Source organism: Aminobacterium colombiense DSM 12261, assembly GCF_000025885.1.
In the GTDB taxonomy this organism is placed as follows: domain Bacteria; phylum Synergistota; class Synergistia; order Synergistales; family Aminobacteriaceae; genus Aminobacterium; species Aminobacterium colombiense.
The window spans coordinates 517946-748631 of record NC_014011.1 but is presented as its reverse complement, the minus strand read 5'-3'; the positions used below and the strand labels follow the sequence as shown (position 1 = coordinate 748631).

The window sequence follows — 230686 nt, the reverse complement described above, 5'->3', positions numbered from 1 at the left end:
TGTAAGTGTACGAAAGGACGAGTGGTCATTCTTCTGTAATTCCTCCATCTAATTCTTCTACGTTGTCCTTCTTGTGGAGAAGAACTTCTCCCCCTCCCCACCGGAGAACAGTATCAACCAGGCCTGAAAAAACCGTTTCATCATCCTCTTGTTCATTCCCAAACTCGGGTCTGATTTCCGCAGTAGGAGGAAGATCATCAAAAGGGAGACTCGATGTAGGCTCATCTTGTATTTCAACTATCGCCTCTTCAATTTCTGCTAAAAGAGGAGATTGAGAAAGATCACACTCCGTCGTTTTATCACCACAGATAATACGTAACGTCAGTTCTCCCTCAAAAATCTCTTTGATCTTTTGTTGCAATACAAAGGAGTTCCTTTCGATGGAAACTAGCTCCATGGAATAATTGCAATAATCGGGGAACTTCAGAGAAAGCACGTTTTTTTCGAGAAACACAGAGGCGTGGAGCAACGCACAATAAATGTGGATTTCTCCATAAAGGAGGCTTGCAAGCACTTTTCCCCATTTTTCTTTAAAGGCAGGGTGGTCCTCTGGCGGCAGGGAGTGAGGTTCCCGAGTTTTCTCCAGCTCTTTGGTAACCAGACTGCCATGTTCTATTAATTTATTAAGAAAGAGTCCTGAGAGAACATCTGATCTCATCCCCATGCGCACTTGGGGAAGGATTTGGGCACAGAAATCCATAATCTTCAATAGATGATCTGGATTCCAATCCTTAGACTCCTGCTCTAAAAAAATTTTTTCTTTAGAGGAACCCTCTATGAACTGCAAAGCGCCCCCACCCCATGAAGCCACAATCCAAAGATCCCTAAATATAACAAAAAGATCTTCAACAACCTTTTGCGGGGAAGCTCCCCGTTGGAACATTTCCTGTAACTCTGAAAATACAGAGATATCACCAGAACGCACACGAGAAACCCAACGCTCAAGTTCAGGCCGACTTCCTCCACCTAAAAGACGGCTAACATCTACCAGCCTGAGTTCTTGTTCCGCCAAGGCCATAACCTGTTCTAAAAGAGATAAGGCATCTCTCATTGCTCCATCAGCCTGTCTGGCTATTTCCCAAAGAGCTTCTTCCTCCGCATTCCTGTTCTCGTTATGGGCAACCATAGATAGGCTTTTTACAATATTCTGAACATCAATTTTCCTGAAAGGAATGTGCTGACAACGAGAGCGAATGGTTACCGGCACCTTATGAGGTTCCGTTGTCGCCAAAATAAAGACAACGTGGGATGGAGGCTCCTCAAGGGTTTTCAGTAATGCATTGAAAGCAGAAAGAGAAAGCATATGAACTTCATCAATTATATAGACTTTGTATAAAGATGAAAAAGCAGACAGAGAAACATGGGCTTTAAGTTCCCGTACTTCATCTACGCTATTATTCGATGCCCCGTCTATTTCTATAACGTCAAGGCTTTCTCCTCCGTTGATAGCAAGACAATTAGGACAATCGTTGCAGGGTTCTACGCTTTGTTTCTGGCCTGTACAGTTCAACGATTTGGCGAGAAGACGGGCTAAAGTAGTTTTCCCACACCCGCGAGGACCAGAAAATAAATAGGCATGACTTACCCGTTTTTCTTCCAAAGCTTTCGTAATAACCTGTACAGCTGCATCCTGGGCCACTATTTGTTTAAACTGCGCAGGTCGATATCGACGGTAAAGAGACACTGTCATATATAAGCTCCCCTTTCGAGGGCATTCAAGTATTCCGTATGATATTCTATCATCTTTATAGAAATGAAAATTTAGAAAGCCTCATTTACTTTAATGTAGATAGTCGGCCATAGGATGAGATGCTTTTGCCTGATGTAATCTTTCCACTAAACCGGTTCGGAGAAAAATAAGGGGGTCTACTCCTCCTGGTAAAGGTTCTGAAACAAGAAGGGTTGGCCCGACTCGGATCCCTTTTTTATTATCAAAAAGCTCTATAACCTCTATTTCATAGGGAGCCAATTCCATTTGGTAATCCCTATCCAGCTTCTCTTTTATAGAAAGGAAGAGTTTTCTTACATCACTTTCATCAGGGCCAGACCAGACTTTAACTCCATCCACCAAAAGAGTTGTTGATCTTTCTTCTGTTGCCACATCAACAACCAGCATATGAAGAACTTTTTTCCTTTCAATGGGCCAATTATTCTCACGAATTATTTTTGAAAGGTAGGCTACTCGCTCCTTAACGTAAGGGTGATCCATAAATATCCCCGGATCCACATAAGGATGGCGTAATTGCTCTTCTGCCAACCCCTCCATGACAGTCAACGCGGCTGCAGGCGGGTATCCCGCTTTCTGCAGCGCATAAAGCCCTTCAACATCTGCTTCCTTTTCTAAATCCTTACTATATGCGTTTGTAATGGCTATTTGTGCCATGCTAGTCAAAAAAGCAGGTGCGGCTTTCCCCCCACTTGCCAGAATGAGAGCCAGCGCAAAAATAGAGATGCGTTGGGATTGAGCCATCTGAAGCATAACATGTTTTCTATCAGCATGGATCATTTCATGGGCAATAATAGCCCCTATTTCAGCATCACTATGAAGAAAATCTAAAATTCCCGTCGTCATATATATAATGCCACCAGGCAAACTGAAAGCATTCAGAGATTTTTCCTGGATAATCCGAATTTCAAAGGGGAGGGTGCGAGTCATGTGGGGCTTAATTTTTTCGCAGATCATAGAAAGATGAGCAATTTTTACAGGGTCGGAGACTCGTTCCCAATGCTGCTCTATCTCTTCTGAAACCTCTTTGCCAAACTTAATTTCCCGCTGCATCTCATCTTCCGCTCTGGCATAAAAGCAAGAAAACAAAATAAACAGCAAAACCAGCGCTACTACACTCATTCTTTTTTTCATATAAAACCGCCCTTACAAAAATCTTTAGGGGAGAAAATAGGGCTTTTTGTATAACCAAGCATGAAAAATCATTCGTCTTCGTCACACATAATGTGTTCGATAAGGTGCGCTCGGCTCACTATACCCACAAAAACACCATCTTCTCTCACTACTGGTGCCATTTTTAATCCTTGCTGAATTAATGATAATGCCGCATGAAGATCGGAGTCTTCTTCTGAAAAATAAATTACCTTTCGCGTCATGTATTTCCCTACAGGTTCCATACCCTTTTTACGAAGTTTTTCAGAAAGCTGATCAAAGTCCGGAATAAAAGCTGCTCCCTTCTCCAGATACTCGCAATAGCTAGGTAAAGACGCTTTTATTATATCCTTCTCGCTGATAAAGCCAACAAGAAAACCCATTTCATCGACAACTGGAAGACCTGTAAGATTATGTTGAGAAAGCATTTCAATCGCTTCTTTCAAAGGCGTATTTTCCGTTACAGACGTCAAATCCCGGTCCATCAAATCCCCTATTCGCATTTTCGAGTCCCCTTTTAATCGAAACGCTCCAGCTGCACACGCGGCATTAGAGCTTCTATCGCTTTGCGACTTGAGAATCCTTTCTCAACATGCATGGAATCTTCCCATGCACATGCCATAGCAAACCTGATTCGGTCCTCTACGTCCATTCCCTCTTCTCCCCCAACAATGAGACCCGTAATAAGAGCATCTGCTGCTGCGAATAAGGAAACAACCGACCGCCGTTCGGCGAGAGCTAAATAAATACCTTTAGGGGTGAAAAAAACGTCTCCGTATATGTGGTATGAAGTAGTAGCCCATTCCACGCCCTGGTCGTGGAGTTTTGAAACGACTTCAATAATATTATCAAGAGAAGTTAACGATATTCCAGATATTCGCGACATAAAACGATGATCTATTTTGGCGATGGTAGGGCCAGCTTCAAGCGCAGACTGAAGGGGCAGTCCGGCAGCGTCAACAATTGTCGGAATGTTATATTCCTTTGCCATTCGAATAAGTTCTCCGTAAATATCTTGGGGAATACCAGGAGGGAGAGAACCACCTAAAATAAGTAATCTGGTGCGTTGCAGCATTCTTTGATAATTGCGAAGGAAGCGATTATAGGCTTCTTCAGAGATATAGGGACCAGGCTCGGAAAGCCCTGTTTCAATATGTCCTGACTCGTCTACGATATAAACGTTTGTTCGCGTTTCACCCTTTACATGGATAAAATTTGTTGTAATTCTATCTTTGCGTAGGACATCACGAATATAGGCCCCATTAAAACCTGCAAGAAATCCCATAGCAGCTGATTCATAACCTAACTGGGCTAACATCATGGAGACATTTATCCCCTTGCCGCCAGGAGTACGGATCGCATTCTTTGAGCGGAACCACCCACCTGGCTGGAACTCCGGCACTAAAAATTCCTCATCGACAGCGGGATTCAAGGTTACCGTTACTATCATCAATCTCCACCTCCATGAGTAAAGGGAAGGTAGGATTATCCCACCTTCCCTGAATGAGCCCTACTCTATTTAAGAAATTCGGAAAGTTCAGAAGCAGTAGCTACTGTTTTTTTAGAAGCAACTACACCTTTCTTAAGCTCCACAACAACTGGCATCTCACCCAATTCAAGTTTTTCAACCATACGTGCGTTGCGGTAACCATCAATGATAGCAACCTTTTCCCCTGTTTCCTTGCTCATCTCTTCCACGGCATTGGAAAGCCTTACCTGGGATTCAACAATGCTGGAATAGAAGAAGGCCACCACTCTCTCAGGATCCAAAAGGGTGGAGCGAAGATGAACCTGTTCATTTATATAGGCAGATGCTGCCATAGCTGCTATGGCGCCATCACTTGCGGCTGTCACTACCTGGCGAAGGTTCTTGTCGCGCACATCACCAGCGGCAAAAACACCTTCAACTGATGTTTCCATATCATCGTTAGTCACTATCCAGCCGCCTTTTTTAGCCTCTACAAGACCGCGGATGCATTCATCATGAGGAGCCTGTCCGACAAAAACAAAGACACCAGCTACAGGCAGATCAGAAACCTCTCCTGTTTTAACGTTCTTCAAAACAAGATTTTCTACCATACCATCGCCTTCGATTTTTTCGACAACGCTATTCCAGATGGGTTCAATCTTCGGATTTGAAAGTGTCCTTTCAGTGGCAGCTCTGTCAGCTCTAAAAGCATCACGACGATGAATAATATACACCTTGGAAGCGAAATTTGTAAGGTAGCAGGCTTCTTCAACAGCCGTGTTCCCGCCGCCAACAACAGCGATTACCTGATCTTCGAAGAAAGCCCCATCACAAACTGCGCAATAGCTCACGCCGCCGCCAATATGTTCTACCTCTCCTTCGCAGCCAAGCTTCCTGAAATAAGCGCCTGTAGCAAGAATAATCGCTTCGGCTTCTATTTCTCCCTTGTCTGTTACTACTACTTTGCTGCCGTCGCGAAGCTCAATTTTCTTAACATCAGCGTCACGAAATTCTGTATTGAACTTCTCTGCATGCACTCGGAACATATCACCAAGTTCTTGGCCAGAGGCATGGGCCACTCCTGGCCAATTCTCTATCTCGGCAGTAATATTTATCTGACCGCCGGGAACACCTTTCTCAATAAGAAGCACGTCGAGTCCTGCTCTGCGACCATATATAGCTGATGTCAGACCGGCAGGGCCAGCCCCGATGATCACGAGCTCTCTCTTTTCCATTCAAACATCTCCTCCTCGTCCTTTGAAGCTTTATCTAATACAGAATAATATATATAGGTGATCGAAAAGATCATCTGCGCCATTATACACGACACCAAACTGCGATGCGATATATACCTTGAAAATCCTTCGCCAGCTTCATTAATCGTAGCCCTAAAGCGTTGTAATTTGCAAGAACTTCTCCTTGAGTGCTGTCTCCTAATTCTACAACCAACATCCCTCCTGGTTTGAGCCAGATGGGAGCAACATGAAGAAGCTCCTTATAGTAAAGCAGTCCATCCTCTCCGCCATCAAGGGCCACATAGGGCTCATATCCAGCAACCTCTTTCATTAGTCTTCCAATCGCAGCAGTGGGGATGTAAGGTGGGTTGCTAATAATAAGGTCTAGGCTCTGAGAAGGAACTGGAATGTCACTCATTTCTCTAGAATGCCATAGCAAACAACGATGAAGCAAATTATATCTTCTCAGGTTTTTCCATGCCCATTCTATAGCCTGAGGAGAAACCTCTATTGCTACCCCTCTTGAAAGAGGTCTTTCTGCAAGGATAGTGGCGGCAATGCAGCCACTCCCCGTTCCCCAATCAAGAAAAGAGCCTTTGACAAAGTACCGAAGAGCCTCTTCCACAACGAGTTCCGTTTCGGGACGAGGAATCAGACAACCTGGCCCTACTAGGAAGTCCCTGCCCCAAAAACTCTCATATCCAATAATATATTGCAAAGGCTCGCCAGAGATTCTGCGTTGTACCATTTGGTTCAGAGAAATGACCTCTTCCTCTGTAAGATACACTTCAGAAGCTATAAGCAAGAAACGGGATCGGGATATTTCCTTCAAAGAACAAAGAAACCACTCTGTTTCGCTCTCCGCCCTCTCTATACCCGCTCTTGCCAAAGCCTGAACAGTTCTTTTTTTTGCTTGGTAAAGAGTTTCCCTATTCGTTCCCAAGCTTCTGTAATCGCTCCGTCTGATCCGCCATAGTCATGGCATCGATCATTTCATATAAATCCCCGTCAAGATATTGGTCAAGTTTATAGAGAGTTAAGCCAATACGATGATCTGTTATTCTATTCTGAGGATAATTATAGGTTCTGATCCGTTCTGAGCGATCTCCGGAACCAATCTGGCCTCGCCTCTCTTCTGCCTGCTCTTCCGCCTGTTTTTCCTTTTCCAAGCCATAAAGCTTTGCACGAAGATACATCATGGCTTTCGCTCTGTTCTTTATCTGCGACCGTTCATCCTGGCATGTAACAACAATGCCTGTGGGAAGGTGAGTAATACGGACTGCGGAATCCGTCATATTTACATGCTGCCCTCCAGCACCACTTGAACGGTAAGTATCAATCTTAAGATCTTCAGTACGTATATCCACATCCACATCTTCTACCTCAGGCAAGACAGCCACAGTGGAGGTTGACGTATGAATACGCCCCCCCGCTTCAGTCATAGGAACCCGCTGTACCCTGTGGACACCGCTTTCAAACTTCAACTTGCTATATGCACCGCGGCCATCTATTTTGAAAATAACTTCCTTCAAGCCACCGATGCCCGTCTCGTTTGACTGAATGATCTCTATTCTCCAGCCCTCTCGTTCACAAAATCGACTATACATGCGATAAAGATTGGCAGAAAAAAGCGCGGCTTCCTCTCCCCCTGCCCCTCCCCGTATTTCCATAATGACGCTTTTTTCATCGTTAGGATCCACTGGCAGCAGAAGGACGTGAAGTTCGTCACGAATGCATTCCAGAAGAGGCTCTTTTTCCTTTATCTCTTCCCTGGCAAGTTCCTGCATATCCCCATCCCCCGAATGAAGAAGAGAATGGGCTTCCTCAAGGTCACTCTTTACCTTTTTATACTCTCTGTATTTCAATACAGCCGATTCTATTTGAGCATGTTTTTTTGCAAGTTGCTGTATCTCTTTCAAATTAGCTGCGACAACAGGATCCGACATTTGCTTTTCAAGATCTACAAAAGTCTTTTCCAAATCATCAAGTTTACTCTCCAAATTCATTGTATTCCTCACCTCCGGAACGATCATACAGGGGCCTGTCCAAAGCTTCCTCCAAAGCAGCTAGCGCCACTTCTACCTGTTCAATACTCGGTTCTCTCGTAGTCAGGTATTGAAATGACAAAGCAGGCCACAAGATGATCCTTCCTAACTTTTGTATAGACGATGCTGCCCGGATAATCTCATAAGAGATTCCCACTACTACGGGAAGCAGCAAAACCCTCATCATTATCTTCCAAAGCAGACTACCATGACCGGCTATAGAAAAAACTATAATACTCACTATCACAACAATCAAGAGAAAGGACGTGCCACAACGGGGATGGATGCGAGAATAGTTCATAACATTTTCCGGGGTCATATCAACTCCGGCTTCAAAAGCATTTATGGTTTTATGTTCCGCGCCATGATACCGAAACACATCACGAATCTCTTTCCATAATCCGATACCTGCCACATACAACACAAAAAAAGTGCCGCGCAACAGGCCTTCGAAGACATTCTTCCATGTTTCAGAAAGACTCCAGAACTCTCCGCCAAGATGGGCCAACCAGACGGGAAGGGCAACAAATACACCTATAACCGCTATGAGCGCAAAAGCAACCGATCCTGCAAACTCGAGAGGGGTAATAGTTTCTTCGTCCCCCAGGGCTATTTCGGCAGAGCGATTCAAAGCGCGTATCCCTATCTTGAGCATTTCGAACATAATGACAAGTCCCCGTATCATTGGGCACTTCCACCAGAAAGAAGAAGTTCTGAGAACTGCGTCCCAATGTTCCCGTACTATTTCACCGTTCTGCTGTCGGACTGCAAGCCCCCACCTTTGGGGGCCCCTCATCAGAACGCCCTCTATAACAGCCTGTCCTCCCACGGGCATGCGCTTCTCCCGTTTCCCAGAGAAGGTACAGGCCGTCTTATTGTCTGAATTCAATACTATTCCTCCTCGAGAAGTTCCTCTATGGAATGAAAGGGTTTTCCACAGGGGCGAGCTTCACAGCAAGCACCCTTTACAAGGCAGGAAGGACCTGCAATATTAAAAATGACAGGAGCTTCTCTTCGAACCACTTTAAGCATTTCTCGGGCTACCTGGCGGATCTCCCATTGAGCACGGCGGCAAAGCCGCAATGAAAAGAAGTGATAAAGCTCTCTGGCATTCATGGTCATTACTAGGCTTGTTGTCCAGCCATGGGGTAATATATACCGCGCGTCTTCCTTGGGAATTCCTTGCTCAACAAGCTTCAGATATACGGAATGGGCCGCCTTAACCTCGTTAAGGAACAGTTCTTTCCCCTCCTCATGAGCCGCAACAGTTGGAGGAAGAACCACTTCTGGTTCGGCCATAGAAACATACCGCTGACTTCTTTGACTATAACTCGCTATGCGATGACGGACAAGCTGGTGGCTTGTCACCCGACTCATCCCATCTAGAGAAAAGGTAAAAGACGCATGCTCGAAAGGAGAATGATGACCGCTCCTCCGCAAGTGAAAAATCAGCGATTCTACTGATGAAGGGTCTTGTTCTTTCATAATTAATCCAGCAGGAATATCGCTATAACACAGGCGCGCTGCTGCCGCTACAATTCTGTCAGGATCTGGTGTATGCCCTAGCAAGGTCACCTGACACGTCATGTACTCATCAGCTCCTATCCTTCAAAAGCATGTAAAAAAAGGGGAGCTTTGCCCCCCTTTCTACTCTTCTGTTTCTACTTCGCGCTGTCCGTAATTGATACCTTCGTATTTCTTACGGAATTTTTCAAGACGACCAGCTTCGCTCACAACCCGGCTTCCCTTTTTGCCGGTAAAGAAGGGGTGGCATTCAGAACAGACCCCCACGCGGATCTCGGAAGATGTGGAGTGAGTGTTAAACGTATTGCCACAAGCACACGTTACAACACATTCCTTATATTCGGGATGTATTCCCTTTTTCATCTATGTTGCACCTCCAAAACTTTTCTTTACTGAACAAATATGCACTTTACCATATGGAATAAAGACATGCAAGCGGTTATTTAGATATGCATTACACCGAGACCGCATCTCTCATGATGGGCAACGGCATGATATGCTGTATCGCCCATAACTGCCACTGCAATCCAACGATCATTACGTACAATTGCTATTTTAGCTCCGACACTCGCCTCTAGCATTCCCACCGTTAAAAAACCTTCTAGAGCCTCTACTGCCGCATGCATAAGGGCGTGCATCTCATTACGAGTCTTCTCTACTACTCCAGCATTTAAAGAAGCTCCAACAAGGGCTCGAGTAATTTTTTGAGGGAGATCCCCTGCCAGTCCTCCAACTTCTGTTGCAACTGACCGCCAACCATTCTGTAATAATTCCCGTTTTAGTTCATTCTCTGAATCAGGAGTGGTGGTAGACGCTAATAGCAACGCTGCCCGACCAACCTGGTTTTCATCATTTAAATGAACATGGATATGTAACTCCAAGTCAATTCCACGCTGCGAGCACCCTATATTATTTTCCACTTTTTCTTCCTCAGCCATAACCTCCTCCATTATGACTTCCTCCTGATTATTAAATATTTTTTTCCAGAGCATGCCAGACACCTCTCCTCTCGAATACTTGTTTTACTATAGCATATTTATTTAAGAAGCTCTCTTTGTATGAATTTTATTAAAAAACCTTTATAAACCTTTAAAAACACTCTATTCTTGATAGTCTTTCATAATAGCTTTATACTATATGAAACAAGAAAAATGAAATGGGGGGATGTGAGGAAGAAAGTTTCCTGTTTTATGAAAGTATGTTGGCATAAAAAGAAACAAAAAACTTTCGAGGGGGAATGAGAAACATGATGAGAAAGACAACGGTTGCTGTAGCTGTGTTATGTCTTTTGTTTGCCGTCTTTGCCGGAGCCGCCTCTGCAAAGACATTTATTTCCATCGCAACAGGTGGTACCGGTGGTACTTATTATCCTTTAGGCGGCGGTATAGCAGACATTCTGACTCGCCATCTTGAAGACGTACAAGTCACTTCAGAAACAGGGAATGCCTCTGTGGCCAATATCAACCTTCTTGGGACTCATCAGATTGAAATGGCCTTTGCACAGAACGATATTGCCTATTGGGCTGCAAAAGGAACTGGCCCCTTCAGAAAAGGCGCATACGATAATATCCGCGTTGTAGCCTCTCTTTACCCCGAACACGTTCACTGCATTACGCTGAAGGGAAGCGGCGTTAAAGACATTATGGATATTAAAGGAAGAAGGGTTTCAGTGGGAGCCCCCGGCTCTGGAGTACAGGGAGATGTAGATGCTATTCTGAAAGTCGCTGGCATAAAATATGGCGATATGCAAACAGATTTCCTTGACTTTAACAATACGACCCAGCGCTTTAAAGACGGACAGCTTGACGTAGGGTTTGTCGTCGCTGGATATCCCACATCTTCGATCATGGATCTTGCCACCATGCATGATGTTGATCTGGTAGAGTTTAACGAAGAATTCCTCTCCAAACTAGTTAAAGAATATTCCTATTTTGTAAGAAGTGTTATCCCTGCAGGAACCTACCAGGGAGTCGATCATGATGTTACAACTCCTGCCGTAATGGCTCTGCTTATCTGTGACGCAGATCTGCCTGCAGATCTTGTTTACCGCATGACAAAGGCCCTCTGGGATAATATTGAGGAACTTCGTCCGATTCACGCCAAAGCTCAACTTATTACCCTTGAAACTGCCCTTGATGGCGTATCTGTGCCTTTACATGACGGAGCTGCTCAATTCTACAAAGAAAAAGGAATGAAAATTCCTGAATTTTAAGAGATAAACATATAAAGTCCATGAAAGGGGGCTTCCTGGTATCAGGAAGCCCCCTTTCTCAAGTAAGGACAAAAAGGATCCTATTATCTATTTACAAAATAAACCTGAAGTTCCTCTACCCATCGAGCAAGGTACGTACATTGAGCCTTCCCGCTCACCCAATCTTTTCGTCCGCCGCCTCTGATCCCTAACGTCCTATTGTTCTTCACAAAACCCTGAAGATCAAGGGATGTTTTTTCTCCTCCTCCTAAAAGGAAATGACATCCTTCCTCGGCTGGTACTATACAAAGACAAATCGCCTCTGGTATCTCTTTAAGTTTGCGACTTACACAGGAAGAGGCTATTTCTATAGGAATATTAAAAAGTTCAAAGGAATATAGAGGGTAACCTCCCATAGAGTGCTCCATCCAGGGGAAGAAAACATATTCTTTAAGATGTTCCAATCCTTTAATAAGAGCTTTGTTCTCCGTTTGAAGTCTTTTAAAAACTTCTTCGAGTTTTTCAAGAGGACAACCAATGGTGCGAAGCAATTTTCGCATAACATAGCTCTCTTTCCTCATTGTCTCTTCTCTATGGACCGTAAAGCGAAACTCCCATTCAGGAGCTCTGCCGTTGAACCCTTCAATAAAAACACCTCCAATATCGGAAGTTCTGGAAACGTGGGTCCCTGAGCATGCAATCATATCGAAGTCGGGGATAGTCACCACACGAATCAAATCATTTTCCCCTATACGCTCCCAGTTTGCTTTCAGATCTATCATCTTTTTTGCATCTTCAGGAGACAATACATCCACAGTGACAGGAAGATCTTTTTTAATAACTTCATTTGCGTCTTCCTCGGCCTTAAAAAGAATTTCCCAGTTCAATTCGTGAGGATAGCGTAAATATACCGCAGTGGATTCTGTTCCTACGTCAACTTTATAAATATGCAGTTCTGGGTATGTGTTCTCAAGTACCTTTGAAATAACATGTTCCCCGGAATGCATCCGCGAAAGAAGCCACTGGCGCTCCAAGTCAACAAAACTTTCAACTTGCATATTTTCATGGATGGTACCACTTTTGACTTTTATATAAAGGACAATCTCTTCTCCTTCTTTTTGGCAATCTATGACATGGGCAAGAAAATTTTCAGCCCTTAAACAACCCGTATCTCCTGGCTGACCTCCTCCTGCAGGGTGGAAAGGATTGGGATCAACTATAATTTTTATTACTTTTTCAGTAGAATCAATTATTTTCATAATCTTGGTCTGCCCGATCATAAAAATCACCTCCGTAAACAAATACCTAAGCCAGAGAAAGACGCTGAAACTAAAAGTCCAAGAAAAAGCGGGGGGACATTAGTAAATATAAAAGGCGCTATCAATACTGCCAATAAGCCTCCACCAGCAGAGCATAATGTCCAACAGGGAGAAAGCTGAAGGGGGAACAGAAGGGCAACGATGAAAGGGAAAAAAGTTCCAGCCCCCCGCAGGCTCATACTTAAATAACTCCACTGAAGAATCATATCACCACTAAACAACTCTCCCATATAAGCTGCGCTTAGAACTATAAAAATCACAGCTGCCCTACTCATAAAAAGAGCTCTTTTTTCATCCATTTTCATATATGGCAAGGCTTTCAGAAAATCTTGCACTAGATTTGTAGCAATACCAAAAGAAAGACCTGCAGCAGCACCAACTACAGTTATCAATATTCCTGCCCAGAATATTCCACCCAGGATGGGAGGAAAGTACAAGCGTATGAACATTGGCAGAGCTTGTGACGGTACAATAGAAACACCAGCAGTCCTCATAAAAAGACCTATGTAAATCCCCATTAAGCCAAGGGGAGGAATAAGGATACCAGCTAATAACGTCCCCTTACGAGCCGTGTCTGGATTTGAAGCTGCAAAAACTCCTTGTATATAAATTTGAGTACAGAAAATACCAACTATCATCGACAGAAACGCTCCCAGTCCCTTTCCCACGCCAAATCCGAAGGGGCTGAATAAAGTTTTATTTCCAATATTATGATAAAGCCAGGAGGGGGTTACTCCTTTACCCATACCAAGTAATACCGAAACTGTCAGAATAAGGAAGAGCATCGCTATCTTTGCTTTCCCTATAACGCTGTAACTTTTCAGACCGCCTAAACACAGAAATCCAAGGATCAGACAAGCTACACCAATGGATGCAACAAAAGAAGGGAAAGGAAAAACTGTCTGCAACAAAGCAACACCTGAAAGAAATTGAGCAACCACAGAAATATATGTTCCAACTGATGATGCCACCATGGAAAGCATGCTGACTGATCTGCCATAATGTCTTTTAAGAAATTCTGGAATGGTCACAACACCAGAACTTCGCAAAGGAGATGCAAATCCCCATCCCAAAATGAGACACCCTATGCCGCCACCCAGAGTGAACCACCATGCTGAAAGGCCATATTCGTAAGCCATCTGAGCGGTTCCCACCGTAGAAGCCCCTCCAATAAGAGCCCCCATAATAACACCCGCGACTCCGCTTAACCCTGCTTTTCGTCCTGCAACTGTATAATCACTGGCTTCCTTTATTTTACGGGCAACGATCGTACCAAGTCCGAGAAAAACAAACAGCACAAGCAATGCTGAAGCAGTAAAGAGTTTCACCCTAATCATTTCCTTTTCAATCCGGCTTACGTCACAAAATGATGTGCCTGCGAGGATTTGAACCCCAGACCTTTATTTTCAGAGCTTCGTTTTTTTCAAAGCACTGATTAACGGCTTTCTTCATATGAATCATAGTCAAAAATTAAAAAATCACATTACATGTTTCTTTTCTTTACGCTGCTAAAATAGAAAAATTTAAAAAGAAAACATACGCCATATTAAAAATCAAGGCTACTAATTTACCCCAAAAAACTTGAAGTCACGACGTATTCTTGAATTTCGTAAATCGTAGTTTGAGACACTCAACTTGGAGGCTCTTATTTTGTCTACCAGGTTGAAGATGCAATAAAGGAGCCACCTACTCTATCTGTTTATAAAGACTCACACAATCTATTTAATATATAGTATTCATTTAAATTACGATCAAGCAAAACTGTATTATTAAAGCGACATTCACTTACATCGTTCAAGTCTATCTCTGAAAATATTATTCTCTCTTTTTCATCTACCTTACCTGAAACAACATACCCCTTGGGATCAATCACGACAGACCTGCCAAGAAACTCCCTCTCATCATTAGCGGGACCTATCCTGTTCACTGCCGCCACAAAAACAACGTTATCAATAGCTCTACATGCAATGTTCACATCCTACCATTCCTTGAGGTTGTCTCCTTTTCTCCAAGCTGCTACAACCACAATAAGTTCTGCCTCCTACTAAATGCTCTTTGTCGCAAAATTAAAATGTAGATTGATCTCTTCTTTTATGTCCAAAACAGCAGAAATAATTTTCTCGTTAACATCTTCTGTGGCACGTGAGTCTGGTAAAACTACAGAAATGCTCGCATAGTTCTGTTCATGAGGAAAATAAAGTCCGGTTGCTATACCAGTAACACCATCATCCTTTTCCCCAAAGCTTATGACATAGCCCTTTTCTTTTGCTTCAGCGTATTTCCTTAGAAGTTTTTGCGGATCAATCAACGTGCGTGCTGTATAAGTTTCAAATTTACGTGTATTAAATATTTGCGCAACCATTTGAAAAGGCATTGTAGTAAGAACCGCAAAGCCAGATGCTCCCGCATGAATGGGGAAAGATTGATTCAACTTCGGTGTGACGCTAATTTGCTGAGATGCTTCAATTTTGTCGACACAAATAACTTCGTTATTATTCCACACGTTAAGCAATACCGTTTCTTTAGTAATATCGGCTAGCTTGCATAAAAAAGGGTGAACTTCCCGACATGAAGCAAACTCCTCGCGCGCTATCCATGAGAGGGTGACAAGCTTCATTCCCAAGCAATACTTGTCGTTATCAGGCAATCGTTTTAACCACCCTCTGCTCTCTAATGTCAAAACTAACCGATGGGTTGTACTTTTGCTTAACCCTGTCAATCTACTAATCTCACCTATTCCAAGGGGAGTTTTTTCTTTACCAAGGGCTTCAACTATCAAAAGTGCCCGCAAAAGAGACCTGTTAAAATATTCTTCGCGCGCCATGAGGGCTCCTTCTTTTTATTGCAAATATGTAATCGTTGTCCATGAAGCTTTCTCCTAATTATTATTCGCCATTTTTTCCCATAAGCTCAAGAAGCCGGAGCTCAAGGACCTGTGAGGGGTCGAAGTCTGCAATTTGTAAGTAATAAGCTGCACTATCAATAAGAGCCTTGGCTGGAATCATACCATAGATTTCTGTCTCGAGAACCGACACACCCCAACGCTTTGCTTCCATACGAATTGTTTCGAGTACCCTGTAAAGAGAGTTTGCCTCGTAGTCAACCAAATTCATACTGACTTGTGTAATTCCACGCTCTTCAAGTGCAAGGCCAATGCCTTTAACATGACAGAAGCCACCTGAAGACGCACGAACAGTGTTTGCGATCTTCTTTGCTATCTCAACATCTTCTGTCTTAAGGTTAACGTTAAAGGCAACAAGAAGTTTTCTTGTTCCCACTGCCGTTCCTCCAGCTGTGGGATGAAGCCCTGGCCCACCAATATCAGGATAACGATCTGGATTATTCTTTGCCTCATCCTTAAGAACCTCGTACTGCCCCTTTCGGACAACTTCCAATTTCTTTCTTGCAGGCATCTTTGCCGCATCTTCGTAAAAGTAAACAGGAATACCTGTATTTTTAAAATAGCACTCACCAAAAGAGTGTGCCAAGTCGACGCACTCTTTCATAGTGATACCTTTAAGCGGAGTAAAAGGAATGACATCAACTGCGCCAATGCGAGGATGCCCTCCATGATGTAAATTCATGTCAATATGTTTCAGTGCAGTTTTTGTTGCTTCGATAAGGGATTCTTGGATCGGAGCCGGTTCGCCCACAAGACTGATAACAAGGCGGTTGTGATCTTCGTCAGCTCTGTAGTCCAGAAGATAGAGTCCTCTCTTACCGCGAAAAGAATCAACGATTGCCTCGATAACATCCTTGCGGCGACCCTCACTAAAATTAGGGACACACTCAATCAATTGCGTTGTCATAACATACCTCCTACAATCTTTATATTTATAGTTATAGTTATAGTTATAGTTATAGTTATAGTTTTGAAAAGTATTTATTGTGTTCGCATAGAAATTAGCGGATTCATATCTGCCACCCAACACTCATAAACTTAAAATAAGGCCAATAATACTAATGGCGTACCATCTCGCGGGACACTATCCCATTAATTTAATACAAAGTATAGGCATGGATACCTGAAGTGTCAACGTTGATGGCACACCGGGCAAAAAGTCATCTGTTATTTTATAATTTAAAAAAGGGGGGCTTTTCTTACCCATGGAAGAAGCAATGAAAGTGGCACTTCGTGACAGGATTGTGAAATAAGGGCAAGTAGCTCAAGTTGCTGCTATACAGGCTATACATAAGAACATAATAAAAAAACCGGCCCGCTTAAGCGACCCGGCTATTTTATTAAATGGCGTGCCTGCGGGGATTCGAACCCCAGACCTTTGGCTCCGGAGGCCAACGCTCTATCCGCTGAGCTACAGGCACCTAATGAACGTCGAAAATATTACCACGTGCCAGGATTTACTGCAACTGAGTAAGTCTGAACATTATTACTTTTTAAAAGTTACAATTGTCACCCCATGCCCGCCCTCGCCGGGGCCGCCAAGACGATAGCTTTCAACATAACTTAGATGTGCACAAAATTGGTGAACTTCCCGACGGAGAATGCCTTCTCCTCGGCCATGTATAATTTCTACACTCAGATATCCTGCGCGCATTGCTCTGTCAAGATATTGCTCTACCAGAGGCATGGCTTCGTCTACTGTCATCCCCCTGATCATCAAGGAAAGGGGCACGCCCTGAGGCTTAGTTGCGCTCATGGCTGGGCTTTCCGGCAAGGCGTCTCTGACCTTTTTTGACGTTGGTGTCAAAGAGATCAAGGGAACATCCATACGTGCAGCACCTGCCTGCACTTCTGCTTTATTTCCTTTCAGAGCCAGTATAGTGCCTGTTATAGAGGTCCCCGCAATTGAAACAGCATCACCTATTTCTAAATTGCGTTTTTCATCCTTCATTTTTTTAATGAATCTCTTTTCCTCTTTTTGCTCAAGTTCTTTTCTTTTTTCCCGTATGTTCTCTCTTTTCCCATGTAAATTCCTTTGAACCACAGACCTGGCTGCTTCGTCCAGGTCACGTATCATCCGCCTTGACTCTTCTTCTGCTGATGCAAGAACAGTTGCAGCCTGTTGTTCTGCTTTGGCTATTATTTTCTCTCTTTGTTCTTCAAGCGCCTTCATTTTTTCAGAATACTCCTTGCTCAAAAGGTCGGCCTTTTGACGTTGCTCTTCCATTTTTTCCCACTCATGGTTTAGCAGAGCCTTCCTCTCATGAAGATCTGCAATGACTTCCTCCATGGATATTTCCTGCTCTTTAAGGGTCGCCCTGGCCTTCTGAAGCACTTCTGACGGCATGCCGTAACGCTCTGCAATATAAATGGCATTACTTCGCCCCGGGATGCCCATGAGAAGATGATACGTAGGCGCCAGGGTCTCTACGTTAAATTCCATGCTCGCTGTTTCCACATGGGGAGTAGTTAAAGCGTAGCTTTTAATAGGATTATGGTGGGTCGTCGCTAAAGTAATGCTTTTCTTTTCCCGTAAAGTGTCTATGAGAGCTATTCCTAATGCCGCTCCTTCCTGAGGGTCGGTCCCAGCCCCAAGTTCATCGAGAAGAACAAGAGAAGATCGCGTTGCTTCTGAAAGAATATGGATAATGTTTTTAAGATGAGCGCTAAATGTAGAAAGATTCTGCTCAATACTCTGTTCGTCCCCTATGTCTGCAAATACGTTGTCAAGATTACCAACTACAGTTCCTTCCTTTGCTGGAAGGGGAAAACCGCACCACGCAAGGATTATGCCCATACCAACAGTTTTAAGGGCTACTGTTTTACCACCAGTATTTGGCCCAGTAACAACAAGGACATGGAAGCTTCTCCCGCATTCAATTGTAAGAGGGATTCCCTTTTCACCCAAGAGTGGGTGAAGTAGATCATAAAAGACAAAAAAAGGCTTTTTTGAGAGTTCCGGAAGAGTCCATCCATATTTTCCCATAACGTCAGTAAGAGCATAGAGTATATCTATCTGACCTAGAACACCTTCTGCGTCGACTATTGCTTTTTCTCTCCCAAGAATCATTTGAGTGAGTTCTGATAATATTCTCCTCTTTTCCTCTTCTTCATCCTGTATAAGAAGTACAAGGCGGCTATTAAGCTCTGCAAGACTTCGAGGTTCCATGTAAACAGAGTTACCGGAACCAGAGCGGTCGATAAACGTGCCGGGGAAACGAGATGCGAATTCTTGCCGGACAAGAACAGTAAATCTATTCTGTCTAAAAGTGAGCAAACGTTCCTGCAACATATTATTTATTCGGGAATTAGCGAAAAGGGCCTGTGCCCTTAATCGAATTGATTGACGAACTGCCTCTTCACTTTTTCTAATTCGCAACAAAGTCGGAGTAGCAGAATCAAAAAGGTTTCCATCTTCATCCAAGACGGCAAGTGATTCAATCTCGTATTTGAAATCTCGTATTTTCTTAAGCACGCCTGCAAAAGGAGCGAACTCATCTTTCACTTGGTTTAAAACATCTTTGATTCTGGTCGCAAGCAACAGAAGCATGCGGACAGCAACTAGCTCCTGACCTGTCAAGAGTGCAGTTTTTCGAGCAGCATGTATTTCTTCCGCAACACTGCTTACATTCTGATTCCAAGGAAAATCTCCATAACGATCAACATAATCACGATAAGCAATCAGGAGGTTCTGGCGGTTGCGAAGGGTGTCTATTGTTTCACAGGGAGTTATAGCTGTGAGAACTGATAAGCCAAGATCGCTGCGTAGTGATTTAGCAAAGATAGAAAGAATTTTATCGATTTCAAGGAGATTCCAAACTTCCTTACGTACTTTCATGGGATAGGTTATCCCCTTCCGCAGAATAAAGAAATGTATTGACATACGGCCATGCCTGAGAAGCTAGTTTCATAGCAATGCTCTCCTTAAACCACTGAGGAGATATAAAAGAGGAAAACGCCATCAATACTGCATAGAGGAAAAGGACAAGGAAAACTCCCTTCAGAGCTCCAGCCATCCCCCCAAGAATCCTATCAATGAAGGATAAGGCAGACCATCTTAAAAAAATCTGAACCATACGGCATGCAAGGGTCGCAATGACAACAACAAGAATAAACAGCAGGGCCATTGAAATGACAAGAACAATCGAAGGGTTACCGGCCCATTTCTCTAAATACCAGCTGGAAAGGGCAGGGCCTAAATGCCATGCAAGAAAAGCCCCCCCAATTACTCCACCAAGAGAAAACAACTCACCTGTAAGCCCCCGGAAGAGCCCACGTAAAGAGAGAAAGATCAATACAAAAACAATTGAAATATCAATACCTAACGCCAGAGTCATGGTCTGGAATTTTCCCCTGGAGAATATTTTTGAATAATATCTTCAAAAGTCTCATTGGCGTGGTCAAGACAATAGGCAAGATGGAGACTTACCAGAAGCAAAAGATGCTCCTGGCCAGTCTCTTTGCCAATCTTATCAGCAGACTCTTTCAACAATGAAACAACTCGCCCATATGATTCCTCGTTCAATGTTGTTTTCAAGTGGTATTCCTTTTTACCGAGCTTGAGCGTTACATCCCGCACAGGGATAGACAAAGCATTCAGCTCCTCTGTTAGGAATTATGACCTTGTTCTGATTGTTCTGGTAACAAGGCATTCAGTTTATCGTAAACGCTCTTCATCTGATTGTCTAGCTGAGCCTTTTCTTTTTGCAACATCATTCTCTCTCGCTCAAGTCTTTCTATTGTTCGCTGAAGCTCTTTCATTTCTCGTATATGCTCCAGATCTTTTTCTGACACTTTTTGCCTGAGAGAGTGAGCTTCTTTTTTTAACTGCTCGTTTTCATCTTTTAACTTTGTTAGCAATTCTGCTAAACGATTAGCCAGTTGTTCGATAGAATTCAGAGTTATCATAGCCAGTGCCTCCGTTCCTGAACTCATCATTTAGCGAAGAGTATACCCTTTTGACGCCATTTCTTCCCTTACTCTATTATGCACTGCATCAACTTCTTCATCGCTAAGCGTGCGTTTCATATCCCTATAGGCAAGGGAGAAAGCCAGGCTGCGCGATCCTTCCGGAACGCCATGGCCCTTATACACATCGAAAAGACGAAGGTTCCAAAGCAAAGAACCTGCTGCTGAACGAATTTCATCTTCTACTGTCTTTCCTTCTTTATTTTCAGGCACTAAAAGAGATATATCCCGGTGGACAGCAGGATATGGCGGATTTTCGCAGAACAAAGGATGGACATCCTCAATAAGTGGATCAAGGGATATCTCAAAAGCATATATAGGGGACCCCATGTCCAGTTCTTTTTCAAGGGATGGTTTAAGCCGGGCAATGTAGCCAACTTTTTCATTGCCAATACATATCTCAGCTGTTTGTCCCCCGTGTCCGAAGGGTTCTGCCCCCAACCTTAAGATGTAATTTACGCCCCTGCTCTGAAGAAAAGCTTCTACATCGCTTTTGACAGACATAAAATCTTCTACTAGACATTCTTTATAAACATTACGTATGTCACGGCCTGGGTAGATAAGCCCTGCTAACCTCTCTACTTCTTTTTTCCCCGCGTCTGATTCTGAATCCCGCAGGAATACCCTGCCCAGTTCAAATAGGCGAACAGCCTCTCTCCACCCGGATCGGAGTGAAGAAGCAAGAGCGTTAATCAGGCCTGGAAGCATCAATGTCCGCATTGCCGAAAGGTCTGCGCTAAGAGGATTGGATAAGACAAAGGGGTGTGCCCTTTCATCATCTTCCGGCAACCGAAGAAGTTTTATATAAGACGGTGACAGGAAAGAGTATGTTACAACCTCAATGTATCCTCTTGCCAACGCTATTTGGCGCAGACCTGCCTGGAGTTCCGTCCATGCCCCTCTTTCTCCTGGATGGCTCATCTTTTGAGGGAGACGACTTGGCATATCGTTATATCCCCGAATTCTGGCCACTTCTTCGATAAGATCTTCCTCTATTGAGATATCTGGCCTGTAAGAAGGGATTTTAAAAATACGCATGTTCTCTTTTTCTTTTGACACCTCTCTGATACCAAGACGCCCAAGAATTTGAGAAGACTCTTGAAGATCATCCCATAACAATAGTTTATTGAGTTTTTCCCGGGTCAATACTACTTCACGGCCGCTGATGGATCCTGTTGTTGCTTCAAGGACTTCCCATTCCGTGGTAGCGGCGCCCCACTTCTTCAGTAGAGAAATAACATAGGCCATAGCTGGGTATACGAGTTCTGGATCTACTCCCCTTGAGTACCTGAAAGCCGCTTCACTATTAAGCCCAAGGCGGCGAGAAGTGCGGCTAACCCTTATTGCATCAAAATTAGCGCTTTCTATGACAACATTGCGAGTCGTTTCACAAATTTCAGTATTCTCCCCTCCCATAACTCCAGCAATACCAATGGCTGATCCTCCACTTGTAATGAGAATATCAAGGGGATCAAGGACTCTTTCTTTGCCGTCAAGAGTAATGATCTTTTCTTCTGGCGTGGCAGAGCGAACTGTAATTTCGTTCTCTGGTAAACGGTCTAGATCAAAGGCATGGAGAGGCTGACCCATTAAAAGCATGGTCAGGTTGGTAGCATCGACTATATTGGATATGGGGCGCATACCCATAAGAGATAGTAATATGCGTATAGGCAATGGAGATGGTTCGATCTTGACATCTGTAGCAAGTCCCAACAGATAACACCGACAACCTTCGTCCTCCAAAGATATAGAGCGGAAATTAACAGGCCACTCCATACCTTCATTTGAACGATTCTTAAAGTTTTTCCTGCCTACAACATCTGGGAAAAGAGCGTACACTTCCCTGGCGATGCCAAGAGCACTCAACAAATCCCCTCTATTCGGTGTAATAGAGATATCAAGAACCGCATCGTCCAGGCGTAGATATTTCTTTACGTCTTTTCCGACAGGAGCATCCGAAGGTAGGCGTAAAATGCCAGATTCATCAGCTATATCAGGGAGACCAATTTCATCAGCCGAAAGCATCATCCCCTGGCTCACCACACCATCAAAATCCCTTTCTCCAAGCACTGTTCCATCAGCAAGTACGGCACCTGAAGGCCCATAAGGTACAAGATCTCCAATTTTTAAATTGGTAGCAGCTGTGACACAGACTGCTGCCCCCTCCCCATAATTGAGAGAGGCTACTCGAAGGGAATTTTTACGAGAATGCGGTTCGAGAGCAATAACCTGGGCAACCCGCACACCTGATAACCTTTCGCATGGACGAGTTATTGCCTCTACTTCGCAACCAGTGAGAGTAAGTTTTTCCGCAACCTCTTCAAGAGACGCGGGAATAGATACAAGGCCATTAAGCCAATTCCAGGACACTAACATGATTTGCACCTCCCAGAAAGAAGATAGGGGACATTCCCCTCAAAAAGAACGCGGAGGTCTGTCAGTTTGTACTTTAGCAGAGCAAGGCGATCAAGCCCCATTCCCCAGGCAAAGCCGTTGTAAACATTAGGATCAATACCACCAGCTCTCAAAACATTCGGGTGAACCATACCGAGACCGCCTATTTCAAGCCAGCCCGTACCTTTACAAATACGGCACTGGGGATTCTTCCCAGAGCATTCAACACACTCTACGTCCAGTTCAAGAGAGGGTTCGGTGAATGGGAAATAGCTAGCTCGATATCGCGCTTTGAGCGGCCGACCAAAAATACTGTTAACCAGCACTTCTAAGCATCCCTTTAAGTCAGCAATGGCAATATCTTTATCCACAAGAAGGCCTTCCAGCTGATGGAACATGGGTGAATGAGTCGGGTCACTATCCCGTCGATAGACCTTTCCTGGACATACTATTCTAAGAGGTGCCCCATATTTCAGCATAGAGCGAACCTGCACTGGAGAAGTATGTGTTCTAAGCAAATGTTTTTCATCAAAATAAAAAGTATCCTGCATATCCCTTGCCGGGTGAAAAGATGGAATATTAAGGGCCTCAAAATTATGAAAATCATCCTCGATCTCGGGGCCCAAAGCAACAGAAAAGCCTAATCCTGAAAGGATATTTATGACATCAATAGTAACCTGTGCCACTGGATGAAAAGCACCCCACGTCCGGCCGCGAGAAGGGAGGGTCACATCAATGAACTCTTTCTGTTCTGCTTCCTCCCATTCTTTTTCTTCCAAAAAAGTTTTGCGTATTGAAAGCTGTTCTTCTATTTCATCTCTCAGCTTGTTGACCAACTGCCCCACCGCTGGCCTTTTCTCTGGAGGCAGTGATCCAAGAGTTTTCAAAAGCGACGTGACTTTCCCTTTTTTACCAAGGTACTTCACTTTCAGATCCTGAATTTCATCAGCAGAACTGGCCTGTTCAAGCTGATCCAGAAATTCAACACGACACTTTTCTATATTGTTATGAATTTCGCTCACGCTCCATTACCCTCCCTTTCACGTTCTTCCTCAATGGCCAATAAAAGTTTATCCAAATCATTCTTTTTACCGGCGATAAGAAGGAGATCGTCTTTATTTATAACCGTATCTGCCGACGGCAAAAATCGTGACCCTTTCCTATCAAAAAGCAAAACCATTGCATTATATTTCTTCCGAAAATCCAGTTCGGCAAGGCTTTTCCCCAACATTTCACGCAATGGCATAACTTCTCCCACCAAATAGTCTCCACCCGGAAGTTGAGAGAAACTTGAAAGCCAAGGATGGACAAACTGTTCCGCTACTTTTTGCCCCATATCCCGTTCTGGGAAAATAACTCTATGTGCCCCGACCCGCGAAAGGACTCTGGCATGAAGTGCCGTCTGAGCACGAGCTACAACAAGGGGGATATTAAACCCCTTGATTATAGTGGTTGCAAGAATACTAGCCTCTATGTTTTCTCCTATGGTAACGACAGCGATGTCCGCTTCTTTCGCCCCAACTTTTATAAGAGCATCTTCATCAGTAGCGTCAAGCTGAGCTGCTAAAGCTATAATATCTGCTACTGCTTCAACTTTGGCCGGGTCTGCATCAACTCCAACTACATACTGCCCCATAGCAGCCAGCTTTTCACATAAGGAGAGGCCAAAACGTCCCAATCCAACCACAAGGACCATTTTTCTTTTCTCAGCCATACCCATTAGCCTCCTAGCCTACCGGGATGTTTGTTGCAGCGTAATTCACATTATCCCGTGTTTCTCGAGTTATTACTACGTACATAAATGTAAGGATACCAACCCTTCCCCAGAACATCAACATTATAAGAATAATTTTACCCATTGTAGAAAGGGACGACGTAATTCCCAATGAAAGTCCCACCGTGCCCATAGCGGAGAAGGCTTCAAAGATCAATGTGTGGAAGGGAGCCGTTTCCGTAAAAGACAATAACACTATACTCAAAAGGACGGTACTAACGTACAGAAGGCTTAACGAAAGAGCTCTGCGCACATTATTAAAGGATATATTACGATTAGCATAAACAATGTTATTTCTTCCCCTCATCTCACAAAGAGCCGAATAGACTAAAAGTCCCAAGGTCGTCGTTTTGACCCCACCACCAGTAGAGCCGGGAGAAGCCCCTATGATCATCAATAGGCAGGTAACAAAAACCCCCAAAGCTGTAAAGTTCGCTGTTCGTATAGTATCAAACCCCGCAGTGCGAGGGGTGACGCTCTGAAAAAGAGCGTTCCATACTTTAAGAGTTGGAGATAGTCCTCTAAATGCCCCGTTCCAGTCAGAAATAAGAAATAGAAAAGCTCCGCCAATGATCAGGATACCTGTAACCTTTATGACAAGGTGGCAGTGAGGTGTCAATGGTTCACCCCTTCTCATATATCGGGCTATTCCCAAAAGAACAAGAAAGCCTGCACCACCTAAAATAATTAGAAGCATAATAGTGGCGGGGACAAGAAAAGTATGAGCATAACCTTGCAAGCCCGTTGAGAAAGGAGAAAAACCTGCGTTGCAGAAAGCACTAATGCTATGAAATAAAGCCAGATATAAAGCCCGCGCCGGGTTGTAGTCCCGAACAAATGCTATGAAAAGGGGGACGGCCCCAGCCACCTCTATTGCAACAGTCATCTTCAATATGAGGATAAGAAGCTTAATGGCTCCTGCCGGCGTATCGAGTCCAAGACCTCCCGCAAAAAGCAAACGTTGGCGTATCCCTATTTTTTGTCTGAAAAGTAGTAGAAGGGTCGTAGCGGCAGTCATAACCCCAAGTCCTCCCAGTTGTATAAGGACAAGGACAACCCATTGAGACAATAACGTCAGATCTTTACCGGTGTCTACAACAGTCAATCCTGTAACACAAACAGCAGATGTCGCCGTAAATAAAGCGTCTACAACTGCGATAGAGTGCTCTCCCTCCAAATTAAAGGCCCATATAAGCAGGGTTCCTATCACTATCAGCGATAGGAACCCTGCTACAATGGTTCTCTCTACTCGGAGAGAACTATACGTTTTCAAAACTACTGTCCTAACGCATTACGGGCTTGTTCAACCAATTTTGCAAAGGCCGGCATATCGTTGATGGCCAGTTCTGAAAGCATTTTTCTGTTAATTCCAATGCCCGCTTTTTTAAGTCCGGCTATAAGCGAACTATAGCTCATCCCCTGGGCCCGCGCAGCCGCATTTATACGAGTGATCCACAAACGCCTAAAATCTCTTTTCTTCAGTTTGCGGTCATCATAGGCTCTAGACAGAGATTTAAGAAAAGCTTCCCTCGCTCTTCTATAAACATTCTTCTTTTTGCCCCAATACCCTTTTGTGATGGAAAATAGCTTTTTCCTTTTTTTATTACTAACGCTACCACCCTTAACACGAGGCATAGCATGTCACCTCTCTTAATCATAAATTCTTTATTTTATACGTGAAATCGACCCCTAGCTATAGGGAAGCAGCTTTTTTAGATCTCCAGCCAATGTTTCTGGAACATACCCCGTTTTACGGAGACGACGAAGACGACTTCTGCTCTTTCCTGTCAAAAGATGCCCTCTTCCATTTTTTCTATAGCTGAACTTGCCTGTTCCGGTTGAAGAGAATCTCTTTTTTGCTCCTGAATGAGATTTCAACTTAGGCATAGTAATACCCTCCTTTCACACTGTTAAGTATACTAAAACACTACACCAAAGAGTTGTTCAGTAAGATTATTACTCTGACTGTTCAACTTCTTCCTGATTTTTATCCTGTTTGTTTGTTTCCTTTGTTTTTGTCGGCCCTAAAGGTGTGAGCATCATTCTCATATAACGACCTTCCATACGAGGTTCTGCTTCTACCTTGCCTAAACTCTCTGTGTCATGAACCACTCTTGCAAGGACATTGCGCCCTTTATCAAGGAAAGCCATCTCACGACCTCTGAAAAAAATAGAAACTTTTACCCGGTGTCCGCATTTCAAGAAATTCATAACAGCCTTAACCTTAAAATTATAGTCGTGTTCATCGATTTTCGGACGCATTTTGATTTCTTTTAGGGTTTGTCCCTTCTGTTTCTTTCGTGCATCTTTTTCTTTTTTCTGCAGTTGATAACGATATTTGCCATAATCAAGGATACGGCAAACTGGCACTTTAGCCTGGGGAGCCACCTCAACTAGATCAAGATTTCTCTCTTCTGCCATACGTAAAGCATCCTCTATTTTGGTGACACCTATTTTGACTCCGTTATCGTCAATCAATAACACTTCACTCACAGTGATTTCATCATTGACGCGGGGTTCCCCTGCTTCTCTTTTGGCTATAACACTTCACCTCCGTGATAATATAAAAAAGGGCCGATGGATTTCCACCGACCCTCACACATACAAAGCAATACTCTCAAAGAGTGTTATGGTTTCGACCAGACAACAACGCCTTGCGTCGTCAGGTGAGAGGGTGGGCCTCTTCTTTAGACTAAGAAACTATATCACAGCTGCTGAAATCTGGCAATTACTTGTTAAGTAGCGGATTCTTTTCTTCCATTAAAACATCAATAAAACTGTTGATTGACATTGCACCAAGATCCCCTCTGCTCCGCTCTCTAGGCGCGACCTGATCGCTGGCAACTTCTTTTTCTCCGATAACGGCCATGTATGGGATTTTCTGAATCTGGGCATCTCTGATCTTCTTCCCCAGCTTTTCATCTCTGCTATCTATTTCAACCCTGATATTATTAGCAACCAATTTCGCCTGAACCAATCGTGCATAATCAAGAAAATCTTCCGAGATAGGAAGCAAACGGACCTGTACAGGCGCTAACCAATAAGGAAAAGCTCCAGCGAACTGTTCTATGAGTATTCCGAAGAACCGTTCCAGACTTCCCAGAATTGTTCTGTGAAGCATTACGGGCCGATGTTCTTTTCCGTCAGCTCCGACGAATGTCAAGTCGAATTTTTCAGGCATCTGGAAATCAAGCTGAATTGTTCCACACTGCCATGTACGTCCGATACAATCCTCAAGGTGGAAATCTATCTTGGGACCATAAAAAGCGCCGTCACCAGGATTGACGCGATATTGCATATTAGTTTCTTCCAGAGCTTCTTTCAAGGCAGTTTCAGCTATATTCCACTGTTCTTCTGACCCCATGGAGTTCTCAGGACGGGTAGAAAGCTCCATTGTATATTTAAAGCCAAAGATATCCCTATATATGTACTGGCAAAGATACATAATCCCTTTGATCTCATCTTTAACCTGCTCTGGTGTGCAGTAAAGATGAGCATCATCCTGCGTAAAACAACGTACTCGCATTAAACCATGAAGAACACCTGATCGCTCGTGGCGGTGGACTATCCCTAATTCCGCCATCCGCAAGGGAAGATCACGATAACTTCTTATCTGACTTTTATAAATAAGAATTCCACCAGGGCAATTCATTGGTTTAATGGCAAAAGGCATCTCGTCGATCTCTGTAAAATACATGTTGTCACGATAGTGATCCCAATGCCCAGAACGAATCCAAAGACTGCGATCAAGAATAAGAGGGGTTCGAATCTCGCAGTACCCGTTCTTTTCGTGAACTTGTCGCCAGAACTCAGTGAGCTTGTTCAGTATAGCCATGCCCTTGGGGTGGAAGAAGGGAAATCCAGGACCTTCGGGCTGAATACTGAAAAGGTCGAGTTCTTTGCCTATTTTACGGTGGTCTCTATTCTTCGCTTCTTCAAGTCTTGTTATATAAGTTTGAAGAGATTCCTCATCTGCAAAAGCCGTTCCGTAGACACGGGTCAACATTATGTTTTTTTCATCGCCCCTCCAATAAGCTCCGGCTACTGAAAGAAGTTTAAAATGCTTTATCCATGAAGTATTCGGTACGTGAGGCCCTCTGCAAAGGTCTACATAGTCTCCCTGCCTGTACAGACTCACAGTCCCATCTTCTATCTCCTCTATCAATTCCACTTTGTACTTTTCTCCACGCTCTTTAAAAAAGGCAATCGCTTCTTCTTTTTTCAAAATCTGGCGCTCTATGGGGAAAGCACGCTTCGCAAGACGTTTCATTTCCTTTTCAATTTTTGGAAGCGCTTCCTCCGAAATTGATTCCGGGAGTTCCATATCATAGTAGAATCCGTTTTTAATGGATGGGCCTATCCCAAAGTGAGCTTCCGGATAAAGAGATTGAAAAGCCTGAGCCATAAGGTGAGCTGCTGAGTGCCGTATAATATCAAGCCCCTCTTCGCTGGCGCCATCTATAGCTTCTAACAATCCGCTCTCTGCGATCTCAGCTGAGAGATCAACATAACGACCGTTAATCTTGGCTGCCACAGCCCCTTTATGCATCTCCCAGCGCTTCAATACATTAAGAACACTGCCACTTTCAATTTCTATCATATCCTCATTGGCGTTTTTAAGCTCGAACATGCGTATCACCCCTAAAAAATAATGCCCACATCTCTCCTTCTGGAGACGATGTGGGCTATATCGCGGTTCCACTCCAGTTCCAGCTTATAAAGCTGGCCCTCTTTACGCTGTAAGGGGCGTTCCCCTGCATCTTACGCCAAAAAGCTTCAAGCTTCGATGCCGGCTCAGGAATGGTCTTCGGTCTACCCTGCTGCATGAGGCTCTCAGCCCATGGCCTCCACTCTCTGTTCAGTGGTCGTAAAACTACTCTTCCCTTCATAGCCTTACATATTCTATTTGGCGAAATTTATACTACCTAAAAGTAAGAATGTCAACTCTTTTACTTCACACCGGTACTGCCAAAGCCACCTTCTCCACGTACTGAATCTGAAAGGGATTCATTTTCCTCCCATACTAACTGAACCACAGGGGCTATGATCATTTGTGCAATCCTATCCTGTGGCATAACCTGAAAAGGTTCCTGTCCGAGATTAATAAGGATAACCCGAACTTCCCCCCTGTAATCAGAATCTATAGTCCCTGGAGTGTTAAGCACCGTAACACCGGAACGAAGAGCGAGACCGCTTCTTGGTCTCACTTGAGCTTCATAACCTTCTGGAAGCTCAACATAGAGACCAGTACCCACACTTCCCCTCTCTCCAGGCTTTAGAAGAAGAGGCTCCGCCGCACGAAGATCCACCCCGGCAGAAAAGGGAGTTCCATATTCCGGTAATGGTATTTCTATGTTTCGCCGGGCGACCTTAACCATTACACGCTTCATCGACGAGGTCCACCCTGCCTACGGTCCGGCCGTTCCTGACTTCCACCACGACGCTGGCCAGGAGCGGGACGGGGAGCGGAAGCAGCTTTGGCTTCAATAGCGGTTTCCTTTGCCTTCTCCTCTTCAAGGGCTTTGCCGAATCCCTCTTTTATAACCCTTTCTTCCTGGTCATACAGTTTCTTGCGTGTCAGATTAGTCCGTCCCATATCGTCTATTTCTTTGACCATGACAAGGACTGTATCCCCAACACCAAAAACATCTTCCACTTTGCCGACACGGTGAGGGCTGATTTCGCTTATGTGGAGAAGACCTTCTTTGCCTGGCAAACACTCTATAAAAGCCCCGAAATTCATAATCCGAGTGACTTTGCCCAGATATATTTCCCCTGGCTCCAATTCTTTTGTAAGCCCCTTTATTATTGCCAGTGCGCGTTCAACACCCTCACTTGATGTTCCGGCTATATATACTTCTCCATTATCTTCCACATTGATCTTCACTCCTGTTTCCTGGGTAATGCCTCGGATGACCTTACCGCCAGGGCCTATGATATCTCTGATTTTTTCAGGATCAATATGGGTCACATAAATCCTTGGCGCGTAAGGAGAAAGGCCGGAAGGCTCTTCTATGGCAGATTCCATTTTCTCGAGTATAAACAATCTTCCTTCTTTTGCCTGATTGAGGGCCTTTTTAAGAACTTCCCTAGTAATGCCACCTGCCTTGTTATCCATCTGAAGGGCCGTCACACCTTCGCGGGTTCCGGCCACTTTAAAGTCCATATCACCATAGTGGTCTTCAAGACCCTGAATATCACTCAAGATCTCTACTTTTTCCCCTTCCTTTATGAGCCCCATGGCAATGCCAGCGACATGTCTGTTAATGGGAACTCCGGAGTTCATAAGAGCAAGGCTTCCCCCGCAAATAGATGCCTGAGAACTGGATCCGTTCGACTCCAGGATATCTGAAACAAGACGGACCACATAGGGGAACTCAACCTCATCGGGAATTATAGGGCGAAGAGCCCGTTCAGCCAAGGCGCCATGCCCTATTTCACGACGTCCCGGACCCCGCATGGGACGAACTTCTCCAACTGAATAGGGGGGAAAGTTATAGTGAAGGATGAACCTCTTGTTCGGTTCGTCCTGTTTAAGGCCGTCAAGAATCTGGTCATCTACTCCCATCATCCCCAAAGTAGCCACAACGAGGGCCTGAGTTTCGCCCCGGGTAAAAAGAGCTGAACCATGCACACGAGGCAAAACTCCCACTTCACATGTAATCGGGCGAATCTCATCCATTGCCCGACCATCAGCCCGCTCTCGCTCATTAAGAATGCGGGACCGCATTGTTTTCTTCACCATCTCGTCAACTGCCGCAGAAATATAAGCCTCCGTACCAGGATAATTTTCTGCGAAATGCTCGATAGATGTGGTTTTAACGTAACGAATTTTTTCTGCCCTGGGTTTTTTCTCGTGAATACTGACTGCCTCTAATACATGCTTTTGCATTTCTGCTCCTAGCCATGAATCTATCTCTTCAAAAAATTCTGGTTCAGGAATATCTATCTTTTCCTTGCCAATCTGCTTCCGAATCTCTTCTTGCATGGCAACAATCTTTTTAATTTCAGTGTGGGCAAGATCCAGAGCATCTACGAGCAACTCTTCTGATACCTCGTTAGCTCCCGCCTCAACCATGGTAATGCCGTCCTTATGGCCAGATACGAGCAAATCCAATTTGGATTCCAACATTTGCTCTTCAAGAGGGTTGACTACAAGCTGGTCATTAATATAGCCGATGCGCACAGCTCCTATGGGGCCTCCCCACGGAATTTCAGAGATCATAAGAGCTACAGACGCTGCATTAATGGCGAGTACACTGGGGGGGTTAAGCTGATCTACTGATAGCACAGTAGCAACAACATGTATGTCGTAGCGAAGATTTTCATCGAAAAGTGAACGTATAGAACGGTCAATGACACGTGCACTCAAAATGGCGTTTTCAGTTGGTCTTCCTTCCCGTTTGATAAACCCTCCGGGGATTTTACCTGCTGAGTAATATCTTTCTTCAAAGTCAACTAGCAAGGGGAAAAAGTCAATCCCCGTACGAGGTGTGTCAGAAATGCAGGTAGTGGTCAAAACCACTGTATCCCCGCTCCTAGCCACTATGGAACCATTTGCCTGTTTGGCCACACACCCCGTTTCGAAGGTCATTTCATGACCCCCGATCTCAATTGAAAATACTTTTTTCATCCATTGTTCCTCCTCTAATTTTCTACCTCTTCGTATTGTACTTGATAAGAATAACACATCCCACAAAAAAAGTGCGAGAGCGGATATCCGCTCTCGCACAGAAAAACCTTTGAATAAAAATTTATTCTGTTTTTTTAGTGACGAAGACCAAGGCGTTCAATTAAAGTCTGGTATCTGTTGAAGTCTTTCTCCCTCAGATAGCGAAGAAGCTTACGCCGTCTTCCGACCATCTTAAGAAGTCCCCTCCTGGAATGGAAGTCCTTTGTGTGGTTCTTCATATGCTCTGTAAGCTCACGAATCCTCACGGTCAACATGGCAATCTGAACTTCTGGAGACCCTGTGTCCACATTATGGGTGCGGTACTCTTCAATGATCCTCTGTTTCTGATCCTTCTCCAACATAATTGTTCACCTCAATTAATGAAATCCCGAAAACCAAGAAATACAGCTTTGTGTAGATCCTAGTAATGGGTTAAAGAATATTACCACGGATATTTCTATATGGCAATGTTTTGACTACCTGCGCACATATTCAGAAAAACTACATAAATTTTCAAAAAATCTAATTCTGCACTCGACATGGGTTAAAGTATATGGTTAAATAATAGAGAGTTAACAAAAGCATTTAATATAAATTGGTTCGGGGGGGAGGTAATAAGCATGTCACTGCTTATTATTGAAGATAATAAGGATCTTGTTCAGGTTCTCGCCGAGGGCTTTGCAGAAAATGGGTTTTCTGTAGAGCGCGCTTATACAGGAGAAGAAGGGCTGGAAAAAGCGAAGAACCCGGAGTGCGAGTGTATAGTTCTGGACCTCATGCTGCCTGGCATAAGCGGACTAGAGGTTCTTGAAAGACTTCGTTCAAATGGTGCTACTCTTCCTATCATTATTCTCACGGCGAAAGACAGTGTAGACGAAAAGGTAGAGGGCCTTAATAAGGGTGCCGATGATTTTCTGGTTAAACCATTTGATTTCAGAGAGCTTCTTGCAAGAGTTCGTACCCTTTTAAGGAGAACTTCTGAGTTGCAGCATAATCTCCTTCATTGTGGATCTATGACAATAGATCCAGTAGCTAGGGAATGTAGAGTGGATAACACCATATTACCACTGCGTAGACGGGAGTTTGATATTCTGGAATTGCTTCTTCGACATGAAAACCAAGTTTTTACCAGGGAAAAGATAATTTCTCAAGTCTGGCAAAAAGAATATGACGGGACAAGTAATGTAGTTGACGTACATATAAAATATTTGAGAGACAAGCTGCGCGAGCAAGGATTAGATACAGTGGTTGTAACTGTACGAGGAGTTGGGTACAAGGTAACTTGCCCAGACTGTATCTAAACATTAAGTGGAAAGCCAGGGTATCAGGCATTGAACTTGCAACTTCGCAAACTTCTTAGGTCTTTTAAAATACGTTTAACAAGGGCTTCAGCAAACCAAAGGGGCAATCTGAAACTCCTCAGGTTGTCCCTTTTTTCCATTTCTTTTTTTATAATTATGTCCCTTGCTGTGTTAGCGTCATCCTTCACTTTAACTTCCTTTTTTTCCTATATGGGAGGATTGTTTGCCGGTTGCGCACTATCTTTTTTTATATCCCTCTGGTTTCTTGAGCTTCGCATTTACACTCCCTTACGAAAAACGTGTCAATCCTTACGAAAAAAGAAGAGAAAAAATGACCGCGTAACAATACCCTTTCTTGGGGATCATCCCCAACTTGTAGAGCTTCGCGAATCTCTTAATAAACTGCTCCGCCAGTACGAAGAATCCCTTGCTCAACTTAAGCAATTGTCAGCAGATACGAGCCATGAGCTTAGAACTCCTATTGCCGTCATCAAGGGAAAGATCGAAATAATGCTCATGTCCACTAGAGAACCTAGTTATTACGTGGAACGGCTTCAGCAAATAATGGTTCAGATCGAAAATATGCAACAAATTGTAGAGTCTATACTCGAGTTGTCCCGGTTTTCAAAGTTCTCAGGCCCAGAATGGATGGAATCGGTGGATTTACTTATGGCAGCTGATGAAGCCTGTGAAAACATGTTTCCCCTCATTGAAAAAACAAGACGTCAGCATCTGGTGAAAAAACTCTCTTTTGCCCCAGTTTTCGGGAGCATTGAACTTCTTACAAGAGTTGTTACAAACCTCCTGGACAATGCCAGCAAATACACTCCTGAAGGCGGAACTATCGGTGTGGAAACATGGAGTGATATAAAAAAGCAGAAAGCCTATTTGCGTATTTGGGATACCGGCCAGGGGATGGATGAATACGCTATTCAAAAGTGCAGAGACCTCTTTTGGCGTGCGGACACAGCTCGAAGCGGAGGCGGATATGGGCTGGGACTTCCCCTTGTGCAGAGAATATCTGAATTGCACAAAGCTGAAGTGGACATCCAATCTACTTTGGGAAAAGGAAGCTCTTTCACTTTGACTTTTTCCCTTGATACAAACACCCTTTCCGAATATGAGATATCGTGATAATAAAATATTTTTAATCGAAGTAAAGGGGCTGTCCTTCAAAGGACAGCCCCTTTACTTATAAGTATAAGTTTGCGTTTTAAAAACTCATGGAAACAAAGAACGTTCTCCCGCCCCGGCCTAAAAGAAGCACTAAAGAATTGTCCTTATTCCCCACGGCTTTATTTAAGTCGCTCACATCAGACACTTTTGTGCCATTTACCTCCAGAACCAGGTCTCCTTCACGAATCCCTGCACGAGCAGCAAATGATCCCTGCTCAACAAAGGTTATAACCACTCCATCCTTTGATCTTAGTCCGTACTGGGAACGAAGCTGTGTGGTAACATTACTTGCTTCAACACCAACTTTTTTAAAAAGCTCTGAGGTTTTAGGCGATCCTTTTTCCTGGCTTTCTTCTCCTGCAGGAGCAACTTCTGTTAGTTTAACAGAAATATTTTTCTTTTCTGCTTTACGCACTATCTCAAGATTAACTGTATCCCCTGCCATAAATTGGCGTATTCTAAAAACAAGATCCTGATGATTGTCTATCTTGTTACCATTAACAGCAATAATCACATCGCCACGCTGCAATCCTGCCTTATCCGCTGGCGAATCTGACACCACATCGCTGATAACGGCTCCTTTTTCTTCTTTTAAGCCATAAGCTGTGATAAACTCTTTCGTCACTGGCTGCACGTACACACCAAGCCAACCTCTTTTGACCTTTCCATATTTTACAAGATCATCCATTATCTGCTTCGCCATGTTAACAGGAATAGCGAATCCTATTCCCTGAGCATAAGGGACAATAGCGCTGTTTATCCCCACAACTTCCCCCGAAAGGTTGATCAGGGGACCGCCACTATTCCCCGGATTAATAGCTGCATCAGTTTGCAAAAAACCGTCAAAATTTACATCTCCAGCGTGAATGCTCCTGTTTTTTGCAGATATGACACCAACTGTCACAGTGTGCTCCAGGCCAAAAGGGTTACCTATGGCAACAACCCACTCTCCCACGTCTATACGGTCAGAGTCACCAAGTTTGAGCACAGGCAGATTGCGGGCGTCTATCCTGATCACGGCTAAATCAAAAGTAGGGTCAGTTCCTAGGACTTCAGCGGGAAAGGTCCGTCCATCAGAAAGAGTTACTGTAATCTTATCCGCTCCCTCTACAACATGACTATTGGTGAGAATTTGGCCGTTGTCTGTAACAATAAAGCCAGATCCACGCCCTTTCATTGGTATAGTTCTAGAAAAACGCTGAAACTCTTCTCCAAAGAAACGCTTGAATATGGGATCATTCGGGAAAGGAGAGACTGACCGTGTAACTGTAGCCTCTACATCTATGTTGACCACGGCTGGAGAAGCATCCTTCGCTATGACCGCTATAGGGTTCCCAGTGAAAACATCTTGAGCAAAAGAGGAAGTGCTTATCGCACTCAGAGCAAAAGCTATTATGGAAAGAAGAGCAATTGTGTTGTACATCCTTTTCATATTATTTCACCTCCGTTTACTTTCCATATCTATTGTATCCGGCTTTTTGAAAAGGACATCGTTTCTTTTACTGATACTTTAATCATAAATTTTACGAATAAGTTTCCAGCAAGAATAAGAAAGCCAGATTCCACCTACAATTACCATGGAAAAACTACCTCTATGAGATGCTTCTATTCCAGAAAGGTACCAATCAATACGAAGTGGATCCACAAAAATACGCAAGAAACCCCAAAGGATTAAAAATAGGGGCCAGAGAAATGCAGCTTTTACAAAGCGCTCGCTTTCCCCTAAACGAAACTCAATCCATTGCAACGCAAGGAGAATTGCAAGAGCTCCGAAAGAATAATAAAGCTGAGTGGGATGGCGGATTAAAGCTTCCGGATCAATAGCGAAGCGTACTCCCCAAAGGTGAGATGTTGGAATTCCCCCACAACAACCATTCAAAAAACAGCCCCACCGGCCAATAGCTATTAACGCAGCGGAGGGGAGGGATGCCGATTCTGCAACACGCCATAGAGACAATTTTGTACGGAAGATATAAAAGAAGGCAAAGCAACAGCCGCCTATGAAACTGTAATAAGAAGACATTCCTCCTTTCCAAAAATGAAGTATGCTAAGGGGATCTTGAAATACAGCTTCTCGACCAAGATGAATACCCATGCCAGTACATATACCCGCAATAATTCCCAAAGCAACCATTCCCAACAAGTGCCCCATTTTAGAGGGAGGGATGCCGTAGTACTGAATTCCTCTTTTATACGTCCAGAGAAAAGCCGTCACTAACGCAACGATCCACAGCACGTAATAGCTGTGGATCGTAAAATTCCTTATAGAGAATAGTTCCGGATACATAGTGTGTTAACGGCGTTTGCTTCTTGTAGAATGGGCTGGGCAAACTACTACTTTGCGAGACGGCTCTTCTCCTACAGAGCGTGTCATTACGCTATCTGTATCTTTCAATGCCAAATGGATAATGCGTCGTTCCCAACTGGACATGGGTTCAAGATAGGCAGGTTTGCCCCTTTTTTCCACTTTTCTGGCAGCTGCTAGGGCCAGGCGTTTCAGACTTGCCTCCCGTCTGGCTCTATACCCGTCACTATCTAATTTGATACGGGTCTCTCTGGTCTCGTCACGCATCATAAGATTGAGGAGATACTCCATGGCTTTCAGAGTTTCGCCGTACTTTCCAATAATAATTCCAGCATCATCACCAGAAAGGTTCAAAAAACCATCTTCCTCGTTTACAGAGAGGGAAAGTCTCATACGTTTAATAAGATCCCCCGCCAGTTCTTGCCCCTTTAAGACTGATACCGGCAGCTCAGTCCATACTTCTACCCTTAATTTTCTCCCCAATAGACCAAAAAAACTTTTTTCTTCTTCGATTATCTTAACAAGGAAGTCCTCCGGATTTAATCCCAGCTTGGCCGCGGCCAATGTTTTAGCTTCGTCTATGGAGCTGACTTCCATAATAAACTTGTCTTGCTCGGTCATGTATAATCCCCCTTCGACACTCTACCATGCCCGGGATACCTTTAATTTTCCTCTTTGCCTGCGGGTTTAGATTTATGTAAGACTGGCTTCTCCTGCATTTCCTGACTTGTTTTTTTGGTAATCCACCACTGCTGAGCTACTCCCAGGAAAGATGAAACTCCCCAATACAACAAAACTCCCCCAGGCAGGCTAAGGCATATAAAGGTGAGAAAGAGAGGCATAAACCAGCTCATCATCGCCATCTGCGGATTCCCCGTAGAACTCATCTGCTGCTGTGCCCACGTGAGAATACCAACAACAACAAGGAGCATGAGGTTCCCCAGATAAAGGCCTACTTGAGCCAACCCCGCAGGGTTGGCGAGAACACCAGATAGCACAGCCATAACACCTATTTTAGTTGTTTCTGGAAGAGCTACCGCCTGAGCCAGCGTTGAAAGGACAGATCCTTCAAGGCTAATGAAGCCAAGGAAAGGAACACTTCCAAAATTATAGTTCATCAACAAACGGAATAATAGAATAAGAATAGGCAATTGTACAAGAAGAGGCAAACATCCAGCCGCAGGGTTTACTTTGTTTTCTTTATACAAGCTCATAATTTCTCTATTCAGTGTTTCTTTGTCATCCTTATACTTTTCCTGCAACATTTTCATGCGGGGCTGAAGCTTCTGCATCCTTTGCATGCTAACCATTTGTTTATGGGTAAGAGGGTGAAGAAGAATTCTTACCGCCAGTGTCAGCAAAATAATTGCAATTCCCCATGAACCCGTTAAATTATGAAGGGTTTCAAGGATAAGAAGTATAAAATCCCCCGCTGCTTTCCAGAGAGTACCCACACCATTCACCATCCTCAGTCAGAATTGTAGATTTTAGGAGATATTTTTCTCTTAAGTGGAAAATCTGGCACTGGATCATATCCCCCAGGATGCCACGGACCACATTTCATTATACGGATTAATCCAAGCCAACTTCCGATCAAGATACCATGCATTTCTATAGCCTCAAGGGTGTACTGAGAACAGGTCGGATAAAATCGACAATTCTTTCCTAACATTGGAGAAATCCATTTCTGATAAAATCTAATAGCAGTCACGGCTATTTCTGTCAACATTTTAATCTATCCGTCATTTTTATTCTTTTTCTCCCACATATTCCCCGGCCACGACTCATCAAGTAACCCTACACGCCCTAAAAGAGCCACCATATCATCATACACGTCATAGGCATTTGCTTCCAGCCCTGCTGTTCGAAGAGAAAAAACACACCACCATGTTCCTTTTACCCATGGTAGAATACGACGTATGCTCTCTTTCAGAATGCGCCGTCCCCTATTGCGCACACAAGCCGATCCTTGGCGTTTCCCTACGGCCAGCCCTATCCTAGTTCTATCGTCGGGGGCCTCCACAAACAGCAACCGCACCAGCTCGCCTTTGAAGCGACTGCCGGTGCGGAAAACATAATCATATTCCCAACCCTTCTTGAGCCGCACAGAGCGTGAATATCCGAGCTTCAAAGCTACACAGCCAAACGCTTACGCCCCTTGCGTCTCCGGTTGCGAAGAATTCTCAATCCGCTGGGGGAACTGGAACGAGAGAGGTATCCCATTTTTCTCTTTCGCGGTCTATTATGGGGCTGAAAAGTACCTTTATTCACGACTACACCTCCCAGTTACAAAATAAAACATCAATGCAAAAGACCGGAAACCGATCAGCCTTGATACTATATCACACCGTTTTCTCATGAGCAACAGAATTACTCTTGACTGTAAATCGTTGTATTGGAACTAAGGGCAAATCTTTCCGTATCCGCCAATCCTGTCTATCAATAATTCTACCATCAAGAATAACAACTCTGCCCTGATCACTTTTTGATCGGATAAGGCGTCCAAGAGCTTGACGTAGAAACATTTTGGCCTGAGGGAGAATTACTGTTACAAAAGCTTTTCTTCCTTCCAATTCGTTTCTTGATTGTACAACTGGATCTTTCGGGTGAGGAAAGGGGATTCTGTCAATAATAACCTGGGTCAACCCTTCTCCCGGCACATCTACTCCTTCTCTGAAGGAAACACTCCCAATCAGCACGCTTGAAAGATCTGATCTGAAACGTTCAAGAAGTTCTGTTCGGGGTAATTCGTTCTGAACATACACTGTGTAAGGATGTTGGCTTCCCTTAAGCCAATTGCCCACCTTCTTAACAAGTCTCATGGAACTGAGGAGAACCAAAGAACTTCCCCCGTTGTCATTACAAAGACGTTCTACTACACGACAAACCCGCTCGTCATAGCCTTTTTCTATGACTTTCAGACCAAGATCCACCACGAGTATTTTCATTTGTTTTTCAAGATCAAAGGGAGACTCTAGGACATACGTATCTGTAGGGATAATTCCTGTTTCTCTCTTCCAAAAATCAAAAGATCCCTCTACTGTCATCGTAGCAGAGATTGCAATGATCTTTTCTGCTTTTTGAGAAAGAATCCCCTCTGATACCTTATCCGAGCACAGGGTAGGTTCACTTACGAGGGCATCTCCTTCTCGCCAATACGCCCACTCAGGGAAATGGCCCACTGCTAAACACCACTGAAGAGAGTGGGAAAAAAGCCGAACCTCTTCTATCCATGCAAGGGCGAGAGCCAGAGGACCGTCATCCACGTCATAAGGTTTCTCATTGCACAGCTCTTCAATAGAACGCAACATTTTTAAGGCCGTCTCTATATGTGAAGAAACCAGTAATCCGCAACGGTAAAGCTCTTCGTTACGAACAGGGATAAGCACTCCGTCGGCTATGGAAACCTCAAGGAGCTCAAAAAGTTTTCTTCCTTCTTCTTGGACAGAAGAAAGTTCGTCCCGCAACACACCTTGTTCTTCCTCTCGATTTGAGAGGAACGATTCGGCAGTTGCGGCCCCTTTGCTTCTAAGAAGCCGAACCAGATCTTCCCATGAAACCCTTACAGATGAAATCGACCGAGCTGCATCGACCATACGGTGGGCCTCATCGCAGATCAACACATCAAAATCCACAGGGAAGGTTCCCTTCCCGTTCATTACATAGGCAAAATACATATGATAATTCGAGACAATTACATCCCAATTCTGTGCTTTCTTTAAGGCTTTTTGAATAAAGCACCTATCACGATAAGGACAACGATGTCCAAGGCAGCCACGAACTTGCGCGGCAACTCTAGGAAATATTGGAAAATCGGAAGGAAGTTTTAACTCTGAAAGATCACCTGTTTGAGTTTTTTTTAGCCACTCAGAAAGGTATATGGAGGCGGCACCACTATCTCCAAAAGAAAGAAAACCTTCATGTTCGAGTTCAAGGGCTCTTCTGACACAAACATAGTTGCCCCTCCCCTTAAGAAGACCAAAGGAAACATCATATCCCAATAGCTCTTTAAGGCGGGGGAGGTCTTTTCGTATTAATTGTTCCTGAAGGGTAATTCCGGCTGTGAGAAAGAGGATCCTTTTCTCCTGAGGCAAGGCCCACTTTAAAGCAGGAGCCAACAGCGCAAAGGTTTTACCTATTCCAGTAGGGGCCTCAGCAACAAACACTGTATTTCTCTGTTGCATAAAGGAGTCCCATATTTTTTGAGCTAAAAGAAGCTGGGGCTCTCTATATTCATAATCCTCAAAATTTTTTTCAAAAAGCCCTGAAGGGGCAAAAATTTTATCCATCGGATGCATGTTGCTGTTCATTTTACAACCTCTTCTCTATGGCGAAAGCATTGTTCTATTGCTAATATATCAGAGAGCATGTTAAAATGTGGTGCGTTTTATGGGAGGAGGTGAAGGAAATGCCCAATAAGAAATCCGCTGAAAAGAGAATGAGAACCAGTGAAAAGAATCGTCTCTACAATCGTTACTGGACAAGCCGATGCAAAACGGCTGCCAAGAGGGTTCTCGAAGCTGTTAATAATCAGGATGCCGAACTGGCTGGAAAACGGCTTCAAGTTGCCCAGAGCGTTATTGATAAAGCTGTTGTGAAGGGTGTTATGCACCGTAGCACTGGGGCTCGCCGTAAGTCGCTTCTTACCAACAAGGTAAAGGCCCTAGCGGGGGCAGCTCCTGAGAGCAGCCAGGAATAAAAGGCTTCCACCCATAAAAATTCTGAATTTTTTAGCTGAGCCAGGATAGGGATATCCACGACTCAGCTTTTTTCTTTTTTTATGCTGCCAATCAAGCGAAGAACTATGGTTTCAAGGCCAGCCCAACCTGCTCCGGCGCCAGTTTTTTCCCCATAAGAAAGACCAGTTAATTCCACAATGAAGGCAAAAAGGGTTTGTTTATCATAATTTTTTCTTGCTTCCGAAGCCATTTTACCTGCATAACTGCGAACCTTGAGCATCTCCAGTATATCTTTTTCTGAAAGAGATGGGAAAATATATTGATAAATAACTGGTTTTAAACGATTGTAAAGGGCCGTTACTAACATTAAAAACGGGACATCTTGATGAAGATGAGGGAAGAGGATCAAAATTTCTTTTCGATTTCCCTGACACACCCCATCAAGAAAACGAAGCATAGAGCTACGCCCCTCATCAAAAGAAAGTGCCCTTACCATTTCTGAAGTCACTGTCTGACCATCAGAAAAGGCTGCAATCTTTTCAATCTCGCTTCGCAGCTCTTCTCCATCTTCTATCCAGTCTATGAGCAAAGCAGCTGCCTCTTTTTCTAAATTTATGCGCCTGTCCCCACAAAAATTTAGGAGCCAACGCAGCCTGGCCGATGGCCAGAAAGGAATTTCTTCGGCCTTCAAAATTTCTGCTCGCTGGAGGGCCTCTTTAGGAATATATTTAGAGGGACTACCATCATAAACGAGAAGGACAAGGCAAGATTCTTCTACAGAATTGAAAAAGGTAATCATAGATTCCGGCAATACCCCTAGATTTTCTGCATTTTCAACAAGAAGCATTTGCTTCTCGCTAAAAAGCACCCGGTTTTTTCCCAGTGATAGGATATCTTGCCAGGAACCTCCTTCCTTGCGGCCACTAAGGCTATATCCCTGAATCGTGTATTTTTGAAGGGTCTTAGAAAGAAGACGCCTCTGAGAAACCTCAGAGGCGCTTATAATTACGATTTTGGGCACTACTCCTTCACCACCACATTCACCAGCTTATCTGGTACTACTATAACCTTAACAAGATCTTTCCCCTCTATGCGCTTCTGTATAGTGGGTTCATTCAAGGTTTTTTGCTGCAACTCATCTTTAGAGAGCCCCGCTGGCAAGTCTATTTTATGGCGAACTTTTCCATTTACCTGTATAACTACAGTCACAGAATCAAGGACAAGAGCTGCTTCGTCTTTAATTGGCCATGCACTCAAAGCCAGCCGATTCTGATTTCCAAGCATCTGCCAAAGCTCTTCTGTAATATGAGGACAGAAAGGATTAAGGCACATAAGAAGAACTTCTACACCCTCACGAAGAAGACCCCAGTCTTTTTCATCCTTTGGTGAACATGAGTATATGCTATTTAACAACTCCATTAAACGAGCAACTGCCGTGTTAAACTGCCTTTCTTCCTGAATATCCCGGGTCACATCCTCAATTGTCTTATGTATCTTTCGTTTAAAATCCCGACGATCTTTATTGACGAGGGAGCCCATTTCAACCCTTTCCATTGAGGCGTTCTTGAGCCCCTCGAGATTTTCTTCAATATAGCGCCACACTCTATTTAAAAACCGATGTACCCCTTCTACTCCCTGTTCAGACCACTCAAGGTCATTTCCTGGAGGTGCGGCAAAAAGGATAAAGAGCCTTGCCGTATCGGCGCCAAATTTCTGAATAATCTCATCGGGATCCACTACATTGCCAAGGGATTTCGACATTTTGGCCCCATCTTTAATCACCATCCCTTGGGTAAGGAGATTAGAAAAGGGCTCCCTGGCATTACAAAGGCCCAGATCTGCAAAGACCTTGGTGAAGAAACGGGAATAGATTAGATGCATACAAGCATGCTCTATTCCTCCAATATACTGATCTACAGGCATCCAGTAGTTTGCCAGGTCCGTTTCAAAGACTTTCTTGTCGTTACGGGGATCTACATATCTAAACTGGTACCATGATGAACAGATAAAGGTGTCCATGGTATCCACTTCTCGCCTGGCATGCCCTCCACAAACCGGACACGTAGTGTTAACCCAATCATCCGCCTCCGCGAGAGGAGAGCGCCCCCCCTCTTTAACAGTGAGATTTGTAGGCAACAAAACAGGAAGGTCCTTTTCCGGTACTGGAACCATACCGCAATGGTCACAATAAACGATAGGAATAGGAGCCCCCCAGTAACGCTGACGGGAAATAAGCCAGTCGCGAATACGGAAATTCACTTCTCGCGTACAAAAACCTTTTTCCTCACCCCAATCGAGCATTCGGCCAATAGCTTCCTGGGTGGGAAGTCCATTAAATTCTCCTGAATTGAAAGCTATGCCATTATCCACAAAGGCCTCTGACATCGTATCCCCGTCGAGATGGTCCCCCTCGGCAGGTTGTATGACTGCAACCACAGGGATTTGGTATTTACGAGCAAAATCAAAGTCGCGTTCGTCATGGGCAGGCACACCCATAATTGCCCCGGTTCCATAGTCCATAAGAATATAGTTTGCAATCCATATAGGAACATCTTCGCCTGTAGCTGGGTTGGTGGCGTAAAACCCTGTGAAAACACCGTTTTTTTCCCCACCAACCGCTGTACGGTCTATTTCACTTTGGCTGATACATGTTTTTACAAAAGTTTCCAATTCTTCTTTATTAGAAGCTTTTTCAAGAATCGTATCTACTAGGGGATGCTCAGGAGCAAGGGCCAGGAAGGTCACGCCAAAGATCGTGTCGAAACGTGTGGTAAAGGTTTCAATTTCCTCTCCCAATTCCTTGGCGGTGAAGGTCAAACGAGCTCCTTCAGAACGGCCAATCCAATTTCTTTGCATAATACGCACTCGTTCCGGCCAGCCTGGAAGCTGATCGAGATCGTCAAGAAGTTCCTGAGCATAATCAGTAATACGGAAGAACCATTGCTCAAGTTTTTTCTTTATGACTGGAGAATTACACCGCCAGCATTTCCCTTCGCTATCAACTTGCTCATTAGCAAGAACCGTATTGCAACTTTCACACCAATTAACAGGAGCTTTTTTACGATAGGCCAGCCCTTTCTTAAAAAACTGCAAAAAGATCCATTGGGTCCAGCGATAATAATCCGGGTTACATGTTTCAACCCGCCGATCCCAGTCGTAACTACAGCCCATTCTCTTGAGCTGGTCTGTCATTTGTTCAATATTTTTATGGGTCCACTCATGAGCTTGCACACCATACTTGAGAGCAGCGTTCTCTGCTGGGAGGCCAAAAGCATCAAACCCCATGGGATGAAGGACGTTGTACCCATTCATCCATAAGAACCGTGCCATCATGTCGCCGATGGAATAGTTCCGAAGATGTCCCATGTGAAGAGCCCCGCTAGGATATGGGAACATCTCAAGGCAGTAAAACTTCTTCTTAGACGGATCTGCCTTTACTTTGAAAGTGTTCTCTTCCTCCCACACTTTCTGCCACTTTTGTTCGATAGAAAGAAAATCATAAGCCATGCATCTGCCTCCTCGCACCAGATACCTCTGAAGTCATATCAGGGAATTATATCCCTCATATGTTATATGTGCAAAGTATCCTATTCTTTTTCCTCTTTTTCAAAGCGCTTAATAAAGGGCTTGATAATATCCATTGGCAGAGGGAAAAATGTGGTGGAATTCTTTTCACTCGCAATTTCTTTTAATGTTTGTAAATATCGAAGTTGTAATGTAACAGGAGAAACCTCCATTTGCTTTGCCGCATCGCTCAGTGTCTTGGCTGCCTGCAGTTCTCCCTCGGCATTAATTATTTTTGCCCGCCGTTCCCGTTCTGCCTCTGCCTGTTTAGCCATAGCACGTTTCATCCCTTCAGGAAGTTCAAGCTCTTTAACTTCAACGGCACTGACCTTGATTCCCCATGAATCAGTTCTTTCATCAATAATTTTCTGAAGTTCGCTATTGATCTTTTCTCGTGAAGAGAGAACTTCATCTAATTCTGCTCCTCCGATAACAGAGCGCAGTGTCGTCTGAGAAAGCTGGCTCGTTGCCAACATATAATTTTCTACTTCAATTACTGAATTAGCAGGATCCATAACTCTAAAATAAACTACAGCATTCACTTTGATCGGCACATTATCCTTTGTTATGACCTCCTGGACGGGAACATCAAGGGTTACAATTCGAAGATCCACGCGGATAACACGATCAACCACAGGAATAACGATCACAAGACCGGGCCCCTTTGCCCCTATAAGACGACCTAAACGAAATACCACAATTCTCTGATATTCAGGAACGATCTTGATAGCAGACATAAGGATCAAGATCAGAATGATAACAAACCCAAAGGAACTTCCCAAATTAAACAAGAAATACAAAAGTCCATCCAACATAATTATATACTCCCTCCTTCTTTAAGAGCATTTTCCCTATCTTCTTTCTCTACGTAAAGGACCAATCCTTCCACACGCACAACCCGTACAGGCGAACCCTCAGGTAAGGTCTCTCCAGATTCTGTTCTGGCCTTCCACAGTTCACCATGACATTTGACGAGCCCTTCCGGTTGAAGGGTTTCTAGAACTTCTGCCTTATATCCGATCAATCCTTCCTGTCCTGAGTAAACCTGTCGTTTCATAGATTTCCATATAAAAACGACGGCTATAATAAAGAAGAGAGAAAAAGCGACAGTCATTCCGATAATAACGCTTTTAGAAACACTCAAAAGCTCACCTCCCGGAGCGCGGAAAAGAATCAGCCCACCAGTGACAAGAGCTGCCATGCCAAAAAGGCTCAGTATGCCTATACCACCTACAAGCAGGTCGACAATAATAACAACAATGCCAGCTAAAAGCAGTATCAAGCCAGCCCAATTAAAAGGAAGCATTCTGAGCCCATAGGCCCCCATCAGGACCATTACAGCACCAGCAGTCCCAAGAATAAATCCTCCAGGAGAAAGGACTTCCAGAACTATTGCAAAAATACCGGCGGTCAACAAAAGATATGCCACGTTAGGATCAGATAAAAGCTGCAGCATTCGTTCCCTTGGCGTCATTTCCACATTGATAACCTGATACGATTTGAGTGAGAGGGCTCGTTTATCCCCGCGCACATCAACTTTCCACCCCTCAAGATTCTCTAACAGCTCGTCAATATCTGCAGCCAAGAAATCAACGACTTTTTCTTTATGGGCCTCATAAGCGGTAAGAGATAAACTTTCGGTAACCATTTTTTCAACAACTTCTGCGTTCCGGCCTCGAACCTGGGCAAGCGAACGCATATGGGCCGCTAGATCATTCGTAATCTTACGTTTCATCTCTTCATCGGGCACATCTTTTCCTGACGCGACAACTGGGTGTGCAGCCCCTACGTTCGTCCCTGGCGCCATTACGGCCACATGGGCAGCCTGCAATAGAAAAGCCCCTGCTGACGCCGCCCTGGCCCCTTCTGGTGCAACCCACATGACCACTGGAAGAGGGGCATCGAGTAAAAACGATGTCATTGCCCGCATAGATGTAACAAGGCCTCCCGGGGTGTCCATAGTAAACACAACAAGACCTGCCTTGTTTTGGTAAGCTTCTTCAACAACACGCTTCATATATTCTTCCATGGTAATGCCCACACTCCCCTGCAAGGGGGTAACAATAACATTAGTAGCAGCAAAAGCCGCTTGTGAAAAAAGGGCAAAAACACTTAAACATATTATCAGAACAGACAGGTTTTTAACCTTCATGGCATCACCTCCTGTAGGGCATCTCGAATGTTCACTGCCCGACAGATACGTATCTCTTTCGGGAAATCCCCTTTCTGCTGATGACTTACAATAGCTTTTCTAAATCCCAGGCGCGCTGCTTCTCTAAGACGAGTCCCAATACGCCCTACCGGGCGAATCTCTCCAGCCAATCCAACTTCTCCTAAAAAACAACAGTCTGAAGGCAGAGAACACTCGTGAACAGAAGAAGCAAGCGCAACAGCAAGAGCCAAATCCGCACCAGGGTCTTTTACGACAAGGCCCCCCGCCACATTCAAATAGATATCAAACATGTTACACGTTGTCTTTGCTCTCTTTTCTAGCACAGCAGTGAGAAGATGAACCTTATTAACATCAATACCACGAGACGTTCGCTTGGGATAGGGAAAAGTCGTAGCGCTGGCAAGGGCCTGAATTTCAGCCATGAGAGGAATAGATCCTTCCATTACGACTGTTACCGCTACCCCTGGCACACTTACATCCGCCTTATTCCAATAGAGGCCACTTGGATCCTCCACAGCAATAAGCCCTTTTTCCGTCATTTCAAAGATACCAAGCTCATCAGTATTGCCATACCGATTCTTAGTTCCCCTGATCATTCTGTACGCTGACGTGTCTTCTCCAGAAAAAAGTAAAACTGCATCGACCATATGTTCTAAAAGCATGGGGCCTGCTATGCGTCCTTCCTTTGTAATATGGCCAACCACTACAAAGGGTATCCCAGTCTTTTTGGCGCTATCAATACATTGCTGAGCCACTGCTCGAACTTGAGACGGCGTGCCCGGCCAGCCATCTTCCAGGGATGACCTCATGGCCTGAACACTATCGAGAACAACAAATCCATGACCTTCCACATGACTTAGTGCCCCGTCGAGGTCTGTGTCACAAAAAAGATCAAGGTTATTATGAAGAGCTAAGAGACGTCTAGCTCTCAAGGCTACCTGAGAAGCCGATTCTTCCCCTGAGATGTAAAGTACCCGTTCTCCTCGCGCTGCCATTGCTCCGCATACCTGCAAAAGAAGCGTTGACTTCCCAATGCCAGGCTGGCCTCCGAGAAGCACTACCCCTCCAGATACCCAGCCGCCACCAAGAACACGGTCAAGCTCTGGAATCCCGGATGTAAAACGTTGCGGAGGCCTTACGTCAATAATATTAACAGCCATCAAATCTGAAGAACGGGGCTTCTCGCAGCCTGATTCGTCTATTTCTTCTTTCTCATAGGTTCCCCACATATCACAGGCAGAACAGCGCCCATTCCATGTTAGGCTTATGTTTCCGCAGTTTGAGCATACGTAGCGTACCATGTTCTTTTTAGCCATAGCTCATATTCCTTTCATAATGTGCCTAAATTGTATCCTTATTCTATTTTCATGTCGATACTTTACACTTCTAAAATATCATGATATCATGCCAACTAAACTTGATATCGCTCTAATAATTTATCATAGTAAAGGATGGCAATGATGCAATTCCTAAAAAAAGCATGCTCTTCTCAGAAAAGCATTTCTGATTATGTGAACACAACTGTTTCTCTCATTGTCAATCGTATCCGTGAAGAAGGCTGGAAAGCAGTAGAAGAATACGCACTTGCCATCGACAGCTATAAGGGTGCATTTCGAGTCTCTCAGAATGAGATGGATGAGGCACTGCAACAACTTTCGCTAACCACAGTAAAGGCACTCAAAAGAGCTATTTGCAATGTGAGGACATTCCATCAGCGCCAGAAAAAAATGTTTGAACCTTTTTTCTGCTCTATTGAAGAGGGTGTAACCGCTGGACTTCGTTTTTTACCTGTAGAGCGAACTGCTGTTTACGTTCCTGCGGGACGCTACCCATTGCCAAGCACAGCTATTATGGGCGTAGTCCCGGCTCAGGAAGCTGGTGTCTCTGAAATAGTCCTTCTTTCCCCTCCTACTAAAGAAGGAAAGATTGCTTCTGTCATCGCTGCTACGGCTTCTCTTCTTGGGGTTTCAGAAGTATGGACCCTTGGAGGAGCTCATGGTATCGCTGCCATGGCCATGGGCGCCGGCCCCATTAGAAAGGTAGACATGATTGTGGGCCCTGGAAATGCGTACGTCACAGAGGCCAAACGCATTCTTTTCGGGGAAGTTGGAATTGACGGGCTTGCTGGCCCAAGTGAAGTTCTTATTATTGCCGATGACAGTGCCAATCCTGCCTGGCTGGCTGCTGATATAGCGGCCCAATCAGAGCATGATCCCATGGCTGCAAGCACATTGCTTTGTACTGATGAAAAAATAGCAGCTCAGACCAGCAATGAACTGAGTATCCTTTTGGAAACTCTGGAAACTGCTGAGACAATCAGGCGAGCATGGGAAGTCAATGGCACTCTGGCAATATGCTCCCTTGAAGAAGCCATAAACGAAAGCAATGTACGCGCGCCAGAACATCTACAACTCTGCGTAAGAGCACCTGAAAAAGTTCTGGATAAATGTATGGCTTACGGCGCCGCATTTATTGGCAGTACAACACCCGTACCCTTTGGAGACTATATAGGAGGGACAAATCACACCCTGCCTACTAATCGACGGGCCCGTTTTGCCGGAGGGCTATGGACCGGCACATTCCTTCGCCCTCTTACATCTCTTTGTATTGACAGCAAGGGAGCTGCTTCTTTAGCGGAAGACGGGATAAATCTTGCACAAATGGAAGGACTTAAGGCTCATAGTCTTGCCATGGCCCTTAGGAGGAATCTTTCATGAACCGTCTACCCAGAGGATGTATGAATGTAGGGGGGGCGTTGGCCACATCTATGGACCGCAGCAGAACACACTTCATGAAACTTTTTTCTTCCTTTGGCTACCATCCTTTCTGGCCATCAGCGTTACAGCTCCTAGAGTCAGCGTGGCCTCATCTTCCTGAAAATTATAGACGGCGTCTTATAGCGCTTACCACACCTTATGGGGAACCATCCTGCCTCAGAGCTGATATTACCCTGGCCGCAGTAGCCTTTCTTGCGTCTCACTATGCTCCCGAACAAAGACCCCTACGTTTATGTTACGCTGATAGGGTCTTTAAACGGGCTGAAAAGCATGAAAACCGAATAGAAAACTTTCAGGTAGGAGCTGAATTGCTAGGATGGGAAGGGGAGGGAGCAGACACAGAAATACTCTGGCTCTTGCTGCGTTGGCTTGATGAAATAGGCCTTGACAAAAGCATTCTTGTAATTGGGGATGTTACCTTTTTAAATTATGCCATGGCTCATGTTGGATCCGCAGCATCAAAAGGGCTTTCAAGCTGTTTGCTGGGAGGCAATTTATCTGGATATCGCTCCATTTTAGCAACTGCCGATATTCCAGAATATAGCCGCAACATACTAGAGCGCCTTCCCGATCTGAAAGGTGGAATAAAGGTTCTTGACGAAGCGAATATGCTCCTAGGATCTTCAGAACATCTTATGCCTCTTCATAATATTCTAAAGGCCCTTTCTGGCCTTGGCTATGAGAAACGCCTATGTGTAGATCTGAGCCTTGCCCGCGAACTCAATTATTATAGCGGACCAGTCTTTCGCCTTTATTCAAGCCCTCAAGGGCAGGAAATAGGGGGAGGAGGACGATATGATGGTCTGCTGAATAGTTATGATCTAGAAGGACAAGCTATTGGATTTGCTGTGAATCTGGAAGAGACGGCTGCGCTCTCTATTCCCCCTGCAGAGCCCAGACGTGTTATGATCTGGAGTGCAAGCCTCTCCCCTGATGAAGCTCTGAAACGTGCATGGACCATATTGTCTGTTGGCTTTGACGGAGAAATGAGCTGGAATAAGAACAGGGATCAATCCTATGAGTCAGCCCGGATGAGAGGATGCCAATGGTGGGTCGATTTGGAAAAAGAAACAGTAACGCACCTGGAAACCGAAAAGATCATGGCTCTTTCCCAATGGATTAGGGAGGAGTATACGTGTTAACTCTTGCCCTCCCCACCGGTCGAGTTATGAAAGAAGCCATAGATCTGTGTGATAACATGGGATTACCTACGGCCGAGCTGCGAAAAGCGGGCCGTAGGCTCGTGGTGCAGGAAAATAATTACCGCTATATTCTTGCAAAGCCAACTGACGTACCCTTATATGTAAGTTATGGCGTTGCGGATCTGGCTCTTGTGGGAAATGACGTTCTTCAGGAAAGTGCCATCGATCTGGTGGAACTTGCAGACACAGAACGTGGGAAGTGCCGAATTGTGGTGGCTGGACCAGAGGAACTCCGCTCCATCTTTACAGGGCACCCATCTGAACTTATGTGGCTAAAAATAGCTACAAAATACCCACGTATCGCTGATATATATTTTTCTTCCCTTGGCGTTCAAGTAGAGATAATCCACCTCCACGGGTCTATAGAGCTGGCTCCTGCCCTAGGAATGGCCCATTGCATCCTCGATATTGTGCAGACAGGAACTACTCTTCAGGCAAACAAGCTTGTAGTACTACAGGAAGTTGCAAAGGTTTCTCTCCGTCTTGTAGCCAGTCGACAAAGCACTTCTCTGAGATGGCCCCAAATGTCGGAGCTTCTTCAAAGGATAGGACGACAGAAAGGTGTGGTAAAAGATGTCCACTGAACTTAGCAGGGAAAGCACTGAAACATCTATCAGTTTACAACTTTCTATTCCAGGGAAAGAACGCCACCTAGATATCCCTTGCGGCTTCCTTTGCCACATGCTTGATCTTTTTTTCTTTCATAGCGGCATTTCGGTGAAGATCACCGCTTCCGGCGATATTGAAGTAGATGCCCACCACCTTACTGAGGATCTTGGGATTCTTATAGGTCGGGCATTTTTAAAAGAACTGGAAAGCCGACCCCTTGCCCGTTACGGCTGGTGTGCCATGCCCATGGACGGTTCCCTTGCTCTCGTAGCTGTAGATATAAGTGGTCGAGGACAGTTTGTCTGGGATGGCTGTTTTCTTTCTTCTTCATGCGGTACATTTGACCTGGAATTAATTCCTGAGTTCTGGCGGGCTTTTTGCAGAGAAAGCCATATAACGATTCATGGCCGCCTCCTTGCAGTGGATAACAGCCATCACGGAGCGGAAGCTCTTTTTAAAGGCATTGGGCGAGCCATGAAACAAGCTCTTGCTTCAGAAGAAGAACTTCAGTCTACGAAAGGGGTTCTTACATGATCGGCATTATTGATTATGGAGCTGGAAATGTAGGAAATGTCCAACGAGCCCTATCTTTTCATAATGAGCGATCCACAATCCTTCGTTGCCCTGATCAGATCAATAACAGCATAGATCTTTTAATACTCCCGGGAGTAGGCGCCTTCGCTCCTGCCATGAGTGCTCTGGAGAAAGAAGGCTGGCCCTTCTTTCTTTCTCAATGGGTTGAAAAGGGGCATCCTCTGCTCGGAATATGCCTCGGGCTGCATCTCCTCTGTGAAGGAGGGGAAGAAGGCGGATATCGCAAGGGATTAGGCTTTTTAGAAGGGGTTATCCGGCATCTTGGAACTCAAAAATATCCCCACATGGGGTGGAACTCTCTAGAATGGATCCGTTCTGCCCAGGGCCTTGAAAAAAGTTGTCATAGTAATGACTACTTTTATTTCGTACATAGCTACGGCCTCCCTCAAACTAATGATACCGTAGCTATTGCAAGAGTAGAAGAACGGGAGGTTTCTGCCATATGTCTTCGTGATTCTGTCGCCGCCTTTCAGTTTCACCCAGAGAGAAGTGGCTCAGCGGGACTCTCCATACTTAAAGGCGCTATTGATCTTTTACGGAGGCATTCATAATGATCCTTTATCCGGCTATCGATCTCTATAAAGGGAAAATCGTCCGCTTAAAACAGGGCGACTTCAATCAGCGTACTGACTACGCTCTTGCTCCCATAACAGCAGCAAAGGCTTTCCTCAGAGCTGGCAGTTCATGGGTCCACATTATTGATCTGGAAGGAGCGCAAGCAGGGCATCCGGCCCACCTTCAAGTGATCGAACCCTTAAAGAACCTTGGCCTTATGGTTCAATACGGAGGAGGCCTGCGGTCTCTTCAAAATGTGGAAGAAGGTTTTAGAGCGGGTGCCAATCGTCTATATGTAGGCAGTCTCCTCGCAGAAAATAGAGAAATTGCCCCCGAACTTTTCTCTTTATGGGGAGACAGGATCATTCCAGCTGTTGATATTAAAGATGGCAAAGTAGCTGTCAAAGGGTGGACTTGCACTTCTTCCTCCTCTCCCCTGGCCTATCTTTCTTTTTTATATTCAGCTGGTTACAGGACTGTCCTTGTTACATCTGTAAATAGAGACGGAACAGGGTTGGGACCGGATCTTTCCCTCTACTCCAAACTATCACTGGAATTCCCAGGTTTTTCTATTATTGCAGCGGGGGGCATATCTTCAATAAAAGAACTGGAAGACCTCCGGGCTTTAAACATTGCTGGAGCAGTGCTTGGAAAAGTGTTGTATGAAAAAGATTTTAATCTGTGCGAAGCATTGAAGAGGGTGATGTCATGTTAACAAAAAGAATTATTCCCTGTCTCGATGTAAAAAACGGACGGGTTGTAACTGGAATAAATTTTGTAAATCTTAAAGATACAGGCAACCCCGCAGAAATGGCATTGCGTTACATGGAGGAACAGGCCGACGAGCTTGTCTTTCTTGACATCTCCGCATCTGTAGAAAGACGTTGCACCATGAAAAGCTGGGTAAAAGAGGTGGCTGACCGTATCTTTATTCCTTTCACCGTAGGCGGAGGCATCTCTTCTGCAGAACAGGCTCGGGAAATTATTGCCCTTGGAGCAGACAAGATTGCCCTCAACACCGCCGCAGTTAAAAATCCCGAAATAATCGAAGAATGTGCCGCACTGCTGGGACGGCAGGCTATTGTTCTTGCTATTGATGTAAAAGAGGTGAAACCGGGCCGCTGGGAAGTTTATATTGAGGGGGGACAAACACCCACTGGGATTGATGCTCTTCAATGGATTCGTCAGGGTGTAGACCTGGGATGTGGGGAAATTCTGCTCACATCCATGGATCGTGACGGTACCAAAATAGGTTACGACATCCCTCTTCTCTCGCAGGTCGCAACTATGGTTCCTGTTCCCATAATAGCGTCGGGAGGAGCGGGTACGAAAGAACATATCCTCGAAGCTTTTAACGTTGGTTGCGATGGAGCTTTGGCCGCATCCATCTTCCATTTTGGAATTGTAGACATACCCGACCTTAAAAAGTGGCTGAAAGAGCAGCATATTGCCATACGTTATCTGGAGGCATAAGCCATGATTGATTACACCAACATCAACTTCGATGAAAAGGGACTCATTCCCGTAGTGGTGCAAGATGGAGAAAGTGGAGAGGTCCTTATGGTGGCCTATGCAAATCGTCAATCCCTTGAGGAAACAGAAAAAAGAAAAGAAATGGTCTTTTGGAGCCGTTCCCGACAGTTACTTTGGCACAAAGGAGAGACAAGTGGCAATACATTGAGAGTCATGGAATTACGTCTAGATTGTGATGGGGATGCTATCCTGGCCGTAGTCGAGCCAGCAGGTCCCGCATGCCATACAGGTGAGGTGTCATGTTTTTTCCGCACACTTACAGAGGAAATGCCCGGGAAGGCAACATTCCCTGGCCAACTTTGGAAATATCTGAAAGAACGTCAGCATCATAACCCCAAAGAAAGCTACACTGCCAGTTTAATTCAATCGGGCCCCAAAAGGGCAGCACAAAAAATAGGGGAAGAGGGAGTGGAAACTGCTCTAGCTATTGCTGTCGGTGAGAGAGATGAAGTGATCTATGAGGCAGCAGATCTAGTGTATCATTTGATGGTCGGCCTTCTCTCATCTGGCGTTTCTCTGCAGGAAATCTGGGCCGAATTAGAAAAACGCCATTCCAGTCATTAGAAATAATTGGGCCAGGGACCAATTACACATCGGCCATCTTCTTTTCTGATAGCTTTTGCAATTTCATCGAAAGTAGGTTCCGCCAGAAGAAGGACCGAACAGTTTTCTACACAGAGGCTTCTCAACCAATGGGAGTCCGAGGAACGGATAAATGTCCATTCTGGATATTCCTCTCGGAAAACCTCGACTTCTTCTGAGGAACATCGCCAGGAGATCTCAAGGGCATCGGCGGGAAAGGAGGAAGGGATTGGCCCTAGTACTGCCGTATAGGAAAAAGATGGCCTGTCAATATGGGCAAGGATCACAAGGCCTCCCCTTCCCTTCGCTTCGAGGGCTACTTCATCAACAGAATATCCCACCCCCTGGACAAGTAATATTTCCTCTTCGTCAAGAATATCGTCCTTCTCGGAAATCACCAATTGATCACCAAACACCTCCGGGCGGTTTCTAAGGCCTGGCATACGCTCCCACAGCCACCGCTGATAATCTGAGGCAACCTGGCAATCTCTGAAAAGGGTGACTATGTGTATATCTTCTGCCGTTTGAACTTCAAGACCGGGGATCACTACTGGGCTCCCACCTGCAGCCTTTGTAATAGCAGGCACGTTCAGAGCAGAATTATGATCGGTAATGGCAATGATCTGAATTCCTTCCTGCCGCGCTTTTGATACAATATCATGGGCTCCCATTTCAAGTTCGCCACAAGGGGATAGCACCGTATGGATGTGAAGGTCTACATAATAAGGCCTTAACTTCAACTTCGTATCACAAAGCACGTAGGCCCATTTCATAAAGCCGTCCGCAAATTTCATATACAGAAAGGGACGAACTGGCGAGGGTCAGATCTTCTTCCTTGCAGCGTTCTATAAGATCTTCTGCCGGCCTGCGGCCTCCCGCAATAATAATAAAAGGAACATCCTTTAGCACGGCAACTGCAGCGATGTTCAAATGGGTCTGAATAGTGATCCATACCCATTTTTCCCTTGCTGAAGCCATAATAAAACTGAGCAAGTCACCCGCAAGAGCACCGCTGATCTCTATTTCTGGTCGCCCAAGGGACACAACTTCAAGCTCCAGGCTATCAATAATGTACTGAATATTCACACTCCTTCCCCCCTTTTATGATCTATGATCCGTAGGCATGAGGCACTTTCCCCGAAAGTTCCGAGATCTCCTTGCTCAAATCATGGATCCGGTCTCTAAGTTTAAAAATGCAGTCTGTCATTTCTCCTTTGCCTCGCACAATATCCTCAGCCATGGCTCGACAGGAAGGTCGTCCGCAAGAACCACAATCAATGTGAGGCAACTCAGCGTAAATAGCATTCATTTCCTTAAGCTTCGCCATGGCTTCTCCCAAATCACTGGAAAGTGGGAGACGCTGTTTCGGTTGAATGGCCTGTTCTAGCTCCCATACGCCTTTCTTATACCATTTTTCAATGTGAGTCTTTTCCTCATCTGTCACTTTCCAATCTACTTTCATTGCGTCAATACGAAGGCGGGATAAAAAACGGGATTCATGGGTCCCTACCCCTCCAATACATCCAAGGTCACAGGCCCTGCACTCCACATAATCCACTCCTCGCAACCTTCCTAATTCAAGCTCTGTCAGGAGGTCTATAGTATTCCTCAAACCGGAAACGGAAACCGTGCGAAGAGGACGGCGGGCGAAAGAAGAAATATGGCGAGATTCACCGCCAGTAATAGACCACTTAATCCATCGATCATTGATCTTATGGGATTCTTCACCAGACATTTTAGGGCTTCCCGCCAAAATATCATGAACTACCCGTCTTATTGAAACAGAGTAGGCTATAGAACTGAGTTCGCGCCCTACAGGATTTCGAACGAGGGTTGTTTTTGCTGGACATGGCGAAATGAGAGTTAGTTCATCTTTTCGGCCAGTCACTTGGCGCCAGATAATAACACTTGATTCCAGTGGGGATTCTACGGGGACAAGACGACCTATAAGCTCTGGAAAATTTATCTGTATCAGACGAATAACTGCTGGGCAATAGGTAGAGATAAAGGGGAGATGCTCTTGTCTTTCTGATTCCACAAGGCGCGCAATAGCATATGCCGCTACATCAAAAGCTAATGCTTCACAGTCGAGGATATCCTCCATTTCCGTTGCATGAAGAGCTTCTTTCATGAGAAAGGGTGACCCGCAGGACCCTATCTGAACATAAAAACAGGGATCAGCAATGAGAACAAGTTTTTTTTGGGATCTCAGAAGCTCCCATTCATCTTCATTGAGTATGATAGCCTTTTCTTTGCATTTACGAATGCATTCTCCGCAATCTATGCAAAGATCAGAGATAATGTGCACACATCCAGTCAACACTCGCATTGCCTCCGTGGGACATGTCTTTATACAATTGGCACAGCCTCGGCATCGAACTTCCTGTACTCTTACCCCTCCAGCCATGAGCTTACCTCCTACTCTTTTTGAAAGAAAATAGTCGCGCTCAAAACCGTCCCTTTCCCTACTGCAGAATCAATGGACATTTCATCAGAATGTCGTTTAATATTAGGCAATCCCATACCAGCACCAAAGCCTAGCTCTCGTATTTCATCTGTCGCAGTGGAATATCCTTCCTGCATAGCAAGACCTATATCAGCTATTCCTGGCCCCCTGTCAATAGCCCACACCTCAAGTTTGTCTGTATAAACTACAAGGCGTATAACACCGCCGCCACCGTGGAGGACCAGGTTCATTTCCGATTCGTAAGCCACAATAGATGCCCTGCGGGCCACTATAGAGGGAATACCTAGCATTTTCATTGCTGCCTTGAATTGGGTAGATGCCTCGCCTATAGTGCTAAAGTCACGGCCTGCCACTACATATTCTTCAATATATGGTTCATTCACAACTTACACCTCTCTCGCCGGGATATTGCACGGCAACACTCCTTCTCTGAAAAGAACACCACAGGTCTCAAACATGCTACAGTGACTTAGTATCACTGGCATGCCTAATTGGGATGCCAGTTTGATAGCAGGCTCCTGGGGGCGCTTCCCCCGAACAAAGACCACTGCTGGAATATCAAGCATTTGGGCCGTTCGAATTATTTGGACATTCGTAAGCCCAGTAAGCAAAAGAGAACCTGGTCTCGCAAAGGCTAAGACGTCACTCATCAAATCTGCACCATAAGCATACTCTATCTCGATAGAATCGAGCAGTTCTTCGCCATATAGAACGTCTCCATTAATATGCTCTACCACTTCGCGGAGCTTCATCCTCAGACCCCCTAGTTAACCATTTCTTCTACTATACAACCGTCGCTTTATCCCTTCCTATCGCTTATATCCTATAATGTCACGCAATAACCCTTTCCGCGCTGCTATATGATCGTCACCTTCTACCCCTTTGGGAAGAAAGCCATCTATGACCCCCACAACTCCACGCCCCTGGTGAGACTCACAGATAACAACCTGAATGGGGTTAGCGGTTGCAGCAAAAACATGACATACTTCCTGACAGTTCTTGATACGATCCAGAACATTAATAGGATAACCATTTCTCAAAACTATTATAAAGGTATGCCCCGCACTCAATCTTTGAATGTTTTCTACGGCTATTTTCTTAAGGTCTTCTGCATTTCCGTCGTGCCGTATAAGACAGTCTCCAGAAGCTTCACAGAAAGCGATGCCAAACTGAAGGGAAGAAGACGCTGTGATAAGGGCTTCGTATAGGTCTTCAATGGTTTTAATAAAATGGCTTTGCCCTAGAATAATATTACAATCCTCTGGAAATTCCATTTGTTCAAGAACCCATTTTTTAATCTCAGCCATGAGTATCCTCCTTATTAATTATGGTCGGAGAGTTAATTATTTGCTTTTTTATAATACTACACGTTTTGTTCTACTGCTATTGGTCCAATGGCCTGAAAGTAGAAAATCTATAAGGCGGACAAACCCCTGCGCATGGGCAGGGGGCATCACTACATGGGCACGCTCCAGTATTTGCGGCACAGCATCACGGGGCGCCACCCTAAGATGGGCTATATCGAAAAGAGCCAAATCATTACAGTGGTCTCCTGCAGCCACAAGAATCTCAGGGCCTGGTTGAAGCTGATCCACGTAATGAGAAAGTGCTGCCCCCTTAGAAACGCCAAGAGGAACAACATCAAGAAAATTCTTTCCAGAACGCATTACGTCAACATGGTCATGCAATGTCTCTCCAATGCGCTCTTCCAATTGCAGAACCTCATGTTCGCTGCCATAAAAAATAATACGAAAAACCCGTTCGTCTACATGGGGAGTCTGCAAATTATCGTATACTGGCACGTCTGCTTCTGTCAAAAAAAGGCGGGTTTCCTTGTCTTTTTTTCTGCATATAGCCGCCTCATCTGTAAAGATCTGAAGCTCAAGAGGGGCACTCCAGCCCTCTGTCAGCACCATATCGACAGCACGAGAAGACAAAGCAGCTTCCCACAGGGACTTTCCCGTGAGAGGATCCATGAGACGGGCTCCGTCATATACTATGGCAGGAAGCCATGCTCCAATGGCTTTAATATGGTTCTTAGAAGTGGCAAGGATCCGACCTGTCGCTACCATAATTTCCCAGCCGTTCTCTCTGAGACGAGTACAGGCGGCCGCCACATCTGGATGAACCTCTTCTCCATGAGAAAGGGTGCCGTCTATGTCCGTTACAAGTATCCTTTTTTTCATATTAAATCCCTCTCTGTAATTATTACCATATATAAAAACAGGGTTGCGCCGGCAAGGGGCACAACCCTGAACAGTTCCTAACTTATTAATTCAACCTACTTGGTTGCTGCGGTCTTCTTGAGCTCTTGAATAACATCGTCAGTAATATCTATGCCCCCAAAGTAAACTGCGCTTTTCTCAATAACAACAGTAATCCCCTTGACCTTTGCCACAGTTCTTACTGCTATTTGAGATTCTTTGAAGAGAGGCTCCATTAAACGTTGCTCTTCCGTGGCAAGCTCTCTACGTTTCGTCTGGTAAATTTCCATTTTTTTGTTCTGATCTGTTTCTTTGTCTACGGCGGCCTTCATTTCGTTCTCTTTTGTCTGGCTGATCACCTTCAGCTGCTGGGTGACACTTTCAAATTTTGGGTGCTGGAAAACGATCTTCTGTGAGTCGATCACACCAATTTTTTCTTCAGCCATGGAACACCCTGCAACCATGACCACTGCCAAAACGGCAAGAGAAACTATAAAGACCAGTTTTTTCGAAACTATCATTCAATGACCTCCTCCAAGACGGGAAAAGTTACTCACCTTGGCAAATTGTAACGTTGAAAAAGCAAGAAGTCCAGGTGAAAATACTGATTCTGGATTCTATTTAATCAAACTAACCAGTTAAGCTGCCAAAACATGCCAGCTCTATATATTAGCGATAATAACGAAGGGATGTCGACCACGTTATAGCTTTTTTTACAGAGATGGAGTGTTCACTCAGTGTACAGGCTGCCCGCCGCAAAGTTGTGCCAGTAGTACTCACATCGTCTATCAAAACTACTGCTCGTACCTGCTGGCGGCCTCTTCTCACTCCCTTAAAAACAAGAGCATTCTCCGCCATTAACCGCCGTTCTATAGAACTATAAGAAGTCTGAAAGCCAGCCTTCGGATTCCAGACAAGCAACTCCACTACTGGCACTCGCCATTCCATGGCTATCCCTTTTGCTATGAGTTTCGCCTGATTCCACGGACGCCGGCTCTGTTTATGAAGAGGGATGGGCACAAGGGCATCACAGTCAACAGGTGGCAGGACCTTTGCCAGGGCTTGACCCATTACAACACCTAACTGACCATATCCCCTATACTTCAAACGGAGAACAAGATCCCTGCACGTATCGTGATGAGTGGATCCAGACATGAGAGTTAGATCTCCGCCTAGCTCACGTATTATGGGATTATGAATAAGATTTTCAAGACAGGAGAGACAACCTGTTGAAGCGATCCTTCCACAAACAGGACATTCTACAGGCCATAAAAAATGCTCTACCCACCTCTTGAGGTTTCTCCCCAGGCTAAGAATATTCAATGGGGCGCCGTAAAAGCATAAGGGCTCCTTCTTTGCGCTCAAAACCATACTGAGTGAGGAAAGGTTCAAGTTCACTCGTGTAGGTAATAATAAGGGGGATGGCACGAATCGCAGGATGGGTAAGAGCATAATTGATGAGTGCAGAACCGATGCCTTTCCCCTGAAAATCAGGATGGACCATTATATCCCACAAGGAGCCGCGAAAAATAAAATCTGTCAATATACGGCAAAAGGCTATCAGTTTCTCTTCATGCCGTACTGAAAAACACATAGTGGTTCCCTCAAGCATCCGCTCTATGTCCTCAAGAGAACGGCTTTTACCCCACAAGGTAAAACGATAGAGTTCTCTGAGCTCTGATGAAGTCACCGCCTTCTTGCTATCATAAAAAGCATAATCAAGCTTTGTTTTCATGAGATTCTGTCACCTTTGGAAAGGACATTCCGTGAACTATTTTTCTTAGATCACTCTTTCTTGCGTCAGCTGAAACCTGGAGCTGCACAACCTGACCAGTCCCGCATCTAGGGCAAATCCACATGGCACGGGCAATGCCATCTACGTCTGGGGTTCCCGCTAGAACTTTTGTTTCTCCACATATCTGACACGCCACAATAAGCATAAATTATTCCCCCTGTAACCTATCTCCCAAGGGCACTACTTCAAATTTTATTTTCACTGGCCCTTCAGTGTAAATATCTTCTGCCACAACTACAACAACTTCCACTTCCTGCCGAGTTTCCTGAAGTATTTCTACAGTCTCAAAGAAGTGTGTGGCATCCATAGCGCCAATTTTTCCACTTGCAGGATCAGGCATTATCCCCTCGGTCACAGCCCGTTGGTTTAACTCTGCGAGAAGGTCGTGTAAAAAAGACTCTGCATCAGCTGCATCAGCTGCATCAGGCTGCCATAGTCGGGAAGCGACCACTTTTCCTTTCTGATAGACAAGCTTGCTGTCATGGACCTCATATCTGACTCGGACATCTTCACCAAGCAAAGCATTTGAACCGGCCAGAATTCTTATAAATTTACGCTCTAAAGCATTGACACACTCTTGTATTTTAGTTCTTTCCACTTTCAAATCAACATCAAGAATAATAGTATCAGCAGATATGCCTGTTCGAAGGGACACCATAAGCTCGGCCCTCCGTCGCAGGCTCTCAAAAATGGCCTCCACCTCTTTTTGAGAACTTCCAGGTGGAACCACCTGCTGTCCAAGAAGCTCTCCGGCAAAAACGGCTATCCTGCCACTTCGCACCTGAACCAGACCTTCCCGAAGATGGTCGGCTTCCTGACGGAGACGGGATACTTCCTGGTCAAGCTTGACCTTCTCTTTTTTTAAGGAGTCTTTTTCTCCTTTCAAGCCAGTCAGCTCTTTTTGAGCCTTTTCGAGTTCAGGTTGAACCTTGGCAAGCTGACCCTGTATTTCGCGGAGCTTCTTTTCCTGTTCTTCCAGTTTACTTTGACTTTCCATCAGGCGAATTGACGCAAGCTGTGCTTCATCCCGACTTTCCTGCAGCTCTGCCGTAAGATTGATAATCTGACTCTGTAGAAACTTCATAGAGAAGAGAGCTGTCCGTACATTTTCTGATACAACTGACATGGTGAGCAATATCCCCACTGAAATAACCACTCCTGTGAAAGCAGTAATTATCTGACTTGTGTGGCGGGGACGCAAACCAAAAAGGGAAATGCGCTTTTTCCCTATACGCATCCCCACGCGGTCTCCAAAATAAGCTAAAATGGCGCTCACCATGAGAAGAGTAATGATGAGTTTCCAGTTCATATCAGACCATATCTGGGCCTGCACACTTCTTCCTCCATTTCAATAATGATAATAATCTGGTTGAGTATTTCAACGTCACCTCTTACAGTTGAAGTTGGAGCTAGTCTTTTTATAACATGAAATGGAGATCGCCACATAGGACAATCCTCATTTTCAGCAAAACTACAGAGATGGGATTGAAGCGGGAAACTGTCTGAGCAGGCTTTCAATCTCTAAAGCAGTAAATAAATGCCCCTCGTTCATTCCTGGACAAAGAGTCGCTGCGCGATCCCAGCTTTCCTTTGTTGCCAAAATAGAAGGCCAAAAAGGGAAAAGAGAACACTGTGAAGGTCTTACGGGATAAATTGAGCATCTTGCCCCTTCTCGGTTATAAAAAATACAGTCTCCTCCACACTTCTCTTTTAGGCTTAAAGGTCCCCATCGTCTTGTTTCATAACTATTCCTAAAAACTTCAACAGATAAATTCAGCCACGCTGCTATAATTATTTCTTCTTCTTCGGAAACCCAGATTGCGCCAGGTTCTCCTCTACAGCATCGACCACACCCCAAACAGGCAAAATGAAGGCCATCACTCCACCAAATCTGTGGATTATCCATCTTCCCCTAACGCGCTTTCTTTCGCCCTTTGCGGGAGGATGTCATGAGAATGCCACTTCGCCCAGTGGTCTTAAGCTTGTCTATTTCAGCCAGTGCCTTACCTGTTCCAAGGGCAACACTCTCCATGGGATCATCAGCGCAAAAACAGTTAATACCTGTCTGTTCCGTAATAAGCTCAGGAAGACCACGGAGGAGGGATCCACCGCCGGTTAAGACTATTCCACCATCTATAATATCAGCTGAAAGTTCTGGAGGCGTTATTTCAAGCACATTTCTGACGCCGTCAACAAGTGTCTGGATCATTTCCCCAATAGCCTGGCTTACCGCAGTACTGCTTATTTCTATCTGCCGAGGCAACCCCTGAACGAGATCTCTGCCTTTAAGAACCATGGACATTTCCTCATCCTGCTGGCCACAAGTACCAATCATAATTTTCAAATTTTCAGCTGTCTGTTCCCCTATGGCAAGGCTATAGTGTTTTCTAAGATAACGCATAATAGCTTCATCAAATTTATCCCCGCCAATGCGCAGGGATTTTGAAACTACGATGCCTCCTAAAGAAATAACAGCAATGTCACTTGTTCCCCCTCCGATATCTACGATCATTTTGCCTCTGGGTTCTTCCACGTTGAGGTTAGCGCCAATTGCGGCAGCCATAGGTTCTTCAATTAAGAAGGCAGACCTCGCTCCAACTTCTACTGCTGCTTCCAGCACCGCCCGTCTTTCAACATCTGTCGCCCCTGAAGGGACACAGATCATCACTCTATTTCTAAAGAAACGTCGAAAACCTTTATTGATCCTCTTCATAAAATACTGAAGCATGGCTTCTGTCATGGAATAATCCGCAATAACCCCGTCTCGAAGGGGTCGCACTGAAATAACATTTCCTGGTGTTCGTCCCACCATATTTTTGGCCTCGTTCCCAACTGCAAGAATTTTACCGTTTTCAAGGTCAATCGCTACAACAGACGGTTCTCGCAGCACTATACCCTTGTTTTTAACGTAAATAATGACTGTAGCTGTTCCCAGGTCTATGCCTATATCGCTTCCAAACACGAACGTAGCCTCCTTATCAGAAAAACATTCCCACTCTCAGGAAAATATTATATGTGTTTCTACGCAAAATCAGAAGGGATTAATACGTCTGTTATCTCCCTTTCTCGTATTTCCGGAATAGTAAGAAAGCAATGGGCATTATAGCAGACCTTCCAAAAATAAAGCCCATGGGCTGGAGCCGTCATTCCTGCATAAGTGCGATCCTTTTTTTCGTCATCAAGAAGTTCCTTTATCCACTCCGGATCATTTTTCCCTTTACCAACAAGATCAAGACTTCCAACTATTGATCGTACCATATTCATAAGAAAAGAATTGCCTCTCACTGTAATTACAGAAAGATGTCCGCTCCTTAGATATTTTATGCGTAAAATTGTGCGAACTGTATCTTCAGGGCACTCCTTGATCGGACAGAATGCTTTAAAATTATGGGTTCCCTCTAAGTATTCGCACGCCTTCTTTACTGCAGTTTTGTCCCATTGCCAACGATTCCACCACGCTCTTTGTGCCAGGTAGGGGGGGAAAGCTGGACCATGCCAAATATAATAGCGGTATTCCCGCCACAAGGCACAGAACCTCGCGCTAAAACTCTCTTCTACTGGGAAAACTCCCATTATACGCACAGTTTCAGGCAAATAGAAATTAATGGCGAGGACGAGTCTTCTTGGTTCCCAAAAGGAAGGTAGAGAGAAAGAAATAACTTGCCCTCTTGAATGGACTCCCCCATCAGTTCTGCCAGCTGCGACAATGGGGATAGAAGTTGCGCAAAGTTTGGACAAGGCTTCTTCCAGGCTTTGTTGGACACTGGCTACTCCTAGTTGCCTCTGCCACCCGCAAAAAGCTGTCCCATCGTAGGATACAACTGCTGCATAACGCATTAGAGAATTACCATACGATCAACATAGATAAGAAGGGATAAAGAGAAAACGAGAAGAAGCAAAGCTACAGTATCGCGCCTTTTCCAGAGAAGCGGATTTAGACGAGTACGCCCATTACCACCTCTGTAGCACCTGGCCTCCATGGCCGTGGCAAGATCCTCCGCCCTTTGAAAAACTATAACAAAAAGAGGAACAAGAACGGGGAGCATAGCGCGTAAACGCTGCCAGAGATTTCCTTTATCAAGGTTTGCTCCACGGGCTAACTGTGCCTTCATTATACGATCTGTTTCATCAAGAAGAGTGGGAATAAAACGAAGGGCTATGGTCATCATCATTGCCAGTTCGTGGGCAGGAAAACCCATAGGGGCCAAAGGTGAAAATAGTTTTTCTAACCCATCGGCCAACTCCATTGGGCTTGTTGTTAGAGTTAGAAAACTAGCAAAGAGGACAAGAAACAACAGTCGGAGGCCCATGTAGACACCCATTCGAAAACCCTCTTTTGTAACAGTAATAATGCCCCATTGAAAAATGGGTGTCCCCTTGGTAAAAAAAAGATGAATCACTGCTGTAAAAACGACAAGTATCACCACAGGCCGCGCAGAACGAAGAACAAGAGAAAGAGGCAGCCTGGATAAATAATTGATGAGCAGAAGCAAAAGCCCCCAAACACCGAAGGCTAGAGGGTGTTTTACAAGGAAAATCCCTGTCAAAAGAAATATAGTTCCTATAATTTTGCATCGAGGGTCAATAGCATGGATAATAGATTGAGCTGGAACGTATTGTCCAAAGGTGAGGTGATTCATAAACTTCATGACAATCTCACCTGCTTTTTCAAAGACTCAAAAAGGTCGTAATGACTCCATGTCAAGGGAACTGCCCAGCCCTTTTGCTCAAGACACATAGCTAGTTCAAGGACTTCTGGCATACGAAGGCCCCTTATTGCCCCACGGCTCAATTCCTCTATTATTTTGCCTGGAGCACCTTGCACTACTTCCCGCCCTCCTTCAAGCACCAAAATGGAGTCGCTGGACATAAGCGCTGTTTCAAGATCGTGAGTTACAAAGATAATGCCTCTCCCCTTCTTCTTCTGTTTTGACAGTAATTTAATAAGGTCCTTACGGCCAGTCGCATCAAGACCGGCTGTCGGCTCATCAAGAACCAGGTAAGCAGGTTCAGCGGCAAGAACAGAAGCCAGCGCAATTCGTCGTTTTTCTCCTCCTGATAGTTGAAATGGATTCCTGTCAAGAAAATCTAATGGGATACCTACCTCTAATAAGGTTTCATTAACTACTTTTTCCAAATCTTCTTCTGAGACACCCCAATTTCTTGGAGCAAAAGCTACTTCGTCAAAAACAGTTTCAGCAAATAGCTGCTGTTCCGGGTATTGAAAGACAAGGCCCACAAGTCGTCTGATCTTCCGCAAATCCTGGCTTTTGGGGCGAGAAACGAAGCCTTCCACGATAACCTCGCCTTTTTCAGGAACGATCAAAGCGTTAAGGTGTTGTGCCAAAGTAGATTTTCCACTACCGGTATGGCCAACTATGGAGAGCCATTGCCCCTTTTCTGTTGTTAGGTTAATCCCTTCTAAGGCCACTGTTTCAAGCGGCGTAGAAGGGTGATATGTATGGGTGAGATTTTTTATAATAATTGACATAAAGCCTTTTGTACTCCATCCACTGTTGCAGGCGTTTTTTCAGAGATCAGCCGCTCTGCAACCAGCATTTGCCATAATTCAATAAAAGGCGGACATTCCAAACCCCATTCATTGAGTTTTTCTGTGTGGCGAAAAAGTTCTGAAATGGTGCCATCCCATTGAACTTTCCCACTTTTTAAAACAAGCGCTCTATCACAATGAACTGTTTCTTCAAGGCGATGAGTAATGTAAATTATCGTTCTACCCTGAGCATGAAGTGTTTTTAACACGTCAAGCAGGTCTCGACGCCCTTGTGGATCAAGCATGGCTGTAGGTTCATCAAGCACAAGGCACGGAGGGTCTAAGGCTAATGCCCCCGCCACAGCCAATCGCTGTTTTTCACCGCCAGAAAGAGAATACGTTGGATTTTGCATCTTATGGGACAGCCCTGTCACAGAAAGAGCCCAGTCCACACGCTGTCGAATTTCGAGAGGAGAAAGTCCTATGTTTTCTGGTCCAAAGGCAGTATCGTCCTCCACGACAGTCCCTACTATCTGATTGTCGGGATTTTGAAAAACCATGGCCACGTGGCTTCGAATCGCCCATAGATTTTTCTCTTCACGAGTATCCATGCCATAAACAAAACAAGCGCCCTGCGAAGGAAGCAGCAGGGCGTTCAAATGTTTGGCAAGCGTTGATTTACCTGAACCATTGCTGCCCAATAGTGCCAGCCATTCCCCTTCCCTGACCTGAAAGCTCACCTGGTCAAGTGCAGAACTGTCCGCTTCAGGGTAGGAAAAACCTACACCCTGAAGCGTACAGACTATCTTTGGGGTCATTGCTATTCAACCAGCTCTATAATTGCCATAGGCGAGCCATCGCCGAGGCGGGGGCCGGTCTTAATTATTCTCGTGTAACCACCTGGGCGATTGGCATATCGTTTTGCCAAATCTTCAAATAGTTTTATAGAAGCTTCCTTATGCCCAAGACGAGCACGTATAATACGACGGTCGTGAACTGAGCCGCCCTTGGCCCTTGTAATAAATTTTTCGGCTACACGGCGAAGTTCCTTCGCCCGGGTCACCGTTGTGGTAAGGCTTCCTTCTATAAAAAGACTCGCTGCCAAATTTGAGAGCATCGCTCTGCGATGACTTCCATAACGGCCAAGCCTTCTATGATCCATACGGTGTCTCATGGAACTAGTCCTCCTTTACTGCTTTCTCTTCGCTTTTCTCTGTGCTGAGGCGAAGTCCCTGCTTCTCAAGTCTTTCCTCTATCTCACGGAGAGATATCTTTCCGAGGTTACGGATTTTAAGCAGGTCGTCCCGTGTACGCGTTAGAAGATCACCGATAGTGTGTATACCTCCGCGAAGAAGACAGTTCTCACTCCGTATGGAAAGCTCAAGCTCCCTCACAGGCCGAGAAAGAAGGTCATCTTCTTCTTTGGCAGCTTCTGCAGCCTCTGCCGCAGCCTCATCCGCTGAAAGAGCTGCCTCTTCTTCATCAATCCCCTCAAGAGGGTGTAACTTATCGACATCCTCTACGATAAACCCGAAGTATGAGCGGATAATCTTCGCCGCTTCTCCTACAGCAACATCCGGCGCAATAACGCCATTTGTAGTTACATCTAAAACGAGTCGTTCATAGTCAGTACGCTGTCCTACTCTGGCAGCTTCTACGTCGTAATGCACTTTCAGCACTGGAGAGTAAATCGCATCGATCAAAAGGGCATCCGCGGGAAGGTAAGCAGGTCGCGGTCGATCAATAGTGGCATACCCAACTCCCTGTTCTATATAAAGGTCCATCGATAATTGTGCTCCATCTTCCAGTACGCATACTGGCGCGTCAGGATCAATAAACTCAATTTCGCTATCGGGCTGAATATCTGCCGCAACAACCTGTTTGGGTCCTTCCGCTTCCAAGTGCAACACTTTAACATCCTTGCTGTATGAATGCACTGGGATGTGTTTAAGATTCAGCATCAGTTCGATTACGTCCTCACGCACACCGGGAATAGTACTGAACTCATGTAGAACGCCATCAACACGGACTGAAGTAATGGCTGCCCCCTTCACAGAGGAAAGCAACACGCGACGGAGAGCGTTACCCAGCGTTACACCATATCCTCTTTCAAGGGGCTCTACAATAACTTTCCCAAAGGTCGAGCTACACTCCTCAATTCGGATCTCAGGCCGCATTAGTTCCACTTTGTCCAACACCTTTCACGCCTACTATCTGGCATAGAACTCAACAACGAGCTGCTCGTTGACGGGAACATCTATCTGTTCGCGCATTGGTATGGAAAGCACTTTCGCTTCCATCCGCTCGCTATTAACCTCCAGCCATTCCGGAATCATTCTCGATGCCGCTACTTCTGCATTTTCGCGAATTATGGCGACTTCCTTGCTATTTTCAGCAACAGCTACAACCGCACCGGCACGAATTAAGTAGCTTGGCACGTCCACTTTACGCCCGTCTACTGTGAAATGGCCATGAAGCACCAACTGCCTAGCCTGGCTTCTGCTTGTAGCCAGCCCCATACGGTAAACAATGTTGTCAAGGCGACGCTCAAGCAACTGAAGAAAATTATGTCCTGTTACTCCAGACATTCTGGAAGCTTCGCCAAACATGCGTCGGAACTGGCCTTCATTCATACCATAAAAACGGCGCAATTTCTGTTTTTCACGAAGTCGAAGGCCATACTCGCTCATTTTAGCGCGAGGTCTGCCTCTCCTCTGTTTATTCTTAGTTTCTCCCCGTGTTATCGCGCATTTTTCTGTAAAGCAACGATCTCCTTTTAAAAAGAGTTTTACTCCTTCAGCCTTACAGAGACGGCATACGGGTCCTGTATATCTGCTCATTAGGTGTTTTTCGCCTCCTTATAGGGGTGAAATTAAACTCTGCGACGCTTCGGCGGCCTGCAGCCGTTGTGCGGAATAGGCGTCGCATCTTTGATCATGTTTACCTGGAGTCCCGCTGCCTGCAGTGAACGAATAGCAGATTCGCGGCCAGGTCCGGGCCCTTTAACAATTACGTCGATCTCCTTCACCCCGTGGTCCTGTGCAGTCTTGGCTGCCTGCTGAGCCGCAATTTGCGCTGCGAAGGGTGTAGATTTTCTAGTGCCTTTAAAACCTACATTACCGCCAGAAGCCCAGGATAGAATGTTTCCGCCTTTATCTGTGATGCTCACAATAGTGTTATTAAAGGTAGAAAAAATGTGAGCGACCCCATAGTTTACATTCTTTTTTTCTCTTTTTTTTCCTCTACGCTGTGTACGTTTGGCCACGTCCGTCAGCCTCCTTGATGTTCAATCTTTGCTTCTTACTTCCCGGCCTGTTTCTTCCCAGCTACGGTACGGCGTGGCCCTTTCCGTGTACGAGCGTTCGTTTTGGTCTTTTGACCACGAACAGGAAGCCCCAGCCTATGACGAAGTCCTCTGTAGCAACCAATATCCATTAACCGCTTAATATTCATGGTTACTTCGCGGCGCAGGTCTCCCTCTACCTTGTAATGCTCCTGTATTTCTTTACGTATTCTCTGAGCTTCTTCTTCTGTGAGATCCTTTACTCGCGTATCAGGATTAATACCCGTAGCAGCCAGAATCAAATGAGATGTAGGAAGTCCAATTCCATAAATATATGTAAGCGCTATTTCAACCCGCTTTTCGCGCGGTAGATCTACACCAGCAATTCGGGCCATGTGCTCGTTACCTCCTTGCACCCTGTCTCTGTTTGTGGCGCGGATTTTTGCTGCAAATGATCCGGACCACTCCTTTTCGCCGTATTACACGGCAATGCTCGCATATCGGTTTAACCGATGGTTTGACTTTCATTTCTTCCACGCTCCTCCGAGAAAACCTTTACCCGATTTTTATCGACGTTCCGGGTATCTCTCGACCTATCTATTTAATGCTTTTACCAGCCGCGGTTAAGCATAAGGGCAGAACACAAGTTATTTATATCTATACACTATTCGTCCTCGTGTCAAGTCATAAGGTGAAATTTCTACGAGAACTTTGTCTCCTGGCAGAATTCGAATAAAGTGCATCCTCATTTTTCCTGAAACATGAGCTAAAATCTTGTGCCCATTTTCCAATTCCACCCTAAACATGGCATTCGGAAGCGGTTCTATGACTGTTCCCCTAACTTCAATGACATCGTCCTTATTCGCCATACGGTTTTGTCAACCTCCCTGCTTCTGACTACTGTTCATTTTTCCCTTACATGGGATAAAAGATACTGTAAGCGTCCTTTGTCCAATTCTTCTCCTCGGGCGATCCTCTGTGCAACTTCTTCAATAACCCATCGTGTTCCTTGAAGGTGTAAAGGATTCTTGGCTTTCGGTTTGGACACCGGAAATTTATCGCCATCTGAAACAAATATTCTGTTATCTTCAGGTTGGATCTTTACGACCACATACCATTTCCCAGCATCTTTCCCTTTCCTTGATAGCACTACCTGACCTATTTGAAACAGACTTCCTCCGATCAGGCCCATTTCCAAGGAGTAAGTACCTCAGCCCCATCTTTTGTGATGAGAACGGATCTTTCAAAATGAGCAGCGTCAGAACCATCGGCAGTAAGAACTACCCATCGATCTGAACCTACAATTGTATCTTCTGCTCCCGACATTACCATAGGCTCTATTGCTATAGTCATACCAGCCTTAAGTGTCACTCCTCTGCCTGGATGTCCAAAATTTGGCACTTGCGGCGGTTCGTGCAAGTGCATTCCTAAACCATGTCCCGTATAATCCCGCACCAGACCAAATCCATTCCCGATAACATAAGACTCTACAGCATGTCCTATATCACCAATGGTATTACCATCTTTTGCTTCTGCTATAGCTCTATTCAGGCTTTCAAGGGTCACATCGATGAGCCTCTGTCTCTCGCGGCTTATTCTACCTACCGGGTAGGTGCAGGCTGCATCGCCATAATATCCGCCATAACAGGTTCCTACATCGATACTGATAATATCTCCTTCTTCAAGATAACGGTCTTGAGAAGGAATGCCATGAACTATCTCATTATTTATAGATGCGCACACAGCTCCAGGGAAAGCAATAGGTATTCCTGGAACGCGATATCCCTTGAAAGCCGGAGTGGCACCCTCCCTTGAAATAAGATCTTCAGCGGCTTTATCTATATAAGCCGTCGTAATGCCGGGCCTAACTATCTCTGCGATAAGGTCAAGTACATCTGCTACGATCTGTCCAGCCTTTCGCATATATTGAAGATCCTTTTCCTTCTTCAAGGTAATCATTCAGCTACCTTCTCTTGAACCAATGCTTCTATTTCTGCCATTACACTTGAGCTGGACGTTCCGGCATTCACCTTTCTCAGAAGCCCCTTCTCGTCGTAATAAGAGATAAGTGGAGCTGTCTGGTCATGATAAACTTTGAGACGACTTCTAATAACTGTTTCTTTATCGTCATCCCGCTGGAAAAGTTCCCCTCCGCATTTCTCACAGCGCATCCCCTGTGAAGACGGTTTAAATGTAACATGGTAAATCTCTCCACATTGGCGGCACATACGACGTCCACAGAGCCTTTTTACAACCACTTCGTCATCCACGTCAAGTAATATAACAGCATCAAGAGAGAGATTCATTGTTGCAAGCAATTGATCTAGAGCTTCTGCCTGGGGGACGGTTCGCGGAAATCCATCAAGGAGAAAACCCTTTTCACAGTCTTTCTCTTTCAAGCGCTCTCCCATCATTCCAACGATAATCTCATCCGGCACAAGTTTTCCTCCATTCATGAATTCTTGTGCCTGGCAACCAAGCTTTGTCTTTTCCTTGACATTTTGACGAAGTATATCCCCAGTAGAGATATGAGCAACTTTGTATTTTGTTTTGATTTCTGCCGCCTGAGTTCCTTTGCCCGCCCCAGGTGGCCCTAACAATATAACTCGCATTTTCTCTTCCCCCTCCTTAGAATCGGAGGAAGCCTCCGCCTTTGGAATCACGGCGTTTCAAAATACCTTCATAGTGCCGCATCAGAAGCTGACCTTCGATCTGATGTACGGTGTCTAATGCTACACCTACAACGATAAGAACAGCAGTCCCTCCAAAGTAAAAGCTCGTAATCCCCATGAGATTTGTCATTAATGTGGGAAGAAGAGCGATAATGGCGAGAAATACTGCTCCGCCCAGCGTAATTCTTGACATAACCTTCTCAATAAATTCCGACGTAGGACGTCCAGGACGTATCCCCAAAATGAATCCGCCGTACTTCTTCATATTATTGGCGATGTCAGCAGGATTAAAAACTACTGCCGTGTAAAAGTATGCAAAGAAAATTATAAGCGAAATGTAAAGAACTATGTATACGACACTGCCCGGTTCAAACATTTTTTGTACCATTGTCGCAATATTGCCAGTAAAGAAACGGGCAATGGAATAAGGGAAAAGAAGAACTGACGATGCGAAAATTATTGGCATAACGCCAGCCTGATTCACCTTTAAAGGAATAAAGGTGCTCTGCCCCCCGTAGACCTTGTTCCCGACAACACGCTTTGCATACTGCACTGGCAGTCGTCGCTGACCTTCCTGAAGCAAAATACATCCTGCAATAACAACAAACATGAGTCCTATAGCAAGGATGAGTACAAGAATATTCATTTCGCCAAGACGCAGCATCTGCCAGCTTCTGAGAATAGCCTCTGGAATACGAGCAACTATACCTGCAAAAATAAGCAAAGAAATGCCGTTGCCTATTCCATGATCCGTAATTTCTTCACCCAACCACATAACAGTAACAGCACCAGCAGTTACTGTTAAAACAACGATCAATCCGGCAAAAAGGCCGCCACTGAAAATACCAAGTCGTCCTAGCCAAAAAGTCATGCCAACCGCCTGAATGCCGGCAAAAAGAATTGTACCCCAACGAGTAAACTGTATTATCTTCTTTCGTCCATCTTCGCTTTCTTTCTGCATCTTTTCAAGTGCAGGGAAAACAACTACAAGAAGCTGAAAAACGATGCTCGAGTTAATGTAGGGGGTAACGCCGAGGGCGAAAATGCCAAATCGCCTCAGCGCACCACCTGCAAATATATCAAGGAACCCGAGCACACCAGCGCCCTGCTCAAATAATCGCGCCATTGCAGCAGTATCAATACCCGGCGTGGGAATATGGGCGCCGAGACGGAAAATAAAAAGAACTCCAAGCGTAAATAGTATCCGTCTTTTTAGATCTGGCAGCTTAAAGGCATCCCTGAAAGAATCAAGCACTTATATCACCTCAGCCTTCCCCCCCGCAGCTACAATTTTTTCAGCTGCTTGGGCACTGAAGGCCTGGGCTTTAATCGTCAGGCCCTGGGAAATTTCTCCTCTCGCGAGAATTTTTACAGGAGTCGTCAAGTTTTGAATAAGACCCGCCTTGTAGAACTCCTCAACTCCCACAACTGAGCCATTTTCAAAACGATCAGCTATCTCCTCAAGATTGATTATCTGATAGTTTTTAGCAAACCGTGCATTATTAAATCCACGCTTAGGAACTCGACGTGTAATGGGCATCTGACCGCCTTCGAAACCAGGGCGTACTCCGCCTCCGGCTCTTGACTTCTGGCCTTTATTTCCTTTTCCAGCTGTTTTGCCAGTGCCGCTGCCATGCCCCTGTCCCAAGCGCTTTGCTTTACGCCGTGAACCACTTGCAGGTCGAAGATCATGTAAATTCATGGTGTGCCCCTCCTAGTCTTCAACAACAGTCCACTCTACAAGGTGGTGGACTTGGTTAATCATACCGCGAATTTGGGGGACATCCTCGTACTCTACTGTCTGGTGCAGTTTTCTGAGTCCGAGAGCTTTAATAGTCTTCTTGTGACGAGCCTGCTGTCCAATCGCACTTCTAACCCATGTTATGCGAAGTTTAGCCATAGAACCGACCCCTCCTTATTCTGCCTCTATCTGAGCGGTTTCTAGCCCTCTCAGACGCATAATTTCGTCGGGCGTCCTCATCTCGCGCAAAGCTTCAAGCGTTGCCCACGCAATATTGACAGGATTGGCAGTTCTCCCAATAACTTTGGTCAGCACATCTTTCACGCCGCCGAGCTCCATAATTGCCCGGACAACTCCGCCTGCGATAACTCCCGTACCGGGAGCAGCCGGCTTTAAAAGAACATGAGCCGCACCAAAGTGCCCATCAATCGGATGAGGGATCGTTGTTCCAACTTTTTTTAATTCCTGAAGATTTTTTGTCGCTTTATCTATGCCTTTCCTAACGGCTTCAGAAATTTCCTTCGCTTTGCCCATCCCAACGCCAACATACTGTTCGCCGTCACCTACAACAACAAGTACACTGAATTTAAAGCGTTTTCCGCCCTTTACGACCTTGCTTACTCTGTTGATGGCAACTACGCGTTCGCTGAGCTCTAAGCCTTTAGCGTCAACACGTTTCATGGTCATCCTCGGTCCTCCCTTTTAAAACTTCAGGCCTGCTTCACGGGCCGCATCTGCAAGGGCTTTGACCTTTCCGTGGTACATATGTCCCCCACGGTCAAATACCACTGTCGAAATCCCTTTTTCAAGGGCGCGTTCCGCAACAAGCTTGCCTACGGCTACAGCCGCTCCGATATTGCAGGTTCCTGCCGAAAGGGTGTCCCTGAGGCTTTTGTCGAGAGTAGAAGCCGAGACAAGGGTATGCCCTGCCATATCATCAACAATCTGAACGTAAATATGGCTTAGACTGTGATAAACGGCCATTCTTGGACGCTCCGGTGTTCCGGAAACATTTTTCCTGAGTCTCCGGTGCCGGATGATACGCATATCATTTCTGCTTTTCGTTTTCATCAACGTCACCTCAGGTTACTTGGCACTGGCTTTGCCGGCCTTACGGATAATATATTCACCAGCATAGCGGATACCTTTCCCTTTATAGGGCTCTGGGCTTCTGAACTCACGAATGATCGCCGCTACCTGACCTACAAGCTGTCGATCGATACCCTTAACTGAAATCTTTATCGGACTTTCAGTCGCAATTTCTACACCTTTCGGTGGCTCATATTCGATAGGGTTTGAATACCCGACATTAAGAATTAGCTTGCTCCCCTGCATTTGAGCACGGTAACCAACTCCAACGATTTCAAGGTTTTTTACAAAGCCCTCGGTAACACCTGTTACCATATTGGCAATAAGGGCTCGCACCATTCCATGAAAGGCCCTCGTCTGTTTCTCGTCATTTTCTCGTTCAACTACGATACCACTATCTTCAACAGAAACAGTGATACCTGGCACAAGATCCGAACACAGCTCGCCTTTTGGCCCCTTCACAATAACCTTGTCGTCTTTTATTGTGACCGTAGCTCCCTTGGCGAGGGGAATTGGTTTACGTCCTATGCGTGACATAAAATCTCCCTCCCTCGCTTACCAAACGTAGCAAACAACCTCGCCGCCAAGACCTAGCTGAGAAGCCTCAGTGTCGGTCTTTAAGCCCTGGGAAGTGGAAATAACTGCTATTCCAAGTCCACCCATGACTTTCGGGAGATTATCTTTGCCAACATAGATCCTTCGCCCCGGTTTGCTGATTCTGCGAAGTCCCTGAATAACCCGCTCCTTATTGGGACCGTAGTTCAAGAAAACACGCACTACAGCGTAAGGCTTTTTAGGATCGTTGATTACCTTATAATTTCGGATATATCCCTCTTCTTTAAGAATTTTAGCAATGCTAAGCTTTACATTGCTGTGAGGGACATCTACGCTTTCGTGGTAAACCACGTTGGCGTTCCGTATCCTTGTCAGCATATCAGCTATTGGATCGGTTACGTACATTCCTGTGACCCCCTTATGTTCACTCTCGCCTACCAGCTAGACTTAACGACACCGGGGATCTTCCCCTCCCGTGCCAGTTTGCGGAAGCAGCAGCGGCACATATCGAACGCACGCATATAAGAGTGAACACGTCCGCAAAGCGGGCATCTGTTATACTTCCGCACCTTAAACTTTGGGGGCTGTTTAGCTTTGTATTCCATTGCTTTACGAGCCATTTCTCTTTCCCCCTTATCTTTAACGGCTGCTGAAAGGCATGCCGAGCTCTTTCAGCAGGGCAAACGCCTCTTCATCCGTTTTCGCGGTTGTTACGATAGACACATTCATTCCGCGAGTTCGAATAACATCGTCGTAGTCAACTTCCGGGAAGATAAGCTGTTCCCTCAACCCGAGGTTGTAATTGCCTCGTCCATCAAAACCTTTACGAGAAACACCCTGAAAGTCCTTAATGGTCGGCAATGCCAATGAGATAAGGCGATCTAAAAACTCCCACATCCGGGCTCCCCGGAGTGTTACCTTACATCCTACTGGCATACCCTGTCGAAGTTTAAATCCAGCAATGGACTTCTTCGCCCTTTTCATAAGGGGCTGCTGGCCAGTTATTGCACGAAGTTCAGCTATTGCGGAGTCCATATACTTCGTGTCGGTCTTAGCTTCGCCAACACCTACATTGACTACAACTTTGACTATACGTGGAACCTCCATCACATTGGAGTAACTAAACTCCTCCTTCAAATGAGGCACCACTTCGTTCTTATATTTATCAATAAAACGAGGATTCATCGTCGTGCCTCCTTATACCTTATCCACAATTTCGCCGCATTCTTTACAAACTCTTACCTTCTGCCCGCTTTCCAAGTAGGCACGGCCAACACGCGTAGCTTTTCCACAGGCTGGGCAAACAAGCATAACCTTTGCGGCGTAAAGAGGAGCTTCCTGTTTCACAATTCCAGCCTGGGGATTCTTTTGAGAAGGTTTTACATGGCGAGTAACCATATTAACTCCTTCTACAACAACTTTCCCTTCTTTAGGAATATTACGAAGGACCTTCCCTTCCTTTCCCTTGTCTTTGCCGGAAATGACTTTTACAAAGTCTCCTTTTTTCACTCTTATCTTGCTCATTATGGCACTGCCCCCTTAGACAACTTCAGGAGCCAGAGACAGTATTCTCATATACTTCTTGGCTCGGAGCTCTCTTCCAACAGGGCCAAAGATACGCGTCCCTTTAGGATCTCCATTGTTGTCAATTATTACAGCTGCGTTATCGTCAAAACGGACATAAGAACCGTCAGAACGGCGCAACTCCTTCTTAGTACGGACAATGACAGCTTTCACAACAGAACCCTTGGCGATATTGCTATTTGGGATAGCTTCTTTGACGGAAGCAACAATAACGTCTCCGATGGTTCCATAGCGCCGTCCGCTTCCGCCTAGAACCTGAATACACATCAGGCTTTTCGCACCAGAGTTATCTGCTACATTAAGAACTGTTCTAAGCTGAATCATGACCTATTCCTCCTCGGCCAATTCGTCAGCGGCTCTATCAAATACTGGAGCTCTTTGAATTACCTTCTCAAGAATCCAGCACTTTCTGCGACTCACAGGTCGAGTTTCAGCGATACTCACTAAATCCCCAATACGGCATGTGTTTTCTGGGTCATGAGCCATATATTTTGTAGCCTTGACTATTCTTTTCCCATAAAGAGGATGAATGTCATGGCGAATTACACGGACAACAATAGTCTTGTCCATCTTTTCGCTGACAACGGTGCCGACCCGTCTTTTACGATGGGGAGTACGTGCCTCCATCAGTCGTTACCTCCTTCCAGCAGCGCTTTCTGCCTGCTGTTTCTCTCGCACTACCGTCAGTACTCTAGCAATGGTTTTCTTAACAGCCAGAATCCGGCTAGTATTCTGAAGCTGCCCTATTGCATTCTGAAAACGAAGATTGAATAGCTCTTCTTTGTACTGACGATGTTTCTCTTGAAGCTCTTCTAGGGTTAAATCTCGCAAACTCTTCGCATCCATATCTATTCACCACCCAGACCTTCGCGGGCAACAATTTTGACTTTGACAGGGAGCTTATGAGATGCCGTTCTGAATGCTTCTTCCACGACTTCCCGCGACACCCCCGCCACTTCAAAGAGAATCCGCCCGCGTTTGACAGGGGCTACCCAGAACTCAGGAGTTCCCTTTCCTTTACCCATACGGGTTTCAAGAGGTTTTTTGGTAAAAGGATGATCTGGAAAAATGCGAATCCAGATTTTTCCACCTTTTTTCATCTTTCTCGAAATTGCAACTCGAGTAGCCTCTATCTGGCGAGCTGTGATCCAAGCGCAATCCTGTGCCTGAAGTCCATAGTCTCCAAAGGCTACAGTTGCCCCGCCCTTGGCCATTCCACGAAGAGGTCTTCGAAAGGGTTTCCGGTATTTAACTCGTTTTGGCATAAGCATTTCGGATTACCCCCTCTTCCTGGATGGTCTTGGCTGCGCAGGTCTTTCATTTTCTTTGTCTCTGAAAATCCAGACCTTCACACCAATTATGCCGTACATGGTCTTGGCTTCATAGAAACCATAATCAATATCAGCTCGAATGGTGGAAAGGGGAAGCTGCCCTTCGTTGTACCATTCTGTCCGAGCAATCTCCGCACCGCCAAGCCGACCAGCACACTGAACCTTAATACCTTTTGCCCCAGCTTTCATGGCACGGAAAATGGCCTGCTTCATTGCCCTTCTAAAGCTGACTCTACGCTCCAGCGCCGAGCTAACGCTCTCTGAAACAAGCTGAGCCACCAAGTCAGGATTCTTTATTTCCTGAACATTTATCATTATCTTCGATCCGGTCTGCTTCTGAAGCTCGTCTTTTACTACCTGTATCTCAGATCCGCCTCGACCGATTACTACACCAGGCCGGGAGGTCCAAATTGAAAAGCGAATAACATTACCAACGCGCTCAATGTCAACCCTGGATATACCGGCATGAGCCCATCTATCCATGATCCATTTTCTAAGCTTGAGATCCTCATGAAGTTTCTTGGCATAATCCTTGCCATTGGCATACCACTTGGATTCCCACTCTGTTACTACACCTAATCTATAACCTACTGGGTGAACTTTCTGTCCCACGAGTTCCCCCTCCTTAACGTTCCGCAACGATGATCGTTACGTGGCTGGTACGGTGCTGATAGGGATGGGCCCTCCCCATTGATACGGGGCGGAAACGTTTCATTCTTGGTCCCTGATCTGCCGTAGCTTTAACCACCCGCAGCTTGTCAGTATCCATGCCGTAATTGTGCTCGGCGTTAGCTACTGCACTCTGCAGAACCTTGCTGACAATCCCTGCAGCCTTCTGAGGGCTGTACTTGAGGATCATCATCGCCTCGTCTACCTTTTTACCTCTAATAAGAGGAAGAATGCGTCTCACTTTATAAGGTGAAATCCGCACCTGTTTGGCAAGGGCTCTTGCTTCCATAACCGACACTCCCCCTTACCTTATCCTCGAAGAGCGTTCCTGACCCGCATGTCGCGCTGACTTGCGAGTGGGAGCAAACTCTCCAAGCTTATGTCCTACCATGTTCTCACTTACATAAATGGGAACATGAATTCTACCATTATGTACCGCTATAGTGTGACCAATCATCGCCGGAACGATCGTTGAACGTCGAGACCAAGTTTTCAATACCTTCTTATTCCCTGAAACGTTCATTTCCTCTATCCTGCGAAGAAGTTTAAGGTCAACATAGGGCCCTTTCTTTGTTGAACGAGCCATATCAGTCCCTCCTAACGCTACTTCGCATACCGGCGGCGAACAATGAGCCTATCAGAAGGCTTGTTCTTCCGGGTACGATAACCTTTTGCCAGTGTTCCCCACGGAGAAACAGGATGCTTGTGAGATTTACTCCGTCCTTCTCCACCGCCGAGGGGGTGATCAACTGGGTTCATAACTACACCGCGAACTTTAGGCCTTCTGCCTAACAGGCGAGTTTTGCCCGCTTTACCGAGAGAGATATTCTCATGTTCCACATTGCCAACCTGTCCTACTGTTGCCATACATTCATTCAACACAAGACGAAGTTCTCCGCTCGGCATTCTAATATAGGCATACTTGCCCTCTTTCGCCATAAGCTGCGCTGAAGTTCCGGCAGATCGTACGGCCTTTCCACCGCAACCTGGCTCTAGCTCAATATTATGAACAACTGTACCAACCGGCATATCTTTAAGTTTCAATGCGTTGCCTGGTTTAATGTCAGACTCTGGCCCTGCGACAACCATATCTCCAACACTAAGGTCAGCAGGCGCCAGTATATAGCGTTTCTCACCATCTAAATAGTGAATAAGCGCAATACGGGCAGAGCGGTTAGGGTCATATTCAATGGCCGCAACTTTTCCCGGAACTCCAATCTTGTCGCGCTTGAAGTCGATAATTCGATAGAGTCGCTTCATTCCACCGCCACGATGGCGCATGGTTATACGACCGAGGTTGTTCCGTCCGCCAGCTTTTTTTAATGCTGTAGTCAGGGCGCGCTCAGGCTCGCTTTTTGTAACTTCATCAAAAGATTGGCTTGACATGGCGCGGCGGCCTGGCGTATAGGGTTTGAACTCTTTTATAGACATTCTTCTCGTCTCCCCCCCACTAAATGCTCGCGCCCTCAAAGAACTCGATACGTTCGCCTTCTGCAAGGCTTACGATCGCTTTCTTCCAAGAACGAGTTTTTCCAAGAAATACTCCCATTCTTTTGGGCTTAGCGTTTACCTTCATAACATGTACGTTCGTAACTTTAACCTTAAAGATTTCTTCTATAGCCTCTCTCACCTGGATCTTGTTGGCACCCTGATGTACTTCAAAAGTATATTTATTATGCTCCATCATCCGGCTGCTCTTCTCAGTAATAATTGGTCTTATTATGATGTCATGAGCAAGGAGTTTCATATGGAGTACACCTCCTCGATCCGGGCTACTGCTTCCTGCGTCAAAATTAGGTTCTGATAGTTCAAAAGATCATATACATTGATATTGCCCACATTGATGGCCCTTGCGTCTGGAATGTTTCTCACAGACTTTGAAACTGCGTCATTAGGCTCGTGAAGAACGATCAATGGCTTCTTTACACCCATCTTGTCGATAAAACCAAGCATCTCTTTTGTAGATGGAGTATCAAGATCAATGTGATCAACCACGGTCAAAAGATTGTCTCTGACTTTAAGAGACAGGGCACTTCTCAACGCAAGACGGCGAACCTTTTTATTAACCTTCTGGCTATAGTCTCGAGGGCTAGGCCCGTGAGCTACTCCTCCACCAACCCAGATCGGTGATCTCGTACTGCCGTGACGAGCACGACCAGTATGTTTCTGGCGCCAAGGCTTTCTTCCACCGCCTCTTACCTCTCCTCTTCCTTTGCAGCTATGGGTTCCCTGGCGAAGATTCGCCAGCTGAGCTACAACAACCTGGTGCATGGCCGGTACGTGGATCGGCGCAGCAAACACAGAGTCGGAAAGCTGGAGGTCACTTACCTGTTCACCCTGAAAACTAACAAGCTTTACGGTAGGCATAATCGTTCTGCCCTCCTTCTGTTCCCGACCTAATCCTGCTTAAAGACCGTAACGATGTCATTTTTAGCACCGGGAACGGCCCCTTTTACAAGCAGGAGATTGTTATCCGTATCGACTGCCACTACAGTAAGGTTCTTAACAGTGACACGCTCGCCGCCCATCCTGCCAGGCATAGCTTTCCCTTTAAAAATCTTTCCGGGATAGCTGCTGGCTCCACTCGAACCACCGTGACGGTGAGTCTTAGAAACTCCATGGGTCGCAAAAGTACCACCAAAGTTAAACCGTTTCATAACACCGGCAAAACCCTTCCCCTTACTCATACCTACCACATTGATTTTCTCGCCTTCCTCAAAAAGAGAAACAGTGATAGCCTGGCCTACTTCATAGCCCTTCACGTTGTCTAAGCGAAATTCCCTTAAGTAACGCTGAGGCTCTACGCTGGCCTTGTCAAATTGCCCTTTTACGGGCTTCGTGAGCTTGTGGGGCTTTATTTCGCCGAAACCAAGCTGTACGGCCGAATAGCCATTCTTTTCGGGAGTCTTCAGAGAGACCACAGGGCAAGGACCCGCTTGTATAACAGTTACAGGCACAGCTTGTCCAGCCTCGTTATATATCTGAGTCATCCCTAATTTACGCCCCAGTATTCCAATGCTCATCCACTTCCACTCCTTTCAGCTCAGAGCTTCCTACAGTTTGATCTGGATGTCCACCCCAGAAGGAAGGTTCAGCTGCATAAGCGCATCCATTGTCTTTTGTGTCGGATTGACGATGTCTATAAGGCGCTTATGAGTTCTCATTTCAAACTGCTCCCTCGCATCTTTGTCTTTGTGCGGGGATTTCAAGATTGTATATTTATTGATTTCAGTCGGCAAGGGAATAGGACCAGAAACCTTAGCCCCACTCCGCTCTGCTGTCTCAGCAATCTGAGAGGCCGAACTGTCCAATACCCTATGATCAAAGGCCTTCAGACGAATACGTATCTTTTTAGCCAAAATTCAACAACCCCCTTTTTTGGGGTTATGCAAGAATCTCGGTGACAACGCCAGCACCCACTGTGTGACCACCTTCACGGACTGCGAAACGAAGTCCCGCTTCCATGGCGATAGGTACAATAAGGTCAACCTCAAAGGTCGCGTTGTCTCCCGGCATAACCATTTCTACACCTTCCGGAAGCTTGATGCCTCCTGTTACGTCTGTGGTACGGAAGTAGAACTGAGGCTTGTAGCCCGCAAAGAACGGGGTGTGTCGGCCGCCTTCCTCTTTCTTCAGTACGTATACCTCTGCCTTGAACTTCGTGTGAGGCGTTATGGAACCCGGCTTAGCCAATACCTGGCCGCGCTCTACATCCTCTTTGTCTATGCCGCGAAGAAGAATGCCCACGTTGTCGCCGGCAATGGCTTCGTCAAGAATCTTCCTGAACATCTCAAGGGATGTGGCCACTGTCTTGGTCGTATCCGCCTTCATGCCCACGATCTCCACTTCTTCTCCTGACTTGATCATGCCCCGCTCTACTCGCCCCGTTACAACTGTGCCACGGCCTGTGATGGTGAACACGTCTTCGATAGGCATAAGGAAAGGCTTGTCTGTTTCCCGCTGAGGCGCTGGAATATAGCTGTCACAGGCGGCCATGAGCTCCCAGATGCATTTGCTCACAGGGTCGTTCTCTTCTCCTGTTCCCTCTTCCAATACCTTCAAAGCTGAACCGCGAATGATGGGGACATCGTCTCCGGGGAAATCGTATTTGCTCAGAAGCTCGCGGATCTCCATCTCTACAAGATCAAGAAGCTCATCATCGTCTACCTGGTCTGTCTTGTTCATAAAAACGACTACGGCCGGCACGTTGACCTGCCGGGCCAAAAGAACGTGCTCGCGGGTCTGGGGCATGGGACCGTCTGCCGCGGATACAACAAGAATAGCCCCGTCCATCTGCGCGGCACCTGTAATCATGTTCTTAATGTAGTCTGCGTGACCTGGGCAGTCTATATGGGCATAGTGACGGTTCTCTGTCTGATACTCTACGTGAGAAATGTTGATCGTAATGCCTCTCTCACGCTCTTCTGGCGCCTTGTCGATCATGTCGTACGCCTCAAAATTCGACCAACCCTTCGTCGACAAACACTTCGTGATCGCTGCTGTAAGTGTCGTCTTACCGTGGTCAATGTGTCCTATGGTGCCCACGTTAAGATGGGGCTTCGCTCTTTCAAATTTCTCTTTTGCCATTTTTAAGTCTCCCTCCCTGAAAGGCTCTTTATTAACTCTTTAATATCTTTTCTGCTATTTCTGCCGGAACCTGTTCGTAATGATCGAATTGCATTGAGTAGGTTGCACGCCCTGATGTCTTACTCCTCAAATCTGTAGCGTAACCAAACATTTCTGAAAGAGGAACAAAGGAACGTATGACCCGAGTATTAGTTTTCGTTTCCATACCTTCGATCCGCCCACGACGAGAGGAAATATCCCCTATAACATCGCCTACGTAGTCTTCGGGCGTTACGACCTCCACAGACATAATAGGTTCCATAAGAACAGGATCCGCCTTTTTCATTGCTTCTTTAAATCCCATAGAAGCAGCTATTTTAAAGGCCATTTCCGAGCTATCAACTTCATGATAGCTGCCGTCCACAAGGGCAACCTTTACTCCTATCACCGGGAACCCGCCAAGTATACCATTGTTGACAGCTTCATCAAGTCCTTTTTGAACTGCTGCAATATACTCTTTAGGTACCACTCCGCCAACAATTTTATCTTCAAAAGCAAACCCTTTCCCATCTTCAAGGGGCGCCATTTCAAAAACAACGTGTCCATACTGGCCACGTCCGCCTGACTGTCTGACAAAACGACCCTCAGCTCTTGACGATTTACGGATAGTCTCACGATAAGACACCTGAGGACGTCCTACTTTTACATCAACGCCAAACTCTCTCTTAAGGCGGTCAACTATAATCTCTAAATGAAGTTCACCCATACCAGAGATGATGGTTTGGGCTGTTTCTTCATCAGTTCTTACCTTAAAGGTTGGATCCTCTTCAGCTAAGGCCACAAGACCCTTTGTCAGCTTTATTTTGTCATTCTTCGTTGCAGGCTCTACAGCAAGAGAAATAACAGGGTCAGGAAATTGCAATGACTCGAGAACAACAGGATGGGACTCATCACATAATGTGTCCCCTGTTCTCGTAGCTTTCAACCCTGGTAACGCTACGATCATACCAGCTCCTGCCTCATCAAGTTCCTCTCTCTTGTTAGCATGCATGCGAAGAATTCGACCAACCCGCTCTCGCGTATTCGTCACTGGATTATAAACTGTAGATCCCTTAACGAGCTTCCCAGAGTAGATCCTCGTATAAACAAGACGTCCTACAAAAGGATCGACCATGATCTTGAATCCCAAAGCGGTCAAGGGTTCGTTCATATCGCTATGACGCTCCACTGTTTCTTCGGTCTTTGGATCCACACCTATAATGGGGGGAAGATCCAAGGGGCTCGGTAAATAATCGACAACAGCGTCAAGCAGCAACTGGATACCCTTATTCTTAAAGGCACTGCCACATAACACGGGAACTATGCGCTGCTGAATCGTATTTTCACGAATAGCCCTGCGAAGAGTTTCTTCCGGCACATCCTGCCCTTCGAGATAACTTTCCATGACGGATTCGTCAAAATCAGCCAAGTTCTCAATCAACAGATCGCGAGCTTTCTTTACATCAGCCATAAGCTCACCAGGTATTTCACCAACAACGGGAGCTGTCCCCAAATCGTCTTGAAAGAAAACTGCCTTCATCTGAATAAGATCAACAATCCCTGAAAATCTATCTTCAGATCCGATAGGCAACTGAAGAGGTACAGATCTGGCACCAAGACGTGTTCGAATCCCATTAACAACCTGATAAAAATCAGCGCCAACACGATCCATTTTATTAACAAAGGCGATACGTGGGACATGGTACTTATCGGCTTGTCGCCACACTGTTTCAGACTGGGGTTCCACTCCCCCCACGGCGCAAAAAACAGCTACTGCACCATCGAGGACACGCATGGAGCGCTCAACTTCGACAGTAAAGTCCACGTGGCCGGGCGTATCAATGATGTTGACAAAACAATCACGCCATATACACGTAGTAGCAGCGGAGGAAATAGTTATCCCCCGTTCACGCTCCTGCTCCATCCAGTCCATTGTGGCAGAACCCTCATGAGTCTCGCCCATCTTGTAGTTACGTCCAGTGTAGAACAGGATACGCTCAGTGGTCGTGGTCTTGCCTGCATCTATATGGGCGGCAATACCTATATTTCTTATCTTTTTCATTTCAATATTGTGCACGTATTTCACCACCAAGCAAGTTATAAATTAAATAAAACAGGGACGTAACCCATTACCAACGATAGTGAGCAAAGGCACGGTTGGCTTCAGCCATTTTATGAGTGTCTTCACGTTTCTTAATGGAACTACCTTCACCCTTATAAGCATCAGCAAGCTCTCTTGCTAGACGCTCTGCAATGGGCATCCCCTTTTTAGATCTGGCATACGAAATAATCCAACGGATAGCCAGAACTTGAGCGCGCTCCGCAGGAACCTCCACTGGCACCTGATACGTAGCACCACCTACACGACGAGGGCGAACCTCAACTAGTGGCTTTACGTTTTCCATTGCCTTTTGAAACACTTCGAAGGGCTCTGCATTCAAACGCTCCCCAGCGATCTCGAGAGCCTGATAAAAGGCATTTTCCGCGACACTTCTTTTTCCGCCCTTCATTAGGCTGCTTACAAACTTTGAAACCGCAACGCTTCCAAACCGGCTGTCAGGCAACCCCTGACGCTTTTTAACATGCCCCTTTCGCGGCATGGTGACAATCCCTCCTCACGTATTACTTCTTACTTGGGCTTTCTTGCTCCGTACTTAGAGCGCCCTCTCTTTCGATTTTCAACGCCACCACAGTCAAGGGTCCCTCGGACGATATGATATCGTACACCTGGCAAGTCCTTTACTCGGCCTCCGCGAACGAGAACTACGGAGTGCTCCTGAAGGTTATGCCCAATGCCCGGAATATAGGATGTTACCTCTATCCCATTCGTAAGGCGCACACGAGCAACCTTTCTCAAAGCAGAGTTCGGTTTCTTAGGCGTTACTGTATATACGCGGGTACAAACTCCCCGTCTCGCTGGATTACCCTGCAGAGCTGGCGAGTCGCTGTTCTGTCTTTTATCTTTACGTCCAAGACGAACAAGCTGATTTATAGTTGGCACGAAACTCCCTCCTTCCAGATTTTATTTACTACTGACACCCTCCGAAAAGGATGTGGCATCAGTAATTCCAGCAACTAAAGCGCTTCTACTAATAGCACAGGCTCGTCCTAATCTGACCTTGTCGTCTGCCCATTCAACAGAAATACCCTGTTTTTCAGCTTCTGACATCACATCTTTTATTCTTTCAAGTTCCCCATCCCGTGCTACAAACAATTTTTTCAACCGCTTCGCTCGGAGAGCCCTCCGAACCTCCCTTTCTCCAACAACACGCAACGGAGAGGCTAGCTCATTTAAAGGCATAATAAACCCTCCAGTGCAGAAAGCACCAAGGAATAATAACAAAGAGCCCGGAGTCATGTCAAGAAAAAACATTACCGGGCCCTTCTTTACTCCAAAGAAAATGTTTTATTGACCAAGTAAAAACAGAAGTCCTACTGTTTTTCCGTTGTTTCTTCAGTATCTGGCTGATTCGCTTCTTCAGAAGAAGTCGTTTCACTCTTGTCACTTCTACCAGCACGAAGAACTTCTACATCCTTAAACCATTCTACTCCAGTCCCAGCAGGAATTAAGTGTCCTATTATAACATTTTCTTTCAACCCCTGCAGCGGGTCCATTTCACCTTTTACTGCCGCTCCAGCAAGAACTTGAGCCGTCTGCTGGAAAGATGCCGCACTCAAGAAGCTCTCTGTTGCAAGGGCAGCCTTGGTAATCCCATGGACAAATGGCCTGCATTTTGGACCCTCGCGAAGTTTCCGCACGAAAGTAACATCCCAGATCAGCGTTTTCTCATCGTGGCGGGCTGAAAGAGGACGAACAACAAATTCTCCAGCTTGGGAACGAACAAGCAGATCGATCATTGCTCTATTGATCTCCTGCCCGCTGTCTACAAGTATTTGTCCCTTTTCGTCAACGACAGGTTCGAGAAGAACTTTGCCATAGATAAGAGTATTTAACAACTCAATCAAAGCTTTCTCACGCGTCAGAATTTCCCCTTCAAGATCCACTGCTGAAATCTCATCGTCTACCAGACCTCGTATAATACGGGCATCCACCATCTGAGAAACATCTGTAAGCCCATTGCCTTCGCTATCCACAGCCTGTGTAAGGTGACGGCCCCAAATATTGTTCATGAGGCGTTCCTGAAGAGCATCGAGCACGGAAATTCGCTCCACCGAGTGCCAGATCTTAACTGCTTGTATGTTATGTTCAAAACAAATAGCTGCCATGGCCTGGGTGAAGATGTGATCCTTCTCCGCCATAACTTCATTATCAACTACGATATCCTCTGCTAGGTATGAACTGTCCACAAGTTTTTCTATGGTTTCATGATCCCTCACACAAATGGAAACTGGATCGCCAGATGTAACAATCCCAAGCTGCCCTGGCGTAAGAATAGTCCCAGCTGCTATTTCCTTGCCATCTTCTGACTTAAAGGTCTCAATGAGCTCAAGACCTTCCATTCTCTTTCTAAAAGCAGCTTCGCCAATGACAAGAATGAGATCTGAACCTTCATCCCCCTCCAACACCATCTGGGAGATAAGGTAGCCTGGACGCAGAAGGGTGCGGATAGCCTCTTCCGTCAATGGCATATTCTGGTACTGTAATATGGTATCTGTCAAACGGCTCGCCGCTATACTCTTAACGACACGGCCAGAGAAGATTCGAGTGGCCTCCATGATGTTCTTCTCATTTTCCCTCCGAATGGCCTCATTCTCATCCTCTATTTCATCTGTCCAGACCAGATCGCCTGCAACAAAGGAAGTATCCCCCTCTTCCACGACACGAATCCTGTTCACAGGGGCCACCTTTCGAAGGATAACCTCTATATGTTTATTATTGATAGAAACGCCCTGAGACCTATAGACTCCCTGAATTTCGTCAACCAGGCTGCGCTGGACCGCTTCTATGCCTTCCACTTCAAGAAGCTGCTGGGGATCCACATTACCTTCCGTAAGGCGGTCACTTTTGGCAACCTGCTGTCCCTCTTCCACAAGCAAGTGCTGAGATGAAGGGATGCTGTAGTTGACTTTTTCTTCTTTTCCCGGTTCATCAGAGGCAATGATAACCTTTCGTTTACCTTCCATTTCCCGTATTTCAATAACTCGTCCGTCTATCCCGGCAAGGTAGGAAACCTTCTTAGGACGGCGAACCTCGAAAAGCTGCTCGATTCTGGGAAGACCCTGAGTAATGTCCTCTCCTGTCATACGAACTCCACCAGTGTGGAATGTCCGCATGGTAAGCTGGGTTCCCGGTTCTCCTATGGATTGGGCGGCTACAACGCCCACTGATTCGCCAATAGCAACCTCAGTTCGAGTAGCAAGGTCCATGCCATAGCACTTTTGGCAAACACCCTGTTTTAGCGTACAGGTCAAAGGACTGCGAACCCAGACAGAAGAGAACCCGAGCTTGTCTATTGTTTCGGCAAGTCTCGTCGTTATCAGCTCTCCCGATTCCAGGAGCAGCTCTCCAGTTTCAGGATGGTAGAGATCGTACAACACCGTTCTCCCCGCAATGCGCTCGGCGAGAGAGATCATGACCTTGCCATCCTGAAGAAGCGGCCGAATCTCTACTCCCCTATCAGTACCACAGTCGTGATGGGTGACAATAATATCCTGCGCCACGTCCACAAGACGTCTTGTGAGGTATCCTGATTTCGCCGTACGAAGAGCTGTGTCCGCAAGACCCTTTCGCGCTCCGTGGGTTGAAATGAAGTACTCCAACATGTTCATTCCTTCACGGAAGTTGGCTGTAATGGGATAGTCAATGATGCGGCCCGACGGATCTGACATCAATCCGCGGATACCAGCCATCTGCCCCATCTGGCTCTTGCTTCCTCGCGCTCCTGAATCAACCATCATTCGGATGGGGTTATCGCGCTCCATATGGACAAGGATATTCTCAGAAATCTTGCGTGAAGCCTCAGACCAGAGCATTTCTTTTCTGTAAAGATATTCATCCTGGGTCAAAATGCCCATTTCGTACTCTGACTTCAGATCTTCATCTTCATCAATCGTTTCCGCCGTTATCTCATCTTTCTCCGGTGGAATAATGATCGATTGGACTCCAAAACTAATGCCACTGACTGTGGACCAATGATACCCCAGAGTTTTAATATCATCGAGAATCCGAACGATCTCGCTTCGGCTGATAACATCATAAGCATCATCAATGAGCTTACCAATGGCTTTTTTCCCAAACTGCTTATTGATAAACCGCAGTTTCTCAGGAAGGATGCTATTGAAGAGAACTCTGCCGGGAGATGTTTCGAACCACTTCTCATCATCACTTTCTATATTCCATTCCGGCTGCTTCTTTAGCCGGATACTGGCGTTTAAATGGACAACCTTATGATCAAGGGCTATAAGCACATCCTCGATACCTGAGAAATAATTGCCTTCGCCCATCAATCCATCCCGCACATCCGTCAGATAATAGACGCCAAGGATGATATCCTGCGTTGGTGTCACTATAGGTCTTCCACTTGCAGGAGAAAGCAGGTTGTTCGCAGAGAGCATGAGAAGTCTGGCCTCTGCCTGGGCTTCAAGGGACAGTGGCACGTGAACTGCCATTTGGTCTCCGTCAAAGTCCGCATTGAAAGCAGTGCAGACGAGGGGGTGGAGACGGATGGCCTTTCCTTCCATTAGGACAGGCTCAAAGGCCTGGATTCCTAATCTATGCAATGTGGGAGCCCGGTTCAGAAGAACTGGATGATCTTTGATGATCTCTTCCAGAATGCCCCAGATCTCTTCCCGTCCACGCTCTATAAGACGCTTAGCGCTCTTCACGTTAGGAGCCAGCCCCCGCTCCACGAGCTGCCGAATAACAAAGGGTTTGAAAAGTTCAAGAGCCATCTGCTTCGGCAAACCACACTGATATATCTTCAGTTGAGGACCGATAACGATAACGGAACGGCCGGAATAGTCAACACGCTTGCCCAGCAGGTTCTGACGGAACCGTCCCTTTTTTCCTCTCAGCAGGTCCGTTAAGCTCTTCAAGGGACGATTCCCCGCACCAAGGACAGCCTTGCCCATACGTCCGTTATCTATGAGGGCGTCTACTGACTCCTGCAACATCCGCTTCTCATTGCGGATAATGATCTCGGGAGCCCTTAGCTCCTGCAGTTTGCGGAGCCGGTTGTTACGGTTGATAACACGTCGGTACAGGTCGTTCAGATCTGACGTGGCAAAACGTCCTCCATCAAGCTGAACCATGGGCCGCAAATCCGGTGGAATTACCGGCAGCACTTCAAGAACCATAGACTCTACGCTGGAGAAGCTTCTTCTGAAGTCCTCCGCCACCTGAAGCCGTTTAATGAGTTTTCTCTTCTTTTGACCGGTACTCTCCGATACTTCCTCACGAAGACCTGCGCAAAGAAGATCCATATCCATTTTTTCCAAGAGGGTCCGTACTCCCTCTGCTCCAATGCCCGCACTGAATTTTTTATCATAGGCGGCGCACAGATACTGTTCCCTCTCCATAATAATGTCTGAGGAGTTAAAGGGAGAGGCGCCTTTTTCTATGACAATATAGCAAGGATCCTCTATGGTTATGGTTTCCGGTTGGGCCATAAATCTCCCAGGATATTTCTCATAAAACATCTGAAATTCCGTTTTGGAAACAACATCCCCCTTAGTAAAGGGCAGCTTCGCCGCCGCGGTAACAATGAAAGCTTCCTGATTATTGACTATGGCTCGCTTGACATCAAACTGGAGATCCAGCTTTTGCAAGCGCTCCACTTCCGATACCGAAATAACGTCTCCAGATTTATAATCAAGATTTTCAGGATCTGAAACAAACTCAAAAGCCGGTTCCACCTTGAAGAGGCTATCACCATACTCTGTCTTATATCGAGAGACCTGTTGGGCAGTAAGGATATCACCCTCGCTAACGGGAATCTCGTCTACGCTGATGATCCTGTAAGCTTCTTCAGTTTTGATCTTCGAGTCATAATGAGAGTGGATTCGCACTTCGCTCTCGGCTATAACATCACCACGTCGTGCCAGATCTGGACGGCGCCCTTCCATGACAACCTTGAACGCTGCTTCTCGCTTTCGCGTAGGCGCAAAATACACTACCTTTTCAAGATCTTTTGTGCTTGTTCCGAGAAGAAGGCTCAAACGACTGGGGATACCCCTAAGGTACCAAATATGCACCACTGGCGCTGCCAGCTCGATGTGCCCCATCCGTTCTCTACGAACACGATTGTCCGTAACCTCTACACCGCAACGATCACAAATGATCCCTTTGAATTTCGGACCGCTCCGCTTGTACTTGCCACAGGCACATTCGTAACTCTTTGTTGGGCCAAAGATACGTTCACAGAAAAGCCCGTCTTTTTCTGGACGAAGGGTTCGGTAATTTATGGTTTCAGGCTTCTTAACTTCACCGCTGGACAGTTCCCTGATCCGTTCCGGGCTGGCCAGCTTAATGCGTACTCCGACTATTTCTCTCTGGCTCATCTATTCTTCAGCCCCCTCCGGGTCATCTTTACGTTCCTCAAACACGTCTTCAAAAAGCATGTTCTCGGCTGCCAACTCCTTTTCATCGACAACAATTTCCATTTCTTCTGGAACTTCTTTTGTTTCTTCTATTTTTTGCTCTTGTTCCTTCTCTTTTACGCCTAGGCCTTCCGTAGTCTTACGCCGACTTGCGCCTTCCTCATCTTCTTCGTCCATAACGAGTTCTCCTACCGTACCGTCGCTATATTTGATTTCAACGTCGAGTACCAATCCCTGCAGTTCTTTTACAAGAACTCGGAAACTTTCAGGTACGCCAGGCTTAGCAAGGTTTTGTCCTTTTACTATTTTTTCATAGGTCTTTAAGCGTCCTCTGATATCATCAGACTTCACTGTCAGCATCTCCTGAAGAATGTGAGCCGCACCATATCCTTCAAGGGCCCAGACTTCCATTTCTCCAAATCGCTGGCCTCCGAACTGTGCTTTCCCGCCAAGAGGCTGCTGTGTAATCAAGCTGTAGGGGCCAATAGAGCGGGCATGGATCTTGTCATCTACAAGGTGAATTAATTTAAGCATATACATATATCCCACTGTGACCTTTTTCTCCATGGGCTCCCCTGTTCTGCCATCGAAAAGAGTTATCATGCCATCTGCGGTCAAATCAGGGTAATTTCCTTTTCGCAGTTCTGCAAGATTCTCAAAGATTTCTTTTTCCTGAGCGCCTTCAAAGACTGGCGTGGCAACCTTCCAACCATTATGAACAGCTACAAAGCCCATGATTGTTTCGAGCACCTGTCCAAGGTTCATACGGCTCGGCACACCTAATGGGTTAAGTACTATATCGCAGGGAGTGCCATCTGGCAGATAAGGCATATCCTCCACCGGGAGGATCTTCGAAACAACACCCTTATTGCCATGGCGTCCTGCCATCTTGTCTCCTACCGTTATTTTTCTCAGCTGAGCCACGTAAATCTTCACAACTTCATTTACGCCAGGGCTCAGGGCATCGGGGTTGTTCTCCCGCGTCATGCGTTTTACTGCCACGATCTTTCCACGGGCACCATGAGGAACCTTCAAGGATGTGTCCCTGACTTCTCTCGCTTTTTCTCCGAATATGGCTCGTAGCAATTTTTCCTCAGGAGACTGATCAGACTCTCCCTTAGGAGTAACCTTTCCTACCAGGATGTCACCGGCATTGACCTCGGCTCCCACCCTAACAATGCCATCCTCGTCGAGGTTTTTAAGCATGTCTTCACCGACATTGGGAATATCACGGGTAATCTCTTCTGGCCCAAGCTTCGTGTCCCGTGCTTCAATTTCATATTCTTCTATATGTATAGAGGTGTAAAAATCTTCTTTTACAAGACGTTCGCTAAGCAAGATCGCATCTTCGTAATTAAAACCTTCCCAGGGAAGAAAAGCTACGAGAACATTTCGTCCAAGAGCAAGTTCCCCGTTATCTACAGACTGCCCATCAGCAATTATGTCTCCCTTTTTAATTAATTCGCCTTTTTCAACAGAGGGGCGCTGGTGAATAATCGTCCCCTGGTTCGAACGGCGAAATTTCACGAGAGGATAAGCGCGAACACCACGCTTCGACCTGATCTCTATGCGGTCCGCATCAACATAAACGACTTCTCCATCATCCGTAGCAACCACACATGAACCGGAGTCTTTCGCTATCCTATATTCAATTCCTGTCCCGACTACAGGAGCCGCAGGCTGAATAAGAGGAACGGCCTGACGCTGCATGTTTGAACCCATAAGAGCACGGTTAGCGTCATCGTGCTCAAGGAACGGGATCAAAGCAGTAGAAACAGAAACTATCTGCTTAGGGGAAACGTCAAGATAATCCACTTCTTCGCGGGGAATATACTCTATGTCACCACGATATCTTGTATGGCACTCTTTTTCCAGGTAGCCATTCTCATCAATAGGGGTATTAGCTCTGGCTATATAAAGATCGTCTTCCTCATCTGCTGAAAGGTAGACAATTTCGTTAAGAACTCTTCCCTTTTCTACTTTACGGCGAGGAGTCATCAGGAAGCCATATTCATTTACCCTTGAATAGGTGGCAAGAGACGTGACCAACCCGATATTTGGCCCCTCCGGAGTTTCAATAGGACAAATACGGCCATAGTGGGTATGATGGACGTCACGGGCTTCAAAACCCGCACGTTCACGGCTGAGACCTCCAGGACCCAAAGCTGAGAGGCGCCGACGGTGCGTTACTTCCGCCAGGGGGTTCGTCTGATCCATAAATTGAGAGAGCTGTCCGGAACCAAAAAACTCTCGAATAGCCGCAGCGATAGGACGGACATTGATAAGGTCCCTCGCCATAGCTGCCTCAAGGTCCGGAATGGTTGTCATCCGTTCTTTCGCTATTCGCTCCATTCGAAGCAAGCCAATACGAATCTGGTTCTGTAGAAGTTCTCCTACAGAACGGACACGACGGTTTCCCAGATGATCTATATCGTCACCTTCAGATTCCGGATTTCTAAGGTCAATTACTCCCTGGATAATCTTGCAAATATCTTCGAGAGTAAGCAGCCTGTTGTGTTCTGTAATATTCTCTGGAACAGGAATACCAAGGCGTCTGTTCATTTTATAGCGGCCCACGCGCCCTAAATTGTATCGTCGGGTATCAAAGAAAAGGCTATAAACATACTCTCTGGCATTTTCTACCCGCGCAGGCTCATTGGGGCGAAGACGTCGGAACATTTCAAGGACAGCATCATCACTGCCCTTTGTGTTGTCTCTCTCTAAAGTGGCCGCAATAGCTGGGTCAACATCCCACACATGTAGTTTCGTCCGCCCCTTACTCCACAAAATTTCAAGATTATCTTTGGTCAACCTGCCGTTTCTTGAAACTATTTCGTTGCCTTCATCGTCAACAACAGATTCTGCCACAAGGCGACCCCTTACTTCTTCTTCTGTCAAATCAATTTCGATAGGTTTGGCCCCAAACATGTCAAGGATTTCTTCGTTGCTTGACACGCCAAATGCCTTCAATAAAATTGTTGCTGGAAGCTTTTTTCTGTTATCGATATTTACAGAAAGCACATCTCCAGGGCTTAGGCTAAACTCCAGCCAAGCTCCACGGTCAGGAATAATTTTTGCAGAATAGGCTTCCTGACCAGGGATCTGCTCTTCCTTGTGAAAATACACACCGGCTGAACGGGCAAGTTGATTCACCACAACTCGTTCCGTTCCGTTGATAATAAAAGTGCCCCTATCTGTCATAATAGGAAAATCGCCAAGAAAAATTTCTTCTTCTTTGATTTCTTTGGTTTTTCTATTGACAAGTCGAATGGTAGCACGTATAGGTTGAGACCATGTAAGGTCCCTCTGTCGGGCTTCCTCTTCGTCCCCCGAGGGATTATCCACAAAAAAATGGACAAACTCGAGGGCGAACGCCCCATCATAACTCTCTATAGGAAAAACTTCATGAAGAAGTTCTTCCAGCCCTTGCAACTTCCTTGAGTCCGGGTCGCAATCCTTCTGATAGAACCAATCATAGGAATTACGCTGGACTTCTATCATGTCAGGAATTTCTACAAGATCCCTGGCACGTCCGAAAGTCAACCTCTGCCGCTTTCTGCCCACGGGAACAAACTCGGCCATGCGCGTTATGACCTCCCTGTAAAAGATATGGGGGAAATGATTATTGACGAAGAATAAAGATAACAAAAAGGGCGCGTTATGTCAACAACACAACGCAGCCCCTTATTATACTTTGTATAAGGCACATTTTGCAAGCATAAATTGTATGGTGCCGAGGCGGGGACTCGAACCCCGACAGGCTATCGCCCACTAGAACCTGAATCTAGCGCGTCTACCAATTCCGCCACCCCGGCTTTTCTTATCACGACGGTAATTGTAGCAAGGCCTGAACGCTTTGGCAAGTTCTTTTTAAAGCTCTTCTTCCGCCGCCCTGCTTAGCCGGTCTCTTAAAGCGAGACCTATCCCTTTACTATTTGGCCACTCTGCTACTATAACCTCTATCCCTTTCTTTTCAAAGGTGCGAAAAGCCAGAAAGAGACCCTGGGCATAATTTTCAGGAGTTTTAAAAAGAATTTTTTCCTCCACGGGGAACGGGGGCTCCTTTATGCCTATATACCCAATTCTCTTCCCCATCACTAAAGGACTATGCCGCAAAACGCCATTTTTCCATAATAATAGGGGGATTAAAGGAGCGTAATGGCGATACCGCGTTCCTGGCGACCTTTTTTTCTTAGCTTCATCCGGAACCAGCTTCACCTCTTCAATCACTTCTTCCAACCGCTCCACTGGCATGCCGCCAGCACGTAGAAGCACAACAGAAGGTCCAGTTACATCTATGACGGTGGATTCAAGCCCCACATCAGTAGCTCCGCCGTCTAAAATTATATCTACGTCATCTCCAATGTCAGCAAGCACGGACGCAGCCTCCGTTGGACTAGGCCGCCCGCTTCTATTGGCACTTGGAGCAGCTATAGGGACACCAGCAACTTTAATAAGGGCCATCGCTACAGGGTGGGAGGGCATGCGAACCGCTACTGTTCCCAATCCGGCAGTAACCGAGTTTGGGACTACAGGTTTTGCCGGGAGGACAAGTGTAAGAGGCCCTGGCCAAAAAGAGTCCATAAGCAATTTAGCTCTTTCATTCACATAAGCGACCTGTTCCACATCTTCCGATGATGCAAAATGAAGGATAAGAGGATTGTCACCGGGACGGCCTTTAGCAGCAAAAATTTTACGCACAGCCCCATCATCCAGGCCATTTGCTCCGAGGCCATAAACAGTTTCTGTAGGAAATGCGACCAATTTGCCTGATCGTATTGCATAAGCAGCTTCAGCAATTATGTGAGGTTCAGGATTCCAGCGCTCGACCTTATAGACTTTCGTTTTCAACGCTGTCACCTTCTCCGTGAAATACCTCAATAAAATTCTTTCTGAAAGCAGGGAAAGTTCCGTTTAAAATAGACTCTCTAACACCTTCCATGAGCTTAATAAGAAAATGAAGATTATGCCAGCTGCATAAACGAGCAGCCAAAATCTCCCCCGCTTTATAAAGATGCCGTATATAGGCTTTTGTAAAATGGCGGCATACATAACAGTCACAAGACGGATCAAGGGGGGTAAAATCACGGGCATACACCTGATTTTTAATGTTTATCCTCCCTGTAGAAACAAAAACAGTACCTGTCCTTCCATTCCTTGTTGGCAACACGCAGTCAAACATATCCACCCCCCGGGCCACACCTTCCACAAGATTGGAGGGATGGCCAACTCCCATAAGATATCTAGGTTTATCAAAAGGCATGACGTGTTGAAGCACATCAAGCATTTCATACATAATATGATGAGGTTCCCCCACAGAAAGACCGCCAATTCCATAGCCTGGAAATCCAATAGATGTAATGTCTTCTGCCGAGCGCCTCCGCAAATCTTCGTATACAGACCCCTGAATGATGCCAAACAATGCCTGGTCCTCTCTTGTATGGGCATCCTTAGATCGGCGGGCCCACCGAGTTGTACGGGCTAAAGCAGTTTCCGCTTCCTCTTTGGTGGTTGGATAGTGAAGACACTGGTCAAAGCACATGGCGATATCGCTTCCCAGCTTCTGTTGCACTTCCATTGACCATTCAGGATCCATCATGTGGCGGCTTCCGTCTATATGGGATTGACACTCGACTCCCTCATCAGTTACTCGATTAAGGGTAGCGAGAGAAAAGACCTGAAATCCGCCGCTATCAGTAAGAATGGGATGATGCCAATCCATAAAAGAGTGGAGTCCTCCAGCCTCCTCCACTATATCGGCACCAGGGCGCAGATAGAGATGGTATGTGTTGGAAAGAATGATCTGGGCCCCTATTTCCTCTAGCTCAAAGGGAGCCATTGCTTTCACTGTTGCCTGCGTTCCCACCGGCATAAAAACGGGGGTCTTTATAACTCCATGAGGAGTCACGAATTCTCCAGCTCTAGCCCCCGTTACAGGACATTGTGCCTGTAAACGAAATTCAAACATTACAGTTCCTCCCATCTGAAAAGCGAACAGGCATTATTCCAGAGCGCTTCTTTGAGTTCTTCTCTATCTATGAGCCTGACATCAGCAACCATATCATACACTTCTGTCACATAGGCCGGCTCATTCCGCTTCCCTCGATAACGCTTGGGGGCCAGCCATGGGGCATCTGTTTCACATAACAGCCTGTTGAGAGGCATAGAAGCCACTATATCTCTCAGCTCCTGATTCTTTTTATAGGTAACTGGACCTGCAAATGAAAGATAGAAGCCCAGTTCTAGAGCATATTTTGCATGGTATGAATTACCTGAAAAACAATGAATGACGCCATGATACTGCCTTTTATCGTTCTCCTTGAGAATATCAAAAAGATCATCGAAGGCATCTCTTATGTGAAGAACCAAGGGTTTCTTGGCCTTTTCAGCAAGTTCAATATGCCACAGAAGAGATTGTTTCTGAATCTCTCGAGGGGAATGGTCATAATAATAGTCAAGGCCACTTTCTCCTATAGCCAGGACTCTGGGATGTTGGGCAAGAAGAAACAATTCTTCAGGAATACCATCTACTATAGTAGAAGCCTCATGGGGATGAACGCCTACTGTAGCATAAATACCATATGAAGCGTATTTTTCCGCAAGTTCTACCGCTTGACGGCTATTAGGCACATCCGCAGCCACTACAAGCATACGAGCTAATCCTTGAGATTTCGCCCTTTCTATAACTTCATCAAGATCTTCGTTATAGTCTTCCGAATTTAAATGACAGTGCGTATCGACAAAATAGGACACTTTAAACACCTTGCCTCTTTATAAAAAAATCGGGTTTCCCAGCCAGGAGAAACCCGATTAATATCCCCTGCTTCTTTTCCTAACTCACCCGAGATCCCAAAGGAATATCTTTATCTGGGGTAAGAAGGGCAAGTGTCGATTTATCAGCTGGTCCAGAGGCCAGAAGCATCCCTCTGCTTTCAACGCCACAAAGTTTTACCGGCTTGAGATTAACGACGACAACTATTCTCTTTCCTAGAAGTTCCTCTACAGAAAAATGCTCTTTTATCCCAGAAACTATCGTTCGCTTTTCGTATCCAAGATCCACGTGCAACTTATAGAGTTTTTTTGCCTTTGGAATTTCTTCAACTGCAATAATTTGTCCAACCCTAAGCTCCACTTTGGCAAAATCCTCAATCATTATTTGTTCTTCGTGATTTCCAGGGTCAGGCACCGACCCTTTTCGCGCCTCTCGTTCAGCTCTTTCTTTCTTCCAGTTCTCAACATCGATGCGGGGAAAAAGGACATCCCCTTTAATTGTTTGTGTTCCTGCAGGGAAACCGCCAAAAGAGAAGGCCGGTATCCCATGTTTTTCAGGCGTTCCAGGAAGCCCTAGTTGCCCCCAGAGCTTTTCCGCTGTCAATGGCATGAAGGGAGCGATAAGAAGTCCTGTTCCACGGAGCATTTCAGCTAAGACAAAGAGGACTGTGTCAAGACGCTCCTGAGGTCCTTCTTTTCCCAGTTTCCAGGGCATGGTTTCATCAATATATTTGTTTCCCCTCCGAATAAGGGCCCAAATGGCTTTCAACGCTTCTTCGTAAGCGAAACACGACATGCTCTCTTCAACCTGCGAGAAAGTGGATTGTAGAAGGGTTTCAATCTCCTTGTCCAGGCTTTCAAAGTTTGTCGGGGCGGGAACAATGCCATCCCTGAAGTTTTTCACCATCTGAAGGGTTCTGTTGAGCAAGTTCCCCAGATCGTTGGCCAAATCAGAGTTGATTCGCAAAACCATAGCCTGCTCTGAAAAATCTCCATCCAGTCCGAAGGGTACCTCCCTAAGCACAAAGTATCGAAAAGGGTCAACGCCATATACATCCGCCATCTCAAAAGGATCAACGACGTTACCCTTTGACTTTGACATTTTTTCTCCTTCTACAGTCCACCACCCATGGGCAAAAACTGTCACTGGCGGGTTAAGCCCAAGGGCAATGAGCATTATGGGCCAAATCACACAGTGAAACCGGATAATATCCTTACCTACCAAATGATGGACACTTGGCCAGAATATGTTGAGTTTTTCTGAATCAGACATGTAGCCGCAGGCGGTAAGATAGTTAATCAATGCGTCAAACCAGACGTACACTACGTGTTTTTCATCTCCAGGGACTGGAATCCCCCATTTGATGCTTGTTCGTGATACTGACTGATCTCTCAGTCCGCTACGGACAAAACTCACAATTTCATTATATCGGCTCCTGGGCATAATGGCCTTTAGATTTTTTTCGTAATAGTCAAGAAGTTGGTCACTATATTTGGAAGCCCGGAAAAAATAGCTTTCTTCTTCCATCTTTTGAAGGGGCCGTCCACAGTCAGGACAAGTCTTATCTTCTTTCATACTGCTTTCAGGAACGTAAGTTTCACAAGGGATACAGTACCAACCTTCATAAGTACCTTTATAAATATCTCCCTGATCCATGAGTTTTTTGAATATTCCCTGAACTACCTTTTCATGGCGTTCTTCTGTTGTTCGGATAAAATCGTCATTTGAGATGTTCAGGACTTCCCATAATCTACGAAAATTTTCCATAGTCCTATCTGCCAGTTCTTTAGCTGTCATTCCTTTCGCATCCGCGCTTTGCTGTATCTTTTGCCCATGCTCATCAGTTCCTGTACAAAAGAAAACCCTATCACCCATCATGCGACGGTAACGAGCCATTACGTCTGCAGCTATTGTCGTGTAGGCGTGTCCTATATGAGGGATGTCATTGACATAATAAATAGGCGTTGTAATATAAAAACTTTTTTCAGACATCATTGTTCCTCCTTATCGATCTATTTTCTGTCTCACCTGAATCAGCCAATCCTTGACTGCATTTTTCGCTACAGGATAACGTTGAATTATAAATTTTACAACTTCTTTTTGACTAATGCCATTGGTTACCATCTGTTCTGCTTCTTTTTTCCATTGACCATCATCAAGTACTTGTTGAAGTGGTTTATCCACAACAAGTACGAGTTCCCCACGTACTCCCTCTGCTTCTGCCTGAGATAAAATGGCATCAAGGTTAGCCCGCCTGGCTTCCTGGTATATTTTACTGATCTCTCTCACCAGAGCTGCACGTCTATTTCCTAAAATATCAAGCATATCAGCCATATGTTTTTGAGCTTTATGGGGGGACAGATAAAATATCAGCGGGAAAGGGTGAAATTGCAAACTCTGAAGAATCTCCCTACGTTCCCCCTTCTTGTCAGGAAGAAAGCCGTAAAAGGTAAAGGGATGAGTTTCAAATCCAGAATGGATTAAAGCGGGAACAAATGCCGTAGCGCCTGGCAGAATATCAATTTCAAAGCCCTCAGAAATAGCCGCCTGGATAAGTACACTCCCAGGATCAGAAATCCCCGGTGTCCCAGCGTCAGAGACTAGGGCAACTTTTTCTCCCCTTCTCAGCCGTTCAATAAGTTGCTCTGTACGCCTTTGCTCGTTATGGGCATAGTAGGAGACAGTAGGGACATGGATATGATAGCGCTGAAGAAGAATCGCTGTCTTACGAGTATCTTCACAAGCGATTACGTCGACTTTTCTCAGCACATTAATAGCTCTCAACGTTATATCTTCCAAATTTCCTATTGGCGTAGGAACTACAAAAAGAGGCATAATGTCACTCCTTCGACAGGTCGTAGGCCGCAAGAAGCTCAGGAGTAAAGTTCCCTTCCCCATCATAGATATAAAGAGGAGACTCTATGACCACTCCCTTTCCTGCAGACCGTACAGCCTCAACAAGGATCACTGTTGCTTTTTTCCCGGGATAGGGGTGAACCATTTGCAGTCTCTTGGGCTCAAGATTCTCATTGACAAGGGCAGCAACAAGTTCCGCTCCCCTTTGTGCGCGGAAAATCATAAAAAGGTGTCCTTTATTCTTCAAAACAAAGTGAGCAGCCTTCACTACGTCTTTTAACGAACAGTAAAGCCCCTGTCTGGCCGTTGCGTCACTGAAAGAATCCGTCCACCTGCTTCGATGGGGTTCGTCGTAGGGAGGATTGGTAACCACTACATCAAAAGATTGAGAGGCGTATCGGTCTTTTATATTGCGAAGATCGCTAAGAAAAAAAGACACCCTGGCATCAAGACCATTTTCTTGGGCGTTACGTTTTGCAAGGTTGACGAGATCTTCCTGTATGTCAATCCCTTCTATTTTTGTCGCTTCCGGCAAACGCAAAGCCAGCAAAAGAGATATGACTCCAGTAGCGCAGCCAAGCTCAAGTATCCGATCCTTCCCACGAGCCTTAACAAAGGATGCCAGAAGGATAGTATCCACGGTTACGCGAGGCCCATCAACCGGTTGCCAGGCCGTTAACGCTCCATATAGGACATTGTCTTTCGTAACTTTTATTCCGTCCATTCGTCCAGATGTACTCCTATTACTTTTGACAATCCGGGTTCGTCCATTGTTACACCATATAAAACGTCTGCCCGCTCCATGGTGCTCCGTCTATGGGTCATAGCTAATATTTGCATATGCATAGCATAGTCGCTTACAAGGTCGATAAAACGCAAAAGGTTATATTCATCAAGAGAAGCATCTACTTCATCAAGAATAGCGAGAGGAACTTCGGCTACCTCCATAGTTGCAAAAAGTAACGCAATAGCGGTGAGAGATTGCTCCCCTCCCGACAGCTGAGCAAGATTTTGCAGACGTTTCCCTGGTGGCCTCGCAAAGATGTCCACCCCTGCCTCCCAGAGAGAAAGTCCCTCTTCAAGTTCTAGGTGTGCTTCACCACCACCAAAAAGCCTCTGAAAGAGAGAATTGAACCTTTCATCTGTATTTTTTAAGGCTTCTCCAAATAATAAGCCTACTCTCTCATCCGTGCTCTGTATCAGTGACTGAAGTTCACCTATGCCCCCATGGACGTCCTCTATCTGGACTGTCAGAAAGGCAAGGCGATTTTTCAAAGATTCATTTTCCGAAAGAACCCCCAGATCATAATCCCCAAGTTCCCTAACTTTTTTCTCAAGGCGTCGTACATGGGCCAAACTTTCTTCCTCATATTCTTCCAGGGAAATATTTTCCGTTCCTGGATAATGATAGGCATCTTCCCAAAGAGAAATGATCTGATTGAGTTCCAGACGGGCGGAATCGACCTGGCGTTGACTATCTTTAACCTTTTCTTCCTCTATCTGTACCCTTTCATGGGCTTCTGCACAACGCTCACGAAGAAGGGATGTTCTTTCAACAAGACTCTCTGTCTCAGCACTCAGCCTTGCCCTCTCTGAATCAATTTCTTTTATATTTTCCCACAATTCATAGGACTGGACTCCCAGCTCTCTAAGTCGGTCAAGCCCTTCATCCAGGCTCAATTCCGTATTTTCCAGCTCCCCAGAAAGACTGCGCAGTCTTTCTGTGAGTTGAGCTGCCTCTGACTCGATTCGGTTGATCAACACCTCTCCAGATTTTACTTTTTCACAAAGCACAGCTTCTTCTCCCTTTGCAGAGGCCAGTTCTCGCTCAAGTTCTGTCTCGTCTGGGAAATCCCCAAAAGAGGCTATTGCTTCCTCCAGCTCTTTTAAACTATGCTGAGTTCTTTTCAGCAACTTTCCGCTGTCTTCAACATCATTAAGGAAAAAGGATCGTTCTTTTTCCAGTCGCACTATCTCTTCTCGCTGCCGCTCAAAACGTATGGAATGAGATAAAAGTTTTTTTTCCGCCTCTTGTTCCTTCTCTTTCCAAAAAGCTCTTTCTTTCGCTATAACACACTCTAGCTCCTCAGCTTCTTGTAATAGCGAGACAACTCTTTCAAGGCTTCCTCTCTTATCTTTGAGATTTTTTTCAAGATCTTCTATCTGAAGGCGTCTTTCTATAGCACCACCCGTTTTTCTAAATTTTCCTCCGCTGACGCTGCCACCTACTGTAAACACATCGCCCTGGAGTGTAACGATTGGGAATGAAGCACCTGCTCTGGCAAGGTTCATTCCTACATCATACTCTTCAACAATGAGAAGATCTCCCAGCAGGTGGTTCACTGCTGGACTCCATAGCTGTTCTGAAGCAATAAGGTCTGTAGCCCACCCTACTGTCCCCTGACACGGCAAGGGGAAACCATAGTCAGGATTCCTTGGATGACATTGCTCCAGGGGAAGAAATGTTATACGGCCTGCCCTCTTCTGTTTAACAAGCTCTATCCCTAGCTGAGCCTCTTCAAGGGATTTAACGAAAAGCCAGAACTGCCGCCCTCCGAGGTAAGCTTCCAGTGGGGCTGCAAGCTTTTCCTCACATTTAAAAGCTTCTGCAGCAAGCTTGATCTGGATAGGCAACTTCCCTAATTTTTGTGCCGCCAGAATAACCCGTACAGGTTCTGGATAAAGACGCTGTTCCGTATTTTCAAGAACCGTTTCAAGCTGGTTTTCCAAAACATCCACATTCTTTTTTAACTGAGAAAGAGATGTTGCTAACCGCTGACATTGGACATAGATTTCTCCATGACGCTCTATTATTTTTTTATAACTTAGATGGGTATACTCAAATTCCTTTTTATAAGTTTCTGTCTCTTTCTCCGCAACAAACACTTTGTTTTTTGCTTCTTCCAGTTCTTTTTCGTTTTTATCAAGGGCCTCGCTACGAGCCTGTAAGCGAGAAAGGATTTTGACGCACTCACCCTCTACGCGAGCATATTCATTGCCGTATTCCTGTCGCCGCTGCCGCTCTGCTCGAAGGGAAGAGCGAAGGTTAGAAAGTTTTTGCCATAGGGCAGATACTTCTTCTTTTTTCTTATGAAGATTCTGAGTCAAAGAATAGCTCGTCCCCCTTGCCAAAGTCGCTTCTTCATCAACTTTGGACAAAACTTCTTCCACATGCCTTTTTTCCTCTTTCTGAGCAATGAGCCGTTCGCGAGCAGATTTTACAGTAAGGGCAGTGGCAAAACACTGACGTCTCAATGTTTCTCTTTGGAATCCAAGACTCTCTGTTCTTTCTTCGTGCACTTTTTTCTGCTGTTCATAGGAATTAAAAAGAGACTGATAAAAAGAAAGTCCTTCTTTCCAAATGGTTTCCCACTCTGCCGCCCTATTTTTTCGCCTTTCCAGAGCATGAATGCGACTCTGAAAAGAATAAAGCTCCCTTTCTAAAAAAGCTCTGCGTGAAAAATAGTAGCCTCGCCTCTTCTCGTCAAGTTCATCGAGTAAACGGCGAGCCTTTTCAGCAATGGTAACCATGGCAGCTATTTCATCACGACGGGATGTCAATTCCGAAACAAGCGTTTCCAGGCGTGCAAGCTCTTCCGATGCAAACTTAAGTTTCTGGTTCGCATCCTCTCTCTTTTTTCTGTATTGGTCTATGCCAAAAAGAGCCTCGAGGATAGACCTTCGCTGTTGAGGACGATGATGGATGGCTTCTGCCACTTCTCCCTGGCCTATGAAAGCAAACTGCTCACCTTCCATATGCCATTGCCGCTTTACGTCATCTAAATCCTGCAGACGGATCCTCATCCCATCTACAAAAAGAGATGTTCCTGTTTCAGGAGAAAACTCTCTTTTTATAGTGCATATCTTGGGGTCTTCCCGGATGCAAAGGGATACTTCCGTTTCAGTAGCAGTAGGGAGACTGATGCTTCCCTGAAACAGAAGATCACTCTGCCTCGTTATTCTCAGACAGTTTGGGCTCCCTTCTCCGAGTACCCAGCGCAATCCATCAAGGATGTTGCTTTTCCCACTGCCGTTAGGCCCTACTATCGCTGTAAAGCCGGGAGAAAAGGTCAGTTCGTGGCTTCCGCCGAAACTTTTAAATCCTTTAAGACGAAGCCGTTCGATAAACACGAATCTGTGCCTCCCATTGCTCCATTTGCTCAATACGACGTTCTACTACGTCGATGGGCCCCTGCATATCGAGACGGTACTTATTCCACGCAAATTCAGGCGCTGCCGCTATAAAGATTCGTCTTTGCAACTCTTCTTCCCAAACGGCAAGGTAAGTGTCCGCTATATATTGAGCAATAACAGAGTGGGTTTCAAGGAGCATGGCATCTGCTTTGTTAGAAAGAGAAACTTTTCTCAAAAAACGCTTAATATGCATGGCCACGCTATCTTCCTTCAAAACCCATCCATAGCCCCCGCAAAATGGACATCCACGGGTCATGACCGAACGTACATCAGGTCTCGCCCTTTTTCTTGTAATCTCAACTAGACCTAATTGGGAAACGCCAAATATCCTTGCACGATACCGATCTTTTTGAAACACTTCATCCAGGCGTTGAAGAAGTTTTTGTCTGTCTTCTTCATACTCCATGTCGATAAAGTCAATGACGACAATTCCGCCAATAGCCCTCAGCCTTAGTTGACGTGCTATTTCATCCGCTGCCTCGAGATTAGTGTCAAGGACAGTATGGCGCAGATCCGTATCTCCCACATACTTACCTGTATTCACATCAATAACAGTAAGGGCCTCTGTATGATCAATAATAAGATAGGCTCCTGAACGCAGCCATACCTTGCGATCAAGGGCAGTTTCAAGCTCCCTCTCTATGCCATAAAAATCAAAGATGGGCGAGCTTCCTTCATATAAGCTCACTTCAGGTTCCTGCCCCTCAAGTATGCGATTAAGATAATCCTTGACTTTATGACACTCTTCTTCGCTGTCTATAACTATTTCACTTACATCGCCAGTGAGCTCGTCCCTGAGAACCCTTCCTACAAGCCCAATATCCCTATAAATGAGGCATGGAGCTGCCTGTATCTGGGCATCATGGCGTATCTCTCTCCATAGGTCTACAAGAGTGTGAAGATCATGGGTAAGGGTTTCTTCGTCAACCCCTTCAGCAGCGGTGCGAATGATCACACCGTAACCCTCCCCTTCATCACGCAGTTTTTTAGCCAGGAAACGGAGTCGCTTACGTTCTTCCTCGTCTATTATTCTTTTAGAAACACCTGTTTCCTGTCCATCAGGGACAAGAACTAGGTAGCGCCCCGGCAAAGAAATTCTCGAAGTTACTCTGGCGCCTTTATTTTTTCTGGCTGCCTTCACAACCTGCACTACCACTTCCACGTTCGGCTTCAGGTTTATACCCTTCGCATCATTTAAATATAAAAAGGCATTCCTGCCGTCCCCCAAATTTACAAAAGCGGCGTGGATGCCAGGCAAAACACTATCCACCCTGGCTTTATAGATTTCTCCTGTCTTTTGACGCTCCCACATTCGCTCAACAAAGATATCTACAAGTTTTCCTTTTTCCAATATTGCAACTCGCATCTCTTCAGGATCTAAAGTGTTGGCTATGATTTTACGATCAGTCATGGCGTAACATCCCCTCAGTTTTAAAATTCCGAGGCAAACGGGGAAGTACCCGCTGTGTAACTACTGGTTCCACTTCTGATCCGTTCCAGCATCCTACCGATGTTCTAACAATTTTCACATCAGACCATCCCTTGGTGTACCCAGCTTCTACTAATTTTTTCACTAAAGTTCCCGGGCCGAAGGCAAAAGGCGTTTTGAGAATCAGCTTAATAAAAGTGCCTTCTACTGCGCTAAAGACATGTTTCTCCTGCAAGAAAATCCCCTGTTCCAGGTCATGGGCCAGTTTTTCGAAATATATGGGGGAACGAAACCCTAGTAAATAGCCAGACGCATCACAGCTTTTACTGAGAGAAGGGCCTTCATACACTTCCCCACCTGTAATAGTAAAAGCTTCTGGAATTACGTTGTTCCATCGATCTAAAGTCCCTTCATCCCATTTTTCGATCCAGATATCAGCCGGTTCCGCAAAAGCGACGACTCCAACTGGAAGTTCCGGTCCTAAGCTGACTCGAGGCCGGGGCGTGAAGCCCTCAGACAAAGCAAAGACAAGACCCGCTCTTCGTCCAGATCTGTAAATAAGCTGAGGAATCACGACGTGGGGAATAAAGCATCCACGTCCGCGCTTTGAATAGGTTATCCTTACGCGGATCATAATGAGCATTCCCCCTTTGACCATTGACAACCACTATTCTGCCAACCGCAACCATGACAACTGTTCCATCGACAATCTGGTGTTAGTTCCCCTTTAAATGCCTTCTCCTTTTCCTTCCACAAGAAAGCACGAGAAACTCCTGTATCAATATGATCCCATGGGAAGCCTTCTTCTTTTGATCTACTTCGAGATGTATAAAAAAGCGGATCTATACCGGTCTCATCAAAAGCATCAAGCCAGCGTTGCAAAGAAAAGGTTTCACTCCATCCATCGAATCGGGCTCCCTTTCTCCAGGCACTCTCAATGGCTTTAGCCAGACGCCGGTCGCCACGAGCAAAAATACCTTCAAGGAAAGTTTGCTCCGGATCATGATACTTTAAAGAAATCCTGCGGTTATATATCTGCCTTTTAAGGAACTGTCCCTTTTCACGAAGTTCTTCCACGGTATTTTGAGGTTCCCATTGAAAGGGGGTATGGCCTTTAGGAACAAAACCAGCAACGGAAACAGCAACGTTGACCTTACGCTTATAGGCTTTGCCGAGGGTCAATGTTTGAAGGGCTATATCGATTATGCCCTGAAGATCTTCCTCAGTTTCAGTAGGGAGACCCATCATAAAATAGAGCTTCACACGATCCCATCCATGTTTAAAAGCGGTTTCCAGTGAAATTTTTATGTCTTCCTCTGTTACTCCTTTATTAATTACATTTCTGAGCCGTTGCGTTCCCGCTTCGGGGGCAAAGGTCAAACCTCCTCTACGCATGGCTTGGAGGCTTGCTGCTAAATCTATAGAAAAAGAATCCATCCTTAAACTTGGCAGACTTAACTTGACTCCTTTTTCATCAAGAAAGGGAGTTAGATCATTCAGCAACGGTGTTAGACCTGAATAATCGCATGAAGCCAAAGAGACCAGCCCCACTTCTTCCCATCCAGACGAGAGGACTAATTCCCGCACTATTTTACTTGTTTCCTCAAGTCCACGTTCTCGTACAGGACGATATATTATGCCTGCCTGGCAAAAACGGCACCCTCGCGTACAGCCCCTGAAAATTTCAACTGGGACTCTGTCGTGAACTACACCAGCAGACGGCACAATAAGGTTGTCCGGATAAAAAGCATCTTTGAAATCCTGCACTAGCTGTCGACGCACAGGCAATCTTGAGCTGGAAAAGAACACAGCTCCCCCCTCTCCATATTTCACATCTACGAGGGAGGGGATATATATTCCTTCAATTCCAGCAAGGGAATTGAGACGTTCTTTTCTTGATAAACCTTTTGTTTCATACAGAATGTCAACAATCTGAGGAAGTAAGACTTCACCTTCTCCAAGACAGAAAACATCAATAAATGGGGCTACAGGCTCTGGCGTTAGCGCCCCTGGCCCTCCAGCAAAGACAATGGGGTCACTCTCAATCCTTTCTTCTCCATATAAGGGAATCCCGCCTAGATCAAGCATGGTGAGTATATTGGTAAAACTCAATTCATATTGAAGGGTAAACCCGACCCCATCAAAAGAAGAGAGGGGGCGCCCTGTTTCAATGGAACCAAGATAGAGTTCGTTTTTCCTCAGCAACTCCTCCATGTCTATCCATGGACAATAGGCCCGCTCAACATCGGATTTTGGTAGACGCTTAAGAAGATTATACAAAATCTGAAAACCAACATAACTCATGCCTATTTCATATACATCGGGAAAAGCCAAACAAAACCTAACCAGGGATTGACCTGATTCTTTAGGCTTCACAGGCCCCCATTCACACCCCGCATAGCGCGACGGGTGGGCAACTTGGGCTAATAACGGCCACAAGCCATCATCAAAATCCGGGATCTCCATACAAATCCTCCCTACTAAGATCTATTCATAATCTTTCATCGTTGAAAGATACACACTCATAACAAGGGCAATTGCAACGGACACGGCTAAAAGAGAACTGCCTCCATAACTTAAAAAGGGCAAGGGGAGTCCTGTGATAGGAAGAAGCCCCATACTCATTCCGATAGATTCTACAACCTGAAACCATATCCATGCTGCCAAAGAAGCCACTAAAACTTTCCCTCTTTTATCTTTGCATCGAAGGCCCGCATTGATTATTCTCCAAAAAACAACACAAAAAAGCACTAGAACTATAAGCGATCCCAAAAAACCGAACTCTTCTGCATAAACACTAAAGATAAAATCAGTATGGGGTTCAGGTAAGAAACGAAGTTTACTTTGCAATCCATGTAAAAATCCTTTTCCCAACAATCCCCCTGATCCGACTGCGATTCTTGATTGTATAACGTTATATCCTGCTCCTAAGGGATCTAGGGCAGGATTAATGAAAACAAGGAGTCTTTTTTTCTGATACTCCTTTAAAAATTGCCACCCAACAGGTAAAAGCACGAATGCCAGACCTGTCAAGGTTAACACATATCGTTTTGGGGCTCCCGCGACAACAAGTGCTATTAATATCATGAGACCATAAACTATAGAGCTGCCCAGGTCTGGTTGGATAAAAACTAAAAGAGTCGAAATCCCAGCAAGGATCAATCCACCAATAAAACGAGAAAGATTTTCTGGCGGGTATCTACAGAAATGTTTAGCCATTACCAAGGCTAGGCCTATTTTGCCTGCCTCTGACGGCTGGAAGCGAAGTAGTCCCAAATTTAACCAACTCTGGGCCCCTTTCACAGTCAATCCCGTAAGAAGCACAATTAAAAGCGAGCCGACAGAAAAAACCCAGTAGATAAAGTACGCCCAATTGATCAGTCGACGGTACCCTACCTTAATAACCACGAAAAAAACAACGAGTGAAATAAGACCCCAAACAAGCTGCCTCATGGCAAATCCACTAGCTTTGCGGCCCACTCCCATTTCCGCGCTATATATAGATAATACTCCCAAAACAAAAAGAGCGAGTACCGATATGATCAGTACCTTATCTCCATATGCAAAAATTTCTTTAATAGAGAATCTTTTTTCGCCCATCCTAATTCAAGTTCATTGCTCACTCTGTGATTTTCTCTTAATTCTAACGACCGGGATATTCGCTACAAAAGCCACAGACTTATTAGCCTTGTCAAGCTCCATCTCAATATTGTCCGTATCGATCTCCATATATTTAGAAAGAACTTCAATCATATCTTTTCTAAGTTCTTCCATAAGGCCAGGAGAGATATCAGAACGATCGTGTATCAAAACAATCTGAAGTCTTTCTTTTGCTGTTTTTTTTGTGCCTTCCCGTCCAAAAAGTTTTTGTAGTATTCCTAGCATAATGTCCTCTCCTCCCGGTTTCTAAAAACCCAGCAGCTTCTTGATACCAGAGAAAAACCCTGAGCCTCTCTGGCTATCGAGATTTAAAAAGGCAACTTCTTTCCCAAGCAGTCTGTCCGCTATGTTTGAGAAGGCCATAGATGCAAGGGACGTATCGCCACTGGTAAGAGGCTCCCCTCTATTTGCTGATTTGACAACACTGTCATCATCGGGAACAATTCCAATAAGCTCAATGGCCAGCACATCGAGTACATCCTGTACGTCAAGCATTTCCCCTTCTTTGACCATACTGGGTTTAACCCGATTAATTACGAGACGAATTGGTTTTTTTTCCATTGATTCCAAAAGGCCAATAATGCGGTCTGCATCTCGAACTGAAGGAATTTCTGGAGTTGTCACAACGAGAGCCTCAGTCGCCCCCGCCGCTGCGTTCTTAAAGCCACCCTCAATACCTGCAGGGCTATCAAGAAGAATAAAATCAAAACCTTCTTTTTTCAGCATTTCGCAGAGTTCCACCATCTGGTCTGGACTTACGGCATCCTTGGTGCGAGTCTGGGCTGCTGGAAGCAGAAAAAGATTGTCGACCCGTTTATCCCGAATAAGAGCCTGGGGAAGGCGACAAGTCCCTTCAATTACATCGATAAAATTGTACACGACGCGATTTTCCAGGCCCATTACCACATCAAGGTTCCTAAGGCCAATATCAGCGTCAATTGCAACCACTTTATAGCCAGCCTTTGCCAAAGCAAAAGAAACGTTGGCCGTAGTGGTCGTTTTTCCAACTCCGCCCTTCCCGGACGTTACAACTATGACTCGAGGCTCCACGAAAATCCCTCCATTCCCAATCTCTGTTATATTTTTAGTTCGCGAACAAAAAGAGAATCATGCTCAAGAGTAATAAGGACTGAGTGTGCCCACCACTCCATAGAGCTATCCAGGTAACTTCCCACCTTACTGCCAAGACGAACTTGTTTTGCCTGAAAATCCCCCACCACTATGCTCTGTTCAGTATTCCCGTCTGAACCAGCATGGGCCAGTCCTTTTAAGCGGCCCCAAATACAAATATTTCCAGAAGCTATCACTTCTGCGCCATCATTGACATGACCGATGATAACAACGTCGCCGCCATGCTCTATGCGCTGCCCAGAGCGAAGGGATCGCATGAGAAAAAGCGTGTCATAGTTTTTGCCCTTACCATGGGGCTTTTCCCGCGCTGGCTCCCCTGTTTTTGCGCCAAATGCCTGAAGCAAGTGCTGACTCTCTGCATCATAAGTGACCCACGATGATACAAAAACACCTTTAGACCATATAAAATCCTTAAGAATACCTATGATAAAGTCTTTGCTTAATATCCGTCCTTGAAAATCAAGTATCACTTTCATCTCTAACAATGCTTTTGCTTGAGATGAAACACGTTCAAGCTCCATAAAAACTTCTTTTTCTTTCAATTCTTCAGGGACGATAAGACGCAGCCCCCCTCCTGTTCCCTTTAGTAGAACTGGAGTTTGAAACGTTTCCATAGACTCCATTCTCCTTCCTCCCTGAGGTTTAAAGAACCTATTTTAGCGAATCATGGCCCACAAGGTAAGCAAGCACTTCTCCTACAATTGGGGCCGCTGCGGAACTTCCGTGCTCTCCAGCCTCTATCACAGCAACAGCTACATAACGAGGTTTATCAGCAGGAGCGTACCCTGCAAAAAGAGCGTGATCAGGTCCATGGGCATTTTGAGCGGTTCCTGTCTTTCCTGCCACTGTGACACCAAAGGTCCCGGCTCTCCACCCGGTTCCTCTTTTAATTACGTTCACGAGCCCTTCATGTATTGTTTTTATGTGATTTTTAGAAAGGTTCAACTTCTGAGGAGGAACCATCTCTCCCCTATAAAGATGAGGGGTTATGAGATTCCCCCCATTAGCGAAAACGGCGTACATTCTGGCTATCTGTATAGGGGTCATGAGCAAGAAACCCTGGCCTATAGAATAGTTTACCGTATCTCCCTGGTACCATACCTCTTTGACAACTTTTTCTTTCCATTCTCGGCCCGCTCTATTGCCTGAAAGTTCCCCCGGTATATCTATACCTGTTAAATTTCCCACCCCTAATTTCTGCCCCCAGCGAGTCAATCTGTCAATGCCAACTTTAATTCCTGTTTGGTAGAAGTATACATCACAAGATTGACTTAAAGCTTCTTTCAATCCGATTGTTCCATGCCCACCGCGCTTCCAGCAGCGAAAAGCCCTTCCCCCCAATTGGAAGGATCCCCCACAGAAGTACGTCGTTTTGGGTGTAATTGCTCCTTCCTCAAGAGCAGAGAGAGCTACCAGAGGCTTAAAAGTAGAAGCTGGCGGATACACCCCTGCAATGCTGCGATCAAGCATTGGACGTTCTGGATCCTTTAAGAGAGATTTCCACTCCCTGGCAGACACACCCCACGCCAAAGGGTTATTGTCATAGGAGGGAGCCGTATAAAGAACAAGCACAGCACCAGTCTCCACATCCAATACTACAACAGATCCTCTGTTCTCTTTCATTAGGTCAGCTGACAATCTTTGAGCGCCAAGGTCAAGAGTGAGATAGATATCCTTCCCCTTAACTGGAGATTTAAAGTCTATTTCCTGCACTCGTCTCCCTCTGGCGTCTACCTCTATAGATTCTTCTCCGGGCATGCCCCGCAATAGGGATTCATAGGAAAATTCTATGCCAGCTTTGCCAATAAGGTCTCCCCCCACATAGTCCCCTTCTCTTTTCGACTTCAACTCATCTTCGCTAATCTCAGCCACATATCCCGTTACATTTGCCGTTAAAGCTCCAGATGGGTAGGTGCGGCGCCAGACTGGTACTGGAAAAAGCTGAGGCGGAAACTCCGGGTCAGCTATAAGATCAACCATTTGGGTTAGAGTAAGATTTGACACCACGCGAACAACTCTGTAGGGAGCCCAGTATTGCCGCTTGACCGTATTCTTTATCTCCTCCGATGTCAACGGAATTCCATGTTTATTCAATATTTCAGATGTTTTAGATACAAGCTGTTCTTTCTCCAGATCGAGAGGATATCCCATAATATCAAAAGTACGAATGTTGGTGGCCAGTGGAGCGCCATTTCGATCATAAATATTCCCCCGAGAGGGGGCGAATCGAACAAAACGAAGGCGATTTCCTGTCGCAAGTTTTATATAGCTATCCCCATGAATGATCTGAAAGTAATAAAGAGCCCCTATAAGAAGTCCCATGGAGCATAACATCACAATTCTCCATGTTCTGAGACGTCTATCGATATCGCTTCGGTCGCTAGGCATCGTCTTGTCCCACACTCCAGGCATAAAGAAGGCAAGCTCCAAAAACCATTGGCAAAAGAACCCCCTGCTGCACTAAAAAAACTTTTAGAAGGGTCTGTTCTCTTATTCCCCACATAAGAAGCCTGATAAAAGTTAAAACCAAATGGGCACTCCAGATTAAAAGGCCAAAGGCCGGGACACTTCGTGCTGAAGAAGGGAGGGAAAGCCAAATCCAACGGACAAAGAGAATGGACGCCACGTAAAGAGCTGAAGAAACACCAACCAACCCTGGCCACCTTAAATCCCACAGAATACCGCCAAGAAAACCGCTCCAAAGAATATAAGCACCTTCATCCTCATGCTTCAGAGCCATGTAAAGCAAAACAAGGAGAAAAATTTCAGGCACTAAAAAGTGACCTGAGGAAAAAACACGAAGAAGATCTTGGGCATACCATGCTATGACAAAAGATGTCATGGTTTTGTTCCCTCTGTTAATACCTCTACCTGATAAAGGCGGATAAAATCTGCCCCGGGTTCTATCCTATAAGCAACAAACCCTCCAGAAGAATGGCGAAGCTCTCCAGTTACAGAGCCAACTGGAAGCCCCGGGGGCAAACTTTCACTAACCAGCGCAGTGCTTACAGTCATTCCTTTCTCTATGGATCTGCCTTCCGAAATATACTGCAGCCAGATCTGTCCCTGCCCATCACCTGTCACCACACCAAGATCCCGGGTCTGATCCACAACCACAGGTATAAGGAGAGATGAGGAAGTAATAAGTTCCGCCCATGAATATCCAGCTTCTACTCGGGTAATACGTCCCACTAAAGACCCTTTTTGTAAAACAGGGAATCCAGGTTTTAAATTATTTTCTTCCCCTTGATTTATTCTTATCTCTGTCCACCAATCGTGGGGGGAGCGCAAGGTTATTCGAGCGTGTTTTGTAATTTGATTCATTCGTTCCATATAACTTTCGACCTTTTCTTGGCTTATGGCAACTTTCAATATCCAGTTTTCCTGAGACAGCTTTTGGTTCTCTGCAATGAGAGCGGATCGTTCTCTGAACCAAAACGAAGCCTTGCGAAGAGTATTGTTTAATAACACCGCTGGGACCTCAGGATAAAACAAAACTTTCCCTACCCAGTCAGAGGGAGTTCGAAAAAGAAGAATTTGAGGGGCGAGAGCAAGCAACATGAAGCTAGCGGCAAGAGCCACAAGCCCATGGATGACTTCTTTATTGAAATCACCGGAATCTGGTTTACGCATCCCCTATCTCCCGAACATTACTGAGCGCCTTTCTCCACAGAGAGAAGAACTTTTTTCATGTCGTCAAGATTCTCAAGTATTTTCCCTACCCCTTGTGCTACAGAAAAGAGAGGGTCCTCCGCCACTATTACAGGGGTGCTCAAAGCGCGAGAAAACCGCTCAGATAATCCTCTTAGCTGAGAAACCCCGCCCGAAAGAATTATTCCCTGATCTACTATATCTTTTGCAAGTTCAGGTGGGGTCTGCTCCAGGGCGACTTTTACCATATCTTCAATTCGGCGGATTATAGGCTCAAGGGCTTCTCTAACCTCGTACGAGGTCACCATGTCTGCCTTTGGCAACCCATCTGCCAGATCTCGCCCCTTTACGACCATTTCCAGCTCATCTTCCATAGGGAGAGCCGTTCCTATCTGCATTTTTACTTCTTCTGCGGTGGTGTCACCAATAAGGAGAGCATACTTTTGACGGAGCATAGCAATAATAGCCTCGTCCATATCCTTGCCTGCCGTACGAAGGGAGTTCGTAACAACAATGCCACCCAGAGAAAGGACTGCGACCTCGCTTGTCCCGCCGCCAATATCAAGTATCATACTTCCCCGAGGCTCTTTTATTGGAAGACCTACTCCAATGGCAGCGGCAATTGGCTCTTCCACTACATAGGCTTCTCTTGCTCCTGCGCCCAAAGTGGCATCTACAACTGCTTTTCTTTCTACCTCTGTAACCTCGGCAGGCACTGATATGACTACTCGGGGATGGGCAAGTACAGTACTTCCCCCCGCAGCTCTTTTAAGACAATATCGAATTAATTCTTCTGTCATATCGTAATTGGCTATAACGCCATCCTGCAGCGGCCAAATAGTATAAACTCCCGTAGGGGTTTTGCCCGCCATAGCCTTTGCTTCATTTCCGACAGCTATAACTTCTATTTTGCCGCCGCCTTTTATTTTTTTACGGATGGCTACAGCAGAAGGCTCGTTAAAAACTATCCCTTTCCCCTTAATGTATACCACTATATTAGCCGTCCCCAAGTCAATCCCTACGTCAGTACCGAACATCCCAGAAATAAATCTGAACACTTGTACACTCCCCACCTTCATGCGGTATATCCTGGAGGAATTTGCACCCATTCCCCCCTAGCTGCAATAAAGTGCCCGACAAAACTTATGTCAAGCACGCTAAGACTGCGCTCAACAAACTCGGTTAGCATTATATCTTCCCGGCTTGGTCTTAATGTGCCGTTGGGATGGTTGTGGATCAAGACCATTCCTCTAGCATCAAGACGTACGGCCTTTCGAAATAAATATTTTACATCAAGGAATGCTCCTTCAATACCTCCATATGATACTCTTTCCTTCGAAATCACGCCTCCTTTTCCGTCAAGGAAAAGAGAAACTATGATTTCTCGCTCTTCTTCTGAAAGGAGTCGACACAGATAGCTTAAAGTTTTCCTCCATTCGTCTCTTTCACTTTCTATATTTGTATCACATGCCATCAATCTTTTGCCTAGTTCAAGAGCCGCAACCAGCACTGCCACTTTAGCCTTCCCCATCCCTTTCACCTGAAGTATCTCTGAAATTGAAGCCTTTGAGATGCCCTTCAACCCCCCGAAAAGATGGAGCAACTCCCCGGACAATCCTAGAACATCCTTGTTTTCGCTACCCGTTCGAAGAAGGATAGCAATAAGCTCCGCAAGAGAAAGCGCCGTCGCCCCTTCCCTGAAAAGCCTTTCCCGCGGTCGTTCTGAAAGAGGCAGTTGTTTCAATTTCACTTCACTTGTGACTCCCTGTCAGGCCAAAAAGGATTCCATTCTCTCTCTTGGCCTATTGTGGTTTCAGGGCCGTGACCGGGGAGCACTGCCATCGTATCAGGCAAAACTGTTAATTTGCGAAGGGAAAGAGCGAGGATTTTACTATCTCCGCCTGGTAGATCCGTCCTTCCCACACTTCTGGCAAAAAGAGTATCTCCCGATAAAAGAAGAGATTCATTATGCCTTTTCACCACATAGCAAATGCTGCCAGGGGTGTGCCCTGGGGTAGCTATGACAGAAATCGTATATTCACCTATCTGGATCTGGTCTGAATCCGCAAGCAACAAAGAAGCATTCCAGCCTTCAAAATCCAGCCCTATCCACTGGGAAAGATTCAGATTTGGATTGTTCAGTAGCTTTTCATCTTCTGTCGCAACAGCAACTCCTTTAGATGCATAAGGAGCAAGCATGGGAATTCCCCCAATATGGTCAATATGCCCATGGGTTAAAAGAATCCATTCAAGATGAATCTTCTGTTCCTCTAAGAAAGCGATGACATCGCTGGCCTCTCCGCCTGGATCAACAAAAAAACCCCTCTTGTGACTATCCCAAAAGAGGTATCCATTTGTCCACAAAGCCCCCAGGGGGAAACGTTTATAATCCATTAGGCTCCCTCCGGCGTATCAATAATAAGGGTGACCGGCCCATCGTTAACAAGCTCAACCATCATATGCGCCTGGAAAACCCCTGTTTGAACTGGTATATTCCGTTCTTTTGCCTTTGTTACAAAAACGTTATAAAGGGCGTCGGCTACTTCTGGTGGCGCTGCCTCAACAAAAGAAGGACGCCGCCCCTTTCGACAGTTGCCATACAAAGTAAACTGAGAAACCACAAGCAACTTCCCTCCCACATCTAAAAGAGAGCGGTTTAGCTTCCTTTCCTCGTCTTCAAACACTCTCAAGTTTACTATTTTTTCCACAAGCCATTCTGCATCTGCCGCTGTATCTTTTCCTGAAACCCCCAACAAAACAAGAAGACCCTGATCTATGGAACCTACTCTTTCTCCTTCTACACAAACAGAAGCAGATGAAACTCTTTGTACAACAGCTCGCATACATCTTCACCCCCGGGTTACTTCTATAACGTTCTTAACCGCATTAAGTTTTGCAACAATAGCATATAGATGTTCTATATCCCGTACTCTGATCTCTATTTTCATCCGGGCAAGTGTGCCGCCAACTACGTTCGCCTTTATACCCACAATGTTTCCATCACTTGCCATTATAGCTTGAGCCACGTCTGTAAAAAGACCAGACCTATCCATTGCTTCAAGCTTCAGCCTCGTAGTATATCTGTTCCCCCGTGTCCCTGGCCCCCATGAAATCTGTATAAGCCTTGTTTCTCCTGCCTCTTCCACATTCGGACAACCTGATCTATGAACAGTTATCCCGCGGCTACGAGTCGAATATCCTACGATCTCATCCCCTGGAACAGGAAGACAGCAATTTGCGATAACCACCTGAACGCCTTCGGCCCCTTCTACTATAATATCGGAATCTGTCTTCTTTATGCCAGCGGGAGGTATCTCTTCCGGAATCTCTGGTAAAGCGGGAACTTGCGTTCTACCAATAAGTTTTTGTATAAGCGTCGATGGGCTTAAAGTGTTGTTGCCTATGGCGACCAAAATATCCTCACCATTGGCATGTCCTATATCCCGGGCTATCCTGTTGAGAAGGGGGATCAGGTCTTCATATTCGGCACTGAGATCTTCTATGTCCCTTCTTTTAATTTCCCTTTCAAGAAGTTCATGCCCGCGCTCGATCTTTTCTTGCCTTTCTGCTTTTTCCTGCTGTCGAAAGAAGGAGCGAATCTTGCCTTTAGCCTTGCTGCTGCGGGCCATCTTAAGCCAGTCCCGGGAGGGGGTCCCTTGAGGTGAAGTAATAATTTTAACAATATCGCCATTTTTTACTTCATAGGTCAGAGACACAATCCGGTTGTTGACCATAGCTCCCACACAGCGGTTTCCAACCTGGGTATGAATGGCATAGGCAAAGTCTATAGGTGTCGACCCCTTGGGCAAAGACACCACTTTCCCCTGGGGGGTAAATACGAAGACATCAGATGTGAGAACATCTTCTTTTAGGCGTTCAAGGAACTCTGTTGGTCCCCCTTCATGATCTCCTTCGAGGGCCTGGCGAATCCATGTAAGGCGGGCATCCAGATCATCGAGGACATTGCCACCCTCTTTATATCTCCAGTGGGCGGCGATCCCATATTCCGCAAGACGGTTCATTTCAGCAGATCGTATTTGAACTTCCAGGGGTTCTCCCGTAGGACCAACGACAGTGGTATGAAGCGATTGGTACATATTTGTCTTTGGATTAGCTATGTAGTCATCAAATTGACCAGGGATAGGTTTCCAAATAGTATGGACGATACCCAAAACAGTGTAACAGGCAGCCACATCATCCACTACAACGCGCAAGGCTAGGAGATCATAAAGTTGCTCTACGGGAAGTTTTTTGCGATTCATCTTTTCATAGATGCTATAAAAATGTTTGGCCCGCCCTTTCACTTTAAAATGAATGGATTCCTGTTTTAAACGATCTTGAAGGATTTCTATAGCTTTTTTAATGATAGCTTCCCGCTCAGGCAATTTCTTTCGCACTCTGCGCCGTATCTCGTAATACATATCGGGGTCGGAGTATTTAAATGCGAGGTCCTCTAATCCTCTCTTTACCTGGTAGATTCCAAGTCGGTGAGCGAGGGGTGCGTATATTTCCAGCGTTTCTTTAGCAATGCGCAGTTGCTTATCCCTGCGAAGAGCTCCTAGGGTTCTCATATTATGAAGTCTGTCTGCCAACTTAATAAGAACAACGCGGATATCCTTAGCCATGACAACAAACATTTTACGAAGATTTTCTGCCTGATAGTCTTCGAAAGATTTAAAGGGAAGCTTGCCTAATTTCGTTACGCCATCTACAAGAGTAATAACATCATCGCCAAATGCTGATTTGACCTTCTCTGCGGAAAGGGCGGTATCCTCTAAAACATCGTGAAGGAGAGCCGCTATAAGAGTAACTAAATCGAGTTGCATGTCTGCAAGTATTGAGGCTACATTTATGCTGTGTACAACATATGGGTCTCCACTTGAGCGTTTTTGTTCACCATGAGCATCCGCTGCCATAACAAAGGCTTCGCCAAGTTTCTTCAGTTCTTCTTTGGTCAAATAATATGTCACTTTCGACCATAGCTCATGCCAAGCGAACTTAACAGAAATAGTTCGTTCTGTCTCTGGTATCCGTCCAATATAGCTATCTCGCAACTTCCCCAGAGACTTCTTATCGAGCCCAAGACTTTTAAGGTGGCGCTCCTGCTCTCTTGGATCTATTGGGTCTATTTCATATTCTAGGGAATCTGTGTGAATTTCTACCATGGCTCGATCACCCTTTAAATCAAGAATCTAACACTATATAATCGAGCATAAATTGAAGACGGGGCTGACCACGCCAAAAATCAACTCGAGGGTGGTATACCCAGCCTGTAATGTGCGACGAGGAAAGGGTTTTCAGAATTTCGACACTATTGAAAGCCACCAGATATTCTGAACCCAATTGTATCTTTAAATGAAGCCCCGTTTTCCCAAGGGGTAAGAACTGCTCATTTCCATAACTTTCGCAATACAATAAGGGACAAGGATTTCCCATACCAAAAGGACCGAGATCCAGAGCTGACTTCCAGTCCTGCAAGGTAATTTGAGACGGATGGAGAGCCAGGGCTGAAATTTCCGGATCCTCATATTCCACACTGGCAAGGATGTGTTCTAAATCACCTCTGAGCTTTTCCCAATTATCTTTTGACACAGAAAATCCCGCTGCCTGCTTGTGCCCTCCCCAAGCTTCAAGTTGATCTGAAAGGTGATCAAGAACCTGTACGGCATTGCCTCCTTCGGGCATACGCAATGTTCCTCTAATCCAATCCTGAACAGGGGCAGCTAAAACTACAGGGGCATTCTTTTCAGAACAAAGACGGCTCGCCACTCCGCTTAGAACTCCTACTGGCCACGATTCCTCGAAGAGAACGTGCTTAGATCGTTCCTCTACCACCTTTACCGCCTCTTTAGTGATACGGGTTGAAAGGTTTTGCCTCTTCCTGTTTAAGGAAATAAGCTCTTCCACATGGTTTTCAACTGGCTCTTCCCCTGTCAGCACTTTTACTGCAAGGTCCGCAAAGGCAAGACGGCCTGCTGCGTTTAAGCAAGGAATGACCTTCATAGCAAGTTGTTCTTCATTTACAAAACGATGAAACAGACCAAGGCGTTTTATAAGTAGTTCCAGCCCAGGTCGGGCGGTATAACGAATTCTTTCAAGTCCTTCCTTAACCAACGCTCTATTAAGGCTGCCTAATGTCATGCAATCAGCAATAGTCGCAAGGGCCACCAGGTCGAGATGTTCTGCAAGCCATTCCATAGGCATTATTTTAAATTGATAGGCCCACAGCCAAAGAACCGCGGTAGCACAAAGAAGCTTCCCTTCCTTATCACCGTCTATCTGCGGATTAACTATGAAAGAGGCTGGCAACTCCCCTTTCTCCGGGAGGTGGTGATCAAAAACAAAGACATTCATTCCAGTCTGTTGCGCTTCCTTTAAAATATCCCCATCCTTTGTGCCACAGTCCACGATGATCAATGTATCACAACCTGCGACAAGAAGTTGTTGTACAACCTGGCGATGGAGCCCATATCCTTCCATATGTCGATGAGGAATATAGTAGCGTACCCCTGCTGCCCTCTCTTTACATAATTCCATAGCGAGAGTGGTAGATGAAACGCCGTCAACATCGTAATCTCCATAAACAACTACATTCCCAAGGGATGATAGCCTCTGCCATCTCTCGGCCACCGCTCTTGCGCCTTCTCCAAGAAAACATGAGGCTGCAAAGAAATCAAGGCTCGGACTAAGCCAGGCCCGAGCCTTATCGATATCATGGAGAGAAACTCTTCCCTGCATTTCTAATATAGCTGCTACAAAGGGTGGACAGCTTAATTCTCTAGCAATTCTGTGGCAAGAATCCTCAAGAGTGGTCACATTTAATTTAGATCGCAAACAAAAAGATGTCACTGTTGTTCATTTTCCTCTCTTGGTGTAGTTTCAAACTCTTCTTTCACTGTTTCCAAAGGCTCCGAAGGAAGAACAATACAATTCTCTTTGCCTTCCTCAACACAGGAAGTTGCATTATGGGAAGTTACATTTGATGTGGCATTTAAAGCATTCAGCAAAGAAGTGCGTTCTTCTTCCAGTTTTTTCATTTTACCATCGAGCTCTCGAATCTGTTTCTTATACTTCCCACGAGATTCAAGGGCTGCTGACATGGAAACCAACCACATGAGAACGCAGCCTCCTGCAAAAACAGCCACTTCCCAGATACCTTGAGGAACCTGCCGTGTCCAAATTAAAAAATTGACAGTAATTTCTCCTGTATTTTGAAAGGCGAATACAGCCGATATGAGCATAGCAAGTCCTACTGCCAAAGCATAACTTCTCATGTGACTCCCTCCTAAGGATCCAGCCATATTATTTTTCTTCAGAACCAGTGGGTAAAGTCATCCTTTCAAGCCATTCTTTCTTATCTTCTTTCTCAAGGCTCTTCAGATATTTTCCCTTTTCCCTTTTTTCCCATAAGGGATCGTAAATTTGCTTTATCTCTTGCGCATATTCATCAAGGGCACGGGGAATCTCTCCTGAGAGAAGATTGCCCAAACCCCCGTGACATGGTCTAGCTCCAAATTTAGTTACCACTTCCCTAAGTACATCTGGATGATCCAGAATCATACATGGACGAAGAAGATTATCTTCTCCGTCGTAGGGGAGCTGATTACGAATATACGTGAAGAAAGGACTTCGTGCAATGTCAACAAGGGATTTTTGGCGAATATTATCCACGGCAAAAGGCACAAAAACACATGGTTCTACGCTTCCATCTGAAATTATATGCCAATATCGCTCTCCTGCCGCCATACATCCGTCAACATAGGGACCATCGTTCCAAAAATCACCGATAAAAATAGGACAATCATCTCTATGGCGCCATTCCTCTACTTTTTCGTGAAGTCTTGCCCTTTGATGGGGCGTTGCCATATAACTTAAATCTGGATTTTCACCTACAGGAACATATTGGAAAAACCAGCCAACTTTACAGCCCCGCTGAATCATGGTCTGAATAAACTCATCACTGGCCATATAATCTGCGGCAGAACGAGTGTAAGTGGCACTGAAACCAAACATGACCCCTGCCTCGTTTAATCTTTGATAAGCAGCTATCACTTTATCATAAACGCCGGCACCACGACGAAAATCCGTTTGTTCTCGACTCCCTTCAACTGAGATCATAGGCATTACGTTGCCAAGTTTAACAAGTCGATCCACCATTTTGTCATCAAGAAGGGTTCCGTTTGTGTATACCTGGAAATAACAATCATTATGTTTTTCCCATAAGTCTAAAAGATCGTTGCGGAAGAAGGCCTCTCCCCCCGAAAAAGTGAAAAAATACATCCCGAGATCCTTAGCATCTTTTAAGAGATTGTCCAGCTCATAAAAGGTGAGCTCCCTGCTCGTATCATACTCTGCAGCATAGCAGCCCTTGCAGTGAAGATTGCATTTCATCGTGGGGCTGATCACCATAAAATTAGGAAGGTGAACGTTATATTCTTTCTCTTTTTGATCCCTGATACCCCGACCAAGAACCATAAAGTTAACAACTAGGTTGTGAATGAACTTGGAAAGGCAATGGGGGTTAAGTTCCAGAGCAATTCTTTTAACGAAACCTACAAAAGGATCATTCTTTTCTACCATGTCAGCGAGCTGTTTAAATGTTTCTCTATGATAACGTGCCGGCGCGATGCCGGCTATTCCCCTAAAAAGAGTTGTTAAGTTTTTCTCATCTCCTTTTTTGAGCATTGAGGCTGCCTTTTCAATAGCTTTTTGAGAAAGAATTCCCTTTGCTCTATCAATCATAGTAATGGCCACTTTCATCATCTCCTTTAAGTGATTTTAATTTTGACCATTTACTTTGCAAAAAGGTAGATTTTATTCATTTTAATGGAGTATTTATATTTAGTAAAGCAACGCTAAAGCCTGTTCACTTTATAAGAAACAAGGGGGCCCTAAAAGCCCCCTTGTTGTCACACCATAAAAAGTTGGATCGTCACTGCTACTTCTTACTCTCGGGATATCTCAAATACCATTCAGCCAGAAGGGAACTCGCAATACAGACTGAACTATACGTTCCAACCAGAATGCCTAAAAGAAGAGCGAAGGAGAAGTTGGCTATTACAGCGCCACCCCATATGAAAAGGGCTAAAACTGGAAAAAAGGTTGTTAAGGACGTATTGATAGTTCTAGAGAGTGTCTGGTTTATTGACATGTCTAGTACTTCAAGAAGTCCCTCTTGCCTCAGATACTTCCAATTTTCCCTCACTCTGTCGAACACTACTATTGTATCATTAAGAGAGTAACCCACAATAGTTAAAATGGCAGCTATGAAGGGCAATGATATCTCGCGTCCCAGCAAGCTGAAGATCCCTAAGGTTATAATAGTGTCATGCATAAGGGCAATAACACTGACAACCGCAAAGCGAAATTTAAAGCGGACCGTGATATAAGCCAATATTCCAAGAAGAGCTAAACTTACAGCCAGAAAGGCTTCTCTTCGTAATTTTTCGCCTACTACAGGGCCTACCTTTTCAAATCGCAGTACTTCCATGCCTGGATACTTATCTTTCAATGTTTGAATCACTTCTTTGCGTGATTCCTCAGTGTCTACATTCACTCGGATAATGACGCCATTATCGCTATATCCCTGAATGACAGCCTGTTTCTGGCCAATTTCCGCCAAAACATCCCTGACGTCGCCAACAGGAACTTGTGAGGCAAACTCTACCTGAATAAGATTCCCCCCTGTGAAATCAATACCGAGGTTAAGCCCCTTGGTAAAAAGAAGCACTAGACTCACTACAATAAGACCCAGGCTTAGAAGGATCGCTTGTCTTCGATGTTTCATAAATTTAAATGAGAAATCTCTTCTGAACATGTCGCAAACCTCCCTCGCCTATGAACGGTTCACTAAAAATGGGGACTTAGAACCGCCCATAAGAACCTGCAGAAGTACACGCGTAACAACAATTGCACTGAAAACACTCGCCAAAATACCAATGCTTAACGTTACAGCAAAACCCCGTATTGGCCCGCTTCCAAAGTAGTAAAGCACTCCGGCTGCTATTAGCGTAGTAATATTGGCATCAAGAATGGTGGTTAAGGCTTTTTTGAATCCCGCATCAATCGCAGCAGTGGGTGTTTTCCCCAATTTTGCTTCTTCGATTATCCGCTCGTAAATTAATATATTCCCATCAACAGCCATACCTATAGTTAAAATGATACCAGCAATACCAGGTAGGGTCAGAGTTGCCTTTAAGCTGATAAGGCCAGCAAAAACCAGCAAGAGACAGACAGTAAGGGCTACATCGGCGGCTATGCCAAGAGTTCTGTAATAAAGCAACATAAAGCCCAGAACCAACAGGGTCCCGATAAGACCAGCCTTAAGCCCAGCGTTGATAGAGTCGGCCCCCAGACTTGGGCCAACTGATCTATTCTCAAGAACGTCTACAGGTACGGGCAGTGCACCTGCACGAAGCATTATAGCCAGTCTCTGAGCTTCTGCAGTAGAAAAACGTCCTGAGATCTGTGCATTTCCACCACTTATCCGCTCTTGAACTACTGGGGCTGAAACCACATTCCCATCAAGTACGATAGAGATCTGTTTCCCTACATTTTCCGCAGTGGCCTGTTCGAAGAGTTTTGCCCCCTCAGAGTTAAATTCAAGGGTAACAACAGCACGGCCAAGATTGTCAAATTGTGTTTTGGCATCTACAAGGTGTTTACCGCTTACAAGAGATGGGCCCAGCAAAAAGTATCGGCCTTCTTCATCCTTGGCAACAATATCGCCACCTGCAATCCCCACCTGCTTCTCTAGCTCACTTTTATATGTTTCTATTTCAACTTTTGCATCATTCCACCGCTTCTGAGCAGCCTGAAATTCATCATCACTGGCATAATTCTGGCGCTCTGGACCAGGAGGCATTGCTGGAGTCGCACCAAGCACTTTCCTAAACTCAAGCAACGCGGTCTTGCCTATTAACTCAAGGGCCGCCTCCGGATCTTCCACCCCTGGCAAGTCTACAATGACACGATCGCGTCCTTCCCTTTGAATAACGGGCTCCGCTACTCCATATTGATCAATACGATTCCTTAGAACTGCGAGAAGACGCTCTATGCTATCATCTGTCAGCGCACTTCCAGAAGTAGGCTTCGCCTGGAGAACAATATGAGCTCCACCTTTCAAATCAAGACCTAAATTTATCTTCCCATCAAGAGGAAAGACTGATAAAAGGGCGGCCACAACAACAACAATAACTATAGCAAGCCGCCAGCGGTCTTTTTTCAACATGACTTTACCCTCCCTAAACCTCAAGTTCCGCGTTTTTTCACAATTGATAAAACCAAAGCAAATGGAGTGGACACTACGAATGCCCTCTCCATTTGCAAATAAATTTATTTTGTTACCTTATTTTTTCTCGTTTTCTTCGGTTGTCTTTTCTTCTATTTTGTGTTCCTCAGAAACTTCTTTAGGTTCTTCAGTAACTTTTTCTTTCCCTTGCTCAGCCACAGATGATCTCTTGTTGACAATTGAAGACTTAAGAATGCGCACCTTTACGCCGTCAGCAATTTCAAGGATGATGCTATCATCTTTAACTTCGCGGATAATACCAAAAAAACCACCCGCTGTTATAACCTGATCGCCCCGGGTCAAGGCCGCCAACAGATCATCATGCTGTTTCTGACGTTTCTTCTGGGGACGAATAATGAAGAAATAAAAAATAAGCACAAATATAACAAGGGGGAAAAGCATTCCCAAAAGACCACCTTGTGCTCCTCCTGCTCCAGTTGTCTGACCGCATTGTTGATTCAAAGAAAACGCCTCCTCTACTTAATTCATCCTTTGAGTTTTAACAGTGATATTCTAACAGAATATCGTAAGCATGAAAGGGGCTTTTTAGCGCTCTTCACGATGTTTGAGGTAAAAAAGCAACTTTTCCAGTTCTACTGAGATATCAACGCTATAAATAAGCACACTATCAGGTGCCACTATTGACAAGGGAGAAAAGTTCAAAATTCCTTTGACTGTTCCTGCCTGTACTATTTTGTCCACACATTCCTGGGCTACAGAAGAAGGCACCGTGAGTATCACGACTTCTATGCCATTTTTTCTCATAACATCACTGATGTCATCCACGTGGTAGCAAGATATGCCTGCTATTTTTCTCCCGACTTTTTCTGGGTTCACATCAAAGAGCGCCTTTATATCAAATTTTGGACTTTTAAAGGCTTTATGTCCGAGAAGAGCTTCGCCCAGGCGGCCTACCCCTATAAGCGCTATAGGCCACTTGCGAGGTGAGGCCAGGATTCCGTCGATATGCCTGTATAGCTTTTCTACGTGATACCCAACCCCCCGCTTTCCTATTTCCCCAAAATAAGAAAGATCTTTTCTTACCTGACTCGCTTTAAAGGCCAGCATTTCCCCTATTTCCTGGGAAGACACTACTTTTTGCCCCTCATTATAAAGCTGTTCTAACAATCGGTGATATTGAACAAGTCTTTCAACCGTAGGTTCTGCTATTTTCATAATTTCACGTCCTTAGTTTTTCTAAAAAATATGAAAAACCCCTTATTACCTGCAAATATTAAAACGAGTCAAACCTGCATACTCTGTGCCCAGCCCGCTGCTTATTTCTTCTTCTATACGTAAAAGCTGGTTATATTTTGCCACACGATCCGTACGCGCAGGGGCTCCACTTTTAATTTGACCAGCTCCTATTGCGACCGCCAGGTCGCTGATAAAAGTATCATCTGTCTCTCCTGACCGATGGGATATAACTGTACTATATCCCTGTCGTATAGCCATATCAATAACTTTCATGGTTTCTGTCACAGTTCCGATCTGATTTAATTTAATCAAAATGGAGTTAGCAACCCCTTGACAAATTCCCCGCTCGAGACGTTCAGGGTTGGTTACAAAAAGGTCATCTCCCACTAACTGCATACTTTTGCCCAAGTTTTTCGTCAAAACAGACCAGCCGTCCCAGTCATCTTCAGCCATGCCATCTTCAATAGAAACTATAGGATAGGCTTTGCATAGATCACCATAATAAGATACTATTTCTTCTCTTGTTAAGATCTTGCCTTCTCCTTCAAAATTATAGCAGCCGTCTTTATAGAGCTCGGAAGCAGCTACATCAAGTGCCAGGCTAATTTGATCACCAGGAGTGTAACCGGCACTTTCTACTGCCTCTAAAATCAAATCAAGAGCTTGCCTATTGCTTTGTAGGTTAGGAGCAAAACCGCCTTCGTCACCAATCCCAGTGCTGTAGCCGCGATTTATAAGAGTTTTTTTTAGGGCGTGGTACGTTTCCACTGCCATTCGAAGGGCCTCTGTAAAAGAACCTGCACCATGGGGAACAATCATAAACTCCTGGATATCCAGATTATTATCAGCATGGGCGCCACCATTAATTACATTCATCATAGGGGTTGGCAACAGATTGGGTCCTATGCCCCCCAAATAGGCCCATAGAGGAAGACCGTGGTCCTCTGCCGCAGCCCTGGCCACCGCCATGGAGACACCAAGCATGGCATTAGCGCCGAGGTTGGACTTATTCTGAGTTCCATCCAGTTGAACCATTGCCATATCAATGAACACCTGCTCAGAAGGATCTGACCCTATTAATTCTGGCCCTATTTTATCATTTACATTTCCTACTGCTGTCAGTACCCCCTTGCCCATATAGCGATCTCCACCATCTCTTAATTCAAGAGCTTCATGGGTTCCTGTGGATGCCCCCGATGGAACAGCAGCTGTTCCAATAATGCCATTATCAAGCCAGACTTCCACTTCAACAGTAGGATTTCCCCGAGAATCGAGGATTTCTCTACCATATACACCCGCTATTACTCCCATGCCTATCATCTCCATTTTTAATTTTTATGAGTGATGCTACCATGGCTTTTCGTCGCTATTCACTCTTCGTTCTTCCTGCAGCACATAAGGTATAGACTGTTTCTTTCTGAGTTCTTTTTCATCATCGACTAAGACTGTAACTTTAAGAACCCGTGTCATATATGCAATTTCAACAGTATCACCTACGCAGACTTGAGCAGAAGAACGGCACTGACGACCATTGAGCCGCACCGCACCGATACCTATCATTTCTTGCGCCACGACCCTTCTCTTTACAAGACGGGACTCTTTAAGAAATTTATCTAGCCTCACACATTGTTCCTCCATACACAAATTCAAATTAAGTATAACAAAGATTCTATGAGCGAGATTTCAATTTTTTTGCAATTTTACTATACTCTTCGAGGTCTTCCTTTGAAGCTTCTCCTCGAAGCATCCTTTCATGAATCTTTTTAAAGACTTCTTCTTCTCTCCTTCTCTCTAAAGCCAACGAGATCGCGTCCCAACAATCCTGATCCTCGCTGAAAGAATCACAGAAAGCACCTCCACCGGCAAGAATGGCAAAGGGTGTTGTTTCATTTAGGGTCCTCCAATGTTCCTCAAGGCTTTCTGGGGAATGGCCTGAGAAAATGGCTGCTAACATGTTTTTTACATCTTCATTTTCAACGAGGCAAAAAACTTCCTCTGGCCGCGCCACTCGCCTCCGGGCTATATCGTTCCAGAGACAGTATACAAGAGCGGCTTCGAGAGGATCAACAACTGAATTTCGAGAAGAATTTTCATTATTATTCATGGTTTTATAACTCTGCTCTGATGAAATTGTTTTTTGTGATTTTTTCGCTGAGCGAATTGATTCCAGCTGCTCTTGCAACTCATAAGGGAGAATCCCCAAGGCGGCACTGACACTTGAAAGAAATGGTGCTATATCAATAGGACTAAGTTGAGATAACCCCTGTAGCAAGTCCTCCGCAGCCGCCCTTCTGGTATCAGGATTTTCCAGCTGCCTTTGCCTGAGAGAGAGATGAAAAAGCACAAGAGGCAAAGCTCTCTCCATTGCTTTTCTAAAAAGCTCTCTCCCTTCTTCGTTAGAAAGAAGGTCATCTGGGTCTTTTCCTGAAAGTAGTTCTACAACGCGAACGTCAAGGCCGCACTGCTGCAAAACATACATGCCGCGCACCGCAGCTTCCTGCCCTGCCGTATCAGAATCGTAACAAATAAAGCAATTGTTAGTAAAACGCTTTAACAACCGCGCTTGATCTTCTGTAAGGGAAGTTCCCAACGAAGCAACTGCCTCTTTATACCCTGTCATGTGCAGACGGATAGCATCCATGTACCCTTCAACAAGAATAACCCTGTTTTTTTCACGTATTTCCTGTTTAGCCATATGAAGCAAATAAAGGTTCTTCCGTTTGCTATATAAGACACCTTCCGGACTATTTATATATTTTGCGCTATCTCCATCAATGATTCTGCCGCCAAAAGCAAGAAGCCGACCAGACACGTCTCTAATAGGGAAGATCACCCTCCCTCGAAACCTGTCATATATGCCTTTCGTCCCTTCAATAACAAGACCGCAATCAAGGGCTTCTTTCAAAGAAACTTTTTCTTTGAAAAGAAGGCGCCATAATGAATCCCAAGTAGGCGGCGCCCAACCTATCTCAAAGAGAGAAGCGCTCTCTATATTCATTCCTCGTGAATTAAGGTATTGTTGTGCCAAACGGCCGCCTTGATTTTTCAATGATGAGCGGTAGAAAAACAAGGAAGTTTCCATTATATCGTAAAGTGATCGTTTCCCTTTTGTTGAAAAATGGCTTGGACTTGTTTCAACTTCAACTCCAGCTCTTTGAGCAAGAAGTTCCAGGGCCTCTCTAAAATTTAATCCTTCTATTTTCATTATGAAAGAAAAAACATCTCCTCCTTCGCCACACCCAAAACAATGAAATGTCTGGCGGTCTGGAGAAACAATAAACGATGGCGTTTTTTCCTGATGAAAGGGGCATAGCCCCTTGAGATTTTTACCAGTTTTGTGCAGGCGAACGTAATCCCCCACAACATCTGCGATGTCAAGCCGATCTTTTATCTGACGGACTACATCATCACCCACTCGATCTCACCTCCATAAAATAATAAAGAGAGGGGAAGGATGGAGGTCCTTCCCCTCTAAATGATACACCCTTTTGAAAAATCCTGTCTTTTTATATAAAGAGAGGAGCAAGAACAAGGGCAACGACAGTCATAAGTTTGATCAAGATGTTCAAACTGGGACCCGCTGTATCTTTAAAGGGGTCTCCTACTGTGTCTCCAACGACAGCTGCGGCATGATTGCTTGTTCCCTTGCCACCAAAGTTGCCTTCTTCAATAAACTTCTTCGCATTGTCCCAGGCTCCACCAGAGTTCGACATGAAAATAGCCATCATGACGCCTGTGACAATAGCTCCACCGAGAAGTCCGCCAAGGGCTGCAGGACCAAGGATATACCCCACAAGAATTGGAGTGATAACAGCCAGCAGGCCGGGAAATACCATTTCTTTAAGAGCTGATCCTGTGGAAATATCTACACAGCGCTCATATTCCGGGCGCCCTGTCCCTTCCATAATCCCTGGGATTTCACGAAACTGTCTTCTCACCTCATCTATCATGGACTGAGCGGCTCGTCCAACTGCCTGAATTGTCAGAGCGCTGAACAGGAAGGGCAACATCCCCCCGACAAAGAGCCCCACCATGACATAAGGATCCTTCAAATCGATAGCATCCAGGTTCACAGCGTGAGCATAGGCAGCAAAAAGAGCCAACGCGGTGAGAGCCGCAGACCCAATAGCTAGTCCTTTGCCCATTGCCGCAGTCGTATTTCCAACAGCATCAAGCTTGTCAGTAATCTCGCGAACTTCATGGGGAAGATGGCTCATTTCCGCGATACCACCCGCATTGTCCGCAATTGGACCGTAGGCATCAACGCTCAATGTCATACCTGTAATGGAAAGCATTCCTACAGCAGCACAGGCTATGCCAAAGAGGCCTCCAAACTTAAACCCTACAAGGGTAGCTACACAGATCAAGATAACAGGGATAACTGTAGACTTCATTCCCACAGCAATACCTGAAAGGATAACCGTAGCCGCCCCAGTTTCAGATGATTTGGCAATCTGCTTAACCGCATCATAGTCTCCTGAGGTGTATATTTCTGTCACATAACCAATAAGTACCCCTACTGCCACCCCGGAGAGAACAGACCAGAACAGGGTAAGATCTCCAAATACCGATTTGGTAATAAAGTAAGAACCGAAGATCATCACACCGCCAGTTACAAAGGTACCAACACGAAGGGCAACCTGAGCGTTTCCACCTTCTTTAACCCTGACAAACATTGTACCAATAATAGCGGAAGCTATGCCAAGTGCAGAAAGTAAAAGAGGATAAAAGACCCCTCTATCTCCAAATATAGTCAGGCCAATGGCCATGGCAGCAATAATGGAGTTGACATAGGACTCAAAGAGGTCTGCGCCCATCCCCGCGATATCACCTACATTGTCTCCAACGTTGTCTGCAATAACAGCTGGGTTCCTGGGGTCATCTTCTGGAATTCCTGCTTCCACTTTTCCCACAAGATCCGCTCCAACGTCTGCGGCTTTTGTATAAATACCTCCACCGACACGGGCAAAAAGAGCGATAGAGCTAGCGCCAAAACCGAATCCTGTTACAATGTTGGGGTCTTTGAAAAGAGCGTAACAGATCATAATTCCAAGAACCCCCAGCCCAACAACAGACATCCCCATGACGCTTCCACCCCGGAAAGCAATCCCCAGAGCCTCGTTCATTCCTAAGGTAGCGGCAAAAGAAGTTTTACCATTAGAACGAGTAGCAACAGTCATACCGATATATCCGGCGACAGCACTAAAAAGAGCCCCTACAAGAAATGAAATAGATGTGCCCATCCCTATTGTAAACCAGAGAAGAGCGCCAACAAGAAGAGCAAAGGGGAACAGCCAGCGATATTCCCTTGAAAGGAAAGCCATCGCTCCTCCATGAATAATTTCTGAAAGTTCATTGACCCTTTCGTTTTCAACTTTAAACCTTTTGACTTTGCCATACGCGAAGAACGCGTAAGCAAGAGCCAGAACTCCAGATCCGACAACGATCCAAAACGCATCCATATAAAGAAACCTCCCTTAATTCAAAAAAGCTTGAAAAAGACAGCCCGCCTCAAGGGCGGGCAACTATGGCCAAAAACTCAATCAATTATAGTAAGGAGAGCTAGCAAAGACAAGTGATAAAACCTATTTATCTTTTTCTTTCTTTATAGATATTGCAATATCTCCATTTAATTTATCAATTTTCTTGAGCGAAGAAAGCATCCCCTTGATTCCCCCCTCTATGAAATCGGAAACAAAGGGTCTTAGAGGAATTTTTTCTCCTTCGATTATTAAAGATAGCCGTTCAGAAGACCTTTCATACAATGCGATGATAAAATCAGCAATAGAAGACTCTTCTCCAAAAGAAAAAAAACGTTTGGTGTCATCTCTCCCCCCTTTTTTTGCTGGTATTGCTTCATAATATGCGACTATGCCAGGAATGTTCCCGGGACATGTATCCGCTTCCCCCAGCCATATTTTATGACAGGGAAAGGATTTCCCACCTTCTAGAAGTAGAATGTCAAAGTTGCTCCCTATTCTGTTTTGAATGTCATAGATCGATATCTCTCCAGGCTTTTCATACCGACACCCATCAACACCCCAATAAAGAGCGGGAATCCCCTGCGACAAGACCTTTCCTGTGTCTGTGTCCATTGGCGATAGAACTTTTTCATGAGAATGCTTTATATACCCAACATGGATCCCTGCCTCTTTCAGATACTTGAGCAATAAAAGGCAAAGTTTCGTTTTGCCGCTATTTTTCATGCCGGAAACAGCAAAGATATAAGCCATTGTTAAGGATCACTCCTCTTTTTTCTTCAGCGATACGGCAGAAGATGGTCTAATCCCATATTCTCTGATGTAGTTTTTCCAAATATTACGGTAGCTGTCAAGAAGAAAAATAAAAAGACTTATGACCAATGGTCCGAGGAAAAGACCGAGGAACCCCCATGATGCCAGACCACCAACAACACCTATAAAAATGATCAGGACATGGGCCTTTCCTCCACCAGAAATAAATATGGGGCGGATAAAATTATCGACCATGCTCACAACTATTAATCCCCAAATGGCGAGAATGAGCGCTTCTTTGATCTGCCCGCTGTAAAAGAGGTATATTGCGCCAGGTCCCCAGACAAGGGGCGTTCCTATAAAGGGGATCATGGCAAGCAAGGCCATTACCGCGCCAAAAACGGCCGGACTGGGAAGTCCTACATACCACCAGCCTAAAGCTCCAAGAAAGCCCTGCACTCCTGCAGTCAGGGTAATGCCGTAAATGACAGCCTGAAGAATTTGTTTCGCTCTGTTAAAAAAAGCCTCTTTCTCTTTTAAAGGGAGGGGAACGATATCATTGACATAGTCAAGAATGATATGGCCGTCCCGGATCATAAAAAAAGAGGCTACAACAATCACTATAAGCTGATAGAGAATGCGAATGGTATCCCCAAGAAAGGATCGCGACAGGGTAGCCAGCGTTGAGGCTATCCACGAACCAACTTGTTCTATTACGTTGACGAGAAAGGGGTATTCAGCCAAAAATGGACGTATTCTCTCTGCCAGGACGTCGGGAAAGAAAACACTCATGATAGTCTTCCCCTGCTCTACATTCACTCTCGAAAGCACTGTAGCAAGATGCCCATATATTCTAATGCCCTCTCTAGCAAGGGTTACTCCTACAAAAATTGACGGAACCACGATCAGAACAATAATCACTGCGGTTGTTAAAGAAGCTGCTATATTAGCATATTTTTTCTTAAGAATTTTTTCATAAATCAGGGTGTAAAAAGGATAAACAAAAAAAGACAAGATCGCAGACCATGCCAGTGGCCGAAGAAGATTAAATGATACCAGATACGCAAGAGCCCCCAAGGCTAAAAACACAACCGTAAAGGGCAGAAAAAAACTTCTAATCCGTTTATAGGGACGCCTGCTCTCATACGCCAAAAGTCTCACCCATTTCAGTTTTTTTACAGAAAAGACGCAGTCATACGGCTGCGCCTTTCCGTGCAAATCTATTACTCTTTATTCCCACTCTATTGTAGAGGGCGGCTTGCTGGTAACATCTAGCACAACTCGATTAATGCCTTTGATAGAATTACAAATACGTCTTGCTGTCCTATCGAGAACATCATACGGAACTCGAACCCAATCAGCCGTCATTCCATCACTTGATTCCACTGCCCTAAGGGCGACAACTTCTGCGTATGTTCTTGAATCTCCCATTACTCCAACGGTCTTTATTGGCAAAAGGACGCAGAAGGACTGCCAAACTGTAAAGTATGTCTCGCTTTTTGAAAATTCCTCCCTGAATATTTCATCTGCCGCCCTTAATGTATCAAGACGGTCCCGAGAAATCTCGCCAAGGCAACGAACAGCTAGACCTGGCCCTGGAAAGGGCTGTCTGTTTACAATTTCTTCCGGAACGCCAAGCAACGCACCTATGGTTCGAACTTCGTCTTTGAATAGATCCCTTAAGGGCTCAAGTACTTTTAATTTCATATCTTCCGGCAAACCACCAACATTATGGTGGCTTTTAATGACTGAGGCCCCTTTCCCTTTGTGCCCGCTTTCTATGACATCAGGATAGAGAGTGCCTTGAAGCAACCATTCTGCATTGTGTATTTTGGCTGCCTCTGCCTCAAACACTCGTATAAATGTTTCACCAATAATCTTTCTCTTTTGTTCTGGATCAATAACTCCTTTTAATGCGTCAAGAAAACGGTTACTGGCATCCACATAGTGTACATTTAGATCAAGCTGTTTGTACTTTTCAAGAACCCGCTCCGCCTCACGATGTCTTAACAATCCATTGTTCACGAAGATACATTCAAGGCGATCGCCAATAGCCTTTGATGTAAGGACAGCTGCAACAGTAGAATCAACACCCCCTGAAAGACCGCATATGACCCTGGCGTTTTCTGTCTTCTGCTGTACATCTTTTACCATCATATCGATCCAGCTTCCAAGATCCCAATCGCCAGTGCAGCCACAAATGTTAAAAAGGAAATTGGACAGGATCGTGATCCCGTTTTGTGTATGTGCTACTTCTGGGTGGAATTGCAGTCCCCAAATGCCCTTTTCTTCTATAGCAAAGGCTGCAGGAACGCCGCCATCTGTTTCTGCCAAAAGCAGTGCTCCATCAGGAAGTTTAGCAATATGGTCTCCATGGCTCATCCACACCTCAAAAGTTCCAGGAGCACTTTTGAAGAGCAAAGAATTTAAATCTTTCAATGAGATGGCGGTCCTGCCATACTCTCGGCTCGAACCAGACTCGATCTGCCCACCGAAAAGTTTCGCAATCAGCTGCATTCCATAGCAAACCCCTAATATGGGGACTCCAAATTCAAAAAGCTCCATAGGAACCGTTGGACTATCTTCGTCCATGACACTCTGGGGCCCGCCAGATATGATAATGCCACGTGGCTTGCGTTGGCGAATATCATCTATGCATACATCCCAAGGGATAATTTCGCTATGTACTTTCAGTTCCCTGATCCTCCTGGCAATCAATTGAGTGAACTGAGAGCCACAGTCCAGAATTATGATATTATCCATTTGCATTCCTCCGAAAAAGAACTAAATTCTCAAGGTAAATACGTTATATGAATTATATTACCAGAAAGGGAAGAAGTGTAAAAGAAAAAGCCCCCACAAAGTGGGGGCTTCCATCTTTATAACAAATTCTAGTACATGCCTTCCATGCCGCCCATTCCGGGGCCGCCAGGCATGGGACTTGCACCCTTGGGTTCCGGCTTATCGGCAACAATAGCTTCAGTAGTCAGAACCATGGCTGCTATGGAGCCAGCATTCTGCAAAGCGCTCCGCGTAACTTTAACGGGGTCTATTATTCCGGCTTCAATCATATCTACATATTCGCCAGTAGACGCATCAAGACCATTCCCAGCTCTTAAGCCGCGGACTTTCTCAACAATGACATCGCCCTGGAATCCTGCGTTTTGGGCGATAAGGTGCAGGGGAGACGAAAGGGAACTCAGAACAATAGTTCCACCTGTTTTTACATCACCATTAAAGTTCTCGAGGAATTTCTCGAGGGAGGCAATGCAGTTGATTATGGCTACGCCGCCACCCGCTACAATACCCTCCTCTACTGCAGCCCTTGTAGCATTAAGTGCATCTTCTATGCGGTGCTTCAGTTCTTTCTGCTCAGTTTCGGTAGCGGACCCCACCTGTATAACGGCCACGCCGCCAACGAGCTTGGCAAGGCGTTCCTGTAGTTTTTCTCTATCGTAATCGGACGTAGAGTCTTCAAGTTCGCGTTTGATCTGGGCTGCCCGTTTGCGGATCTCGTCTGGATTACCAGAACCCTCAACGATGGTCGTCTCTTCTTTGGTAACACGGATTTTCTTTGCTTTACCAAGCATGGAAATGTCAGCGCTATCAAGCTTAATGCCTACATCTTCACTCACAACCTGACCACCAGTTACAATGGCGATATCGCTAAGCATGGCTTTGCGGCGTTCACCAAAACCAGGGGCCTTCACTGCAGCGACCTGCATAACGCCCCTCAGTTTGTTAACTACAAGGGTGGCGAGAGCTTCTCCCTCCACATCCTCAGCAATAATCAGAAGAGGTTTACCAGTCTGCACTACTTTTTCAAGCACTGGGAGAAGGTCTTTTATATTGCTGATCTTTCCATCGTGAATAAGGATATATGCATCATCAAGAGCGACTTCCATTCTCTCAGGATCTGTCACCATGTAAGGGCTGATATAGCCTTTATCGAACTGAAGTCCCTCGACCATTTCAAGAGTTGTTCCAACAGTCTGGCTGTCTTCAACAGTGATAACGCCATCCTGTCCGACTTTTTCCATGGCTTCTGCTATAAGCTGGCCTATGCCGGAATCGTTAGCGGAAATTGCGGCGACCTGGGCAATCTTATCACGGTTCTTAACGGGAATAGCCATTTTTTTCAATTCATCCACCACAAAGTCGATGGCTTTCTCTATGCCCTGTCTCATAAGCATCCCATTGGCACCAGCAGCAACGTTCTTCATGCCTTCGCGAATGATGGCCCTGGCAAGAACTGTAGCGGTAGTAGTTCCGTCTCCAGCAACATCGTTTGTTTTAGAAGCTACTTCTTTAACAAGCTGAGCGCCTGTATTTTCAAAAGAATCTTCAAGATCGATCTCTTTTGCGATGGTAACACCATCATTTGTAATCGTGGGTGAGCCAAACTTCTTCTCAAGGACAACGTTCCGTCCTTTGGGCCCAAGGGTAACCCCCACTGTATCAGCAACTTTATCAATACCACGCAGCATGGCGTGGCGGGCTTCTTCACTAAAAGTTAGGATCTTCGGCATTTTTGTATTCCTCCCTTAAAGATCTAATTCTCGTCTCTTACTTTTCAACAATCGCAAGCACATCGCGTTCGCTGAAGATGATGTATTCGTCTCCGTCAAGCTTCACTTCAGTTCCAGCATATTTGCTGAAAATGATGCGGTCGCCAACCTTAACTTCAAGAGGAAGCTTCTGGCCGTTTTCTAAAACTTTTCCTGTGCCAACTGCTACAACTTCTCCCTCTTGAGGTTTCTCTTTTGCAGTGTCTGGAAGAACAATTCCTCCCCTTGTCTTTTCCTCCTGATTGATGACCTTCACCACGAGACGATCACCAAGCGGTTTTAAATTCATTCGAAAATCCCTCCCTATAATAATATCCTGTCTCGTATATTAGCACTCCTTGTCATTGAGTGCTAACCGAACGGCTTAGATATTAATTGCCCTACTTTTGAATCTCAAGGATAACTAGAAGCGTTTAGCCATGTTTATTCATGATATTATCCTATTAACTCTTAATTTCTATCTTTTTCTTACTTTTTTAATTTTAATAAGCGCTAAACCAGCGGCCATGAAGGATTGGGGGTTAAAAAAAGGTCGGAAATAAGGCCTCTTTTATACCCGTTATATGCAGCAGCTGCTATCATTACCCCATTGTCCGTACACCTTATTGCTGGTGGAATAAACACATTCCAGTCTTTCTTTCTCTGTAAAGCGTTTCGTAATCCTCGATTGGCAGCTACTCCCCCTGATATAGCAACTTTTCGTATGCCCGTCACTTCGACGGCTCGTTCCACTTTCGTCATCAAAGCCTCCACTGCCGCTTTCTGAAAAGAAGCGCAAAGATCAGCGATAGGAAGATCAACACTTTTTTCTTTCAAATCTTTTACCGCCCATAGTACCGCTGTCTTTAAGCCGCTGAAACTAAAGGCAATCTCGTCACTTGATCTTAAAGGAACGGGAAAGGAAAAGGCTTCGCTATTTCCCTTATGGGCAAGAGAATCGATAATAGGGCCTCCAGGATAACCAAGGCCCAATAGTTTGGCTACTTTATCATAAGCTTCTCCAGCAGCATCATCTCGCGTAGCTCCCAAGAGACTGTAGTTCCCAAAATCCTCTGCTAAAATTATTTCTGTATGCCCGCCAGAAACAATAAGACAGATGAAAGGGGGTTCCAGATCAGGAGAAGCAACTACATTCGCAAAAAGGTGCCCTTCAAGATGATTAACGCCCAATATGGGAAGATGCCATGTCTGAGCAAGAGCTTTGGCTGTCATAACCCCTACAAGAAGAGATCCCATAAGCCCTGGCCCGGCAGTTACTCCAATTAGTGACAGCTCCTGGGCAGGATCGCTAACTCCCGCATTTTCCAACGCTCTGTCGACCAAGGGAAGAATCGCCTCAAGATGTTTTCTCGAAGCAAATTCCGGAACTACACCGCCGAAGGGAGCATGATCCTTAATCTGGCTTGATATCAAATCAGCCTTAACATCCCTTTGTCCATCTAGTATTGAAACAGCCGTATCATCGCAGCTGCTCTCTATCCCTAATGTTAAAAATCGTCTTTCCACTCATTGTCACCTCTTTGGAACATTCAGCTCTCCAGAAAAATCACCCAATGAAATAAGAATATTCCGGCCCTTGGGAACATATTTTGCAGGCACGGAAAAAGCCAAGGTCCCCGTACTATCAGGGGGGAGCTCGCCAACGGCCATGAAATCTTTGCTCGTGAGTATATCGTCGTCAGTTACTTTATACTCACCGATTCGAATCATTTCTGGAGAAAAAGACCATCGTTTTATGGCTTTGTATCGCATGATAAAGAGCGCCCTGTTCTTTAGTTTTTTATCTGAATAATGGTTTGAATGCCATTTCAGCCATTCCGGTGCATTGGGATCTGAGGCAACAGCATGGGAAAGGGTGCCATCTACATATACAAATGCCGCCTGGGCACGAGACCCAATAACCATATCTCCCAACGCTGTTCCTTCAATCCATATAACAGTTGTTCGCTCGTCAATCTTCCCTTGCAGAGAGTTAGAAGCCCACCCCAAAGTTCCAGTCAGCCCCATTAACAGGATTGAAACCAGCAAAACCAGTTTCATTTTATTCCTTGTCATTATGTTCTCCTTCCTTAATCTATTCTTTATCCCTTCGCTTAAGAGCACCTCTAAGCCATTGCCACTCATGAAAATGAAAGGCCAGTGTCCCTCCCATATATATCAAAGCCCCCAGAAGCATGACTATGAAGAGCCAGCCGCATCTTAAAAGCAACCCTGCATCTACTGGATAAGGACATAGAGATTTAAACTTCCACACTGTAAAAGCCATAGCGCCTAAAACTATGGAAATACGAAGGGTCCATTTTACGCCTAAAATGTCAAGAGGGTGATTAATGCTTCGGGCAAGAAGATACCCTCCTGCAAATGATGAGAAAGTGAACCCCAGGGAAGTGGCAAGAGCAAGTCCAGCAAAGCCCATAGGTTTGACAAGAAGCAAACAGAATACAACGTTGGATACCACGCTTGAGAGAGTCACGAGCAACGCCGATCTTGGGTTGCTTTGAGCATAGAGCCCCCGAAGAAAAACTGTCGTACAGGCCATTCCCGGGAGCCCCCAGGCATACATGGCCAGAGCTATACCAGTAGCGTGCCATGCCCACGCATTAAAAGCCCCTCGATAAAATAACAGGTTAACTACTTCATCAGAAACCAGCACAAGACCTATTGTCACTGGAAGAATAACAAAAAGGGCAAATCTTACCGCATCTCGCATTGTTTCTCGAAATTCCTTTTCATCTCCAACTGCGCAGCGGGAAAGTTCAGGAAGGACTGCCTGGGAGATGGCAATGACAAAAAGCCCCAGAGGAAGCTGTATCACTCTGTTAGCATAATTCAGCACAGAAATAGCGCCATCCTGGAGAAAAGAACCTAATACGCGGCTGATGACAGGATTAATCTGATTCAATGAGAGACCAGCTGCATAAGGGAAAAAAAGTTTCATCATTTTCCGTAATTCAGGATCTCTTGAATTCGGTTTTTCCGGTAATAGCAGAACTCCATTCCAGGCGCTCCAAACCCATTGAAGCACCATCTGACAGACCCCTCCTGCTAAAACAGCTATAATGAGGGTCCATATTCCTAGCCGCGACGCAGCGAAAAAGAGAATCAGAAGATATACCACATTGCTCAGGGCAGGAGCAATGGCCGGTACAAAGAATGAATCAAGACTATTTAGAACACCCATGGCCAATGCCGCCAAAGACACCAGAATTAAAAAAGGGAACATCCATTGCGTCATGGAAATTGCAAGTGAAGCTTTGACAGAGTCAAAACCTGGCGCCATAATTTTAACAAGAAATGGTGACAGGATAACGCCCGCGAAAACGACAGCTGTTCCAGCTACAAGGAGAATCCATAAAGCCTGTCTTGCCAAGTGAGATGCCTTTTCTTTCCCTCTTTGAACCAGGGATTGAGAAAATACAGGGACAAAAGCCGCGGACAGGGCTCCCTCTGCCAGCATTTGCCGTGAAAGGTTGGCAAGGGTATAGGCAACATAGAAAGCATCAAGCTGGCTTGACGCTCCAAAAAGTGCCGCCGTTACTATTTCTCGGGCTAGTCCTAGAATTCTGCTAGCAAATGTACCAACCATCATGACCAGGGCATGGCGAACCATTCGGGAAACACGAGAGGACATATAATACGCCTCCTGAAATAATAAGAGAAATGAGGTGCTTCTTTGGGTACTATAACACTTTGGGGTATTGGCAACCCACTTTTCGGCGATGATGGCGTGGGACCCTTTATCGCAAAAGAGCTGCATAAAAAAAGGGCTCTACATCCGATCACTGCCATAGACTGCGAAACTATACCTGAAAATTATATTGCCCCATTAAAACGGAACCTCCCAAATCTGCTTTTGATCGTTGACGCTGCAGATATGAATCTTCCGCCGGGATCTGTCCGTCGTATTCCACTCCATATGGTGGAGAACGTTTCTTTTAGTACTCACGGCCTCCCATTAGGGATGCTTCTTGAAGATATCGCTCAGAAAATTACAATTATCTATATTGGCATACAGCCTTTCAGCCAGAACCTGGGTGAATCTTTGTCCCAGAAGGTTAAGGACGCTGCTGAAAAACTGATTCTCATACTTGAAAAACAGCATTTTGAAAAAATTCCTTTGCTTTACCAGGAAAATCTGTCTCCTAAATAAAATTTTCTTGCCACTTCGCTCTGAGCCACCTCATCAGGAGAGCCTTCTATAACAATCTCTCCCTGATGAATCAGATATGTTCGGTCTGTAATGGCCAGAGTATCGCGGACATTATGATCTGTGAGTAATATTCCATATCCCTTTGCCCGAAGGCTCAGAATGATCTGCTGGATGTCGTAGACTGCGATAGGATCAATCCCGCTAAAAGGCTCATCTAACAAGAGGAAATCTGGCATTATAGAAAGGCACCGGGCTATTTCCACCCGCCTTCGCTCGCCGCCGCTGAGCGCATACCCAGGAATAGAAGCAAGAGATGTTAGCCCTAATTCTTCCAGGATATGGGAGACCATGGTTTCTATTTCTTTTTGGGGTTTTCCCAGCTCCTGCAGCACGATCTCAATATTTTCTTTTACTGTGAGGTTCCTGAAGATAGAAGCCTCCTGAGGAAGGTATCCTACTCCTATCCGAGCTCGGCGAAACATAGGAAAGGGGGTAATGTCCTTTGAGTCAATCATTACGCGCCCCGAATCTGGCTTTATAAGCCCGACTATCATATAAAACGTAGTCGTTTTACCAGCGCCATTAGGACCAAGAAGTCCTACGATTTCACCCATATGCACATCAAGATCCACTGATGAAACTACAGTTCTCCCTTTAAAGGCCTTACAAACCTTTCTGGCTTTAAGCGTCTTTGCGCCCATTATTGCTTTTTCCCTTCCTTATCCTGGATCTGAATTGTTATTTGTGGTTTTCCAGAAGCCAATATTTTCCCTGATTGAGGGGAATAAAGTATCTCTTCTGCTCTAAGGGTTCGTTCTGGCTGTACCGCAAGAGCATTCCCCCATACTTTTATATTATCCTGGGCCTTAGAATAAACCGCATTAGAGCCAGTTATACGTGTCTTCTGCCCATCTGTTTCTGTAATAACAATGACCACATCGCCTGACGCCTGTATGTCAGTGGTTTCCCCGTTAGAGATGTTCCCTTTAACAGTAGAAGCGGAAAGGAACATTTTTTGTTTCGTGTCTTCAAACTTTTTTACTTTTTTCGCAATGAAACTGCTTTCACTGACTTCCAATTCCTGGGCATCTATTATGCGTGCCCCCAAATATCCAGAAACATTTTCCCGAAGGGAGTATCTGCCTCCATTTGAAAGATGTCCTTCTAAAAAGACACTCGTAAGGTCAACAGGTTCGTTCTCCCATTTTCCAAAGATGTGAACCCCCCCAGATAAAATTACATGTCCCGTCTGGGAATTGCCTTCTCCCATTGGTGCTGTTATCTCTAACTCCATCCTCTGAATTCGCACATTGCCTTCGGCTGTAAAATCCCCCGTTCTGGAGTGATACACCATGGTATCAGCTGTTACATGAGCTTCTATTCCCCATAGGGCTCCTGCATAGATAAAAAGAAAGGCAATAACAGCACAAGCTCTCACATGCCTCAGGCCTTTTTTCATTAAGCTACACCACCCATAAAAAAATATGGTGTTAAAAACACCGTCGCTATTCTACCTTATATCAGTCACTGGAAGAAGACCTCTGTCTGGTGCTCTTCTCTTCTTTAAACTCCCACTCCAGCGCCTCTACTGCGTCATCCACATAAGATGCTGCTACCACGCAGGTTACAAAACACTCAGTCGCCAAAATCATATCGATATTGATTTCTCTGTGAGCTAGAGCTGAAAAAACCCTTGATGGAACTTTAGGGTCAAAATCCTGTGGGAAAACCGATACTTTGGCTATTTCAGTGTCAAAGGTCACACCTTGAGCGCCAATTTCCATAGAAACGGCACGACAAACTCGTATTGCCCCTTCAATTCCACTTTTCTGCACAAGGAAGGCTATATCGTTCACCTGCCCCCTCATTACGCTCTGTACAATCATTTCAACCTTAATATCCGCATCAGCAAGGGCTGCAAAAAGGGAAGCAGCTATGCCAGGGATGTCTGGTACTCCAAGCAAAGCGACCTTAGCCACATCCAAATTTTTCACAACTTGCCTGTTTGGCTTGTTCTCGTCTCTCTTCGTCATCTTAAAAATACCCTCCCTTCATTGTCAACAGCCTAAAAGATGCTCAAGCCTTCGCGATCTTCCCTCAATACGAAAAAGCGCGACCGGATACCATGTCGAGAAAAAATCGAACACATAAGTTTGGCAATATCTCCTGCCAATCCCCTGGCAAAAGCAATCATACTCGGGCCAGAACCGCTAATAGCCACTCCCGAACAATTTGGTGCATTTGAAAGCTCCCTTAATATTTCTTCTCCCCCAGGAAAAAGGCGGGCCCTAAAGGGCTGATGGAGGCGATCACCCATAGCCCAGGGAAGATTGCTCCAGTTTCCTGTACTCCATGAAGCCGCAAGAAGAGCAGCTCGGCTTATATTATAAACAGCATCTTTCAAAAAAACTTTCGTCGGGAGTGCTTCTCGTGCACTCTGAGTACTCACCCGAACTTCAGGCACTGCGACAACAGCCACCATGTCCTCAGGTAAAGGCGGCATTTTTACAAAGCGGATAATTCCTCCATCCACTCCACTGACAACCATCCCTCCCATACAGCACGGAACAACATTATCAGGGTGCCCCTCTAACTCTACCATAAGAGATAAAAGTTCATCCTTTTGAAGGGAATTTTCCCGTAATGTGTTTGCTATGGCAACACCTGCCACAATGGCCGTGGAGGAACTGCCAAGCCCCCGAGCCATAGGAATGGCGTTAAGAGAACACAAATCCAGACCCGGGGGATCAATCCCCCATTTGTTGCAGGCAAATTCATAACTCTGGATAAGAGCGTTGTTCTCTCTACCGAGTTCACCGCTCCCTTCTCCTATTATTTCAAGAACATAGGACCCCTTTTTTAAAAAAGCTCGCACATCAAAAAAGTTATACAGGGACAATCCCAGTCCCAACGTATCAAAACCTGATCCCAGATTAGCGCTGGAAGCCGGCACCTTCACCCTAAAGAGCCTCATAATCCTAAAACTCCTTTCAGAGCTTCCAACGTTCCCTCTGCTGAAATTGGCCCTGGTAAACCCTGAAGAGGGCTGTCAGGATCTTTCAATCCATTCCCTGTCAGAATAAGGACAATTCGCAATCCTTCAGATAATTTGCCAGCCCTCTTCTGTTTCAAGAGAAAGGCAAGAGGGGCACAAGAAGCAGGTTCTGCAAATACTCCATCCTGAGATGCCAATTCTCTTTGTGCCTCAAGAATCTCTGTGTCTGTTACAGCATCAAACTTCCCATTACTCATTTCTATTGCCCGAACGGCCTTCTCAGCATTCACTGGGTTTCCAATGCGAATCGCAGTTGCAACTGTTTCTGGTTTTTCTACTATCCGTCCAAGCACAAGGGGAGCGGCCCCCTCAGCCTGAACACCCATAAGGCGCGGCATCGAGTCAATCTTTCCTATTTCTTTGTAGTATTCCAGTCCTGCTGCATATGCACTAATATTTCCCGCATTCCCCACTGGCAACACAATCCAGTCAGGAGCTTTTTGCAACTCATCACAAATTTCCCATGCAGCAGATCTCTGCCCCCAGAGGCGATAGGGATTTATAGAGTTTACAAGAGTTATTTTTTTCGAAAGAGCTGCTTCTCGGGCCAGCTGTAATGCCTCATCAAAATTTCCCTTGACGGCGACAACCTTTGCCCCATAAATCAAGGCCTGTGTTAATTTTCCTAAAGCAACTTTTCCTGCGGGGAGTAAAACAAAGCAGGCCAAACCAGCAGAAGCAGCATAAGCAGCTGCAGAGGCAGATGTATTACCAGTAGAAGCGCATATAACCGCCGTTGTTTTTTCTTCAAGGGCTTTTGCGACAGCCATGACCATACCCCTGTCTTTAAAAGATCCCGTTGGGTTTAAGCCGTCAAACTTGGCCCAAAGTTCCACTTTTAATTCACGACTTAGATTTTTTAAGTGAATAAGAGGAGTGTCACCTTCCATGAGCGTTATACGGGGTGTCGCCCTTGTTAAGGGCAAATCTTTTTCGTATCGATGCAATATACCCTGCCTTGCCATTTCCTTACCTCCCAAAAATAAAAAGGCCCACATCTCTCCTTAATTTGGAGACGATGTGGGCTCACTCGCGGTTCCACTCCATTTCCGGACATGCCGGCTCTCTTTCCGCTATAGGGGCGGCTTCCCTGTGCCTTATCCCTCTGGCTTCGACACCTGCTCCGAGGTGGTCTTCATCCTGTCTTTCCGTGAAAAGCTCTCAGCCCGTGGCTTTTCTTCTCTGTTTCGGACGGGGACAAAACTACTCTCCTCTTCATCGCTTGCTACAAATCATTCGTATTTGAGGCAACTTTATATAATTACTTTACATGTCTGTCAAGAGCTGCACAGAATTTAATCTGAATAGTCTCCCCCATCCTTTAGAGAATGTCCCGGAGCTCGATCTTCTGTATAATCTGATCTTTTTCCCAAAATAGCCTGCTCGGGGGCGCCATTATGATCAGAGCGTTTTGCAATAACCTCGAGCACCCTGTCTGCTGAGTCCACAGCGTTAAAGGCTTTGATAAAGCGGCTGGCCCATTCCTCTGTTTCGTCGATAATACGGCCAATGATTTCAGGGGATTCCTCTAAGATCACGTTTCCTAGCGGAAGATTCGCTTTTTTATAGTTCCCATCTTTTCTGCTGTAGCTCTGACTGTCACACCACTCTACAATTTTCTGCCATGTCTTTTCTGAAACGCCGCGATGGGGTTCTTTAACATATGAACCGTTCTCTGCTATGGCATTTCCCGTATCAGAATCCATTTTTATCCCAAAGACAATATTCTGAAAAAGGGTTGCGACGTTCCCCTTATTGATTCCAAAATTAGCGAATTTAGCCACCTTCTCAATGGGAGTTCCTGAAATACCGTGCTGGGCTATAGAAACACCAAAGGGGCGAATAACATGAGCAATGTCCTGGGTACGCTGAAGATCAATTCCTTCCTGCTGTCCTGTATCGTACGTTCCATGAAGGCTTCCATTGGAAATAGCTAGAAGGTCAGGGAATATTCCCCATGAATTAAGTCCACCAATGAAGAATTGAGCCTCTTCAACTGTGGTTAATTCCCCTGGTCCCTTTATCTCGCCCACTTCTACTTCCAGTCCCAGATAGGGAGGAATGTGCATGGCTATGTCCCGAGTGAAGCAGAGGTTTTCCCAATCCGGCATATGGGAAGCATCTATAGCTACAGACGTCCAGCCTTTTTGAATCACAGATGGAAGATGCCCCACCGCTTTAAATAGATCCTTTTCAGACTTAATGGCATAATGGTCGACGTGAAGGCCAAAAACGATACCATGCCCTAATTCAGCGGAAGTTTTCACCGCATACTCGGGAAGATTATCAAAATTACCAGCGCAGTATGTTGATTCCGACTTTGCGATCTCAATAAATACAGCGGCATTTAATTTTTGAGCTGCTTTGAATACCCCTTTTATAGTTAGCGGATTTCTTGCATTAACTGCAAGGATGATAGCATTAGCTTCCCGAAAAGCCCTGACAATGTCCCGTCCGCTTACTAAGCCTACTTCTTCATTTTCCCATAAAGCCTGAACATTCAGGGGACGTTTCTTCAGCATCTCTTTATATGAGGCGCTGTTTTTTCTCATTTATTGTCACGCTCCTTGTATAATTTCATTTATCTTTTAATCTGGAATAAAGGAATCTACAGATGACATGCAATATAATACACTATACCATAAGGTTTCCAGCTAAAAAAAGAGAGGACATCTTAATAAGATGTCCTCTCTACAGACAAGTAGAACCTTTAACGAAGACCGCTCCACATAATCATGACGATAGCGATAGGAGCTAAAAAACGCAGTATTAAAAGCCATGGCGACATTAGCGCAAAATTGAGTCTGCCCTTATTAGAGATATCATCTTTAATTCTATCTGTTACAACCCACCCTACAAAAAGGCAAATCAGAAGACCGCCTGTAGTTAAAAGGATATTGTTGCACATCCAATCCATGGCATCGAGAAAACTTTTACCAAAGAGATTGATAGGGTAAGCCCCCTGGGACAGGGCTGATGGAACCCCAAAAAGAAAAATAGCCGTCCCCATAAGGAGTGAACTCTTCCCTCTGCTCCAGCCCAGTTCATCTTTACAGTAAGAAACAACAACCTCAAAAAGTGATACTGACGAGGTAAGGGCAGCTATAAAGAGAAGTACAAAAAAGAGCGCCGACCAAACCATGCCGCCCCACATCTTCGAAAAAACGGCTGGTAAGGTAATAAAAGTGAGGCCTGGCCCTGCTCCTGCATCGATACCAAAAGCAAAAACAGTAGGGAAGATTATTAATCCCGCAAGAAAAGCAACAAGGGTATCAAGAAAAGTAACTGTGACAACTGACTTTGGGATATTTTCATTCTTCCCAATATAGCTGCCAAACGTGATGAGGATTCCCATACCAAGTGAGAGAGAGTAAAAAGCCTGTCCAAGAGCATCTATAATAGTGCTTCCGGTGACTTTCGAAAAGTCTGGTTTAAGATAAAAAGCAATGCCTTTTGATGCTCCAGGAAGTGTCAAAGCCCTGGTAACAAGAACAAGCAGGACAATAAAAAGCCCAGGCATTAGAATTTTACTGGCACGCTCAATACCTTGCCCAACTCCTTTATACACTACAAGAACAACCATAAGCATAAAAACAAAAAAAGCCAGGAGAACTTGAGTGGGATTGGCGATAAAGCCTAAAAAGGAATCCTGAGCAGCTGATGTATCATGAAGCGACATGAGACCTGTGAAAGACTTAAAAATATAAGCAAAGGTCCACCCTCCGATGACAGCATAATAAGAGAGGATAATAAAAGCCACAGCCAGCCCCATCCAACCAACGAGAGGCCATACTCCACCTTTGAGCTCCCTGAAAGCCCCTACTGCATTCTTTTTTGCCGCGCGCCCGATGGCAAACTCTGCCAACATTACCGATGCCCCAATAGTAAATGCCAAAGCGATATATATCACTAGAAAGGCAGCCCCACCATTTTTCCCCGTAATGTAGGGAAAGCGCCAAATATTACCAAGACCAATTGCCGACCCCGCTGAAGCGAGTAGAAAGCCAATTCGACTTCCCCACTGCTCCCTTTCCATTTTTTCCTGTTTCATATAAAAATCCCTCCCTGAATATTGTTTGTATGTTCAAAACAAAAAACTCTACACGAAAATTCCCTTTACTTCTTTAAATGTTTAACTTTTTAAAAAATTAGTGTGATTGAATGGATGTATAAAAAAAGGGGTCGAACCCTGAAAGGGCCGACCCCCGAAAAGTCTGCTGGCTAAAAATCAAACGCCAGTAGGCACTCCGGAAGAGGACCCGCAGCTAATAATGACTAGAAGTATAATTATTATGTTAATTAATATATTTAGATTGACATTCACTGCTTTCCCCTCCTTGCCTCTGGTGTATTCTGTATCCTTAAAAGTGACGACATTCTACATATTATTTTTAAACTTGTCAAATTTTATTTTATTAAATATTTCAGAATTCTATCCCAAAAAGTATTTCTGAAAGAAGTCTTGACTTTCAAATTGATCATCTCGCCGCCCTGAAAAGGAAAGGGGGTTGCAGTTTCATAAAGACCATGATAATATACCCTTCGCTGCGTAAGATGCAGATGATATTGGGGAATGGTGCAACGGCAGCACGCCTGACTCTGGATCAGGTAATCCTGGTTCGAATCCAGGTTCCCCAGCCAGAAAACAAGGCCCCATCGACTAGCGGCCGAGGTCATCACCCTCTCAAGGTGGAGACACGGGTTCGAATCCCGTTGGGGCTGCCATAATAAATGCAAGAGGCCAGGTTCTACCTGGCCTCTTTTGTATTTACTCCATCCTAAAAAGTAACACGAGAAGAAAAAATCATCTACTCTACTTCTTCTTTCAGCCTCTCTTCCCAGGTAATAAACGAGTGGTAATAAATTTCGTCGCCATCATCAATACCACGGGTAATTTCTGTTATATGGGTATGGGCGGCACCAACCTGTTCAAGCACATATTTCACAGCAACCTCAGGCATGCTGTGCTCACCACAAGTATATATGTCAAGAGCCATATATTGTGCTTCAGGCCACGTATGAACAGATAGATGCGATTCGCTGATAACCACAACGCCGCTCACTCCATAGGGAGGGAATCGATGAAAGGACACGGACCAGACTTGGGTATTCGCTCTCTTCGCTGCTTCCACTAGGATTTCCTGCAAACGTTCAACTTGTCCGATAACGCCCCCACACCCTGAAGCCTCAACAATAAAGTGGTAACCCTTCGGTGACATTTACCCTCCTCCTCTTTATACAAACAAAATAGCCATTGGGCCAAGTGGAACAAGTATAGTACAAAAGAACATCAAAACACAAAAAAGAAAATATAAAAATATTGGAAACTTCAAACAGGCCTTAAAAGGAAAAAAGCAGCTGCGCAGTGCAGCTGCTTTAAATATTCTGGTGGAGCTAAGGGGGCTCGAACCCCTGACCTCTTGAATGCCATTCAAGCGCTCTCCCAGCTGAGCTATAGCCCCTCATTGCGAAACGTGAGTATTATAAGTAGCAGTGACAGTTCTGTCAACCTCCGAAATGGCCATTCTCTGCTTTCTATACAAAAAGAGTCCTAAGCACGATTGCCCTCCTGTAGAAGGGATGAGAGAATAATTATATATCACGTTGAAAAGGAGTTCTGACTATGGCACGTAAAAAGACAACAACAGCCTTATGGTGTATCTCCTCTATCATATTCCTATTGATATTTCAGGCTATTCCCGCTGAAGCCATAAGCAGGGGAATAATGGCCGAAGCAATCATCGAATCTCTGGCTATCCCAAGATGGACAGGAGAAGAACATTTCTCAGATGTGCCAGAAAACCACCCTGCATTCCCAGCTGTAGAAACAGCACGGGCATATGGCATTATCTTCCCAGGAGAACGATTCCATCCAGATCTAGAAGCGACTCGCATGGAAGCATTGCTTTTCGCCTTCAAAGCCATGGGTTGGTCTCACGAGGCAAGACTCATTAACTTTCTTGTCCCTAAGAATAATCCGCAGATACCTGAGTATATGATCCCATACCTAACTTTGGGAAAAGCATGTACTCCTTGTGCTCCTGAAGTTTTTCTATCTGATCCCCTGGAAAATCTAAACCCCCAGGATCTTCAAGAGCTAAAAGACTGGCTTATACAATGTCGACGTTCTATTAGTTGGGATCAGACTTTTCATGGAGAATACGCTTCCCTACGGGTCTGCCGTGAGAAAATTGGCACTCCGCCAAGTTCCTGGGCTATATTCATAAAGGAGTTCCAGGATAAAGAAAATGCCCTGTCCCTCCAAAAGAATTTATCAGAACAGGGTTTGTCGGCTTTTATGGCAAATACTGAATGTGCTTATGCTGTTTATGTTGGACCATACACAAATTATGTTAAAGCATGGGAAGTTCTCGCTAGAATACCCGCTGATCTGGCTGGACAAGTTGTTCCCTATAGCGAACAGGGAGGCAACGCGCTCTTCTGGGCTGCCATACAGATAAAGGACGAGCAATCTCCTTTTATTGTTACCGCCCATTCTTTAGGAAAATATATTCTCCCCCTAAGTCAAATGAATAAAGAGTTAAAAGCTGAAGGAGCTATAAATGGAGGTTTTTTTACAAAAGGGAAACCAATAGGAACGCTATTAATCAATGGCATTCCCCTCTTTCCTTCATATGAAAGGCGTTCCGCTGTGGGCTGGACTGCCAAGGGTAAAGCTCTCTTCGGAAGTGGCGAGTTTCGAGCCGTACTACGAAAAAATGACCGTATTGCGCCTATCGGCTCTTTAAACACTTTTCCGTCACAAAACGGTTTGGCTCTTTTCTCCCCGGAAGCTGGCGCCCTTCCCCGTCCTTTGCAATCTGACGCCGAGGCATTCTTACTTCAGCAAGGGGCCGTGAAAAAATTAAATCGAGGGGACAAAGCTCGGCGAATCGTGCCGGAAGGACATGTTCTTCTTGCTGCAAGGGGATATGGCATACAGATAGTTAATTCTCTGCTGGAACATGGGAATCCCCTCTCAATAGAAGTACAATGGAGAGATTCAGCAATGCGGGAAGCCATATTTGCCCTGCAGGGCGGCCCTATGCTTTTATTGGATGGACAACTTCAAACTAAAAATGAAGGGTTTTCAAAAGGTTTCCGAGAACGTAGACATCCTCGAACCCTTGTTGGCACTGATGGGAAGGCGCTCTGGTGGATTGTAGTAGATGGCCGAGACCCCTGGCACAGCAATGGAGTTACCCTTATGGAGGCAAGCCAGCTTGCACATAACCTAGGTCTCTCGACAGTACTAAATCTTGATGGTGGCGGTTCCTCCCAACTCCTGTGGAAAGGAGAAATCGTCAATGCCATTCCTGGAGGGAAGGAACGCCCTCTCCCTTACGGAATTTTCTTTGGCTCCAGAGAATGAAGCCTTACTTCTGTTTGTGGTATGGCCATAGGGATATTTGCCTCATCAAAAGCCTCTTTCACCCTCAGGCGATATTCCCTGGATAATGCCCACTGATCTCCTGGTGTCGTATCAAAAAGTGTTCTCAAAACCATGGAGCTGTCAAGAAAATCAAGAATACCCTGAACTGTGGGAGAGCCTATAAAAAGAGAGGAGTTTTCCCGCTGAAGTGTATGTGCTGTCTCTTCCATTATTTTCATTGCTTTCCGTACATCTGAATCGAAAGGAACTCGGATCTTGATCGCGGCGCGAGACCAGTTTTTAGTATAATTTGTAACGCCATTGATGCTTCCATTAGGAATAATAATGAGATTTCCATCAATATCGCGTAAATGGGTGGTGCGAAGAGTCAGTTTTTCTACTGTCCCACCTCCCATAGATGTATTTATCCAATCTCCCACTCCGTAATGGTCTTCTAAAACAACAAAAATACCATTTAAGAAATCACGAATAATATTCTGTGCAGCCATGGATATTCCCAAGCCCGCCAAGCCGACACCGGTCAAGATCGGAGTTATGTTGACACCAAAACTGCCAATGAGACTCAACACAAAAATAACGGCAATAAGCCACTTCACCACATTTAGAGTTATTCCTTTCAGTGTTTCGATCCGCTGTAGCGCCGCTGGCCTGCTTCCGTTTTTTCCGTTTTTCACCAGCCGCTTATGGAGCAGGTCAAAACCACGTGAGGTTGTCAAAGAAACTACTTTATTTACAATAATCCAGACAATAACAATCCCAATGGCAATGGCGATTTGATGAGCGAAGGGGAATGCCATTTTTAACTTATCCATCTTTTACTCTCCCGTAAGCCTGTTAAACTTTTGTTTTATCTTCAATGGTAAGGTCTGGTCGGTATTTGTTTACAATACACTGAAAGATCTCCCATTGATCACTTCGGAAGGGAATTTGCCATCCTTTCCCATCCTCTTTAAAAAAACGCGCATAGAATAAATTTTTTTTGCGGAGAATTGCGACAGACTGAACAGTTTCCCAAGGTAATACTTCTTGCCTTTTCTTCCCCCAGACTGTCCGGGCGTAAATTACCCCTTCTGAAGAAATACTCATCGAATTGTTGATCCCACCCATGGAAAGGCAAACTATCCCCACCAGAACATAGGGGAACATAAGCATAAGCCCCTTTATTTTCATAGAAAAAAGTTTGGCCATGCCTATAGCTAAAATAAGAAATCCCACAACGAAGGTTATCCCGCGCATCCATTTGGGAAAGGCGAAGCCAGATGTCAAGATGCTGGTTTCTTCAAGGGGAGGTTCGTTATTGAAACAAGAAGTCTTACTCAAACATTGAGGCGCTTTGTCAAACATTTTCACCATATCTCCCGCCTTGCGTCTAAACTATTTTAATCTGGGGCTGACGGATAAGGAATAGGAACATACTGTACAGATGGCCTTCCTATCCCCGACTGAGGATAGAGTTTCATAATATTGCAAACTTGAGAAGATAGATCTGTATTCACGGGCAAGCCGAGGGCTTGGGCTTCCTCTGCCGTAATCGGATAATCATGGGTCCATCGGCCTTCGGTCAGCACTAAAGCCAATTCTGTTGCTTTTTCATCACCCATTCGGTCTTTTAACAGATTGAACACAAAAGAGCGGGTCTGCTTTACAGCCTTCCGGCTCACGTCAGCAAGGATGAGAGTCGTATCCTCCACCTCTGATACAGGTTTCTCTTCTACGGCTCTGAGAATAGAGGCTGCCGGATATTGCCCTATCTGCGGATCTACAGGGCCAAGCACTGCATGTTTATCCATAAGAATTTCGTCTGCGGCAAGGGCTATGAGAGTGCCGCCAGACATAGCGTAATGGGGAACAACCACTGTAACCTTTGCTGGATGCTTCTTCAATGCATAAGCTATCTGCTCCGCAGCGAGGAGCAATCCCCCCGGGGTGTGTATAATAAGATCGATAGGGGTTCCTTCAGAGGTAAGGCGAATGGCCCTCAATACTTCCTCAGAATCTTCAATGTTGATGAAGTTGCGTGAGAACATCCCAAAAAAACCAACGCTCTCCTGACGATGGATAAGGGTTATGATCCTCGTCTTTCTGCGTTTTTCGCAGGCCCTTAGCGCGGTAATTCTTCGCCAATGTAAGATCTGCTGCCTCAATTGGGGGTAAATAAAAAAGAAGATGAACAATAAAAACCACGAATTAGAACTTCCCATGGGACACCTCCTTCATTATTTTAAGAAGAACCGTGCATGTTATTGTACAGGGGATGAAACGCTCTGTCAGCAGGAGAAAAAACAAAGGGGTTATTTTTTATGAAAGAAGGCGGCTCTAAACCGCCGCCTTCTTTTCTTTTTTCCTTTTTTGAGGTTTTGTACACTCAAAAGTCATTTCACCTTTGTCCTCATCAATAGAGACGAGACTTCCCTTCTTGATCTTGCCTTCAAGCAGCATGTCTGCCATCCGGTCTTCTATAAGCTGCTGAATTTTTCGCCGCAAGGGTCTGGCACCATATCTTGGGTTATAACCCTTTTCGAGAATAAACGCTTTTGCCTCTTCGCTAACCTTAATATCTATATCTTGATAACGCAACCGTTCCCTTACGTCGGATAACATGATATCAACGATAACAAGCATTTCCTTTTTGCTCAGAGGCCTGAAAACCACCATCTCATCTACTCGATTAATAAATTCAGGGCGAAATGTTTTTTGCACCGCATCCAAAATATCAGATTTAGTTTTATCCCAATCGAAATAACCATCCGCTTCTCCTGATATTGAGAATCCAAGGGATGTCCCTTTGACCCAATCTTTGGCCCCAATATTGCTGGTCATAATAATAACAGCATTCCTGAAGTCAACTGTATGACCCTGACCATCTGTAAGCCGACCATCTTCCAGAATTTGAAGCAAGATATTGAAAACGTCCTCATGGGCCTTTTCTATTTCATCAAACAACACTACTGAATAAGGACGTCGACGAATGGCCTCCGTAAGCTTTCCACCTTCATCGTACCCCACATACCCAGGAGGGGCCCCTATCAGTTTTCCTACTTCATGGCGTTCCATAAACTCGCTCATGTCAAGACGGATCATGGCGTCTTCGCTGCCAAAGAGAAAATCTGCCAATCTTCTGGCTAACTCAGTTTTACCGACGCCTGTGGGTCCTAAGAAAAGAAAACTGCCCACGGGACGACGGGGGTCTTTCATGCCGCTCCTCGCTCTACGTATAGCTCTGGCAACGGCACTAACCGCCTCTTCCTGGCCAATAAGCCGGCAATGTATCTCTTCCTCCATCCTAAGCAGTCGCTGGGTTTCTTCTTCTGTCAACTGAGTTACTGGAATATTCGTCCACTCGCTCACTATAGTGGCAATATCATCAAAAGAAACGAGAGGTTTCTCTTGATATCGCCTGGACTGCCAATCTTTTTTCTTCTCTTCGAGTTCCTCCGATATCTTCCGTTCAGTATCTCGTAAACGAGCAGCTTTTTCAAATTCCTGAGAGGTTACGGCAGCCTCTTTTTCTTTTCGAACCTCTTCAAGATCATGTTCTATATCTTTAAGATTTGCGGGAATCTCCATGGTTTTCAAGCGAGCTCGGGCAGCTGCTTCATCGATCAGGTCAATCGCCTTATCGGGAAGAAAACGCTCTGTAATATATCTTGATGAAAGGCGAGCGGCAGCGACAAGGGCATCGTCTGATATCTTTACCCTGTGATGGGACTCATATCGATCTCTGAGTCCCTCAAGTATGCTAATCGTATCGTCTACCGAGGGTTCCTCAACCATTACTGGCTGAAAGCGCCGTTCAAGGGCTGCGTCTTTTTCTATATATTTACGATATTCATCTAATGTAGTAGCGCCAATGACCTGAAACTCACCTCGCGATAAACTTGGCTTGAGTATATTGGCAGCATCCACAGCTCCCTCTGCGCCACCGGCACCGATTATGGAGTGAATCTCATCGATAAAGATGATAACATCCCCTGTTTCTCGAAGTTCTTTTAAGAGCTTTCTCATCCTCTCTTCGAATTCGCCGCGGTATTTTGTTCCGGCTACGAGATTTCCTATGTTCAGCTGAACTATTTTTTTCCCTCTCAAAATTTCAGCAATATTACCATCTTGAATCTTCTGTGCCAGTCCTTCCACTATTGCAGTTTTCCCTACTCCAGGATCCCCAAGAAGGACCGGGTTGTTTTTGGTTCGTCTGGCAAGAATTTGTATCACTCGCTGAATTTCTTTGTCTCGGCCTATAACGGGGTCAAGTTCGTCTTTTCGACTCTTTTCTGAAAGATCTATACCTAGCTGATCGAGAGTAGGGGTCTTGGAGTGCAGGCTCCTTTGCCCTTCGCCGGATAGATCTGGCTGTACCCCCCTATCTGCTTCGTTATTTGCTATGAAACGGCTTATTTCCCGCTGAACAATAACAGTATCTACACCTGAAGACAGAAGGATCTGAGCTGCCACACCTTCCCCTTCGGCCAAGAGACCGAGAAGCACATGCTCTGTGCCTACATAGTTAACTCCCATATTCCGAGCTTCTTTAATGGCAAGATCAAGCACTCGTTTTGCTCGTGGGCTCAACGGAAGATCAATAGGCTTTAATATAGGCTGTCCCTTTCCTACGAGTTCTTCTGTTTGCCGACGGACTTCCTGAAAGTTCACGCCAAGTGAATTGAGAACCTGAGCAGCGACACCCTCTCCTTCTACGAGAAGGCCAAGAAGGATATGCTCTGTTCCGATTACGTCGTGCCCCATCCGAAGAGCCTCTCTATGGGCAAGCTGAACTACTTTTTTGCCCCGTTCCGTAAAAAACTGCCACATGGTTTTCCACCCTTTCAAATAATGCTCTTATGCAAGGGCCAGACCTCGAAGCATTCGTTTTAAGATCTCGGCCTGCAAAGCATTTCGCTTGTAAGGAGATACATCGAAATCAGAGCTGGCCACTTCATCTAAAAACCTCATCGCCACTTCTATCACGAGACGTTCTCTCGCAGAAAGAAGCTCTCTGTCCTGAAGGGCAGCTAAAAGACGTTTTGCATCCTGTTCACTTACAGCATTACCCACTATATCTTCAATATGACTTATCTTTTCTTCCGGCACATCGTAACAGATACGAACTATGCGGATATAACCATGTCCCCCACGCTGGCTTTCTACTATATATCCTCTTTCAGGAGTGAAACGGCTTCTTAAAACGTAGTTGATCTGACTCGGGACACAACCGAAGAATTCCGCAAGGTCTTTACGTCGTAAAGAAATAGCTTCTTCTTCCATTTCTTCTTGAAAAAGCTTATTAATATAATCTTCAATAACCTCAGTCAGGCTCGACATAACACAAACCTCCTACCCTGAATCGTTGGTGTTCTTATTGTAGAGAATTGGTCAATATTAGTCAAGGTTGTTTCAGAATTAGGGGGGATAGATTATTTTTTGCCTACTTGGTTCTCTTCTCCGCTGCGTATACGTTTTATGTTCTCTTTGTGGCGGACAAGAGCCAGAAAAGCCATGGAGAGAACTGCCAAAACATGAGAAGAATCCATTTTAAGGGTTATGAAAATAAGGGGAAGGCTGAAAAGAGATGCTATTGAAGCCACAGACACATACCTTGAAATTTTCAAGGTTCCATACCATATTATGCCAGCTGCCAAAGCAGCATAGGAGCTATAGGGAGGTATCATAAAGAAAACCACACCAAAGGTCGTCGCCACACCCTTGCCGCCTTTGCCTTTAAGCCATATGGGGAAATTATGCCCGCATACACTAGCAAATGCCATTAGAGCGAGAAGCGAGGAGCCTTCCACTTTCATAGATCTTGCTAAAACAAGCACCATTCCGCCTTTAATCATATCTATAATCGTCACGATAATTGCCCATTTTTTCCCCATCCGACGTCCAACATTAGTGGCGCCTATGTTCCCAGAACCAAATGTGCGGATATCTTCACCACAAAATAATTTAACAAAGACATATCCTGTGGGGAAAGATCCTGCTAAATATGCAATTAGAATCCACATCCAGTTTGTCATTGTTACCTCCTTAGAACAAATGCATCCACAACAACAGCACCCTTTTTCTTTACAAAAACAGGGTTTATTTCCAATTGAACAAGCCTAGTTTCAGTACACGCCAATCTTGAAAGGCTGGCCACCATTTTAGCAAATGCCGCCACATCATAACCAGGGCGCCCCCAAACCCCGCGTAAAAGAGAGTATCCCTTCAATTCTCTAATCATCGCCATAGCACTTTCTTCGTCCACAGGAGCAACTCTCATGACAAAATCCCGAACGGCACTCGCGTATATACCTCCGAGGCCAACAGATAGTACCGCTCCAAAGACAGTATCCCGTTTGATCGCAACAGTACACTCTATACCGTCCTCGAGCATCTCCTGAACAAGTACCCCCCTGATATCCGCTGCTGGGTTAGCCAGTCTGGCTTTTTCCAAGGTGCGGCCATAGGCATTTCTAAGTTCCTCTTCCCCTCTCAAATTTAATGCTATTATTCGGGCTTCACTTTTATGGACGATATTCGGAGACATCACCTTGAGGGCAACTGGATAGCCAATAGTTTCTGCTGTTTCAATAGCTTCTTCCAATGAGTGGCACAAATATTCTTTGGTAATATCTATATTGTGAAAAGCAAGAAGTCGTTTCGCATCATATTCTGTCATGCTTTGGGGGAGGTCAGGGAGTCCTTCTTTCTCTTCCGCCACAGCACACTCCTCACAACTTACAGGCATTGATGCTTCAAGAGAAGGGATGCCGACACTCAAGCCCGCTAAGGCTCGAGCACATCGTCTTGGGCTGGTAAAAAAGGGAATACCTTCTTCCTTTAACATTTCCCTCACTTCTTCTTCCTCTATGCCTCCCATAGAACAACACACCACCGGGTGCTTTCTATCCCTGACCACATCAAGCAACGCTGCCATAATATTTCGCACTTCTTCTCCCCGGCTTTCTGTTAAAACAGCAGCTATTATGTCCAAATTGGGAGAGTTCATCAGACGTCGGAGCAGGTAGGTTACATATTCTGCCCCCTCCATTCCAAGGGAAGCCAAATCGATAGGGTTATTTACATAAACATCAGAAGGGAGGCTTTTTTTCAGCTCTCTTTGAAGATCTTCGGGAACTGATGGCACCTTCAGCCCCTCTTCAAAACAATTATCAGAAAAGGCAATGCCTGCTCCTCGGGAAGGAGAAACAATGATAGTTTTTCGCCCAGCAGGGGGGAGGAAGGAATTATAGACACAGGCCAGGTCTATTATTTCATCTGTGTCACGCAGGGGAAGAATTCCAAACTGCTTAAATGCAGCACTCCAAATTGCCGCATTCCCTGCACCAGCCGATACATGACTTGAAATAGCCTGGCGAGATGAAACATTCTGCCCGGCTTTAAGAACTCCAAGGCGTACTCCCCTCAGATTGGCTTCACGAGCCATTCTTAAAAAAGCTACTCCGTCACGCAATCCCTCCAGACAGAAAAGCATTAACTTTACACAAGGATCATTTAGAATCCATGTTCCAACCTCAGCCAAATCTATATCTGATGTCCCACCTGTTGTTATCACATATCGAAAGCCTGTCCCTGCTAATCGAGCAGCAGAAGCAACAGCAAAGCCCAAATCCCCACTTTGCGAAATAAGCGCTACTTTCTCGTATTGATCTTTGCTGAAGCACCCTTGAAAAGGAGAAATAACAATCTTATCTTTTAAATTGATAAATCCCATGGAATCCGGACCTATAATGCGTAATGCGCTTTTCGAAAGTATTCGACTGACTGTCTCTTTATCTTTTTGACTCCACACTCCACTTTGTTCCGATGCAAGGAGCATGGCATAAGGAATATTTTCTTCTCCGCATCTGCCAAGCCAGTAAGGCAAACGACATGTCGCCACGTCTAAAATGGCTAAATCCACCTGTTGAAAAGTGGCTTCTTCATTTTTAATCTCAATAACGGGGCCATTAAAAGAAGACTCCTGAAGGGTCTTCTCAGCTCTTGCAGCCGCTCCGCTCCATGCAAGCCCCTCTCCTATTAACGCAATGGAGCGGGGATTAAACAATCTGTCAAATTTTGCCTCAGACATTGTGATGATCAATCCTTCCTCTTTTCACTACTGTGGTTTTATATTAAAATATGTTATCAGAAGTATAATCATCCTCTGCTTTCAACTGCTGAGATTTCTCCAGCATAACCAGAATTCTCTCTTTTATCCTCTGCTTATGAGATCCTGACCAATAGACCTTTCCGCACTTTGGACATTCGGTAAACTCATTATAGAACAACCGCGTAAGAGGCTCCAGGCGATCAAGAACATCTTCCTTTTGGACGGGGCGAAGAGTCTCGTTACAAAAACTGCATCTGCTAAAAGGAAAAAGCCACGATTTTAGATTATAAAACTTTATAACCTCAAATAGCTGGGCCCAGGGCCTTTCCTCGCGAATAAGCCGTCCATAGGTTATTATTTTTCGCTTTAACAAGGAACGGTCTCTCGTTATTACAATTCTCCCTTCATCTTTAGAAATAGCAGCAATATCCTTATCACGCCATGCATGGTTGTAAACAGTATCAAGCCCCATCAATCGAAGAAGGGATCCTAGTCTGGCTACATTAATGTCAACTACAAAAGAAGGCCGCTCAAGAGGTACTGGCCTTAAAAGTGTCGCTTTAGTAACATCAACTGGCGGGGAAAACGGCAATATACATGCCTTGTCTCTATCCTTCAAAAGATAATTAAAATCAACAGAAATTCCGTTAACCAGAATCTCCCCCACCTCAGTGTGAGGCACACCCAAAGCCTCCACACCGTCTTTTACGGAGGTAAGCCTTTGCAAGGGAAAATTAAGAGGCGTCATTTCTTCTTTTGAAGGATAAAAAAAATACGAGAAACTTGGCGAGAAAGCTATTTGTGCCTTCATTGGTGCAGCCCCCCATCTTTCACGCTTTTTAAATTCTTTTCCCACTAATATTTTTATATTATAATCGTTTCATGAGATGTATACTGGTTGTTCTCGATGGATTGGGAGATAAAGGAATAGCCCCCCTGGAAGGGAAGACACCCCTTCAGGCAGCTCGAACTGTCAATCTGGATCGTATTGCGGCATCAGGCACATGCGGCCTCTATCATAGTTGCCTGCAAGGTCAGGCTTTGCCAAGTGAAATGGCCCACTTTATAATGTTTGGCTATGATCTCGCCTTCTTCCCCGGGAGAGGGTACATCGAAGCCAGGGCAGAGGGGGTTCCTGTAAGAGATGGCGACGTGTCCTTGCTTTCTCGCACTTTCTCAGTAGACAAAAAAGAAAACCTCTTTATCTTGAAGATTGAAAAGATGAATCCTGATCCTTCCGTATTAAAACCACTTCATGACGCTATCAGGTTCTATAGAAAGGACAACATAGAGATCGAATTTATTCCCACCACTGGTATCGCCGGGCTCTCCATCATGCGGGGACCTGGGCTTTCCTCGGAGGTAACAGACTCCAATCCTATCTATGAAGAACGGCCTATTATGCAAGTTCTCCCCAGAGAAGACACAAAGAATTTCAAAAAAGCACATTACACCGCTGAAATTCTTAATGACTACATGAGGTGGTCCTATGAGATTTTGTCTTCCCATCCTATAAACAGCAAAAGAGAGAGGGACAACGAACCTCCAATAAATTTTATAGGTCTTCAGCGAGCTGGGCAATACCGCCCTCTTATACCTTTCCACCAGAAATGGGGGCTTCGGGCACTCTGCATAGCTTCCGGTGCCATCTATCATGGCTTGTGTTCTATTCTTGGCATGGATATCCTTCGTGTAAGTGACACAGATGCCCCTGAGAAAGACCTTGAAGAACGGCTTCGCACAGCCTATGAAGCGACAGATTATGATTTTATCTATGTTCATACTAAGGCAACAGATGAAGCGGCTCACAAAAGAAGCTATCAAAAGAAAATAGATGTGATAGAGGCCCTGGACAAGGCTTTTAAATTCGCTTATGAGGTAATAGTTCCTGATGACGAGGTACTGTTTATCGTAACCTCTGACCATTCTACCGCCAGTGTAGGAAACATGATTCACTCTGGAGAAACTGTGCCCATCATTATGAGTGGACGTTATACTCGAAAAGACTCCGTACAAGTCTTTGATGAAATAAGTTGTGCCGCAGGCGGATTGGGATTGTTGCGAGGGCATGAGCTCATGTATATGACCCTAAACCTTCTAGATAGAGGGAAGCTCGCAGGACTCATGGATTCACCAGTAGACCAACCGTATTATCCCGGCCCATACATCCCATTGAGAGGGTGAGAATCATGGAAGAACGACTCAAAGCTATTCTGCTGAGAAAACCGGAGCTCATTGCAGATTTTCCGCCATGGATGCTGCCACGAGATGACATAAAGAGGATAAGGGCTACGGAGGATGTTGTCATCATTGAGGTCGCGGGACGAGATAGTTTCGCTGCTCTTTTTAAATACATGGAAAACCACTCTGTTAAAGGGGTTGTTCCCACCATCGCTTACACCGCGACAGAATATGGCGACTGGATAAGTTTATACGATAACCTTGATTATATGAAAGATCACCTTCGCTCATTATCGGTCCATATTTATTCTCCTGTATTTATGGGTTCACCAGCCCTTTGGAAAAGAGTTTGCGGCTCTATCACGGCTATATCCTTGGCTAAATTTGGTTTTTATACACCCTGTATAGGCTGCCACCTATATCTTCATGGGATCCGTATCCCCCTGGCCCTTCAGCTTGGAATAAAAACTGTTATAGCCGGAGAAAGAGAATCCCATGACAGTGCTATAAAAATAAATCAGATCAGTGTATCCCTTGATGGGTACATAGCTCTCTTTAAGCTTTTTGGTCTCTCCCTGGAGATGCCCCTCCGCCATATTAGTAAAGGCAGTGAGATCGAAAGCCTCCTTGGGATATCATGGGAGGGGGGACGACGTCAGCTAGATTGTGTACTTAGCGGAAATTATGTGGGAGAAAACGGATGCGTTGCCTACTCAGAAGAATCAATTCAAAAATATCTTAATGATTTCGCTGTTCCCCTTATGGAAGAATATATTCGAAAAGCTATAGCCTCACCGTTTTGAACGCGGAAAATCAAAGAACGTTCATAACGAGGTAATCCGAAAACGGCGCGCACTAAAAAAGGGAAACATCGTACGATGTTTCCCTTTCAAACCCAATATGGTGCGGAGGGGGAGACTCGAACTCCCACAGCCCAGAGGCCACAAGGTCCTTAGCCTTGCGCGTCTACCCGTTCCGCCACCCCCGCAGAACGACGGTTATTATAATGGGGCTTGCCCATTAAGTCAATACATAGAGATGCTAAAAACTTAGAATTCTCTTCTTTCTTTAATACGAGCAGCCTTACCACTGAGCTTTCTCAGATAGTACAGTTTAGCTCTACGTACCTTCCCAAGGCGTTTTACTTCGATCTTATCGATTGAAGGACAGTGGATTGGAAAAACTCTTTCAACGCCAACTCCATTTGAAATCTTTCTGACGGTAAAAGTTTCATTGACTCCGCCATGTTTCCTCGCTATTACAACACCTTCAAAAACCTGAATACGCTCACGAGCCCCTTCAGTAACTTTCACATGGACACGAACAGTGTCTCCTGAACGAAATTCTGGCACTTCGTTTTTCATATATTTCTTTTCAACCAGTTTAATGGCATCCATTGCTAACCCTCCTTACTCCATTACAAAAATCGTTTATCTCCACCCGAAAAACCTATCGAGAATCACTCCTACCGCAGTTCGAACAGAGAGATGGTTATAATCTTCCTTTCCCCCAGAAAGAGGCTGCAAAAGAACAGAACATCGTTCAGTGACTTCTTTGTGCAACCCGGAAGCCGTACCAAACACAAAAAGCACTGGTTTCTGGCTCTCCAGAAGAGTCCTTTTCATTTCCAGCCAGTGAATTGCCCCGGAACAAGCTCTAGCTGTGGTTCCAACAACTAGAGGCTCTTCGTGTTCTTTGCTTTTTATCCACTCAATAGCCTTATCAAGAGTTGGAACCGTTTTCATTGTCTTAAATGCTTCCGCTCTGCTCGGATTGAAAGATGCTCCATAGCCCTTCACCCAATGAGCGGCCATGGTTTTTGCGAGTTCCCGCTGACTTTTCAGAGGAGTAACCACTAAAAATTTACGTAGCCCATAAGTACGACAAGAACGACTAATATCCGAAAGATCAAGACCAGTGAGAGCCGCTGTCGTTTTTTGCCCATAATGGTCCATAACAGGATGGTGGACCAAAGCCAGATACACTCCTTTTTCAAGGTACGATGCTATGTTAGCTCGACTTAATAAATCAGGTCGCCTTCGCAATGTTCTCTGTACAGACTGCTGCTTACGCCATTTATCGATCTCTTTCTCGTTCCCTGAAATGAGTACGGGCGGTACCTGATCTCCTTCCCACAGTGCTGGTCTTGTATAGTGAGGAAAATCCAGCATACCCCTGAAAAAGGAATCTTCTTCTACTGCCCCGCCCCTTCCTACTACATTTGGGACAAGACGAGCCATAGCATCAATAATGGCCATCGCTGGTATTTCTCCCCCAGTTAACACATAGTCTCCAATGGAAACCTCAAGATCCACACACTTCCCTGCAAAGCGTTCATCGATGCCTTCATAATGGCCGCATATGATAATAACATGCTCCCTGCTCGCAAGGGACTCCACCATTTCTTGGGTAAGCATAGCCCCCTGAGGACTGGGATAGACTACAGTATCTACCCCCTGATGACCCTCTCGAGCCTTTTCCAGCGCCTTTGAAAGAGGTTCGGCCATGAGCACCATGCCATCGCCGCCGAAAGAATAATCATCGATCTGTCGATAATTTCCGAAGCCATACTCCCGGAGGTTAATCAAATTTACGTTGATCAAACCTGTTTCCACAGCCCGGCCAATGATGCTTGTAGAAAGAAAATCACGAAAAAACTCAGGAAATGCGGTAATTATAGTAACGCGCATTACTCCCACAATCCTTCGATCATCTCAACTTCCATAACGCGATTATCAATGTCCACCTTTTTTATAAACTCTGATACTGCGGGAATAAAATGCTCTTTTCCGTCATCTGAAATCACGGTGTAGATATCATTTTCCCCGGCAAAGAAAACGTTATGCACCATCCCTAGATAGCGGCCGCTCCCCTTTTCAAACACCTTCATACCGATTAAATCATCAATCCAGTATTCCCCTTCTTCCAAAGAATACCGTTCTTCAGATGTAATTTTGATCAAGCAGTCTTTCAGGCTTTCAGCACTTTTAGGCGTTTGAAGTTCACGGGTTTCGGCAACGATAATTCCTTTGCCATCCAGAAATTTCATATCTTGAACGGTGAGTACAGCCAGAGGTTTTTCATCTTCGCCATAAACCGCAAGGTTTTTCATCGTAAAAAAGCGCTGGGGAAAATCAGTGAGAGGAAAAATTTTAATACCCCCACGCAAACCATGCACTCCTACGATACGCCCAATTGTAACAAGGTTACGGTTTTCCATGGACCGTCACACCTCAATCTGCTTCAATATCCACTTCCACTCGTTCATTTTCTTTCACAGCAGCAGCTTTTGCCACTAAACGGATGGCATTGATCGTGGCGCCGCGTTTTCCAATCACCCGTCCCACATCTTCAGAAGCTACTTTGATCAAAACCATCACTATTCCCCGGTCATTCACTTCTGTGGTAATTTCTACCTGGTCTGGGATAGTAACAAGGTGATCGACAATGTATTTTACAAGTTCTTGGTAATTAGCCATCATTACTCAGCAGAGTTTTTCTCTGCAGCGAATTTCTCCCACACACCAGCCATCTTAAGGATGCCCCGAGCCGTGTCAGAGGGAGAAGCTCCATTTTTCAGCCAATAGAGAGCCTTTTCCTCGTCGATCTTAATGTCCGCGGGATCCACCATGGGATTATAGGTTCCCAGAAGCTCAATGAACCGTCCATCACGTGGTGATCTCGAATCGGCTACTACAAGCCGATAAAAAGGAGTTTTTTTGCGCCCGAACCGGGCTAAACGAATACGTACCGCCATTGAATGTGACACCTCCTGCTTTAATAAAAAATAGATCAATCTTTTATTTTCTTTCCTTGTTTAGATTAGAAAGGAAACCCTCCGCCTCCGAAAAGTCCTTTCGGAAGGCGAAAACCTTTTTTACCTTTGCCCATATACTTCCAAAGTTGTTTCATCTGGTCATACTGCTTGAGAAGCTGATTAACCATTTGCACAGTAGTTCCAGATCCTTCTGCAATACGCCGCCTTCGGCTCCCTTTGATAATTTGAGGATTGCGGCGTTCTTCCAGAGTCATAGATTGTATGATTGCTTTTGATTGTTTTAGCCGTTTCGGATCAAGTTCAGCATTTTTTAATTCTTTCATTTTTCCCATGCCGGGAAGCATGTCAATAACCTTATCAAGAGGCCCGAGCTTTTCTATCTGCTCGAATTGCAATAAAAGATCCTCCATGGTGAGTTTGTCTTTTTTAAGACTTTTCGTAATTTTCGCGACATCTTCCTGAGATGTCACTTGCTGAACTTTTTCAGCAAGTCCCATCACATCTCCCATGCCAATAATTCGCTGAGCCATCCGCTTGGCATCAAACAATTCAATGGCATCAATACCTTCTCCAACACCTGCAAACTTTATGGGAACCTGCGTTGTAGCTCTAATTGCCAATGCAGCTCCGCCTCGGGCATCACCATCTAATTTGCTTAAAACAACACCTGTTAAAGAAAGCTTTTCATGAAAACTTGTTGCCACTTTGACTGCTTCCTGCCCTGTCATAGCATCTACTACTAACAAGATCTCATGAGGATTTACAAGGTCTTTAAGCCTAGAAAGTTCCTCCATCAAATCTTCGTCCACATGAAGCCGTCCCGCAGTGTCAAAAATAATAACGTCATTCAAATGATCCTCTGCATAGGCAAGGGCTTCCTTAGCTACTTTGATAACATCCTGGGTTCCCCCTGAGGGGCCATAAAAAGCAACTTTACTCTGCTGTGCAAGTACTTTCAGCTGCTCTATGGCTGCAGGCCGACGAAGGTCGCAAGCTACGACCAACGGATTATGGGCATTTTGAATGCGCTTTGCTATTTTTACAGCTGATGTGGTTTTACCGCTTCCTTGCAAACCTACCATCATGCAAAGCGTGGGAGGCTTAGAAGAAATGATAAAGGGGACAACATCCTCCCCCATCAAACTTACAAGTTCCTCGTACACAATGGCGACAACCTGCTGACCCGGAGTAATAGAATCAAGAACTTCCTGGCCAATACAACGTCCCCGAATAGAGTCTACCAGTGACTTCACTACTTTGTAGTCTACATCAGCCTCGAGTAGGGCCCGGCGGACTTCTCTCAAAGCGGCATTAACATCTTCTTCTGATAGTTTACCTTTACCTTTTAGAGTATTAAAAACAGATTCTAGACGCTCTTTCAACGCTTCAAACATATACGAATCCCTCCTAGGAAAGGGGGTACTATTTATCCTGGCAACGCTCTTCCAAATCTTCTATTCGCTTTTCAAGATTCTTTATCCGTTCGTGCAGTTTAAGAAGAGCTTCAAGTTCTTCCAGCCTGCTTTTCGCCCTGGATATAAGGTCAAAAGCAGCTTGCCTTGTAGTATCTAAACGTTCAGCGGTTTCTGTAATGGAAAGATCTGAAAACTCATGATGTTCATAAGCATTACGCTGTTTCTCTGTCAAAAGAGCTCCGTATAGATCATAAAGCTGGTTTAGATAAATTCGATCTTCAAGAAGATCTTCTTCTCTCATGGCAGAATCAAACCTCCTCTTAAAGCAGAGTGATTATACGCTCCTTCAAAAAGAGTGTCAAGGACAAAACCTTTACATCATGTCTGGACAATTTCCATCTTTCTTGTAATGATAGACACGTTTATCATAGCCCCTATAGGGCATAACAAGGAGGCAAAAATATGACGAATAAAAAAGATCCATTTGCTGCAGCACAGACTGCCAGCAATCGACAACTAGGTGTCAATGTCGTTAAAAACCTCACGTCCAAGGGATTTGAAGCTATTTATGTAGACACGGGAGAACAGGCTTTAGAAGAAGTATTAAAACTTATACCCCAAAATGCTACCGTGGGTATTCCCGGCAGTGTAACCATCCGACAAATTGGAGCTATCGAAAAACTCCAAGAACGTGGTTGCACTATTGCTCAGCATTGGGACCCCACTTTAAGTCCAGAGCAAAAAAAAGAAGTTCTGAAAAAAGAATTCCTTTCAGATTATTTTCTTACAAGCTCAAATGCATTAACGGAAGAAGGCATGCTTGTTAATATTGATGGCACTGGTAATCGTGTCAGCGCTATGGCATGGGGAACTAATATACTGATCTTTGTCGTTGGAATTAACAAGATTGCGCGGGATGTTGACAGCGCCCTTGCCCGCATTCGAGATAAGGCGACACCTCCGAACGCCATCCGCCTGAATATTGATACTCCATGTTCCCATGTCGGCCACTGTGTGGATTGCAACAGCGCCACTCGAGTTTGCAGGGCAATTCTTATTCTTGAACGCCCCACCACGGGACGCGAAACCCACGTAATCGTTGTAGGAGAAAATCTTGGATACTAAATCATCGCCAATGCACTCTTCCCATTTCTCGTATAAGTCTGTCAGTTTTAAGGAGGAGATGATCTAATGCCCAAAAGAGGGAAGATTGCTCTGGTAATTGCTGGAGGGCAAATAGGGTTGAAGACAGAAGAGGACTCTGGACACCAGCCCTTCTTAAGTGGCGAAACCATGCTTTCGTGGCTTCCAGAGGACATGTCGCAAGATGTTTTCCTTGTAGATTGGAGCCATCAGCCAAGTAGCCACTACTCTATTCGTATGACAACAGATCTTATTCAAATATTGAATAAGCTAATAATAGAAGGTGTGGACGGCATTGTTGTTTCAAGCGGCACTGACACCCTTGAAGAAATGGCCTATTTAACAGATCTATTCTGGGCCTACCCCCAACCTGTCATCTTCACGGCAGCAACACTTCCTTTTGATGTCCCGGGTACGGATGCTATTATTAACTTAACCCAGGCTATGTATGCTGCCTCATCCCAAAAATGCTGGGGGTTAGGTGTTCTAGTGTGCTTACAGGACCAGTTGTTTGCAGCCTCTGAAATAACGGAGGAAACAAACCATCGCAGAAGCGCTTTTGTATCACCTGACAGAGGCCCGCTTGGCGAGATAATTGGTCAAGACATACAGATATTAAGAATTCACAAACGCAGCAAAGTGCTTGAAGGAGATCATGTTCCTGCCAGAAATGTGGAGTTGATATACGCTAATCTTGGAGGAGGAGAGCTTCTTATCAAACTCTTATCAGAAGCAAAAGATAGAGATCTCGATGGACTCGTTATCGCAGGTTTCGGAGATGGTACTATTTCTCCATCATGGATCCCCTTTTTAAGGAAGATCATCAGGGACGGCATCCCGGTTGTCATTTCCTCTCGCTGTTTTATGGGACGTACACGGCGGTTTTTTAACTTTGAAGGGAGCCTCAACAAACTTCTTGAGCTAGGGGTGTACGACGGAGGGAATCTAAGACCCCTTCAAGCGAGGTTAAAACTTTCCGCTGGCCTCGGAGCAGGCCTTAAAGGCTCAGAGCTTCAAAAATTTCTCTACTCGCAATAAACTAGAAGAGCTGGGCAGCTCTTCTAGTAATACAGCCCAGCTCTTCTTGATACTTTTTATATCGTATTGAAGAACGTCATATGTCATTTTCACAGCACTTGCAAAATGAATTGCTTCTCTAGGATTGAGAACCCTATCTCTGCCTGCATTAGCCAAACTCATGCCAAGAAAAACCCAAAAAGGCAACATTAACATACTACTGCTACCGCCTTTTGCTGCAACATTAAGAAAACCTGCAACAACACCTGCTAATAACACAAGAAATATGTTAAACCATATTATATGAAACCCTCATGTTGTAATACGAAAAATAATATTTTAAAAATATCGACTTTTCGTGATACAATATTTCAAAAGATCATTTCCCACCGGGAGGTGTAGAAATGAAGTATGCAGCCACTGACGAAATGATTGTTTTACGGCTCACCCATGGGGAAGACATCCATAATTCCATCAGTTTCGTCTGCAAAGAACGGGATGTTGACTCTGCAGTTGTTGTTTCAGCAGCAGGCATGGTAACAAATGTTACTTTTGGATGGTTCAATGGCAAAGAATATGAGAAAGCCACCTATAACAACGTTATGGAACTCTTGGCCCTTAACGGTAACGTAAGTTACAAACACGAAGGGATCTACCCCCATTTACACGCTGTTTTCAGCCGCCCCGACCACACATGCCTAGGTGGACATATTCTTCAGGCTCTCGTCCATCACAATGTAGAAATATGCATCATTCCGCTCAAAACAATTTATTTGAACCGTGAATTTGACGAGTGGTTCGAGGCTTTAGCTCCCGAAACAAGGTTATAACCTATCGTTCTTTTTTAATGTCGGCCTTTCGCCCTTCCGTAAGAATTTGAAGTCTTTCAGGGGATATGGGAAAAAAGGCGTGGTCAGTTCCAGCTGCAGCCCAAACTGTTTCATACCGGAAAAGGTCCTCATCAAGAACTGCGGGGATCTTTTCCGGATATCCTACAGGGGGGACCCCTCCAATTTTATAGCCCGAATAGCCATAGACAAAATCAGGTGAAGCCATTTTTGTCTTTTTAGCTCCAAAAACCTGCTTTACCTTTTTTAAGTCTACTCTGTTAGGGCCTGACATGAGGGCTAGGACGGGTTTTTCATCTACAAGAAGGAGAAGGGTCTTTAGTATATGTTCAGCAGGAGCCCCTACAGCAAGAGCTGCGTCATCCACTGTGAAAATAGTCTGGCAGCTTATGGTAATATTTACATCATATCCATTTTCACGAAGAAAAGCCGTTACGTTAGCTACAGGATCAAAAACCAACTCAGTCGACACGAGTTACACCTCCAATTATTTGTAGCACCCTTTCGCGCAAAAAATCTATCAGCACTTTCATGGCACGGGTGGAAACTGTCCCATAAGTAATGTAAAAAAATCGTTTTAATGCCGGGGAAAATGGAATTGTAACAAGGTGTGTGTTTTTGCCCACCGCCAGTCTGGAAACAATGCCACCTTCCCCTCCAGATTCTACAGCATTTACAACAGCAGAAACATGGCCAAAGCTCAAGCCGACCTCCTTCTCCACCCCAAAATGCTCTTTATAGGCATCTTCCCATATCCTGCGAGTGGCGGAACCGGGAACTCGGCCAATGAGATCAAGATCTTCCACATCTTTCATGGTCACTGCTCTGCGATTGGCCAGTGGATGGTCAGGAGAAACGATAAGAACAAGTTCATCTTCACAGAGGGGGTAAGATTCAAGACCAGAGGTATTGCGGCTAAAACCCGTCACCGCAATATCTGTATCTTTGGTTACCAGTCTTTCCAAGGCTTCTCTGGAATCTGAAATATAGACCTCCACATTTACGTAAGGGTATTGACGGCGAAAATCTACGAGTATTGACGGCAAAACGAAATCGCCAGGTATTGAACTCGCACTTATGGTCACCGTACCGGCCACCTCAGAAGAAACATTGGTCACTTCTCGTTTTATATCATTGAGAGAAGAAACAACTTTTTTGGCGAAATCATAAAGAATTTCCCCTTCTACAGTAAGCTTAGAGCACTTCTGACCCCGCACAAAAATCTTTATGCCCATTTCTTCTTCAAGACGGGCAATATGCTTGCTTACGGCAGGTTGAGAAATACCAAGGGATGCTGCAGCTCCAGAAATGCTTCCTTTTTCGAGTACTTCCACCAGACTTTCGAGCTGTCGAAAATCCACGTCTGTAATCCCCTTTCCATTGTCTTAATTCTATAACAAATCACTTTACATCTTTATTTTTACCCTTCCTGTAGTATCATTCAGCAGGTAGAATCAGTCAAGAGAGGGTTTCTCTTACATGATGTACGATTTGTAATCATTCTTTTTATGATATAAATTATACGACAATGATTCTGAATGGAGGTTTCTATTTTATGAGTTTAGGGATACGTATCAAAACATTGCGGAAAGCCGCACGTTTAACCCAACAGGCCCTTGCGGATAAAACCGATGTAAGCCGGATTTACATTCAAGCCCTTGAAAGTAACAGGAGGCTTCCTTCTATGAAGCTTCTTTCAAAATTAGCGCAAGCCCTTGATGTGGAAATTACAGATTTGGTAAAAGGAACTCCTTCAGATGAATCTGGGCGAATCCACCTCGAAGAACTCCTCGAAAATCATGGGGGTGGGGGAATTTGGTATAAGAGCCATTGTTTTTCAAAAAATGAACTTTGCTTTCTTCTGCAGCTTATAGAAACAACCGTTTCTTTTTGGCAAAATGAAAACAAAGAGAATTTAGACAAGTAGTGATAAAGAAAAGATGAAAAGGCGAGCCGTCTTCCTCCCTATGAGAAACTGCCCTCATCGGTGTATCTATTGTGATCAGAGGGCTATTACTGGAGAATATCAACCACCTTCGCCTCACGAGGTGGTAACTATGCTATCCACACTTTTGGAACCAGTAGAGCTCTGTTATTTTGGGGGAAGTTTTACGTGCCAGCCAGAAAGGCTGCAGGAAGAATATCTAGCAGCAATAGTTGCTGCGCCTTCAGGAAGTTCTGTTCGCTTCTCGACTCACCCTCTCTGTATTTCTAGAGATACTGTAGAAAGGCTAAAGAAATTTCCTATCTCTATGGTAGAGCTTGGAATTTCATCCCTTGACGACCATGTGCTATCACTTTGTAACAGAGGGTATAGTGAAAAAGATGGATTAAAAGCCCTTAAACTCCTCCTTGATCAGGGGTTTTCCGTCGCCGCCCAAATGATGGTCGGACTCCCTACGCAAAACTTGAAGAGCAGTCTTGAAGATCTTTTTAAGCTTGCGGAACTAAAGGGACCGCGTAGTATAACCTTGCGTTTCTACCCATGTCTAGTCTTAAGAAATACTATGCTGGAAAACTTGTTACTAAGTGGTCAATACACTCCCCTCTCAGTTTCTGAAGCAGCCCATTGGGTCGGAACCCTTCTCTATTATGCCAAAAATCTGGGGTTCTCTGTGCAACGAGTTGGCCTGCAACAAACGGAAAGCTTAGAAAGATCAGTTTCGGCAGGACCGCATCATCCTTCATTTGGCGAATTGGCCAAAAGTGTAGCCTTTGTTTTAAGGCTTACTGGCATAAGCTCTAAAGGCCCATGGATTATATTTCAGAAAGATGTTTCCTTACTTACTGGACATAACTGTTGGGGACTTTCTTTTTTATCTGAAATGACAGGACAATCACCTGAAAAACTAAAAGCTCAAATCGTAATTTGGGAAAACACCAACTAACTTTTGTTTATTATTGACGTTAGTTGCATCTTGAAATAAACTTAAGTACACTAACTATGTAAAGAGTATTACGTTTTGATGGAGGTGTTTGATCATGTCTGATCAGGAATTCCTTGATCTCTTAAGACATAAGATGGAGGGAATGCCTAATAAGGCGAGACGGGTTGTAGAATATATTCTTGCCAATTCTAGAGAAGCAGCCTTTTTATCCATCGGAGAAGTAGCAGAAAAGCTTGACGTATCAAAAGCGCAGCTTGTTCGTGTAGCAAGAATGCTTGGATTCGATGGGTATGCTGCATTGAAAGACACTCTTAAAAAAACTGTTTTGCAGCAAGTCAATCCCTCTGCCATGCTTTCAAAAATTATGAAAGACCACAAAAATCTTCCAGAAGAAATATATCGCCTGGAGCATGCGAACATCGATGACACCTGGAACCAGATTCAGGCTGACAACGCCGCAGTTTTTTGCGCCATGCTGCAGAAAGCAAAAACCATTTTCTGCATAGGCTGGGGAATATCTGCCCTCGTAGCTGAATCTCTTTACACTCGCCTGCTGGAACTAGGTTTGAAGGGCGTACTTCTGAAAAGAGGTTCTCTAGCTCTCATCGAACAAGCTCGAGCCATAGAAAAAGGTGATCTTGTTATAGTTTGCGAATTGCCAAGCTACGTTATAGAGGTTACAAATTCGATCAAACTAGCAGCAGAACGGGGGGCCAACATCATCACTATTACAGATAGTCCAGCTGCTCCAATCTGCAAGTTCGCTGATCTCTCGTTCTTTGTGAGCGATATGAGCCCTACCTTTGGGAGTTCTCTTATTGGCCCCCTTTTCCTTATACACATTCTCTCGTCTATCCTGGCTGTCAATATGGGAGAAGAGGCAAAAAAAGCACTAGAAAAACAAGCACAGGGACTTCATGACGAAAAGGTTTACCATCCTACCTACGATCTGCGGTATTAAAGAAACTAGAGTCAGGGTTTGATAAGAAGCTCGTCCCCCGGCTGAAGAATTCGAACTTCCGTATCGCCAGTAATGAGAGGTGCAAGTTCTTCAGGATTTGCTTTAATAAGGTCAAAAGTGTTGTAATGCATAGGGACAACGAGAGAGGGTTGAATAATATTTGCAGCTTTCGCAGCATCTTTAACGTTCATTACAAAATTCCCTCCAATAGGCAGAAGAGCCACATGGATATGTTCGTCTTTTAAAAGTTGCATTTCCACAGACAGCCCTGTGTCCCCTGCATGATAGATTTTACAGCCTTGAATTTCGATGAGAAAGCCACAGGGACTCCCTCCGGGTATAACATTTCCATTTTCGTCTGTTATGCCAGATCCGTGAAGAGCCGGAGTCATTTTCACCTGGCCAAAGGGAAATGCGAAAGAACCGCCAATATGCATGGCATGGCACGCAACGCCTTTATTACCAAGATACTGAGAAATTTCAAAATTTGTAATCACTGTAGCCTTTGTGCGCTTGTGAATTTCTACAGTATCCCCCAGATGATCTCCATGACCGTGGGTAACAAAAATGTAATCTACGTTAGTGAAGGCATCTATTGTGTCAACGGCAAGAGGGTTCCCCGTTATAAAAGGGTCAATTAAAAGCTGGAACTCTTCTGTCTTGATGAGAAATGCGGCATGCCCTACGTAATGAATACGAACCATAGTTTTCATCTCCTTTCTTTGTTTAAAAAGGCCGGATCGCTCCGGCCTTTTAGTATGCTATTCCTGGTCTTCTTCGGCCAGACTATCGATATGGAGTTCGTCCAGCTGCTCCTGACTTACAAAAGAAGGAGCTCCAGACATTAAGCACTGGGCCTTCTGGGTTTTGGGAAATGCCATTACATCGCGAATAGATGAGGCTCCGCAAAGAAGCATTACAAGGCGGTCCACACCAAAGGCAATGCCGCCATGAGGCGGCGTACCTGAGCTCAAGGCATCGAGAAGGAAACCAAAACGTTTTCTGGCTTCTTCTCTGCTAAATGCCAGGCATTGAAACACCTTTTCCTGTATTTCAGGATCATGTATTCTGATAGACCCTCCTCCTATTTCATTCCCGTTAAGAACACAGTCGTAGGCTCGTGACCTGACCTTTTGAGGCTCGCTATCAAGAAAAGGAAGGTCTTCAATTACAGGAGACGTAAATGGGTGATGCACTGCAACCCATCTATTTTCTTCTTCATCTCTCTCGAAAAGAGGAAAATGTACAACCCAAAGGAATTCCCATTTATCCCTATCCATAAGATTATGTTCTTTTGCGAGATCCAGGCGAAGCTGTCCCAGTATTTGGCTTGCTACAGATCGGTTCAGGTCGCCTAATACAAAAAATGCATCACCCTCATGCAACGCGGCCTTCTCTACAAGGCGCTGCCGCTGTTCCTCTGAAAGAAACTTTACAAGAGGGCCTTTCAGACAACCCTCTTTAAACTGGAAGCACGCAAGTCCGCTTGCGCCAAGTTTTTTTGCCTTTTCCTCAACAAGTGAAACTTCCTTCCGAGAAAGGGATGCGCCACCGGGCAAGGGCAAGCCCCTTACGTACCCGCCTTTGGCTAAAAGATCCTTAAATGGTGCAAAGTCACTTTCTTTAAAGATATAAGCGACATCATGTATTTCAAAAGGGATGCGCAAATCTGGTTTGTCACTGCCAAAACGATCCATAGCTTCCCAATAGTCCATTTTTCTAAAAGGAGTAGGAATGTCAACTTGAGCTATCTCCCTAAAGAGACCAGCCATAAACTCCTCAACCAGGGCATAAATATCTTCCTCTGTGATAAAGCTCATTTCCATATCAATCTGAGTAAATTCCGGCTGCCTGTCAGCACGGAGGTCTTCATCTCTAAAGCATTTCACTATCTGGTAATACCGATCAAAACCACTGACCATCAGAATTTGTTTAAAGATTTGCGGCGACTGAGGCAAAGCGTAGAAAGTGCCAGGGTTTACACGGCTCGGAACAAGATAGTCTCTGGCTCCTTCCGGTGTAGATTTTGTCAACATGGGGGTCTCTATATCGACAAAATCGTAACGGGCAAGAAAATCACGGGTAAATCTGATTATCTGGTTACGAATTCGGAGATTGCGCTGCATTTTATCCCGTCTCAAATCGAGATAACGATAGCGCAACCTTAAATTTTCATCCACTTTATTGGTAGCATCGGAAACTTCAAAAGGCAAAGGAGCTGCTGGGGAAAGCAACATAAAGTCCTCAGCTACAACTTCTATTTCGCCTGTCTTCATAGAGAGATTTACTGTTCCTTCTGGTCGTTTCCGAACCTTACCGTGAACCGAAATAACAAATTCGCTCCGCAAAGACTTCGCTCGTTCATGCACTTCGGGAACAAGCTCAGGATTGATCACAACTTGTGTAACTCCTGTATAATCCCAAAGCTCTATGAAGATAAGTCCTCCGAGGTCTCTGCGACGGCGAACCCATCCATTCAAAACAACTTTATTGTCTTCTTGATCAAGAGAAAGTTCTCCACACCGTACAGTACGTTTCCAGGATACATCAAAATGTTCCGACCTGCTCATTCTATAACCTCCACAACAGATGGCAAACTCGCTTTATTATTATAAATTGCTTTTTATGTAGTTAAGGACGGCTGTTCTTTCAACCTCTACTTGTTCGCCAGTCTTGAGGTTCTTAACGTTGACCACACCATTAGCCAACTCGTTCCCACCAAGAATACAGGCAAAAACCGCTCCCGAAGCATCGGCTGATTTAAATTGAGCTTTCATCCCTCGCTCCATATAATCCATGTCTGTTGAAATATTTGCCTGCCTAAGCTCTGCCACCAGCTTCTGCAATTCCTCGCGAGAAGCTTCGTCCAGGCCAATGGCATATACATCCAAATCTGGGCTAGGTCCAAAAGAACAGTTTTGCTCTTCCATAACGAGCACTATCCGCTCAAGACCAGTGGCAAAACCAACGCTTGGAGTGAAAGGACCGCCAATTGTCTCTGCTAAATTGTCGTAACGACCGCCGCCACACACGGCATTCTGAGCGCCAAGAGCTCCAGACAAAACCTCATAAGCCGTTTTTGTGTAATAATCAAGACCGCGAACAAGGCGTTTGTCTATATGATAATGAGCCCCAATTCTGCTTAATCCCTCTTGTACCTTATCGAAATGGCAACGGCAATCATCGCAAAGGCTCGTGTAGATATCCGGGGCCCCATCCGTAATTTCTTTACACTCAGGATTCTTGCAATCGAGAATTCGGAGAGGATTCCTTTCAAAGCGACTCTGACATGTTTTACAAAGCTCTTCATACCGTGGCTTAAAATACTCTTTGAGCTTCTCTTTATACGCTGGCCGACACTCAGGACACCCCACAGAATTGATCACCACTTCAAGATTCTGAAGGCCAAGACGCCGATATAGTTCAAGAGAAAGAGCAATAACCTCCACATCTACCATGGGATTCTTTGTCCCAAGGCTCTCAAAATCCAGCTGCCAAAATTGACGATATCGCCCCTTCTGGGGACGCTCGTAGCGGAACATGGGGCCTGCGCACCACAATTTCACCGGTTGCGCATGGCTGTTCAGCTTGTTCTCTAAATAACAGCGAACCATTGATGCTGTCGCTTCTGGCCGAAGGGTGAGACTGCGACCACCTCGATCTTCAAAAGTATACATCTCTTTTTCCACAACATCCGTTGTTTCACCGATACCGCGAGAGAAAAGCTCTGTGTGCTCAAAAACAGGCAAATGGACCTCGGAATAGCCAAAGTTTTTTGCCACTTCCGCTGCAATTTTCAGCACATAGGACCATTTCCAGGATTCTTCAGGGAGAATATCCCTCACACCTCGCGGTGCCTTAATATCTGCCATAAAACTCCCTCCCATTGATATGAGGAACAATTTACGAGAAACATAACACATATATAGATGCCTATAACAAGCATTCTATCTTTTTATACATTATGCAGGTAAGTATAAACATTTGCGACGAAATTCTCCAGTGGGAAATTGAGAGGACATAAAAGAAAAGCGCAACGGTGAAAATACCGTTACGCCTGCCTGTTCCCTTACGGCAAAAACGTCTAATTTCTAACGAGACTCAAGCTGAAACTTGATAGCCGTTCTTTCTTCGTCATCAATCTCGATCTTGGCAAAAGCAGGAATACACACAAGATCAATTCCATTGGGAGCCACATATCCCCGTGCTATGGCAATTGACTTCACGGACTGGTTTACAGCACCAGCCCCAACTGCCTGGACCTCAACTGCCCCTTTTTCCCGAAGAACTGCTGCGATAGCTCCAGCGACGGATTTGGGTTGCGACTTTGCAGAGACTTTGAGCACTTCCATGAAATTCGACCTCCCTTGAATAGCGCCGCAAGTAATAAAAAACAGGAACTTTTATAGATCAATGTGTTTCGCTCTCTGAAACAAGTTAAGTATAGTAGGTTCATTAGTCATTTGACAAGTGTTTTGCAAAGCAAACTTCAAAAATAACACTTTTAATTCGTTAAAGTTGACCCTATAACCCAAACTTTCTCTTCAAAAGCCTGTTTTGATCTACAAATCGCGGATAGGACAGTGGGTGAATGGTCCCATTATCTGGATCAATAAGATGCATCGAAAGCAACCCATTTAAATATACTTCTCCGCCACCTTGCTCTGGCATGAATTGATTATGTCCAAATAAATTCAGCGCCCCCGGCGAGATAGGAAGCCCTTCAAAATGATGACTCACGTTTAACGAAACGCCACACACATTAAAAGAGCCGCTCTTGTTTACAATAAGACTCTTATGAAACACCTGCCTTGCCGCGTCTTCATTGTCATGATTCCCTATTATAACAATTACGTCTCTTTTTCTTCCTCCTTCCAGTATCTGGGCAAGAGGTCGAAGCCTTTTAATGTAATGTTGCAACCTATTAGGCTGGATAGCAAGCTTTATTTCATCAACAAGGTCACCTGTATGAATCACTGCTAAAGGCTCAAGCAGGTTAATCAATTTCTTAAGACACGGATAAAAGGAAGACGGCGTATCCGATATATGCAAAACAGCACGCCCTCTCATCTCAATTAAGCTGTCAGGTATATAAAGCATGTCCAATGTCTTATAGATTAATTCTTTCCAAGATTCCATAACGAATCACCTCTAAATTATTTTCAATTTTACCATTTTTTCATCAAATGCGTAAACAAAAAAACATGGTACTATACTTAAGAGTGAAAGATTAACCTAGGAGGGTTCATAGTACATGGTTCAGCAGAAGCTCAACCTCGTTTTAGCTATTTCTACAGAAATGAAAATTTCCTCCGCCCAAATTGAGGCCGTATTCTCCCTTCTTGATGAAGGATGCACAATACCATTTATTGCCAGATATCGAAAAGAGGCCACAGGCAGCCTTGACGAAGTTTCTATTGCCCGCATTCGAGACAGGCGGGAAGAGCTTTTAGAGCTGGAGAAGCGCAGACTGGCCATTTTAAAATCTTTGGAAGATCGGGAAATTCTTACCGATGAACTTGCACAAGCAATAAATGGGGCAGCAAATCTTACAACTTTAGAAGATACATACCTTCCCTATCGCCCTAAAAGGAAGACAAGGGCGAGCATGGCTCTGGAAAAGGGTCTCGCCCTCTTAGCGGAAAACATTATGGCCCAGGACGGCTGTAATCCTCGCCATGAGGCTAAAGCCTTCATCGATGTTGAGAAAGGGGTAGAGAGCATAGAAGAAGCTCTTAAAGGCGCATTGGATATTATTGCCGAGAGGGTAAGTGAAAACAGTGAGGCTCGCAATGTATGCCGCAGGATATTTGCAAGACATAGCTATATTACGTCTGCTCTTGTTTCTGAAAAGGAGAATGAGGCGGCAAAATATAAAGACTACTTCAGTTGGAAAGAGCGAGCGATAGAGGCCCCGTCCCATCGAATTTTAGCTCTTTTCAGAGGAGAAAATGAGGGCATGCTTTCTCTTAAAATCCAGCCAGACGAAATGTTGTGTCTCTCAGCTCTAAAAAAGCTTTTTATAAAGACAAAGGGAGAAGAAGCCGATCTCTTTGAAGAAGCTATTACTGACGGTTATAAGCGACTTCTTTCCCCATCCATGGAAACAGAATTAAGAAACGCATTGAAAAAAAGAGCAGATGAAGAAGCTATCTCTGTCTTTGCCCAAAACATCCGCGAAATCCTTATGACACCGCCACTTGGATATAAAAACATACTTGCTGTTGATCCAGGTTTTAGAACAGGATGTAAAGTTGTCTGCCTAAACAGACAAGGAAGCCTTATATTTACAGACACTATTTACCCTCACCCACCTATAAACAGACAGGAAGAGTCAGCTAAAAAGATTCGCGAGACAGTAAATAAGTTTTCTATAGAAGCGATTGCTATAGGAAATGGAACGGCGGGAAGGGAAACAGAAACCTTTATAAAAACACTTAACCTCCCTCAGAATATAATTACCACTATGGTCAACGAAAGCGGAGCTTCTGTCTATTCAGCATCAGAAATAGCGCGCAAAGAATTTCCTGACCATGACGTGACTGTACGGGGAGCTGTTTCTATAGGACGCCGCCTTATGGATCCTCTGGCAGAGCTTATTAAAATAGATCCCAGATCTCTTGGTGTGGGGCAATATCAGCACGATGTTGACCAAAAAGCCTTGAAACGCGCCCTTGATGATGCAGTGATGAGTTGTGTTAATGCTGTAGGGGTTGATATTAATACTGCCAGCCGAGAGTTGTTAACTTTTGTATCAGGAGTTGGTCCCCAACTTGCAGCCAATATAGTAAAATACAGAGAAGAGAACGGTCTTTTTAATACTCGCAACGATCTTAAAAAGGTCCCCCGCCTGGGGCCCAAATCTTTTCAGCAATGCGCTGGTTTTTTACGCATTCAAGGAGGAGTTAACCCACTGGACAGCAGCGCCGTTCACCCGGAAAACTATGCTCTGGTAAAAAACATGGCGTCAGATCTGAACACTACCGTTAAAGAACTTATGGGAAAAGCCGAAATACGCCAGCGCATTGACATTACTCGATACGTTAAAGGAGAGATAGGCCTTCCCACATTAAAGGACATAATGGAAGAACTAGAAAAACCGGGACGGGATCCACGCTGTATTTTCGAAGAATTTTCTTTTGTTGATGGGATTACAGATATATCTCACTTAAAAAAAGGGATGGTGCTTCCTGGAATTATTACTAATGTCACAGCCTTTGGAGCTTTTGTTGACATTGGAGTACATCAGGACGGGCTCGTACATATCAGCGCTCTTTCAGATAAATATATTTCATCTCCTCATGCTGTGGTTTCGCCAGGACAACAAGTAAAAGTAATAGTGATGGACATAGACATGGATAGGAAAAGGATCTCTCTTTCAATGAAAACAAGCGATCTGGAAGAAAAATAGCAAACCGGGGGATGCCATGGGAACGAGAAGGCGCATCATACTAAAAATATTTTTATTTATTATAGCGGGGTTGCTTATACTCCGCCCCAAAGATGTGTTTTCTTACGAACCTAAAGTTCCCCTTCTTATTCTTTTTTCCTACGACGAAAATAATAAGAGAACAGAATCTATTTCTCAGGGTATTTTATCCTCTTTGCAAAAAGCTGACGTGCGGACTGAGCCCTTCATAGAATACCTAGATGTTCAACGTCTACCCGATCACACAATAAATAGATCGTTACAAGAACTTTATTTTATGAAATATTTTCCCTCACATCTCAGGGTCATTATTTGTGAGGGAGATCATGCCTTCCGTTTTTTAGTTCGTCAGGGGGCAACTGTTTTTCCCACCGTTCCTGTTGTTTTCACTGGAGTTAGCGATGTCTCCATATTGCCCAACTCGCTGCGAAAACGTTTTACAGGTACAGTGCAGGCCGCTCCTTATAAAAAAATGGTTGAAATGATGACACGCCTCCATCCAGCTCTTCAGAAAATAGTCGTCATAGGAGACACGTCCCTGACAGGAATCCAAAACATCAGCCAACTCTTGAACATAGCAAAAGAAAGAAAAGACTACGTAGAGATAATCTTGCTAACCTCTTTCCCCCAGCAAGAAGTTAGCTCGTTTTTAGAATTGCAGGAACCTAGAAATACAGTTATACTCCTTACCTCCGCTCTATCTACCTCTGATGGATATTATCTAAGTCTCCCAGACACTATAAAAAGCATTCATCGTTCTGGAGATTTTGCCATATATACCAATGTTGCAGAGGCAGTGGAACTCGATGGCATAATCGGAGGGGCAATCTATGCTGGAGAGCGACTTGGAAACATTGCTGCTGAAATAGCATTAGACATAATAAAGGGAACACCACCTGAAAAGATCCCTTTTAACGAAAACGAACCTGTCCAATGGGTGTTTAATTATCACGAACTCAAAAAACACGGCATTTTAATGGAAAGACTACCTGCTGGAAGCCGCGTTATGGAAGACCCTTACAAAGATGTGAGGGAGAATTTTCGTTTTATTATAACAAACGTTGCGGTGATCACAGTTCTTTTAGCATTAAGTATTTTGCTTCTGATTAAACTATACCGACGCCGCCAGATAAACAACGCTCTAAAGAGGGAGCAGAATTATCTCGGAGGTCTTATGGAAGGAGCCCCTGAAGGAATAATAGCGCTAGATGAGATGGGCCGCATTTTACGAGCTAATAACGAGTTCTGCCGCATGTTTGGTTATTCTAAGCACGAAGTGAAAGGTGCGGATCTCAATAAGATCATTTGCCTATCGAAAGGCCAATGTGAAGATGGCAAGTCTCTTTTGAAAAAAGCCCTGTCCTATCCCATAAAAGATATTTCTCGATATCGCAACAAAAGCGACGGCACATCTTTAGCCGTGTCTATCAGCGGCTTCCCTGTTATGTTCACAGGAAAGAAAAAGGAAGCTTTTCTTCTTTTCAGGGATATAACCCGTCAAAAAGCCCAACAAAATGCCTTAGCCCAAAGATTTCATTTTGAAGCCCTGCTCTCCGCTGTGTCATCACGTCTTGTTTTCTCCAGCCCTTTTGAAAACACCTTAAAGGATGTTCTCCATGAAATTGGGACAAGGCTTGGACTTCTTGGGTGCGCCCTATATACCTCTCAAAAGGACAATCCCGAATTTAACTTGAAAAGCATGTGGCAATCTACAGACTTCGAATCAATTGAATTGCTAAAAGAGTCTCTCTCATTTTCCACCGAATTATTGCAACAAGATCTTTTAGTGAACCTTGAGCCTTTGACCATAGAAAAGGGCAATAATGCTGATGAAAAAATAAAGGTGACTTTCTTGCCTTTCTCTGCAGGATTTAATAAGCCCGGGGTTCTTCTTCTGGCCCAAAGGAAGTCTTCTACCCCACAGCAACTTATTAATGATGCCAGCCTCAAGATACTGGCAGAAACAATAGGACGAGCCTTTGAACGCAAGCAACAGCAAGAAGATCTTTTAAGAACCATTCAACAATTAGAACAAACATTTCATTCCACTATTTCAACAATTGGGCGGGTTATAGAGATGAAGGACCATTCAACTTACGGCCATCAGAACAGGGTCGCTCAGCTTTGTCTAGCTATAGCAAAAAAAATGAAGCTCTCAGACTCAGCAAGAGAAGCCGTATACAATACAGCCCTCGTTCACGATCTGGGAAAGCTCTATATTCCTTCAGAGATACTAATTAAACCACAGTCTCTTTCGGCCATAGAATACAACATCGTCAAGCAACATTCTCGTTTTGGATATGAAGTTCTGCGAAATGTGCATTTCCCATGGCCTGTGGCAGAAATAGTGTTACAACATCATGAACGCATTGATGGGACTGGTTATCCCAAGGGGTTAAAAAGCAGGGAAATTTTACAGGAAGCCAAAATCTTAGCTGTTGCGGATGTGGTGGAAGCAATGGTTTCTCCGCGACCTTACCGACCTGCGTATTCTATTGAAGAAGCCCTGGAAGAAATAAAAAAAGGGGCCGGCACTGCTTTTGACCCCTCTATCGTCACGTGTTGTGTTCATCTTTTCGAAAAAAATGAGTTTACTTTTCGTATTGACTAAAAATAATTAAAGTTTATTATAGGCTGCTTTCGCTTTGAAGGGGATGGATTTTTCTATAATTTCCATCCACTGCATATCGTGAAAGTTTACGCCAGCGGAAAAAATTTCGTGCCCGCCCATATCGTAATGCCGGGCAGCATATATGGCATAGGTATTATCTGTGCTATGAAATACATAGTCATATTCAGTGAAATAGAGTCTTTCGGCCTTGGCTTCATCAACTTCTGCCTCTGAGACAAGAGCTTGGGCCATCTTTTTTTTCTCCTGGGCTACTGCATAATAAACACGCAATGTAACCACGGGCATCCCCTCTACCTCATCAACCTTGACCATGTACCACCTAAGCTTGTTTTCGTCCGCTCCAAGGTCAACCCGAACATCTCTCGCCTCCGCCAAAAGAGGCTGAGCCATGAAAAGAATGCTGCCAACAAAGAGTATCCCTAGTAAAAAGAACCTTTTTTTAAATAGCGACACTTTCACCCCTCCTTTCTTTTACTCAATGCCGTTTAAGTTTATAATCTTGAAATGTTAAGGGAAACAAAGCAACAGTATTTATTATGTTGTAAGCCAGCTTTTTATTCTTATCTTTATATATTACTCATCAATAAAGCTAAATTCATTCTCTCTAAAAAGCTTCACGCAAGAATCTACCACAGTTTCATCTAGAGCAACACCTTTCAGTTTCTCTATCTCATCAAGAGCTGCATCGATGCCTAAAGCTGGACGATATGGACGATGGGAAGTCATGGCTTCAACGATGTCCGCCACACTAATGATCTTGGCAGGCAGTAAAATTTTGTCACTCTTCAAACCTCTGGGATATCCCGACCCATCAATGCGTTCATGATGCTGATGCACAATTTCAGCCAGAGGCCATGAAAGATCGATACGGCTCAAAATGGCGAAACCAATTTCTGAATGGGTCTGTACAAGTTCAAACTCTGCATCTGTCAGAGGCCCCGGTTTACTTAAGAGTTCCGATGGTATTTCCACCCTTCCAATATCATGGACAAGGGCCGCTTTTTCCAGGTTGTGAACCTCTTCTTTTTTTAGACCAAGTTTCACTGCTATGGCACAAGATAAAGAGGCCACCCTTTTCTGATGTCCCATTGCAAAAGGGTCTTTCATTTCAGTAGTAATAGCCATAACCTCAATAGTTTGATCCCATGCCCGACTCATTTTGTGATAATTCAGGGACAGAGCTATTTCAGCTTCTTTGCGAGTTGTAACATTTTTTACAGCGCACTGGTAGTAAAGGGCTCGCCCATAGTCGTCTCTCAATACAGATGCCATTTCATTTACCCAGATAATATCGCCTTTACCAGTTAGAATTCGATATTCAAGTTCGTACTCTTCACGTCCGGCTTCTTCATAAAATCGAACCTGACGAATTATTTTTTCCCTGTCTTCCTCATAAATAATGCCAAGATAAGAATTCTCATTTCTTACCAATAATTCTGAGGTATAGCCCCATCGACTAACATTCTCTGAAGCATAAATAATAGGCCAGCCCTCATCAGCCTTCAAACGGAAAAAAACTACTGGGCTTTCTTTTACCACAGCAGAAGCATAAAGAAGCTGTTTTTCTCTCTCATTCTTCTGAGTTAAATCATAAAAAACAACATATATGCTTGCAACCTTTGAATTAAACAGAATGGGGAAAACAACTACACGACAAAGGAAAGTCGTTTCATCTTTCCTCATACACTGAACTTCAGAAAGCTCTATTTTTTCTCCTTTTTGAAGTTCTAAAATTGCCTGTTTCGCTCTATTTCGGGAATGGGGGGGGAATGCTATATCTATGATAGATTTTCCTATAATCTCTTCTTCTTTTAAAGCGAATAACCTTTCAAAATAGGAATTGACCCTACACACATTTCCTGAAGGATCGACCAACACGGCCACATCTAGCGCATTATCGAATAAATACTGTAAATGCACCTTGTCTAAATCTTGTTTTATTTCCATTATTTTACTTCTTTCTCTAAATACCTTGCTGTCCATGACCAAGTTACGGTGGGATTCATTTTTATCTCCTTCTCTCGTGTATATTTAGGAGCGCCATCAAATATGCGTCAATCAGAAGAGCAAATTCTTGAGCATAGACTTTTTATTTATTTTTTTAAGTATACCATCACCCAAAAACAATAACTAGGAAATTCAACGAATTTTCATTTAGAAAGCCTTGTGAACTAGAGTTTATGAGGCTTTTATATCAAAATATGCTAACATCCAGCCAACCAATAATGGCACTCATCTGGGCAAAAAAAGAGGGGTGCAAATGAGAAAACAAATAGCAAGATCGACAATAGAAGACACCCCGCCGCCATTCACGCTTACTAGAGAAGTCAAAAATGACAGCGAAATAAAAGAGACAGGCTATAATTATTCTGATTCAGAAAAAGAAAGAGGTCAAACCTATGAAAAAGCTTCCTATCGGTTGTAATGAAAAATGCAGAGCTTGTGCCCATCGATGGATGACCCATGAAGAAAGCGAGAAACAAAAAGAAGCCTGGTTAAAACAAAGCCTTCATCAATGGAGTCATCTTATTAACCCCATTCTTTCTCCTGCCCCAGAACAGCGCTGGGGATATCGAAATAAAGTGAGTCTTGCAGCTCAATGGAATTCTTCAGACTGGGTCTTCGGAATGAAGGTAAAAGACGAGATCATCTCGTTGAAGGAGTGTCCTATTCATTCTGAAGGGGTTCGCCTGACTCTCTCGTGGCTTGAGCAATACTTGCCCCCCTTCCCTCTTTTCCCACTTTCAATCTACGTACAGGCTGGCAGGCAAGGAACCCTTATTCTAAAAACTCACGAAACACCTGACCTCAACTGGTTAAAATACAAACAGGAGGCACTGGCTCAAACAGGACTGGAAGGATTGTGGCTCCATATGCATCCAAGTGCAGGGCGAAGGCTCTTCGGACGTGGAGCCTGGCAGCTGCTTTGGGGAAAGCCTCGTTCATATAATGAACTGGGGCTTATATACGGGCCAACGGCCTTCCAGCAACTTATTCCAGATCTATACGCCCGTTCTCTTGACGAGGCTGAAGCTTTTCTTTCTCCAAAAGAAAAAGAGGGGGTCATAGACCTTTATTGCGGCAGTGGAGCAAGTCTCAAACGATGGATTGGCAAGGGATGTCACACAGTTGGAGTCGAAACATCTGCAGAGGCCATTGAAAGCGCTGGTAGCAACGCTCCGGGAGCTCTCCTTTTGCGAGGAACATGCAGCCAACGAATACCTCAACTGGCTCAATGGATCGAAACCATAGAGGGCTATGAAAGGCTAGCCTACCTCAACCCACCTCGAACAGGTATAGAATCTGACGTTCGACAATGGCTCGCCTTAAAAGCGCGCCCTTCACGTATAGCCTATCTCTCATGCAGCGCAGGAACATTAGGCCGTGACCTTCTGTATATGGAAAAAGAAGGGTATAAAATAAAGCATATTACCCCTTACGACTTCTTTCCAAACACATACCATGTAGAAACTTTGGCATGTCTTTCTTTAAAGTAAAAAACACACCTCTGGCAGAACTCTCCAAATCCACAAACTAATCTGTACTTTCCGTTACGTTGACCGAAACAGTCAGGGGATAGTGTCTGGTCGTAGAACTTTGTCGTCAGACTTCCCCTTTTGAAAAATCTATCCGTCATGAATAACAACAACATGGGTCGTCGCTAAGGTTCGGACATCTTCTATATCGTGAGTTACATGCAAAACTGTTATCCCCATTTTTTTCTCAGGCTCATCATGCAGTTGCGCATTCTTTCCCCCCCTTTCATATCAAGAGCACAGAACGGCTCATCTAAATGTAAAATTTGCGGCTCAATGACAAGGACTCGCGCTAAATTTGACTTCCCTCTCCCATCGTGATATAAGTGTTGCAAAATTTGGACAGTTTGGAGGCTATTAGGATGTTCTTAGATGTTATCGCTTCTTCCAACTGTTTCTTTGAGTATTATTACGCCAGCGAGGGACCCCACTGGAGGGCCAGCGCTTAGGCGTCTGTGGCCTTTACAGGGCCGGGTTCCCTTAGAATGGGAACCCGGCCCTTTTTTTATTTTTTATTCCCTAAAACTAGAAAGGTGGAGATTGTTATGGGTTCTCATGAACAGGCAACACTCTTAAGACTTCAAAATATGGTACATCGTGTCTGGAATGCACAAGGCTCTTACAGACAAAAAATGGAAGTGGCTGGGATTTCTCCAGATGACATTCAATCTATTGATGATTTTAAAAAACTGCCTTTTACTACAAAACAAGACCTAAGGGATTCTTATCCCTTAGGCATGCTCGCATGTCCACGCGAACAGGTAGTTCGGCTTCATGCATCCTCAGGTACTACAGGCAAACCTACCTTCGTTCCCTATACACAAAAAGATATTGATATCTGGAAAGAGTGTATGGCAGAATGTCTCGCCACAGCAGGAGTTGCCCCCAATGACGTATTTCAAATTATCCTCGGCTACGGTCTATTTACTGGAGCATTGGGGTTCCATTATGGGGCTGAAAAGCTGGGAGCTATGGTTATCCCATCGGGAGGAGGTTTCACAGATAGACAGCTTATGCTGATGGAAGACGCACATACAACAGTCTTTACAAGCACTCCATCTTATGCCCTCTACCTTGCAGAAAGAGTGGCAAAGGAAAGCTTAATATCCCGCCTTCATCTTCGTCTCGCTATCTTGGGTGGGGAAGCATGGACAGAAGATATGGGAAGTCAGATAGAAGAAATGCTCGGCGTTACCGTAATCAACTCATATGGCCTTTCTGAGATTTTAGGCCCGGGAGTTGCCATGGAATGTGGAGCGAAACGAGGCATGCACTTTAATGAAACCCATTTTTTCGCTGAAACTGTTAATGCTGAGAATGGTAAAACCCTTCTTGATGGTGAGTTCGGAGAACTTGTCATCACTACCATGACAAAAGAAGCCTTTCCTTTAATCCGATACAGAACTCGCGACTTAACCTCTCTCATATCTGAGCCATGTCCTTGTGGCCGACACGGAAAAAGAATAGCCAGAGTGACTGGTCGTAATGATGACATGCTAATTATTCGCGGAGTAAATATTTTCCCTTCACAAGTAGAAGCGGCTTTGGCCGACGTTAAAGGTATTTCTCTTCATTACCGATTAGATGTGGATCACAAACAAGGCATGCCCGATTTAACTGTAGTATGCGAATCTGTCTCTCTTCTTTCAGCCAGCATCTGAGATGGAAAAGCTGAGAACAAGAACATCCCATTGCTTAAAAGAACATTTAGGAATTCGAGTGGACGTGCGCATAGAAGCCCCTGAAGCTCTCGGCAGAAACGAAGGCAAGGCTCTTCGAGTACTTCATGTAGCCTGATAAAAAATACAAGGAGGAACAAAACATGCTAAAAGAGGCAAGTACTGAAAAGAACATCCGTACAAGAAAGAACGTTTATGATCCTCAAGAAAATGAATTTGACCTTGAGGGCCTCCCCTTTGCTTATGAAGATGCGTTGAACAATGAACGACGATAGCGGTTACTCCTATCGTTGGCCGCCCGAGAAGCTGCCTTTAGCTTTTCGAGCGGCCTTTCTTGTTTTCAGCTCTAGCCCACCTACAATAACTAGTTATTGCCCTCTTGACAAAAACACCTTCCAATTGGTATGGTTCACTCATGAAAAAATATGATGATAATCTCACCGGCTTAAATTTAACGGGTATGTTCTGGTGGTGGCGCAGCTAGCGCCGCCGCAGGTTTGACCTGACCTTTCAGGGGCTGCGGGGCCTAAAACCCCCAGCCCCTTTTTCTTTACCTAGTTCAGTTACACTATTAACGAAAAGAAAAAGTGGGCTTCTCTCAACGTTGAGAGAAGCCTTTTTTTATAAACAGACCCATAAAACATACAGTTTAAGGAGGAATTACTCATGATACAGAAAAACAGAAAAGGATATTTTGGAGAGTACGGCGGCAGTTTCGTTCCGGAAGCACTTCAAGTACGCCTTGATGAGCTTGAGGAAGCATATGAAGAGGCAAAAAAAGATCCTTCGTTCAGCAATGAATTCATTACTGTTCTAAAGGAGTATGTGGGGAGGCCATCGGCCTTAACAGAGTGTAAGAATATCTCCCGTCACTTTGGAGGAGGCCGTCTGTTTCTTAAACGTGAAGATCTAAATCATACAGGGGCCCATAAAATCAACAATGCCTTAGGACAGGCTCTTCTAGCTCGCCGCATGGGTAAAAATGAACTCATAGCAGAAACAGGGGCTGGAATGCATGGCACCGCCAGTGCCACAGTGGCAGCCCTTATGGGAATGAAATGCACAGTCTATATGGGAGCCGTCGATGTAGCAAGACAGGCACCAAATGTGGCACGAATGAAAGTTCTCGGAACTGAAATAGTTGCCGTGCAGGATGGACAAAAGACTCTGAAAGAAGCAGTAGACGCTGCATTAAAAGCCTTTGCAGAACAGCCTGATACTTTTTATCTGCTCGGTTCGGCAGTGGGACCCCATCCCTACCCCACTATGGTCCGTGATTTTCAAAGTATCATAGGCAAAGAAGCTCGCTCTCAATTCTTAGAGCGGGAACAAAAACTCCCGGATTACGCCATTGCCTGTGTTGGCGGAGGAAGCAACGCCATCGGGCTTTTCAGTGGATTCCTGGATGACTCTGAAGTTAAAATCATAGGAGTGGAACCTGCTGGGAAAGGCCTTGCTACCGGAGAACATGCCGCAACTCTTTCTGTTGGTCAGCCAAACATTATCCATGGTTTTAAAAGCTACGTCCTTTCAAAAGAAAACGGGGAACCAGCCGAAGTTTATTCCATATCGGCAGGCCTTGATTATCCAGGGGTCGGACCGGAGCATGCCTATCTTAAGGATATTGGACGGGTAGACTATAAATCTGTGACAGATGAAGAAGCTATCGATGCTTTCAAACTCCTCAGCAATAAGGAAGGAATTATTCCTGCCCTAGAAAGCTCTCATGCCCTTGCCTATGCATTTAAACTTCTTCCTGCATTGGCGAAAGACCAGACCGTGCTTGTAAACCTTTCTGGACGGGGAGATAAAGATATGGATACTGTACTACCTCTTTTAGTGTGAAAGAAACAGAAGCGGCGCCTTTTTTCCCTTCTATAAAAGGCGCCGCTTTTTCCTTACTTTACGGAGGCAAAAGAAAAGAGCCATTTCATCATATAGTTAAATAACCTGCTTCTATGTTCTTCAGGCAGCGAAATTATTCTGAACCACCGAGAAATCTCTATATCTGTTGGGATTTCAACAAGACTCCCCTCTCGCAATTCCTGTTCAACTGCCAAACGGGAAAGGCAGCTCATCCCCATACCAGCTTCCACCACTCGCTTAATGGCCTCGGTATGCCCAATCTCCTGCACATAGGGGAAACGCAAGTTTTTACTGGCAAGAAGTGCTTCGAAAGAGCTAAGCGTCCCAGACCCACGCTCTCTCAATACCCATTGCTCCTCTATCATTTCTGCCATTGGAACCATGGAGCGACAAGCAAAAGGATGTTCTGGAGATGCTATAACTACCAACACATCCTTAACCCACTCTTTTTCATCAAGATCCCTTTCTTCTACAATCCCTTCGACGAGACCGATATCAAGAATTCCTTCTCGCACAAGCTTGGCAATCTCTCGCGTGTTGCCTACATTTAATGTAATTCTTACCTGCGGATGTTCATCGCAGAATAATTTTAAGCGTGTGGGGAAAAAATAATTTCCTATAGTCGTACTGCACCCGATCATAAGTTCTCCCATAAGAGCTTTTTCCGTATTGTGAGCCATATCCACTAAATCTTTTACCGATGCTAAAATATTTTTTGCCTTTGGCAAGAGAGCACGCCCACGATCGTTGAGGATCAACCCTCTTCCCACTCTATGAAAAACAGATCCCCCGAGCGTTTTCTCTAGCTCTTTCAGTGACATACTCACAGCAGATTGTGTTAAAAAAAGCTTTTTGGATGCCGCTGTCATATTCTCAAACTGAGCAATATAAACAAATATTTCAAGCTGCCTCAACGTTACTGATTCCATTAAAGGCCTCCAGCGTTATCAATTTTATTGATTGAAGTTATCATAATAATAAGCTGGAATCAACAACCAATCATGGTTATAGTATTACACTGCATTGCAACAAATTTAAACAAAGGAGTTCATGATGGTCCTTCAGTCACCATTTTTCTGGATTGCAACCGGCCTCATTCTCACTTTTACTTTCAACTCTCCTGCCCTAGCCCTCTGCGTAGGCAGCATTATTGCTCTCATTTGGGGAAACCCTTTGAAGAATATAACGGGAAAACTTTCAAAATACTTACTTCAGCTCGCCGTCATCCTTTTGGGATTTGGGCTGCAACTCAATGTTATTCTAAAAGTAGGTTATACTTCCCTGGGAATCACATTTTTTAGTATTTCTACGACCATGTTGCTTGGATGGCTTCTTGGAAAACTCTACAAGGTAGAACATAATGTTTCTTTACTTATTAATAGTGGAACTGCCATATGCGGCGGAAGCGCAATCGCAGCCATGTCTCCCGCAATTGGCGCTTCTCAGGCCCAGACTGCCGTGGCTATGGCTGTTGTCTTTTTACTGAATGGAATTGCGTTACTGATCTTTCCCTATGCGGGACACTTTATGGAATTAAGCCAGACCGACTTTGGTATTTGGGCCGCCCTTGCTATCCACGATACAAGCAGTGTGGTTGGAGCTTCCGCCATCTATGGAACCGAAGCCCTGGTCATTGGAACAACGGTAAAACTTACTCGCGCTCTTTGGATTCTTCCCCTTTCATTTTTGGGAGCCAAACTCAACAAAAACCAGAGTAAGGCTACAATACCCTGGTTTCTTTTTGGTTTTCTGCTCACAGCACTTATTCGTTCTCTCATGCCAGAAGCAGATGGATGCTGGAATATGCTGGCACTAGGAGGGAAAAAACTCATGGTGGGAACCCTTTTTTTTGTAGGCGCCGGATTAACAAAAGAAGACCTAAAAAAGATAGGTAAAGGTGCTTTGTTGAAAGCTGTTACTCTCTGGGTTCTCGTCTCGTTACTTTCTCTTACAGTAATAAAATTAGGTTTTATCCATCTTGGTCTCTAATTTCCAAATACATAAAAAGCCGGGCCAATCTGCCCGGCTTATTTTTTACATTTTCTCTGGATGTCCAAGAGCCAGTCCTAAAAAAAGCATTACCATGAAACTCGTAACCACAATGACTAATGACATAAAAACACCTCTTATACCCTATAAAATTACTACACTTAACACTTTACAAAGTATATCCGTTCTTGTCAATACTTTTCTTTAAAAATGTTACTTTTTCCATACAATTTCTTGATGACTCCTCTTTGCGGTCTCTATTCAAATTTTAACAAACACTGCCCACATCGCCTTTTGACAGATTTTGCAATACATGCCAGGGCTATATAAACGTAAAAAAATTTTATAAAATGGGGGTACTTTTTAGCATAAAGGAGGAATGCACAATGAGACCTGTCCGTTTACATGCTCCAGATGCACCTGCACCAAAAGGTTTTTATTCTCCAGCTGTTCGTATTGGCAACCTCATTTTCACAGCAGGGCAGCTTCCTTTAGACCCTAAAACAGGAGAATGCCTCAGAGGCTCTGTGGAAGAACAAACAGATTTAGTTATTCGCAACATAAAGGCCCTTCTCGAAACGAATGGCTCCTCCCTTGAGCATGTAGTGAAATCCACTATTTTCATACGCAGCACCGATCAATGGGACGCTGTAAACAAAGTATATTCTCGCTATTTTGAAAACACCACTCCACCAGCGCGGGGTATTTACTGCGGCTTAGACATTAACTATGGGCTTGATATTGAAATGGAAGTCGTAGCGGCCATAGCGGAGCCAGAAGAATAAAAACCAATAAAAGAGGGATAGGTCTTGGAAAAGATTCTCTGAGACCTATCTTTTTTCAATGCGATTTTTCAAAATGATGAGAAGTGCCCCTAAAAGAACAAGACCCCCTCCTATGCCCTGCATAAGGGACAGTCGATCTTGAAAAAATATCACTGAAAGAAGCACAGTCACAAGGGGTTCGACCATGCTAAGAATAGAAGCAACAGTAGGAGTAGTAAGCTTAACTCCTATGAAGAAAGTAATAAATCCACAAACAGAAATGAAAGACACAAGAAAAACATAAAACCAGGCAGAAAAAGTACGTGGCAAAACCACATTCTGTGCCAATAATCCACCAATGCCATAAGAAATAGTGGCACACAGGTAAACATAAGCTACTGTTATATGAAAAGGAGTTACCTTCATTACTGAATGACCATAAATTACATAGGCAGCATAAAACACAGAGGCGCATACTGCTAAAAGAAGTCCCTTTATATTCGCGGATGCCAAGCCAGGCCCCGAAACAAAGTACAGCCCGAAAAAAGACAGGAAAATAGACATTACAACAATGCGAGTAATTCTTTCCTTGTTGATAAAAGAGGAAACTATCGCAACTAACGTTGGATATGTATAAAAAATGAGGACAGCTAAGGACGCTGGGATGTACTGAATAGATGAAAAATAACTAAAACAGAAAAAGGCGTAAAATACTCCGCCTAAAAGGAAAAGACGTAAAAATTGTTTTCTTTCAACACAAACACATTGATAACCCTTTTTACAAATTGAGAAGAGAAATAAAAAAAGCGTGGAAAGAGAAAAACGAAGCAACAACATGGTCATCACATTTACATTTTCCTTGTAGGCAAATAAGGCTAAAATAGCAACTGATCCTAAAAGAGATGCGGAAGCAAGCACTGAGAAAGAGCCTTTATAGTAGGTAATGGATGTTGGGGATGGTATTTCCGGATTCCTTTTCATTAGATCTCCTCTGATTCGATGTTAAGAATGAAGAATATTCCTTCGATGATCACAATATACACTATCATGGAGAATCATCAACAGAAAGGTATAAAAAAAGAAGGGGCTTAAAGCCCCTTCTTTTCACTCCACTGAAAAAATAAAAGAACTCCTAATAGAAATACCGTAATTACAATCCAATGGTTAATACCTATAACTTCTGGAACGGTAATTTTCCCAAGGTTACCCCATGTCAAAAGCGTCTGCTCCATATAGGGGTAGGCTTCGGCATAAAGGGCAGCGCCTGCTACCATCCCTAAAATACCCCATAGAGCATCAAAACGCCCCTCCCCCAAAGCTCCTAAAGATGTTCCCGGACAATATCCCAACAACCCCCAGCCTATGCCAAACAGAATACCGCCAGGGATGACTCCTCCTAAAATTGTTGGTTTTATTGAAAGCTTTACAACCCCTAAATCTCTAAGGAAATATGTCCCAATCATGGCTACAATAATCGTAGAAAGCATGAACTTAAGAATAGTGAAATCGAGGAGGCGAAGAGCACCAAGCTGCCTGTCATAGCGAATAGTTTCAGATCGCTGAAGCAAAATACCAAATATGATACCTGTAACAAGCCCAAAAATTAGATCCAGCTCCATGAATTTTCACTCCCTTCCGTACAGGATGCGGGCCACAAGCATTCCTGCGCCAAAAAAGAGAACCAGAGCAATAAATCCGCTTACCGCCAGCTGAAGCGAACCGCTTAGCCCGTGCCCACTCGGTCACCCATCAGCCAGTCGGGCCCCAAACATAGCGACAATACCTCCAAAGAAAGCTATTATAGCCCGGGGGAAAATGCGTTTCCCGAAGCGATCTTCCCAGGAATCTGGAACCCATTGAAATCGAAAGGTACCCGAAACTAAAGAACTCACAAGGGCTCCCAAAAAGATACCTGCCACAAACATCAGCTGCCAGTCAATCTTAGGAGCATTTTTAACTAAATAGCCAACTGTAGAAAAGTGTTCTGATGCAAGTGTCTTCTCCACAAAACCAGCAGATCGGACAAAGGACGTTGAAGCCCCAAAGTACTTCCCAGATAACCACGTAGAAGCTACTGAAAGAAGGCCTGCCAGACTTCCTGCAACATAAGGATTCATAGGTCTCATTTTGCGCTGCATTTAATTTCCCCCCTTCTCTATTCTACTCTTGCAATGTATTTTAATATAATCTCCTAAATAATCAAAAGAAAATTGTATGTATTTGTGTTAATCTTAAAGTACTTTTTCCCAAGGAGGTTTAAAATGCGCATTGCCCTTATTGGTTTTGGAGGAGTAGGAAAAGCTTTTATAGAGCTCTTACACGATAAGCATGAAATATTAAAGAGCATGGGCCTTACACTTATCCTTAAGTCTGTAATGAACAGCAAGGGGGGTATCTATAATCCTATGGGAATTGACCCCCTGCGTCTTATTGAACACGTCCACCAAGGAGGAGAGCTTTGTGAGTTTCCCGATGAAGGTATTCGTAAAGAAACCTTTCAGAACCTTATTATGCGGCGAGATGTGGATTTATTAATAGAAACGACACCCACAAACAATAAAACGGGAGAGCCTGGACTGACCCATATCAGCAAAGCATTGGAAAGAGGTTTTCATGTAGTAACGGCCAACAAGGGACCCGTTCTTTTAGCTTATAAACAATTATGCACCCTTGCCGCCAAAAGCCACGTGCAATTAGGGATAGGCTGTACAACAGGTGGAGCTTTGCCCACTATTAACGCAGGACGTTTTGATCTTGCAGGAGCCCAAATTCTTTCCATTGAAGGAATTCTTAACGGAACAAGTAATTATATCCTCAGCGAAATGGAAGAACGAGATTGCAGCTATGAAGAGGCATTGAAACAGGCCCAACAAATGGGCATAGCAGAAACAGACCCTTCACTGGATGTGGAAGGCTGGGATACTGCAACAAAACTTCTCATACTTACCAACATTCTTATGGAAGAAGAACATAAACTAAGAGAAATTCGCGTTGAGGGAATAACCCGTCTTTCACCCCAACATATTCAGGAAGCGAAAAAAGAAGGAAAACGTCTTAAATTAATAGGAAAGGCTGAAAAAGGAAATAACCGAACAGCGCTTACAGTGGGAATTGAAGCTTTAAGCCAGGATCACCCCCTCTTTAACGTGAATAGTACTAATAAGGCCGTACGTTATATAACCGACACTCTTGGAGACCTTACGGTTATAGGAGGAGCATCGGGAACTAAGTCCGCAGCTGCTTCTATTTTACGAGATATTATTAATATTTATAAAGGATACCCGTTTGTTTAAAACTAAGAGAAAGAAAGTGGAGGGAAACAATACGTTTCCCTCCTTCGTAAGAGGAGTGTTTCACTGGGCTATTCAAGACGGAGTATGGCTTTTTCTATTCTATCGAGGCCTTCTTTAATGGTGTCGAGAGACTTCGCAAAAACAAAACGCACATACCCTTCGTAACCAAAGGCTATCCCTGGCACTACCGCCACATGAGCGACATTGAGAAAGAATTTTGCCACATCTTTATCGTTCTTGATTCTTTCCCTCCCAAAGGTTTTGCCTATCAGTTTTTTTACATTGGCAAAAATATAAAAAGCACCGTCTGGGTCGATACATGAGAGTCCATTGATAGAATTAATTCTATTAACTATATAATCTTTACGCTGCGCATATTCCCCTACCATAAGAACAATATCTTCCTGAGGGCCAGAAAGAGCCTCTACCACTGCCTTTTGGGCAATAGAGTTCACATTTCCTGTTACATGGCCCTGAAGAGCATTCATTCCCTTGATAATTTCTTTTGGCCCAGCCGCATACCCTACTCGCCAACCAGTCATTGCATAAGTTTTAGAAACACTATTAACAAGAACGCACCATGGTTTATACCGTATATCCAAGGCCGCAGGGCTAGTATGCTTCGCTCCGTTATAAAGTAAATACTCATATACTTCATCTGTAACTACAAAAGTTTCTTTTTCCACGAGAAAATCCATTATTTTTCTCATCTCTTCTTCTTCAAACACAGCACCTGTGGGATTACAAGGCGAGTTCAAAACAAAAACTTTAACCTTCGGGTTCCAAATCTTTTGTACTTCTTCTAAGCGAGGGCGAAACTTATTCACTTCCTGAGTAGGCATAAAAACAGCGTTGGCCCCTGTTAAACGTATTTGATCTACATAGCTCACATAACAAGGTGTAGGTATAACCACTTCATCCCCTGGATCGCACAATGTAGCAAAAACTTCGTAAAGAAGCTGTTTCCCACCATTACCTATAAGAACTTCTAAAACATCATAATCAAGATTATTCTGACGTTTTAGTTTTTGCACCACAGCTTCTCTAAGTTCAAGAATCCCTGGAACATCAGTATATTTGGTGAATCCCTCTTGAACAGCTTCTATAGCGGCATTCTTAATATAATCGGGGGTATCAAAATCTGGCTCTCCCTGAGCAAAGCTGATAACATCAACACCCTGGCGTTTTAAGCTATTCGCCAGAAAAGACGTTTCTTCGGTGGGAGATGGTTCTATGCCAGCGACAAGATCCGATAAAACTTTTCTACTCATTATTCTACCCCTCCATCTATTCTTCAATATATAGAGCCAGGTCGGGACATGTCTTCTCACATATTCTGCATTTGACGCACTTCTCAGCATTAACAGCCGTTACAACAGCAAAGCCTTTACGGTTTGTTTCGCCAGTAATTGCATAAACATTCGTCGGGCAGGCCTCTACACAAAGTCCGCAACCTTTACATAAATCTTTATCGATATGTATGGTCATAAGCTTCACCTCAATTTGCGAATAATCTCAATAACTTCTCTTGGATTTTGCGCCACATATACGCCAGACTTTGCAAGAGCTTTCATTTTTGAAGCAGCTGTTCCTTTATTGCCTCTGATGATAGCCCCCGCGTGGCCTAAAGATTTCCCTTCTGGAGCCGATCTTCCCACAATAAGAGAAACAACCGGTTTCGTTACGTGTTCAGCAATATATTCCGCTGCTTTAATCTCCGTTGCCCCGCCAATTTCTCCTAGAAGCAAAATAATTTCTGTTTCAGGATCCTTTTCAAAAAGCTCAACTATTTCTTTTTGAGTTGTTCCCCAGATAGGGCCACCACCAAGAGCAACCACTGTAGACTGTCCTATTCCCGCTTCTGTCAACGTTTTCCCCATTTCATACGAAAGGGCGCCACTCTTAGAAACAACTCCTACATGTCCTTCTTTAAACATTCGCGCAGGATGAGCGCCAAGCTTACACTTCCCTGGAGCGATCAACCCGGCAGCTCCAGGGCCTATAATCCGTGTATTATGGGCTGATGCATAACTGATAATTGCAAGCACATCTTTTTGAGGAATACCTTCCATCGTAAGAACAAGCAAAGGGATAGCGCTGTCAATAATTTCAAAAGCAGCATCTTTGGCAAGAGCAGGCGGGACAAAACTAATAGCTGCGTCGGCACCATACCTTGAAACTGCTTCACTGACAAAATCAAAAACAGGTATATCGTGTACTATCATTCCACCTTTACCTGGCGTAACTCCTGCCACAATGCGGGTCCCATATTCAATAAGAGTTTGAGTTTGAAGGGCTCCTGAGCGACCTGTTATTCCCTGAACGAGCACTTTAGTATCTGCATTAATAAGAATGGACATGGCTATTCACCCTCCGCTGCCATAACAGCTTTTTCAACAGCTTCTTCAAGGTCATCAAACACTGGAAGGCCTGAGTCTATCATCATTTTCTTACCCTCTGTCTCCATAGTTCCACATAACCTCACAAAAAGAGGCACTGAAAGACCATGATCATTTTTGTAGCGAATAATGCCTTCTGCCATTTCATCCATTCTGTTAAATCCACCGATGAGTATAACCAGCAAACTTTTTAGCTCTTTCGTAGCCCTGTTAAACACTGTTTCCATAGCCTGATACATCACATCAGGGCTAGTCAAGCCTCCCATTTCGCAAAAATCAGCGGCTTCCCCGCCAAAATCACGAATAAGGTCAAGAGAAAGCATCCCCGTACCAGCTCCGTCTGAAATCATACCGATATTCCCATCAAGAGGAACATAGGTAATGGTACCCTCATCTTTCGCTTTTGCGTTGTTTTGTTGGATTACATTTTGCTGTTCCTGAAACTCTTGGAAAATTTCTTTTTGACGAAATTCAGCATCGTCATCTAGATTGATCTTTGAGTCGAGGGCAATAAGTCCTGCGGAGGTTTTCACTAATGGATTAATCTCAATTAAACTTGCATCATACTGATTGAACAGGGCATACATGGCTCGTAAGACTTTACGCAAATCCTTGAGTTCGTTACGAAGACTCAGGAAATCTGCAATTCTTCTGAAATGATAATCAGAAGGCCCCGCAAGAGGGTCAAAAGACAATTTCAAAATTTTTTCTGGCTCTTCTTCAGCTACCTTCTCTATTTCCATGCCTCCGGCGGCACTGGCAATGATCAGTGGTTTCTTAAGTTCTCCATCTATAACGAATGAAAGGTAGTATTCTTGTAAAATATCTACCTTTTCCTCCGCAAGAAGGGCTAATACTCTCTCTCCCTTGAGGCTTGATCCTATTAATCTTTTCCCTTCCTGAACAAGAGAAGCATTGTCATCACATACTACCACTCCACCAGCTTTTCCTCGTCCTCCAGAAAGAACCTGTGATTTTAATACGAGAGGAGCGTCAAGGGTTTCTAGATCTTCGAAAGATCGCACGAGCCTTCTTTTAGGAACAGAGATGCCACAACGGGCAAAAAGCTCTTTTCCCTGAAATTCATAGAGTTTCATCAGCCTTGTCCTCCGGATCTAAAGCAAACTGAACGCCAGCCTCTACGGCTCTTTTATTAAGATCCCAAAAGCGCGGTTTTACAGTATCTCTCACCACATCTAAAAGGTGCTCTTTCGTAAAAAGATTTGTTTTAGCCTGAAGATAACCAAGCACCACCATATTCGCTGCCATTTTATTACCTAGGCCAATAGCTATCTCAGTAGCGGGGATCTTATAGATAGATACTTCAGAACCAACACCTGAAAGATCTGGTACAAGTTCACTATCTACAATAAGCAAACCATCTTTCTTAAGCCCCGGCACATAGGAACGAAAAGCTGTTTGAAAGAGTGCAACAAGAATGTCGTTTTTTTCCTGAATGGGCGTACGAATAGGGGTGTCAGAAATAATTAACTCTGATTGGCATTGTCCCCCTCTCGCCTCAGAACCATAAGATTGGGTCTGGACAGCATAGAGCCCCTGTTTTGTAACTGCAGTTTCTCCAAGAATAATGGCAGAAAGAATAATGCCCTGCCCGCCGTAACCGCATAAACGGATGCTCAAAGGCTTCATGCCTGAACCCCCTCTCGATAAACAGAGCTTCCCTCAAAAACAGGCCGCTGCTTATTTACAAATTCCCCTAAAACAGTTTTTCCTTCCAGCTCTTCTTCACTCATATTTTCTGCCTTTTTGGCCATGACACAAATAGATCGTATCCACTCGAATATTTTTTGAGGCTGACCGGTGTTTAGCGCATAGCGACCAAAGTGGGTAGGACATTGAGATAAGATTTCAAGAACGGCAAATCCTTTATGGGAAAGGGCTGATTTCATTAGACTTTTCATTTGAGGCTGAAATGGGGTTGCAGAACGGGCCACATAGGTTGCCCCGGCGGCCTCCGCTACCTTGCACAAATCAAAGGGTGGCTCTCCGCTTCCATAGGGGGTCGTCATCGTGACAGCTGCTGCTGGAGTCATGGGAGCCACTTGCCCTCCAGTCATGGCAAAATTAAAGTTGTTTACCACAATCATTGTAACGTCAAGGTTTCTACGAGCAGCCTGGATAAAATGATTGCCTCCGATTGCCGCTGCATCGCCATCACCAGCAAAGATAATGACACGAGTCTGAGGTTTGTGTAGTTTAATGCCCGTTGCCCAGGCTAACGTCCTCCCATGAACGCCATGCAGCATATCTGTTTTAATATAAACCGGAATGCGAGCAGTACACCCAACGCCACCTATGGCAACTGTGGAGTCAAGGTCAATCTGCATCTCGTCTACTACCTGCAGAAAAGTATTCAGAACTTGACCACACCCACAGCCTGGACAAAACATATGGGGCAGCTTTTCTTCGCGCATATATTTTCTTAAAGGATTCTTGAGCATTATGCCCAGACCTCCTCTATTACGGTTACTATTTCCTGGGGAGAGTGAATGAGTCCCCTATTGCGTGTTGCTCTTGCTGTTTTACAAAGACCGCCGCACACACGTTCTATTTCTCCCGCATATTTACCAATATTCATCTCAACAGAAATCACTGTTCCCACATTTTTGGCAACATCCCGTATCGCTTCTTCCGGAACAGGCCAAACTGCATCAAGCTTAAGCACACCGACCTTCATTCCTTTTTCCCGGGCAAGATCCATGGCATCAAGACACGGCCGAACTTCACTTCCGTAAGCGATAAGGGCTACATCAGCATCGCCCATATTAAAGGTCTGAGTTGTAGATATAGAGTGCCTGTTCTCCCAGATTTTTCCAGTGATTCTCTTGTAAAGTCTTTCGAACACATCTGGATCCCAATCGATACTTCCTTTTTCATCATGGGGGTTTAAAGAATAAATGGTATGATAACCTTCTCCCAGCTCGGCGAAATCTGGCACTCCAAAGGGGTCGGCTTTAAATGGCATATATTCTTCTGGGGAAGCAGTTGTTCTCTTTCTATGAACTATGGGAATATCGGACGCTTCAGGGATAGAAAGGCGTTCTCTCATTAAAGCTATGGTTGTTTCTGACATAACAACAACTGGAGTGCGGTACTGTTCTGCTAAATTAAAGGCCCGAACTGTGTAGTCGAAAAGTTCCTGTACTGAAGATGGTGCAAGAACGATCATTTCGTGATCGCCGCTTACACCCCATCTCATCTGCATTACATCTGCCTGTGTTGCAAAATTTTCTCCTCGGCAACGCTGCACATCTACAATAACAATAGGAGCTTCTATAGCTACGGCATACCCAATACCCTCTTGCATATAGTTGTAGCCAGCACTTGCAGTGGCTGTCATGGCCTTCGCGCCCGCTAAAGAGGCTCCTGAAATTGCATATATGGAGCATAATTCATCTTCCCCTTGCAGAAAGTGCCCTCCAACTGCCGGCAAACGCTGTGACATTCTCTCCGAAATCTCATTGGCCGGTGTAATCGGATATCCAGCAAAAAAATCACATCCTGCAGCCAAGGCGCCTTCTACACACGCATAATTGCCTAGCATAAAGTGGACACCTGATAAAACTCTGCTCTGCTTATTTTCATCAGAAGTTCCCATAGACAAAGCTCCTTTCAACTTATATTGGCAAACAATATTTTCCTTTTTTTTAAATAACGTAAAATAAGTAATAACATGCGCAATGCTGAATGTCAAATATATTACATACATTGCAGATAATATTTTAAGCACTTTGCATTTCCTTCCTCCTTACCCTTGACAGCAACTGCAAAAAAGACGAAAGTATATTAAAAGTTCACCTAGTGAAATCATTATGCTATGGAAGGATGGAAAATATGGGTATAAAAGTATTTCAATCCCTTGGAGATCAAGTTTTTGAAACTCTTAAAGAAAAAATCGTCAACAACGAATACAAACCTGGAGAACTTATGCAAATAGACAAACTCGCAAGTGAGCTGGGGGTAAGTACAACCCCTGTGCGAGAAGCTCTACTTCGCTTAGAAAGCATGGGGCTTGTGTGTATCGAAAGAAACAAAGGAGCGGTTGTAACACAAGTCAGTAAAAAACTAGCCCAATATACATGGGAGTTTCGCAGACTTCTTGAAGCCCATACATCTCGAGATGCAGCTATCCATTGCTCAGACGCAGAACTTGAAGCTCTTGAGTCTACCTTGCAAACAGTACTCGCACACCCAAGTGATTTTGAATTATATAAAAAATCAGACCTAGCTATTCATGCGCTTCTTTCGAAATACACAGAAAACTATCTTATTATTAACTCTCTAAATAACCTGAGCATTAACGCAAGGCGAATTCGATATTTCGCAGAAGAGGGGCCCTTCCCAGAAGAAGTTATCGTCCCCGTTACTTATGAACATTTATCGATTGTGGAAGCACTAAAATATCACAATCCTGACCTTGTAGAACAAAGGGTAAAAATGCACCTTGAAAATGCCGAAAAGCGAACTATGAAATCCCCTTTCTTTGACAATGAGTAGCCTATCCAACCTTTTTAATGCAGCAAAATAATAAAGCTCGTACGAGCTTTATTATTTTGCTGTTCCACAACTCGCATACAGAATGTTTGAATTTTAGACAAAGACAAAAAAGATTTTAAAATTATTTACATTAACAAATAAGGCATCCCACAAAACTTACTTCCATAAAATTATTAAAGAAATTATTGCATATATTAAGAACCTTTTTTGTTTCAAGAGTCAAGACTCAATACTGCTGTAAATTTATTTTCGGTTAAATATGGTTTCATACGCCCCGAATCATCGGGGAATCTTTGCCTGTAGCTTGACAACTGTTTCGCTGAGCTTTCTCCAGGAACGGAATGTTCTCCCTGTATTCCCTCGTGTCCAGATACATTCTTCCAGGACTCCATTCCTCGTCTTTTTCAAGGAGCAACAAGCCTATAAGCCTCATAACAGATCCATCGTCAGGGAATATGCGAACAACCTTTTCCCTTCGACGAATCTCCTCGTTGAGCCTCTCTATCATGTTGGTGCTCCTGAATCTTTTCCAGTATTTTTTTGGAAGTACGTAAATGACAAGTATGTCATCTCCTCCTTCGTCAAGCATTCTGGTAACGTCAGGAATGTCTTCTTCATATTTATCCATCACATCTTCTATGATGATTCGCGCATCCTTGCTGGTGGAGGCATTGAAGATGCGGTCCATGTCTTCCGACACCTCCTTCATCCTTTTAGGCGGCACATGGGCCATGACGTTCCTCCTGAAATGGACCTGGCATCTCTGCCAGCTGCTGGCGGGGAAAGGACCTGTCCGCTGCGGATACCAGTCCTTCGTGTTTATCGGAGATGACGAACTTCACGCCGTTAAGCCCACGCTCCCTCCTCCCTCAGGGATGAGAAGAACTCATACCACGTATCCTCGCTTTCTTTCGCAGCCACGGTGAGTCCAAGGATATGCCTGTAACCTCTTTCATCTATTCCAACGGCTACAAGAAGAGCGCGCTTTATGACCTGATGTCCGAACCTCACCCTTACGTAAACGTAAAGGGCGGCAGCAAGAAGGAAGGGGTAGGCGCTTTCTGAAAGATCCCTCTCGTTCCAGGTCCGCATATCATGGTCCAGTTCCTTGCAGAGCCTGCTTACCATCGTTTTGGATATGTTCTCTCCGCACAGGGGTTCCATTATTTTACGGACCTTGCGAGTGCTTACTCCGTTTATGTACATCTCCATAAGGCACAGGACCAGGGATCTTTCCATCTTGGGCATAAGTTTCAATGACTCCATGTCTATTTCACCACCCCTTAACTGAGGTACCCGTATCTGGATCTTACCAAGCCGTGTGGTTATCCATCTGCTGCGATACCCATTCCTGTAAGCTTTCCGGTCTTCGGTCCTTTCGTATCTGTCAGCGCCGATAAGTTCTTTTGCCTTTTCTTAGAGAGCTGCATTAAGCACTTTGCCAACAAGATTCTCCAGCCCGGATAGATCTCCTGTTAAAAGAGATTGGACAAGCGGGTTATTTAGGTTTATCTTTACTTCGGCCATCGGTGATTCACTCCTTCGGTTTGGTTGGTGACTTTACTTTAACCGAAAACCGATGGCTTTTTCCAACCTTTCTTTCCATCCCACTTTAGCTCAGTGAAATTTACAGCATTATAGAGACTCAATCATTTCAAGCACTACTTATATCGTAATAAACTATTCAGAATTCCCTCCATAGGATTAAATTTAATACAGAAAAGCATAAGCAAGTTAGTACTCATTTTAGAAAAATCTTTCTTGAAAATCTTTTTAGAGATGATATAATCCCCATAAAATAAAATGTAAATATATTTTGCTTCGTGTATAATGCAATGTATATAAGATATAATATTTTATATTTATGATTATTTTGACTTCTCCTTAAAACACCCTTTTGGGTTTTTATAAACAAGCTCAAACGCATGTAAAGATCATACAAACTAACTAAAACAGGAGGGGTTATTATGACCAAAGAAATCAGTCAAGAGTTTGTCAATGAAATTTTTCAAGGAGCCATTGATTGCCACCAACACACGGGGCCAAGTCTTTTTGCACGTACCTGCGATTCTATAGAAAGCGCCCTTGAAGCAAAAGAAGCTGGCATGCGCGCAATTTGTTTCAAAAATCATCAGGGTATTACATCGGATAGAGCAACCTTAGTTGCTAAGGCAACTGGAATGGAATGTTACGGCGGTATATGTATGAACAGATATTCAGGGGGAATAAATCCTTATTCTGTGGAAGCTGCAATGCGCATGGGAGGGAAGTATATTTGGTTTCCTACTCAATGGGCCCAACATCATATTGACACATATGGCCGCCCCGAATATTTTCACATGAAAATTCAAATCCAATACGGGAAAGAAAACGCAACTACAAAAGGAATTTATATATTAAAAGAAGATGGCACTCTCACGGACGAAACAATGGAAGTGCTTACTCTAGCAAAGGAACATAACGCCGCAATAGCCTCAGGTCATTTGTCTAAGAATGAAATAGTTACCCTTTTTAAAAAAGCACACGATATGGGTCTCGATAAACTTGTTTTACAACATGTCCAATTGAATGAACTTTGGACATGGAGTCCTACGGAACAAAAGGAACTTGTAGATCTTGGAGTTTTGATTGAGCATGTCTCTCTTTATATTTATGAAGGACGTTATTTGATATCACCCAAAGAAAACCTGGACCTCATAAATGTTGTTGGCCCAGAAAATGTCGTCTTTGGGTCTGATTGCGGCCAACTCAAAGTTCCAACCCCAACTAGTGGTCTAAAAGGATATGTAAAAGCACTGCTTGAGGCTGGGGCTTCCGTTGAGTCTATTAACATTATGCTTAAGAAAAACCCTGCTAGGATTCTAGGATTAGACTAATTTTTATAAAAGCTAAAAACAAAATAAGGAGATGAACTGTATGTGTAAAGTGAAAACAAAATTCACCGTCACTCTTTTCTTCCTTGTCATGTTGTTTGTTTTTATCACCCCATTACGCTCAAACGCTAATATGAGAATAAACATAGCCACAGCCACTACCGGTGGCAGCTATTATCCAGGCGGAATAGCTCTTGCTCAATTATGGTCTGAAAAAGACGTGGCTAACGCATCCGCATCTACTAGCTCAGGATCAGTAGAAAATGTATCATTACTTATGGGCAATGAAGCTAACGTCGTTGCTTGTCAAAGTAACATACTTCAATATGCTTATGAAGGCATTGAAACTTATCAAGGTAAACCCCACCCCCAGTTAAGGATTCTCTCTCCTAATTTTTCTCAGCCATATCAATTTGTTGTAAAAAAAAGCTCAAACCTTGAAAGTATTTCTGGGTGGAAAGGCAAAAGAATTGTTGTCGGTCGAGTAGGAAGTGGAACATTCGTTACACATGAAAGAATTTTCAAGGTATTTGGAATAAATATCTCTGATATAAAAGCAAACAACATCGGACAAAGCGAAGGTATAGATGCAATACGAAACGGCCTTGCAGATGCTGCTATATGCATAGGGATAGTACCTCTAGCCCCTATATCAGACGCTCTAGCAGCTCCTGGTTCTGATGTCACAATTTACTCTTTAAATGAGAAAGAAATTCAATCTATACTGGAACAAAATGTTTGGATGTCCCCTATGACTATCCCCGCTGGATCTTATAAAGGGCTAGATCACGACGTTGAAACAATAGGACATGTTGGTTTTTGGATTGTTCGTGATGATTTCCCAGAGGATGTAGCTTACAACCTTGTGAAAGCGATGCACGAAAACGCAGATTGGCTTAAAACAGCGTATTCCGGATATGATAATCCTTCTTTTCTACAACCTGCAACCGTCATTAATCGTATGCCTGTGCCTGTCCATCCGGGAGCCCTTAGATATTACAAGGAAGTTGGGCTTTTAAAATAACGCTCTCTTTAATATCATCTTCCACATACCGCTGGTATGTGGAAGATGATATGTTAAAAACATCTCAGCTAGTCACTAATCTTCCATACAAGAGGATGGGGGCATTTTACATGATTAAGAATGCTGGAAACAATTTAAGCATTATACGGAAACATCCGCTTGAGTTAATTGAAAAAAAAGTAATTGAATGGTCTTGTATTGCATTCGCTGCTTTCGGAATCCTAACAAATAGTTGGTGGATGCTTTCGTCTATTGAAAAAAGCGGAGTTTTTCTTGCTTTTACTCTTTTTATAATTTTTCTTTCAAAACCTTTAAAATTTAAACAGAAAAACCTGCACTACCTTGACTGGTTTCTTGCAATATTAGGGATTATAGTGGGTTTTTATACTACTTTTACTGCGAAGCAATTTGCTATAAATATGCTTGCTGCAGAAACTCGTGATTATATAATGGCTGGGATAGCTTTTTTTCTTGTCTTAGAAGCTGCGCGAAGAACTTTAGGTATCTGGATGGTCGTTATCCCCTCTTTTTTTGCTCTTTATGCTCTTTTGGGACACCTTATTCCTGGCCCTTTAGGTCATTATGGTTTTACTTTAAAAAGATTCCTTTTACGAATGTACCTTGTTGATGAAGGTATATATGGAATTACTACACAAATAGCCTCAAGCTACATTTTTCTTTTTATCCTTTTTGGTTCTCTACTAGCAGAAAGCGGCGTTGGGGAATTTTTTACGGATCTTGCAAATAAAATCGCAGGAGCTTCAGCGGGAGGCCCCGCAAAAGTTGCAACTATTTCAAGCGGACTAATGGGAACAATAAGCGGGAGTGCAGCAGCAAATGTAGCAACTACAGGAGCTTTTACTATTCCGATGATGAAAAAAATTGGTTTTAACCCAGAGTTTGCCGGCGCAGTGGAAGCAGTAGCCTCTACTGGGGGGATGGTTATGCCCCCTATTATGGGAGCAGCAGCATTTATTATGGCCCAATATCTTGGAACATCATATAACACTATCATGATAGCAGCGTTGGTTCCTGCAATTCTTTATTATGTCTCTGTTTTTTCTTGGGTTCATTTTTATGCAAGAAAACATAACATATATGGGTTAAAAAGAAGCGAAATACCTCCTATTGAAAATTTCACTCGTAAACTTACACTGTTATTACCATTAGGAGTTATAATTTGGGCTCTTTTTTCCGGATATACCCCTATCTATGCCGCCTTTTATGGGATGATTGCCACTGTCATTGCAGCTATTATCCAAAAAAAGAAGTTTACTTTAGCCAACCTTACTAATGGTCTGAGGGATGGAGCTTTTTCTTCTATAAACGCTATCATCGCATGTATTGCCGCAGGAATCATTGTTGGAGTTTCTGCCATGACAGGAATAGGACAAGTAATCACTTATAATATAGTCGGTTTAGCAGGAAACAATTTGTTCTTTGCATTACTACTTACTGCCTGCGCATCCCTTATATTAAGTATGGGTTTGCCCGCTACTGCTTGCTATATTGTCGTTGGAACGATAGTAGCTCCTGCCCTAGTAAAAATGGGAGCAATTCCTCTTGCTGCTCATATGTTTGTTTTTTATTTTTCTTGTCTTTCTAACATAACTCCCCCGGTAGCTATTGCATGCTATACAGCCGCTGGAATCGCCAACGCAAAACCATTTGGCGTAGCATGGAAATCGGTTTTAATAGCAGCTCCTGGATTTCTAATTCCCTTCTTATTTACATATAACCCTGTTTTACTTTGCGCAAAAGGTTGTATCTCATTCTTCTTTCTTTTGTCTGTATTTACAGCTTTAATTGGAGTGGTTTTTATGGCAATCGCTGGTACTGGGTACTTTATAAAAACTATCTCGCCAATTCCTAGACTTTTATTTTTCGCTGGCTCTATTCTTTTAATATTCCCTGGTCTACAAACAGATATTATCGGTTTCATTGTAATTGTAGTAGCAAGCTTACCTCAAATACGAGTTCATACAAAAAGCAGGTCTCTTAAGGATTAACGAGGATACCAAAAGAGGTGAATTAAATATGTTTGGTTGGAGAGCAAGGTTAGGTTTAATGATACCAACAAATAACACTGTAATAGAACCTGAGTTAGCCCTACTAACCCCTTCAGGAGTCGCACTCTACACCACTAGAATGATTTCTAGCCGATCTGGTTACGCCAGTGTGAGTGGCTTGCAACATATTGTTTCAAATGTAGAAAGAGCAACAGAAGAGCTTTCAATCACCGGAGTAAACGCTTTTTTATACGGTTGTTTGTCAACAAGTTTTGTACATCCTGATTGGGAAGCAAGTTATGCTAGCCATATTAGAAAAAGGAGTAAATCACCTGCCATAACTGCCATGAGTGCCACTATTAGCGCTATTCGTAGTTTTAATACAGATGATATAGCTCTTCTCTGCTCTTATGAAAGTGAAATGTTAAGGTTAGGGTTGAATCGCTTTGCAGCTGATAAAATTAACGTAGTGTCTGTTCACAGCTTAGGCATCTCTAACTTTTCCACACTATCAAACATTACGAATATAGATATATATCGTTCGGCACGGTCTATGGATCTTAAGGAGGCAAAGATGCTTTGCATTTTAGCTACAGATATCCCTTCAGTAAAGATAATTAACACATTAGAAAAAGATCTTGGAATTCCTGTTATTAGTACAAATCAATCTCTTTTATGGAATGTCTTAAATGAACTTAAAATAAACGTAAATAATAAAGATTTTGGATCCTTGTTTGACCGAAAAATAATCTAGTTTCTATTCTCAAACTCACTTGCGATTATGTTAATAAAAAACAGGAGAAAAAAATGAATAATAAATACAATGATATTCGTTTTAAGTTTTTACATATTCTTGGAGAAACAGTAGTAAATTCTCTAAAAAAAAGAGGGTTTCTCGCCACTTATGTTAACCAAAAAGAGGAAGCCCTACGACTAATATGTGATTTAATACAAGATGGATCATCTGTTGGAATTCCTGGAAGCGTGACTATACGAGAAATTGGGGCAATAGCTGCTTTAAAAGAGAAGGGATGTACCATTTATGAACACTGGAACATGCCTTTGACTATTGAAGAGAAAAATAAGATTTTTATAAGAGAGAACAGCGCCGATTATTTTTTGACAAGCTCAAACGCCGTAACACGAAACGGAATTCTTGTTAACGTTGATGGGGTTGGCAACAGAATAAGTGGAATGTCATGGGGAATAGGTGAACTTATTTATGTAATAAGTATGAACAAGGTAGCTGATAATCTAGAAGCAGCTTTTAGTTTAATTCGTAATCGTTCTTGTGTTTTAAGTGCACTTCGCCGTGGCGTAGACTCTCCTTGTGCACAGGTTGGCTATTGCGTAAACTGTATGACTTCACAAAAAGTATGCAAGGCTTTTCTCATACAAGAAGCCCCTCCTACAGGAAGGAAAGCCAATGTAATTCTTGTTGGCCAAACTTTAGGTTGTTAGTAGAAACAATAAAGTAAAAAAGATTTTAATTTGTTTAATATATACTTTTAATAAACTAGGAGGCGGTTTAATGCAAAAGAAGGTTTATTTTATTCCTGTCATAGATGTAAGTTGGAATGCATTTGGCCCATTGAATCCACGTAAAAACTATAGCCATGAATCTCCGCCTCTTAATTTATGTGTAAAAGAATTAGAGGTTATGTTGGATCTGATGGTAAAGCTTTACAATGGAAATTTCGCTGTAGCAATTCATACAGGAACCTACTGTCGTGATTCTTTTACAGAAGAACCTTTCTTATCTATTTGGCACCAAGTGGAAAGAATAGGTGGTGAACTCTTAATCCACACGCATGAAGAAATCGCCGCCAAAGGAACACTTAATAGTAACGAACAACATATGAAAAAGGTTATTTATAGGCAATTTGATAGACTTAAATCTGCAAACCTGCACCCAGTGGGATATCGCGGAGGACTTTATGGATTTGCTCCTTTTCTGACTTCATATCTTGAAGAGCTCGGACTTAATGTTGACTTGACCCCAGCACCAGGCTTTCAAAATAAAGAACGGAATGCGAGTTGGAGCAATTGTCCTTTCTCTGCTTTCTATCTTGGAAAAGGAGATGATCTTGTATCTCCTAAAAATGAAATAGAGACAAGCTCTGTACTTTCTATCCCTTTAGGTGCAAGCGGTAGCGGAACGGATAACACTGACTATCTTTATATAGATTATGACCTCTCCACATTAAAATCTATCCTCTCGATATGGAACGCTATTTTAGACCGCGCACAAAAAAAGAATACGCCGCAATTTGTGCATACACTTTTTCATACCAACTCCATGAGCAACAGGGAAATGTTAGAACGTTATCGCTATTTCACAGAAACTGCACTCGTTCACGGTAAGGCTTTAACGCCAACAAAACTCGTTAAAAGGTTTTCTAAAAAAGGATAGGAGTGAAATAATGTTTGGATGGAGGGCTAGATTAGGGTTGTTGGTTCCGTGTATTAACACAGTGTTGGAGCCGGAATTTCGTCATATTTTGCCAATAGGTATTGATTTTTTCACTACGAGAATGCTAATGAAAGGTAGTTCTAAACTTGAGAAACTTTCTTCCATGGAAAGTAGCCTTGATTTATGTTTAGAATCTCTTATAGATATAACCGATATTTTCCTTTACGCTTGTACAAGTGGTAGTTTTATTAAAGGTCTAACTTGGGATAATGAGCTACAACATCGTATATATATGAAAACTAAAAAGAAAGCTGTCACTGCGATGCAATCCTTAGTATATGCATTACATGTTTTTTCTGCTAAAAATATAGTAGTAGCTACTCCTTACATTCCAGAAGTTAACGAGAAGCAACGATCTTTTTTTCAAGAATGCGGGTTTAATGTCCTCAAAATAGAAGGAATGAACATAATCGAACATGGCGGTTCTGGATATATAGAATCTGAATCCATATATGATTTTGCCAAGCAAGTTTTGACTGGGACAAGCCCAGATGTTTTAGTGCTAAGTTGCACTAATTTTAGAACATTAAATATAATTGAAAAACTTGAGACTGATCTAAATATTCCCGTAATAAGCTCTAATCAAGCTCTTTTATGGAATGCATTGCGCTCTCTTAATATAACTGAGATGATTTTAGGTCACGGAAGTTTGTTGAAGGGTATTAAATAAATTATCTCTTGTTAAATGATCTGATCAAAGTCAATAATATTGAGAGAGACCGTTTATACCATTGCAGCGCTACAGGTCTTGAATACTCATATAGAGATCTTTTTAAAGTCAGCGAACGGGTTCTTAATTTAGAAAGGCTCTTTAACATCCGAGAAGGTTTCACCAGGAAAGATGACTATCTCCCCGAAAGATTCAGCAAAGAACCTGCAATGAATGGCCCAGGAAAAGGACAGGTAGTGGATCAAGGTCGTCTTCTAAATCTTATCTACACTGCTAAAGGCTGGGATGAACAAGGGATACCAACGAAAGGAAAACTGGAAGAACTAGGGTTAACTCAAATCGCATCAAAAATGTTCAACTAATAAGATTATTAAAGAGAGAAAGAACTGCTATTAACGAGGCGCCCTATTGTTTTCCATAACTGCCAAACTTGCGCAGAACATTATCCATCTCTTCCTTGGAAAGGATGACCGGTTCACCAATACTTTTTGTTCGATAGTAAATTTCTGAAACAAGTTCAATCTCTTCTGCTGTTGAAAAGGCTCTTGAAAGAGACGAACCTACAGTTACCAGCCCATGGTTGGCAAGAAGAACGGCATTATAGCTACCGATAGCCTCCGCCACATTTTGAGCAAGTTCGGTAGTCCCATAAGTGGCGTAGGGTGCCAATGGAACTTTTTTGCCAGAATATCCGATGAGGTAATGAACTGGTGGGAGCTCCCATCTCAGGCACGCAATAGTTGTAGCAAACACGGAATGGGTGTGAACAACGGCTGATATATCATCTCTTTTATGGTACAAAGCAAGATGCATCCCCGCCTCACTGGAAGGTTTTGTCGTCCCTTCCACAATTTCCCCATCAAGGTTTATTATCACGATATCATCTGCCTTCATCTCAAAATAATCCACGCCTGTGGGGGTCATGGCCACTTCTCCCCTGGCCCTGTTACAAATACTAATGTTCCCCCCTGTGCCAGTTGTCAGTCTGGAAGTAATCATTTTCTGACAATATGCCACTATCGCTTCCCGCTCTTCTTGAAGTTTCATCGTAATACCCCGTTTCTCACTTAAAACACCGCATACGATGAATCCAGCGAATCTGCAACAAACATATAACCAGGCGCGTGGGTTATGGCAAAGGGAGGCTTGCTCACCATAAGCGCTGCCTGAGGGGTCACTCCACATGCCCAAAATACTGGAACTTCGTTATCATATATAGGAACAGCATCCCCAAACTCTGGAGAATGAATGTCTTTAATACCAATAGCCGCTGGATTGCCTATATGAACTGGCGCCCCATGCACAGCAGGGAATCGACCTGTTGACAGCACAGCCTTGGGAACCTGTGTATATGGAATTGGGCGCATACTCACCACCATTGGGCCTGACAAACGCCCAGCTGATTTACACTGAATATTTGTAACATACATCGGCACATTCGAACCTATCTCAATGTGCCGAACAGGAATGCCTGCACCAAGCAGTGCACTTTCAAACGTAAAAGAGCAACCTAGAAGAAACCCCACGAGGTCGTCTCTCCAGTATTTTATTATGTCTGTTGGCTCATCAACACATAGGCCATCGATCCAAACTTTATACTTAGGGATATCTGTTCTGATATCGGCACCTGGAGCGATCATCTTTGGTTCCGGATCCCCTGGCTCTGTCACATCAAGTACTGGGCAAGGTTTTGGATTACGCTGAGCAAAAACGAGAAAGTCATAGGCCCAGTCTTTCGGTAAAATAACGAGGTTAGCCTGAACATGTCCCTTGGCCATACCAGGAGTTGGCAGGTTATATTTCCCCTGTCGAATCAGCTCGCGAACCTCCTGTGGAGTGCAGCTGCAAAAATCTGCCCCTTTCATATCCCAAGAACCTCCTTGATATTTTGAATCGAAATGCCCTCTTGAACAAGAATCTCCCAAATAGCAGCAGCCATGGCCACTGCCCCTTGAGTGTCTCCATGAAGACATATAGAATGAGGCCTTAGGGGAACAAGTGTTCCATCAATAGCCTCCACAACACCTTCTTTAACCATCCGGACAACCCGGCTTGCTGCCAGTTCAATATCATGAATAACCGCCCCTGGCTGCTTCCGTGGAACAAGAGTGCCATCTGACTGGTAGGCCCTGTCTGCAAAGGCTTCGACAGCGAAGGGGATTTCTGCTTCACTGGCTGCTTTTTCAAAACAAGTGCCAGCTAGACCGAGAAGTATTAGCCCTTCCCCTCCGTCCCGAACAGCACGGGCTACGGCTTCAGCCAGGGCTGGATTCTTAGCTAACTGATTGTACATGGCGCCATGAGGCTTAACATGCTGAAGAGGTATTCCATAGACCTTGCATGCAGCTTGTATTGCCCCTATCTGATAAAGACAATAGGCATACACTTCATCTGGAGAACAAGCCATTTCTCTCCGTCCAAATCCCATAAGATCCGGATAACCTGGATGAGCTCCCACTGCAACGCCTTTTACTACAGCCTCCTGGACTGTCTTTAACATCACTTGAGGATCACCAGCATGGAATCCGCATGCAATATTAGCGGAAGTGATGCTTTTCATAACATCTTCATCATGCCCCAGAACATACACACCAAAGCTTTCTCCCAAATCGCTGTTTAAGTCTACAGAGAACATGGAATCATCCCTTCTCTCAAAAATTAGTAATCAAGACTCTCCCAACTCACTGTATGAGTTTCTCCATCCACTGAAAGCTCCCACGTCCCAGACGTCATTAATATTTCTGTTTCGCACTCAGACATCGGGGGAACAATCCGTGTAATCCATGCAGCAACAGACTGTCTAAGTTTTATTATTTGATCAGATTCTTGTTTTGCTAAAGAAACAGCTTCTTCAAAAGACACCTGCTGAAAGCGGATTTCCTGGCCTGGAAGATATTGAGCAATTTCAGCAATGTCAGGCGAACAGAGAACAGCGATTTTCGTATATCCACCAGTTGTTTGACGATCTGCCAGCATCACTATAGGCTGGCCATCACCTGGAACTTGGACTGCACCAAGAGGGATGGCATCTGAAATAATATCTGCCCCCCCAGAATGTTCAATAACTGCCCCTTTCAGACGATATCCCATACGATCAGCGGATTCGGTAATTTTATAGGGTTCTGAGAAAAACGTCTCTATCCCCTTAGGTGAAAAAGCATCATCTTGAGGACCGAGTACTACTCGTAATGGCCGACCTGTCCTCCGCTCAGGCAATACTGCTACAGGACACTGAAAATCTACAAAACGGCGCCAAAGGATATGAGGCTCGCCAGTAATAAAAATATCACCTTTTACGAGTGCCCGTCCGTCTACTCCTCCGATTTGTGCCCTAAGATATGTAGAACGGCTTCCCATAACGACAGGAACATCTACACCCCCTGAAAAAACCAGATATGCACGGCAACCATTACCTTTCATTCCGCTGAAAGAAAGGGTGTCCCCTTCGCCAACTTTCAAAACATTATTACAGGGATAGGATATTCCGTTAATGGAAAAACCCAGGTCGGCTCCTGTTGCCACAACAGCACCTTCTCCTTCAATTACCGTCAATGTCGGACCAAGAACTGTCACTTCGAGACAAGCTGCTCCTTCTTCGTTCCCCACCATAACATTACCGCTTTTCAAAGCAAAAAGGTCCATTGCTCCCGCAACAGGCATCCCCTTGCCCTGAAATCCCCACCTGCCCATATCCTGTACTGTGGTAAGCATTCCCGGCTGTGCAACTTTTATCTTCATGCCGGGACCTCTCCTTTATCAAACATTTCGAGAGTATATTCTCCATGGGAAACCTGTTCTTCTATAAGGGCATATTCGTTAGGGGAAATTGGTCGAAATCGTATCCATAGCCCCCCATCAGTTAATGTGGGCGGTTCTCGTGTAGCATCAAACATTCGTAAGGGCGTTCGTCCGATAAGTTGCCATCCACCAGGACTATCTATTGGATAAATCCCCGTCTGTCTTCCAGCTATTCCCACACTTCCCGCAGGGATTTTTTCTCGAGGCTCTACAAGGCGAGGAGTGGAGATAGATTCATCCATCCCGCCGAGATATGAAAATCCAGGAGTAAACCCAAGCATATAACAGTAATAATCCACAGAAGAATGTCTTTTAATCACTTCTTCCTCTGATAACCCTGAATGATGAATAACATTTTGAAGGTCCGGCCCAAACTCGAAACTATAACAAACAGGAATGATGACACCTCTTCCCTTTTCTCCTATAAAATCTGATTCGGCCTCACTAGCTAGACGATTTATAAGAGGAAAGAACCGTAAAAAATCAATGGCAAGAGGGTCGAAATATACTGCAAGAGAACAGTATGTGGGAACAAGTTCACGCAACCCTGAAACTTTTTTACTTTCTAGAGTACGTCGTAAAGCCTGAACCCTTCCATTCACATCTAAAGATATAGCATCGCCATACTCTATAACCACGCAGCTATCTCCAGCACATCGTATTTTCGGCCATTGTTTTTCTATCAAAACCAAGCCCACCTCCAAAGATGGCAGCTCCTAAAACTTTTAGCACGACATTTCTTTGAATTCTACCTTAAGCACAAGCAGAAGGTGATAGTATCCTTTACGCTTGCAGCTTTCTATGGCTTCTTCAACTTCCTCAAGAGCTGTACGTCGAATTAAAGTGTGGAAAGCCATTATGTCATGGCCCTGTAGAACTTGCTCAAACTCCAGCCACGCATTAAGCAACTCTCCATGATGTTCTATAAGAGAGAGAAGGGATTTAGTTTTAAAAAGAATCTGTGAAAGACTTTCTTCCCGATGTTCCCTCACAGCCAGAGGTTCTGCAGACATTAACGATTCTTCTACAGGAATAACCAGGCGATAAAGAGCCTGGTAGACCCCTTCTCCCTCGATCCCCACACTAAAGGGCGGAGTCTGAACATGGAGGTGTCCAAAATACCACTGGCGAAAATGAAGACGGGGAACAAGGGTATCAAAGTAAAGAGCTACTGGATCTCGTGGAACATGGCAGGGATTAAGGGTAATGCCAATATATTTTGCACGAAGCAACTCTAACAAAACGGAAAAAGGAGCCATGTGGGTAAACACATAATCCACTTTCCATCTCACCTGCTCTAAAGATTGCCAGCCCCTAACCATTTCTTCTTCAGATGGAATTTCGCGCTCCCACCACGAGATTCCTGGGCGACGGAAACACCTATCGATGCTTAACGCTCCACCAAATGTGAAGCAAGCATAATTTTCTATAGTATAAACATACCCTCTCTTTAGGTGAAATATTTTATCTGTAATCACACCTACGGGGTTGCCGAAATGTTTTTCTGTAGGAAGGTCATCTAGTCGTGTAAAATTTTCGTGGTTACCGTCTATAAAAAGTGTCGTCCACGGCATAGAGGAAAGCCATTGAAGCCACTCCAGCTCTTTTTGTGTAGGTTCAGGAGCGAAGAGCAGGCCAAAGTCACCCATAATGAGCAAAAAGTCATGCTCACTCAAATTTTTGCCCACAGCATAATAAAAAGGCAGCAACTCATCCATTTCTACGGTTCCGTGTTTATCGCCGGTAACGTAAAGGGCCATAAGCTCCTCCTTTTGGGGCAAATTTGCTACTTATGATTATGGATGAAAATCACGGCAAATGCCAGTGTCATGTTATTAAAATAACAAACTTCCTTCTGATATCCCTCCGTGTAAAAATCCTTTCCGAACCGCTCAATTTAATATTATCAACCTTCCATTCGAGATAATCATAAAAATAGGGACTGCCCCAATGGGACAGTCCCTATTATCTGCCTAGAATTAAAGTAAATTCTTACAGAGGTTTAACGTTGGCAGCCTGAGGTCCTTTCTGACCAGACTCGATATCAAAAGAGACTTTCTGCCCCTCGTCGAGAGTCTTAAAACCATCAACCTGAATCGCGCTAAAATGAACGAAATAATCTTTTCCGTCCTCACCAGTGATAAACCCATAGCCCTTTGTGCCGTTAAACCATTTTACTGTTCCTTGTGTCAAGATGTTGCCTCCTAAATTGTTTTTGCTGCTTCTTTTCTGCAGCTTGGTTAGCATACAGACTTTTAGCAACTTTGTCAAGAAAATTTTTTGAATTTGTGTAGATGGACCTGAGTTTCGTTCCGCCTCTTTGGGTTTACTCATCTTAATATCAGGGTTTTCTGTATTGTATTGCAAATTATGCTGCGATATATTTATCTGCATGTAAGATGTTTCAATTCGGAAGGAGGCACGAAAATGGCAAAAGTAGCAAGAGAAATGGTTGAAAAAGCAGGAGTTGATGTGGAAAAACTCCTAAAATTGCTTGTGGCCAATGCAGCTGCAGAGCTGACAACTTTTTATTACTACACTATACTTCGATGCAATCTTATTGGCCTCGAAGGAGAAGGAATAAAGGAAATAGCGGAGACAGCACGAATTGAGGACAGAAACCACTTTGAAGCACTCGTTCCCAGAATTTACGAGTTAGGGGGCAAACTTCCTGACGATATGAAGGCCTTTCACGATATTTCTGCCTGTCCTCCCGCATCATTGCCTAAAGACCCTACAGACGTAAAAGCAATCTTGATGGTTCTCGTAAACGCTGAGCGATGCGCGGTCCGTGGATACACCGAGATATGCCACTTGACAGCAGGCAAGGATCATCGGACCTATGAGCTTGCCCTGGCCATTTTAAATGAGGAAATAGAACACGAATCGTGGTTCTCCGAATTTCTTGGAGAAGGTCCTTCTGGCCATTTCTTGAGAAGAGGTGAAACTTCTCCCTTTGTTTCCAAGTTCATGCGTTGAAGCGGCTGTTTAGGAATTAATTATCGCTGTCCGGTAACAACAATTGACACTATCGGCACATTATGTTAATCTCCTTGAAAATTTAAGTATTCAGGAAAGGAGGATCCTTACGTGTCTTCAAAAAACCATAGCATCAATGAAATTTCTCTTATCAATGTAACTACAACTACTACCATGACGACATGTGTCGACCCTCCTGGAGCAGTCGGCGTTTGATACGTCGTGTACTGAAACTTCAGCCGGGGGTCTTCGATTTTAGAAGGCTCCCGGCCTTTTTTATGTCATTATTCTAGAGAGAAAAGAGATGGTGAAATATGAAGATTTGGGGCCTATGCTTTATTGGTTTTGGTAACGTTGGTCAAGGTCTCGCTCGTATTTTGGTTCGAGAGGAAGAAAAGCTTTATCACAAGTGGGGATTCAAATTTAAAACTTTAGCTGTAGTAGGCCGGACAAAAGGTGCCTGTAAGAATCCCGAAGGTATCTCTCTGCAGGCTCTTCTTAACAGATTGGATCGTGGCGAATCCATAGGCACAGATCTTATCTCCCCCTTGGAAGCTGTTCGTCTTTCTGGCGTAGATATTGTTATTGACGTTACCCCCACAAACCTCACTACCGGTGAACCTGGGTTATCCATCACAAGAGCCGCATTGAATGAAGGAAAGCATGTCATTTCCAGCAACAAAGGTCCTGTTTCTCTGGCATTTCATGAACTTCAGAAATTAGCTTCTGACAAAAGATGTGAATACCGATTTGAGGGCACAGTCATGAGTGGAACTCCCGCCATCAATTTGGCATTGGAATCTATGGCAGGGTGTGAATTTTATGAAATTCAAGGTATAGTTAATGGTACAACGAACTATATTCTGACCAGGATGGAAGAAGGGCTTGAGTACGATGTTGCCCTTAAGGAGGCTCAAGATTTAGGATATGCGGAAACCAATCCCGAAGGGGACATGGACGGGTGGGACGCTGCAGTAAAAGCTCAGATCATTGCAAATGTTATTATGAGAAACACTATTCCTCTCTCTAAGGTAACTCGAAAGGGTATTGCTGGCTTGAGCCGTAAAAATATACAAGCAGCTAAATCTAAAGGGGCAAAAATTAAGCTTCTCGCTCATATTCAACGCACCTCGAATGGAATTTCAGCCTCAGTAGCTCCTGTTGAACTTCCGCTATCCCATCCTTTAGCAGGAGTGGACGGCGCCACCAACGCCATAACTTACACCACAAACAATATCAAAAATGTCACTATTATAGGCCCTGGAGCAGGAAGAGAAGAAACGGGGCAGGCTCTTCTGTCCGACATGCTCTCTATTGTTGCTCATGAACAAGTTCTCTTTTAGAGAAAAACACAGGCTTCATAGTAGAGGCAGTTATTATAAAGATGTGAGGAGGAGTTTTGAGATGAGCTACGAAAAGTTTTGCATAATGCCGCAAACATTGGAGGACATTAACTGTTTTCTCTCTGATACCAAAAATAAGACCCTAACCGACCTGCGTAGAGTCGTTTCAAAATACGGTACTGTATCAGAGATCAACGAAAAAGCCCATGAAGCTGGGAAGGTTGAAAGTCTTCTAGAGAAAGTGAAACACGCAAACCCATCCCATGTCAAAGAGCTGGATTGGCTACAGGCTGCTAAAGACTGTGGGGATTTTATATCCCTATCCGAATATCGTTCCCGCATTGATCCAGATCGGCCAGCATGGAGTTATGACGAAACAAGGGCTGTGACTCTTGAGATCAGTGCCATGCAATATTTCCCCTGGCTGATAGCTGAAGCGAAACAGGCCAAAGAAAAGGGTGAAATTCTTCCCGGCCGTTTCATTAGAGTTCGTAAGATGAAAGAGCAGGAAGCCGATAATGGGGACTTACCAGCGGTAAGAGCAGCCATTAAAATTCTTGGAGCCAGTTGTGTAGAGACTCTCGATACTAAAGGAACAGACGGATCGAACATACATCTGGGAGGGCCAGATACCATCACTGGATATTTCGGCGGCATCGGGCAACCCAACAGCCACCCTCTAAAATGGATCGATGAGCTTCTCTATTACTATGTAAACTATGGAGTAGACGAAGTGCTGAATATAAATCCAGGAACAGTTTTTTTAGGATATCTCCTCTACCGTCTCGGTGTAAACATCAGATTCAAAATCTCGGTTTTCATGGGAAATGACAACCCCTATTCTGTACTGTGGACATTGTTGGCTGCCCGTCTTTTCGCCAGAGATGACGGGACTACCCCTCTTGCTGGATTTAACTTATCTAATTCTATTGATGGAGAGCATATCGCAAAATCTGCAGAGATTCGAAGAGAACTCGGTCTAGAAGATGATGTTCGCATAGAACACCATATTACAGAAACGTGGAAAAGCATCGTTCGCCAGCCATACGATAGAAGAGACGAACTCCTTGAGCTTGCAAAAACTATTCCTAACATCTCAGCCAAACATGAAGGAGGAAATCCAGAAGACGAACAGCAGCTTTATCACCAGTCAGATATACTCGACTACTTTAGGGATAAAAAGGAAATAGTAGGCACTGGAGATTGGGAGGCACTTACCCGCAATTATCTTCTTAAGCACAAAGCAGTAAACACCACGGCCGAAGCCCTCACCAAAGCAGGTCTTTCCTTCATTGCAGCAGGTGTTCACCGCCTTTGATTCTTTTTTCGAGAAAGTCAGAAGGGGCTGTCATTTTTCGATAGCCCCTTCTTTTATTATTCGTATCTTAACGCTTCGATGGGATTAAGCAACGAAGCCTTATATGCTGGGTAAAAGCCAAAGAAGATGCCCACACAGCCAGAAAATCCAAAGGAAAGGACCACAGATAGAAGAGAGATATCAACGGTCCATCCCAACGCCTTCGAAATGACTTCAGCCCCTGCGATACCAAGAATAATACCTGTAATTCCCCCTAAAAGAGAGAGAGTAAGGGCTTCCACAAGAAACTGCAATCGAATATCTGCTCTTTTGGCCCCTATAGCCATTCGAATGCCAATTTCCCGTGTCCGTTCAGTAACCGAGACAAGCATGATATTCATAATGCCAATGCCCCCCACTAAAAGGGACACCCCTGCCACTGCAGTGAGAAGCAAACTCATGACCCGGGTCGCACTTTTGGCGCTTTCCACCATCTGTGTCAGGTTGCGCACAGTAAAATCATTTGATTCCCCTGGTTTTATCCGATGGCGCTGAGCAAGAAGCGCTTCTATCTGTTCCTGAGCCAAATCAAGGTGCTGTTCAGAAAGGGCCTTTACCGAAATGGACGAAGCCATACCCATCCTTTGGGGGCTAAACAACCGTCGCTGCACGGTAGTAATTGGAACAAGAACAATATCATCCTCGTCCCGCCCCATAGCGCTTTCCCCTATTTTGTTCAGAAGGCCGATTACAACCATGGGCACACCTTTAAGACGAAGGATCTTACCAATTGGGTCCTCCGTCACGAATAAATTATCTACAATGGTCTGCCCCACAATACAAACCTTTGTCGCGCTCCGTACATCCTGATCTGTAAAAGTTCTCCCTGAGGCAAGGCTCAAATCACGAACAAAAAGATAGTCAGAGGTCGTCCCTGTCACCCGGGCCGGGTAATTTTCATTTCCATAGACCGCTTGAGCCGTTCCGCCGTAATAGGGAGCAACGTAAGCCACCGCGCTGCATTCCTCTCCAATGGACATCGCATCATCAATTGTAAGATTATGAGCTATGTAACTTCGTGAACCTCCAAAGGTAATTGTTTCGGGACGCACCACAATCATATTGCTGCCAAGACTCGAAAAACGCTCTGCAATCTCTTTATTGGCACCGCTCCCCACAGCGAACATAATGATCACCGCCATAACGCCTATGACGATTCCAAGCATGGTCAAAGCCGAACGGGTTTTATTGGCGCGAAGAGACCTAAAGGATATTTTCGAAGTTTCATACAAACTCAGCATGTCGGGTTCACTCTTTCATCGTGCACTATGGTTCCATCTTTTACCGTAATAATTCTGGAGCCGAATAGTGCCATATCCCGCTCATGAGTAACCTGTATAATAGTTTTACCGGACTCAACATTAAGTCGCACGAAGAGTTTCATCACATCTATCCCCGTTTTGCTATCGAGATTGCCGGTAGGCTCATCAGCCAGAATGAGGGGTGCATCATTGGCAAGAGCTCTCGCTATAGCCACACGCTGCTGCTGGCCTCCTGAGAGCTGCTGCGGCTGATGATTTGCCCTGTCTTCCAAATCCACAATTTGAAGGGCATGGAGAGCTCGCTCATGACGTTTCCTTGCCGATATGCCGCTATAGAGCATAGGGAGTTCTACATTTTCGAGAGCTGTCATACGGGGAAGAAGGTTAAAACCCTGAAAGACAAAACCAATAGTATTCTTCCGGATATCCGCAAGTTGGTTTTCGTCGATGGTGCTCACGTCTGTTCCATCAAGATAATAATGCCCTTCCGTTGGGGTATCGAGACATCCTATAATGTTCATAAGCGTTGATTTTCCAGACCCCGATGCCCCCATAATCGAAAGGAATTCTCCCTTTTTAACGGAAAAAGACACTCCCTGAAGAGCCGTAACATCTACCTCTCCCATAGAGTAGGTCTTGTAAATATTATCGACGCGGACCAGGTACAAAGGGAGACCCTCCTCCATTGCTATTGGTTTTACCAGAAAGAATGCTTGTAACCACATTCATTCCCTCATTAACATTGCCAGAAATTTCAGTGTACAAACCATCAGATATTCCTATAGATACGGGAAGGGGCTTGAATTCCTTGCCGTCATAAAGCCAAAGTGTCTTCTGGTTTGAAGAAGCGTTTCGTCTAGCCGAATTAAAATTTTGCCCATTTCCATTGGAAGCGAGAAAATCTGGACTCGGTTTGAAACGCAAGGCAGCATTAGATACTTTAAACACGTCAATCTTTTCTTTGGCAATGACCGAAACATTAGCTGTCATACCAGGCATAAGTTTAAGATCCGGATTCTGAACCATAATGATAACTGTGTATGTAACTATATTGCCTTCGGCATTAGGAGCAAGGCGGATCTCCTCTATACTACCTATAAAAAAGAGCTCAGGATAGGCATCAACAGTAAATTCAACCCTTTGTCCTGCTTCTATCTGTCCAATATCAGCTTCATCAATGTTCGCTTCCACTTTCATTTTCGTCAGATCTTCTGCGATAGTAAAGAGAGTGGGAGCAGACTGGCTCGCATTCACAGTCTGTCCAACCTCCACTGTCCTGTCAATAACGACTCCATTAATAGGAGAGGTTATACGCGTGTAGCCAAGACTTACCTCCTTATGTCTCAAATTAGCTTGAGACTGGGCCAAACTTGCTTTAGCGGCCTTTAATTGGGCAAGAGCCGTATCGTACTCTGTCTGAGCTGCATCAAGCTCACTTTCTGCGATAAGGTCTCTGGAATAGAGCTCTTTTTTTCTATCCCTGTTCTTCCTCGTGTTTTTAACAGTGGCCTCGGCTTTTGCAAGGTCTGCCTGAGCGGAAAGAACGTCAGCCTTTGCTGTCTCGAGGTTGGCCTGCAAAAGAGCAGGGTCTATCTCTGCAATGAGCGCTCCTTTTCTTGTAATAGAATTGAAATCGGCATAGATAGCTTTGACCGTGCCGGAAACCTGGGTTCCAACATTTACAGTATTGACCGCCTGAAGGCTGCCCGTTGCGGAAACTGTCTTTATGATCTTGCCACGAGTAATAGGAGTTGTTTCCACAACCATGGCTTTTGAAGCGTCTTTACGGGATATGATAAAATAACCGCCCAAAGCAAGAAGTAAAAGAAGGACAACTATCCACTTTTTCATTCCACCGTTCCCCCTACCACCTTTTCAAGAGCAGCCCAGGACCGGTGATGAGAATAGAGTGCCGACCAGTACCCTTGCTTAGCCTCTTTAAATTTTTCTGTAGCGTCGGCCACTTCAATTGGAGAGCCTACGCCTACTTTATATCTGTTTTGCGCAATCGTCAGATTCTCTTCTGCCTGCTGCACCGTTTTTTGCGCAACTGCCAAAACCTCATCAGAGTCGATAAACTCCATATAAGCCTGTTCCACTTCTTTACGAACATCAGATCGAAGAGACTCTTCCTCCCCTTCGGCCACAACCAACTCCGCCCTGGCCTGGTTTATTTTCTCCCCCTCAAGTCCTCCATCGTAAAGGGGGATCTGAAGTGTAACTCCAACAGACCAGTTATCATCTTCGGTAGGATGACTGCCGCCAATGGCGTATTTTCCCGATGCTCTTACCTCTGGTGCATTTCCTTTCGCAGCCAGGCGAATGCTCTCCTTGGCTGCCTTAACACCTATCTCACTGGCCAGAAGGTCTGCCCTTTTCCTTAACGCTGTTTTTAAAACTTCGTCGAAAGGTATAGAGAACGAAACACGCTCCTCTACATCTTTGAGTACATATTCCGGTGCTTCTGTAACCCCCATGGCATTATTGAGCTCTGCCCTCGCTTTTTTTATTGCTGTTTTCGCAGTCACCACCCCAAGCCTAGCCTTGCTTTGTTCCACTTCCGCAGTAGTCACATCATATTTTGGAACAGAGCCCACGTCATAAAAGGCCTGGGCCTGGGTGAGAAGAAGAGTATAAAGATTCAAAGTTTCTTCGGCTACTTCGAGATCTTTCTGTGCCTCCAGGGCATCAAAATAGGTTTTTTTAACATTATATTGAACTTGACACTCAATGGTTTTATAGTTTTGAGAAGCACTCTCTTTCTTCAAACGAGCGATGCTTTTTTCCGCCTTCGTCTTCCCAGCGTCTGTAATTAACTGTGAAATTCCAGCACTTGTAGAATAAGTATCGCCATCCCGAGCAGCAGAAGACTCCTGACGGCTGTAGCTGCTCGAAACATCAACCTGAGGGCGTTCTTTTGAAGCAACTTGCCCCATCTGGCTGTCAGCTACATCAATTTTAGCCCTGGATGCTTTAAGATTCGGGTGGTGTACCTCCGCTATGGCAAGACACTGTTCAAGACTGAGAGGGGTAGTGAATATTATTTTTTCTTCACTTAATCCTTCAGTAGAATGGCACATACAAAGAAAAGCTGTCAAAACCAAAAAGACGTACTTTTTCATCCCAAGCTCCTTCAAAAATAATCTTTATTATCTTTATATAGGGTACATGCCGTCTATTTATACAAAAAGGAACCCGTCTTATCATCGTGGAATATGCTTATATTTATGAAAAAGAGGCTGACCTTATTAAGTCTAGCCTCTTTTAGATTACGAACGGATCATTACTAGGGCCATTTTAAAATCTTCAATAGCCCTCAGCCCATGGGGAACATTTGCTGGCATAATAAGCCATTCCCCCTTCTCAACTATTTGTGGTGTTCCAGCAAGGCTTATTTCCGCTTTCCCCTCGAGTACCTGTACCAACGCATCGTAGGGAGCAGTGTGCTCGCTAAGACCTTGTCCTCTATGAAATGCGAAGAGGGTC

Annotated in this window: 246 protein-coding genes, 6 tRNA genes, 1 pseudogene and 1 other annotated feature (2 of these 254 cut by a window edge); of the genes and pseudogenes, 47 read left to right on the top strand and 206 right to left on the bottom strand. The window is 44.6% G+C overall.

Features of this window, described 5'->3' with window-relative positions; genetic code table 11:
- From dnaE to AMICO_RS03630, 12 genes are all read right to left on the bottom strand, one after another.
- A protein-coding gene (gene dnaE / locus AMICO_RS03685; RefSeq protein ID WP_013048131.1) for a DNA polymerase III subunit alpha crosses the window boundary here: on the bottom strand, positions 1-29 show its 5' portion. 3406 nt of this gene lie to the left of the window's left edge; 29 of the gene's 3435 nt are visible here — the first part of the coding sequence; the start codon lies at positions 27-29; its stop codon lies off the left edge, out of view.
- A complete protein-coding gene (gene dnaX, locus AMICO_RS09855) occupies positions 26-1690 on the bottom strand; it encodes a DNA polymerase III subunit gamma/tau (RefSeq protein WP_013048130.1) in 1665 nt (554 codons plus the stop codon). Before dnaX ends, dnaE begins: the two co-directional genes overlap by 4 nt.
- A gap of 90 nt (positions 1691-1780) precedes the next feature.
- The gene (locus tag AMICO_RS03675) at positions 1781-2860 is read right to left on the bottom strand and encodes a M48 family metalloprotease (protein WP_013048129.1); all 1080 of its coding nucleotides are present in this window, start codon (positions 2858-2860) and stop codon (positions 1781-1783) included.
- A gap of 68 nt (positions 2861-2928) precedes the next feature.
- Positions 2929-3381 carry a CBS domain-containing protein gene (locus AMICO_RS03670; RefSeq protein WP_013048128.1) on the bottom strand — a complete coding sequence of 151 codons (453 nt, stop codon included), beginning with the start codon at positions 3379-3381 and terminating at the stop codon, positions 2929-2931.
- Between the two features lie 14 nt (positions 3382-3395).
- Complete coding sequence (locus AMICO_RS03665) at positions 3396-4328, bottom strand: 1-phosphofructokinase family hexose kinase (RefSeq protein WP_013048127.1); 933 nt, start codon at positions 4326-4328, stop codon at positions 3396-3398.
- Positions 4329-4393: 65 nt separating this feature from the next.
- Positions 4394-5581 (bottom strand): thioredoxin-disulfide reductase, encoded by a 1188-nt coding sequence (trxB, locus tag AMICO_RS03660; protein ID WP_013048126.1) that lies wholly within the window; start codon positions 5579-5581, stop codon positions 4394-4396.
- An 82-nt stretch (positions 5582-5663) separates the two neighbouring features.
- Positions 5664-6524, bottom strand: coding sequence for a peptide chain release factor N(5)-glutamine methyltransferase (gene prmC, locus AMICO_RS03655; protein WP_013048125.1), 861 nt, complete (start codon positions 6522-6524; stop codon positions 5664-5666).
- Positions 6511-7587 (bottom strand): peptide chain release factor 1, encoded by a 1077-nt coding sequence (gene prfA, locus AMICO_RS03650; protein ID WP_013048124.1) that lies wholly within the window; start codon positions 7585-7587, stop codon positions 6511-6513. The genes prmC and prfA overlap by 14 nt, the downstream gene beginning before the upstream one ends.
- Positions 7571-8515, bottom strand: a complete 945-nt coding sequence (locus AMICO_RS03645; RefSeq protein WP_013048123.1) for a DUF1385 domain-containing protein — start codon at positions 8513-8515, stop codon at positions 7571-7573. Before AMICO_RS03645 ends, prfA begins: the two co-directional genes overlap by 17 nt.
- A gap of 2 nt (positions 8516-8517) precedes the next feature.
- Positions 8518-9213, bottom strand: a complete 696-nt coding sequence (thyX, locus tag AMICO_RS03640; protein ID WP_013048122.1) for an FAD-dependent thymidylate synthase — start codon at positions 9211-9213, stop codon at positions 8518-8520.
- Positions 9214-9273: 60 nt separating this feature from the next.
- Positions 9274-9513 (bottom strand): 50S ribosomal protein L31, encoded by a 240-nt coding sequence (gene rpmE / locus AMICO_RS03635; RefSeq protein ID WP_013048121.1) that lies wholly within the window; start codon positions 9511-9513, stop codon positions 9274-9276.
- A gap of 80 nt (positions 9514-9593) precedes the next feature.
- Positions 9594-10100, bottom strand: a complete 507-nt coding sequence (locus tag AMICO_RS03630) for a HutP family protein (RefSeq protein ID WP_041459526.1) — start codon at positions 10098-10100, stop codon at positions 9594-9596.
- A 296-nt stretch (positions 10101-10396) separates the two neighbouring features.
- Here AMICO_RS03630 and AMICO_RS03625 point away from each other — a divergent pair, with 296 nt between their 5' ends.
- Positions 10397-11362: a TAXI family TRAP transporter solute-binding subunit gene (locus tag AMICO_RS03625; RefSeq protein WP_013048119.1), complete on the top strand. Its 966-nt coding sequence runs from the start codon at positions 10397-10399 to the stop codon at positions 11360-11362.
- A gap of 83 nt (positions 11363-11445) precedes the next feature.
- Here AMICO_RS03625 and AMICO_RS03620 read toward each other — a convergent pair whose 3' ends face one another.
- The 21 genes from AMICO_RS03620 to rpsO form a co-directional block, all read right to left on the bottom strand.
- Positions 11446-12621 (bottom strand): alanine--tRNA ligase-related protein, encoded by a 1176-nt coding sequence (locus AMICO_RS03620; RefSeq protein WP_041459330.1) that lies wholly within the window; start codon positions 12619-12621, stop codon positions 11446-11448.
- Between the two features lie 5 nt (positions 12622-12626).
- A complete protein-coding gene (locus AMICO_RS03615; protein ID WP_052292798.1) occupies positions 12627-13988 on the bottom strand; it encodes a sodium:solute symporter family protein in 1362 nt (453 codons plus the stop codon).
- A 371-nt stretch (positions 13989-14359) separates the two neighbouring features.
- Entirely contained in the window at positions 14360-14635 is a 276-nt protein-coding gene (locus AMICO_RS03610) for a nitrilase-related carbon-nitrogen hydrolase (RefSeq protein WP_041459329.1), read from the bottom strand.
- A gap of 69 nt (positions 14636-14704) precedes the next feature.
- A complete protein-coding gene (locus AMICO_RS03605) occupies positions 14705-15484 on the bottom strand; it encodes an IclR family transcriptional regulator (protein WP_013048117.1) in 780 nt (259 codons plus the stop codon).
- Between the two features lie 61 nt (positions 15485-15545).
- On the bottom strand, positions 15546-16469 hold the full coding sequence (ftcD, locus tag AMICO_RS03600; RefSeq protein WP_013048116.1) for a glutamate formimidoyltransferase: 924 nt from the start codon (positions 16467-16469) through the stop codon (positions 15546-15548).
- A 438-nt stretch (positions 16470-16907) separates the two neighbouring features.
- Positions 16908-16983: transfer RNA gene (locus AMICO_RS03595), tRNA-Arg, on the bottom strand.
- A 65-nt stretch (positions 16984-17048) separates the two neighbouring features.
- Entirely contained in the window at positions 17049-19400 is a 2352-nt protein-coding gene (locus AMICO_RS03590) for an endonuclease MutS2 (RefSeq protein WP_013048115.1), read from the bottom strand.
- Positions 19387-19899 (bottom strand): CvpA family protein, encoded by a 513-nt coding sequence (locus tag AMICO_RS03585; protein ID WP_013048114.1) that lies wholly within the window; start codon positions 19897-19899, stop codon positions 19387-19389. The genes AMICO_RS03590 and AMICO_RS03585 overlap by 14 nt, the downstream gene beginning before the upstream one ends.
- Positions 19896-20153 (bottom strand): cell division protein ZapA, encoded by a 258-nt coding sequence (locus AMICO_RS03580; RefSeq protein WP_013048113.1) that lies wholly within the window; start codon positions 20151-20153, stop codon positions 19896-19898. Before AMICO_RS03580 ends, AMICO_RS03585 begins: the two co-directional genes overlap by 4 nt.
- Positions 20154-20170: 17 nt before the next feature.
- Positions 20171-20500, bottom strand: coding sequence for a hypothetical protein (locus tag AMICO_RS03575; RefSeq protein ID WP_169302796.1), 330 nt, complete (start codon positions 20498-20500; stop codon positions 20171-20173).
- Positions 20501-22906, bottom strand: coding sequence for a phenylalanine--tRNA ligase subunit beta (gene pheT, locus AMICO_RS03570; protein WP_013048111.1), 2406 nt, complete (start codon positions 22904-22906; stop codon positions 20501-20503).
- Positions 22900-23946, bottom strand: coding sequence for a phenylalanine--tRNA ligase subunit alpha (pheS, locus tag AMICO_RS03565; protein WP_013048110.1), 1047 nt, complete (start codon positions 23944-23946; stop codon positions 22900-22902). Before pheS ends, pheT begins: the two co-directional genes overlap by 7 nt.
- Positions 23943-24638 carry a potassium channel family protein gene (locus tag AMICO_RS03560; protein WP_013048109.1) on the bottom strand — a complete coding sequence of 232 codons (696 nt, stop codon included), beginning with the start codon at positions 24636-24638 and terminating at the stop codon, positions 23943-23945. The genes pheS and AMICO_RS03560 overlap by 4 nt, the downstream gene beginning before the upstream one ends.
- A gap of 13 nt (positions 24639-24651) precedes the next feature.
- Positions 24652-25971 (bottom strand): TrkH family potassium uptake protein, encoded by a 1320-nt coding sequence (locus tag AMICO_RS03555; protein ID WP_013048108.1) that lies wholly within the window; start codon positions 25969-25971, stop codon positions 24652-24654.
- A gap of 2 nt (positions 25972-25973) precedes the next feature.
- A complete protein-coding gene (gene rplT / locus AMICO_RS03550; RefSeq protein ID WP_013048107.1) occupies positions 25974-26333 on the bottom strand; it encodes a 50S ribosomal protein L20 in 360 nt (119 codons plus the stop codon).
- Positions 26334-26387: 54 nt separating this feature from the next.
- Positions 26388-26585, bottom strand: a complete 198-nt coding sequence (gene rpmI / locus AMICO_RS03545; RefSeq protein ID WP_013048106.1) for a 50S ribosomal protein L35 — start codon at positions 26583-26585, stop codon at positions 26388-26390.
- A gap of 69 nt (positions 26586-26654) precedes the next feature.
- A complete protein-coding gene (infC, locus tag AMICO_RS03540; RefSeq protein ID WP_083775765.1) occupies positions 26655-27239 on the bottom strand; it encodes a translation initiation factor IF-3 in 585 nt (194 codons plus the stop codon).
- Positions 27240-27426: 187 nt separating this feature from the next.
- Entirely contained in the window at positions 27427-29328 is a 1902-nt protein-coding gene (gene thrS / locus AMICO_RS03535) for a threonine--tRNA ligase (protein ID WP_013048104.1), read from the bottom strand.
- Between the two features lie 38 nt (positions 29329-29366).
- Positions 29367-29596 (bottom strand) — a binding site (T-box leader).
- A gap of 51 nt (positions 29597-29647) precedes the next feature.
- Positions 29648-30088 carry a dUTP diphosphatase gene (gene dut, locus AMICO_RS03530; protein WP_013048103.1) on the bottom strand — a complete coding sequence of 147 codons (441 nt, stop codon included), beginning with the start codon at positions 30086-30088 and terminating at the stop codon, positions 29648-29650.
- Positions 30085-32331, bottom strand: coding sequence for a polyribonucleotide nucleotidyltransferase (locus tag AMICO_RS03525; protein WP_013048102.1), 2247 nt, complete (start codon positions 32329-32331; stop codon positions 30085-30087). Before AMICO_RS03525 ends, dut begins: the two co-directional genes overlap by 4 nt.
- A gap of 134 nt (positions 32332-32465) precedes the next feature.
- The gene (gene rpsO / locus AMICO_RS03520; RefSeq protein ID WP_013048101.1) at positions 32466-32732 is read right to left on the bottom strand and encodes a 30S ribosomal protein S15; all 267 of its coding nucleotides are present in this window, start codon (positions 32730-32732) and stop codon (positions 32466-32468) included.
- 258 nt (positions 32733-32990) lie between these two features.
- On the opposite strand from rpsO, the gene AMICO_RS03515 reads away from it, so the two are divergent.
- Both AMICO_RS03515 and AMICO_RS03510 read left to right on the top strand, forming a co-directional pair.
- Entirely contained in the window at positions 32991-33671 is a 681-nt protein-coding gene (locus AMICO_RS03515; RefSeq protein WP_013048100.1) for a response regulator transcription factor, read from the top strand.
- A 210-nt stretch (positions 33672-33881) separates the two neighbouring features.
- Positions 33882-34805: a sensor histidine kinase gene (locus AMICO_RS03510; protein ID WP_169302795.1), complete on the top strand. Its 924-nt coding sequence runs from the start codon at positions 33882-33884 to the stop codon at positions 34803-34805.
- A gap of 79 nt (positions 34806-34884) precedes the next feature.
- Here the strand turns inward: AMICO_RS03510 and AMICO_RS03505 are convergent, their stop codons facing one another.
- From AMICO_RS03505 to AMICO_RS03470, 8 genes are all read right to left on the bottom strand, one after another.
- Positions 34885-36279: a Do family serine endopeptidase gene (locus tag AMICO_RS03505; protein ID WP_013048098.1), complete on the bottom strand. Its 1395-nt coding sequence runs from the start codon at positions 36277-36279 to the stop codon at positions 34885-34887.
- A 78-nt stretch (positions 36280-36357) separates the two neighbouring features.
- Positions 36358-37134 (bottom strand): prolipoprotein diacylglyceryl transferase, encoded by a 777-nt coding sequence (locus tag AMICO_RS09850; protein WP_083775764.1) that lies wholly within the window; start codon positions 37132-37134, stop codon positions 36358-36360.
- A 6-nt stretch (positions 37135-37140) separates the two neighbouring features.
- A complete protein-coding gene (gene jag, locus AMICO_RS03495; RefSeq protein ID WP_013048096.1) occupies positions 37141-37773 on the bottom strand; it encodes an RNA-binding cell elongation regulator Jag/EloR in 633 nt (210 codons plus the stop codon).
- A 41-nt stretch (positions 37774-37814) separates the two neighbouring features.
- Positions 37815-38606, bottom strand: coding sequence for a YidC/Oxa1 family membrane protein insertase (locus AMICO_RS03490; RefSeq protein ID WP_013048095.1), 792 nt, complete (start codon positions 38604-38606; stop codon positions 37815-37817).
- 14 nt (positions 38607-38620) lie between these two features.
- Positions 38621-38881: a membrane protein insertion efficiency factor YidD gene (gene yidD / locus AMICO_RS03485; protein WP_013048094.1), complete on the bottom strand. Its 261-nt coding sequence runs from the start codon at positions 38879-38881 to the stop codon at positions 38621-38623.
- A gap of 6 nt (positions 38882-38887) precedes the next feature.
- Positions 38888-39283, bottom strand: coding sequence for a ribonuclease P protein component (gene rnpA, locus AMICO_RS03480; RefSeq protein ID WP_052292795.1), 396 nt, complete (start codon positions 39281-39283; stop codon positions 38888-38890).
- A 2-nt stretch (positions 39284-39285) separates the two neighbouring features.
- Positions 39286-39375 (bottom strand): 50S ribosomal protein L34, encoded by a 90-nt coding sequence (locus AMICO_RS03475; RefSeq protein ID WP_420794732.1) that lies wholly within the window; start codon positions 39373-39375, stop codon positions 39286-39288.
- Positions 39376-39494: 119 nt separating this feature from the next.
- Positions 39495-41462 (bottom strand): ATP-dependent DNA helicase, encoded by a 1968-nt coding sequence (locus AMICO_RS03470; protein WP_013048092.1) that lies wholly within the window; start codon positions 41460-41462, stop codon positions 39495-39497.
- A gap of 98 nt (positions 41463-41560) precedes the next feature.
- Here AMICO_RS03470 and rpsT point away from each other — a divergent pair, with 98 nt between their 5' ends.
- Positions 41561-41851, top strand: a complete 291-nt coding sequence (rpsT, locus tag AMICO_RS03465) for a 30S ribosomal protein S20 (protein ID WP_013048091.1) — start codon at positions 41561-41563, stop codon at positions 41849-41851.
- Positions 41852-41913: 62 nt separating this feature from the next.
- Here the strand turns inward: rpsT and holA are convergent, their stop codons facing one another.
- The 5 genes from holA to radA form a co-directional block, all read right to left on the bottom strand.
- On the bottom strand, positions 41914-42852 hold the full coding sequence (gene holA, locus AMICO_RS03460) for a DNA polymerase III subunit delta (protein WP_013048090.1): 939 nt from the start codon (positions 42850-42852) through the stop codon (positions 41914-41916).
- Complete coding sequence (leuS, locus tag AMICO_RS03455) at positions 42852-45338, bottom strand: leucine--tRNA ligase (protein ID WP_013048089.1); 2487 nt, start codon at positions 45336-45338, stop codon at positions 42852-42854. The genes holA and leuS overlap by 1 nt, the downstream gene beginning before the upstream one ends.
- 80 nt (positions 45339-45418) lie before the next feature.
- Positions 45419-46210: a slipin family protein gene (locus AMICO_RS03450; protein WP_013048088.1), complete on the bottom strand. Its 792-nt coding sequence runs from the start codon at positions 46208-46210 to the stop codon at positions 45419-45421.
- A 2-nt stretch (positions 46211-46212) separates the two neighbouring features.
- The gene (locus AMICO_RS03445; RefSeq protein WP_013048087.1) at positions 46213-47547 is read right to left on the bottom strand and encodes an NfeD family protein; all 1335 of its coding nucleotides are present in this window, start codon (positions 47545-47547) and stop codon (positions 46213-46215) included.
- Positions 47544-48884: a DNA repair protein RadA gene (gene radA / locus AMICO_RS03440; protein WP_013048086.1), complete on the bottom strand. Its 1341-nt coding sequence runs from the start codon at positions 48882-48884 to the stop codon at positions 47544-47546. Before radA ends, AMICO_RS03445 begins: the two co-directional genes overlap by 4 nt.
- Before the next feature lie 144 nt (positions 48885-49028).
- Here radA and hisD point away from each other — a divergent pair, with 144 nt between their 5' ends.
- The 8 genes from hisD to hisIE are packed head-to-tail and all read left to right on the top strand — an operon-like array spanning position 49029 to position 55402.
- Complete coding sequence (hisD, locus tag AMICO_RS03435; RefSeq protein ID WP_041459326.1) at positions 49029-50285, top strand: histidinol dehydrogenase; 1257 nt, start codon at positions 49029-49031, stop codon at positions 50283-50285.
- Complete coding sequence (locus tag AMICO_RS03430; protein ID WP_013048084.1) at positions 50282-51487, top strand: ATP phosphoribosyltransferase regulatory subunit; 1206 nt, start codon at positions 50282-50284, stop codon at positions 51485-51487. The genes hisD and AMICO_RS03430 overlap by 4 nt, the downstream gene beginning before the upstream one ends.
- The gene (hisG, locus tag AMICO_RS03425; RefSeq protein ID WP_013048083.1) at positions 51481-52131 is read left to right on the top strand and encodes an ATP phosphoribosyltransferase; all 651 of its coding nucleotides are present in this window, start codon (positions 51481-51483) and stop codon (positions 52129-52131) included. The genes AMICO_RS03430 and hisG overlap by 7 nt, the downstream gene beginning before the upstream one ends.
- On the top strand, positions 52121-52690 hold the full coding sequence (locus AMICO_RS03420) for an imidazoleglycerol-phosphate dehydratase (protein WP_013048082.1): 570 nt from the start codon (positions 52121-52123) through the stop codon (positions 52688-52690). Before hisG ends, AMICO_RS03420 begins: the two co-directional genes overlap by 11 nt.
- On the top strand, positions 52687-53301 hold the full coding sequence (gene hisH, locus AMICO_RS03415) for an imidazole glycerol phosphate synthase subunit HisH (RefSeq protein ID WP_013048081.1): 615 nt from the start codon (positions 52687-52689) through the stop codon (positions 53299-53301). The genes AMICO_RS03420 and hisH overlap by 4 nt, the downstream gene beginning before the upstream one ends.
- Complete coding sequence (locus AMICO_RS03410) at positions 53301-54020, top strand: 1-(5-phosphoribosyl)-5-[(5-phosphoribosylamino)methylideneamino]imidazole-4-carboxamide isomerase (protein ID WP_013048080.1); 720 nt, start codon at positions 53301-53303, stop codon at positions 54018-54020. Before hisH ends, AMICO_RS03410 begins: the two co-directional genes overlap by 1 nt.
- Positions 54014-54778 (top strand): imidazole glycerol phosphate synthase subunit HisF, encoded by a 765-nt coding sequence (hisF, locus tag AMICO_RS03405; protein WP_013048079.1) that lies wholly within the window; start codon positions 54014-54016, stop codon positions 54776-54778. The genes AMICO_RS03410 and hisF overlap by 7 nt, the downstream gene beginning before the upstream one ends.
- A gap of 3 nt (positions 54779-54781) precedes the next feature.
- Entirely contained in the window at positions 54782-55402 is a 621-nt protein-coding gene (hisIE, locus tag AMICO_RS03400) for a bifunctional phosphoribosyl-AMP cyclohydrolase/phosphoribosyl-ATP diphosphatase HisIE (protein WP_013048078.1), read from the top strand.
- Here hisIE and AMICO_RS03395 read toward each other — a convergent pair.
- From AMICO_RS03395 to murJ, 99 genes are all read right to left on the bottom strand, one after another.
- Entirely contained in the window at positions 55399-56214 is an 816-nt protein-coding gene (locus AMICO_RS03395) for a PHP domain-containing protein (protein WP_244392437.1), read from the bottom strand. The two genes, hisIE and AMICO_RS03395, sit on opposite strands and share 4 nt — an antisense overlap.
- Positions 56168-56506, bottom strand: a complete 339-nt coding sequence (locus AMICO_RS03390; protein ID WP_013048076.1) for a hypothetical protein — start codon at positions 56504-56506, stop codon at positions 56168-56170. The genes AMICO_RS03395 and AMICO_RS03390 overlap by 47 nt, the downstream gene beginning before the upstream one ends.
- Positions 56507-56528: 22 nt before the next feature.
- Positions 56529-57827: a [Fe-Fe] hydrogenase large subunit C-terminal domain-containing protein gene (locus tag AMICO_RS03385; RefSeq protein ID WP_013048075.1), complete on the bottom strand. Its 1299-nt coding sequence runs from the start codon at positions 57825-57827 to the stop codon at positions 56529-56531.
- Positions 57828-57838: 11 nt separating this feature from the next.
- Positions 57839-58270, bottom strand: a complete 432-nt coding sequence (locus AMICO_RS03380; RefSeq protein WP_013048074.1) for an ATP-binding protein — start codon at positions 58268-58270, stop codon at positions 57839-57841.
- A gap of 3 nt (positions 58271-58273) precedes the next feature.
- Entirely contained in the window at positions 58274-58639 is a 366-nt protein-coding gene (locus AMICO_RS03375; protein ID WP_013048073.1) for a DRTGG domain-containing protein, read from the bottom strand.
- Positions 58640-58696: 57 nt separating this feature from the next.
- A complete protein-coding gene (locus tag AMICO_RS03370) occupies positions 58697-59194 on the bottom strand; it encodes an adenosine-specific kinase (RefSeq protein ID WP_013048072.1) in 498 nt (165 codons plus the stop codon).
- Positions 59195-59242: 48 nt separating this feature from the next.
- Entirely contained in the window at positions 59243-60073 is an 831-nt protein-coding gene (locus AMICO_RS03365) for an HAD-IIB family hydrolase (protein WP_013048071.1), read from the bottom strand.
- 95 nt (positions 60074-60168) lie between these two features.
- On the bottom strand, positions 60169-60612 hold the full coding sequence (locus tag AMICO_RS03360; protein ID WP_013048070.1) for an OmpH/Skp family outer membrane protein: 444 nt from the start codon (positions 60610-60612) through the stop codon (positions 60169-60171).
- Between the two features lie 148 nt (positions 60613-60760).
- On the bottom strand, positions 60761-61246 hold the full coding sequence (locus tag AMICO_RS03355; protein ID WP_148211315.1) for a ComF family protein: 486 nt from the start codon (positions 61244-61246) through the stop codon (positions 60761-60763).
- A 154-nt stretch (positions 61247-61400) separates the two neighbouring features.
- Positions 61401-61826: a GNAT family N-acetyltransferase gene (locus AMICO_RS03350; RefSeq protein WP_013048068.1), complete on the bottom strand. Its 426-nt coding sequence runs from the start codon at positions 61824-61826 to the stop codon at positions 61401-61403.
- Positions 61810-62031 carry a hypothetical protein gene (locus tag AMICO_RS03345; protein WP_013048067.1) on the bottom strand — a complete coding sequence of 74 codons (222 nt, stop codon included), beginning with the start codon at positions 62029-62031 and terminating at the stop codon, positions 61810-61812. Before AMICO_RS03345 ends, AMICO_RS03350 begins: the two co-directional genes overlap by 17 nt.
- 3 nt (positions 62032-62034) lie before the next feature.
- The gene (locus tag AMICO_RS03340) at positions 62035-63219 is read right to left on the bottom strand and encodes a DUF3084 family protein (protein ID WP_013048066.1); all 1185 of its coding nucleotides are present in this window, start codon (positions 63217-63219) and stop codon (positions 62035-62037) included.
- A gap of 138 nt (positions 63220-63357) precedes the next feature.
- Positions 63358-63792, bottom strand: a complete 435-nt coding sequence (locus AMICO_RS03335) for a YkgJ family cysteine cluster protein (protein ID WP_013048064.1) — start codon at positions 63790-63792, stop codon at positions 63358-63360.
- Between the two features lie 6 nt (positions 63793-63798).
- Positions 63799-64848: a rod shape-determining protein gene (gene mreB / locus AMICO_RS03330; protein WP_013048063.1), complete on the bottom strand. Its 1050-nt coding sequence runs from the start codon at positions 64846-64848 to the stop codon at positions 63799-63801.
- Positions 64849-64907: 59 nt separating this feature from the next.
- Positions 64908-65723, bottom strand: coding sequence for a tRNA pseudouridine(38-40) synthase TruA (gene truA / locus AMICO_RS03325; RefSeq protein WP_013048062.1), 816 nt, complete (start codon positions 65721-65723; stop codon positions 64908-64910).
- Entirely contained in the window at positions 65723-66535 is an 813-nt protein-coding gene (locus AMICO_RS03320) for an energy-coupling factor transporter transmembrane component T family protein (RefSeq protein ID WP_013048061.1), read from the bottom strand. Before AMICO_RS03320 ends, truA begins: the two co-directional genes overlap by 1 nt.
- Complete coding sequence (locus tag AMICO_RS03315) at positions 66532-67377, bottom strand: ATP-binding cassette domain-containing protein (protein ID WP_013048060.1); 846 nt, start codon at positions 67375-67377, stop codon at positions 66532-66534. The genes AMICO_RS03320 and AMICO_RS03315 overlap by 4 nt, the downstream gene beginning before the upstream one ends.
- On the bottom strand, positions 67362-68195 hold the full coding sequence (locus AMICO_RS03310; RefSeq protein WP_013048059.1) for an energy-coupling factor transporter ATPase: 834 nt from the start codon (positions 68193-68195) through the stop codon (positions 67362-67364). Before AMICO_RS03310 ends, AMICO_RS03315 begins: the two co-directional genes overlap by 16 nt.
- Positions 68196-68197: 2 nt before the next feature.
- Entirely contained in the window at positions 68198-68551 is a 354-nt protein-coding gene (gene rplQ, locus AMICO_RS03305; RefSeq protein ID WP_013048058.1) for a 50S ribosomal protein L17, read from the bottom strand.
- A gap of 4 nt (positions 68552-68555) precedes the next feature.
- Complete coding sequence (locus AMICO_RS03300) at positions 68556-69575, bottom strand: DNA-directed RNA polymerase subunit alpha (RefSeq protein WP_013048057.1); 1020 nt, start codon at positions 69573-69575, stop codon at positions 68556-68558.
- 12 nt (positions 69576-69587) lie between these two features.
- Positions 69588-70217 (bottom strand): 30S ribosomal protein S4, encoded by a 630-nt coding sequence (gene rpsD, locus AMICO_RS03295; RefSeq protein ID WP_013048056.1) that lies wholly within the window; start codon positions 70215-70217, stop codon positions 69588-69590.
- 32 nt (positions 70218-70249) lie between these two features.
- Entirely contained in the window at positions 70250-70642 is a 393-nt protein-coding gene (rpsK, locus tag AMICO_RS03290) for a 30S ribosomal protein S11 (protein WP_013048055.1), read from the bottom strand.
- 35 nt (positions 70643-70677) lie between these two features.
- On the bottom strand, positions 70678-71055 hold the full coding sequence (rpsM, locus tag AMICO_RS03285) for a 30S ribosomal protein S13 (RefSeq protein ID WP_013048054.1): 378 nt from the start codon (positions 71053-71055) through the stop codon (positions 70678-70680).
- 7 nt (positions 71056-71062) lie between these two features.
- On the bottom strand, positions 71063-71188 hold the full coding sequence (gene rpmJ, locus AMICO_RS10030; RefSeq protein ID WP_013048053.1) for a 50S ribosomal protein L36: 126 nt from the start codon (positions 71186-71188) through the stop codon (positions 71063-71065).
- Positions 71189-71307: 119 nt separating this feature from the next.
- Positions 71308-71529, bottom strand: coding sequence for a translation initiation factor IF-1 (infA, locus tag AMICO_RS03280; protein ID WP_013048052.1), 222 nt, complete (start codon positions 71527-71529; stop codon positions 71308-71310).
- A gap of 35 nt (positions 71530-71564) precedes the next feature.
- The gene (locus tag AMICO_RS03275; RefSeq protein WP_041459519.1) at positions 71565-71852 is read right to left on the bottom strand and encodes a KOW domain-containing RNA-binding protein; all 288 of its coding nucleotides are present in this window, start codon (positions 71850-71852) and stop codon (positions 71565-71567) included.
- Positions 71843-72619 carry a type I methionyl aminopeptidase gene (gene map, locus AMICO_RS03270; RefSeq protein WP_013048050.1) on the bottom strand — a complete coding sequence of 259 codons (777 nt, stop codon included), beginning with the start codon at positions 72617-72619 and terminating at the stop codon, positions 71843-71845. Before map ends, AMICO_RS03275 begins: the two co-directional genes overlap by 10 nt.
- Complete coding sequence (locus tag AMICO_RS03265) at positions 72616-73272, bottom strand: adenylate kinase (RefSeq protein ID WP_013048049.1); 657 nt, start codon at positions 73270-73272, stop codon at positions 72616-72618. Before AMICO_RS03265 ends, map begins: the two co-directional genes overlap by 4 nt.
- 16 nt (positions 73273-73288) lie before the next feature.
- Entirely contained in the window at positions 73289-74587 is a 1299-nt protein-coding gene (gene secY, locus AMICO_RS03260) for a preprotein translocase subunit SecY (protein WP_013048048.1), read from the bottom strand.
- A complete protein-coding gene (gene rplO / locus AMICO_RS03255) occupies positions 74588-75034 on the bottom strand; it encodes a 50S ribosomal protein L15 (protein ID WP_013048047.1) in 447 nt (148 codons plus the stop codon). It lies immediately after the preceding gene.
- Between the two features lie 12 nt (positions 75035-75046).
- Complete coding sequence (rpmD, locus tag AMICO_RS03250; RefSeq protein ID WP_013048046.1) at positions 75047-75232, bottom strand: 50S ribosomal protein L30; 186 nt, start codon at positions 75230-75232, stop codon at positions 75047-75049.
- A gap of 15 nt (positions 75233-75247) precedes the next feature.
- A complete protein-coding gene (gene rpsE, locus AMICO_RS03245; RefSeq protein WP_013048045.1) occupies positions 75248-75760 on the bottom strand; it encodes a 30S ribosomal protein S5 in 513 nt (170 codons plus the stop codon).
- Positions 75761-75775: 15 nt separating this feature from the next.
- Positions 75776-76144: a 50S ribosomal protein L18 gene (rplR, locus tag AMICO_RS03240; RefSeq protein ID WP_013048044.1), complete on the bottom strand. Its 369-nt coding sequence runs from the start codon at positions 76142-76144 to the stop codon at positions 75776-75778.
- Between the two features lie 15 nt (positions 76145-76159).
- Positions 76160-76699 (bottom strand): 50S ribosomal protein L6, encoded by a 540-nt coding sequence (gene rplF, locus AMICO_RS03235; RefSeq protein ID WP_013048043.1) that lies wholly within the window; start codon positions 76697-76699, stop codon positions 76160-76162.
- A gap of 18 nt (positions 76700-76717) precedes the next feature.
- Complete coding sequence (rpsH, locus tag AMICO_RS03230) at positions 76718-77122, bottom strand: 30S ribosomal protein S8 (RefSeq protein ID WP_013048042.1); 405 nt, start codon at positions 77120-77122, stop codon at positions 76718-76720.
- Between the two features lie 29 nt (positions 77123-77151).
- Positions 77152-77337 (bottom strand): type Z 30S ribosomal protein S14, encoded by a 186-nt coding sequence (locus AMICO_RS03225; protein WP_013048041.1) that lies wholly within the window; start codon positions 77335-77337, stop codon positions 77152-77154.
- A 19-nt stretch (positions 77338-77356) separates the two neighbouring features.
- The gene (gene rplE, locus AMICO_RS03220; RefSeq protein WP_013048040.1) at positions 77357-77902 is read right to left on the bottom strand and encodes a 50S ribosomal protein L5; all 546 of its coding nucleotides are present in this window, start codon (positions 77900-77902) and stop codon (positions 77357-77359) included.
- A gap of 12 nt (positions 77903-77914) precedes the next feature.
- Positions 77915-78241, bottom strand: a complete 327-nt coding sequence (gene rplX, locus AMICO_RS03215) for a 50S ribosomal protein L24 (RefSeq protein WP_013048039.1) — start codon at positions 78239-78241, stop codon at positions 77915-77917.
- A gap of 15 nt (positions 78242-78256) precedes the next feature.
- Positions 78257-78625 (bottom strand): 50S ribosomal protein L14, encoded by a 369-nt coding sequence (rplN, locus tag AMICO_RS03210; RefSeq protein WP_013048038.1) that lies wholly within the window; start codon positions 78623-78625, stop codon positions 78257-78259.
- 3 nt (positions 78626-78628) lie between these two features.
- On the bottom strand, positions 78629-78928 hold the full coding sequence (gene rpsQ, locus AMICO_RS03205; protein WP_013048037.1) for a 30S ribosomal protein S17: 300 nt from the start codon (positions 78926-78928) through the stop codon (positions 78629-78631).
- A 6-nt stretch (positions 78929-78934) separates the two neighbouring features.
- Positions 78935-79147, bottom strand: a complete 213-nt coding sequence (gene rpmC / locus AMICO_RS03200) for a 50S ribosomal protein L29 (RefSeq protein WP_013048036.1) — start codon at positions 79145-79147, stop codon at positions 78935-78937.
- Between the two features lie 2 nt (positions 79148-79149).
- The gene (gene rplP, locus AMICO_RS03195) at positions 79150-79572 is read right to left on the bottom strand and encodes a 50S ribosomal protein L16 (protein ID WP_013048035.1); all 423 of its coding nucleotides are present in this window, start codon (positions 79570-79572) and stop codon (positions 79150-79152) included.
- Between the two features lie 6 nt (positions 79573-79578).
- Positions 79579-80244, bottom strand: coding sequence for a 30S ribosomal protein S3 (gene rpsC / locus AMICO_RS03190; protein ID WP_013048034.1), 666 nt, complete (start codon positions 80242-80244; stop codon positions 79579-79581).
- 13 nt (positions 80245-80257) lie between these two features.
- Complete coding sequence (gene rplV / locus AMICO_RS03185; protein WP_013048033.1) at positions 80258-80590, bottom strand: 50S ribosomal protein L22; 333 nt, start codon at positions 80588-80590, stop codon at positions 80258-80260.
- 15 nt (positions 80591-80605) lie between these two features.
- A complete protein-coding gene (rpsS, locus tag AMICO_RS03180; RefSeq protein ID WP_013048032.1) occupies positions 80606-80887 on the bottom strand; it encodes a 30S ribosomal protein S19 in 282 nt (93 codons plus the stop codon).
- A gap of 17 nt (positions 80888-80904) precedes the next feature.
- Positions 80905-81732 carry a 50S ribosomal protein L2 gene (rplB, locus tag AMICO_RS03175; protein WP_013048031.1) on the bottom strand — a complete coding sequence of 276 codons (828 nt, stop codon included), beginning with the start codon at positions 81730-81732 and terminating at the stop codon, positions 80905-80907.
- A gap of 19 nt (positions 81733-81751) precedes the next feature.
- Positions 81752-82048: a 50S ribosomal protein L23 gene (gene rplW, locus AMICO_RS03170; protein WP_013048030.1), complete on the bottom strand. Its 297-nt coding sequence runs from the start codon at positions 82046-82048 to the stop codon at positions 81752-81754.
- On the bottom strand, positions 82045-82668 hold the full coding sequence (rplD, locus tag AMICO_RS03165; protein ID WP_013048029.1) for a 50S ribosomal protein L4: 624 nt from the start codon (positions 82666-82668) through the stop codon (positions 82045-82047). Before rplD ends, rplW begins: the two co-directional genes overlap by 4 nt.
- A 29-nt stretch (positions 82669-82697) precedes the next feature.
- The gene (gene rplC, locus AMICO_RS03160) at positions 82698-83324 is read right to left on the bottom strand and encodes a 50S ribosomal protein L3 (protein ID WP_013048028.1); all 627 of its coding nucleotides are present in this window, start codon (positions 83322-83324) and stop codon (positions 82698-82700) included.
- A 30-nt stretch (positions 83325-83354) separates the two neighbouring features.
- A complete protein-coding gene (rpsJ, locus tag AMICO_RS03155; RefSeq protein ID WP_013048027.1) occupies positions 83355-83660 on the bottom strand; it encodes a 30S ribosomal protein S10 in 306 nt (101 codons plus the stop codon).
- A 25-nt stretch (positions 83661-83685) separates the two neighbouring features.
- Positions 83686-84888, bottom strand: a complete 1203-nt coding sequence (gene tuf / locus AMICO_RS03150) for an elongation factor Tu (RefSeq protein ID WP_013048026.1) — start codon at positions 84886-84888, stop codon at positions 83686-83688.
- Between the two features lie 31 nt (positions 84889-84919).
- Entirely contained in the window at positions 84920-86968 is a 2049-nt protein-coding gene (gene fusA, locus AMICO_RS03145) for an elongation factor G (protein WP_041459518.1), read from the bottom strand.
- Between the two features lie 67 nt (positions 86969-87035).
- The gene (gene rpsG / locus AMICO_RS03140; RefSeq protein WP_013048024.1) at positions 87036-87506 is read right to left on the bottom strand and encodes a 30S ribosomal protein S7; all 471 of its coding nucleotides are present in this window, start codon (positions 87504-87506) and stop codon (positions 87036-87038) included.
- Positions 87507-87535: 29 nt separating this feature from the next.
- Positions 87536-87907 (bottom strand): 30S ribosomal protein S12, encoded by a 372-nt coding sequence (gene rpsL, locus AMICO_RS03135; RefSeq protein WP_013048023.1) that lies wholly within the window; start codon positions 87905-87907, stop codon positions 87536-87538.
- Positions 87908-87928: 21 nt separating this feature from the next.
- Positions 87929-88207 (bottom strand): RNA methyltransferase substrate-binding domain-containing protein, encoded by a 279-nt coding sequence (locus AMICO_RS03130; RefSeq protein ID WP_041459517.1) that lies wholly within the window; start codon positions 88205-88207, stop codon positions 87929-87931.
- A gap of 131 nt (positions 88208-88338) precedes the next feature.
- Positions 88339-93366, bottom strand: a complete 5028-nt coding sequence (gene rpoC, locus AMICO_RS03125) for a DNA-directed RNA polymerase subunit beta' (protein ID WP_013048021.1) — start codon at positions 93364-93366, stop codon at positions 88339-88341.
- A complete protein-coding gene (gene rpoB / locus AMICO_RS03120; RefSeq protein ID WP_013048020.1) occupies positions 93367-96987 on the bottom strand; it encodes a DNA-directed RNA polymerase subunit beta in 3621 nt (1206 codons plus the stop codon).
- A 146-nt stretch (positions 96988-97133) separates the two neighbouring features.
- Positions 97134-97220: transfer RNA gene (locus AMICO_RS03115), tRNA-Leu, on the bottom strand.
- Between the two features lie 55 nt (positions 97221-97275).
- Positions 97276-98256: an L-threonylcarbamoyladenylate synthase gene (locus tag AMICO_RS03110; protein WP_013048019.1), complete on the bottom strand. Its 981-nt coding sequence runs from the start codon at positions 98254-98256 to the stop codon at positions 97276-97278.
- Positions 98237-99373, bottom strand: coding sequence for a tRNA guanosine(34) transglycosylase Tgt (gene tgt / locus AMICO_RS03105; protein ID WP_013048018.1), 1137 nt, complete (start codon positions 99371-99373; stop codon positions 98237-98239). Before tgt ends, AMICO_RS03110 begins: the two co-directional genes overlap by 20 nt.
- Complete coding sequence (locus AMICO_RS03100; RefSeq protein ID WP_041459322.1) at positions 99373-100158, bottom strand: TatD family hydrolase; 786 nt, start codon at positions 100156-100158, stop codon at positions 99373-99375. Before AMICO_RS03100 ends, tgt begins: the two co-directional genes overlap by 1 nt.
- Before the next feature lie 79 nt (positions 100159-100237).
- Positions 100238-102169, bottom strand: a complete 1932-nt coding sequence (gene metG / locus AMICO_RS03095) for a methionine--tRNA ligase (RefSeq protein ID WP_013048016.1) — start codon at positions 102167-102169, stop codon at positions 100238-100240.
- Positions 102170-102181: 12 nt separating this feature from the next.
- Positions 102182-103012, bottom strand: coding sequence for a 16S rRNA (cytidine(1402)-2'-O)-methyltransferase (rsmI, locus tag AMICO_RS03090; RefSeq protein ID WP_013048015.1), 831 nt, complete (start codon positions 103010-103012; stop codon positions 102182-102184).
- A 4-nt stretch (positions 103013-103016) separates the two neighbouring features.
- Positions 103017-103757, bottom strand: a complete 741-nt coding sequence (locus AMICO_RS03085; protein WP_013048014.1) for a tRNA1(Val) (adenine(37)-N6)-methyltransferase — start codon at positions 103755-103757, stop codon at positions 103017-103019.
- Positions 103745-107164, bottom strand: a complete 3420-nt coding sequence (gene smc / locus AMICO_RS03080) for a chromosome segregation protein SMC (RefSeq protein WP_013048013.1) — start codon at positions 107162-107164, stop codon at positions 103745-103747. The genes AMICO_RS03085 and smc overlap by 13 nt, the downstream gene beginning before the upstream one ends.
- The gene (locus AMICO_RS03075) at positions 107139-108638 is read right to left on the bottom strand and encodes an Rne/Rng family ribonuclease (protein ID WP_013048012.1); all 1500 of its coding nucleotides are present in this window, start codon (positions 108636-108638) and stop codon (positions 107139-107141) included. The genes smc and AMICO_RS03075 overlap by 26 nt, the downstream gene beginning before the upstream one ends.
- Positions 108631-109290, bottom strand: a complete 660-nt coding sequence (locus AMICO_RS03070) for a DUF2344 domain-containing protein (RefSeq protein WP_013048011.1) — start codon at positions 109288-109290, stop codon at positions 108631-108633. Before AMICO_RS03070 ends, AMICO_RS03075 begins: the two co-directional genes overlap by 8 nt.
- Positions 109287-111122: a TIGR03960 family B12-binding radical SAM protein gene (locus tag AMICO_RS03065; protein WP_013048010.1), complete on the bottom strand. Its 1836-nt coding sequence runs from the start codon at positions 111120-111122 to the stop codon at positions 109287-109289. The genes AMICO_RS03070 and AMICO_RS03065 overlap by 4 nt, the downstream gene beginning before the upstream one ends.
- A 21-nt stretch (positions 111123-111143) precedes the next feature.
- A complete protein-coding gene (rodA, locus tag AMICO_RS03060) occupies positions 111144-112256 on the bottom strand; it encodes a rod shape-determining protein RodA (protein ID WP_013048009.1) in 1113 nt (370 codons plus the stop codon).
- Positions 112257-112268: 12 nt separating this feature from the next.
- Entirely contained in the window at positions 112269-112541 is a 273-nt protein-coding gene (minE, locus tag AMICO_RS03055) for a cell division topological specificity factor MinE (RefSeq protein ID WP_013048008.1), read from the bottom strand.
- A 21-nt stretch (positions 112542-112562) separates the two neighbouring features.
- Entirely contained in the window at positions 112563-113366 is an 804-nt protein-coding gene (gene minD, locus AMICO_RS03050; protein ID WP_013048007.1) for a septum site-determining protein MinD, read from the bottom strand.
- Positions 113367-113392: 26 nt separating this feature from the next.
- Positions 113393-114070, bottom strand: a complete 678-nt coding sequence (gene minC, locus AMICO_RS03045) for a septum site-determining protein MinC (protein WP_013048006.1) — start codon at positions 114068-114070, stop codon at positions 113393-113395.
- A 28-nt stretch (positions 114071-114098) separates the two neighbouring features.
- Positions 114099-115835 carry a penicillin-binding protein 2 gene (gene mrdA, locus AMICO_RS03040; protein ID WP_013048005.1) on the bottom strand — a complete coding sequence of 579 codons (1737 nt, stop codon included), beginning with the start codon at positions 115833-115835 and terminating at the stop codon, positions 114099-114101.
- Positions 115828-116289 carry a rod shape-determining protein MreD gene (gene mreD, locus AMICO_RS03035; RefSeq protein WP_013048004.1) on the bottom strand — a complete coding sequence of 154 codons (462 nt, stop codon included), beginning with the start codon at positions 116287-116289 and terminating at the stop codon, positions 115828-115830. The genes mrdA and mreD overlap by 8 nt, the downstream gene beginning before the upstream one ends.
- The gene (gene mreC / locus AMICO_RS09845) at positions 116286-117080 is read right to left on the bottom strand and encodes a rod shape-determining protein MreC (protein ID WP_013048003.1); all 795 of its coding nucleotides are present in this window, start codon (positions 117078-117080) and stop codon (positions 116286-116288) included. Before mreC ends, mreD begins: the two co-directional genes overlap by 4 nt.
- A 17-nt stretch (positions 117081-117097) precedes the next feature.
- A complete protein-coding gene (gene mreB / locus AMICO_RS03025) occupies positions 117098-118177 on the bottom strand; it encodes a rod shape-determining protein (protein WP_013048002.1) in 1080 nt (359 codons plus the stop codon).
- On the bottom strand, positions 118174-118848 hold the full coding sequence (gene radC / locus AMICO_RS03020; protein WP_013048001.1) for a RadC family protein: 675 nt from the start codon (positions 118846-118848) through the stop codon (positions 118174-118176). Before radC ends, mreB (AMICO_RS03025) begins: the two co-directional genes overlap by 4 nt.
- Positions 118845-119492, bottom strand: a complete 648-nt coding sequence (locus tag AMICO_RS03015; protein ID WP_013048000.1) for an MBL fold metallo-hydrolase — start codon at positions 119490-119492, stop codon at positions 118845-118847. Before AMICO_RS03015 ends, radC begins: the two co-directional genes overlap by 4 nt.
- On the bottom strand, positions 119492-119941 hold the full coding sequence (dtd, locus tag AMICO_RS03010; protein ID WP_013047999.1) for a D-aminoacyl-tRNA deacylase: 450 nt from the start codon (positions 119939-119941) through the stop codon (positions 119492-119494). Before dtd ends, AMICO_RS03015 begins: the two co-directional genes overlap by 1 nt.
- Positions 119942-119947: 6 nt before the next feature.
- A complete protein-coding gene (locus AMICO_RS03005) occupies positions 119948-122263 on the bottom strand; it encodes a RelA/SpoT family protein (RefSeq protein WP_041459321.1) in 2316 nt (771 codons plus the stop codon).
- A gap of 19 nt (positions 122264-122282) precedes the next feature.
- Positions 122283-123914, bottom strand: a complete 1632-nt coding sequence (locus tag AMICO_RS03000) for a single-stranded-DNA-specific exonuclease RecJ (RefSeq protein ID WP_041459509.1) — start codon at positions 123912-123914, stop codon at positions 122283-122285.
- 29 nt (positions 123915-123943) lie between these two features.
- On the bottom strand, positions 123944-124372 hold the full coding sequence (locus AMICO_RS02995) for a LapA family protein (RefSeq protein WP_013047996.1): 429 nt from the start codon (positions 124370-124372) through the stop codon (positions 123944-123946).
- A gap of 28 nt (positions 124373-124400) precedes the next feature.
- Complete coding sequence (locus AMICO_RS02990; protein ID WP_420794731.1) at positions 124401-125858, bottom strand: radical SAM/SPASM domain-containing protein; 1458 nt, start codon at positions 125856-125858, stop codon at positions 124401-124403.
- Between the two features lie 178 nt (positions 125859-126036).
- Positions 126037-126915, bottom strand: a complete 879-nt coding sequence (gene secF, locus AMICO_RS02985) for a protein translocase subunit SecF (RefSeq protein ID WP_013047994.1) — start codon at positions 126913-126915, stop codon at positions 126037-126039.
- A gap of 18 nt (positions 126916-126933) precedes the next feature.
- Complete coding sequence (secD, locus tag AMICO_RS02980; protein WP_013047993.1) at positions 126934-128328, bottom strand: protein translocase subunit SecD; 1395 nt, start codon at positions 128326-128328, stop codon at positions 126934-126936.
- Between the two features lie 117 nt (positions 128329-128445).
- Complete coding sequence (gene yajC / locus AMICO_RS02975; RefSeq protein ID WP_013047992.1) at positions 128446-128850, bottom strand: preprotein translocase subunit YajC; 405 nt, start codon at positions 128848-128850, stop codon at positions 128446-128448.
- A gap of 84 nt (positions 128851-128934) precedes the next feature.
- Positions 128935-129564: a redox-sensing transcriptional repressor Rex gene (locus tag AMICO_RS02970; protein WP_013047991.1), complete on the bottom strand. Its 630-nt coding sequence runs from the start codon at positions 129562-129564 to the stop codon at positions 128935-128937.
- Positions 129565-129609: 45 nt separating this feature from the next.
- A complete protein-coding gene (gene eno / locus AMICO_RS02965) occupies positions 129610-130896 on the bottom strand; it encodes a phosphopyruvate hydratase (RefSeq protein WP_013047990.1) in 1287 nt (428 codons plus the stop codon).
- 36 nt (positions 130897-130932) lie between these two features.
- A complete protein-coding gene (locus AMICO_RS02960; protein WP_013047989.1) occupies positions 130933-131208 on the bottom strand; it encodes a S4 domain-containing protein in 276 nt (91 codons plus the stop codon).
- A gap of 46 nt (positions 131209-131254) precedes the next feature.
- A complete protein-coding gene (gene dnaG, locus AMICO_RS02955) occupies positions 131255-133000 on the bottom strand; it encodes a DNA primase (RefSeq protein ID WP_013047988.1) in 1746 nt (581 codons plus the stop codon).
- A 91-nt stretch (positions 133001-133091) separates the two neighbouring features.
- The gene (locus tag AMICO_RS02950) at positions 133092-135047 is read right to left on the bottom strand and encodes a sodium-translocating pyrophosphatase (protein ID WP_013047987.1); all 1956 of its coding nucleotides are present in this window, start codon (positions 135045-135047) and stop codon (positions 133092-133094) included.
- A gap of 123 nt (positions 135048-135170) precedes the next feature.
- Complete coding sequence (locus tag AMICO_RS02945; protein WP_013047986.1) at positions 135171-135818, bottom strand: molybdopterin-guanine dinucleotide biosynthesis protein MobB; 648 nt, start codon at positions 135816-135818, stop codon at positions 135171-135173.
- Positions 135819-135827: 9 nt separating this feature from the next.
- Positions 135828-137036: an AI-2E family transporter gene (locus AMICO_RS02940; protein WP_013047985.1), complete on the bottom strand. Its 1209-nt coding sequence runs from the start codon at positions 137034-137036 to the stop codon at positions 135828-135830.
- A 12-nt stretch (positions 137037-137048) separates the two neighbouring features.
- On the bottom strand, positions 137049-138581 hold the full coding sequence (gene guaA, locus AMICO_RS02935) for a glutamine-hydrolyzing GMP synthase (protein ID WP_013047984.1): 1533 nt from the start codon (positions 138579-138581) through the stop codon (positions 137049-137051).
- 128 nt (positions 138582-138709) lie between these two features.
- On the bottom strand, positions 138710-140347 hold the full coding sequence (gene groL / locus AMICO_RS02930) for a chaperonin GroEL (protein WP_013047983.1): 1638 nt from the start codon (positions 140345-140347) through the stop codon (positions 138710-138712).
- 37 nt (positions 140348-140384) lie between these two features.
- On the bottom strand, positions 140385-140675 hold the full coding sequence (gene groES / locus AMICO_RS02925; RefSeq protein WP_013047982.1) for a co-chaperone GroES: 291 nt from the start codon (positions 140673-140675) through the stop codon (positions 140385-140387).
- Positions 140676-140878: 203 nt separating this feature from the next.
- A complete protein-coding gene (gene tsaD / locus AMICO_RS02920; RefSeq protein ID WP_013047981.1) occupies positions 140879-141892 on the bottom strand; it encodes a tRNA (adenosine(37)-N6)-threonylcarbamoyltransferase complex transferase subunit TsaD in 1014 nt (337 codons plus the stop codon).
- Positions 141893-141898: 6 nt separating this feature from the next.
- Positions 141899-142441 carry a hypothetical protein gene (locus tag AMICO_RS02915; protein ID WP_013047980.1) on the bottom strand — a complete coding sequence of 181 codons (543 nt, stop codon included), beginning with the start codon at positions 142439-142441 and terminating at the stop codon, positions 141899-141901.
- 19 nt (positions 142442-142460) lie between these two features.
- On the bottom strand, positions 142461-144017 hold the full coding sequence (gene murJ / locus AMICO_RS02910) for a murein biosynthesis integral membrane protein MurJ (protein ID WP_013047979.1): 1557 nt from the start codon (positions 144015-144017) through the stop codon (positions 142461-142463).
- Positions 144018-144059: 42 nt separating this feature from the next.
- Between murJ and AMICO_RS02905 the strand changes: the two genes are divergently transcribed.
- The gene (locus tag AMICO_RS02905; RefSeq protein ID WP_013047978.1) at positions 144060-144536 is read left to right on the top strand and encodes a hydrogenase 3 maturation endopeptidase HyCI; all 477 of its coding nucleotides are present in this window, start codon (positions 144060-144062) and stop codon (positions 144534-144536) included.
- On the opposite strand, the gene lptB is transcribed toward AMICO_RS02905, so the two are convergent.
- From lptB to AMICO_RS02870, 7 genes are all read right to left on the bottom strand, one after another.
- Positions 144509-145237, bottom strand: a complete 729-nt coding sequence (gene lptB / locus AMICO_RS02900; protein ID WP_013047977.1) for an LPS export ABC transporter ATP-binding protein — start codon at positions 145235-145237, stop codon at positions 144509-144511. The genes AMICO_RS02905 and lptB overlap by 28 nt on opposite strands.
- A complete protein-coding gene (locus tag AMICO_RS02895) occupies positions 145237-145995 on the bottom strand; it encodes an LptA/OstA family protein (protein ID WP_013047976.1) in 759 nt (252 codons plus the stop codon). Before AMICO_RS02895 ends, lptB begins: the two co-directional genes overlap by 1 nt.
- A 61-nt stretch (positions 145996-146056) precedes the next feature.
- A complete protein-coding gene (locus tag AMICO_RS02890) occupies positions 146057-146569 on the bottom strand; it encodes an ACT domain-containing protein (protein WP_052292794.1) in 513 nt (170 codons plus the stop codon).
- A gap of 32 nt (positions 146570-146601) precedes the next feature.
- The gene (gene thrB, locus AMICO_RS02885) at positions 146602-147510 is read right to left on the bottom strand and encodes a homoserine kinase (protein WP_013047975.1); all 909 of its coding nucleotides are present in this window, start codon (positions 147508-147510) and stop codon (positions 146602-146604) included.
- Positions 147507-148556: a threonine synthase gene (gene thrC / locus AMICO_RS02880; protein ID WP_013047974.1), complete on the bottom strand. Its 1050-nt coding sequence runs from the start codon at positions 148554-148556 to the stop codon at positions 147507-147509. Before thrC ends, thrB begins: the two co-directional genes overlap by 4 nt.
- A gap of 330 nt (positions 148557-148886) precedes the next feature.
- Entirely contained in the window at positions 148887-150143 is a 1257-nt protein-coding gene (locus AMICO_RS02875) for a class II fructose-bisphosphate aldolase (protein ID WP_013047973.1), read from the bottom strand.
- A 158-nt stretch (positions 150144-150301) separates the two neighbouring features.
- Complete coding sequence (locus AMICO_RS02870; RefSeq protein ID WP_013047972.1) at positions 150302-151642, bottom strand: sodium-dependent transporter; 1341 nt, start codon at positions 151640-151642, stop codon at positions 150302-150304.
- A 516-nt stretch (positions 151643-152158) separates the two neighbouring features.
- Here AMICO_RS02870 and AMICO_RS02865 point away from each other — a divergent pair.
- Both AMICO_RS02865 and AMICO_RS02860 read left to right on the top strand, forming a co-directional pair.
- Positions 152159-152232: transfer RNA gene (locus AMICO_RS02865), tRNA-Gln, on the top strand.
- An 8-nt stretch (positions 152233-152240) separates the two neighbouring features.
- A tRNA-Glu gene (locus AMICO_RS02860) sits at positions 152241-152316 on the top strand.
- An 83-nt stretch (positions 152317-152399) separates the two neighbouring features.
- Here the strand turns inward: AMICO_RS02860 and speD are convergent.
- Both speD and AMICO_RS02850 read right to left on the bottom strand, forming a co-directional pair.
- Positions 152400-152810, bottom strand: coding sequence for an adenosylmethionine decarboxylase (speD, locus tag AMICO_RS02855; protein WP_013047970.1), 411 nt, complete (start codon positions 152808-152810; stop codon positions 152400-152402).
- Between the two features lie 167 nt (positions 152811-152977).
- Positions 152978-153053, bottom strand: a tRNA-Ala gene (locus AMICO_RS02850).
- A gap of 161 nt (positions 153054-153214) precedes the next feature.
- Between AMICO_RS02850 and AMICO_RS09840 the strand changes: the two genes are divergently transcribed.
- Positions 153215-154963 carry a phosphodiester glycosidase family protein gene (locus tag AMICO_RS09840; protein WP_013047969.1) on the top strand — a complete coding sequence of 583 codons (1749 nt, stop codon included), beginning with the start codon at positions 153215-153217 and terminating at the stop codon, positions 154961-154963.
- On the opposite strand, the gene AMICO_RS02830 is transcribed toward AMICO_RS09840, so the two are convergent.
- From AMICO_RS02830 to AMICO_RS02795, 8 genes are all read right to left on the bottom strand, one after another.
- Positions 154933-155796, bottom strand: coding sequence for a mechanosensitive ion channel family protein (locus AMICO_RS02830; RefSeq protein WP_013047968.1), 864 nt, complete (start codon positions 155794-155796; stop codon positions 154933-154935). The two genes, AMICO_RS09840 and AMICO_RS02830, sit on opposite strands and share 31 nt — an antisense overlap.
- Before the next feature lie 22 nt (positions 155797-155818).
- A complete protein-coding gene (locus AMICO_RS02825; protein ID WP_041459317.1) occupies positions 155819-156328 on the bottom strand; it encodes a PH domain-containing protein in 510 nt (169 codons plus the stop codon).
- A 35-nt stretch (positions 156329-156363) separates the two neighbouring features.
- Positions 156364-157185: an SDH family Clp fold serine proteinase gene (locus AMICO_RS02820; RefSeq protein ID WP_013047966.1), complete on the bottom strand. Its 822-nt coding sequence runs from the start codon at positions 157183-157185 to the stop codon at positions 156364-156366.
- A gap of 115 nt (positions 157186-157300) precedes the next feature.
- Positions 157301-159793, bottom strand: a complete 2493-nt coding sequence (locus AMICO_RS02815; protein ID WP_013047965.1) for an ATP-dependent Clp protease ATP-binding subunit — start codon at positions 159791-159793, stop codon at positions 157301-157303.
- A gap of 27 nt (positions 159794-159820) precedes the next feature.
- Positions 159821-160303 (bottom strand): CtsR family transcriptional regulator, encoded by a 483-nt coding sequence (locus tag AMICO_RS02810; protein WP_013047964.1) that lies wholly within the window; start codon positions 160301-160303, stop codon positions 159821-159823.
- 92 nt (positions 160304-160395) lie between these two features.
- Positions 160396-160998, bottom strand: a complete 603-nt coding sequence (gene plsY / locus AMICO_RS02805; protein WP_013047963.1) for a glycerol-3-phosphate 1-O-acyltransferase PlsY — start codon at positions 160996-160998, stop codon at positions 160396-160398.
- 2 nt (positions 160999-161000) lie between these two features.
- Positions 161001-163055, bottom strand: coding sequence for an acetate--CoA ligase family protein (locus tag AMICO_RS02800; protein ID WP_013047962.1), 2055 nt, complete (start codon positions 163053-163055; stop codon positions 161001-161003).
- 43 nt (positions 163056-163098) lie between these two features.
- A complete protein-coding gene (locus AMICO_RS02795; protein ID WP_013047961.1) occupies positions 163099-163887 on the bottom strand; it encodes a Mut7-C RNAse domain-containing protein in 789 nt (262 codons plus the stop codon).
- Between the two features lie 71 nt (positions 163888-163958).
- On the opposite strand from AMICO_RS02795, the gene apgM reads away from it, so the two are divergent.
- A complete protein-coding gene (apgM, locus tag AMICO_RS02790; RefSeq protein ID WP_013047960.1) occupies positions 163959-165260 on the top strand; it encodes a BPG-independent phosphoglycerate mutase family protein in 1302 nt (433 codons plus the stop codon).
- A gap of 5 nt (positions 165261-165265) precedes the next feature.
- Positions 165266-166060, top strand: coding sequence for a hypothetical protein (locus tag AMICO_RS02785; RefSeq protein ID WP_013047959.1), 795 nt, complete (start codon positions 165266-165268; stop codon positions 166058-166060).
- 98 nt (positions 166061-166158) lie between these two features.
- Here AMICO_RS02785 and AMICO_RS02780 read toward each other — a convergent pair.
- The 8 genes from AMICO_RS02780 to AMICO_RS02745 all read right to left on the bottom strand — a co-directional run bounded on the left by AMICO_RS02780 (position 166159) and on the right by AMICO_RS02745 (position 170751).
- A tRNA-Leu gene (locus AMICO_RS02780) sits at positions 166159-166245 on the bottom strand.
- A gap of 61 nt (positions 166246-166306) precedes the next feature.
- On the bottom strand, positions 166307-166654 hold the full coding sequence (rplS, locus tag AMICO_RS02775) for a 50S ribosomal protein L19 (RefSeq protein WP_013047958.1): 348 nt from the start codon (positions 166652-166654) through the stop codon (positions 166307-166309).
- A gap of 33 nt (positions 166655-166687) precedes the next feature.
- Entirely contained in the window at positions 166688-167947 is a 1260-nt protein-coding gene (gene trmD / locus AMICO_RS02770; protein ID WP_013047957.1) for a tRNA (guanosine(37)-N1)-methyltransferase TrmD, read from the bottom strand.
- Positions 167947-168477, bottom strand: coding sequence for a ribosome maturation factor RimM (gene rimM, locus AMICO_RS02765; RefSeq protein WP_013047956.1), 531 nt, complete (start codon positions 168475-168477; stop codon positions 167947-167949). Before rimM ends, trmD begins: the two co-directional genes overlap by 1 nt.
- Before the next feature lie 13 nt (positions 168478-168490).
- On the bottom strand, positions 168491-168736 hold the full coding sequence (locus AMICO_RS02760) for a KH domain-containing protein (protein ID WP_041459500.1): 246 nt from the start codon (positions 168734-168736) through the stop codon (positions 168491-168493).
- A gap of 2 nt (positions 168737-168738) precedes the next feature.
- Positions 168739-169014 (bottom strand): 30S ribosomal protein S16, encoded by a 276-nt coding sequence (gene rpsP / locus AMICO_RS02755; protein ID WP_013047954.1) that lies wholly within the window; start codon positions 169012-169014, stop codon positions 168739-168741.
- 65 nt (positions 169015-169079) lie between these two features.
- The gene (ffh, locus tag AMICO_RS02750; protein ID WP_013047953.1) at positions 169080-170429 is read right to left on the bottom strand and encodes a signal recognition particle protein; all 1350 of its coding nucleotides are present in this window, start codon (positions 170427-170429) and stop codon (positions 169080-169082) included.
- A gap of 28 nt (positions 170430-170457) precedes the next feature.
- Positions 170458-170751, bottom strand: a complete 294-nt coding sequence (locus tag AMICO_RS02745) for a sigma factor-like helix-turn-helix DNA-binding protein (RefSeq protein WP_013047952.1) — start codon at positions 170749-170751, stop codon at positions 170458-170460.
- Positions 170752-170912: 161 nt separating this feature from the next.
- On the opposite strand from AMICO_RS02745, the gene AMICO_RS02740 reads away from it, so the two are divergent.
- The gene (locus AMICO_RS02740; protein ID WP_013047951.1) at positions 170913-171575 is read left to right on the top strand and encodes a lactate utilization protein; all 663 of its coding nucleotides are present in this window, start codon (positions 170913-170915) and stop codon (positions 171573-171575) included.
- A 66-nt stretch (positions 171576-171641) separates the two neighbouring features.
- Positions 171642-172631, top strand: coding sequence for an asparaginase (locus AMICO_RS02735; protein WP_013047950.1), 990 nt, complete (start codon positions 171642-171644; stop codon positions 172629-172631).
- Here AMICO_RS02735 and AMICO_RS10150 read toward each other — a convergent pair.
- Positions 172599-172889, bottom strand: coding sequence for a hypothetical protein (locus AMICO_RS10150; protein ID WP_169302794.1), 291 nt, complete (start codon positions 172887-172889; stop codon positions 172599-172601). The genes AMICO_RS02735 and AMICO_RS10150 overlap by 33 nt on opposite strands.
- Before the next feature lie 125 nt (positions 172890-173014).
- Between AMICO_RS10150 and AMICO_RS02725 the strand changes: the two genes are divergently transcribed.
- Entirely contained in the window at positions 173015-173440 is a 426-nt protein-coding gene (locus tag AMICO_RS02725; protein ID WP_013047948.1) for a PPC domain-containing DNA-binding protein, read from the top strand.
- Between the two features lies 1 nt (position 173441).
- On the opposite strand, the gene AMICO_RS02720 is transcribed toward AMICO_RS02725, so the two are convergent.
- Positions 173442-173930, bottom strand: a complete 489-nt coding sequence (locus tag AMICO_RS02720) for a YbaK/EbsC family protein (protein WP_013047947.1) — start codon at positions 173928-173930, stop codon at positions 173442-173444.
- Positions 173920-174819: a LysR substrate-binding domain-containing protein gene (locus AMICO_RS02715; RefSeq protein WP_013047946.1), complete on the bottom strand. Its 900-nt coding sequence runs from the start codon at positions 174817-174819 to the stop codon at positions 173920-173922. The genes AMICO_RS02720 and AMICO_RS02715 overlap by 11 nt, the downstream gene beginning before the upstream one ends.
- 194 nt (positions 174820-175013) lie before the next feature.
- On the opposite strand from AMICO_RS02715, the gene AMICO_RS02710 reads away from it, so the two are divergent.
- The 3 genes from AMICO_RS02710 (at position 175014) to AMICO_RS02700 (ending at position 177307) form a co-directional block, all read left to right on the top strand.
- Positions 175014-175385 carry a helix-turn-helix domain-containing protein gene (locus AMICO_RS02710; protein ID WP_013047945.1) on the top strand — a complete coding sequence of 124 codons (372 nt, stop codon included), beginning with the start codon at positions 175014-175016 and terminating at the stop codon, positions 175383-175385.
- Between the two features lie 13 nt (positions 175386-175398).
- Positions 175399-176346, top strand: coding sequence for a radical SAM protein (locus tag AMICO_RS02705; protein WP_013047944.1), 948 nt, complete (start codon positions 175399-175401; stop codon positions 176344-176346).
- 94 nt (positions 176347-176440) lie between these two features.
- On the top strand, positions 176441-177307 hold the full coding sequence (locus tag AMICO_RS02700; RefSeq protein ID WP_013047943.1) for a MurR/RpiR family transcriptional regulator: 867 nt from the start codon (positions 176441-176443) through the stop codon (positions 177305-177307).
- An 11-nt stretch (positions 177308-177318) separates the two neighbouring features.
- Here AMICO_RS02700 and AMICO_RS02695 read toward each other — a convergent pair whose 3' ends face one another.
- The 5 genes from AMICO_RS02695 to AMICO_RS02675 all read right to left on the bottom strand — a co-directional run bounded on the left by AMICO_RS02695 (position 177319) and on the right by AMICO_RS02675 (position 182446).
- Positions 177319-178011: a metal-dependent hydrolase gene (locus AMICO_RS02695; protein WP_013047942.1), complete on the bottom strand. Its 693-nt coding sequence runs from the start codon at positions 178009-178011 to the stop codon at positions 177319-177321.
- Positions 178012-178068: 57 nt separating this feature from the next.
- Positions 178069-179877, bottom strand: coding sequence for an aspartate--tRNA ligase (aspS, locus tag AMICO_RS02690; RefSeq protein ID WP_013047941.1), 1809 nt, complete (start codon positions 179875-179877; stop codon positions 178069-178071).
- A gap of 39 nt (positions 179878-179916) precedes the next feature.
- Positions 179917-181179 (bottom strand): histidine--tRNA ligase, encoded by a 1263-nt coding sequence (gene hisS / locus AMICO_RS02685; RefSeq protein WP_013047940.1) that lies wholly within the window; start codon positions 181177-181179, stop codon positions 179917-179919.
- A 219-nt stretch (positions 181180-181398) separates the two neighbouring features.
- Positions 181399-181659, bottom strand: coding sequence for a stage V sporulation protein S (locus AMICO_RS02680; RefSeq protein WP_013047939.1), 261 nt, complete (start codon positions 181657-181659; stop codon positions 181399-181401).
- Between the two features lie 172 nt (positions 181660-181831).
- Entirely contained in the window at positions 181832-182446 is a 615-nt protein-coding gene (locus AMICO_RS02675) for a metallophosphoesterase family protein (RefSeq protein WP_013047938.1), read from the bottom strand.
- Positions 182447-182561: 115 nt separating this feature from the next.
- On the opposite strand from AMICO_RS02675, the gene AMICO_RS02670 reads away from it, so the two are divergent.
- Both AMICO_RS02670 and AMICO_RS09835 read left to right on the top strand, forming a co-directional pair.
- A complete protein-coding gene (locus AMICO_RS02670; RefSeq protein WP_013047937.1) occupies positions 182562-184718 on the top strand; it encodes a Tex family protein in 2157 nt (718 codons plus the stop codon).
- Between the two features lie 16 nt (positions 184719-184734).
- A complete protein-coding gene (locus AMICO_RS09835; RefSeq protein WP_013047936.1) occupies positions 184735-187347 on the top strand; it encodes an ABC transporter substrate binding protein in 2613 nt (870 codons plus the stop codon).
- Positions 187348-187353: 6 nt separating this feature from the next.
- Here AMICO_RS09835 and AMICO_RS02660 read toward each other — a convergent pair whose 3' ends face one another.
- The gene (locus tag AMICO_RS02660) at positions 187354-187821 is read right to left on the bottom strand and encodes a hypothetical protein (protein ID WP_013047935.1); all 468 of its coding nucleotides are present in this window, start codon (positions 187819-187821) and stop codon (positions 187354-187356) included.
- A 120-nt stretch (positions 187822-187941) separates the two neighbouring features.
- Positions 187942-189351 carry an HD domain-containing phosphohydrolase gene (locus AMICO_RS09830; RefSeq protein WP_052292793.1) on the bottom strand — a complete coding sequence of 470 codons (1410 nt, stop codon included), beginning with the start codon at positions 189349-189351 and terminating at the stop codon, positions 187942-187944.
- A gap of 277 nt (positions 189352-189628) precedes the next feature.
- Between AMICO_RS09830 and AMICO_RS10145 the strand changes: the two genes are divergently transcribed.
- The 6 genes from AMICO_RS10145 (at position 189629) to trpB (ending at position 194428) form a co-directional block, all read left to right on the top strand.
- Positions 189629-189793, top strand: coding sequence for a hypothetical protein (locus AMICO_RS10145; RefSeq protein ID WP_013047933.1), 165 nt, complete (start codon positions 189629-189631; stop codon positions 189791-189793).
- Positions 189768-190865 (top strand): class I SAM-dependent RNA methyltransferase, encoded by a 1098-nt coding sequence (locus AMICO_RS02650; RefSeq protein WP_013047932.1) that lies wholly within the window; start codon positions 189768-189770, stop codon positions 190863-190865. Before AMICO_RS10145 ends, AMICO_RS02650 begins: the two co-directional genes overlap by 26 nt.
- Before the next feature lie 584 nt (positions 190866-191449).
- Positions 191450-192565, top strand: a complete 1116-nt coding sequence (locus AMICO_RS02645; protein ID WP_013047931.1) for a phenylacetate--CoA ligase family protein — start codon at positions 191450-191452, stop codon at positions 192563-192565.
- A 1-nt stretch (position 192566) separates the two neighbouring features.
- On the top strand, positions 192567-192701 hold the full coding sequence (locus AMICO_RS10370) for an acyl-CoA synthetase family protein (RefSeq protein ID WP_083775760.1): 135 nt from the start codon (positions 192567-192569) through the stop codon (positions 192699-192701).
- 25 nt (positions 192702-192726) lie between these two features.
- Entirely contained in the window at positions 192727-192858 is a 132-nt protein-coding gene (locus AMICO_RS10365; RefSeq protein ID WP_013047930.1) for a hypothetical protein, read from the top strand.
- 391 nt (positions 192859-193249) lie between these two features.
- Positions 193250-194428 (top strand): tryptophan synthase subunit beta, encoded by a 1179-nt coding sequence (trpB, locus tag AMICO_RS02640; RefSeq protein WP_013047929.1) that lies wholly within the window; start codon positions 193250-193252, stop codon positions 194426-194428.
- A gap of 53 nt (positions 194429-194481) precedes the next feature.
- On the opposite strand, the gene AMICO_RS02635 is transcribed toward trpB, so the two are convergent.
- Positions 194482-195378 (bottom strand): LysR substrate-binding domain-containing protein, encoded by an 897-nt coding sequence (locus AMICO_RS02635; RefSeq protein ID WP_013047928.1) that lies wholly within the window; start codon positions 195376-195378, stop codon positions 194482-194484.
- 121 nt (positions 195379-195499) lie between these two features.
- Between AMICO_RS02635 and AMICO_RS02630 the strand changes: the two genes are divergently transcribed.
- Positions 195500-196438, top strand: a complete 939-nt coding sequence (locus AMICO_RS02630; RefSeq protein ID WP_041459315.1) for a YeiH family protein — start codon at positions 195500-195502, stop codon at positions 196436-196438.
- Between the two features lie 386 nt (positions 196439-196824).
- Positions 196825-197223, top strand: a complete 399-nt coding sequence (locus AMICO_RS02625; RefSeq protein WP_013047926.1) for a RidA family protein — start codon at positions 196825-196827, stop codon at positions 197221-197223.
- A gap of 45 nt (positions 197224-197268) precedes the next feature.
- Here AMICO_RS02625 and AMICO_RS02620 read toward each other — a convergent pair whose 3' ends face one another.
- The 3 genes from AMICO_RS02620 to AMICO_RS02610 form a co-directional block, all read right to left on the bottom strand.
- On the bottom strand, positions 197269-198183 hold the full coding sequence (locus AMICO_RS02620; RefSeq protein WP_013047925.1) for a DMT family transporter: 915 nt from the start codon (positions 198181-198183) through the stop codon (positions 197269-197271).
- A gap of 107 nt (positions 198184-198290) precedes the next feature.
- Positions 198291-198821: a DUF6691 family protein gene (locus AMICO_RS02615; RefSeq protein WP_013047924.1), complete on the bottom strand. Its 531-nt coding sequence runs from the start codon at positions 198819-198821 to the stop codon at positions 198291-198293.
- Between the two features lie 6 nt (positions 198822-198827).
- Positions 198828-199340 (bottom strand): YeeE/YedE thiosulfate transporter family protein, encoded by a 513-nt coding sequence (locus tag AMICO_RS02610; RefSeq protein ID WP_013047923.1) that lies wholly within the window; start codon positions 199338-199340, stop codon positions 198828-198830.
- Between the two features lie 123 nt (positions 199341-199463).
- On the opposite strand from AMICO_RS02610, the gene AMICO_RS02605 reads away from it, so the two are divergent.
- Complete coding sequence (locus tag AMICO_RS02605) at positions 199464-200495, top strand: homoserine dehydrogenase (protein ID WP_013047922.1); 1032 nt, start codon at positions 199464-199466, stop codon at positions 200493-200495.
- A gap of 68 nt (positions 200496-200563) precedes the next feature.
- On the opposite strand, the gene AMICO_RS02600 is transcribed toward AMICO_RS02605, so the two are convergent.
- Genes AMICO_RS02600 through AMICO_RS02570 form a run of 7 tightly spaced genes read right to left on the bottom strand, consistent with a single transcriptional unit; the run spans position 200564 to position 206513 of the window.
- Positions 200564-201766, bottom strand: coding sequence for a pyridoxal phosphate-dependent aminotransferase (locus tag AMICO_RS02600; RefSeq protein ID WP_013047921.1), 1203 nt, complete (start codon positions 201764-201766; stop codon positions 200564-200566).
- 16 nt (positions 201767-201782) lie between these two features.
- Positions 201783-201983, bottom strand: coding sequence for a 4Fe-4S dicluster domain-containing protein (locus AMICO_RS02595; RefSeq protein ID WP_013047920.1), 201 nt, complete (start codon positions 201981-201983; stop codon positions 201783-201785).
- A 5-nt stretch (positions 201984-201988) separates the two neighbouring features.
- Positions 201989-202855, bottom strand: coding sequence for a succinate--CoA ligase subunit alpha (gene sucD / locus AMICO_RS02590; RefSeq protein ID WP_013047919.1), 867 nt, complete (start codon positions 202853-202855; stop codon positions 201989-201991).
- 2 nt (positions 202856-202857) lie between these two features.
- A complete protein-coding gene (locus tag AMICO_RS02585) occupies positions 202858-203991 on the bottom strand; it encodes a succinate--CoA ligase subunit beta (RefSeq protein ID WP_013047918.1) in 1134 nt (377 codons plus the stop codon).
- On the bottom strand, positions 203978-204544 hold the full coding sequence (locus AMICO_RS02580) for a 2-oxoacid:acceptor oxidoreductase family protein (protein ID WP_013047917.1): 567 nt from the start codon (positions 204542-204544) through the stop codon (positions 203978-203980). The genes AMICO_RS02585 and AMICO_RS02580 overlap by 14 nt, the downstream gene beginning before the upstream one ends.
- On the bottom strand, positions 204541-205356 hold the full coding sequence (locus tag AMICO_RS02575) for a thiamine pyrophosphate-dependent enzyme (RefSeq protein WP_013047916.1): 816 nt from the start codon (positions 205354-205356) through the stop codon (positions 204541-204543). The genes AMICO_RS02580 and AMICO_RS02575 overlap by 4 nt, the downstream gene beginning before the upstream one ends.
- Positions 205356-206513 (bottom strand): 2-oxoacid:acceptor oxidoreductase subunit alpha, encoded by a 1158-nt coding sequence (locus AMICO_RS02570; protein WP_148211312.1) that lies wholly within the window; start codon positions 206511-206513, stop codon positions 205356-205358. Before AMICO_RS02570 ends, AMICO_RS02575 begins: the two co-directional genes overlap by 1 nt.
- A gap of 236 nt (positions 206514-206749) precedes the next feature.
- On the opposite strand from AMICO_RS02570, the gene AMICO_RS02565 reads away from it, so the two are divergent.
- Positions 206750-207412 (top strand): GntR family transcriptional regulator, encoded by a 663-nt coding sequence (locus AMICO_RS02565; protein ID WP_013047914.1) that lies wholly within the window; start codon positions 206750-206752, stop codon positions 207410-207412.
- A 265-nt stretch (positions 207413-207677) separates the two neighbouring features.
- Here AMICO_RS02565 and AMICO_RS10360 read toward each other — a convergent pair whose 3' ends face one another.
- The 3 genes and pseudogenes from AMICO_RS10360 to AMICO_RS10350 all read right to left on the bottom strand — a co-directional run.
- Positions 207678-208145 (bottom strand): IS256 family transposase, encoded by a 468-nt coding sequence (locus AMICO_RS10360; RefSeq protein ID WP_052292792.1) that lies wholly within the window; start codon positions 208143-208145, stop codon positions 207678-207680.
- Entirely contained in the window at positions 208126-208254 is a 129-nt protein-coding gene (locus tag AMICO_RS10355; RefSeq protein WP_148211311.1) for a hypothetical protein, read from the bottom strand. Before AMICO_RS10355 ends, AMICO_RS10360 begins: the two co-directional genes overlap by 20 nt.
- 4 nt (positions 208255-208258) lie before the next feature.
- A pseudogene (locus AMICO_RS10350) lies at positions 208259-208813 on the bottom strand (IS256 family transposase); the annotation flags it as partial.
- A 566-nt stretch (positions 208814-209379) separates the two neighbouring features.
- Between AMICO_RS10350 and AMICO_RS02555 the strand changes: the two are divergent.
- The 8 genes from AMICO_RS02555 to AMICO_RS02520 all read left to right on the top strand — a co-directional run bounded on the left by AMICO_RS02555 (position 209380) and on the right by AMICO_RS02520 (position 216823).
- Positions 209380-210288, top strand: coding sequence for a DUF6282 family protein (locus AMICO_RS02555; protein ID WP_013047912.1), 909 nt, complete (start codon positions 209380-209382; stop codon positions 210286-210288).
- A gap of 40 nt (positions 210289-210328) precedes the next feature.
- Complete coding sequence (locus tag AMICO_RS02550) at positions 210329-211309, top strand: TAXI family TRAP transporter solute-binding subunit (RefSeq protein ID WP_013047911.1); 981 nt, start codon at positions 210329-210331, stop codon at positions 211307-211309.
- A 110-nt stretch (positions 211310-211419) separates the two neighbouring features.
- Positions 211420-213318 carry a TRAP transporter permease gene (locus tag AMICO_RS02545; protein WP_013047910.1) on the top strand — a complete coding sequence of 633 codons (1899 nt, stop codon included), beginning with the start codon at positions 211420-211422 and terminating at the stop codon, positions 213316-213318.
- A gap of 28 nt (positions 213319-213346) precedes the next feature.
- Entirely contained in the window at positions 213347-214072 is a 726-nt protein-coding gene (locus AMICO_RS09815; protein WP_013047909.1) for a maleate cis-trans isomerase family protein, read from the top strand.
- 53 nt (positions 214073-214125) lie between these two features.
- The gene (locus AMICO_RS02535) at positions 214126-214779 is read left to right on the top strand and encodes a lactate utilization protein (RefSeq protein ID WP_013047908.1); all 654 of its coding nucleotides are present in this window, start codon (positions 214126-214128) and stop codon (positions 214777-214779) included.
- Positions 214780-214849: 70 nt separating this feature from the next.
- On the top strand, positions 214850-215731 hold the full coding sequence (locus AMICO_RS02530; protein ID WP_013047907.1) for a polysaccharide deacetylase family protein: 882 nt from the start codon (positions 214850-214852) through the stop codon (positions 215729-215731).
- Between the two features lie 61 nt (positions 215732-215792).
- The gene (locus AMICO_RS02525) at positions 215793-216461 is read left to right on the top strand and encodes a maleate cis-trans isomerase family protein (protein WP_169302792.1); all 669 of its coding nucleotides are present in this window, start codon (positions 215793-215795) and stop codon (positions 216459-216461) included.
- Between the two features lie 8 nt (positions 216462-216469).
- Positions 216470-216823: an aldehyde ferredoxin oxidoreductase C-terminal domain-containing protein gene (locus tag AMICO_RS02520; protein WP_041459314.1), complete on the top strand. Its 354-nt coding sequence runs from the start codon at positions 216470-216472 to the stop codon at positions 216821-216823.
- A 43-nt stretch (positions 216824-216866) separates the two neighbouring features.
- Here the strand turns inward: AMICO_RS02520 and AMICO_RS02515 are convergent, their stop codons facing one another.
- The 7 genes from AMICO_RS02515 to AMICO_RS02485 all read right to left on the bottom strand — a co-directional run bounded on the left by AMICO_RS02515 (position 216867) and on the right by AMICO_RS02485 (position 222452).
- On the bottom strand, positions 216867-217508 hold the full coding sequence (locus AMICO_RS02515) for an L-fuculose-phosphate aldolase (RefSeq protein WP_013047905.1): 642 nt from the start codon (positions 217506-217508) through the stop codon (positions 216867-216869).
- 20 nt (positions 217509-217528) lie between these two features.
- On the bottom strand, positions 217529-218326 hold the full coding sequence (locus AMICO_RS02510) for a putative hydro-lyase (protein WP_013047904.1): 798 nt from the start codon (positions 218324-218326) through the stop codon (positions 217529-217531).
- Complete coding sequence (locus AMICO_RS02505; protein WP_013047903.1) at positions 218323-219096, bottom strand: LamB/YcsF family protein; 774 nt, start codon at positions 219094-219096, stop codon at positions 218323-218325. The genes AMICO_RS02510 and AMICO_RS02505 overlap by 4 nt, the downstream gene beginning before the upstream one ends.
- Before the next feature lie 23 nt (positions 219097-219119).
- Complete coding sequence (locus AMICO_RS02500) at positions 219120-220199, bottom strand: 5-oxoprolinase subunit C family protein (protein WP_013047902.1); 1080 nt, start codon at positions 220197-220199, stop codon at positions 219120-219122.
- Complete coding sequence (gene pxpB, locus AMICO_RS02495; RefSeq protein WP_244392432.1) at positions 220196-220963, bottom strand: 5-oxoprolinase subunit PxpB; 768 nt, start codon at positions 220961-220963, stop codon at positions 220196-220198. The genes AMICO_RS02500 and pxpB overlap by 4 nt, the downstream gene beginning before the upstream one ends.
- A gap of 21 nt (positions 220964-220984) precedes the next feature.
- Positions 220985-222019, bottom strand: coding sequence for a metallophosphoesterase (locus AMICO_RS09810; RefSeq protein WP_013047900.1), 1035 nt, complete (start codon positions 222017-222019; stop codon positions 220985-220987).
- Positions 222020-222251: 232 nt separating this feature from the next.
- A complete protein-coding gene (locus AMICO_RS02485) occupies positions 222252-222452 on the bottom strand; it encodes a cold-shock protein (RefSeq protein ID WP_013047899.1) in 201 nt (66 codons plus the stop codon).
- A gap of 234 nt (positions 222453-222686) precedes the next feature.
- On the opposite strand from AMICO_RS02485, the gene dps reads away from it, so the two are divergent.
- The 3 genes from dps to AMICO_RS02470 all read left to right on the top strand — a co-directional run bounded on the left by dps (position 222687) and on the right by AMICO_RS02470 (position 225899).
- The gene (gene dps / locus AMICO_RS02480; protein WP_013047898.1) at positions 222687-223238 is read left to right on the top strand and encodes a DNA protection during starvation protein; all 552 of its coding nucleotides are present in this window, start codon (positions 222687-222689) and stop codon (positions 223236-223238) included.
- A gap of 314 nt (positions 223239-223552) precedes the next feature.
- On the top strand, positions 223553-224581 hold the full coding sequence (locus AMICO_RS02475) for a homoserine dehydrogenase (protein ID WP_013047896.1): 1029 nt from the start codon (positions 223553-223555) through the stop codon (positions 224579-224581).
- 61 nt (positions 224582-224642) lie between these two features.
- Positions 224643-225899 carry a hypothetical protein gene (locus tag AMICO_RS02470; protein ID WP_013047895.1) on the top strand — a complete coding sequence of 419 codons (1257 nt, stop codon included), beginning with the start codon at positions 224643-224645 and terminating at the stop codon, positions 225897-225899.
- A gap of 56 nt (positions 225900-225955) precedes the next feature.
- Here AMICO_RS02470 and AMICO_RS02465 read toward each other — a convergent pair whose 3' ends face one another.
- The 5 genes from AMICO_RS02465 to AMICO_RS02445 form a co-directional block, all read right to left on the bottom strand.
- Positions 225956-227179: an ABC transporter permease gene (locus AMICO_RS02465; protein WP_013047894.1), complete on the bottom strand. Its 1224-nt coding sequence runs from the start codon at positions 227177-227179 to the stop codon at positions 225956-225958.
- A complete protein-coding gene (locus tag AMICO_RS02460; protein ID WP_013047893.1) occupies positions 227173-227868 on the bottom strand; it encodes an ABC transporter ATP-binding protein in 696 nt (231 codons plus the stop codon). Before AMICO_RS02460 ends, AMICO_RS02465 begins: the two co-directional genes overlap by 7 nt.
- Positions 227846-229051 (bottom strand): efflux RND transporter periplasmic adaptor subunit, encoded by a 1206-nt coding sequence (locus AMICO_RS02455; RefSeq protein ID WP_013047892.1) that lies wholly within the window; start codon positions 229049-229051, stop codon positions 227846-227848. Before AMICO_RS02455 ends, AMICO_RS02460 begins: the two co-directional genes overlap by 23 nt.
- Positions 229048-230322, bottom strand: coding sequence for a TolC family protein (locus tag AMICO_RS02450; RefSeq protein WP_013047891.1), 1275 nt, complete (start codon positions 230320-230322; stop codon positions 229048-229050). Before AMICO_RS02450 ends, AMICO_RS02455 begins: the two co-directional genes overlap by 4 nt.
- A gap of 147 nt (positions 230323-230469) precedes the next feature.
- Positions 230470-230686 carry the 3' portion of a cupin domain-containing protein gene (locus tag AMICO_RS02445; protein ID WP_013047890.1) on the bottom strand. The gene runs 113 nt beyond the window's last position, so only the last 217 of its 330 coding nucleotides appear in the window; the start codon falls outside the window, past its right edge; it ends in the stop codon at positions 230470-230472.

Bases quoted from the DNA above. Each gene is read 5' to 3' on its own strand.
- AMICO_RS03225 (WP_013048041.1), bottom strand. From the start codon at position 77,337: ATGGCTCGTAAAGCAATGGAATACAAAGCTAAACAGCCCCCAAAGTTT.
- AMICO_RS02795 (WP_013047961.1), bottom strand. From the start codon at position 163,887: ATGAAGGCACAAATAGCTTTCTCGCCAAGTTTCTCGTATTTTTTTTAT.
- AMICO_RS03525 (WP_013048102.1), bottom strand. From the start codon at position 32,331: ATGAAAAAAGTATTTTCAATTGAGATCGGGGGTCATGAAATGACCTTC.
- AMICO_RS02950 (WP_013047987.1), bottom strand. From the start codon at position 135,047: ATGGATGCGTTTTGGATCGTTGTCGGATCTGGAGTTCTGGCTCTTGCT.
- map (WP_013048050.1), bottom strand. From the start codon at position 72,619: ATGATTACCTTGAAGAAGGAAAAGGATCTTCAATATATGCGAAAGGCT.
- AMICO_RS09815 (WP_013047909.1), top strand. From the start codon at position 213,347: ATGTTTGGTTGGAGAGCAAGGTTAGGTTTAATGATACCAACAAATAAC.
- ffh (WP_013047953.1), bottom strand. From the start codon at position 170,429: ATGTTTGAAGCGTTGAAAGAGCGTCTAGAATCTGTTTTTAATACTCTA.
- plsY (WP_013047963.1), bottom strand. From the start codon at position 160,998: ATGACAAACTGGATGTGGATTCTAATTGCATATTTAGCAGGATCTTTC.
- rodA (WP_013048009.1), bottom strand. From the start codon at position 112,256: ATGGGCGAAAAAAGATTCTCTATTAAAGAAATTTTTGCATATGGAGAT.
- AMICO_RS03510 (WP_169302795.1), top strand. From the start codon at position 33,882: ATGGGAGGATTGTTTGCCGGTTGCGCACTATCTTTTTTTATATCCCTC.
- AMICO_RS03275 (WP_041459519.1), bottom strand. From the start codon at position 71,852: ATGGGCCTGATCGGAGGAAGTCTGTTTCAAATAGGTCAGGTAGTGCTA.
- thyX (WP_013048122.1), bottom strand. From the start codon at position 9,213: ATGACGTGTCAGGTGACCTTGCTAGGGCATACACCAGATCCTGACAGA.
- ftcD (WP_013048116.1), bottom strand. From the start codon at position 16,469: ATGACAACGCAATTGATTGAGTGTGTCCCTAATTTTAGTGAGGGTCGC.
- AMICO_RS02745 (WP_013047952.1), bottom strand. From the start codon at position 170,751: ATGAGAGAAGAAGATCTTCTTGAAGATCGAATTTATCTAAACCAGCTT.
- AMICO_RS02675 (WP_013047938.1), bottom strand. From the start codon at position 182,446: ATGGAATCTTGGAAAGAATTAATCTATAAGACATTGGACATGCTTTAT.
- AMICO_RS03350 (WP_013048068.1), bottom strand. From the start codon at position 61,826: ATGAAAACAAAGCTTGATTATGCTTTTTATGATAGCAAGAAGGCGGTG.
- leuS (WP_013048089.1), bottom strand. From the start codon at position 45,338: ATGGCTTATGATTTTCTTTCTATCGAACAAAAGTGGCAGAAAGTGTGG.
- AMICO_RS02580 (WP_013047917.1), bottom strand. From the start codon at position 204,544: ATGAAGCCTTTGAGCATCCGTTTATGCGGTTACGGCGGGCAGGGCATT.
- AMICO_RS03395 (WP_244392437.1), bottom strand. From the start codon at position 56,214: ATGAAATTTGCGGACGGCTTTATGAAATGGGCCTACGTGCTTTGTGAT.
- hisIE (WP_013048078.1), top strand. From the start codon at position 54,782: ATGATTGATTACACCAACATCAACTTCGATGAAAAGGGACTCATTCCC.
- AMICO_RS02600 (WP_013047921.1), bottom strand. From the start codon at position 201,766: ATGAGTAGAAAAGTTTTATCGGATCTTGTCGCTGGCATAGAACCATCT.
- AMICO_RS09850 (WP_083775764.1), bottom strand. From the start codon at position 37,134: ATGTATCCGGAACTATTCTCTATAAGGAATTTTACGATCCACAGCTAT.
- AMICO_RS03585 (WP_013048114.1), bottom strand. From the start codon at position 19,899: ATGACTCTGGCGTTAGGTATTGATATTTCAATTGTTTTTGTATTGATC.
- AMICO_RS09840 (WP_013047969.1), top strand. From the start codon at position 153,215: ATGGCACGTAAAAAGACAACAACAGCCTTATGGTGTATCTCCTCTATC.
- tgt (WP_013048018.1), bottom strand. From the start codon at position 99,373: ATGTTTGAATTTCGTTTACAGGCACAATGTCCTGTAACGGGGGCTAGA.
- AMICO_RS02620 (WP_013047925.1), bottom strand. From the start codon at position 198,183: ATGAAAAGGAATCCGGAAATACCATCCCCAACATCCATTACCTACTAT.
- AMICO_RS02990 (WP_420794731.1), bottom strand. From the start codon at position 125,858: ATGAAAGTGGCCATTACTATGATTGATAGAGCAAAGGGAATTCTTTCT.
- AMICO_RS10365 (WP_013047930.1), top strand. From the start codon at position 192,727: ATGCTAAAAGAGGCAAGTACTGAAAAGAACATCCGTACAAGAAAGAAC.
- AMICO_RS02970 (WP_013047991.1), bottom strand. From the start codon at position 129,564: ATGAAAATAGCAGAACCTACGGTTGAAAGACTTGTTCAATATCACCGA.
- AMICO_RS02810 (WP_013047964.1), bottom strand. From the start codon at position 160,303: ATGTCGAGCCTGACTGAGGTTATTGAAGATTATATTAATAAGCTTTTT.
- AMICO_RS03345 (WP_013048067.1), bottom strand. From the start codon at position 62,031: ATGCTTATTGTGGCGTGTCAGATATGTGGAGAAACAAAAGTTCTAGCG.
- AMICO_RS02705 (WP_013047944.1), top strand. From the start codon at position 175,399: ATGAAAAGGCGAGCCGTCTTCCTCCCTATGAGAAACTGCCCTCATCGG.
- AMICO_RS02595 (WP_013047920.1), bottom strand. From the start codon at position 201,983: ATGACCATACATATCGATAAAGATTTATGTAAAGGTTGCGGACTTTGT.
- AMICO_RS02545 (WP_013047910.1), top strand. From the start codon at position 211,420: ATGATTAAGAATGCTGGAAACAATTTAAGCATTATACGGAAACATCCG.
- AMICO_RS03375 (WP_013048073.1), bottom strand. From the start codon at position 58,639: ATGAAGCTCCGCGAAGTGGTAGAGCATATTAATGGAGACGTTCTATAT.
- AMICO_RS03445 (WP_013048087.1), bottom strand. From the start codon at position 47,547: ATGAAGGTTAAAAACCTGTCTGTTCTGATAATATGTTTAAGTGTTTTT.
- AMICO_RS02585 (WP_013047918.1), bottom strand. From the start codon at position 203,991: ATGAAACTCTATGAATTTCAGGGAAAAGAGCTTTTTGCCCGTTGTGGC.
- tuf (WP_013048026.1), bottom strand. From the start codon at position 84,888: ATGGCAAAAGAGAAATTTGAAAGAGCGAAGCCCCATCTTAACGTGGGC.
- rplW (WP_013048030.1), bottom strand. From the start codon at position 82,048: ATGAAACTCCTTGCTCATGACATCATAATAAGACCAATTATTACTGAG.
- AMICO_RS02465 (WP_013047894.1), bottom strand. From the start codon at position 227,179: ATGCTGAGTTTGTATGAAACTTCGAAAATATCCTTTAGGTCTCTTCGC.
- AMICO_RS03675 (WP_013048129.1), bottom strand. From the start codon at position 2,860: ATGAAAAAAAGAATGAGTGTAGTAGCGCTGGTTTTGCTGTTTATTTTG.
- rpoC (WP_013048021.1), bottom strand. From the start codon at position 93,366: ATGAGCCAGAGAGAAATAGTCGGAGTACGCATTAAGCTGGCCAGCCCG.
- rpmE (WP_013048121.1), bottom strand. From the start codon at position 9,513: ATGAAAAAGGGAATACATCCCGAATATAAGGAATGTGTTGTAACGTGT.
- AMICO_RS03015 (WP_013048000.1), bottom strand. From the start codon at position 119,492: ATGGATTATAAACGTTTCCCCCTGGGGGCTTTGTGGACAAATGGATAC.
- AMICO_RS03355 (WP_148211315.1), bottom strand. From the start codon at position 61,246: ATGTCTGGATCCACTCATCACGATACGTGCAGGGATCTTGTTCTCCGT.
- AMICO_RS03070 (WP_013048011.1), bottom strand. From the start codon at position 109,290: ATGATCCGCGTAAGGATAACCTATTCAAAGCGCGGACGTGGATGCTTT.
- rplB (WP_013048031.1), bottom strand. From the start codon at position 81,732: ATGTCTATAAAAGAGTTCAAACCCTATACGCCAGGCCGCCGCGCCATG.
- rplR (WP_013048044.1), bottom strand. From the start codon at position 76,144: ATGAAAACGAAAAGCAGAAATGATATGCGTATCATCCGGCACCGGAGA.
- guaA (WP_013047984.1), bottom strand. From the start codon at position 138,581: ATGGATAATATCATAATTCTGGACTGTGGCTCTCAGTTCACTCAATTG.
- secD (WP_013047993.1), bottom strand. From the start codon at position 128,328: ATGTTGAAAAAAGACCGCTGGCGGCTTGCTATAGTTATTGTTGTTGTT.
- rpsM (WP_013048054.1), bottom strand. From the start codon at position 71,055: ATGGCCCGAATTGCTGGTGTAGATCTACCGCGCGAAAAGCGGGTTGAA.
- rplS (WP_013047958.1), bottom strand. From the start codon at position 166,654: ATGGATGCCATTAAACTGGTTGAAAAGAAATATATGAAAAACGAAGTG.
- rpoB (WP_013048020.1), bottom strand. From the start codon at position 96,987: ATGGCCGAGTTTGTTCCCGTGGGCAGAAAGCGGCAGAGGTTGACTTTC.
- AMICO_RS03005 (WP_041459321.1), bottom strand. From the start codon at position 122,263: ATGGTAGAAATTCACACAGATTCCCTAGAATATGAAATAGACCCAATA.
- hisH (WP_013048081.1), top strand. From the start codon at position 52,687: ATGATCGGCATTATTGATTATGGAGCTGGAAATGTAGGAAATGTCCAA.
- AMICO_RS03575 (WP_169302796.1), bottom strand. From the start codon at position 20,500: ATGATGAGTTCAGGAACGGAGGCACTGGCTATGATAACTCTGAATTCT.
- AMICO_RS03430 (WP_013048084.1), top strand. From the start codon at position 50,282: ATGAACCGTCTACCCAGAGGATGTATGAATGTAGGGGGGGCGTTGGCC.
- AMICO_RS02945 (WP_013047986.1), bottom strand. From the start codon at position 135,818: ATGGCTTATATCTTTGCTGTTTCCGGCATGAAAAATAGCGGCAAAACG.
- rplX (WP_013048039.1), bottom strand. From the start codon at position 78,241: ATGAGCAAGATAAGAGTGAAAAAAGGAGACTTTGTAAAAGTCATTTCC.
- AMICO_RS02455 (WP_013047892.1), bottom strand. From the start codon at position 229,051: ATGAAAAAGTGGATAGTTGTCCTTCTTTTACTTCTTGCTTTGGGCGGT.
- secF (WP_013047994.1), bottom strand. From the start codon at position 126,915: ATGTTCAGAAGAGATTTCTCATTTAAATTTATGAAACATCGAAGACAA.
- AMICO_RS03265 (WP_013048049.1), bottom strand. From the start codon at position 73,272: ATGCGAGTTATATTGTTAGGGCCACCTGGGGCGGGCAAAGGAACTCAG.
- murJ (WP_013047979.1), bottom strand. From the start codon at position 144,017: ATGTCCTCTCGTGTTTCCCGAATGGTTCGCCATGCCCTGGTCATGATG.
- AMICO_RS03365 (WP_013048071.1), bottom strand. From the start codon at position 60,073: ATGAAAAAAAGGATACTTGTAACGGACATAGACGGCACCCTTTCTCAT.
- AMICO_RS02825 (WP_041459317.1), bottom strand. From the start codon at position 156,328: ATGTTTGACAAAGCGCCTCAATGTTTGAGTAAGACTTCTTGTTTCAAT.
- AMICO_RS02475 (WP_013047896.1), top strand. From the start codon at position 223,553: ATGAAGATTTGGGGCCTATGCTTTATTGGTTTTGGTAACGTTGGTCAA.
- thrC (WP_013047974.1), bottom strand. From the start codon at position 148,556: ATGGCAAGGCAGGGTATATTGCATCGATACGAAAAAGATTTGCCCTTA.
- rsmI (WP_013048015.1), bottom strand. From the start codon at position 103,012: ATGCCTCTTTTTGTAGTTCCTACGCCAATAGGAAATTTGGAAGATATA.
- AMICO_RS02725 (WP_013047948.1), top strand. From the start codon at position 173,015: ATGAAGTATGCAGCCACTGACGAAATGATTGTTTTACGGCTCACCCAT.
- AMICO_RS02625 (WP_013047926.1), top strand. From the start codon at position 196,825: ATGAGACCTGTCCGTTTACATGCTCCAGATGCACCTGCACCAAAAGGT.
- AMICO_RS02695 (WP_013047942.1), bottom strand. From the start codon at position 178,011: ATGGTTCGTATTCATTACGTAGGGCATGCCGCATTTCTCATCAAGACA.
- jag (WP_013048096.1), bottom strand. From the start codon at position 37,773: ATGACCGAGCAAGACAAGTTTATTATGGAAGTCAGCTCCATAGACGAA.
- radA (WP_013048086.1), bottom strand. From the start codon at position 48,884: ATGGCTAAAAAGAACATGGTACGCTACGTATGCTCAAACTGCGGAAAC.
- AMICO_RS02895 (WP_013047976.1), bottom strand. From the start codon at position 145,995: ATGAAAAAAGGCCTGAGGCATGTGAGAGCTTGTGCTGTTATTGCCTTT.
- AMICO_RS02875 (WP_013047973.1), bottom strand. From the start codon at position 150,143: ATGAGAAAAAACAGCGCCTCATATAAAGAGATGCTGAAGAAACGTCCC.
- rplN (WP_013048038.1), bottom strand. From the start codon at position 78,625: ATGATTCAGCTTAGAACAGTTCTTAATGTAGCAGATAACTCTGGTGCG.
- AMICO_RS02550 (WP_013047911.1), top strand. From the start codon at position 210,329: ATGTGTAAAGTGAAAACAAAATTCACCGTCACTCTTTTCTTCCTTGTC.
- AMICO_RS02890 (WP_052292794.1), bottom strand. From the start codon at position 146,569: ATGACGAAGAGAGACGAGAACAAGCCAAACAGGCAAGTTGTGAAAAAT.
- AMICO_RS02740 (WP_013047951.1), top strand. From the start codon at position 170,913: ATGACGAATAAAAAAGATCCATTTGCTGCAGCACAGACTGCCAGCAAT.
- AMICO_RS03665 (WP_013048127.1), bottom strand. From the start codon at position 4,328: ATGATAGTAACGGTAACCTTGAATCCCGCTGTCGATGAGGAATTTTTA.
- hisD (WP_041459326.1), top strand. From the start codon at position 49,029: ATGCAATTCCTAAAAAAAGCATGCTCTTCTCAGAAAAGCATTTCTGAT.
- AMICO_RS02815 (WP_013047965.1), bottom strand. From the start codon at position 159,793: ATGTGGCAGTTTTTTACGGAACGGGGCAAAAAAGTAGTTCAGCTTGCC.
- rplE (WP_013048040.1), bottom strand. From the start codon at position 77,902: ATGAATCCTCGTTTTATTGATAAATATAAGAACGAAGTGGTGCCTCAT.
- AMICO_RS02530 (WP_013047907.1), top strand. From the start codon at position 214,850: ATGCAAAAGAAGGTTTATTTTATTCCTGTCATAGATGTAAGTTGGAAT.
- rpsQ (WP_013048037.1), bottom strand. From the start codon at position 78,928: ATGGAGGCACGTACTCCCCATCGTAAAAGACGGGTCGGCACCGTTGTC.
- AMICO_RS02605 (WP_013047922.1), top strand. From the start codon at position 199,464: ATGCGCATTGCCCTTATTGGTTTTGGAGGAGTAGGAAAAGCTTTTATA.
- AMICO_RS03450 (WP_013048088.1), bottom strand. From the start codon at position 46,210: ATGTTGGATGGACTTTTGTATTTCTTGTTTAATTTGGGAAGTTCCTTT.
- AMICO_RS09810 (WP_013047900.1), bottom strand. From the start codon at position 222,019: ATGGCCCTTTACGTTACCGGCGATAAACACGGAACCGTAGAAATGGAT.
- AMICO_RS02710 (WP_013047945.1), top strand. From the start codon at position 175,014: ATGAGTTTAGGGATACGTATCAAAACATTGCGGAAAGCCGCACGTTTA.
- hisF (WP_013048079.1), top strand. From the start codon at position 54,014: ATGTTAACAAAAAGAATTATTCCCTGTCTCGATGTAAAAAACGGACGG.
- AMICO_RS02760 (WP_041459500.1), bottom strand. From the start codon at position 168,736: ATGGCTAATTACCAAGAACTTGTAAAATACATTGTCGATCACCTTGTT.
- AMICO_RS02555 (WP_013047912.1), top strand. From the start codon at position 209,380: ATGACCAAAGAAATCAGTCAAGAGTTTGTCAATGAAATTTTTCAAGGA.
- AMICO_RS03605 (WP_013048117.1), bottom strand. From the start codon at position 15,484: ATGGCGCGCGAAGAATATTTTAACAGGTCTCTTTTGCGGGCACTTTTG.
- rpsG (WP_013048024.1), bottom strand. From the start codon at position 87,506: ATGCCGCGAAAGGGGCATGTTAAAAAGCGTCAGGGGTTGCCTGACAGC.
- AMICO_RS03360 (WP_013048070.1), bottom strand. From the start codon at position 60,612: ATGATAGTTTCGAAAAAACTGGTCTTTATAGTTTCTCTTGCCGTTTTG.
- AMICO_RS02515 (WP_013047905.1), bottom strand. From the start codon at position 217,508: ATGAAACTTCAAGAAGAGCGGGAAGCGATAGTGGCATATTGTCAGAAA.
- AMICO_RS02700 (WP_013047943.1), top strand. From the start codon at position 176,441: ATGTCTGATCAGGAATTCCTTGATCTCTTAAGACATAAGATGGAGGGA.
- AMICO_RS03075 (WP_013048012.1), bottom strand. From the start codon at position 108,638: ATGACTGATCGTAAAATCATAGCCAACACTTTAGATCCTGAAGAGATG.
- AMICO_RS03560 (WP_013048109.1), bottom strand. From the start codon at position 24,638: ATGGCTGAGAAAAGAAAAATGGTCCTTGTGGTTGGATTGGGACGTTTT.
- rpsT (WP_013048091.1), top strand. From the start codon at position 41,561: ATGCCCAATAAGAAATCCGCTGAAAAGAGAATGAGAACCAGTGAAAAG.
- rplQ (WP_013048058.1), bottom strand. From the start codon at position 68,551: ATGAGACACCGTATGGATCATAGAAGGCTTGGCCGTTATGGAAGTCAT.
- mrdA (WP_013048005.1), bottom strand. From the start codon at position 115,835: ATGCCTAGCGACCGAAGCGATATCGATAGACGTCTCAGAACATGGAGA.
- AMICO_RS02570 (WP_148211312.1), bottom strand. From the start codon at position 206,513: ATGGGAACTTCTGATGAAAATAAGCAGAGCAGAGTTTTATCAGGTGTC.
- rpmC (WP_013048036.1), bottom strand. From the start codon at position 79,147: ATGGATGCGAAGAGTTTGCGAGATTTAACCCTAGAAGAGCTTCAAGAG.
- AMICO_RS03410 (WP_013048080.1), top strand. From the start codon at position 53,301: ATGATCCTTTATCCGGCTATCGATCTCTATAAAGGGAAAATCGTCCGC.
- pheT (WP_013048111.1), bottom strand. From the start codon at position 22,906: ATGTTAGTGTCCTGGAATTGGCTTAATGGCCTTGTATCTATTCCCGCG.
- AMICO_RS02735 (WP_013047950.1), top strand. From the start codon at position 171,642: ATGCCCAAAAGAGGGAAGATTGCTCTGGTAATTGCTGGAGGGCAAATA.
- AMICO_RS02915 (WP_013047980.1), bottom strand. From the start codon at position 142,441: ATGACAAGGAATAAAATGAAACTGGTTTTGCTGGTTTCAATCCTGTTA.
- AMICO_RS03620 (WP_041459330.1), bottom strand. From the start codon at position 12,621: ATGATCGGGCAGACCAAGATTATGAAAATAATTGATTCTACTGAAAAA.
- eno (WP_013047990.1), bottom strand. From the start codon at position 130,896: ATGGGAGTAATAGCGGGTGTATATGGTAGAGAAATCCTCGATTCTCGG.
- AMICO_RS03630 (WP_041459526.1), bottom strand. From the start codon at position 10,100: ATGGAGGAGGTTATGGCTGAGGAAGAAAAAGTGGAAAATAATATAGGG.
- dtd (WP_013047999.1), bottom strand. From the start codon at position 119,941: ATGCGAGCTGTTGTACAAAGAGTTTCATCTGCTTCTGTTTGTGTAGAA.
- AMICO_RS02535 (WP_013047908.1), top strand. From the start codon at position 214,126: ATGAATAATAAATACAATGATATTCGTTTTAAGTTTTTACATATTCTT.
- dut (WP_013048103.1), bottom strand. From the start codon at position 30,088: ATGAAGCGTGTAATGGTTAAGGTCGCCCGGCGAAACATAGAAATACCA.
- AMICO_RS03130 (WP_041459517.1), bottom strand. From the start codon at position 88,207: ATGCCTTTAAATGAGCTAGCCTCTCCGTTGCGTGTTGTTGGAGAAAGG.
- rplT (WP_013048107.1), bottom strand. From the start codon at position 26,333: ATGCCTCGTGTTAAGGGTGGTAGCGTTAGTAATAAAAAAAGGAAAAAG.
- AMICO_RS03475 (WP_420794732.1), bottom strand. From the start codon at position 39,375: ATGGGATACCTCTCTCGTTCCAGTTCCCCCAGCGGATTGAGAATTCTT.
- rplF (WP_013048043.1), bottom strand. From the start codon at position 76,699: ATGTCACGCATAGGACGTAAACCAATTCCCCTCGCCAAGGGAGCTACG.
- AMICO_RS02785 (WP_013047959.1), top strand. From the start codon at position 165,266: ATGGAAGAACGACTCAAAGCTATTCTGCTGAGAAAACCGGAGCTCATT.
- dnaX (WP_013048130.1), bottom strand. From the start codon at position 1,690: ATGACAGTGTCTCTTTACCGTCGATATCGACCTGCGCAGTTTAAACAA.
- trmD (WP_013047957.1), bottom strand. From the start codon at position 167,947: ATGCGCGTTACTATAATTACCGCATTTCCTGAGTTTTTTCGTGATTTT.
- rpsS (WP_013048032.1), bottom strand. From the start codon at position 80,887: ATGGCTCGTTCAACAAAGAAAGGGCCCTATGTTGACCTTAAACTTCTT.
- minC (WP_013048006.1), bottom strand. From the start codon at position 114,070: ATGGAGTCTATGGAAACGTTTCAAACTCCAGTTCTACTAAAGGGAACA.
- mreC (WP_013048003.1), bottom strand. From the start codon at position 117,080: ATGCGTAAACCAGATTCCGGTGATTTCAATAAAGAAGTCATCCATGGG.
- rpsP (WP_013047954.1), bottom strand. From the start codon at position 169,014: ATGGCGGTACGTATTCGTTTAGCCCGGTTCGGGCGCAAAAAAACTCCT.
- dps (WP_013047898.1), top strand. From the start codon at position 222,687: ATGGCAAAAGTAGCAAGAGAAATGGTTGAAAAAGCAGGAGTTGATGTG.
- infA (WP_013048052.1), bottom strand. From the start codon at position 71,529: ATGGCGAATAAGGACGATGTCATTGAAGTTAGGGGAACAGTCATAGAA.
- AMICO_RS02565 (WP_013047914.1), top strand. From the start codon at position 206,750: ATGGGTATAAAAGTATTTCAATCCCTTGGAGATCAAGTTTTTGAAACT.
- AMICO_RS02635 (WP_013047928.1), bottom strand. From the start codon at position 195,378: ATGGAATCAGTAACGTTGAGGCAGCTTGAAATATTTGTTTATATTGCT.
- AMICO_RS02450 (WP_013047891.1), bottom strand. From the start codon at position 230,322: ATGAAAAAGTACGTCTTTTTGGTTTTGACAGCTTTTCTTTGTATGTGC.
- AMICO_RS03420 (WP_013048082.1), top strand. From the start codon at position 52,121: ATGTCCACTGAACTTAGCAGGGAAAGCACTGAAACATCTATCAGTTTA.
- AMICO_RS02630 (WP_041459315.1), top strand. From the start codon at position 195,500: ATGATGGTCCTTCAGTCACCATTTTTCTGGATTGCAACCGGCCTCATT.
- AMICO_RS09835 (WP_013047936.1), top strand. From the start codon at position 184,735: ATGGGAACGAGAAGGCGCATCATACTAAAAATATTTTTATTTATTATA.
- AMICO_RS02870 (WP_013047972.1), bottom strand. From the start codon at position 151,642: ATGAAACAGGAAAAAATGGAAAGGGAGCAGTGGGGAAGTCGAATTGGC.
- AMICO_RS10145 (WP_013047933.1), top strand. From the start codon at position 189,629: ATGAGAAAACAAATAGCAAGATCGACAATAGAAGACACCCCGCCGCCA.
- fusA (WP_041459518.1), bottom strand. From the start codon at position 86,968: ATGAAAAAGATAAGAAATATAGGTATTGCCGCCCATATAGATGCAGGC.
- rplP (WP_013048035.1), bottom strand. From the start codon at position 79,572: ATGCTTATGCCAAAACGAGTTAAATACCGGAAACCCTTTCGAAGACCT.
- hisS (WP_013047940.1), bottom strand. From the start codon at position 181,179: ATGGCAGATATTAAGGCACCGCGAGGTGTGAGGGATATTCTCCCTGAA.
- AMICO_RS03370 (WP_013048072.1), bottom strand. From the start codon at position 59,194: ATGGCTGAGATTAAAAAATGGGTTCTTGAACAAATGGAATTTCCAGAG.
- rpsE (WP_013048045.1), bottom strand. From the start codon at position 75,760: ATGACCATGAAACGTGTTGACGCTAAAGGCTTAGAGCTCAGCGAACGC.
- AMICO_RS03335 (WP_013048064.1), bottom strand. From the start codon at position 63,792: ATGGATAATCCACAGATTTGGTGGAGTGATGGCCTTCATTTTGCCTGT.
- AMICO_RS02820 (WP_013047966.1), bottom strand. From the start codon at position 157,185: ATGGGAAGTTCTAATTCGTGGTTTTTATTGTTCATCTTCTTTTTTATT.
- sucD (WP_013047919.1), bottom strand. From the start codon at position 202,855: ATGTCCATTCTTATTAATGCAGATACTAAAGTGCTCGTTCAGGGAATA.
- AMICO_RS03515 (WP_013048100.1), top strand. From the start codon at position 32,991: ATGTCACTGCTTATTATTGAAGATAATAAGGATCTTGTTCAGGTTCTC.
- AMICO_RS02680 (WP_013047939.1), bottom strand. From the start codon at position 181,659: ATGGAAGTGCTCAAAGTCTCTGCAAAGTCGCAACCCAAATCCGTCGCT.
- AMICO_RS03320 (WP_013048061.1), bottom strand. From the start codon at position 66,535: ATGAAGTTTATGAATCACCTCACCTTTGGACAATACGTTCCAGCTCAA.
- aspS (WP_013047941.1), bottom strand. From the start codon at position 179,877: ATGAGCAGGTCGGAACATTTTGATGTATCCTGGAAACGTACTGTACGG.
- rpmD (WP_013048046.1), bottom strand. From the start codon at position 75,232: ATGGCTAAACTTCGCATAACATGGGTTAGAAGTGCGATTGGACAGCAG.
- AMICO_RS02615 (WP_013047924.1), bottom strand. From the start codon at position 198,821: ATGGAGCTGGATCTAATTTTTGGGCTTGTTACAGGTATCATATTTGGT.
- rplO (WP_013048047.1), bottom strand. From the start codon at position 75,034: ATGAATTTACATGATCTTCGACCTGCAAGTGGTTCACGGCGTAAAGCA.
- trpB (WP_013047929.1), top strand. From the start codon at position 193,250: ATGATACAGAAAAACAGAAAAGGATATTTTGGAGAGTACGGCGGCAGT.
- trxB (WP_013048126.1), bottom strand. From the start codon at position 5,581: ATGGAAAAGAGAGAGCTCGTGATCATCGGGGCTGGCCCTGCCGGTCTG.
- rpsH (WP_013048042.1), bottom strand. From the start codon at position 77,122: ATGTACGTAACCGATCCAATAGCTGATATGCTGACAAGGATACGGAAC.
- AMICO_RS03505 (WP_013048098.1), bottom strand. From the start codon at position 36,279: ATGAAAAGGATGTACAACACAATTGCTCTTCTTTCCATAATAGCTTTT.
- AMICO_RS02645 (WP_013047931.1), top strand. From the start codon at position 191,450: ATGGGTTCTCATGAACAGGCAACACTCTTAAGACTTCAAAATATGGTA.
- AMICO_RS09830 (WP_052292793.1), bottom strand. From the start codon at position 189,351: ATGGACAGCAAGGTATTTAGAGAAAGAAGTAAAATAATGGAAATAAAA.
- rpmJ (WP_013048053.1), bottom strand. From the start codon at position 71,188: ATGAAAGTCAAACCATCGGTTAAACCGATATGCGAGCATTGCCGTGTA.
- AMICO_RS02670 (WP_013047937.1), top strand. From the start codon at position 182,562: ATGGTTCAGCAGAAGCTCAACCTCGTTTTAGCTATTTCTACAGAAATG.
- minE (WP_013048008.1), bottom strand. From the start codon at position 112,541: ATGCTAGGAATACTACAAAAACTTTTTGGACGGGAAGGCACAAAAAAA.
- AMICO_RS02650 (WP_013047932.1), top strand. From the start codon at position 189,768: ATGAAAAAGCTTCCTATCGGTTGTAATGAAAAATGCAGAGCTTGTGCC.
- rplD (WP_013048029.1), bottom strand. From the start codon at position 82,668: ATGCCTACCGTAAAGCTTGTTAGTTTTCAGGGTGAACAGGTAAGTGAC.
- AMICO_RS02500 (WP_013047902.1), bottom strand. From the start codon at position 220,199: ATGAAGATAAAAGTTGCACAGCCGGGAATGCTTACCACAGTACAGGAT.
- rpsO (WP_013048101.1), bottom strand. From the start codon at position 32,732: ATGTTGGAGAAGGATCAGAAACAGAGGATCATTGAAGAGTACCGCACC.
- AMICO_RS02995 (WP_013047996.1), bottom strand. From the start codon at position 124,372: ATGAGAAGTTATGCTTTGGCAGTAGGACTTGCTATGCTCATATCGGCT.
- AMICO_RS10360 (WP_052292792.1), bottom strand. From the start codon at position 208,145: ATGGCCCATGTGCCGCCTAAAAGGATGAAGGAGGTGTCGGAAGACATG.
- AMICO_RS03085 (WP_013048014.1), bottom strand. From the start codon at position 103,757: ATGGACGGAATAAAAGTTACGAAAGACAATGTCCTATATGGAGCGTTA.
- rpmI (WP_013048106.1), bottom strand. From the start codon at position 26,585: ATGCCTAAGTTGAAATCTCATTCAGGAGCAAAAAAGAGATTCTCTTCA.
- mreB (WP_013048002.1), bottom strand. From the start codon at position 118,177: ATGAAGGTGGGGAGTGTACAAGTGTTCAGATTTATTTCTGGGATGTTC.
- groES (WP_013047982.1), bottom strand. From the start codon at position 140,675: ATGAATTTAAAACCGCTTGGTGATCGTCTCGTGGTGAAGGTCATCAAT.
- AMICO_RS03065 (WP_013048010.1), bottom strand. From the start codon at position 111,122: ATGGAGATCCCGGATTTTGATGATGGCTTGTGGCCGTTATTAGCCCAA.
- thrS (WP_013048104.1), bottom strand. From the start codon at position 29,328: ATGTTCGAGCTTAAAAACGCCAATGAGGATATGATAGAAATTGAAAGT.
- thrB (WP_013047975.1), bottom strand. From the start codon at position 147,510: ATGAGGCTCTTTAGGGTGAAGGTGCCGGCTTCCAGCGCTAATCTGGGA.
- groL (WP_013047983.1), bottom strand. From the start codon at position 140,347: ATGCCGAAGATCCTAACTTTTAGTGAAGAAGCCCGCCACGCCATGCTG.
- rplC (WP_013048028.1), bottom strand. From the start codon at position 83,324: ATGAGCATTGGAATACTGGGGCGTAAATTAGGGATGACTCAGATATAT.
- AMICO_RS02830 (WP_013047968.1), bottom strand. From the start codon at position 155,796: ATGGATAAGTTAAAAATGGCATTCCCCTTCGCTCATCAAATCGCCATT.
- AMICO_RS03385 (WP_013048075.1), bottom strand. From the start codon at position 57,827: ATGGCTGGAGGGGTAAGAGTACAGGAAGTTCGATGCCGAGGCTGTGCC.
- AMICO_RS02800 (WP_013047962.1), bottom strand. From the start codon at position 163,055: ATGTCTGAGGCAAAATTTGACAGATTGTTTAATCCCCGCTCCATTGCG.
- lptB (WP_013047977.1), bottom strand. From the start codon at position 145,237: ATGGGCGCAAAGACGCTTAAAGCCAGAAAGGTTTGTAAGGCCTTTAAA.
- AMICO_RS02505 (WP_013047903.1), bottom strand. From the start codon at position 219,096: ATGTTCTCTGTAGACTTAAACAGCGATTTGGGAGAAAGCTTTGGTGTG.
- AMICO_RS03470 (WP_013048092.1), bottom strand. From the start codon at position 41,462: ATGAACAGCAACATGCATCCGATGGATAAAATTTTTGCCCCTTCAGGG.
- AMICO_RS10370 (WP_083775760.1), top strand. From the start codon at position 192,567: ATGGAAAAGCTGAGAACAAGAACATCCCATTGCTTAAAAGAACATTTA.
- AMICO_RS02575 (WP_013047916.1), bottom strand. From the start codon at position 205,356: ATGCTCAAGAATCCTTTAAGAAAATATATGCGCGAAGAAAAGCTGCCC.
- rplV (WP_013048033.1), bottom strand. From the start codon at position 80,590: ATGGAAGCAAGAGCCCTTGCCAAACAGGTGCGGATTTCACCTTATAAA.
- rpsD (WP_013048056.1), bottom strand. From the start codon at position 70,217: ATGAGCAGATATACAGGACCCGTATGCCGTCTCTGTAAGGCTGAAGGA.
- metG (WP_013048016.1), bottom strand. From the start codon at position 102,169: ATGTCTGAAAAAAGTTTTTATATTACAACGCCTATTTATTATGTCAAT.
- prfA (WP_013048124.1), bottom strand. From the start codon at position 7,587: ATGAATTTGGAGAGTAAACTTGATGATTTGGAAAAGACTTTTGTAGAT.
- AMICO_RS03310 (WP_013048059.1), bottom strand. From the start codon at position 68,195: ATGACCCCAAAGATAGTCTGTACGCTTCAGGGTGTAGGTTTTTCCTAC.
- AMICO_RS02510 (WP_013047904.1), bottom strand. From the start codon at position 218,326: ATGAAAGGGGCAGATTTTTGCAGCTGCACTCCACAGGAGGTTCGCGAG.
- yidD (WP_013048094.1), bottom strand. From the start codon at position 38,881: ATGTTGACAGAAATAGCCGTGACTGCTATTAGATTTTATCAGAAATGG.
- AMICO_RS03670 (WP_013048128.1), bottom strand. From the start codon at position 3,381: ATGCGAATAGGGGATTTGATGGACCGGGATTTGACGTCTGTAACGGAA.
- AMICO_RS03315 (WP_013048060.1), bottom strand. From the start codon at position 67,377: ATGTCAATTATTATAAAAAATCTCACCCATACATATCACCCTTCTACG.
- mreD (WP_013048004.1), bottom strand. From the start codon at position 116,289: ATGACATCTTTTGTCATAGCATGGTATGCCCAAGATCTTCTTCGTGTT.
- rimM (WP_013047956.1), bottom strand. From the start codon at position 168,477: ATGGAAAACCGTAACCTTGTTACAATTGGGCGTATCGTAGGAGTGCAT.
- AMICO_RS03625 (WP_013048119.1), top strand. From the start codon at position 10,397: ATGATGAGAAAGACAACGGTTGCTGTAGCTGTGTTATGTCTTTTGTTT.
- AMICO_RS03590 (WP_013048115.1), bottom strand. From the start codon at position 19,400: ATGAAAGTACGTAAGGAAGTTTGGAATCTCCTTGAAATCGATAAAATT.
- truA (WP_013048062.1), bottom strand. From the start codon at position 65,723: ATGCGTTATGCAGCAGTTGTATCCTACGATGGGACAGCTTTTTGCGGG.
- speD (WP_013047970.1), bottom strand. From the start codon at position 152,810: ATGTCACCGAAGGGTTACCACTTTATTGTTGAGGCTTCAGGGTGTGGG.
- AMICO_RS02470 (WP_013047895.1), top strand. From the start codon at position 224,643: ATGAGCTACGAAAAGTTTTGCATAATGCCGCAAACATTGGAGGACATT.
- apgM (WP_013047960.1), top strand. From the start codon at position 163,959: ATGAGATGTATACTGGTTGTTCTCGATGGATTGGGAGATAAAGGAATA.